Genomic DNA, 230,686 nt, shown 5'->3' with positions numbered 1-230,686 from the left:
TCCGCAGTCGGATCTGATCGCCAGCTTGATGCGCCGCGTTTCGCAGCTCTGATACGCTCGTTCGGTGCGCAAAGAGTTCCTCTCGATCGCGGCGCTGTCCGTCGGTCTCTTCGCGGGGCTGGGCCTCTCCATTCCTCTCGCGCGCGGTGATGCGAAGCCGCGCACGATCGGGGTCGACGAGATCAAGGACGGGATGAAGGGCTACGGCCTCACGGTGTTCAAGGGCACCGAGCCGGAGCGCTTCGATGTCGAGGTCGTCGGCGTGCTGCGGAACTTCCGGCCGTCGCAGGCGCTCATCCTCGTCAACACCAAGCACCCCCGCCTCGCGATCACGAAGAACGTGCGCGGCATGAGCGGCTCGCCAATCTACCTCGACAACGGTCGCCTCGCCGGCGCGTACGCGTACTCGTGGTCGTCGTTCCAGGTCGAGCCGATCGCGGGCGTGACGCCGATCGAGCCGATGCTCACCGAGATGAACCGCCCCATTCCGCCGGGCTTCTGGCCGCTTGAAGGCGGCGCGCCGCTGCCCGGTCGCGCGCAGCCGCCGAAGCAGAAGAAGGCCGAGAACGACACGACCGGCGACACGATGACGGCGTGGAGCGGCACGCCCGGCGCCTACGACGTCGGGGAGCACTCGCGTCAGATCGCGGCGCGCCTCGACGCGGGGCGCGATCCGTCGAGCCCCGTCCGCCGCGCGGCGACGCCGCTCATGCTCGGCGGGATGAGCGATCGCTCGATGAAGGTCGTGCGCGAGCTGTTCGAGCCGCTCGGCCTCGAGCCGATGCAGGCGGGCGGGGGCGGCGCGAAGGATCCGAACGCGCCGCTCCACTACGTCGACGGCGGCGGCGTCGGGGTCGAGATGGCGCGCGGCGACGTCTCGCTCATGGGCCTCGGCACGGTCACGCACGTCTCCGGCACGAAGCTCTGCGGCTTCGGCCACCCGATGATGGAGGCCGGCGTCACCGCGCTGCCGACCGCGATCGGCCGCGTGCACTGGATCTTCGCGAGCGAGCAGCACTCCTCCAAGATCGGCGAGGCGGCGCGCTCGCTCGGCGCGCTCGTGCAGGACCGCCAGAGCTCGATCGTCGTCGACGAAGCGAAGACCGCCCCGGTGTTCCCGCTCTCCGCGACGATCACGGGCGCGACGGGAATCCCGAAAACCGTGTGGAACACGGAAATCGCGGAGGAGCGCTTCATGAGCCCCGGCATCACCGCGTCGGTGCTCGGCTCCATCCTCGACGCGTCGGTCAACGAGCGGCGCGACGTGACGTGGAAGATCACGTCGAAGGTCACGGTCCAGAACCACGGCACGGTCGTGATCGACGACTTCGGCGTCGCGACCGGCGGGATGCCCGACGCGTCGGAGATCGGGCACGCGAAGGTCACGCGCCTGCTCGGCGACGTCCTCAACAACCCGTGGGAGCAGGTCCACATCCAGAAGGTCGAGACCACGATCGCGGTCGACTACGCGCGTGACCTCGTCCGCCTCCGCGGCGTCGACGTCCTCGATCCGGTCGTCGACGTGAACGAGAAGGTCCGCCTCCGCGTGCACCTCGTGCCGTTCGCGGGGCCGGAGCAGACGAAGGTCCTCGAGCTCACGATGCCGAGCGAGGTCGCGGGCAAGGAGGTGGAGCTCGAGATCGTCCCCGGCTACACCGTGACGCCCGACGTCGCGTCGCCGCAGGGCCTCTCCGATCTCCTCGCGAACTCGACGAAGCAGAGCCTGCTCCCGAAGAGCATCGTCGTGCAGTACCGCACGAAGAGCGTGGGCGTCGCGTACCAGGGCCACGTCGCGCAGAAGCTGCCCGCGTTCGCGGTCGACCTCCTGCGCCCGACCGCGTCGGACATCGCGCCGGACGCGTTCCCGTCGTACACCCGCACGATCACGCCGCTCGATCGCTACGTCGAAGGCAGCGACCGCGTGAAAGTCAAAGTTCGTCCGATCTACCGCTGAAAACCAATAGGATGCGCTCCATGATCGCTGCTTCGGGACCGCGGCTCGCCATCGCCGCCGTGCTTGCTTCCGCGTCTTGCCTCCTCGTCGTGAACGACGCCGGGGCGGTCGGGACGCGGACCTTCGTGCTCGATACGCACGACAAGATGTCGGGCGGTGACCTCAAGGGAGTCGCGGTCGGCTCCGACGGCAACGTGCGCGCGGGGTTCAACCTCGGCACGACGCCGATCCCCGACGCCGGCGCCGTGTTCGCGGTCGCGCAGCTCGCGGACGGCTCCACCCTGATCGGCACGAGCCCGAACGGCAAGGTCTACAAGGCGGTCGGCGAGACGGTGACGCTCTACGCCGACACCGGCGCGCTCGCGGTCACGTCGATCGTGCAGGCCAAGAACGGCGCGGTCTACGCCGGCACATTGCCGGACGGGAAGATCTTCAAGCTCTCGCAGGGCAAGGCCGAGGCGTTCGCGACGCTGCAGGACGCGCAGCACGTCTGGGCGCTCGCGGCCGACAAGACCGGCAACGGCCTCTACGCCGCGACGGGCCCGGAAGGAAAGATCTTCCACGTCGAGCCGAGCGGCACGAGCTCGGTCTACTTCCGCTCGACGGAGACGAACCTCATCTCGGTCGCGGTCGCGCCGAACGGCGACGTGTACGCGGGGTCGAGCCCGCACGCGCAGCTCTACAAGATCACGGGGCCGGGGCGCGCGACGGTGATCGGCGACCTGCCGGGCGAGGAGACGAAGGCGCTCGCGGTCGCGGCGGACGGCACGCTCTGGGTCGTCACGAACGAAGGGGTCGAGCCGCCGGAGCCGCCGAAGCGCCCCGCCACCGCGGGCCGCGCGCCGCCGGGCCCTTCGTCGAGCGCGAAGAGCAAGCCGGGCAAGGGCCACCTGTTCCGCTACGACACGCAAGGCCGCTCCGAGCGGATGATGAAGCACGACGACACGCATTACATGTCGCTCGCGCTCGACGAGAAGGGCCAGCCGTACGTCGGCACCGGCGCGGAGGGCCGCGTGTACACCGTCGGCGACGCGCACACGGTCACGCTCGTCGCCGACACGGACGAGCGTCAGGTCGCCGCGCTGCTCGTGGGCCAGAGCGGCAAGAGCGGCGTCGTCCTCTCGAGCGATCCGCCGGTGCTCCACCGCATCCTCGGCAAGGGCGGCGCGGACGCAGTGTGGACGAGCAAGGTGCTCGACGCGACGCTGCGCGCGCACTTCGGCACGATCTCGTGGCGCTCGAGCGGCCCCGTCGAGATCAGCTACCGCACCGGCGGCAGCGGCCTCCCCGACGCGACGTGGAGCGGCTGGTCGAACCCGATCACGGGCCCGACGCCGATGAAGGTGAGCGCGCGCTACGTGCAGGTCCGCGCCCGCTTCAACAAGGACCCGAACGCGTCGCTCGCGGAGGTCTCGATCCCGTTCGTGACCGACAACGCGCGCCCCGTCGTCACGGAGGTGAACGCGGCGCCGAAGGCGGCCCCGACGAAGGAGCCGGCGAAGGAGGTCCCCGCGAGCGGGGGCGAGCCGCCGAAGCGCGACGCGATCGTGAAGCTCTCGTGGAAGGTCGACAACCAGGACAACGACCCGCTCCGCTACCGCGTGACATTCAAGAAGGAGGGTCACACCGAGTGGCGCGACGCGCTCCGCCCCGACGAGGTCCACACGAAGACGGAGCTCGAGTGGGACACGGGCACGCTGCCGGAGGGCAAGTACCGTGTGCGGATCGAGGCGAGCGACGAGCTCGCGAACCCGCCCGAGAACGTGCAGAAGCACGCGCTCGAGTCCGACACGGTGACGGTCGACAACACGCCGCCGCGCATCGATCAGATCACGCTGACGGGACGGAAGCTCCGCCTCCACGTCGTCGACGGCACCTCGCCGATCTCGCGCGTGGAGCTCTCGATCGACGGCAAGCCCGACTGGCGCCCGCTCTCGGCGCAGGACGGCATCTACGACACGACCGACGAGCACGTCGACACGGACGTCGCAGCGCTGGTACCGCCGGGCTCACACATCGTCGTCGTCCGCGCCTTCGACACAGCAGGAAACTCCACCACCCGCGACGTCGAGGCAAAGTAGGAGAGGCTGGCTCGGCGATCCTCAGCCCTTGGGGGCTCCCCCTCTCGGGGGGCCCGGGGGCGCGGAGCGCGTCTCCGCGCGACGGCCCCCGGCGGGAGAGCTCGAGAGGGCAGAGCCCTCTCGAACAAGAGAGCCCTGCCTAGCCCCTGACTTCGGTGTCATAGCTAGTGGCCCCTCGCCGATGGGGCGCGTGGGATTTTCGTGGGCGGCACGGGGCGTGTATCCTTTCTGATCGTTACCGTCGTGTTGCGGCGCTTCCTTCTTCCTGTCTTCTTCTTGGCTCTGCCGTTCGGAGCCGCGGCCGCGGCGTGCGGTGTGAACGAGGCGAGCAGCATGCTCGACACGGGCGCGGGGTCGCCGACGGAGCAGCTCGGCGAAGAGCCGGGGACCATCGACGACGGCGCCGACGCGGCGGGCGTGACGAAGGTGATCTCGGGCAGCCCGCTCTGCGGCGACGTCACGACGAGCTGCTCTCCGGACGAGGACGGCGCGCAGGCTCCGACGAAGGGCGCGTGCGCGTTCGACGGCGGAGCGGCGAGCTTGGTCGACGCGAGCGAGCCGGCGCAGGCGTGTCGGATCGTGAAGAACGTGAGCGCGCAGAGCAGCGCCGCGACGGCGTGCACGCCGGCGAGCGCGGACGTGAAGGGCGTCGACGGCGTCGCGTGCAAGAGCGCGAACGACTGCGCGCCGGGCTTCGACTGCGTCGACGGCGAGAGCGGCGCGGTGTGCCGCCGCTACTGCTGCGGCCACACGTGCGAGGGCGTCGATTCGCAGAACGGCGGCCCGACCTTCTGCGACGTGCAGCCGGTCGTGCGCCCGACGCCGGCGCCGACGCCGGAGGAGCAGGTGAAGGCGCCCGTCTGCATGCCGATCAAGGCGTGCACGCTCCTCGAGCCGGGCGGCTGCGGTCGCAAGGAGAGCTGCGCGGTCGTGACGCCGAAGGGCGACACGGGCTGCGTCTCGACCGACACGCAGCAAGCGGGCGAGTCCTGCGAGGCGAAGCACTGCGCCGAGGGCCTCACGTGCCTCGGCTCCCCGGGCGACCGCACCTGCTACAAGCTTTGCCGCATGACCGACGGCGCCGCCTGCGGCCCGACGCAGAAGTGCACCACCGGCGCCACGTTCAAGGGGACGAACTACGGCGTCTGCCGCGATTGAGCGCGCGACGAGGGCCGGGAGCGCCGCGTGAGTCCGCGTCGAGCAGCGGCGTGCGCGGTGGGCGCGGCGCTCGCGGTCGCGGCGCTGTGGTTCGTCGCGCGCGCGCGGCCGGCGCCGCCGCTCCCGCTCCGCGAGTCCACCATCGCCGTGCGCGTCACGCGGCACGATGCCTACGGCGCGCCGGGCACGCCGGTGGCGATCCGCGATCGTGCGCAGGTACGAGCGCTCGTCGACGCCCTCGGCGCCGACACGCAGCCGCCGCTCGCGTGCCCCGCCGACTACGCGACCGCGGAGATCGGCCTCCTCCTCACGGGCGCCGACGTCTATGCGCGCCGCAACGTCTACGTCTGGTCCCTCGCGCACGAGCCACACGTCGTGATCGTCGAAACCTCGGGCTGCCGCGGCGGGCCCGCCGCCGACGCGACCGCGCTCCGCGATGCGCTCGTCACCCACGACGCCGCGCGGTGAGCGACGAGCTCACGCTCGAGCGTCTTCTTCGGCGGCGACGGCGACGAGATCGTCGAATCGTGCGAGGAGCGCGGGAGCGTTGCTTTGGAGGTACGCACGGCAGGACTCGACATCGAGTCACTGGCCCCTGGCCTGGCCCGGTCTGGCCCGGGCCATAGGGTCACGCGGGGCAACTGCGCGGAATGGCTCGCGCGTGGTCTTGGCTGCGCGCTTGCTTGTCGGCGGGGGATGGATGCGCTCGCGGAAGAGTCGGTGAGGGATCTCGTGGCGGTGGTGGCGCGGCGGGGGGCGCGTACGTTGCTCGAACGGGCCGGTGGGCTCGAGCGGCTCGCGCGGGCGGAGGCGTTCGAGATCGCGGCGCACCTCGAGGGGCGCGATCCCGACACGCGGGAGGCGGGGGCGACGATCGCGGAGCCGGGTCCGAAGGCGATGGCGGCGGCGCGCGCGATCGCGGCGGCGTTCGAGCTCGGGCGGCGCGTGGAGCGGGCGCGCGCGACGGCGGGCGTGCGCGTGTTCGACAGCGGCGCGCTCGTGCGGTGGGCGACGCCGCGGCTCGGGTCGCTCGCGCACGAAGAGGTGTGGCTGCTCGCGCTCGACGGGAACATGCACCTCCGCGCGGCGCGGTGCGTGGCGCGCGGCGGGCTCCACGGCGCGGCGATGCGCGCGGCGGACCCGGTCCGCGCCGCGATCCGGCTCGACGCGAGCGCGTTCCTCCTCGTGCACAACCATCCGAGCGGCGATCCGACGCCGAGCGCGGAGGACATCGCCGCGACGCGGCGCATCGCGGCGGTGGCGGCGATCGCAGACATCCCGCTGCTCGACCACGTCGTCATCGCGCGGAGCGGCCACGTGAGCATCGAGATCGAGGAGGTGCTGATCCGCGAGGCCGGATGACGGCGCTCGCGCTCGCGCTCGCCTCAGCGCGGGTGGCAGCGGCCGATGAAACCGCAATGGATCGACTCACACTTCTCGATCTCGACGCGGGGGAACGCGTCGCGCCAGCGCGCGCGCACGAGCGTGCTGCCGAGGCGGGCGATGCGGGCGCGCACGTCGGCCTCGGGTGGCAGCTCGCGCCACGCGGGCTCGCCGTCGCCGCCGCCGAGGAACGCGAGGCCGGCGCGGAGGCGCGTCGCCTCGGGGTAGCGCGCGCGCGCGGCGAGGGCGTAGACGTCGAGCTGGAACGCATACGACTCCGTGCGGCCGCTGCGCGCGCTCTTGTAGTCGACGACGTCGACCGCGCCGTCGGGCCAGAGCACGACGAGGTCCATGCTCCCCCGCAGCGTGACCGCGCGGCCCTCGGCGTCGAGGACCGGAAGGACGAACGCGACCTCGCGCTCGACGAGGGCGTCGTTCTCGGCGACGGCGCGGGCGTAGCGCGTGCCCGTGAAGCGGAGGACGCGCGCCGCGATCGCGTCGTGCTGCGGGTGCTCCGGCGGCACGCCGATGCTCGCCAGGACGCGGGTGACGGCCTCGTCCGCGGCGGCCGCGCCGAAGGCCTCGCGCGGGAGACGCTCGAGGACCTCGTGCGCGATCGTGCCCTGCGCGCGGGCGTCGAGCGCGCCCTCCGCGCTCTCGCCGCGGGCGCCGCGCGCGTGCTCGGGCAGACCGAGGAGATGCACGAGCTCGAAGCGGCGACCACAGTGCTCGAAGTCGGCGAGCGCGGTCGGCGCGATGGGGAGGACCTGCCAGCGCGGCTCGCGCGACGGCGCGGGGCCCGCGGCGACGGAGTCGGAGGTGAAGTCCGCGGGCGCGGCGGCGGCGTCGCGGATCGCCGGCGCCGGCACCTCGACGTCGCGGACCGCGAGGAGATCGGCGCTCAGGTCCTCGAGCACGCCGAGCGTGACGGAGCCCATGTCGAGGTCCTTGGTCGTGGAGCGGCCGCCGACGAAGAACATCTCCTCGGCCGCGCGCGTCACCGCGACGTACGCGAGGCGCTGCCGCTCCGCGCGCTCGCGGCGGCGCGCGAGGGCGTGGGCGCGCGCGTAGGAGGGCGGCTCGAGCACCATGCCGCTCTCGTCGGCGACGCGCACGGAGAGCACGTTCGGCGCGTCGCCCGCGCCGAGGGCGATGCGCGCGACGTTCTTGTCCGCGCGCGGAAGCCCCGCGCCGATCTCGGGGATGAAGACGACCGGGAAATCGAGGCCCTTGCTCGCGTGGACGGTGAGGAGGCGGACCGCGTCGTCGTCCTCGGAGAACGTCGCCGCCTCGGACTCCGCGACGTCTTGCTCCTTCGCGTCGTCGAGCCACGCGCGGAAGGCGCGCGGATCGGCGTGTTTGTCGGCGAGGGCGAGGAGCTTCCGTACGTTCGCGACGCGCTGCTCGCCGCGCGGAAGGGAGGCGAGCAACGACTCGAGGTCCGTCGCCGCGATCGCCTCGCGCAGGATCGTGCCGGGACCGAGGCGGCCCGCGGCGCGCTCGAGCGACGCGACGAGGCGCGCGGTCCGATCGAGCGCGGCGCGGTCCTCGGCGCGGACGAGCGCGGGGGTCGGGGGCGCGGACCACCGCGACGGATGGACGAGGCCCTTGCCCGGCTCGACGAGGGCGAGCAGCGTCTCGTCGTGGACGCCGGTCCACGGTCCGCGCAGCACCTCGAGCATCGCGATGCGATCGCGCGGGTCGAGCACGAACGCGAGCATCGCGGCGAGGTCCGCGACCTCGCGCGCGCGGAAGAAGCCCTTGCCCGCGACGACGTACGGGATGTCCGCCTGCGCGAGCGCGAACGAGACCGCGTCGAGCATGCCGTTCGTCGTCGCGAGGACGGCGATGTCGCGGAGCGCGCGCCCGGCGTCGCGGAGGCGCGGCACCTCCGCCGCGATGACGAGCGCCTCCTCGAGCCGCGTGGAGGTCGCGCCTTTCGGCTGCACGCGGAGCCAGGTGACGGGCGGGGCGGCGGGGACGGCGGCGGCCGGCGCGTTCGCGCGCTCGGGCGGGACGAGGAGGTCCTCCGTCTCCGGCACGTAGGCGATCTCGAAGAGCTCCGGCGGCGGATCGCCTGGGACGAAGCGGCGCGCGCTGAACGCGTTCGCGAACGCGAGGATCGCGGGGACGCTCCGGCGGTTGTGACGGAGCGCGTGGAAGTCGGCGATCGGCTCCTTCGGCTCCCACGTGACGCCGGGCGGAATGCCGAGCGCCTCACGCGCCGCGGTCCCGGCGAGGCCGACCGCGAGCTCCGCGAACACGCCGACGTCGGCGCCGCGGAACCCGTAGATCGACTGCTTGCGATCGCCGACGACGAGGAGACCGCCGGGGCGGAGCGCCGAGAGCGGCGGCACCTCCCCCGCGGGCGGCCGCGCCTCGCTGCGCGCCCACAAGAGCTGGAGCAGATCGCGCTGCACGCGCGACGTGTCCTGGAACTCGTCGACGAGGAGCGCGTCGATGCCGGCGGCGACCTCCTCCGCGACGTCGGGGCGGCTCGTGAGGAGCGAGCGCGCCGCGCGCAGCACCTCGCCGAAGCCGAGCACCGCGCGCGTGCGCCCTGCTCGCTCGATGTCGGCCTCCGCCTCGGCGAGGACGTCGCGCACCAGCGCGGCGTGCGACGCGAACGCGTGCCGCGATCGCCACGCGCGCGCGAGCCGGCGACCGCGGTCGGCGTGGTTCACGCCGGGCAGCTCGTCGCGGAAGACGAAGAACGACTCGAGCTCCGGCGTCTTCGCGCCGCGCGCGGCGAGCCCGGTGAGCGCGGAGGCCGCGGCCTCGATCGCCGTTTCATCGTTTTTGCCGAATGCGTGAAGGAGCGCGGACGCGGGCTCCGCCGTCTTGGGATGCCCGGCGACCGCGCGCGCGTGATGGATGAGGAGGTCCATCTCGCGTTCGACCGTCGCGGCGTCGGTGGGATCGAGGACGAGCTCGCGGGCGGAGCGGCCGTCCTCTTCGAGCTGCGCGAGCACGCGGCGGAGCCCGAAGACGAGGCGGTCGATGCCGCCCGCCGCTTCGGCGAGGACGCGGAGCGCGTCGGCGTCGCGATCGAGCCGGCGCTCGAGCGCGCGGGCGATCGCGTCGTCGGCGCGCGCGCGCGTGTCGGCCTCGGGCGCGAGCTCGAAGCCGGGGCCGAGGCCGATCTCGACGGCGTACCGCTGCACGATGCCGGTCGCGAAGCTGTGCAGCGTGCCGAAGCGCGCGTGCGGGAGCCGCGCGAGCGCCTTTCGCGCGCGCTTGCTCAGCTCCGCGTCTCCGCCGCGCCCGCCGATCGCGTCCTTCAGGCCCGTCGCATAGAACGAGGAGGCCGGCGTCAGGACGAGCTTCTCGACCTCGCTCGCGACGCGGGCGCGGATCTCGGCCGCCGCCTTCCGGCTGAACGTCGTCGCGACGATGCGCGCGGGATCGACCGCGCCGCCGGCCCGCCCGCCGAGCAACAAGTGCAGCACGACGCCGACGAGCGCATGCGTCTTCCCCGTACCCGCGCTCGCAGCGAGCACGAGGTTCCGCGGCATCTCGTAGAGCGACCTCACGCCGGCGCTCCGTCGTCGAGCAGCTCGTCCTCGGGCGACATCGCGAAGCGGGGCTTGCGGCAGCCGCCGCTCATGCTGCAGTGGGTGCACTCGGACTCGCGGATCGGGATCGGCGTGAAGCGCCCCCGACGCGCGGCCACCGCGAGGCTGACGACGCGCTCCTCGATCGCGGAGAGCGCGGACGGCGCGGCGGGCCGGGCGGCGGCGAGCTCGGCGACGCGATCGTCCTTCACGCGCGGCGTCGCGGGCGTCGTCGCGAGATCGCGCGGTTGGGTGGGGAGGTAGAGACCCGTCGCCGGCAGGCCGAGGTTCCGCGCGCCGATCGCGGCGTAGAGCGGGACCTGGATCGCCGCCTCGCCGAGCGACGTCATCGACGCCTGCGCGGTGCTCTTGCTCCGCTTGTAGTCGATGACGCGGACGCGCGCGCCGTCGTGCTGGCGGTCGACGCGATCGACGGAGCCGCGCAGCCAGAGCACCCCGCCCGCGTCGAACGGCGGCCACGCCTCTTGCGCCCCGCGCGAGCGCGTCGAGCCGAAGGTCTGCTCTGCGAGGGCGAAGTCCCATGTCTCCTCTTCGAGCGCGCGCGTCAGCACCGCGCGCACGGACTCGCGGATGCGGAGCCGCACGATCGCGCGGAGCGGCGCGTGACCGGCCGCGAGCGCGAGCGCGTCCTCCGCCGCGGCGAGGCCCTTCGCGAGGACGCGCGCCGGATCGCGCGGGCGGAGCGGCCACTCCACGCGCGTCGCGAGGAACGCCGCCGCGAGCGCGGCGTGACCGAGGTTGCCCTCCTCCCTCGCGTCGGGCAGCTCCTGTTGCTCCTCCCCTTCCCGCGCCGCGAGCACCGCGTGCGCGTATCCCTTGAAGGCGCACTGCGCGAAGCGCTCGATCGACGTCACCGCGAGCGGCCGCTCGCGCAGGAGCCCCGTCTCGGGGCCGACGACACCCGCGATCGCGTCGCTCGCGCTCAGCGCGCCGACGACGTCCGACTCGGGGCGCCGCGGATCGAGGAAGAACCCCTCGCGCCTCCGCTCGCGCTCGGCGCGCCGCGCGACGTCGGCGGTGCGGGCCGCGGGCGGCGGCGGGTCCGCCGCGATCGCCGCCGCGCCCGCGCGCAGCGCCGCGACGACGACCCGCGCGGGCGTGGCCGGCGCGTCGCTGCCGTCCTCCGCCGTCGTGACGAGGAGCACGCTCCGCGCCTCCGCGACGCAGGTCGCGAGCGCGGCGAGGTCGCGCGCGGCGTGCTCACCCGCGTCGCGTCTCATCTTCACGCGCTCCTCGAGCGACTCGGTGACGAGCGAGAGCGGGCGGGCGTCGCGCGGGAGGACGCCGTCGTTGGCGTCGAGGACGACGAGGAGATCGAGCTCGTCGCCCGCGACGTCGGCGAGGCGCGTGACGCGGACCGCGGCGGCGCGGCCGGCGCCGGGGAGCTGCGCCGACGCGTCGAGCAGCTCGCCGAGCTCGAGGAGGAACACCTCCGCGTCGATCGGGCGCGCGCTCGAAGCGGCCGCGGTCTCGTACGCGTCGAGCGCGTCTTCGAGGACCTCCCACGCCCGCACGTCGCGCGCGACCGCGAGGCGCTCGGCGCGATCGACGCCCGACGGCGCCTCGTCCCGCGCGAAGGTGCCGAGCGCGCCGCGCCCCGCCCGCGCGGCGATGCCGAGCTCGTGGAACAAGCGCCGCGCGGCGCGCACGCGTTCGATGCGCGTCTTCGCGTCGCGCTCGAACAACGAGACTTGCTCGAAGAGCGAGACGATGCGGCGCGCCGCGTCGTCTCCGCCCGCGGTCGCGATCAGGCGCTCCGACGCCGTCGCGCCGGGCGCGGTCGCGTGCGTCTCGAGCGCGCGCGCGATGCGATCGAGCACGCGCTCCGCCTCGCGGAAGGAGAGCTCCTCGTCCCCGAGCGCGCGCGGCGCGTCGACGTAGCCCGAGCGCAAGACGCGCGCGACGGCGACGCGGTCCTTCGACTCCGCCGCCGCGAGCGCGGCGAGCGCCGCCGCGACGACGGGCACCGCGCTCGGCGGCGGCCCCAGCGCGTCGTGAAACACGATCCCACGCGCCCCGAGCTCACGCCGCAGCGGCCGCAACGTCCGCTCGTCCCGCACCGGATACGCGATCACGACGCGCTCCACCCGCGCCCCACCGTCCAGCGCCTCCGCGACCGCGCGCGCGACGAGGCGCGCCTGCTCCGAGGCGTCCGCGGCCTTGCCGACGCGCACCGTCTCCGCCGACGCCGGCGGGACGCTCGCGAGATCGCCGAGGACGGCGGGGATCACCTCCGTCTCCGGCGCGGCCTCGAGGTGCTTCAGCACGACGTCGGCGATGACCTCGAGCGGGTCGCGTTCGCGCGCGCCCTCGAGCTTCTTGTCGAACCAGGGCAACACGACACGCGCGTCGCCGAGGACGTCGTCGAGCGCGCGCCACCACGCGAGGTCGTGCGGATCCCACGCGAGGAGCCAGCGCGCACGCAGCGACGACGCGCCGATCGCCTCGGCCACCGTGCTCCGCCCCGCCGCGCGGATCGCGGCGGCGAGATCGAACCCGAGCAGCCGCCCGTCGCGCGCCGGCGCGAGCCCGCGATCGAGCGCGCGCATCGCCGCCACGAGCGTGCGCGCGCGCGCGGCCGCGACCCCTGCTCCCCGCGCGGCGCGATCGAGCTGCGCCTCCCCCACCCCGCGCGCACGCAGCGCCCCGATCGCGTCGTCGATCGCGGCCACCGCGCGCACCCACGACGGGCCGCGGAGCTCTGCGAGGAGCGGATCCGGCGCGGCGCCGGCGGCGAAGAGGTCGAGCTGCGTCCCGCGCGCCTCCTCGATCGCGACGCCGAGCGTGAGGCGCGCCGCGCGCGGATCGGCGAAGCGCACGTCGGGCAGGAGCGCCGCGGCGAGCCGCGCGCGCAAGGACGAGCGCGTCTCCGCACGCTCCCCCGCCCGCGCGAGCCGCTCGACGTGGCGCTCGGCGGGGACGACGTAGAGCGTGGTCACCGCGCTCTACTTCGCCGGGACGCGGAGCGGGATCGCGAGCACGTCGTCGAACGACTTCTTGTCGTAGAGGTAGCCGTACGCGGCGACGCTCGAGAGGACGCGCTTGATGTAGTTCCGCGTCTCTTCGTAGCCGACGTTCTCGACGAAGAGGTCGAGGTCGTCCGACTGCCGGCTCCGCATCCAGCGATCGACCGCGCCGGAGCCGCCGTTGTACGCGCCGATCGCGAGCGCGTCGTGACCGTGCCGCGTGCGGAGGCCGGCGAGGAGCTTCGTGCCGAGCGCGATCGAGACCTCGGGCTGCTTCAGCGACGCCTCGTCGCTCCCGAAGCCGGTGCCGACCGCGACGAGCTTCGCCGTCGGGATGATGAGCTGCATGAGGCCGTACGCGGCGGCCGGGCTCCGCGCGTCCGCGACGAAGCTCGACTCCTCGCGCATGATGCCCCACGCGATCGACTGCGGGAGCGTGTGCTGCGTGCACGACTTCGTGACGAGCGGCTCGAACGCGCGCGGATACGCGGTCTCCCACTCCGTCCGCCACTTCGCCTCGGGCCAGTGCTCGAGGTGATCGGTGAGGCGCCCGCGCGAGAAGACGTGCCCGAGCTCGGGGTGCCCCGCTTGATTGTAGAGTACACCGATCGCCCAGACCGCCTCGGGGTCGGCCCCCTCCGCGGTGGCGCCGGAGGCCTTGACCTCGGCGCGCGCGGAGTCGAGGTCGTCGACCTCGAGCAGGCGCACCGCGCGGAGGACGCCGGGCGAGGCGAGGATCGGGAGCTCCTTCGACGGGAACCCGCCGGCGGCGGCCTTGTCCTTGCCGATCGACTCGTCGAGGACCTTCGCCGCGAGCGCGGGATCGGCGGCGCGGAGCTGCGCGTGCGCCATCAACATGTAGAAGGAGAGCGGGTGCTTCTCCACGACGTGGCGCCAGCGCGCGCGCGCTCCTTCCGCGTCGCCGGTCATCGCCGCGACGCGGCCGCGGAAGTACTCCGCGCGCCCCGCCGTCGCCCAGTGGCGATCGTCGGGCGCGATCTCGAGGATGCGATCGAGATCGCCCTTCGCCGTCGCCCAGTCGCCCTTCGACATGCGCCCGAGCGCGGCGCGGAAGAGCGCCTCCGTGCGCATGTCGCCCGACGGATAAGCGTCGGGCAGCGTGCGGAGCATCTCCTCGGACCTGTCCGCCTCGCCGCTCTGCGCGACGAGGAGCGCGGCGCGGAACCGGGCGTCGTCGGCGAGGCGGTGCGACGGGAACTTCTCCTCGACCTTCGCGTACCACTCGATCGCGGTCCTCGACTCCTTGCTCGTGCGCGCCTTCGCGCCGGCATAGAGCGCGGTGACGAGCTCGGGCTCCTTCTCACACGCGGCGATCGCGTCGCTCCACACGTCGGACTTCGGCGACTTCTTCGTGCCCGCGTTCGCGCGCGTGAGCGCGGCCTTACAGCTCTGCTTCGCCGGCTTCCCGATCCCGCTCGCGATCTCGAACGCTTTCGTCGGTTCCCCCGTATCGAGGTACGCCTGCGCCTGCCGCTGCCGCTCGATCTCGCTCAGCGCCTCTTTGACGTTCGGGTCCTTCGGCTTGAAGGCGGCGACCGCGCGGAGGCGCGCGGCGGTCGCGCCCGCGCTCTCGGCGAGCTTCGGCGCCTCGACGACGACGCGCGTCGCGAGGTCGTACGCCTCGCGCGCGTGGGACTCGGGCGGTCCGTCGACGCCGTCGAGGAGCGCGGTCGCGATGCGGACCGACGTGTCGACCCAGCGCGAGCCGTGCGGGTTCGCGGCGAGCCACGCGCGCCAGAGCGGGAGCGCGCCCGCGCGATCGCCCTTCGCCGCGAGCGACTCGGCGATCACCATCTTCACTTCGTCGGCGAGGACGGTGTGGTCCGCGGGCACCGCCTTCGCGCGCGCGATCGCGTCGTCGGCGCGCCCCGATCGCGCGAGCGCCTGCGCGTGTCGCAGCGTCGCGTAGCCGGCGAGCGGACACGCGGGCGCGGACGCGCGCTCGAACGCCGGGAGCGCATCCGCGGTCGCGTTGCCCGCGACGTAGAGCCGGCCTTCGAGGAAGTCCCACGCGCAGGCGTCCGCGGCGGCGAGATCGGCCGGCAGCGCTTCACGCACCGCCTTCGCCGCGCCGACGTAGTCCTTCAGCCGCTCGAGCGCGCGCGCGCCCTGGAGCCGCTGATCGTCGAGGAGGACCTTCACCGCCGGCAGCGTCATCGCGCCCGGCGCGGGCGCCGGGGTCTTCGCGCTGTCGCTCGCGACCGGCGTGGTGAGCGGAGGCGCGACGTTCGAACCGCTGCGGCATGCAGCGAGCGCGAGCAGCGCGACGATACCCAGATGCGAAACCTTCACCCGCGGACTCCCCTCGTTGGACGGAACGCTTCTTCCGCTTGCTCCTCTTCGGCGGCAAGCACCTTCTTCTCGTGACGGGCACGAAAGCGCGCCTCGTCCTTGGCGACCACGTCGCGATCGGCGAGGGCGCCCGCGAGCTCCGTGCGCGCGCCGTCCTCCGCGGTGCGCGCCTCCACCGCGCGCCGGCCGGCCACATCGACCGTACGCGTCAGGTCGGCGAGCCGGGCTTGTGCTCCGATCTCCCACGCCTGCCCCCGCGCCAGGTCGACGGCGCGGAGCTCGCCCTGATCGAGGAGGTCGGCCTCCTCTGCGCGCACCGCGGCGTCGGCCGACTCGGCCTCACGCTTCGTCGCCTCCGCGCGCTCTTTCGCGAGCTCCGCGGTCTCCCGCGCGCGCACCGCTCCGCCGAGCTCGGCCGTGCGGTCGCGGGCCGCGCGCTCACGGTGCTCGAGGAGCGGTTTCAGCGGGTATTTCGGGCTCGCCATCCTTCTCCGACGCGCTCGCGGAGCATACCGCGAAACGCGCTATCTTGAACGCTCCGGATGCGCATCGGCTTCACGGATCCGCAGGGCCTCAAGCGATGGCGAGTCGCGCCATACCTCTTGCCGCTGCTCGCCTTCCTCGCGGTGTTCCTCCCGATCGAGAGCGACGTGTACGGCGCGTCGATGCTGTTCTTCTCGGCGCTGCTCTTCAACCTCGTCGGCATGATCCCCTGGCAGCAGCAGACGCCGAGGAACGCCGAGCTCGAGTGCGGCGCCGGGTACATCGAGATCAAGAAGGCGGGCACACGCAACCAGCGCATCCACGCGAAGGACATCACCGGCGGGACGAGCGCGCGGACGAAGAAGGGCTTCGTCTTCACGATGCAGCTCCGCGGCCGGAACCAGCCCGTCACGCTCGAGCTCGCGAGCGAAGAGGAGCTCACGCGCGTCCGGCACGCGCTCGGCATCGGCCACGGCGGCTTCGGGACCGTCGCGTGGGCGACGCAGAGCGACTCGAACAGCCGCACCTCCTTCGTCGGCCGCTTCATGGCCGCCGGCTCCTCGGCGCTGATGATGCTGTGCCTGCTCGGGATGGACAACCGCGACGCCGCGATCGGGCTATGCAGCATGCTCGGCATCCTCGGCGCCATCGGCGGGCTCATCGGCTTCTTCGGCCTCTTCTCGCGGCCGCCCGATCCGACCGTGGTCATGGCGTGGGACGGCCTGAAGCTGAAGTCGGTCGGCGGCTGGTTCGCGCTCCCCTACAACATGCTCGCGCAGGTCGACGACACGGCGAACCACGTCGTCTTCCGTCTCCCGCCGCCGCATCATCCCGTCGCGGTGGAGCGCTCGAGCCCGCTCATGGGTGGCCTCTCGGACGCGGATCGCAAGGTCCTCACCGCGCAGGTGAGCTCCGCCGCGCAGCGAGCGCGCGGCCTCGGCCCGCAGAAGGACGACGTGCGCGGCCGCATCGAGCAGCTCCGTCGCAAGGGCGAGAGCCCGCGCGACTGGCTCGTCCGCCTCGACATGGCGGGTCAGACGCTCGCCTCGGGCGCGGGGTACCGCGGCCACACGCTCGATCCGGAGGACCTCTGGGCGATCCTCGAAGACCCGGAGGCGGAGGCGGAGCTGCGCGCCGCCGCCGCGCGCGTGCTCCGTCACTCGCCGAAGCCGGAGGCGCGCGTGCGCATCGACGCCGCCGTCGCCGCGGTGCGCGACGACGCGACGAAGAGCCGCCTCCGCATCGCGACCCGCGACGACCTCGACGGCGCGAGCCAGGAGCTAGCCTTCCTCGACGCGACCGAGCGCACGAACGCCCCGCAGCATCAACACGTCATGTACCCGCCGACCTACTCGCGCTGACTCGACGGCTTCTTCTTCGGCCGCTTCGGAGGCCTGCCGTCGACGTCGCGCTCGACCACGTAGCCCGTCACCTCCGGACGTCGGGTCGCGCGCGTGAAGCGCATGACGGGCGGCTCCGGCGCCGTCCTCTTCGTCGGGCGTCCCGGCGCTCGTTTCGTCACGGTCGTGGGCGGGCGGAACAGCTCAATGATCGGGACGTCGAGCGCGACCGCGAGCCCGACGAGCGTATGGACCGTCGTGTTCGCGCCGGCCTCGATGCGGCGAAGATCGCGCGTGTCGATACCGGTCAGCTCGGCGAGGGCGTCTTGGGTCAGGCCACGCTGCCGTCGTAGCTCGATGAGGCGCTGACCGAGGTCTCGACACACCCGGTCGCGCATCTCCATCCGTGCGGACGTCCGGACGTGCGCGCATCACGAAACAGGGGATAGAATCTCCGGTTGTTCGGAGGTCACGTGCGGACGAGAGTGGGCGCAGAGTGAGCGGGAGGGAGGGGCTCGAGGACGCGGTCCGCGCTCGCGTCGGGACGACGCTGTGCGGCGGGAAGTATCGTGTCGAGCACGTCCTCGGGATCGGCGGAATGGCGGCGGTCTATGCAGGCGTGCATCGGAACGGCCATCGCGTAGCGATGAAGCTGCTCCATCCCGCGCTCACGATGCGGAGCGACATCCGCAAGCGCTTCCTCCGCGAGGGGCAGGCCGCGAACGCGGTGAACCACCCGGGCGCGGTGGCGGTGATCGACGACGACGTCGCCGAGGACGGCGCGGCCTTCATCGTGATGGAGCGACTCGACGGTGAGTCGGTCGAGAGCCTGTGGGCGCGGCTCGGGCAGCGCCTGCCGATCGGCTTCGTGCTCGCCCTCGCGCGCGAGCTCTGCGGCGTGCTCGCCGCGGCGCACCGTGCCGGGATCATCCATCGCGATCTCAAGCCGGAGAACCTCTTCCTCACGAGCGACGGAAGGCTGAAGGTGCTGGACTTCGGGCTCGCGCAGCTGCGCGACGCGACGCGGCCGAAGGAGACGCACACCGGGATGGTGTTCGGCACGCCGGCGTTCATGCCGCCGGAGCAGGCGAGCGGGCGCACGAGCCAGGTCGACGCGCGGAGCGACCTGTGGGCCGTCGGCGCGACGATGTTCACGCTCCTCTCCGGGGCGATGGTGCACGAGGGCGAGACGGCGCAGCACTTCGTGATGCTCTCGGCGATGGAGCAGGCGCGCTCGCTCGCGACGGTCCTCCCGCACGCGCACCCGGAGCTGGTCGCGCTCGTCGATCGCGCCCTGAGCCGAAAAAAGGACGCCCGCTGGCCCGACGCCGACGCGATGCGCGACGCGATCTGCGCGACGAGCCACGCGCTCCTCGGAGACCGAGAGCCCAAGCTCTCGACACCGGAGGCGCTCGCAAACGACGTCCTCGCGGCACGAGAGCGGGCGCACGCGCGCGCGGCAACAGCGGACGCCTCCGCAGACGAGACCACGCGGAAGCGCACGGCAGCGCGCGATCAGGTGGGCGAGGACACCGAGATCGGGATCCCGCGCATCGCTGCGATCGGCGCGGACACGGACGCCGACGAGGACGAAGACGAAGACGCCACGCGCATCGATCGCGACCTCGACCTCGACCTGGCCCCGACGCCCGTTCCCGCGCCCGCCGGCACCGACAGCTCTGCGCCGCCGACGGAGCCGCGACGCGTGGCCACCCGACTCCCGGAGGCCGCGGTCTCGAACGCGCCGCCCACGCCTCATCCGCGCGCCGACGAGCTCGACGAGCCCGAGACGCAGGTGCGGGAGTACCCCGAGCTCCCGACCACTCCGCGCGCGCCGCTCGCTCCTCCGCGCGCGAAGCCCGCGTTCGACGAGACGGTCCAGCTCAAGACGCAGCTCCACGCGTTCCGCTCACTCGAGAGCGGACCTCGTCAGGCCGCGCCGCCGGTATCGCCTTCGACCCCACGGTTACGCCGTCCCGCACCGAGCGCGCCGGCGCTTCCGCGGATACCGATGGACCGCCCAAGCCACCCGGGACATCACGCCCCGCACGCGCGGAGCGAAGGGCGAACGGCATATACGCTTCGAAAGAGCGCGACATCCTATTTGCCCTATTTGCCATACGTCATCGCCGCCGCCCTCTTGGCGCTCACGCCCATCGGCTATTGCGTTGGCCAAAACATCCGCGCAACGCAACGCCCTGCCACGTCGCCGGCCGTGTCCGTCGCTCCGCCTGTCAGCAACGCGAGCGCCACGATCCCATCCATCAAACCAGCTCCCGAGCCCGACGCGTCGGCGACCGTGGAACGTAGTGCGCCGTCAGCATCGTCGCCATTGCCCGTCGCTGCGCCGCCGACGAGCGGTCCGGCGATCCCGAAGACCAGGCTGGATTGCACGTCACCTTTCTTCGTGGATGCGCAGGGAGTGAAACGCCCCAGGTTGGAGTGCTTCGATCCGCCCGCGAGCAACCCCTACATCCCCGAGTCCCGGTTCTAGCCTCCGCCGAGGACACGCCGCGCGAACGACTGGACCTCTGCGGCGTCGGCTCGGAGGGCGCTCGCTGCGCGTTCGACGCGCGACGCGAAGTCCTGGTCGTCGAGATCGGGCGGAAGATCGATGTCGGACGGGGTCGGGCGCCAGATACGCTCGGATCCGCTCCGAGGCCGCGCGCAAGCGGCGTCGACGAGCGCATACTCGGGTGGCGGGAGCGCGAATCCACTCACGCCTACGGAACAGAGCGGGAGGATGACCTGGAACCATCGACGAGGGCGCCCGGCGGCTACGATGCCGTCCATCTTCGGCAGCGTGTGCGCCGTCGGTCGAATCGGAATCGCGAGCTCGATGAGATGCGGACGCTGGCTCGTCCAGCCGTGCTGGTGCAGGGCAAAGGCTCCGACGGCGACGACAGGTAGCCGAACCCGCTTGTGAACGGCTTCGTGAATGCGAGCGCTCGGCCCGTCCGGATCGACGATGAGATTGAAGAAGACGCCGGCGCGCGGGCCCAGAGGAACCACGAGCTTTCGCTTCGTCCAACGCGAGCAGTAGATCGAAGCGTACTCGCGAGCGAGGCCGAGGTTGGCTTCGACGTCACGCAGGTCGAAGACCGCGGGGAGCCCGCGCAGCGTCTCGAACGAGCTTCGACGCTCGATCACGCCGTCCCCGCAACGATCAGGGCTCGGGCGCGCTCGATCTCGCGCGTCGCGCTCGCCAGCGCTTCGCCGAACAGTCCGGCCTCTCGGTATCGAGAGAAGAGCGACGGCGGAAACCAACGGCTCATGTCCGCTTCGAACGAGCTCACGTCCGTCAACGCACCGCTCGCGACGACCGCTCCGAGCCCTCGGCCGACGTCTTCGAGCGTCTTGCCGTAGAGCCCCGCGCTTACCTCGAGAGCTTCGAGTCGATCCTGATCGGAGAGGTCCTCTTGCCCCCCCAAACGGCGAGCGATCCACCACAAGTCATAGGCATCACGCCATTTGAGCTCGCCCCTCGTCGCGACCGCCTTGATCTTGTCGGCCCACGCGGACACGAGCTCGGGCACCGGGATCGGCGTCGTGACCGCCACGACCCCCTTCGTGCTCGGGAGCTCGTGCGTGGCGCGATATGCTTCGAGCGCTCCGGCGCGCGTGACGAAGAACTCGACCTTGACCATGACGGTGTTGCGACGAGCCGGATGGCTCCACACGACTTGCCAGGTCACGACCTCCTTCCCACGCGGGCCTTTGAGCGCGACGACCCCGTCGGGGTAGTGAAGGCTCATCGCCAGATCGAGCTTGGCTCGTAGCTTCTGCATCGTCGCGCCGAGACGTGAGGTGGCGCGCTCGTCCACCATGAAGTCGAGGTCCTCGCTGAAGCGAGGCGAGCCGCGAATCAACGCCAGCGACGTCCCACCGTGAAAGATGGCCATCGGAGCCAGCCAGCGCGTCGCCCGAAAGAGCTCGTCGAGCACGACGGCATGAAGCGCCGAGGCGATCTCGAACTGTTGAGTCTTGGTCAGCGCGGTCGGCCGGGCCCCCGTGGACGACCCTTTCATATACTAAAATGTATACCTAAAGACGGCCCTTGCAAGCGCAGCTTGCAAAGAGCCGTCTTTACCCGGCGCTCGTTTTCCGGCGGGCGCGGCGGCGCGGGGCACCGATGAGCGTCGCTCGCTGGTCCGGAGTCGTACGGTACGTGCCCTCCGTCGCTGCCGGCGCGAGCGTTCCGACTCGCACGAGGTCGGCGAGCTCGCCCATCGTCACGCCCGCGTTCGCGAGCTCGGCGAGCGTGATCCGCGCGGTCATCGTGCGCGGCAGCGTCGGCTCCGCCGGCTCCGCGGCGACGGGACTCGCGACGACCTTTCGACGCCGGCGTCCGCCTGCGCTCCTCGTTGCGAGCTCGGTCCCGCCTTCGTCCATGTCGATGCCGAAGACGTCGCCCAGGCTCGTGGCGTCGAGCGTGCGTCCCTGCGCGCTCGGCGCCGCCGCGGCGCGCGCGACGGCGGCGGTCGAGAGGAGCTCGGAGGGATCCACCGCGCGAAGACGAAAGAGGAGATCCGGCTGCACGTCGAGGCGGGCGCCGACGCCGTACATCACGGCGGCGACGTGCTTGCACATCGTGGCCCAGTCGGGGCACGAGCACGTAAGGCGGATCTCCTGCGGGCTCGGGAAGAGACCGCGCTCGCGGCAGCACACCGCCTCCATCACCTCGCGTGGCATCTTTCCGCGAAGGAGCTCGACGAGGGACCCCACCTGCCCCGAGCAGCGCTCGACGACGGACCTCCAGCGCGCCTTCGGGAGCGTCTTGATCGCGATCGTCACGGTGTACGTGTCGCTCCCGCGGACGATCGCCTCGACCTTACCTTCGAGGACCTCGAGGTGGAGGACGGAGCCGTTGCGGACGTAGCTGCGGCCGCGCGGCAGGCGACTCTCGTAGTCGCTGTACGACTCGAGGTTCGTGCACCAGGCCTTGCCCCAGAACGTCGCGGCGATCTTGGTACCCTCGATCGCGATCGGCGTGACGACGCGGCCCTGCTTGCGAAGGTGCGCGATCTCCTTGTTCGCTTCCACGCGACGCTTGGCGACGGGGACGTAAGGACGCCAGCTCGATCCGTACCAACCTCGTGCCATGACCTACTCCGTCTATGCCTCTGCGGTCGCCTTCGCGAGGTCGAGCGAGACGATGCGCATCAGCGCCTCGTTCGACATCTCGGTCAAGAGGACCTCGTTCCCGCCCGCGAGCACCTCCGTCGAGAGCGTCCGCTTCGACGCCACGAGCGCGTCGATCCGCTCCTCGACCGTACCCCGGCACACGAGCTTGTGAACGAGGACGTTCTTCTTCTGCCCGATCCGGTACGCGCGATCGGTGGCCTGGTCCTCCACGGCTGGGTTCCACCATCGATCGAAATGAACGACGTGCGAAGCGGCGGTGAGGTTCAGGCCCGTGCCGCCGGCCTTGAGCGAGAGGACGAAGAACGGCGGGCCGAGCTCCGACTGGAACGCGTCGACGAGCTTCTTCCGGTCCTTCACCGGCGTCCCGCCGTGAAGGACGAGGCCCTCTCGGCCGAAGACCTGGGCGAGGAAGCGCGCGAGCGGCGCCGTCATCTCGCGGAACTGCGTGAAGACGAGGACCTTGTCCTGCCTCGCCGCGAGCGGCTCGCACAGCTCGCGGAGGCGCACGAGCTTTCCGCTCGCGGCAGGATCGAACGCGCCGTCGCCGAGCCAGTGCGAAGGATGATTGCAGATCTGCTTGAAGCTCGTGAGCGCAGCGAGGATGGCACCGCGCCGCTCGATGCCGTCCACCCGTTCGAGCTTCTTCCCGAGCGCGTCGACGGCCTCGGCGTAGAGCGCCGCCTGCATCTTCGTCAGGTGACAGAACGTCTGGAGCTCGGTCTTGTCCGGGAGATCGGAGATGACGCGCTTGTCCGACTTCAAGCGGCGAAGGATGTACGGGCGCACGAGGTCTCGCAACGGCGCATAAGACTGCTCACGCTTCGCGAGCTCCTTCGTCAAGCGGCCAAAATCCTTCGCGTCGCCGAGGAGCCCCGGCGAGAGGAAATCGAAGAGCGACCAGAGGTCGCCGAGGCTGTTCTCGACGGGTGTCCCCGTGAGCGCGAGGCGCGCGCGCGAGCGGAGCGCCTTGACCGCGCGCGTCTGCTTCGCCCCCGGGTTCTTGATCGCCTGCGCCTCGTCGAGGACGACGAGGTCCCACTCGCGCTCGCGCATCCACGGCGACCGCTGGAGCGTCCCGTACGTCGTGAGCTCCACGCCGCCGCGATCGACCGGCACCGCCGCGCCGTCGGCGAGCTCGAGCGCGGTCATGACCGACGGGTGCCACACGCGGAGGGCGAGGCTCGGCGCGAAGCGCGCGGCCTCCGCGACCCAGTTGCCCACGAGCGAGGCCGGCACGACGAGGAGGCTCGGCGGCCGCTTCTTCTCCTTCGCTTCCTTCGCGAGCAAGAGGAGGAGGGCGAGCACCTGGATCGTCTTGCCGAGCCCCATGTCGTCGGCGAGGCAGCCGCCGAGGCCGAGCGACTGAAGCCAGAAGAGCCACTTCAAGCCGGTGCGTTGATAGGGACGGAGCTCGGCGTGGAGGAGCGCTCCGGGCTCGGCCGCCGCGAGCGCCTCCGGCGAGCGCAAGCCGTCGAGGACGGAGGCGAGCCACGGGCCGGCCTCGATCCGCGACCACTCTGCCCTCCCGTCGTCGCTTCGATCGGGGTCCGCGCCTGCGCCCGCGCCCGCGCCCGCGCCCGCGAGGAGTCGCATCCCTTCGAGGAAGGAGAGCCCGTCGCGCGCGCTCTTCTCCGCTTGCTTCCAGTGATCGAGCACGGCCTGAAGCCGCTCGCGATCGATCTCCACCCAGCGGCCCTTGACGAGCCGGAGGCCGCTCGTTCCCTTCAGGATCGCGCGGAGCTCGGCGGCGGTGAGCCGCTCGTCGCCGAGCGCCGCGTTCGCCGAGAAATCGAGGAGCGCGTCGGCGCCGAGGACGGGCGGCTTCTTCGTACCAAGCGTGACGCGGACCTCGACGCGGGGAGGCCGCCGCGCGCTCCACCAGTTCGGGACGCGCACGACGACGCCGCTCTCCTCGAGCGCGGGCACCTCGCGGAGGAAGGCGTGCGCCTCCGCCGCGGTCCACGCGAGAGGATGGTAGATCTCGCCCGCCTCGACCATCGCGCGGACGAGCGCGCTCTTCTCGCTCGCGCGCTGGACGGGGAGGAGGAGCGCGAGGAGCGCCTTCTTGTCCCGCGCTCCGGCCGACTCCTCCACCGCGCGGCCGAGCGGCCGATGCTGCGGCTTCGCGTCGGCCGACACACGCGTCGTGTACGTGGCGAGGAACGCGAAGGGCGTCTCCGTGCTGTTCTTGTTCTCGGCGAGGTGGAAGTAGACGCGCCCGACGAGGTTCCAGAGCGGGTTCTTGCTCTGCAGGTACGCCGCGACGCTCCCGCCCCATCGCGCGACGTCGCGGCGGAACGCCGTCTGCGTATCGAGCCACAAGGACTCGAGGAGCTCCGCGCTCACGTACTCCGCCCCGCGCATCGGCGGCGCGCGGCGCGCGAGCTCCTCGAGCCGCTCACGCTTCGGCGTTAGCTCGATCGTCGCGGCGCGTTCGCCCTCGTCGAGGTCGGGCTCCGCGGCGAGCGCGGTCACGAAGTCGCGCGCGAGCTCGCGAAAAAAGGCAAACGGCGGCGACAGCGCGGTGTCCACCTCGACCGCCCCGAGGTGGAAGAGACCGTCCGCCGGCCCGCCGGCGAACGCACGCTCGATACGCGCGGCGACCACGCCGTCGATGGCTCCGTCGAGCTCGCCACTTGCGCCGTTCGCCGGCGCGAGATGGACCACGCCGTGCGGCGACAGCGCGATCGTGCAGCGAGCCGCCGCGTCGAACGGCTTCGGCGTGAGCAGATCGACGCTCCTCATCACGCAGTCCGCTCCTTATCACGCCGCGCGGTACCAGCACGCGTGAAGCGCGCGGCGGGCTCCGTTTTCGAACGCGCCGTGAGCTCCTTGCGGATGCGTCGTGGAGAGGCCGTGGATCGATCGAGGAGAATCGGTGGGAAGCTTCGGCGGCTACTCAGGCAGCGTCGCTCTACGGAATCGCTCGCGCAGCGAGCTGCGGAACGCCGCGAGATCGTCGCGCGTGAGCGGAACGAGCATGACGGGCAGTGGGTCGATGGGGAACTGGTTCAGGAGCCAAGCGAGGACTCCCGGATCGACGCCGCCGTCCTTTTGAAGGACCAACGGGAGATCGGCCTCAGGTGCGAACCCGGCGCGGTCCAGGAAGAGGAGATCGACGAGGTCACGTGGCTCGGAGCGCGAGAGGATTTACGTGAGCTTCGAGGCGCGGAGATCGGGGAGTGATCCAGCGCGATCCCCTCGAGCGTCGGCCGCCGCGTGCAAGTGAGCCGGACACTCTGGCCATGTTTGTCTATCGGGCTCCCGATTACGTTGCGAGCGAGCGGCGCTTTTCTACGCTGAGGACAATGATCAGCTCCTCGCTCCGCGCGCTCGTCCTCACTGCATCCCTATCGGGCTCGCTCTTCGCGGTTGCCTGCACGAGCGGGCAGGGCTCCGACGCGTCGAGCTCCGACGGCGGATCCAGCAAGGCGAGCGGCGACTGCAGCGACGTGGGCGGCTCATGCATTGGGGCAGACCCGTCCGAGCGCCCAAACTGTAAAGAGTACGCCGGTCCCGCGAACGCCATCGCTGACGCCAAATCGAAGTGTGAGGACAGCGGCGACACGTGGAGCACGAGCCCATGCTCCAACCACCGCAGCTACAACTACGGCTGTCAGTTGGGGGTCGCGGAGCTCGCGCTCTGCGGGACCGTGTATGCGGAGTACAGCCCTGACGAGCTCGAAGGCGTGAGGAGCGCGTGCACCTCCCGCGGCGGCACGCCGGTCCCCTAGCTGCAGTTCGCGATACACTTCGTCGCGCCGCGTCTCCCTCGCGCCAGCGCCGGCGCGCGAGGACAAGTAGGACAAGTGAATGGGGAACGACACGCACCAGATCTTCGTGACCGCCGCGCTCGAGCTGATGGAGGAGCACGGCATGGAGACACCAACGATACGGGCGGTGTGCACGCGAGCCGGCTTCGCGCGTGCGACGTTCTACGAGTACTTCAAGGATCGCGAGACGTTGACCGCGGCAGTCGTGGATCGACTGGTGAGCGACATCGTGCGCGCATTGGTCGACGTCGACCGCCCCGGCGATCTCGCCGCGGTCGTCCAGAACTTCGCGATGGCGATTGCCGGCAACCACCGCCTGTTGAGCGGAACGAAACATTGGCGCCTACGTCACACGCTCGCCGCGTGCGAGAACAGCGAGCTCGTGCAGACCGGCTACGTTCGCATGCTCGAGGACGCGCGGCACAAGCTGAAAGAGCATGTGGTCGCAGGACAACGCGAACGACGCATTCGCGACGACATCGCCGCCGACACCATCGCCGGCATGCTGCTCGGCCTCGCGTACGGAGCCATTGCGCTCATCAGTCTCGGCTACCCCGTGAATCAATCCGAGGCAGCCGAGGGCCTCATGAAGCTCCTCTCCGCCCCCCAAGCGAGCCAACCAAACGCGTGAACGCGCCGCCGCTCAGAGCGGGGTGAACTCGGAGAAGAGCTGGGCGCTCTCGGGGACCTGGCTGGCGGGGACGTAGTCGCAGACCTTCGCGTATTCGTCCCACATCGCGAGGACGACCGGGTGGCCGTGCGCTTGCTCGATCGCTTCGCTCGAGGCCCACTCGAAGACCTCGATGATCGTGCCGTCCTTCGCTTCCATCATGATGGGCGCGCGGTCGGTCACGAGGTCGATCGAGCGCAGGGTCGAGACGTGCGTGCGCATCAGCGCGCGGAGGGCGTCGTTCATGCCCGGCTTCGGGCGGTAGCACGCGATGACGATCCGGCCCATGATTATGCCGCTCCCCACTCTTGCAATGTGCGCACGCGCACCTTCTGTTCGCCGCGGACCGCCTCGATCGCGTTGCAGGCCGCGAGCGCCGCCGGGATCGACGTGAAGTAGGGGATGTTCTTGAGCAGCGTCTGGCGGCGGAGCGAGTAGCTGTCCCGCACCTCCTTCGCCCCGAGCGTGGTGTTCACCACGAGGCTGATCGTGCCCGCGCGAATGGCGTCGACGATGTGCGGCGAGCCCTCCGCGACCTTGTTGACGGCGGCGCACGGAATGCGGGCGCGCTGGAGCGCGGCGGCGGTGCCGTTCGTCGCGACGATCTCGTAGCCCGCGGCGCGGAGCCGGCGCGCGATGATGCACGCGACGGGCTTGTCGTCGTCCTTCACGCTGATGAAGGCGCGGCGCTTCAGCGCCTCGTCGCTCGCGAGCTGGCGCACGTCGAGGCCCGCGGCGAGCATGCTCTTGAAGAAGGCGCGCGCGAAGGTGTCGGCGACGCCCATCACCTCGCCGGTCGAGCGCATCTCGGGGCCGAGGATCGTGTCCACGCCCGGGAACTTCGCGAACGGGAAGACCGAGTGCTTCACCGCGACGTGGCGCGGGACCTCCATGTCGCTGACGCCGAGGTCGTCGAGCGAGCGGCCCGCCATCACCTTCGCCGCGATCTTCGCGAGCGGCCGGCCGGTCGCCTTCGCCACGAACGGCACCGTGCGGGAGGCGCGCGGGTTGACCTCGAGGATGTAAATCTCCCCGCCCTTCACCGCGAACTGCACGTTCATGAGGCCGACGACGCCGAGCTCGAGCGCGAGCATGCGCGTCTGCTCCTCGATGCTGAGGACGATCTCGGGCGAGAGCGAGTACGGCGGGAGGACGGAGGAGGAGTCGCCGGAGTGCACCCCCGCCTCCTCGATGTGCTGCATGACGCCGCCGATGACGGCGCGCTTGCCGTCCGCGACGCAGTCGACGTCGATCTCGATCGCGTCCTTCAGGAACTCGTCGACGAGGATCGTCTGCGTGCCCGCGTCGCGCGCGGCCTCGACCGCGAGGTGGATGTAGCTCTCGAGCTCGGCGCGCGAGTACGCGATCATCATCGCGCGGCCGCCGAGGACGTAGCTCGGACGGACGAGGACCGGGTAGCCGATCCGATCGGCGATCGCGAAGGCCTCGTCGACGCCGGTCGCGATCCCGGAGCGCGGGCGCTTCAGCGCGAGCTTGGTGAGGAGCTCGTCGAAGCGGCCGCGGTCCTCCGCGCGATCGATCGCGTCGGCGGTGGTGCCGAGGAGCTTCACCCCCGCGCGCTCGAGCGGCACCGCGAGCTTGAGCGGCGTCTGCCCCCCGAACTGCACGATGACGCCGACCGGCTTCTCCTCCTCGCAGATCGCGAGGACGTCCTCGAGCGTGAGCGGCTCGAAGTAGAGGCGGTCGGACGTGTCGTAGTCGGTCGACACCGTCTCGGGGTTGCAGTTGACCATCACCGTCTCGTACCCGAGCTCGCGGATCGCCTGCACCGCGTGGACGCAGCAGTAGTCGAACTCGATGCCCTGCCCGATCCGGTTCGGCCCGCCGCCGAGGATGACGACCTTCTCCTTCTTCGCCTCGTGCGCCTTCGCCTCGCTCTCCGACTCATATGTAGAATACATATAAGGCGTGTGCGCGACGAACTCCGCCGCGCAGGTGTCGACGCGGGCGTAGACCGGCGCGGTCTTGGTCTCCTTGCGCGACGCGCGCACCTCGTCCGCGGTCTTGCCCGCGAGCTTCGCGACGTGGGCGTCGGAGAAGCCGAGCCGCTTGTAGCGCGCCATCTGCGCGGGGCCGAGCTCGCCCGCCGCGATCGCCTTCTCCGCGCGGACGAGGCGCTCGAACTGCGCGAGGAACCAGGGGTCGATCTTCGTGAGGTCGTGGATCTCCTTCGCCCCGATCCCGGCGCGCATCGCGTCGAAGACGTAGAAGAGGCGGTCCGCGGTCGGGATCGGGACGACGGTGCGGAGCGCCTTCAGGAGCTCCTCCTGCGACGGCGGCGGGAGCGTCTTCGGCGCCTCGATCTCGGCCGCCTCCATCGCGAGGTCGCGCTGCTTCCGCGGCTGGGCGAGCACGCGGTAGTCGACGCGGCCGACGAGGGAGACGAGGCCGTCGCGCGCGGTCTCGAGCGAGCGCGCCGCCTTCTGGAGCGCCTCGCAGAACGTGCGGCCGATGCTCATCGCCTCGCCGACGCTCTTCATCTGCGTTCCGAGGGTGGGGTCCGCGCCGGGGAACTTCTCGAACGCGAAGCGCGGCCACTTCACGACGACGTAGTCGATGACGGGCTCGAACGCGGCGCTCGTGCGCGTGATGTCGTTCTCGAGCTCGTCGAGCGTGTACCCGACCGCGAGCTTCGCCGCGACCTTCGCGATCGGGTAGCCGGTCGCCTTCGAGGCGAGGGCGGAGGAGCGCGAGACGCGCGGGTTCATCTCGATGACGTGGAACTTCCCGTCGGCCGGGTTCACCGCGAACTGCACGTTCGAGCCGCCCGTCTCGACCCCGATCTCGGTCATGACCGCGCGCGCCGCGTCGCGGAGGCGCTGGTACTCCTTGTCGGTGAGCGTCATCGCGGGCGCGACCGTGATCGAGTCGCCGGTGTGGACGCCCATCGGATCGATGTTCTCGATCGAGCAGACGACGATGAAGTTGTCCGCCTTGTCGCGGATGACCTCGAGCTCGAACTCCTTCCAGCCGAGGACGCTCTCCTCGATGAGGACCTCGCGCGTCGGCGATTGCGCGAGCGCCCAGGCGACCTTCGCCTCGAACTCGGAGTCGTCCTTCGCGATGCCGCCGCCGGAGCCGCCCATCGTGAAGGAGGGCCGCAGGATGGCGGGGAACCCGGTGTCCTTCACGATCGCCCACGCCTCTTCGACGGAGTGCGCGACGCCGGCCTTCGGGCAGGTGAGCCCGATCTTCTCCATCGCGGCCTTGAAGAGCGCGCGGTCCTCCGCCTTCGCGATCGACTCGGGGCGCGCGCCGAGCATCTCGACGCCGTGCTTCTTCAGCACGCCTTTCTCTTCGAGCGCGAGGGCGAGGTTCAGCGCGGTCTGCCCGCCGAGGGTGGGGAGGACCGCGTTCGGCTTCTCGCGCTCGATGATCGCCTCGAGCGTGCGCCACTCGAGCGGCTCGACGTAGGTGCGATCGGCCATGCCGGGATCGGTCATGATCGTCGCCGGGTTCGAGTTCACGAGGACGACCTGGTAGCCCTCTTCCTTCAGCGCCTTCGCGCCCTGCGTCCCGGAATAGTCGAACTCGCAAGCCTGGCCGATGATGATCGGCCCGGCGCCGATGACGAGGATCTTCTCGATGTCTTGGCGTCGCGGCACGTGCGTTGGACCGGCTCTAGCAGGAGCGCGCGCGGGCTCCAAGGGTCAGCACGCCGCGCTCAGGCCGCGTAGAGGTCGTCGACGAGGAAGAGCGCGCCGCACAACGTGACGCTGTCACCGGGAGGCGCATGTAGTGCGCGAACTTCTCGCCGCGGTCGTAGTCCTCCGTCGACGGGGAGAGCACCTCCAGGAGGAGGATCGGATTCGTCACCGCCTCACCGACGACTCGGCCCTTCTTGTCGTGAACCTTCAGCGGTCACACCGCGAAGCGTAGCGCTGCAGCGTCTCGGCTTCGAGGGTCGCGTTGCCGCTCGGGCGCGCTCAAGGGACCGCGAGCTCGGTGGGCAGCCACGCGAACCAGCGCGCGAGGACGGCCGGCGACCGGGCGCCGAGCTTGGTCAGGGCGCTCCCGAGCCCGCGGGCGACAACCGAGATATGAATCCCGAGCTGGTAGGCGATGAGCTTCTGCGAGTGTCCCGCGGCTGTCGTCGCGCAGATCCGACGCTCCAGGTCGGTGAGCGCTCGTGTGCACGACGGCCGCGACTCGCGCCGATGTCGATCTCGTTGCGACGCACGACGAGGAAGCGCTTGGCGTCGAGCTCGACCCCCTCGACGATGGACCATCGCCCGTCCACGAGGCCGCGCCACGCCTCGAGCACGGCCTCACTGCCGACGGACGCCGCAGCGCGATGCGCCTCCGCGCGCAGGACGACCGCCGCCGCGAGCGCCTTCTCCAAGTTCGCTGCGCTCTGATCGCGTTGGAGGAGCGCGCCGTCGGTCCTCTCGCGGGGCGCGCCGGCGTACGCCACGAGGTCGCCCCGCGCGCGACGCGTGCGCTGGCGGCTCATCGCCTCCCGGAGATCGCCGCCGCGAGGCCGACGCGCGAAGCGACCTCGAGCTTGCGCATGATCGACTGGACCTGGTTCGCTACCGTCCGCGCAGACGTCCCGCGCGCACGCGCGATCTCCGCGTTCGTCGCGCCTCTCGCGACGAGCCTGGCCACGTCCCGCTCCGCCGCCGTGAGCGCTCGATCGTCGTTCACAGACCACTCGATCACCATGAACTCCATGCCATCCATTTCGACGCGTCGAGTGAGGACGTTCACGCCTCCCCCTTTCTCCGAGAAGCCCCACTCGATCCGCCTGGCGCGCCAAGGGTGCGGCGAATAGAGTGCTCACGGTGCTCGCGGCAGTACCGGTTCGCGAGACCGGACGAGGACGAATGGCCGACGGCTCCGAGCTCGAAGACGACGTCCTTCGCTTGCTGAGCGAGGCGTGGCAGGTCGGCCGGAGCGAGGGCGAATGGCTCGAGGGGATCGTCGGTGCCGCGGAACCGATCCTGAGGCCCGACATGGGCATCATCGCCGCGATCGCGACGGCGAGCCGCGCGTCTTCGAGCGATCTGCGTATCGTTCCCTGCGCGCGCGGCATGCCCGATAGCCTCTTCGGGATCGTCGACGAGCTGGTCACCTTCAGCCGTGCGGACAACCAGATGCGCCGCAATTTCGCGAGCCACGCGCCAGTGATGACGTTCAGCGACTTCAGCTGCTACGCGAGGTTGCGCGAGATCCTCGAGTCCTCGGGCCTGCGGGACGTCGCTGTACTCTTCACGGGGCCGCTCTTCGGAACCTCGCTCGCCGTCGCCGCCGGCTACCGCGAGCGCCGCTACTTCTCGCCTCGCGAGAGGCGCTTGCTGGGCGCGGCCGCGGCACAGCTCAGCGTCGCGCTCGACAGCCACCGCATCGCCCACCGGCGGTCGGAACGGGAGCTCGCGCTCGTCCTCCAGCCGGGCCACGAGTCGATCGAAACTCGTTGCGTCGAGCTCCTCTCGCTCGGGCTCGAGACGAAAGAGCTCGCCCAGGCGATCGGTATCTCGTTCGACGCAGCTCGCAAGCACATCTCGAACAGCATGAAGCGTCATGGCGTCTCTACGCGCGAGGCGCTCCTCGAGCGCTTACGGTCGGGGGGCGACTCGAGCTCACGCGACGATCTGTAGAGCCGCGCGCCGGTGAATCGCAATCACCACGGTGTGAACCCACTTCACATGACGCACGGAGAATGACCATGGCCTTTTCCGACCGAGACCATATCGTCGCGACATGGCGCTCGAAGTGTCACTCCGTATCGTCCCGGTCGTCGTCCTCGCAGGGTCGCTCGTCGGTACGTTGGCAGCAGGCTGCACCTCGAGCGAGAACCATGAACAAGGGTGCGTGCGCGACGTGGATTGCAAGGGCGATCGAGTCTGCTCCAGCGGTCAGTGCGTTTCGCTCGACGCGCTGGACGGATCGGTCCAAGCCGACGGCGCGTCGACTGGAGGTACGCAAGGGGCGTCATGCACGCGTTCGACCAATGAATGTGACCCGGAGTGTCAATTGTCGTGCGGGACGCCGAGCTGCGTCGACCTGTGCTGCAAGACGCGGAAGCAGGCAGGGGTCATGTGCAGAGGTACCTGTCAGGAGCTCGGAAGCATCGAATGCAATGGAACATGCTTGAACGGAGCGACCGATCCGAACAACTGCGGGAGCTGCGGCAACACGTGTCAAGCCGCCCCGTACGGAGCCTGCGTCGACGGAAAGTGCACGGTCCTGACCTGTCAGGACATGGACGATTGCTGGAAGTGCCTCGAGCGTCCGGATTGCGGATTCTGTCGGTCCCCGAGAGGCACCACCGATATCTGCCGACCGGGGAACGCGTCAGGGCCGACGGACGGATCGTCCTGTCCTGGAAACTGGCCGACGAACGTGAGGGAGGGCGGGTGGGTCCGCTCCAAGGACGATTGCCCCAATTGACCAGGGCGACCGAGTCGTTCGGCTCCCGCGACGAGCGGCGAGCCTCCGGCCGCTCCGCGAGCTCGAGCTTCTCGTCGTAGTACGACTCATCCCAGAGCCGCGCCCGCTCGCGCTGCGACCAACAGAGAAGGAAAGCATCGCCATCGCCGACGCGACACCGAGAACGCAGACTGGAACCGCGATCGAGTCATTGCTGGAGGCGTTCGAGGAGGACAGGTGACCACGTCGGCAGCGACGCCCAAGTCCCGCGCTCGCCTTCGCTATGGGTAGAGCGTGACGCTGGCGGTCGCGTTGCAGTCATTGAAGGCGCGGGCGCAAGACAGCCCCGTGGCGCGCGAGAACGACAGCGATCCGCGCTCGACGCGGAGATCCGCGGAGATGCTCACGAGCTCGTAGTGGCCGTCGAGCCAGCTCACCGGATCTTCTCGGCACGCGGACAGCTCGAGGACGTCGTCGTTCACGGATCCGTCGAGCACGAGATCGCCCAGCCCGAGACGCGCCGGTCCGCCGCCGCACACCCAGCGCAGGCGGCCGACGCGATGGCTCACGGGATCGACGACGGCGCAGGTCGCCGGCGAAAGCCGACCAACCTCGATGGCCATTTCGCAGTCGAACGGCGGCGTGTCGTCGCCTCCATCGCCCGCGTCAGGCGCGTCGCAGTCGCCCGCGCCCGCGTCGGCCGAAGCGTCGTCGCCCGCATCGGCCGAAGCGTCGTCGCCGTCGTCGTCGCCGTCGCCGTCGCCGCCGTCGCCGCTCGTGTCCGTCGATGCATCGCGGTCGCCGTCGTCGGCGCGGGAGCACCCCGCGCCGGGAACGCCCGCGTCGGCGCGGTCGCGGGATGGCTCCAACGACGACGTGTCCAAGGAGTCCTCACGTGAACGGGGCTCCCCCCGTCCGTCGCACGATGCGATCGCGAGCACGCAGCCAGTGACGAGCAGAGATCGTGTCTCCATGCGAGCCCAACCTGGAGCCTCGCGATGCCTTCCCGCCGCCGAGGTAACGAAACGTAAAGCGCGAGGGCCGAGCGACTCGGATCGTCAACCCTGACGTCGAGACGCCCGGAGCTCCAACCGCTACAGCGTCTCGGCTTCGAGGGTGGCGTTGCCGCTCGGGCGGGTGGCGCCGCCGCGGCGGGGCTTCACGGCGGGGGCGTCGCCGCCGAGGCGTTGGAGCATCTTGCGTGCCTCCGGCGTGTCGGGGTGGTTCGTGAGCCACTCCTCGAGGACGGCGCGCGCTTCGCGGTGACGGTGCGCCGCCTCGAACGCGGCCGCGAGGACGAGGCGCGGCTCCGGGCCGGGCTCGTGCACCGCCCACGCCTCCGCCGCGCGACGCGCCTCTCGCGTCTCGCCCGCCGAGAGCGCGGCCATCGCCCACGTGCGGAGCGCCTTCACGTCGCTCGGGTTCTCCTTCGCGCGCCCCCGCGCCTCGGTGAGCTTCGTGCGGACCTCCGCGCTCTCGTGATGCGCCGACGCACGGCGCAGGAGCGACGACGGCTTCCGCTCCTCCGGCACCGGGACGTCCGAGAGATCCTCCTTCGGCGGCGCGACCGCGACCGCGACCTGCGGCTTCGGCGCTTCGACCTCGGGCGCGGGCGCGGGCGCGGGCGCGGGCTCAGGCTCGGGCGCCGGAGGCGCGGGCGGCGGAGGCGCGGGCTCGACCGCGGCGAGAGTCGTCGTGACGGAGACGGGCTGCGGCTTCTCGAGCAGGTGCTGCGCGGTGGCCTCGAGCCGGTCGCGGAAGAAGAAGGTGCCGACCGCCGAGAGCGCGACGACGGCGGAGAAGCTCGCGAACCGCTTCGCGCGGCCGAGGCGCTTCGCCGGCGCGGAGAGCGCCTTCTCGAGCGCCTCGCGCATCTCCTTCGCCGAGGAGTAGCGATCCTCCTTCGACTTCGAGAGCGCCTTCATGATGACGGCGTCGATCTCGAGCGGCACCGCGGCGGAGCGCACGCGCGGCCGCTCCGGCGTCTCGCGGAGCTGCTTGCCCATCACGACGACGGAGGAGCCCTCGAACGGACGCGAGCCGGTGACGAGCTCGTAGAGCACACAGCCGAGCGCGTAGATGTCGCAACGCGCGTCGACGAGCTCGCCCGCGACCTGCTCCGGCGCCATGTACTCGGGCGTCCCGAAGACCGCGAAGCCCTTCTGCCGCTTCTCGGCGGTGGTCGTGTCCGCGAGCGCCATCGCGACGCCGAAGTCGAGGAGCTTCAGCTCGCCGCTCGACGTGAGGAACAGGTTGTGAGGCTTGAGGTCCCGATGCACGAGGCCCGCCGCGTGCGCGGCCTCGAGCGCGAGCGTAGCCTGGACGCCGAACTGCGCGGCCTCGCGCCAGTCGAGGCGCGCCTCGTCGGCGTACGCGTCGAGCGTCTTGCCGTCGAGGAGCTCCATCACGAGGAAGACGCGGCCGTCGAGCGACTTGCCGAAGTCGTGGAGGCGCACGAGGTTCGGATGCGAGAGCGACGCGATCGCGCGCGCCTCGCGGCGGAACCGATCCACCGCGTCGACGGCGGAGGAGTGCGCGCTGGAGAGGACCTTCACCGCGTACTTGCGACCGAGCTCGGTGTGCTCCGCCTCGTAGACCTCGCCGCTCGAGCCCTCGCCGATCTTCTTCCCGAGGCGGTACGGCGTGCCGGGGAGCGCGTCGGGGTCGGCCGACTTCTCGAGCGCGACCGCGAGCTGGAGCGACCGCTCCGACGGCGGCGTCTCCGGCTCCTTGCGGAGGCCGCGCGCCTGCTTGAGGAGCTTCGCGAACTCGGCGCGGAGGCGGGCCGGCTCGTGCGGCCAGAGCTGCCGCATGAGGAGCGAGATGCGCGTGCGCACGCCGCGCTCGCCCGCCTTCACCGCCGGCGCGAGCGAGAGCACGCGCGCGAGATCGACCGCCGCCTGCTGCGCGCTCGCGTAGCGGTCGTCGGGATCGTTCTTGCAGAGCTTCTGGATGATCGCGTCGAGCTCGGCGGGGATGCCGCGCGTCTCGGCGAGGAGCGGCACCTCGAACTTGCCGGCCGCGACCTCCTCGAGGTGCTTCTGCGCGTCGCCGTTCAAGAGGCGCTTGCCCGCGCAGAGCTCCCAGAGCATCACGCCCATCGCGTAGACGTCGATGCGACCGTCGCCGACCTGCTGCCGCGCGACCTCGGGCGCGACGTAGCCCGGCTTCGCGAAGACGACGCCGGCGACGGTGTGGCAGCGGCGGTTGTGGCCGCGCGCGGTGCCGAAGTCGATGAGCTTCAGCTCGCCCGCGTACCCGACCATCACGTTCTGGGGGGAGAGGTCGCGGTGCACGATCCCGAGCGGCGTGCCGTCGGAGCCGGCGCGCTCGTGGACGTGGGCGAGGGCCTGGCCCATCTCGATCGCGATCGCGACCGCCTCCGGCCAGCCGACGCGCACGCCGACCTGCACCGCGCGGTGGCGGACGTCAGCGAGCGAGCGTCCTTCCACGTATTCGACGATGGTGTAAGGTTCACCGTTTTCGTCGGTCGAGGCCTCGAGGATCTGCGCGACACCCGGGTGGTTGAGCTGCGACTGGACGCGGGCCTCGTCGAGAAAACGCGCGAGGAACGAGCCGTCGTGGATGTGATCGCGGCGGACCGTCTTCACGACGATGGGACGCTCGGCGCCCTCGATGCCGGTCGTCGCCGCGAGGTAGACGTCGCCCATGCCGCCGCGGGCGAGGAGCTTCAGGAGCAAGAGCCGTCCGAAGATGCGCGGCAGCGGGATGCTCACGATGCCGGAGCTGAGACCACCTGCGTCGGCGGCGGCGTTCTTGTCGGCGAGGGCTTCGCTCATGTTGGTCTGCTTACGAAGTCGCGGCTCGTCGGGCCAAGTTTCGGTAGAGTCTTCAGGTGATGCGCACACTCGCCTTCCTCCTCGCCATGAGCGCGGGCGCGGCTTTTCTCGTGGGCGCGTGCGGTCCGCCGAGCGAGCCGCCGAAGCCGCCGGCGACCTCGACGTCGACGGAGCCGGACGCGGGCGAACCGCCCCTCAAGGCGTGCACGATGGACGCGAAGATGTGCCCCGACGGCACGTCCGTCGGCCGCGTCGGGCCGAGCTGCGAGTTCGCGCCGTGCCCCGGCGGCGAGTAGGCGCGTGCTATCATCCGTGCTCGCGCTCGGGCGAGTGGCGGAACTGGTAGACGCGCCGGTTTTAAAAACTGGGTACCTTGCGGGTTCGACTCCCGCCTCGCCCACCCGCGCTCAGTTCGGCGCGCAGGTGCCGGGCGCGTTCTTCTTGATGACGTCGAGGCCCGCGCGACACTCGGCGCCGACCTTGTCCTTGCCGAAGCGCTTCTCGCACGCCTCGTAGGCGAGCTTCGCGTTCGCGCAGTCGTGCATCGTCATGTACGCGTCGCCCATGCCCTGCAGCGTCTTGTCGAGCACGTTCGACTTCGGAAAGAGCTTCAGCAGGCGGTTGAAGTTGCCGAGCGCGGAGCTCGGGCGGCCGTCGGAGTTGTCGGCGTCGCCGGCGAAGAACAGCGCGTCGTCGGCGTGCTCGTCGGTCGGGTAGCGGTTCACGTACTCGGCGGCGAGGACGCGCACGGTGGGCCAGTCCTTCTTCGTCCAGGCGTCCTCGATCTGCTTGTAGTGCGCGACCTTGTCGGACGCGACCTGCACCGGCGGCGGCGGAGGCGCGGCGGCCGCGGCCTGCGCGCGCTTGAGGTCGTCGAGGCGCGCGTAGATCTCGGTGCGCGACGCGTCGATGTCGCGCTTGAGCTCGTCGACGCCGTGGTTCGCCTCGTCGACGCGGCCGGCGAGGTCGTTCAGGCGCTGCTTCGTCGAGAGGCTCTCGACCGAGGAGTCGGCGTTGGCGCGGAGCGCGTTGTCGAGGCGCTGCCTCGTCGCGTCGAGATCGGCGCGGAGCTGAAGCGCTTCGGCCTTCGCGGCGGCGGCTTCTTTCTGCGCGTCGGCCGCTTGGACGGCGACGGCGTCATGGTCCTTCTGCATGGCGAAGCAGCCGGACGAGAGGAGCGCGAGCGTGACGACGGTGAGGCTGAGCGTGCGCATACCCGCTGTTTTATGCGGAGGTTTCACAGGAGATCCACATTCCGGCATCTTGCCATCCTGGTCGCGCTCGCTTACGGATGTTGAGCGCGTTCTCGCGCACCCGATGGCGACCGCGACCGCTGACGTCGATCTCGAGCTGATCTCGGGACCTCCCTATCGGACGATCCTCCGGCTCGCGCTGCCTACGGTCGTCGCGATGCTCTCGCAGAGCATCGTCAACGAGATCGACGTCTTCTTCTTCTCGAAGCTCCCGCACCCGGAGAGCTCGAACGCGCAGGCGGCCCTCCTCCCCTCGCTCCTCCTCGTCTGGCTCTTCGGCGGCTCGCTCTCCGCGATCAGCGTCGGCACGCAAGCGCTGACCGCGCGCCGCTACGCCGAGCGCAAGTACGAGGCCGCGGGCACCATCCTCGCGAACGCCGCCTTCTTCTGCGCCCTCGCCGGCTTCGTCTTCATGCTGCTCGGCTTCCTCACCGTCGACGGCCTCCTCGGCCTCATCCTGAAGGTCCCGCAGGCGCACGAGATCGCGAGCTCGTACTCGCGCTGGCGCCTCCTCGGCATCATCTCGATGTCGGGGACGATGGCGCTCAAGGCCTTCTTCGACGGCATCGGCAAGACGTGGGTGCACCTCGTCTCCGCCGTCGTCATGAACGTCTGCAACATCCTGCTCTGCTGGCTCTGCATCTTCGGCCGCCCCGAGCTCGGCATCCCGCGCATGGGCGCGCCCGGCGCCGGCTTCGCCGCGTTCGTCGCGACGTGGATCGGCCTCTTCATCATGGTGTTCTACGCCGCGCGCGAGCGGGGCCGCTTCGACTTCCTGCGCTGGAAGGCGCTCTCGAAGTCGCTGACGTGGGACATCCTGAAGCTCTCGATCCCGGCCGGCCTCGCGACCGTGGTCATGATGGTCGGGTTCGGGCTCTTCGCGCAGGTCGCGGGCAAGCTCGACGCGCTCGAGGCGCTGAACGCGCCCGAAGGCTCGATCCACGAGGCGGTCAACGGCGCCGCGACGACGGACATCGTCGCGATCCTGAAGCTCACGTTCACCGCCTGCATCGCGTTCGGCACCGCGACCGCGACCCTCGTCGCGCAGTCGCTCGCCGCGAAGCGCCCCGAGGACGCGGATCGCTTCGGCTGGGCGAGCGTGCGCCTCGGCCTCGTGCTCTTCGGCGTCATCGGCCTCCTCGAGGGCGTCCTCTTCACGCCGCAGATCGTCCACTTCATCTCGCACTCCCCCGCCGTGCAGCACGCCGCGATGACGCCGATGCGCATGATGGGCGTCATCACCCCGATCATCGCGGTGGCGATGATCCTGAGCGAGGCGCTCTTCGGCGCGGGCAACACGAAGTTCGTCGCCGCCGCGCAGCTGTGCCTCGTGTTCGGGCTCCTCGTCCCCGCGGCGTGGCTCCTCGGCATCAAGCTCGACGTCGGCTTGAACGGCATGTGGACCGCCGCCGCGTGCTACTGCACCGCCGCCGCGGTCGTGATGACGCTCAAGTTCCGCGGCGGCACGTGGAAAAAAATCGTCCTCTGAGCCGAACCTTCGCGCCGGACCGGTGATTTTAGGAGCGTGGAATCGGACGAGGCGCTTCTTCTTCGCGTTCGCGACGGGGAGATCGAGGCGTTCGATCGGCTCTACGAGCGGCACGAAGGGCGGCTCTTCGCCTATCTCCGTGCCGTCACCGGTGACCGCAGCGACGCGGAGGAGGTGTTGCACGACGCCTTCCTCTCCGCGCTGAAGGACACGTCGGCGCGCCTGGACGCGGAGGGCTCCTTCCGCGCGTGGCTCTACCGCGTCGGCCGGAACCTCGCGCTCAACAAGCGGCGCGCGTCGCAGCGGCGGACGAAGAACACCGCCGCGATCCCCGAGTCCGAGGCGCCGCCCTCCGCCGCGGAGAAGCTCGAGGAGCACGAGCTCGAGGTCGCGCTCACGGAGGCGGTCGGCAAGCTGCCGCCCAACCTCGGGGAGCTGTGGCACCTCCGCACGAGCGGCCTCAGCTACGAGCAGATCGCGAGCGTCGTCGACGCCCCCCTCGGCACCGTCAAGTCACGGATCCACCAGATGGTGGTCGTCCTTCGTAAGGAGCTCTCGCCATGGATTGCACCGCCGTAACCCCCAACCTCGTCGCGTACCACGTCGGCGCGATCGACGACGCCGACCGCGAGGCGATCGAGGCGCACCTCGTCGGCTGCCGCGCGTGCCTCGAGGCGTACCTCGCGATCAAGCGCGCCGCCGACCGCGCCGTCTTCGAGCGGCCGCGGCCCGAGGTGAAGGAGCGGCTCCGCGCGGAGGTCCTCCGCGCGTTCCCGCCTCGCGAGGCAGGGCGGCGCGTCGCGTTCTTCCGGCGGCGCATCCCCCTCTACCAGGGCGTCGCCCTCGCCGCCGTCGCGGCCGCCGTCGTCGCGCTCGCGCCGAAGGTCAAGGAGCGGCTCCACCTCCGCGCGGCCGAGCCCGCGCCCATCGTCGACACCTCGCGCACGCGCGCCGAGAGCCTCTCCATCTACTGAGCAGGTCCGCCATGAAGTCCTTTCGCGTCTCTCCGTTCATCGCCGTTCTCCTCGTCACCTTCGCGTGCAGCGACGCGGCGCCCCCCGCCCCCGACGACGCCGCCGCGCGCACCGCGTCGAACGAGCCGCGCCCCCTGCCCGCGGACCAGACGCCGCCGCCGCGCTCGGTGACGCAGAACAACGTCCCCGAGGAGCTCGAGATCCCGCGCGAGTCGTTCAACGACGGCGCGCGCGCCTTCAACGAGGTGAAGAACGCGCTCCTCAAGAGCTACTACGCGGAGGGCATGAGCGAGGACGACGTCTACCGCGCCGCGACCGCGGGGATGCTCGCGCAGCTCGAGCCGCGGATGAGGAAGTACAACAAGCTCCTCTCCCCGACCGAGATCGCGGAGGTGAAGAACGACCTCAAGGGCGAGGTCGTCGGCGTCGGGATCCAGATCTCGTTCGACGAGAAGAGCGGCTACACCGACGTCCTCGGCACGATCGCGGGCTCGCCGTCGGAGAAGGCGGGCCTCGTCGCCGGCGACAAGATCGTCACCGTCGACGGCAAGCTCTACAAGGGCATGAAGCTCCGCGACGTGGTCGCCGACATCCGCGGCAAGGTCGGCACGAGCGTGACCTTGAGCGTGCTCCGCGGCGACAAGCTCCTCCCCTTCACCCTCACGCGCGATCGCCTCGTCTTCGACGCGCCGTCGGCCTCCTTCGTCGGCGCGCCGGACGACAAGCTCGGCTACGTCCGGATCCCGAGCTTCACCGAGAAGACGCCGGCGGCGGTGAGGGCGGGCCTCGAGGAGCTCGCGGCGAAGGGCGCGCGCGCGCTCGTCATCGACCTCCGCCACAGCCCGGGCGGCTCGTTCGATCGCGCGCTCGAGACCGCGGAGCTGCTCCTGCCCGAGGGCGCGCCGATCGTCACGCTGCAGAAGAAGGGCAAGCCGGAGGAGACGCACGTCTCGAAGGGCAAGCCGATCCTCGGCGACGTCCCGGCCGCGGTGCTCGTCGACGAGATGACGGCGTCGGGCGCGGAGCTCCTCGCGAGCGCGCTCCGCGAGCAGCGTCACGCGAAGCTCGTCGGCGCGCGCACCTACGGCAAATGGAGCGTGCAGGCGCTCGACGATCTCCCGAACGGCTGGGCGTACAAGTACACGCTCGGCCTCTTCAAGATCCCGGCCGGCAAGAGCTACGAGGGCACCGGCGTCTCGCCCGACGTCGAGCTCGCGATGGACGAAGGCGCGCTCGGCCGCGCCAACCACGGCAAGCCAGAGGAGCGCCTCACGATCGACGTGCAGCTCCGCACGGCGCGGGAGCTGCTCCTCCGCGCGCCGTGATTCAGCGCGTCACGCCTCGCACTCGGACTTGAACGCGGTGAAGTCGTCGGCCGGCGCGTCGCCGATCGGGGTGAGCTCGAAGTCGGGGACGTCGAAGCTCCTCGTCGCCTTGAGGTCGTAGTCGACGGAGATGCCGCCGGTGATGGAGACCGTGAGCGGGACGGAGTCGCCGGCGGCGCCGCCGACGCGGTAGGTCACGTCGGTCGAGGACCACGTCGCGTTGCCGTCGTCGTCGATGTTCAGCGTGTGGAGCTTGCCCTCGCCGTTCGCGCCGAGCGAGAGCTTCGACATGTTGCCGTAGACGCCAGGCGCGGGGCCCCACAGCGTGACGCCCTTCGCGAGGGCGGCCTCGAGGCCCTCGTACGTGTACGCGCCGGACGCGTCCTTGATCGTGAGGTCGCCCGTGAGCTCGGCGAGCACGAGGTTGTCGGCGAGCTCCTTGCGGATCGGCGCGGCCCACGGGCTCAGCTTGATGACGGTCTTGAACGCGGCGCACGTCGCCGTCGCCGCCGCCGCTTCCTTCGCGATGACGCCGAGGTCCGAGTTGTCTTCCATGCACGCGTCGATCGCGTGCCGCTTCGCCGCCGCGACGGCCGCCTTGTAGTGGACGAGCCCCGCGTTGTATGCGGCGGGCGAGCACGAGAGGCCGACGACGGCGGCCTCGTCGCCGCCGGTCGGCTCGGCATCGGAGTCGGTGCCCGCCTCCTGGCTGCACGCGAAGAGACCGAGGACCGAGGCTGCGAGGGCGAGGGTGCGTAGAGCGGACATGACGAGCCGTACAGCAAGGCATGCGCCATCCACCTACATTGTAACTACGTACGAATTGCGCAGAGTTACGCGCATGGCCCTGGGGGAAAAATCTGAAATTCGGGGTGAGGATGATCCAGCCCCGGCGGGCGTCACTTCCCCTTGATGAGGTCCATCAAGTCGTCCTCGCTCTCCTGACCCGGCGGCGGCTTCGGCTTCGTCGCGTCGCCGGCGTCCTTGCCGCCGCCCTTGATCAGGTCGAGGAGGTCGTCCTCGGACTCGTTGCCCGGCGGCTTGTCGCCGGCGTCCTTCGGCGCGCCGCCCTTGATGAGGGCCTCGAGGTCGTCCTCGTCGGTCGTGTCCGGCGGGGGGGCACCGGCGTCGAGCACCTCTTGCGGTGTCTCGTCGACCGGCATCTGGCCCTTCGGGTACTTCTTCTTGTCCTCTTCGCTGCAGGGCTGCGGGTTGTTGCGATCGAGCTGCACGCACTCGAGGAACCATGCTTCGGAGGGGACGCGGTTCTCCTTCGCCGCCTGGTCGCGCCACTTCTGGATGTCGGACTCGACCGGCGCGCTCGAGATCTTCGGGACGTAGGTGATGACGAGGAGGGCGAGCGCGAGGATGCCGACGAAGGGCATCGCGATGCGATAGAGCCCGATGACGGGGCGGTTGAAGCGGAAGCTCGCGATGAACAGGTTCAGGCCGAGCGGCGGGCACGAGAACGCGAGCTCGAGGTTCAGCACGAACATGATCGCGACGTGGAACGGCCCGAGGCCGAAGTACGCCGCGAACGGGAGGACGAGCGGGACCGCGACGAGGATCGCGCTGAAGCCGTCCATGATCATGCCGAGCACGAGCAAGAACAGGTTCATCACGATGAGGAACTGCCACGTCTTGTCGAAGCCGACCTTCAGCATCGCGTCGAGCACCTTGTTCGGGAGGTGCTCGTCGCCGACGTAGTTGATGAGCGCGTTCGCCATCGCGAGGATGAGGATCACGGCGCCGGAGAGCGCCATCGATCCCTTCGCGATGCGGACGAGGTCCTTCTTGATCGTGAGGTCTTTGTAGATCCAGACCTCGATCGCGAACGTGTAGGCGGCGACGAGGCCGGCCGCCTCGTCGATCTGGGCGAGCTGCGTCTTGATGCTGACGATGAGGAGCGCGAAGACGCCGAGCTCCCACTTGAAGGCCCAGAACGCCTGAAGCGCCTCCTTCAGGTCGAACTTCTGGCGCGGGATCTTCTCCGTGATGCCGACGTAGACGCAGTAGACCGCGAAGAAGCCGAGGACGATCGCGCCCGGCAAGATCACCGCCTTGTTCACGAGCTGGAAGTCGAGGCCCGTGATCATCGCGTAGACGAGGAGCGGGAGCGCCCACGGGAGGAGGAGGCCGAGCGAGCCGCCGGTCGTGACGAGGCCGAGCGAGAACTTCTCCGAGTACCCGCTCTTCCTGAGCGCGGGGAGGAGGAGGCCGCCGACGGCGATGATCGTGACGCCGCTGCCGCCGGTGAAGAGCGTGAACACCGCGCTCGCGATGACGCAGACGATCGCGAGGCCGCCCGGCATCCAGCCGAGCCACGCCGTCGCCGCGCGGACGAGGCGCTCCGGCGTCTTCGACTCGGCCATGACGTAGCCGACGAACGTGAATAGCGGGATTGTCGTGAGAATAGGCGAACCCGCGAAATACGGTCCGAACACGTCCGACGCGAGGCGGCGGAGCACCTGCTGGTCGGGGTTCGGGTGCGTGAGCCACGCGATCTCCGCCGCGCCGCCCATGATCGCGAAGAGCGGGGCGCCGATGAGGGCGAGCGCGCCGAGGAGCGCGGTGAAGAAGCCGCCCGCCGCGCCGAGGAGCACGACGATGACGCCGATGCCGCCGAACGCGGTGCGCGCGGCCTTCGGGTTGACGGTGGTGTCGGTGTCGATCGAGGCGCTCACGAGTGGCTCTCCTCTGCCGCGTGGTCGACCGCGTCGGCGAGGGCCGAGCTGTCGTGCGCGTGCGCGAGCTCGTCGTCGCCGTGCGCGGCGTTGGGGTCGACCTTGATGTGCCCCGAGATCGCGAGGAGCGATCGCACGATGAAGCGGAGCCCGATCACGAAGAGGCCGAACGCGAAGACGAGGTTCACGACCGGCACGAGGAGCTTCGCGACCTGCTCCGTTCCGCCGGGGATCGCGGTGACGGCGGGGTTGCGGAACTCGACCGACCCGTCCTCCGGGAGCTCGAACGCCTTCACTTCCTCGGGGTCGAAGCGCGGGCTCCAGCCGCCGCCCTTGAGCCACTCGTTCCACTCCTTCGGCGTGAGCCACTGGTTGTACTTCGTGCCGCCGAGGACCCTCGGCAAGGAGCGGAGGTCGAGCGAGATCTGGCGGCCGGAGAGGAACAGGTCGCGGCCGATCGTCGACGACACCGCGTCGACCTTCGAGCCCATCGAGGCGGGGCAGCGCTTGGTCGCGTCGCCGGGGCACTCGACCGTGGCCGGCGCGCGCATCTCCTCGACCGCGACGTAGTCGAAGAAGCCCCACGACGCGGAGATCGCGACGAGGGCGGCGGCGAGCCAGCCGATGACGGCGACCGGGACGCGCGCCTTCGGGGAGAGGAAGCGCATGACGACGTCGACGTTGATGTGCTTGCCCTGCGCGGTGGCGAGCGAGGCGCCGAGGAGCGCGAGCCACAGCGTGAAGCGCTTCGCGAGATCGCTCACGCCGCCGAAGAAGACGAGGATGGAGGAGTTCTGGAGCCACGCGAACAGGTTCGAGAAGTACTCGGTGCCGGCGTCGGTCCAGAGCCGCCCGGCGAAGAACCCGGCGACGACCGCGCCGGTGGCGATGACCTGGCCGTACGCGTGCTTCTTCGTGAAGCGGTGCGCGACGAGGCCGAGCACGAGCGCGCAGAAGAGGCTGCGGAAGAGGCCGCCGGGCCCCCCCTGCCCCGTCGACGAGAGCGCGCGGATCGCGATCCAGAAGACGAGGGTGAGGATCTCGGCGACGAGGACGACGGCGCAGAGACGCGCCTCGAGCTTCGTCCAGGCGCGATCGAGCCTCGCGATCGGCTCACCCCACGCGGCCTTCTCCGGCTTCGGCTCCGGCCTGGGCTCGGCCTTCGGCGGCGGGTCCTTGGCCTCGGCCTTCGCTTCGGGCTTCTCCTCCGCCTTCGCTTCGGACTTCTCCTCGGCCTTCGCTTCGGACGTCTCGTCCTTCACCGCGGGCTCGTCCGCGTCCTCGGGCTTCTTTTCGTCCGCCATGGCGATCGCGAGGGTACACAAAGCGGCGCGAGGGGGCCCAGCTTCCTCCCAGCGCCGGTGGGCCAGGATTGCGTAGAGCAGGCTCCGCTTCTCTGAGCGTGGCTCCGCGCTCGCAGAGGTGTTGTCTGTGTTATCAACGTTGCATGAGCAACGACTCGACGACGCTCTACCTGCGAGGAATGTCGCGAGCGCTCGTTCGCGAAGCGAAGGCGGAGGCGGCTCGTCAAGGCAAGACGCTCGCCGCCATCGTGAGCGAGAGTCTCGCGCAGACGCTCGCCCGTGGACCCCGGCGCAATGCCGACCGGTCCGCGTCGAAGAAGGACTGGGCGTGGTACGAGCGCAATCACGCCGACCTCCTCGAGCGCTACCGAGGCGAGTACGTGGCCGTCGTGGATCAGGCTGTCGTCGACCATGACGCCGACTTCACCAGGCTGGCCACGCGGGTCTTCGCCCGGCTCGAGGGGCGGGCGGTCCTCATGCCTCGTGTGTCACTCACGCCAAAGCGGGTCATTCGACTCCGTTCGCCGCGAGCCCTCGTGAAACGACGCGTTCCGCCGACATGACACGCTCGTTTCACTACGACCGAGACTTCGAGCCGCCGGCGCCTGTCGTCGACATCGTCGTGTCGAATCCGTCGAGCGGCGCCAGCATGTCCGTGCGTGCGCTCGTCGACACGGGGGCCGACGCGACCGTCATCCCCGAGGACGTGGCCGAAGAGCTCGAGCTGCACGTCATCGAATACGCGAGCCTGGAGGGGGTCGTTGGAAGTCACGACGTGACGGTGCACGGAGCGATCGTTCACCTCGCCGGCGTCGCGCTTCCTCTCGGCATCGTCGCGCACGCCGACGAGTGTGTCGTCGGGCGGGACTTGCTCACGCACTTCGTCACGCGCCTCGACGGCCCTCGAGCGACTGTGACGTTCGAGGTCAGACCGCAACGTGGCCGCCCACCGCGAACGAGACGATGACTCGCCACAACCCCCACTGAAGACTGGCCCGATCGCTCGGGCGGCGTGTCAGCGGACGGCGCGCGGGGTCCTCAGGACGAGCGCGGCGCGTTCGGGTGTGACGAGCGGCGCGAGGATCTTCCAGGCGCGCTTGGTCTCGCCGGGATCCCAGCGTACGATGAGCTCGTCGTCGACGTTCATGGCCATCGCGAGCGAGAGGCAGTGATGCCGACGATGTCCCCCGCGACCGCGATCCGGTCCTCCGTCGCCTGCGCCGTCCAGGCCTCCGCGAGATCGCCTTTCCGGTCGGGTGCAGAGACGTGAATCTGTCGAAAGTCGGCGAACAACTTCATGTCGCCGACAAAACCACAGACGATGTCCACGTGTCGAAGCGCTATCGCGCCGACGGACGGATGACGACGAGGGTGTATCGTCGCGGAGATGAGCTCGAGGGGTCGCCGCGTCGCGTTCTTCGCGTTGGGGCTCGTGGCGTGTCGTTCGCGCTGCGGAGATCCGCCGTCACCGGCGCCGGTGGTCGACGCCGCGCCGATCGACGCGGGTGGGCCGACGCTCGACGCCGGCGCCACGGAGCCCGCGGAGCCCGCGGACGCGAGCGTAACGGCGCGCATCGGGGCGGAGATCTTGCAGAGCGAGCTCCTGCCGAACGGTCACGTCCTCGTCACGACGCAAAGGTCGATTTGGGACTGGGACACGACCGCGGCGGACGCGGGGCTCCGGCGCATTCCGCTCGGCGGCGAAGGAGGCGACCCCACACCGTACGTCGGGTTCGGCTCCGTCTTCGTCGTCGAGCGTGTCGACCAAACGAGTCGCTCGCTGGAGGTGTGGAACGTCGCCGAGGGGGCAAAGGTGAAGACGTTCGCAGGGCGGTGGAGCGCGGCGCAGAGCGCGGCCGCCGTCGCGAAGAACAAGCGGCACTTCCTCCTCGCCGTCTGCGAGGCGGAGGCGTCCGACTGGGAGACCTGCGCCGTCGGCGTCTACGCGCTGCCCTCCGGCGCGCTCGTTCATCGCACGCACATGCCGGCGCTCCGCTTTGAGCGGTATTTCGCGTCCTTCCGGCTCTCGCCGAACGGAGCGTTCTTCGGCTTCAGCCACGGCTGGCTCGCCTCGATGGTGTACCGCGTCCAGACCGGCGACCTCGTCCATCCGGCCGACGGGAAGCTCGATCCCGAGCTCCAGGACGTGAGCGCGCCGTCGATCGTGAGCCTCGACGACCGGCGTGTCGTCATCGAGGAGAACGCCCGCGGCAAGTACACGTTGACGAGCTTCGTGGAGGACCTCGAGAGCGGGACCTTCGACGCCGAGCTCGGGAGGAACGACTTCGCGCGGGACGCGACGGTCTCGCCGGACGGCAAGCGCATGGCGGTGCTCCTCGAGCAGCGCGCGCTGGCGACGATCGCGATCTGGGACCTGGCCGACAAGAGCGTGAAGAAGCACCGGCTCCCCGGCACGCTCTGCGCGCACGGCTGCAGCATTCGCTGGGCGAACGATCACAAGATCGATCTCCACGTCCGGCCGGAGCGCTCCTCCGATCGATCGCCGAAGCGCATTCACGTCGACGTCGCGTCGGGCGCTCAGACCGCCGATCCCGAGAAGATGCCGTCGCTCGCGCGCGGCGGCTTCCAGGTCTGGTTCGACGCCGATCGCAGCATCCCCGAGAAGGCGGACATCCCGGCGTCCGTCGACACGATCGTCACGCCCGACGGCACCCGCCGCGACGTCCCCGCGCTCGAGCTCCCGCTCGCGAGCCACGCCGTCGACGCGGCCTTCCTCGACGTCGTCGGCGGTCGCCTCCTCCTCCGCGGGCGCTCGAAGCTTCGCGTCATCGCGCGCGACGGCGTGGTCCGTGAGCTCGAAGGTGGCTGATGGCGAGCATGAGGCGTGGTCCTCCTCCGCCTCGTGACCCTTGACGAGCTGGGCCGACGTGCGCAGCTTGCACGCGCTCGTCATGTGCGCGCTGGGCTCTCCCTCATCCTCCTCACGGCTCGACGCCTCGTCGGCGTTCGCGCCGTCGTCTGGGATCTGGAGAGCTAGGTAGTCGGACATCGCTCGGACTCGAGCGAACGAAAGGCCGCCTAGGGAAACCTGGGCGGCCTTTTCGTCGTGCGTGCAAGTCCCCTGGAGCCGGATGGGCCGGCGGGGTGAATCGTTCGAAGAGAAAGAAGGGCTGGCAACCCGACAACACCGTCATGAAGACCCATGTCAACGTCGGCACGATCGGACACGTCGACCACGGCAAGACCACGCTCACCGCCGCGATCCTCGCGGTGCAGGCGCACGCGAACCTCGCGCGCGCGAAGAGCTACGGCGACATCGCCAAGGGCGGCACCGTGCGTGACGACACGAAGACCGTCACGATCACCATCTCGCACGTCGAGTACGAGACCGCGACTCGCCACTACGCGCACATCGATTGCCCCGGCCACGCCGACTACATCAAGAACATGATCACCGGCGCCGCCCAGATGGACGGCGCGATCTTGCTCGTGGACGGCAGCCAGGGTCCGCAGCACCAGACCAAGGAGCACATCCTCCTCGCGCGTCAGGTTGGAGTCGAGCGCGTCGTGGTGTTCGTCAACAAGGTCGACATCGCCGATCCCGAGCTCCTCGAGCTCGTCGTCGAGGAGACCAAGGCGCACCTCGCGGCGCAGGGCTACCACGACTCCCCCGTCGTGCTCGGCTCGGCGCTGAAGGCGCTGCGCGATCCCGCGAACGCGGGCGCGTGCATCCGCGAGCTCCTCGAGGCGATGGAGGGTCACTTCCCCGATCCCGTGCGCGACGTCGCGGGCGCCTTCATGATGCCCATCGAAGGCGTGCACACGATCGTCGGTCGCGGCACCGTCGTGACCGGCCGCATCGCGCGCGGCGTGCTGCGCGCGGGCGAGTCGGTGGAGATCATCGGTCTCGTCGACGGCGAGCAGAAGCCGCGGCAAGTCGTCGTCACGGGCATCCAGATGTTCCACAAGGATCAGACGGAGGCCCGCGCGGGCCAGAACTGCGGACTGCTCCTCCGCGGCGTCGGTCGCGACGAGGTCGTGCGCGGTCAGGTGATCATCGCGCCCGGCTCGGTGAAGAGCCGCACCAAGGCGAAGGCCGAGCTGTTCGTCATTCCCACCAAAGAGGGCGGACGGCACACGCCGATCGTCACCGGCTACCGCCCGCAGTTCTTCTTTGGAACGACGGACGTGACCGGCACGCTCGTCGGCCTCGGCGATAGCGACATGATCCTTCCGGGCGATCACGCGGAGGTGTCGGTCGAGCTCCAGAAGCCGGTCGGGATGGAGGCGGGCATGCGGTTCGCGGTCCGTGAGGGCAGCAAGACCGTGGGCGCCGGCGTCATCCTGAGCGTCGAATGAGTGGACAGCGGCGGTGGGGGGAGGAGTACCTCACCGCCGCGTTCATGGCCTGACTACAGCGGTGCCACCGAGTGTTCCGGAGGCTTCTGCGCGACGCTACGCGAGCTCGTCGGTCGACGAGACCGTGAGGAACGCCGCCAGCTCCGTCCGCGACGACACGCCGAGTCGACGGAACGCTTCATGGAGATGGGAGCGTACCGTCTCGCGCGATATGCCGACGCGGCTGGCGATCGCGACGTTGTCGGCGCCGTTCGCGGCGAGCTCGGCGATCTGACGCTGTCGCGGCGAGAGGAGCTCGGAGACGGCGAGGGTCAGCTTTCCGTGCGGCGGGGGCTCCCGGAAGAATAGGACGAGAGCGCGCCGGCTCTCGCCCTTCACCGGAGGTACCCAGGCGAACTCGACGCGCAGCGTCGGAAGGAGCAAACGGGATCGTGAGCCGACCTGGCCGTGGAAGAAGGTCGTGGCGGCCTTCGCGACCATCCGCTCCACGCGACTCCATCCACTCGCTGTAAGAGGACCGAGCTCCCGCATGAACGTCCGCCGCGCGCGCGCCGACAGCATGACGTCGAGCCGCGGAAAGCCGACGTGCGCTTCCCCGTCGGTGAGCGGCCTCGCCGAGGCACCGGACCGTTGGTGCTCGAGCGCGAGGACCGCCGACTTGGCGGAGAGCGCGCCTGCGCAGTGAGGGTAAAGGAGGCGCGCGAGGGTGACGTCTTCGGACGACACCAGAGGCATGCCCTCGAGCCGGTACGTGGCCACGAAGATGTCGTCGCGAAACGCGGTGGGGAAACGGAAGATCAGCGCGTCGCGTATCTCCGCGCGCGAGAACGCGGCGTAGATCGGTAACGCGACGATCGCAGGCGTCAGGTGCTCGCTGACGACGTACGGCGTCCCCGCCGGCATCTGCTGCAAGAACGGACCTGAGGGATCCTGGTCGCGATGACGCGTGTGCTCTTCTGGCCAAGAGTCGGGGACGTCGCGCTGCGCGGAGAAGGAGTGAAACCCGTACTGTCCGACGACCATTCCACGCATGCCGAGCGCGCCGGAGTAGAGGACGAGGAGCTCCTCGACGTCTCCGTCCGAGACGACCCCACGATGGAGGAGCGCCGTCAGCTCGCGGAGCATCGTGCCGCGCGATTTCCTGGCGTGCTTCCCTCCCACTGTCGAGCGACGGTACCACGTTGCGTCAGAGCATCGAGGCTACGGTCGTGCAGCCGGGCGTGATGCAGACGCCGGCAAAGCTCATCGGGGTATGGGAGGCCCCGCTGGCCCCTTCTTCTCCCCGCTCGGCGGGCAGCCGAAGAGCGCCGCGGCGGCGACCAGCGTCAATGCGAGAGCGCGCACGCGCTCATCATAGCTTCGTCTCGTCGAACTCTCGAGGGCGCGCTGACACGGGTGCGCCTCGTCGATGACGTGCGCGGCGTGCTCGCGGACGACTGCACCGAATACCTCGGCCTGTCGATCATCGGCGCCGACGCGTCGCACGTCTATTACTCGGCGGCGTCGCCGGACTCCCCGTCGTTTCCGAAGAGCATTCAGCCCGACAAGGTCTCCGTCGTACGAGTCTCGAAGACGGCGGTGAAGGCGCCGTAGGCCGCCTTCACCGCGCCGGTCTGCAACTCGAGCGCGAGGGCGAGGGCGACGCGCTCACGTCGAGCGTTCGAGCACGACGATGTCGCCGCGCGCGGTGCCGACGCACACGAGGCGTCCGTCGCGCGTGGCCGCGATGCTCGTGGGCGCGCCGCCTTCGAACGGGAGGGTCTCGATGACCTCGTCGCCGTCCAGGAGCTCGAGCATCGATCGCGGCGAGCGCCGCTCGGCGCGGGCGACGACGCGGCGAGCGCCGTCGAGCACGCACGTCGCGAGCGCCTTGCCGCGGCGGGCGTTGAACGGCTCGAGCTCCGGGGCGGCGAGCGTCGGGGGTACGACCGTCCACGTGAACGTCGAGAGTGTCCAGTCGCGTTGCTCTCCGTCCGCGGAGAGCGTCGTGAGCTTCGTCCCATCGCGCGCGACCTCCAGCGCGACGCCGCGGGTGCGGTGGCGCGGGAGCTGTTCGAAGAGCCGCGCGCTCTCGAGGTCCCAGAGGAGCACGCGTCCGTCGTCGCCGAACGAGAACAGCATCGTCTCGCGTTCGGGCTCGAGCGCGAGCGCGGTGACGGCGCCGACGTGACACGTCTCGCGCGGCGCGATCCGCCGCTCGTGCGCGAGCTCGTAGACCTCGAGGCCCTCCGCGCGGAGGCCCACGAGGAGCCGCCCGCCGTCGAACGCGAGCGTGCGCGCAGCGAGCCCGGCGAGGCGGTGACGCGGCTCGGTGTCGGGCGGCGCGTAGACCTCCACGTCGCCGTCGAGCGCGATCGCGAGGAGCGCCTCGTCGTCCGACAGCGCGGCGGTCACCGCGCGCTTCGCGACGCTCCAGCGAACGGCGCCGTCCGGATCGAAGGTCCTCACCTCCCGGCCCGCGGCCCAGAAGCGACCGTCGCGAAAGAACCCGCACGCGTCCGCGTAGCCGTCGATCGATGCGAGCACCTCCGGGCGCCGGCCGCCGAGATCGTGCAGCTTGACGTCGTAGCCGTCGGCGACGATCGCGCGCCGGGCGTTGTGAGCGAGCGCGCAGGCGCGGACGTGCTCCTTGACGACGAGCGCCGGGAGCTCGCTCTTGCTCTTCACCTGGAAGCGGTGGACGGTCCGGTGGTCCGCCGTCAGCAGGACGCCGGCGCGCTCGTCGATCCGGGCGACGGAGCGATCCGTCACGAGGAGCTTCGTCCGGCGTCGCGTCCCGAAGTCGACGACGTCGACCCCGGTCCACGTGCCCACGAAGGCGCGCTCGCCGTCGGCGGAGCGGCACATCGACTGGGTCGCGCCGGGCTCGCCGGGCAGCGTGAACGCGATCTCGCCCGCGCGACCCCACACCGTGACGCCGTCAGGGTCGACGCTCGCGTCGTCGAACGGAAAGGGCAGAAAGGCGCGGACCGCGGGCGCGCGCAGCATCGCCTCCGCGCCGAGGACCACCTTCCGCCGGTAGGCCATGCGACCATCGAAGCACGGTCCACGCGATCATGGCCCCCGTGAATCGTGCTTCACGCTCGACGCCGGAGGAGGCATCTTCTCGCGCCTGATGAGCCGGGCACATGCGTTGCTGACGTCGCTCGACATGCCCTTTCGCTTGGCCGCGTGCGCCGCGGCCTTCGCGCTGGTCGGGTGCTCGACCACGCTCTCCACGCTGCAGCCGTCCGAGCCGATGAAGCCGGGGCACGTCCAGGCCACCGGCGCGCTGAACGTGAACGTCCCGGCGTCGCGCATCATCGACGCCGTCGACACGACCGCGACCCTCGGCGACCGCTACGCGTCGAACCCGCAGTACCAGCCGAGCGACGTGGAGCAGCGGCAGGCGCTCGCGGCGGCGGTGGGGCTCGGCCTCAGCTCTCCGGGCGTCACGCCGGACATCATGCTCCGCATGGGCGTGGTGAAGAACCTCGACGTCGGGCTCCGCTGGTCGTCGATCAACGCGCACCTCGACGCGAAGTACCGCTTCCTCACGACGAAGGACCCGACGGCGGAGGAGGAGAACGACGCCGGCTCGTTCGGCAACGGACCCGACCGCGGCTTCCAGGGCGCGATCTCGATCGGCGTCTCGAAGTCGCTCTACAACGGCTTCGTGTTCGATCTCTTCGAGCAGCTCGAGATCGACGACTACTCGCGTTGGAACATCGAGGTCCCCGTCATCTTCGGGACGCGGATGAAGGACTTCGGGCACGTCTGGTTCGGCCCGAAGTACATCTATTCGCGCTACTCGGTGGACGCGATCCTCCAGAACGTCGGCGCGGTGCCGCGGACGAGCGGCTCGATCCATCACATCGGCGGCTTCGGCGGTGTCGCCGTCGGCTACAAGGTCTTCTTCGTTTTCCTGGAGCTCACGGTCGCGAAGATGTTCGCGGAACCCACGATCTTCGGTCAGAAGACGGACCTCGGCGGAATCGTCGCGATGCCGGCCTTCGGACTCATGCTGAGGCTCTAACGAACGCCGAGCTTGCTTTGGGCAACCAACGAATGGGGGTGATACCAACCTTCCATGAGCCGTCTACCGCTTCACACCGTCCTTCAGCGCATCGTCGGGGCCGCGCTCGCGTCGTCCGCCGGGGTGGTCACGTATGCGTGCTCGGGATCGCTCGACACGGGAGCCCCCGCCGACTCGGGAGCCCCCGCCGCCCCCGCCGACACGATCTTTGCGCACGAGAGCGAGTTCACGTGCCCGATGTCGGTTTCCGACGCGCTGGCTGCGGTGAAGCCGGCGCAGCCCGTCGACTACCTCGAGCTTCGGACCGTCTTGCACACGACCGGCGATGATGGGGGGCCCGTCGCGGTATGGACCGCAGACGCAACGTACGGAACCCCTTGCGCGACGGCGACGGATGGAGCGTGCGTCACGCAGCTCGCCGCGTTCGATGCGCTTCCCTATCCGCGGGGCTGGCCGCGCGGCTGCCAGCCGTACGCCCGGACGCCGCACCAGATCCTCCTCTACACGCGGGGCAACACGGCAGGCTCGGTCGAGAGCTACGAGGCGATGCGCGAATTTCTTGGAACGATCGGCAGCGTCGCCGAGGTGCGTCTGCTCGTGGATGCCGCCGGTCGCCGGTTCGAGTGCCTCCCGGGAGGAAAGAAGCTCGGCGTTCGCGTCGTCGCCGATGGCTCCTTCGAGGTCCTCGAAGGCGGCACAAACGATGAAATTGGGCATATCGTTCGTACCCGCGTGCGGATCGGAACGGACGGGACCTGGACGCAGCTCGAGCAGGAACGGTTCCCGGATGGCGGGCTCGCGGCTTCCTTCTACTCTTGCTACGGCCGCCGGCCCGATGGGCTCGTCGCGCTTTCGCCGGCCGAGAACAGCTCCGCGACCCTCGCCTTGCACTTCGCGAACATGGCGCATCTCGAGGCCGCGAGCGTCGTCGCGTTCCGCCGGCTCGAGAGCGAGCTCCGTGCGCTCGGCGCGCCTGCGTCGTTGATCGCGCGCGCACGTCGCTCGCGCCGCGACGAGATCCGACATGCCCGCGAGACGGCGGGCCTCGCGCGGCGCTTTGGCGGCGTCGTGCCTCCGGTCGAGGTGGAGCTGGAGGTCGATCGGGACCGCTTCGCGATCGCGCTCGAGAACGCGGTCGAGGGCTGCGTGCGTGAGACGTACGGGGCGCTCGCGTCTGCATTCCAGGCCAAGCGCGCCGCTCCGGAGCTCCGCCCGACGCTGCACCGCATCGCGGTCGACGAGGCGCGCCATGCCGAGCTCGCGCACGACGTTGCGGCGTGGCTCGAGCCGCAGCTCAGCGCGGACGAGCGCGCGCGTATCGCGGACGCAAAGGCAGGAGCCGCCGCCGATCTCCGCCGCGGCCTCGCGATCGAGCCGGGCGTCGAGGTCCGGCGCGTCGCGGGGATGCCCTCCGCGCGCGAGGCGCGTCTCCTCCTCGACGGCCTCGTCCGCGCGGCATGAAGCGCGGCGCCCAGAGCCGCGTCGTGACGAGAGGTTGGTGGACTGTCGTCCACGAGCCTCGGCGACGCGAGTCCGTGCCGTGACGATCCGCGGACTTGGAGCGGCGAATCTGGTCCCCATCGCGTGGCCGAGCGCTTGCATCGAGGGTCCGCATGGCGAGCGAGAAGAAGACGGCGGGCACGAAGGCGAAGACTCACGAGCGGGGTGATCTCGTCGTCCAACACCGCGCGAGCGGCGAGCTCGCCGAGGTTGGCGTACGGATCGCGGGCGAGTGGCATGGCCTCCACCTCACGCTCAACGTCCCCGGAGCGACGTTCGCGCAGGAGCAGCGGCGCTACGAGCACGGCGCGCTCGTCGACGAGCGCTTCTTCGACTGGGACGGCTCCCCGTGCAGCCCGGACGGCGTGAAGCTCCCGGTTCCGCCGCGTGAGAAGAAGGTGGAGGTCCCCGGCGCGAAATGGGACCGCGCGGAGGACGAGTGGGTGGCGGGCAAGAAGAAGGGCGGCAAGAAGACGGGGCCGTGGTCGTATTGGCGCGCGGATGGCACGCTCGTCAACACGGTCGCGTACGTCGACGGTCGTCCCGACGGGCTCTTCGTGCGATTCCACGAGACGGGAGAGGTCTCGGACATCGGCCTCTTCGCGATGGGCCGCTTCGAGAGCCTCCGCGCGCACGTCGCGACGCGCGGCCGGACGACGGAGCGCGCGATCGACCACAAGGGCCGCGTGCGGCAGATGCTCGAGACCTACGCCGACGGCAAGGTCGTGGGCACGCGCTTCTTCACGTGGGAAGGCGCCGAGTGCCGGATCGACGGGGAGCTCCTCGAAGGCGGCGACGGCGTCGAGGGTCGCGTCGCCGGCCTCGCGGAGGCGCGTGCGCTCGTCGCCGCGCACGAAGGCTTCTCACGCGCGGCCCGCGCGCTCGACGCGCTCGACCGCCACGCCGCGAAGGCCGAGATCGTCACCTGCGGCGAAGTCACGGGCCCGAGCTTCGAGGCGGTCGATGGAACGATCGTGATCATCGACGGCGACCTCGTCGTCGACGGTCCGATCGAGATCGGGGAGCGCGGCGGCAAGAACTGCCTCGTCATCGTCCTCGGCAACGTTCGTTGCAAGGACCTCTTCCTCGAGGGCGAGCTGCACGTCGCGGGTCGCGTGCGGGTCACGAACGCCCTCTACGCCGCCTCGGTACGCAAATGCTCCTTCGTCGCGAAGGAGCTCCAGGCAAAGCACGTGCTCTTGTTCGAGTACCAAATCGACGTCGAGGAGGTGTGGTTCAAGAGCTTCTACCTCGGCCACCTCGAGGGGAGCTTCGTCGGCGGCGGCGTCGCGCAGACCCCGAACCTCCTCGGCTCCGAGATGCCGCGCGCGTGCCTCCTCTACGCGCACGGGACCGGCTGGTACATGAACGAGCCGAACCTCCGGACGTACATCGCCAACGGCGGCACCGAGTTCCGCGCCGATCCCGCGGAGCTCGCGGCCGCGGCAGCAGCCCCGCCGCCGCCTCCGACCGGCGCGCTCGAGCCGATGACGGGCCTCGAGGTCCGCGGCCGGCGGTCGCTGGGCTACGCCGAAGCCGAGGCCTTCCTCGTCGAACGCGGTCAGGCGGAAGCGGCGAAGCGGCTCGGCGACTTCGCGGACGTGGCGGACGGCGTCATCGTGCTCGAGGGCCCGGTGCGCGCCGACGAGCTCTCCGTCGGCGGCACGATCGTCATCGTCGACATCGAGTCCGGCGCGACGACGTTCCTCGCCTGACGCCGTCGTTACTGCGCGGCGGCGACCACTTGGTCGAAGATGTCGCCGCGGACCTTGCCCTCGGCCTTCAGGCTCGCGCGGACCTTGCTGAAGATGGCGGCCCAGGCGGCCTCCTCCGTCGCGTTGAGCTTCACGACCGTCTTGTTCGCCTTGAAGCGATCGAAGGCGGCGCCGTCGATGCCGCGGATGCGCTGCGTGAGGAGCTGGCCCGTGTTCTTGCCCGTGCGCGCGAGGACCGCCTTCGCGTCCGCGCCGAGGCCCTCGAACGCCTCCTTCTGCATCACGAGCGCGCCGATGCCGAAGCCGCTGATGTTCTCGTTGACGTGGTCCATGTGCGGCGCCCAGCCGAGCTGCTCCGCCGCGATCGAGGGCGAGTTGATGACGTCGATCGAGCCCTCGCCGCGCGCCGAGACCGCGGGGAGAATGGCCGGGACCGAGAGCGCCTTCGGCGCGGGGACGCCGACCGTCTCGAGGAACTTCTGACCGATGTTGTCACCCGAGATGTAGAACGGGTGCGCCTTCTTGAGGTCGTCGGGCGTGCGGATCGCGACGCCGCGCGACATGAGGTGCGCGGCGCCGACGTCGCCGGTGCCGAGGATGACGAAGCCCTGCTTCTCGAACTCCGTCTTGAAGGTCGGCGCCATCTTCTCGCGCGCCGCGTCGAGCTTCGCCCACGACGGGAAGAGGCCCGGCATCTGGAGCGCGACGATGTGCGGCCAGACCTGCGCGAGGCCCGTCGCGGTGATGGCCGCGCCGTCGAGCTGCTTCGATCGCATCTTGCCGACCATCGCGAGCTCGTCGCCCTGGCTGCCGTTGTAAAACCACGTCAGCTTGAGGGAGCCGCTGCTCTCCTCTTCGACCGCCTTCGCCCAGGCGCCGAAGACCTTGCCCCACGCCGAGTCCTTCGGCGCGAGCGTCCCCAGCTTCACCTCTTTCGCGTCGGCCATCGCCGAACGCGAGAAGCCGAGCGTCGCCATCGCGATGGCGAGGACCACGAACATCCTCGGAAGCACTTTCATGCTCCAGACGATACCGGCGGCAGAGGTTATTTGCCAGGAGGAGAAGGGGGCGGCGGGAAGCTGCAGTCTTCCATCACCTGCTTCGTGAGCCCGCGCTTGGCGCGGCGCTTCGCGATCGCGTTCTGGAGGCGCAGGTTCGGCTCCTGGTCCTCCGCCGCGATGATCTCGTTCATCGTCTTCTCGTAGAGCGCCTGGTCCGCCTTCGCGCACGCGTACTTGGCGTAGTTGAGGAGGATGCCGAGCGCCTTCTTCCCCGTCTTCTCCATCGCGAAGTCGAGGAGCTTCTTCGACTCGTCGAGCTCCGCCATGCTGCTGCGGGCGTGGTACGCCGCGAGCGTCGACGTCGCGCCGTAATACATGAACTCGGGGGAGAGCTTGCGGCTGCGCTCGAGGAACGCGACGCCGATGTACAGCTCCGCGACGTACTCGGGCTCGTCCTTCAGCAGGTTCACGCGCGCGAGCCACGCCGACCCGAACCAGAAGAGCGGCTCCGCGTCCTCCTCGTCGTCGAAGTTGTCTTCGAGCCACTTGTTGAGCGTGTCGGCGTTCTTCTTCGCCGCCGGGAAGCCGTCGTCGGTCTTCGCGAGGAGCTCGAGGCCGTACGAGATCGCGCGGTCGAACGCGAGCTTCGTCCGCTTCTTGTGGTACTCGGCCGCGTTGTCGTCACCGGCGATCGTCGCGACCTCGTAGTCGTCCTGCGCGAAGCCGTAACCCCAGCCCGCCCAGCCGCGGAGGAGCATGAAGAGCGCGTCGTCGTTGTCGGGGGCGAGGCGGTGCATGCCCTCGTACTGGAGGACCGCGGCGCCCGCGGCGTGGCGAACGACGTCGTAGTCCGCGATCGTGTCCGCCGCGCCCGACCCGATGCGCGTGGCCTTGATCTGCGAGTTCAAGATCATCTTCTTGATGCACCCGGTGCTGCCGAGCGCGAGAGCTGCCGTCAAAGCAAGACCGAGTACGCTGATACGCATCGGCCGCTTTTCTACGCGGCCTTACCGGCGCGAAGCAACCATCATCGTGCAGGCGGCGCGCGTGCGGACGCTCGGGTCGGGGTCGACCAGGAGCGGCGCGGCGCGGGCGGGGCGGCCGAGCGCGGCAAGCGCCGACGCGGCCTGCGTTTTTCGGTGCGGCTCGCGCGCGGCGAGGTCCTGCTCGATCCACGCCTGGACGCGGAGGTCGCCGGCCGACGCGAGCGCGTGGCGGGCGTGGACGTTGCCCTTCGCGCCGAGCGCGACGAGCTCCTCCTTCGCCGAGGCGCCGTCGCTCTTCGTCTCCGCGAGGCGCGCGAGCGCGGCGACCTTGATGTCCTGGTCGTCGTCCTTCGCCGCCTTGCGCGCGGCCTCGAGCGTCGCGCCTTCGAGCTTCGCGACGGCGAGGGCGTGCATGCGATCGCGGCGCGAGGCGCCCTCGATCGTGCGCGCGAGCAGCGCGCTCGCGGCGGGCGCGAGCTCGGGGTCCTTCGCCGCGCCGCGCGTCACCACCCCCGCGGCGGCGATCGCGCCCGGGCCCTTGCCGTCGGCGAGGGCGACGCGGAGCGCTTCGCGGCCGCCGTTCTCGAAGACGGGCGCGAGGCCCCACGCGACCGCGACGTCTTCCTTGATCGCGTCGTCGCCCGAGGTCCAGAGATCGCGGAGCTTGATCGCGAGGTCGGCGGCGCGGCTCTTCGCGCCATCGCCGGCGCCGCGGAGGATCGCGCTGATCGCGCGGAGCGCCTCGTTGCGGAGCATGAGCTCGGGATCGACGCGCGCGGTCTCGAAGAGGAGCTCGATGTCGCCGGGGTCCTTCGCGTCGGCGGCGGCGCGGAGCGCGGCGCGGCGGATCTGCGCGTTGGGCGAGACGATCGCCGACCGCCGCTTCTCGCGGTCCTCTTCGCGATGGAGCGTGCGCGCGCCGACCGCGCGCCAGCGATCGTCGGGATCGTCGATCCACTCGCGCGCCGCGCGCATGCCGAGGCGGCCGCCTTCGAGGCGCGTGAGCGCGGCCTCGGCGCCGGCGGCGTCGCGCGTCTTCATGCGCTCCTCGAGCGCGTCGTCGAGCTCCAGCGAGCACGCGCGCGTGTCGCGGAGGCGCGCGAGCGCGGTCTGGGCGTCCTTCGCCTTCGCGATCTCGCGCTCGGCGACGGCGCGCGCGAGGGTGGCGGCCTCTTCGTTCGAGAGCTTGCCGCGCTGGTGCTTCGACGCGATCTCCGCCGAGAGCTTCGCGTCGTCGCCGCGCTCGGCGGCGCGGAGCGCGGCGTTGCCGCACGCGAGGAGCGGCGCGGCGAAGAGGAGGACGACGGCTCCCGTCTTCAGGCACTTCATGTTGTAAGGGGTAGCTTCTCGTTCGGGTGTCGACAAGGAGCCGTCGTGGAGCGCAAGGCTTGGATCATCGTGAATCGCCGCGCGCGCGGGCTGACGAGCGAGGGGCCGCTCCTCGCCGAGCAGTGTCGCGCGCGCGCGACGGTCACGACGATCGAGACGCGCTCGCTCGCGGAGCTCGCGGCGGCGGCGGCGCGCGTCGCGGCGGAGCCGGCGCCGGTCGTGCTCGGCGGCGGCGACGGCTCGCACGCCGCCGGCGTCACCGCGCTCGCGCGCGCGTTCGGCGGCGCGCCCCTGCCGCCCGTCGCGCTCGCGCCCGGCGGCACGGTGAACACCGTCGCGCGCGGATGGGGCATGCGCGGCGATCCCGTCGCGTACACGCGACGCTTGGTCGACGCCGTCGTCGCCGGCACCGCAGCGTCGACGCGACGCTCGACGCTGCATGTTCAGGTCACGCCGGCGGAGCGTCTTTCTCACGTCTCGACGCAAGGCACGCGAGAGGAGCGGGATGGCCACTCGGCGCCGGGCGCCGCGGGCGAGGAGCGGGTTTGTTTCATCGTCGGGGCCGGGCTCGTGTCGCGGTTCTTCGAGGTTTACGAGGCGCGGGGGGCGGACGGGATCGTGACGGCGGCGGGGATCGTCGCGCGTGTCTTCGTGGGGAGCTTCGTCGGCGGGGGGCTCGCGCGGCGTGTGCTCGAGCCGGCGCCGTGCGCGCTCGACGTCGACGGTGAGGCCGCGCCGTTCGATCGCGTGAGCCTCCTCTGCGCGAGCGTCGTCGCGGACGTGGGGCTCGGGCTCCGCTTGCTCTATCGCGCGGACGAGGCGGGCGCGCCGCTCGAGCGACGCTTCCACGTCGTCGCGACGCCGCTCGGTCCGCGCGCGCTCGGACCGCAGATGTTCCGCGTCCTCGCCGGCAAGCCGCTGCGCGGTCCGCGCGTCGACATGCTCGCGCGCTCGATCTCGCTACGCTTCCCGAGCGGCGAAGGCGCGATCGTCCTCGACGGCGACCTCGTGCGCAGCGACGAGCTCACGATCGCGCCCGGCCCCCGCCTCGACGTCCTCGATTCGTAGGGCCTCGTCCTCGAGTCGTAGGACCATGTCCGCGATCGCGAGCGGGGCTGCGCGGTGTGTGACGAGGATGACGGTGCGCGCGCCGCGAAGGCGCGCGAGGGCAGCGAGGAGGCGCTCCTCCGAGGCGGGATCGAGCGCGCTCGTCGGCTCGTCGAGGAGGAGCGCGGGCTGTCCGCTCGCGAGCGCGCGCGCGACCGCGATCCACTGGCGCTCGCCGCCCGAGAGCGGGCGCGTCGTCGCGTCGGCGGGCAGGCTCGGCGCGCCGAGCCGCTCGAGGAACGGCGCCGGATCGACGACCTCACTGTCGTCGTCCGCGCGCCCGAGCCCGACGTTGATCGCGAGCGTGTCGCCGACGACGGGCGCGTCCTGCGGCACCCACGCGAACGGCCGCTCGCCGGGGCCGACGCCTGCGCGATCGATGCGCGCGTCTCCCCAATAGATGCACCCTGCATGCAATGGCGCGAGCCCGAGCAGCGCGCGGAGGAGCGACGTCTTGCCGACGCCGGTCGGCCCGACGACGGCGACGATCGCGCCGGGAGGGACCGTCACCGTCATCGGCGCATGCCGCCCGTACACCGTCGCGACGCCGTCGAGCACGAGGCTCTTCAACGCCGAGCTCCTCCCAACCCCCTTCGCGCCCTCACCCCGTCTCTGGGATGAGCGAAGCCACGACGTCGAGCGAGACCCCGCGAGCGCCGCGCGCAGAGCTTCTTCGCCGCGCGACCGCTCGAGGCGCGCCTCGACGAGATCGCGGAGCGGCTTGTAGGCCATGAAGAAGACGATCGCGAAGGGGACCACCGTCGCGTGGTCGACGCCGAGGAGGCCGCGCGCCGCGAGGAAGAGGACGAGCGCGAGCGCGACCGCGCCGAGGACCTCGCTCGTCGACGAGAGCAGCGCGGCGCGGACACGCACCGCCGCCGACTCGCGCGCGATCGCGCGGCCGACGCCGGCGACGTGCGCGCGGATCCGCCGCGTCGCGCCGTAGGTCGCCCACAGCTCGGCGTGACGGACGGCTTCGTCCGCCGCCGCGACGAGCGCGCCGGCCGACACCGCCGCGCGCGCGTGGGCGCGCTTGAACGCACGCCGCAACACGAACGCGAGCCCTCCGAACGCCGCGAGCGCAGCGACCGCGCTCCACGCGAGCCGCGGCGCGAGCACGACGAGCAACACCGCCAGCGGCACGAGCGCGATCACGGCGCGCACCTCCGCGAGCACCCCCTGCGCGACGCCGCGCTCGACGTCCTGCACGCGACTCGTCAACCCCGCAAGCCGCTCCCCACGCGACATCGGAACCGCGGCTTCGGCAGAGCCCCGCGACACCGGAATCGCGGCTTCACGGGAGGCGCGCGACATCGGAATCGCGGCTTCAGCGGAGGCCGCGAGATCGCCGCGGCGCTCGGTAGAAGCCGCGCGCTCCGGCGTCGAGCCGGTCACCCCCAGCCGGGCCGTGTCCCCGACGTCGAGAACCCCGTCCAGCACGGCGAGCCGGACCGTTGCGGCGGCCTCGCTCGCGATGCGGGCCTCGGACCAGGAGGAGAGCGCGCCGCCGGCGAGCTTCAGCGCGGCCGCGCCGACGCCGGCGAGCGCGAGGAGCAGCGCCCACGATGTGGATCCGACGTCCATCGGGGCATGCCTCGACCCCTCGGTCCCCGCGGCCAGCGCCCTCGCCAAGAGGCCCGCCGCCCCCGCGAGGAAACCGTGGCCGGCCGCGTGCATGAGCGACCCCGCGACGGCCGCGCTCGCGAACGACGGGCGCTTCCGCAGGACGGCGCGGACGATCCGTCCGAGAGAGAGCGGAAGCTTCGTTGGCACGCTGCCTCCTTACCCCTCGCCGCCCGCCAAAAGCCAGCCGTTCTGCCGAGCTGCCGCCGAGAATGTTCCTTGCAGCCCTTTTCCAGCGGACACCCCGCCGGGGATGTCGCTACCATGGCCGGCCCAGCCTTCTGAGTCTCCGCGCATGCCCCGACGGCCCACGAAAAACACTCCTCTGAAGAACGAGCCCGCGATGAGCAAGAAGAAGGGCCAGGCCGCGCTCGCGAAGCCGACGGCGCTCGACGAAGACGCCGCGCTCGTCGCACCGGACGAGGAGGTCGAGGCCGACGAAGAGGTCTCTCCGCCGAGCCTCGGCAGCCCGAGCGTCAGCGAAGGCGGCGAGGGAGACCTCGTCGTCCTCGAGGACGAGTACGACTTCGAAGAGGCCGAGCCCGAGCCGGAGTCCGACGACGAGCGGCCGCCGAAGGCCAAGGCCGGCGAGGGCGAAGGCAGCGGCGACTCGATGCTCGCGCGCTACTTCCGCGAGATGGCGAGCCACCCCGTCATGGGGCAAGAAGAGGAGCTCGGCACCGCGGTCGACGTCGAGCGCGCCGAGGTCGAGCACTGGGTCTCGATCCTCGCCTACGTCCCCGCCGCCGAGCACGTGCTCGACCAGCTCGAGGCCGATCTCCCGAAGGACGAAGAGGCGATCGAGGTCCCGCAGATCGCGGAGATCCGGAAGCTCTGCAAGCAGTACAAGAAGCAGCGCAACAAGCTCACGAAGGAGCAGGAGAAGAAGTTCACCTCGCTCGCCGAGAGCCTCGCGCGCGCGATCCGTCTCGCCGACTCCGATCGGCTGTGGATCGCGAACGCGGAGGAGGCGATCCGGAAGCTCGCCGAGCCGGCGCCCGTCGTCGACGTCGAGGACGAAGGCGTCGCCGTCTCGCAGTCGAACCCGGAGCTGCCCGCCACGCCGCCCGAGTCCGCGCCGACGCTCGCGAACACGGCCGCGTTCAAGAAGCACCTCTCCGCGATCAGCGCCGCTTCACGCAACTCGAAGCGCGTGAAGAACAAGTTCGTGAAGGCGAACCTGCGCCTCGTCGTCTCGATCGCGCGCCGCTACAACCGCGGCCGCCTCCCGCTCATCGACCTCATTCAAGAGGGCAACATCGGCCTGATGAAGGCGGTCGAGCGCTTCGATCACTCGCGCGGCTACCGCTTCTCGACGTACGCGTCGTGGTGGATCCGCCACGCGATCAGCCGCGCGCTCGCCGACAAAGGCCGCGCGGTCCGCATCCCCGTCCACATGCTCGACACGCACAACCGCGTGCAGCGCGCGACGCAGGCGGTCATCGCGCGCACGGGCCGCGATCCCACCCTCGACGAGCTCGAGAAAGAGACCGGCATCCCGCAAGAGAAGCTCGACAAGGTGAAGGGCGCGTGGGCGGAGACGCCGTTCTCGCTCGATCGCCCCGTCGGCGACGAAGACGGCCGCAAGTTCATCGACTTCTTGCAAGACGAGAACATGCAGTCGCCGCACGAGATCCTCACCTCCCAGAAGTGGACCGAGGAGGTGCGGCGCCTGCTCGGTCACCTCACGCCGATCGAGTCGCGCATCATCCGCTGGCGCTTCGGCCTCGACGACGAGGACGAGCTCACGCTGAAGGAGATCGGTGACAAGTACAACCTGTCACGCGAGCGCATCCGGCAGCTGCAGGAGCAAGCGCTCGGCAAGATCCGCAAGCACATGCGGGACTAAGCGAACGCTACGGCGCGAACCAGCATAGAGAGCGCGGTCAAGCCTCGAGGACGCGCGCCCACTCGGCGGGGACCGCGTCGGCGTCGAGCTTCAGCACCGCGACGATCTCGCGGAGCCGCTCCTTCTCGCGATCCGACACGACGCCGTCCGCGATCGTGATCTTCCACGTCGTCGCGACGAAGTCCGCGATGACCTCCTTCACGTCGTCGCTCGAGAGCGCGCCCGAGGCGAGGTAGTCCGCGAGCTCCTTCCGCTCGTGCTCCTCGGCGACCGCGTCCGAGAAGATCCGCGCGAGCATCCCTTTCAGCTTCCGCTTCGGGTCCATCGGCGCGCGACCCTAGCAGCCGCACCCCGCCCCGAGCGCGGAGAAACTTTTGGAGGGAAGATTCCCACCTACCCTCCCGTACAACCTGATACTTAGGCCGAAGCGATTCGGCGGTCACTAGCTTAGCATCGAATATCACTAACTTTTCTTCGTTCTCCTCCCTCGTTCCCTCGTCTCTCCGATCACCCGTCGCGGCGTTGCCCTTCCCCAGGCGACGGCCACGGCGGGTGTTCCTGTTTTGTCGCGTAGAATCGGGGCCTTGAGATTCGGCCTCATCGGGGACGTCCACGCGGAAGACCAGCTCCTCGCACGCGCCCTCGACGCGATCGCGGCCGCCAAGGTCGACCGCGTCCTCTGCACCGGCGACCTCGTCGACGGGTTCGGGAACGTGGACCGCGTCTGCGCCCTCCTCGCCGCGCGCGGCGTCACGGTCGTGCGCGGCAACCACGATCGCTGGATCCGCTCCGACGATCTGCGGACGCTCCCGAACGCCCACCGCATGACCGACCTCGCCGTCGAGTCGATCGGCTTCTTGAAGGAGCTCCCCCAGACCGTGTCGATCGACGTCGCGGGCGGGAAGCTCCTCCTCTGTCACGGCGTCGGAGCGAACGACATGTGCAAGCTCGGACCCGACGATTACGGGTACGCGATCTCGTCGAACGACGATCTCCTCAAGGTCCTCTTCGATCCCACGATCCGCGTCATGGTCGGCGGCCACACCCACAAGACGATGGCGCGGCGGTTCGAGCGCGGGACGGGCAAGCCTCCCCTCTTCGTCGTGAACCCCGGCACGCTCGCGCGCGATCACGGCCCCGGCTACGCGGTGCTCGATCTCGCGCGCGCACGCGTCGACTTCCACGCGCTGCCGTCCGACGGCGGCGCGCCGACCCACGTGTCGACCGCCGCGCTCGCGTAGCCATCGGCGCAGAGCTCCCCCCAAATTTGGTGCAAGCAGCGGTCCACGGCCGCATCCCCATATATGTGCCTACAACTACTTGGCGAGGGATCCTCTTCGTCGCCTTCGAAGATGTTCGGGCGATCCACCCGTCACTTCTTCTTTTCGCCCGAGCCCGAGCCCGACTCCCACTGCCGTTCGTGGACGAGCTCCACGAGCTTGTCGGCGGCGGAGCGCGCTGACGCACCGTGTCCAGAGACCTTGTTGAAGAGGATCGAGAACGCGATCGTGCTCTTCCCCGGCGGTCCGAGGACGTAGCCCGAGAGCGCGATCGCGTCGTCGAGCGTGCCCGTCTTCGCGCGGATGGCGCGGTGCGAGCGACCGAGCGCGCCGAAGCGTTTGTGGAGCGTGCCGTCGACGCCGCCGATCGCGAGCTGCGCGACGAACTCGCTCTTGATCGCGGGGTCCTGCCAGGCGTGACGAAGGAGCTTCGCCACGCTGAAGGCGGTGGTGCGGTTCGAGTCGAAGAGGCCCGACCCGTTCTTGATCACGACGCCGGTGTCGCCGAGGTCGTTCTTCGTGACCCAGCTCGCGACCGCGTCCGCCGCGTCGGCGCTCTTGCCGGGGCGCTTCGCCTCCGCCGAGATCGTCTTGAAGACCATCTCGGCGTAGAAGTTGTCGCTGCTCTTCCCGAGCGCGTAGAGCAGCGTCGAGAGCGGCGACGACTCGTGCCGCGCGATCGTCACCGGCTTGTCCTGCTTGTCGGCCGAGCCGAGCTTCACCTCGCCGCCGACCTTCACCCCCGTCTCTTCGAGGATCGCCTTCAGCGCGTAGCCGGCGAGGAGGCGCGGGTCCTCCACCCGCCGCGTGTAGCGAACGAGCTTCGCGTCGCCGCCGATCGTTCCGGAGAGCTTCGCGTTCATCCGCTTGTCGGCGCTGCCCTCGAGCGAGAGCCCGACCGAGTCCGCGCCGTCGTCGCCCGTCTTCACCGAGCCTTCGACGTTCACGAAGCCGGGCGGATCGAACCACGACGTCGCGGCCTGACCTTGCGTGGTCGGGCGGATCATCAGCGTGATCGTGTTCGCGTTGAGCGCCACCGCGCTCACCGGCGCGCGGAACGCGGCCCACTCGTTGGGTTGCTGCTCGAAGGCGGGCGGCGTCGTCTGCTCGTCGAAGTAGCGCTGATCGACGAGGAGATCGCCGTCGACGCGGCGGATGCCGTGCGCCTTGAGCTCGACGACGAGGCCGTAGAGGTCCTCCGTCTGGAGCGACGGATCGCCCTGGCCCTTGAGGACCATGTTCGCGATCCCGTTGCCGTTCACCTTCCCCGCGAGCGTCGTGTGGTAGCGATGCGAGCCCTTCAGGATCGAGAGCGCGGCCGCGGCGGTGTAGCACTTCGCGTTCGACGCAGGGTTGAGGACGGCGTGCTCGCCGTGCTGCGCGAGGACCTCGCCCGAGTCCGCGTCCATGATCACGATCCCGATCTGCGCGTTCGAGAACGTGCGATCGCGCACGAGCGCGCGGATCGCGGCGTCGAGCTCCGGCGCCTTCGCGGCCTTCGCGCCGTCGGAGCGCGCGTGGCCTCCGGCGGAGAGCACGAGCGCGGCGGTGGCGAGGGTGAGGACGAAACGACGCACGAGCCTTCCTTACTACATCGCGTAGGCTGCGCCGAATGGAGAAGGCCTCCCGCTTCTACCTCGCCGTCCTCGCCCTCGTCGTCGCCGTCATCGCGTTCGTCCTCCTTCGCCGCGAGCGCGAGCCGAGCACGGCGGCCGGCCCGAACGCGCCGAACGCCGCGAACGACGCGAGCGCGAGCGCGAGCCCTGCCCTCACCGCGGTGAACGCGGCGACGCTGCCGCGCGGCGCGATCGGCGGACGTGTCGCCGACGAGACCGGCAAGCCGATCGCGGGCGCGAACGTCTGCGCGTTCGCGTCGTCGGCGCGCCTCGCCTCGGCGGAGACCGATCGCCCGCGCTGCGCGACGACCGGCGCCGACGGCCGCTACCGCATCGAAGACCTGCCGCCCGCGAGCTACCGCGTCACCGCGTCCGCGGCGCGACGGCCGCCGGCGCGGTGGCGCGACCCGATCGAGCTCGCGAGCGGCAAGACGCGCACCGACGTCGACCTCGTCCTCACCGGCGACGCCGTCCTCGTACGCGGTCGCGTGAAGGACATCGCGGGCGGTCCGATCGCCGGCGCGCTCGTCCACGTGGGACAAGGAGGCTTCTGGGATCCGCGCGCTTCGAGCGTCACGCAGACGAACGCGGCGGGAGAGTTCGAGGCCTGGGCGAAGGAGGGCGCCGTCCACGCGCGCGCGCTCGCCGACGGCTACACCGAAGGAAGCACCGACGGCGTCGCCCCCGGTCAGGTCCTCGAGATCGACCTCACGCCCGAGTCCGTCCTCCAAGGCCGCGTCGTCGAGGCCGGCACCGAGACGCCGGTCCCCGACGCGCGCGTGATCGCGGAGCCCGCGGAGGGCTTCGACTTCGGCGACGGCGGCCTGGACAGCCGCTCCGCGATGACCGACGCGGAGGGGCGCTTCCGCATCCGCGGCCTCGAGCCGGGACGCTACCGGACGAAGGCGTCGGCGCTTCATCGCTGGGGGAGCGCGTCCGAGAGCACGCTCCTCGGCCTCGCCGAGACGTCGCGCGAGGTCGTGATCGAGGTCCACGAGGCGCTCTCCGTCACCGGCCGCGTCGTCCACGACGGCAAGCCGATCGCCGGCTGCGAGGTCTGGCTCGCGCAGAAGGGCTCGAGCGCCAGCACCCACGCGCGCTCCGACGACGACGGCCAGGTCCACCTCGACGGGCTCTTCGCCGGCACCTACCGGTCGAACGTGCGCTGCGAGAACGCCGCGAGCGAGGACACCTACGAGCCGATCACGATCGCGAAGGAGCCCGTCCGCGGCGTCGTCTGGAAGGTCACGACCGGGCTCTCGATCCGCGGCGTCGTGCTCGACGCGACGCGGAGGCCGATCGCGGACGCGGACCTCTCGCTCCATTCCTCCAACAAGGAGGACCCCCGCGCGCGGATGCGCTGGTCGCACGCGACCTCGGCGCGCGACGGCACCTTCCACGTCCGCGGGCTCACGCGCGGCCCGTGGTCGCTCGAGGTCCGCGGAGAAGGAGTGACGCCGCTCGCGGAGCCGCTCGAGGTGAAGGTCGACGGCGACATCGTGAACCTGGAGGTCATCCTCCCCGCCGGCGGGCGCGTCGAGGGATCGGTCGTCGACGAGAGCGGCGGCCCCGTCGGCGGCCTCCGCGTGGGGCTCGCCGGGGAGCACCGCGATTGGTTCACCAACGGGACGACGACGAAGGACGACGGCACGTTCGTCTTCACCAACGTGCGCGCCGGCGACTACCACGCGTACGCGCAGGACGGCGCGCGCGCGCCGGGGAGCAAGGACGACGACGTGCAGGGCGCGTTCGTCTCCGTGACGCCCGGGCAGACCGCGCGCGTGAAGCTGACGGTGGACAGCCGGCGCGGCGAGATCCGCGGCAAGGTGACGGCGGAGGACGGCGACGTCGTGAACGACGCCTTCGTCGACGCGCGGCGCGAGTCCGACAGCGCCGGCGCGGCCCCTGGCGAGGCGCGGCGCTTGCTCGGCCATCGCTGGGGCGGGACCGGCGCGGTCCTCGTCGACACCGACGGCAACTTCACGATCGGCAAGCTCGCGCCGGGCAGCTACACCGTCTGCGCGTTCCGCAAGGGCGGCGGCGAGGCCGCGGTCGAAAACATCAAAATCGGGACCAGCGTCACGATCACGATCCGGCGCGAGGGCGCGGTCTCCGGCACGCTCGCGGTCACGAGCGGGAAGCTGCCGGAGCGGTTCACGATCGGCGCGAACGATCCGAAGACCGGCGTGACGCGGCGCGAGGACGTCTTCCGCAGCACGCGCTGGGCGCTCGGCGATCTGCCGCCCGGTCAGTACACGATCGCGGCGGAGGCGGCGGAGGGACGCGCGAGCACGACGATCGCGATCGGTCAGGGCGAGAAGAAGGAGGGCGTCGCGCTCACGCTCGAGCCGCACACCACCGTGCGCGGGCGGATCGTCGCGCTCGAGGGCGGCGCGGCGGTCGCCGGCATGTCCGTCTTCGCGACGCCGAACGACGGCAACATCGGCTCGATCCCGATCGGCAACGACGACCGGCGCCACGTGACCGACGCCGACGGGCGCTTCGAGCTCGAGCGGGCCCCGCCGGGGAAGAGCATGATCCTCGCGTTCTCGCCCGAGTCCGGCTGGGCGCCGATCTTCTTCCCGCTCACGATCGAGGCGGGGCGCGCGACCGAGCTGCCGCCGCTCCGCGCGGTGAAGGCCCGCGCGAAGGGCGCGCTCACCGGCGACCTCGGCGTCGTCACGCAGGGCTGGGAGCCGCGGCCGGGCATGGAGCCGGGGCCGATCACGGTGAAGGCGGTGCGCCCCGGCACCGCCGCGGCGCGGGCGGGCATCGTCGCGGGCGACGTCATCGTCTCCGTCGACGGCCACGACGTCACCGGCGACAGCGGCTATCTGTTCGCCGGCCTCACGCACGCGTCGCCCGGCACGAAGCTGACGCTCGGCCTCGAGCGCGGCGCCACCGTCGAGATCGTCGCGGAGAAGCCGAGCGCGCCCGCACCGGCGACGAACTGACTCCAGGTTGACGCCGAGGCGAGCACGAGTAGGATTGAGTCATACTGTGGGGAGAACGGCGAAGATCGCGGTGAGCGTCGACCTCGAGCTGCTACGCAAGCTCGAGCAAGTACGGGAGCAGACCGGAGAGTCCCGCAGCGCGGCCGTGAGCAGAGCTCTCCGACTCCTCACTCGGCAGGAGGAGCGTGCTCGCCTCGTCGAGGACTACGTGCGCGCCTATCGCGACAAACCAGAGACGCCCGCAGAGGTGGCTGCAGCTCGTGCATCGGCGAGACGTGCCCTCGCCGATCTTCCGTGGGACGACGAGTGAAGCGCGGAGAGATCTGGTGGGCACGAATGGACAAGCAGCGCCCGGTGCTCCTGCTCTCGCGTCAGGAAGCCTACGAAATGCGCGCGATGGTGATCGTCGCTCCGGCTACGACCGTCGTGCGAGGCTTCTCCCTCGAAGTGAAGATCGGTCGCCGTGAGGGCCTTCCGCGGGACTGCGTCATCAATTGTGACTGGCTCGTCACGATAGCGAAGGCCGACCTCATCGAGCGGGCCGGCTCGCTCTCGGCGCTCAAGCTGCGCCGCCTCGAGGACGCGCTGCGCTTCGCCCTCGGCCTCGATTGAGCTACGCCACGACCGCCGCGTGGGGGTTCGCGCCGAACGGGTTGTCGGTCACCTTCGAGAGCGCGGCGAGGTACGACCACATCTCGCGCGAGGCGCCGGTGCCGGGCTTGAGCGACACCGTGTCCGTCACGCGGCCCGTCGTGCCGACCTTCACGTTGGGTCCGATCACGAGCGCGGAGAGCGCGGGCGCGTGATCGGAGCTCGGGAGGCTGCGCGCGAAGTCGCCGTGGAGGATCACCGACACGTTGATCCGCGCGAGCTCGGGCTCGCTCCGGAGGCGCGCGAGGAACGTCTTCAGCGCCGGGATCACCTCCGCGCTCATGCGGCGGCGCACGGTGGCGCCGCGCCCGTCGCCGTGCGTGTCCCAGCCGAGATCGGACATCGTGACCACGTTCGTGCCGGAGCGGAGCATCATCTCCGCCGCGGCGAGCTTCGCCGCGAGGCCGTCGAGCGAGCCGCCGCTCCGCGCGCCGTACGTCTGCGCGATCTTCCCCGCGTCGAGCGTGAGCGGCGGCTTCGCGAGCGAGCTCACGCACGTCGCGTACGCGTCGCGCGCGAACGAGAGCGACTTCGGGTTCTTCATGAGCTGCGGCGCGCTCATCTGCCGCGAACGCTCGAGCGCCGCGCCGGACGCGCTCCGCGCCGGACGCGCGGGATCGGCCGCGCCGAGGCCGAGCGCGCGCGACACGTCCTCCATCGAGCGCAGGAGCTGGAGCGACACGCCCTTCGTCGACGGCGACGGCCCCGCGAACGGCAGCCCGCCGAGCGCGACCGCCTTGAACGACGCCTCGCCGCCCATCGCCGCCGCGAGCTGCACCGCGTAGCTCTGCGCCCCGTCGGTGAAGTTGTTGCGCACCGCCGAGAGGTGATCCGTCGCGCCGTGGCGGTTGCCGATCGCGGCCATGTGGCCGAGCGCCCAGTCGCCGAGCGTGCCGATCGTCGAGGCGTCGACGACGAGGCCGTTGCCGACGTCCTTCACGTTCGACGCGGTGACGCCGAAGGAGCCCTTCGCCGCGAACGAGTCCGCGCTCGAGAAGATCGCGTTGAACCCGCCCTCGAAGAAGATCGAGACCACCGCCGACTTCGCGGTCGCGTCGGCGTGCGCGCGACCGATCCACGAGGCGCCGGCGATCGCGCCGAAGCCAGAGAGCAACCCACGGCGAGAGAGCTTCATCATCGTCATCTCCTCAGAACGTCAAGAACCCGGTCGCGGCGAGGACGCTCGCGCAGGCGTAGGCCCAGCGGCGCGGCGGGACCGTCTCGCTCGTGGTCTCGAGCGCGACGGCGACGCAGGCGTCGAGCTGCTCCGGCGTCGCGGCGCGGCTCCAGAACTTGCGCGTCCACTCCTCACATGCAGCGCGGGCGGTGTCCTTCGTCGGCATCGTGGCGAACCTCGCGTCCTTCTTCGTGAGGTTGTTGCAACCTTCGAACCCGACGTCGAAGGCCGCGTTGACGTAGACCGCGCTCGCGATCGGCTCGAGGAACCAGCGCTCCGACGCGACGCCGAACGTGCTCGCCGCGCCGTTGAGGGAGGCGGGGACGTTCTCGGCGCCGAGGACGCGGCGGTAGTCGGTGACGAGCGCACTGAACGGCTTCATCCGCGCGCGATCGCCGGCCGGCACGTCCTCGTTCGGGCGGGCCGCGACGTCGACGCCGCCGAGGCCGAGGTGGGGCTTGCCGACGGTGGTGCACGCGGGGAGCTTCGGGACCTCGTCCTCCGCGCCGCCGCCGGGCGCGCCGTCCGCCTCGTCGTCCGCGCCGACGCGGCCGCGGCGGCAGTCGCCTTCGAGACAGCTCGTCTCCGCGCACGCCGCCGCCGACGTCCCGAGCACCATCGCCACCATCATCCCGAGCACGATCCGCATGACTCCCCTTCACTCGCAAAAACCGGGCTCACGCGCGATCGACGCGAGCGCGGAGGTGATCGTCTTCTCGGCCTTGAACGTGTCGACGCAGCGATCCAGGACCGGGCCGTCGCAGCGGTTGTCCTCGCGGCCGTTGAGGAACTCGAACGCGAGGCGGCACGCGTTCACGGAGAAGTTCTCGGAGGCGACGAGCGCGGTCACGAGCTCGACGTCGTTCGCGATCTGCTGGCCGCCGAGCATCTCCTTCGGGCCGCCGCGGTAGGCGTCGAAGGCCTCGCCCTTCTTCGGGAGCACGGCCGCGACCTTGTCGAGCGCGAACCAGCCGTCGAAGTGGCAGCCCTTGCAGCCGCCGGCCTGACGCCCCGCGAGGCCGTGGTCGGCGTCGGGCGCGGCCGTCGTCGCGGTGAGGCGGAGCCCGACGACGTTGTTCATGATCCGGTACGCGGTCGCGAGCTTGATCCCGTTCTCCTCGTTGCCCTCGTAGCGGCGGTACCAGTCGATGCCGCGGAAGTAGCCGAGGCCGGCCGCGTCCTCGCGGATCGCGACCTGGCTCGCGATCTCGACGAGGCGGAGCTTCCCGAGGAACATGTCGGACCACGGCCGGTCCTCCGCGAGGACGAGCCGCGCGACCCAGTACGGCGCGTCCTCGAGCTGCTTCGCGCCGGGCGCGTCGTTGAACTTCATGTTGACGAACCGCGCGAAGCGCTCACGAAAGTCCTCGCTGTCGAGGAGGCCGTCGAGCGCCGCCTTCGGGTCCGCGGCCGTGAGCTCGGCGTCGGCGGCGCTCTTGCCGACGAACGCGATCGCGAGGCGGTTCGCGCAGCGCTCGTTCGCGGCGGCGACGTCGCCGGCGCCGTCGTCCGCGTGCGCGCGGCGCGTCGCGGCGAAGGCGGAGGCGAACGCGATCGCGGCGGCGAGGGCGAGACCGGAGCCGAGGCGGGCGTTCACTGGACGATCTGCTTCTGCACGAGGCGCGCCGTCTCGGGGAGGTCGGAGCGGTCGATCTTCGCGAGCGCGTCGAGGATCTGATCGAGGTTCAGGATCTGGAGCGCGTTCTTGAGCTGCTCGACGATCGCGGCGAGGATCTGCTTCGCGTTCTTCGGCCCGGCGAGGACGTCGGTGAGCCTCTGCTTCGCCGCCTCGAGGTCGCCGAGGTTCTGCGCGCTGCTCACCGAAGCGAGGAAGTCGCTCCACGCCGCCTTGGTCCCCGCGCCGCCGTCGAGCTTCAGGAGCTCCGTCTCCGCGACCGAGCTCTCGAACGAGAACGCGGACTTCGACGCGGCGAAGCCGATCCGCTCCTGCGCCGGCGCCTTCTGCTTGAACGTCGTGCTGAAGGTCGCGCCGCCGGTCACGACCGCGTTGAAGATCGCCTTGTCGATCGGCGCGGCCGCCTTCGCGCTCGCGGCCTGGAGCGCCTCGACGAAGCTCTTGCTCGACTTCACGAGCTGCCCGCTCGCGTCGGTGACGAACCCCTGGAGCCCGCTCACGGCCGTGACCTGCGCCTTCTGGAGCGCGCTGACGTCGACCGGGATCCCCGCCTTGTTCAGCGTCTCGACGATGACGTTCTCCGCCGCGATGACGGCCTCGGAGAGCGCGCCGATGACGGAGTTGAAGTCGGTCGTGAACACGCCGAGGACCGTGATCGAGTTCGCGAGCTGCGCGTCGACGTACGCGTCGATGACGTTGAGGTAGTTCTGCACCCCCGCGACGCCGCCCTTCGCGGTCGTCTCGAAGATCTCCGTCTTGATCGTGGTGACGCTGTCGACGGTCGCGTCGACGACGAACGCCTGCACGAAGGCGGGGAGGCCGTTCACGACGCCGGAGCCGAGCACCGCATCGCCGACGCCGAGCACCTTGAGGACGAACACGCCGGTCGGGCTCTGGTCGGCGGCGAGCTTCGCGTCGAACGCGCCGTCCTTCACCGGGACGTTGGTGACCTTCGTGAGCGCGCCGTCGTCGCCGACCGCGAGGACGTCGACCGACTCCGCGCCCGCGAGCGGGGTGTGCCCCTTCACGTCGAAGGTCCCCTCCGCGTCCTCGACCGCCGGCGCGGGCGTGCCGTCGGCGGGCGCCTCGACGCGCGGCCCCGCCGTCCGCGCGCGGCGCTCGGCGGACTCGACGTCCGCGCAACCGACCGCGGCCAGCAACGAAAGGACCGAAAGCGCGATGGGGACAGCTCGCATCGTCATCACCTCCGGTTGTCTCTTGAGCAACCTCGGTGCCGCGGCTCGCCGGAGCGGAGATCTGAAAATTTCCTCGATTTCTGAAACGCGGATGTGGGCGCCGTGACCACATCCACGCTGATTCCATTGGTCCGTCGCGGTGGACACAGTCGTGGAGGGGGTTCTCTGGTAGACGCGGCGCATGCGTCGGCGCGCGGCCCTGCTCCTGCTACTCGCCGCGTGCACGCGCGACCAGGCGGCGTCCGACGCGACCCGCCCGATCGAGATGCTCGTCCCGACCGACGCGGAGACGCTCGATCCCCGCTACGCGACGGACGCCGTCGCGCTCCGCACGACGCGGCTCCTCCACGCCGGCCTCGTGCGCCTCGATCCGAGCACGCTCGAGCCGCGCCCGTACCTCGCGCGATCGTGGGAGTGGGACGAGGGCCGCCTCCGCGTGCGCCTCCGCGAGGCGCGGTTCCACTCCGGCGCGCCGTTCGGCGCGCGCGACGTCGCGGCGACGATCGCCGCGTTCCAGTCGCCGGCGGTGGGCTCGCGTCACGCGCGCGTGGTCGAGCCGATCGATCGCGTCACGATCGAGGACGAGCGCACGGTGCTCGTCTCGCTGAAGCATCCGCACGCGACGCTGCTGACCGATCTCGAGATCCCGATCCTCCGCGCCGACGAGGCGGCCGGACCTCCGCGCGGCGACGGCTCGCTCGACGGCCTCGGTCCGTTCATGGTCGCGCGACGAGAAGAGGGCGCGATCGTCCTCGCGCCGGCGAAGGACGGCGCGCTGCCGGCGCCGGCGCACGGCGTCACGATCCGCACCGTGCACGACGAGAACGCGCGCGCGCTGCGGATGCACGCCGGCCGCGCGGACCTCGTCGTCAACGGGTTCTCCCCCACCCTCTTGCCCTCGTTCACGAAGACGCGAGGGATCGACGTCGTCGCGCGTCCAGGCGCGAACCTCACCTACCTGCTCGTGAACCACGAGAGCGGCCTCGGCGCGAACGAGAAGGTCCGGCGCGCGCTCGCGGCGGGGATCGATCGCGCGCGCATCGCGGCGACGCTCTTCGCCGGCCACGCGACGGCGGCGAGCACGCTGCTGCCGCCCACGCACTGGGCGCACACGCCGGCGGCCGCGATCGCGTTCGATCGTGACGGCGTCCGCGCGGAGCTCGGCGCCGCGGGCGTTCCCCTGCCGCTCCGCTTGACGCTCCTCACTTCGACCGATCGGCTCCGCAACACGATCGCGCGCCAGCTCGCGCAGGACTTCGCGCCGCTCGGGATCGAGCTCGAGGTGGTGCCGCTCGAGCTCGGGACGATGCTCGCGCGCCTCAACGCCGGCGACTTCGAGCTCGCGATGCTGCAGATGCCGGAGGTGACGGAGCCGAACGTCCTCCGCTTCTTCCTCCACTCCTCGAACGTCCCCCCCGCCGGCGCGAACCGCGGCCGCGTCCGCGATCCGGCGATCGATCGCCTCCTCGATCAGGCCGCCGCGAAGAACGATCCCACGGAGCGCCGCGCGCTCTACGCCGACCTCGAACGCACGATCGCCGCGCGCGCCTCCCTCATCCCGCTATGGCACGAAGACCAGATCGCGGTGACGAGCGCGCGCGCCGCGGGCTTCCAGCCGAGCGCGGAAGGCCGCTGGCTCGACCTCGCCCGGCTTCCGTAGTGGTCATTCGGTCACGCGAAGAGGGTCGCGACCTCGATGGTCACGTCCGGGAACGCGGCGATCGTGACGGAGCCGTCCTCGTCGACGGTGCGGAGGCTACGGTAGCGACCGTTCACGGGGTGCGAGTACACCTCGATGGAGCGAGCCGCGACGTCGACGATCCAATATTCGTCGACGCCGGACGCGGCGTAGAGCGGCGCCTTCGCCTCCCGCTCGTAGTCGAGCGAGGACTCCGCCACTTCGATGATGAGAAACGCGCGATCCGGATGGGCGTCGGCGTAGAGCCCGTCGGGGACCACCGCGACGTCGGGTTCAGGCTCCGACTCGTCGTGCGCGAGGAACGGTTGCTGAATCCGGACCAGCGCACGAGGATCGAGCGCGCGAACGAGCAACCGAGTCAGCCGATCGACGACGCTCGAGTGAGGCGGACCGATCGGAGACATCGCGACGACGGTACCGCGGATCAGCTCGACCCGCTCGCCGCGGAAGAAGCCGAGCTGGGCCATGCGATCGTACTCGGCGCGGCGAATGCGGCGGGGTCTTGCGTGGGCGAGATCGTGGGCCAGCATCGACCGCGATTCTAGCATCGACGCCTCGACGCCTCGACGCGGCCGAGGCTAGAGGCCGAGCGCCCCGGCGGTCGGCGGCTCGAGCTCCGGGAGGCACGCGTCGCCGAGGGCCTCCTGGACCTCGCCGAAGAGCTCGAAGACGGCGGCGGTGGCGGCGGGGCTCGAGCGTTGCTCGGTCCCGCCCTTCATGCCGGCGGCGAACGCCGTGCGTGGGGGGACGGCGGCGGTCGGCGCGCTCCATGGGCCGAGCACGACGTCGATCGCGCGGGCGGCGCTCGCGGGCTTGAGCCAGCCGCTCTTCGTCGCGCGGACCGGCGAGTCGCCGCCGAACACGGTCGTGAACTCGCAGAGGTACTGGCCGTTGGTCGAGACGCGCGCGTCGAGCGTGCCGCGCGTCGGCGTGCCCGCGAACATGACGCGCGCGGGGCCGCTGACGTGGAGCATCTGCCAGCCGTTCGCGGAGGCGGGGCCGGGCGCGACCTTCTCCGCGCCCGCGAGCTCGTCGGCGAACGCGCGGACCTCGGCGTTCATCCGCGTGACGTCGGCGTCCTTCGTCACGCGCATCAGGCGGCCGTTCGCGGTGAGCACCTTCGCGGTCGCGGGTCCGCGCGGGTCCACGATCGCCTGCGCGCTCTCGTCGCCCTCGTCGAGCGTGTGCCCGCGCCCGTGATGACGCAACGCCGGGCGCTCCGGCACCTTCATCGGCTCGAGCGCCATCTTCGACGCGACCTTGTCCGCGCCTTCGAACCACTTCTGCATGCGCTCGGGCTTCGCGCACCGCGTCTGGATCTCGTCGACGGGCCCGCTCGGCGTCGGCGTCTCGCGGACCATCGCCATGCAACCGTCGCGCTCGACGATCGCGATCGATCCTTTTTCGGTGACGAGGATCTTCTCGAGGCCGCCGCCTTCGAGCTGCGCCGCGGTCAGCGTGGCCTCACCCGTCTGTGGCGCGGGGGCATTCTTGCGAGCACCTCCGCACGCCGAGAGCAGAGCCATGAGCGCCGGCAGCGCGAGAACGGAGGCGGATCGGGCGGTTCGGGCGGTGAGAGACATCGTGCCTGCTCGTGAGAGCAAGCGCGGAACCAACCGCTGCGATCAGAAGCCTTCGAGCTCGGGGTACGCCTTCTTCGCGATCTCCATGCAGGGCTTGTCCTTCAGCGCGCTGCAGGACTCGAGCAGGAGCGTGGCCTCCTCACGGTTGCCCTTGCCCGACTTCACCTTCTTCTCGAGGAGCGCGCGGACCTTCTTGAAGTCGCGCGCCTCCGCCGCCGCGCGCGCCTTCTGGAGCTCGGGCGCCGCCGTCGGCGCGGGCGACGGTCCGGGTCCGTCGTCCGGCAAGACGAACACCGGCGGCGGCGGCGCGCTCGACGGCGGGAGCGGCGGGGGCTCGGCCGGCGGCGGCGGAGGCTGCCCCTGCCCGAGCAGCTCCGCGCAGCCCTTCGGCATGAGGCTCATCACTGCGGCAAGTACGAGCGTCCGCCCCATCGGTGGTTCGTCGAAAGAGGACGCTACTTCGCGGAGCGCCAGGTGTCATGATACCCGGCATCCTCCAAGCTTTGGGACGATAGCGTCGGGAGCAGCGGCAGGTAGGTGTCGAGCATGACCGCCATCTCGTCGGTGCGCACCGTGCCGATGCTCGCCTCGTACGCGCCCGGATGCGGGCCGTGCACCACGCCGGCGGGGTGGAGCGAGAGCGCGCCGGGCCCCACCCCGCGCCGCGACGTGAAGTTGCCGCGCACGTAGAGGATGACCTCATCGCAGTCGACGCTCGAGTGCGGGTACGGGCACGGGATCGCCTGCGGGTGCGTGTCCGTCACGCGCGGCACGAACGAGCAGACGAGGAAGCCGGGTCCGGCGAAGGTCGTGTGGATCGTCGGCGGGAGGTGCACGAGCCCCGTCTTCGGCTGGTACTTCTCGATGTTGAAGGCCCACGGGTACGCGAAGCCGTCCCAGCCCACGACGTCCATCGGCGTCCGCTCGAGGACGAGCTTCGTGAACGCGCCGCCCTTCTTCACGTAGAGCTCGTGCGGCCCTTCCGGGATGGCGTCCGGCGTCGCGATCGGCCCCTCCGGGCGGACGAAGTCGCGATGCGTGTAGGGCGCATCCATCTTCAATTGCCCGACCGGGTTCCGGAAGTCGTTCGGGATCATCACGCCCTGCGTGCCCTCGAAGCACATCATCCGCGCGGACCCGGAGACGAGGTGCCAGCGATGGATCATCGACTTCGGGATCCAGACGTAGTCGCCCTCCCGCACCGGGAGCCATCCGCACGACGACTCGAGGCGGAGCGCGCCCTCCTGCACGTACCAGAGCTCGTCGCCGTCGCCGTTCGCGAAGTACGCGTCGTCGCTCGCGGCCGGGACCGCGAAGTAGATCGCGACGTCCTTGTTGAAGAGGATCGGCACGCGGCCGTCGAAGACGGTGCCCGACGCCTTCATCCGCCGTGTGTCGTAGAGGCGGCGCTTCAGCGGATGGAGCCCCGGCTCGTGGAGCTTCGGGACCGGGTGGCCGCGGCGCGACGGCGTGACCTCGAGCGCGGGGGTCGGCGCGAACCGATGGTAGAGGTACGTGAACGCGCCGCTGAAGCCGCCGCGCGTGAACATCTCCTCGTAGAAGAGGTGCCCGTTCTCGTCGCGCAGCGCCGTGTGCGGCTTGTCGGGCATGAGCCCGACGCTCATGCGATCGATCATGACGCCTTCGCGGGGGAGCCCTTCTGGAAGCGCTCGATGCTCTCGAAGAGCGCGCGGAAGTTGCCGTAGCCGAAGCCCTCGTCGCCGCAGCGCTGGATGACCTCGTAGAAGAACGGACCCGCGCGAACCTCGTCGTACATCGTCGCCGCTTCGCGGAGGAAGATCTGGAGCATGTACTTCGAGTGCGCGCCGTCGACGAGGATCTGGAGGCGCTCGAGCTCCGCGATCTCCTCCTTCACGTTCGTGATGCCGAGCGCGGCGAGGCGCTCCGGCAGCGCGAGGTAATACGCCTTCGGCGTCTCCATGAAGTCGACGCCGCGGCGCTTCAGCTCCTCGACCGAGCTGATGATGTTGTCGACCGCGAAGGCGATGTGCTGGACGCCGGGGCCCTTGTTGTCCTCGACGAACTTCGCGATCTGCGAGTCGCGGAAGTGGGGGCGGAGCGGCTCGTTCGTCGCGAACTTCACCCCGCTCTTCGGATCCCACATCACGATCGAGCGGAGGCCCGACCCCGACACGCGCGCCTTCGCGACGTCCTGTGTGTGGAAGCTGATGTCCCAGAACGGCTCCATCCCGAGCACGTCGCGGTACCAGCCGATGATCGGCTGCATCGTGAGGCCGTTCGACGTGACGTGATCGATGTCACGGATGCCGAACATGTTGACCGGGTTCGACGCGTGCCCGCCGCCGACGTCGACGAAGCCGGGCGCGAATCGCTTGTAGTCCTTGCGCTCGACGAAGCGGAAGGCGACGTCGCCGAGCGGCGTCGCGATCTCGATCGAGCGGTAGGTGCCGCCGCTCTCGTCCTTGTCCTCGAGCGGGTCCGCGAGGAACGTGCCGCCGCGCTTCTCGAGGAACGCGATCGTCTCGTCGAGGTTCGTCACCCGGAAGCTGAGGCTCATCACCCCGGCGGGGTGGTGCTTCAGGAAACGCGCCGCCTTCGACGACTGCCGGAGCGGCGTCGACACGACGACGCGCGCGTCGCCCGCGCCGAACACGGACGCCTGCTGGCCGCCGCGCTGCACGAGCTCGTCGCCCGCGCGCGCGACCTCCTTGAAGTCGAAGCGCTCGAGATAGAACTTGCGGCTCCGCTCGAGGTTCTCGACGACGAAGTGGAAGCTGTCGTAACCCGTGATCCCGATGTGCTCGCCGGACATGAGCGGCGGATTAGCACGGGTGATGAGCGGGCTGAAGGCGCGCGCGACCTCCGTCGCTCGATGAGGCGAGACGCAAACCTTGCGTCAGTTCGCGGACGGTTTGACGCGCTCCGCCAACCCGAGCCACCTCGGGAGCGGCTGCGCGCCGGTGATGCGGCGGCCGTTCATGAACGCGGTCGGCGTGCCCTTCGCGCCGAGCTTGTCCGCCTGCTCCTCATCGGCCTTGATGCGCTCCTCGAGCGCGGGATCATCCATGTCGCGCTCGAAGCGGCCGGGGCTGAGCCCGAGCTCCGTCGCGTACTTGATCAGGTCGTCGCGCCCGAGCGCGTCGCGATGCTGGAGGAGCACGTCGTGGTACGGCCAGAACTTCCCTTGCCGCTCCGCCGCGAGCGACGCCTTCGCCGCGAGCCGCGCGTTCTTGTGGAACGGGAGCGGGCGGAACTTGTAGGCGATCTTGATCTGCCCGGGCCGCTGCGCCTCGAGCTCGCGCAGCGTCTTCTCCGCCCGCACGCAGTAGGGGCACTCGTAGTCGGAGAAGAGCACCACCGTGATCGGTCCCTGGAAGGCGCCGCGGGTGGGGGCCGACGCGACGTCGACGTCGTAGACGGAGTCGTCCTCGACGAGCTCGACCTTCGGCGGCAGTGGCTCCGGCAGCTGCGCGATGAGATGAGCGTAGTCGAGCCCGTTCGCGCGCGTCTTCGTGCGCTCCTCGTCGAAGAGGGCGCGGAACGTCTCGATCGGCCGCGCGCCGACGATGCGGCGCCCGTTCACGAAGAACGTCGGCGTGCCGTTCACCCCGAGCTTGCTCGAGAGGACCTCCGACTTCGCGAGCGCGGAGGCCGTGGACGGCCCCGTGCGCGCCCGGTCGAACGCGGCGACGTCGAGCCCGATCTCGCGCGCGGCGCCGCGGAGGCCTTCGTCGTCCATCGTCTGCGACGCGTCGTTCATCGCGAAGAGCTTCGCGTGCATCGCCTCGCCCTTGCCTTGCTCGACCGCGGCGAGGAACGCGCGCGCGGCCGCGGCGGCGTGGTCGTGGATCGGGAGCGGCTGGCTCGCGACGACGACGCGGAGGTCGGCGCCGTACTCTTCCTTCAGCTTCGTGAACCGCGCGTTCGCCTTCGCGCAGTAGGGGCACTCGTAGTCGGTGAACATCACGACGGTGACGGCGGCGCTCTCGTCCCCGAACGAAGGCAGGCCGTCGATCGGCACCTTCACCGCGGGGTCGGCGTCGCTCTTCAGCAGCGCGACGGTCGGTGACGGCGCGACCGCGGCGGCGGTCTTCGTCGGCGCGGGCTCTTCGACCGCCTCCGAGTGGGCGCACTGCGTGATGGTGAGGAGGGAGAGGATCCAAGGAGTGAGCTTGTTCACGTCCTCTTCATGGCGTGGCGAGCGAAGAAGTTACGCTCATGCTCTCCGGGAGCTCGCACGTCGCGCGATCGGACGCGACGCACTGCGGAGCCTCCACCGTGTGCGAGGCGAGCGTCATCGCGGGAGCGGGCGCCGAGACGCCGCGCGCGTCGCACGTGAGCGGCTCGTCCGAGGCCGAGGCCGGAGCGGAGACCGGCGGCGCGCTCGAGGCGCAGTCCCCCACGAGCGAGCGCGAGGGCCGCTCCGCGAACGGGTGCCCGAACGCGAAGAGCGCGACCGCGGCCGCGACGCCGGCGAACCCGGGACCCCACGTCCTCGTGGAGACGAGACGGGCGAGCACCCGCGACGCGTACGCGCGCAGCGGCACCACGCGCGCAGCGGGGCGCTCGAGCTCGGGCGGCGGGGCGGCGGGGCGCGCCGCGAAGAGCGCGCGCTCGGCGAGGAACATGTCGCGTGCTTCCATGCAATCTGCACACGACTCGACGTGGGCCTCGAGCTCGGACCTCGAACGGGCATCCGCATCGAGACCGAGGATCATGTCCTCGACCTCGATCGCGCGCTCACACGCGCTCATCTCTCTCCTCCTTGGTACGTCGCCATCACGTCGCGCAGCACCTCGCGCGCGCGGAAGATCTCGACCTTCACCTTCGCGAGCGAGCAGCCCATCGTCACGGCGATGTCGTCGTACGACAGCCCGTGATCGAGCCGCAGCAAGAGCATCGCGCGCCGCTCCTCCGGCAGCTGCGAGAGCGCCGCCCCCACCACGCGCAGCGCCTCGCGCCCGAGGAGGTCGCGCTCGGGGCTGCTCTCGCACGCCGCGTCGGCGTCGGGATCGGAGACCATCCACTTGCCCGTCCGCGCGCGCGCCTTCCGCAGCTCGAGCGACACGTTCCGCGCGATGCCGAAGAGCCAGGGCACGACGTTCGCGCCGGACTCGAAGGTCCCAAGCTTCCGGTACGCGCGGACGAAGGTCTCTTGCGTCGCGTCCTTGGCGAGGGTCGCGTCGCCGAGCAGGTCGCGGAGGAACCGGTGGATGCGCGTGCCGTGCGCGGCGTAGAGCGCCTCCAAGGCCGGGGCGATCGCGGCCGCCTCCGTCCGCTCCGCGATCGGGAACGGCATGGCGGGCACGAGCCCAGGGCGAGCAAGGATGGCCACGGCGGTACTTGGCGCTCCGGCAGCGAAAGTTACGAAAAATCTCTCGCCGCGCGAAAGCGTTCGAAAAAGGTGCATCATTCCCGGCGCATGCGATACGGCCTCGCCGCCTCGAACCTCCCCGAGTGGGTCGCGTTGAAGCTCCTCGACGCGCCGCTCCCCGTCCTCGACACGCTCCTCGGCCCGCTCCAGGCGCGCGCGGTCATCGCGGCGGAGCGCGCGGGCGTCTTCCGCAAGCTCGCGAAGGACGGCCCCATCACCGCGCCGAAGCTCGCGGCGGACCTCGCGCTCGACGCGGAGTGCCTGCGCCTCTTGCTGCGCGTGCTGCGCGCGATGTCCTACGTCGAGCTCCGCGCCGGCGCGTGGTCCCTCACGCGCCGCGCGCGGCGCTGGTACGGCCCCGGCGCGAAGGAGCCGTACGAAGCGTTCACGCAGTTCGGCGCGCCGCAGTGGCGGATGATCGAGCAGCTCGACGAGGTCCTGGTCACGGGCAAAGGCGTCGACTTCCACGATCAGGAGTGGTTCACCGACTGGGCGCTCTACCAGCGCTCGATGTTCGAGAACGCGCGCGCGTCGTCCTGGTTCGTCGTCGACAACTTCCCGGTCCCCCCCGGCGCGCGCGACTTGCTCGACATCGCCGGCTCCCACGGCTGGCTCGGCGCCGCCCTCGCGCGGAGGCACGCGGGCCTGCGGAGCACGGTGCTCGATCGCGCGGAGGCGCTCGCCGCCGCGCGCGAGATCGCGAAGGCGAACGGCTACGACGACGTCGTCACCTTCGAGGAGGGCGACCTCCGCACCGCCGACTTCGGTCCGCCCCGCGACGCGGTGCTGCTGAGCAACATCCTCCACCACTTCGGCGCGGACGAGAACCTGAGCATCCTCCGCCGCGTGAGGGCGGCGATGAAGCCCGGCGCGACGATCGGCATCTTCGAGATCGAGACGCCGCCGGACGACGCCCCCGTCGACGCCGGCGGCGACGCCTTCGCCCTCTACTTCCGCATCACCTCGAACGCGACGTGCTACCGCGCCACCGACTACACGAAGTGGCTCGCCGCCGCGGGCTTCGCGCACCCGCACGCCATCCGCAACCTGCGAATGCCCTCACGCATGCTCGTCGTCGCGCACGCGTAGCCGCAAAGGCTCGCGTGCGGCGAGCCAGGCGACGCGCGGCTCTCACGTCGCGGCGCGGCCGGCGGCGGCGCCGTCGCCGCTCTGGCCGGGGCGGGCGTCGATCTCTTCGGTTGCGTCGATGCGCGCGCCGACGGGGAGCGTGAGGACGTCGACGTCCCTCGCCGGACGCAGCAGGCGGCCCGGCTTGCCGACCTCGGGGCCGCGGAGCTGGATGTCGATCGCCGGGGCGTCGCCGACGGCGCGGACCACGTGCAGGCTCGCGAGGCCCTCTGCCTCGACGAGCTGCTCGTGCGCCAGCACCTCTCGCGCCGTGAGCTCCACGCCGCCCGCGACGTCCTTGAAGCGCAGCTCCTCCAAGCGGCCCTCGATCGCCTTGCCGAGCATGCGATGAGGATGCGCGTGGATGGGCGTCACCGAGCCCGGCTCCCGCACCACCGCGACCAGCGCCCAGCCCGTCTTCCCCTCCCAGTACGTCAACCAGCGACAACCCTCGCCGTGACCGAGCGGGCTCGTGCGCGCCGGGATCAGCTCGCCGATGGAGGGGCTCAAGAGATCGAGCAAGCGACGGAGGAACGTGTCGTCGAGCGCGCTGCCCGCCTCGCGTTGCTCCAGCAGCACCGTGCACTCCTCGAGCGTGAGGAGCTGCCCCTCCTCGAAGCGCCGCTCGATCGCGCGCGTCTTCGCCGCTTCGCCGGCGAAGACGCGATGGAGCGCGACGGCGGCGAGCAGCGCCGCGGCGCCGAGCGCGATCGCGACGCCGGTGTGGCCGCGCGCGAGGAGGACGATCATCGCGAGGGTCAGGCCCGCCATCCACACCGACGCGCCCGCGCCGACGCCGACCGCGCGCGCGGAGGACGCGAGGACGGAGCGCACGTCGAGGTGGAGGCCGATGCCGGCGGACACCGTCGACATCAGGACGTCGACGACCAGCTTGTCCGCCGCGAGGAAGCTCGCCCACGCCGGCGCGCCCGCGAAGGCGCGATCGCCCGCGACCCGCACCAGCGCGAGCGCGACGTACCCGACGATGAACGCCGGCAGCGCGTCGACGACGCTCTTCGTCAGCTGGCCCTTCTTCGCGCTCGTGCTCGTGTTCGAGCGCCGTGCGAGCGCGATCGAGACGAGCACCGGCGCGAGGAGCAGGATGCGCGCCGACTTCGACGCCGCCGCCATCACGCCGCCCGCCTCCCCCATCTGCGCGCCGACCGCGATCGCGCTCGCGAGGTCGTTCACCGCGAGGCCGCTCCACAGCCCCGCGAACGACGCGTCGAGGCCGAACGCGAAGGCGAGCGTGCGGAACGAGAGCATCGCGGTCACGGAGAAGAGGAAGACGACCGCGATCGCGACGCCCTGCTCGTCGCGGTGCGCGCGGGCCGCGGGGGCGATCGCGTTCACCGCGGACGCGCCGCAGATCATCGTGCCGCCGGCGAGGAGATCGACGAGCGGACGCCGCACGCGGAGCGCGACGCCGAGGACGTGCGCGAAGAAGAAGGTGCTCGGGATCGACGCGCCCGCGACGATGAAGATCGTCTCGATCTCCGTGCGGCCGAAGAAGCCGGTCTGCACCTTGAGGCCCATCAAGACGATGGAGAGGCGGAGGAGCCACTTGCCGGTGAAGCGGAGGCCGGAGGCGTAGCGATCCGGCTCGCGCTCCTTGCCGACGTGGCCGAGGCCGGCGAGGCGCGCCAGCGGCGGCACGTTGAGGACGAGCGCGCCGAGGAAGAGGGCGACGAGCACGTCCGAGATCAGCGGCGACGACGGCAGCGCCTTCACGAGGCCGACCGACGCGCCACCGATGACGAGCGCCAAGAGGACGCCCGGCACGTCGGAGCGCGTCGGTATCCACTGCGGCCGCCTCACGGCTTCGCCTCATAGCATGCGCCCTTGACCTCGGCGCGCCCCCGGCATGAAGTGCGCGCCATGATCGGGCGGCGCGGACTCTTGCGCGGCGCGGGCGTCGCGCTGGCCTTCGCGTCGCCGCTGCGCGCGGACGAGACGAGAGAGGCGGGAGAGGCGGTCCTCCATCAGCTCGGCGCCGATCCGCAGAACCTCTCCACCCCGCAGCACCTCTTCACGCAGCTCACGATCCCCACGCGCTCGTTCTTCGTGCGGAGCCACTTCGGACCGCCCGCGCTCGATCGCGATCGCGCGCTCGCGATCGAGGGGCTCGTGACGTCGAAGCTCTCGCTGAAGGTCGCCGACCTCGAGGCGCTGCCGAAGGTCACCGTCACCGCGGTGCTCCAGTGCTCCGGGAACGGCCGCTCGTTCCACGCGCCGCGCGTGCCCGGGCTGCAGTGGGACCACGGCGCGATGGGACAGGCCACCTTCACCGGCGTGCGCCTCAAGGATCTGCTCGAGAAGGCGGGCCTCGACGCCGCGCTGAAGAAGGGCGCCCACGTGCACCTCCGCGGGGCGGACGCGGCGCCGAAGCCGAGCGTGCCCGCGTTCGTCCGCAGCATCCCGATCGAGCGCGCGCTCGATCCCGGCACCCTCGTCGCGTACGCGATGAACGGCGAGCCGCTCACGCTCGAGCACGGCGCGCCGATGCGCCTCGTCGTCCCCGGCTGGGCCGGCGATCACTGGGTGAAGTGGCTCACGCGCATCGCGGTCGAGAAGACGGAGGCGCCGGGCTTCTTCATGCAGACCGCGTACAAGATGCCGATCGAGCCGGTGGAGCCCGGCGCCGCGGTGCCGCCCGAGAAGATGCGCACCGCGACGACGTTCCCGGTGAAGTCGATCATCGGGGCCGCGAAGGACCACGCGATCGCCGGCGTCGCCTTCTCGGGCGAGGCGCCGATCGCGAAGGTGGAGGTCTCGCTCGACGGCGGGAAGACCTGGAAGCCCGCGACGCTCGAGGGCGAAGCCGGCGCCGGACGATGGCAGGTCTTCCGCTTCACCGTCCCCGCGACGATGACCGGCACGCTGACGGCGCACGCGCGCGCGACCGACGCGAAGGGCAACGTGCAGCCGGAGAAGGCACAGTGGAACCCGAGCGGCTACTTCTGGAACGCCTGGCACTCCGCGACGTGGTCGGCCGCATGAAGCGCGCGCTCTCCCTCGCGCTCGTCCTCGCCGCGGCGTGCACGAAGAAGTCGCCGCCGCCGCCTCCGCCGGTGGAGGCCGAAGCGAGCGCGCCCGCGCCGGTGACGATCGACGCGCGCGGCGTCGCGGAGCGCTCGTGCCTCTCCTGCCACACGATGCAGATGCTCGAGCAGCAGCGGCTCACGGAGGCGCAATGGAAGAAGGTCGTCACGAAGATGGCGACGTGGGGCGCGAACCTCGAGCCGAGCGAGGAGCCCGCGCTCGTGGCGTGGCTCGCGGCGAGCTTCGGCCCCGACGCGGGGGCGTACGTGTTCCCGCTCCGGTCCGAGAGCGCCGCGCTCGACGCGGTCGCGGCCACGCCCGACGGGCGCTACGCCGCGCCCGACGCCGGCCTCGATCACGCGCGTGCACTCTACACTGATCGCTGCTCCGGCTGCCACGGCCCGGAGGCGCGCGGGCACATCGGCACGAACCTCGTCGACCGTCCCTTCCTCTACCGCGCCGAGGAGCTCGCGCGGACCATCCGCAAGGGACGCGGGAAGATGCCGCCGATGCAGCTCGCGGACGCCGAGATCGCCGAGATCCTCACCTACCTGCGCTCGCTGCGCTGAAGGCGGGCGCGCCCGCTTGCGTGGCGGCGAGGGCTGCGCTGAAGGGCGCGCGCCCGCTTGCGTGGCGGCGAGGGCTGCGCTGTCGTAGTGGGATGCCTTCGGTCGCGGCCGTCCTCACCGTCGCGTGCCTCAACGCGACGATGGCGGACGACGAGGCGATCGCGAAGGTGCGCGAGGCGCAGGCGGCGCTCGACGAGGGCGACGTCGAGACCGCGCGCTCTCTCGCGGGCGAGGTCCGCGCGCGCCGCCTGCACGAGGAGGCGGGCGGCGTGTACGAGCGCGCGACGCGGCTCCACGCGCTCTCGTTCGTGCGCGATCCGGCCGCGGAGCCGGCCGAGATCGAGGCGAGCGCGCGCGAGCTCCGCGCGGAGCACACGTTCGCGGTCGAGCACGGAGGCGCCGCGCCGCCGCTCACCGCCGACTACGGCGAGGCGCTCGAGCGCGCCGGCGACGCGAACGGCGCGTACGCGCTCCTCGCCCCGCTCGCCGACCGCGACCTGATCGGGAGCGCCTACGCGAACGCCGCCCTCGCGCGCGCCGCGGACGACAAGCACGATCGCGCGCGCGCCGAGCTCGGACGCGCGCGCTGCGCCGCCGCCGCGAGCCGCCCGTCGATCTGCCGCGGCGAGTATCCCCCGCGGCCGTTCTTCCGCGGGCGCGCCCTCGACTTCGCGCTCGCTGGCTTCGCCGTCCTCGGCGTCGCGATCGTGCGCGCGGCGCGGCGGCGGGTCTGGTCGGCGCACCGCGCGCGCGAGCTCTCCGGCGCGATCACGATCGGCGGGTGGGGCCTCTTCCTCCTCACGAACGCACGGCTCGGCGTGCTCGCCGCCGTCCTCACGATCGCGTTCGCGCTCCTCCTCGCCGCGGTCCAGCGTCGCCTCTTCTTCCGCGCCACCGGCGAGGGGAGCGTCCCCGGCTTCCGCCTCCGGCCGCTCGGGCCGGGCGACGAGTCCGCGCCGCTCCTCCGCGTCTTCTTCGGCCCCGCCGAGCCGCTCGCGCTCGAGCCCCTCGCGGACGCGGGGTACCGCGAGAACGCGCGGCGCCCGCTCCTCCGGATCGCGCGGCGGCAGGTGCCGGCGCGCGCGGGGCTCGTCCTCGCCGCGCTCGCCCTGTTCGTCGCCGGAGCGCTCGCGAGCCTGCTCACGCTGGCGCGCGGGGTCTGAGCTCGACCGCCGTTTCCCCGTGGTTTCTGCGTCGTGTGGTCGCTGAGGCAGGTTTGCCTCAACGCCGGCCCGAGATGGAGGTAGAGGTATCGCCCCGGAGGCAATTCAATGAGCCGGAAGCCCACCAAGTTCCTCTTCGTCACGGGTGGCGTCGTTTCCTCGATCGGGAAGGGCTTGGCGAGCGCATCGGTGGGAGCGCTCCTCGAGGCCCGCGGCCTGCGGGTCACGATCATGAAGCTCGACCCGTACATCAACGTGGATCCGGGCACGATGAGCCCGTACCAGCACGGCGAGGTCTTCGTCACCGACGACGGCGCCGAGACCGATCTCGACCTCGGTCACTACGAGCGCTTCACCTCCGCCCGCATGACGCGGGCGAACAACTTCACGACCGGGAAGATCTACGAGTCGGTCATCTCGAAGGAGCGCCGCGGCGAGTACCTCGGCGCGACGGTGCAGGTCATCCCGCACATCACCGACGAGATCAAGGCGCGCGTCCGCGACGCGGTCGACTCCTCCGCGAACCGCCCCGACGTCGCGATCATCGAGATCGGCGGCACCGTCGGCGACATCGAGTCCCTCCCCTTCCTCGAGGCGATCCGCCAGCTCAAGGTCGAGGCCGGCCCGCAGAACGCGCTCAGCCTCCACGTCACGCTCGTCCCGTTCATCGAGACGGCGGGCGAGCTGAAGACGAAGCCGACCCAGCACTCGGTGAAGGAGATGCGCGAGATCGGCATCCAGCCCGACATCCTCCTCTGCCGCACGAAGCAGCCGCTCTCGAAGCCGACGAAGGACAAGATCGCGCTCTTCTCGAACGTCGCCGCCGACGCGGTCATCTCCGCGATCGATGTATCCTGCATCTACGAGCTGCCGCTCCACCTCCACTCCGAGGGCCTCGACGACCTCATCGCCGATCGCCTCAACATCTGGAGCCGCGCGCCCGATCTCGCGCCGTGGCAGCGCATCGTCGAGCGCTTCAAGAAGCCCGCGCGCGGGAGCGTGAAGATCGGCGTCGTCGGCAAGTACGTCCACCTCAAGGACTCGTACAAGTCGCTCCACGAGGCGCTCGTCCACGGCGGCCTCGCGAACGAGGTCTCGGTCGAGCTCGACTACATCGACTCGGAGGAGATCGAGCGCGAAGGGGCGGCGAAGCTCCTCTCCCACGTCGACGGCGTGCTCGTCCCCGGCGGCTTCGGCGACCGCGGCACCGAGGGCAAGATCCAGGCGATCGGCTGGGCGCGCACGAACAAGGTGCCGTTCTTCGGCATCTGCCTCGGGATGCAGCTCGCGGTGGTGGAGTACGCGCGCAGCGTCGCGGGCCTCGAGGGCGCGAACAGCGCCGAGTTCGAGCGCGACACCGCGCACCCCGTCATCGACCTCATGCCCGAGCAGCGCAACGTGCGGAGCAAGGGCGCTAGCATGCGCCTCGGCGGCTTCCCCTGCTCGCTCCTCCCGGGCACGATCGCGGCGGACGCCTACGGCGCGACGGAGATCAGCGAGCGCCACCGCCACCGCTACGAGTTCGCGAACGACTACCGCGAGCGCCTCGAGAAGGCAGGCCTCGTCCTCTCCGGCACGAGCCCGGACCGGAAGCTCGTCGAGATGGTGGAGCTCAAGGAGCACCCCTACTTCCTCGGCTGCCAGTTTCACCCCGAGTTCAAGAGCAAGCCGACCGCGGCGCACCCGCTCTTCGCCCGCTTCGTCCGCGCCGCCGCCGAGCGCGCCGCGACGAAGACGAGCGCTCCGCGCAAGACGAGCGAGAGCCCGACGACGCAGCCGAACTAGCTCACGGCGGGACGTGCCCGATGATCGAGAAGCGGAGGCCGATGAAGCCGTCCGCGACGGGCGAGCGCGGATCGCCGAGGTTCGTCACGAAGGCGAAGCCGTAGTCGAAGTGACGCGTCATCGCGCGCACGGCGGGCCCGATCGTGATCGAGGATCGGTTCCCGTCGCGCACGCGGTACCGGTCCGCGAAGGCGATCTCCGGCCCCGTGCCCGTCGTCACCTTGTCGTCGGAGGCGAGGAAGTACACCTGCGAGGCCTCGAGCGAGACCTCGACGTCGCGGCGCGCGAGGTAGCCGAGGTGGCCGAGGAGCCGGCCGACGAGGGCCGCCTTCTCGATCCCCTGGTTGTCGAGCAGGATGTCGAGGCCGTGCCGCCCCTGGAAGACGACGGGCCCGCGCCGGATGCGGAGGTCGCCCGCGGGACGGAGCGCGAAGCGGCCGGGGAGGAAGCCGGCGTAGCCGGTGGGATCGAGCGAGCTCACCGACTCGACCGCGGATCGGTTCGGGCGATATCCGCGATCGAAGACGGCGGTCGGGACCACGACGCCGAGGACGAAGCCGATCTCGAGCCACGTCGGCAGCGGGAACACCGTGCGCACGTGCGCCTCGACGTTGCCGCTGAAGCGACGCATGCCGGCGGGGCGCGCCGCCTCGCCCTCGACGAGACCGCCGTCGAGCGGGAGCGCGGTCCCGAACGGGTATGCGAGGCCGAGGTACACGCGCCGCGGCACGAACACGTTCGCCTCGACCGCGGGGCGCACGAGCGTCGCGGGCGCGCTCGTCCGCGCGACGCCGGGGATCGCCGAGAGGCGGCCGACAATCGCGTCGACGCCGACGTCGAGGCGCGAGTGCGCGAGGTCGGGCAGGATGAACGGCGCGGGCATGCGCGGCGGCGACGTCGCTTCGGTGCGAATGCGCGCGACGTCCCGCTTGAGCGGCTGCGCCTCGGCGCCGCCCGCGATCGCCGCGAGCGCGCCGGCGAACGCGCATGCCCAGAGCCGCTTCACGAGATCAGGTAGTGGCCAAGACGCCGTGGATGCAAGCTCGATTCGCGGTATCGTGCGCGCGCCGTGGTCCATGTCTTCGCCAAGGCGGGAGGGTTCGCCGATCGCATCGTGCGCCGGTGGATGCCCGATCCGTTCGTGCTCGTGCTCTTGCTCTCGCTCGTCGCGCTCGCGCTCGGCTTCGCGAAGACGCGCGACGCGGCCGGGCTCGTCGCGACGTGGACCGGCGGCTTCGGCAACGCCGAGATCCTGAAGTTCGGGCTCCAGATCATCCTCATCGTCGTCACCGGCGAGGCGATCGCGGCGAGCCCGCCGGCGAAGAAGCTCCTCGCGCGGCTCACCGCGATGCCGAAGACCGCGACGCAGGCGCTCCTCCTCGTCACCGTCTTCGCGATCGTCACCGGGTGGCTCCACTGGGGCTTCGGCCTCGTCGCGAGCGCGCTCCTCGCGCGCGAGGTCGGCCGCACCTTCGCCGCGCGCGGCGTCGCGATCCACTACCCGCTCCTCGGCACCGGCGCGTACACCTCGATGCTGCTCTGGCACGCGGGCCTCACCGCGAGCGCGCCGCTGCTCATGAACACGGAGAAGAACTTCGTGAGCGAGGTGCTCGGCGTGAGCGGCCCCGACGCGAAGGTGCCGCTCACCCAGACGGTGCTTGCACCTTACAACCTCCTCGCGTGCGCCGCGATCGCGCTCGTGGTGCCGCTCCTCGTCGTCTCCATGCAGCCGAAGAGCGGCGTCACCGGCGTCGAGGGCGCCGACCTCCCGCCGGCGGACGGCGACGCGGGGGCGGCGCGGCCCGACACGCCGGCGGGGCGGCTCGATCACTCGCGCGTCCTCTCGTTCGTCACCGGCGCGATCGGGCTCACGTTCCTCGTGCGCCACTTCCGCGCGAACGGCTTCGACCTCAATCACAACGTCGTCAACTGCGGCTTCCTCATGCTCGGGATGGTGCTCCACGAGTCGCCGGTCGCGTACGCGAAGGCGATCGCGCGGAGCGTGCGCGGCGTCTCCGGCATCGTGCTGCAGTTCCCGTTCTACGGCGGCATCCTCGAGGTGATGAAGCAGACCGGGCTCTCGCACTCGATCGCGCAGGTCTTCGTCCAGGCGGCGAACGCGACGACGCTCCCGCTCTTCACGTTCCTCGCCTCGATCCTGACGAAGAGCTTCGTGCCCTCCGGCGCGGGCGAGTGGGCGGTCGAGGGACCGCCGATGCTGCAAGCGGCGAAGGAGCTCGGCGTCAGCTACGGCAAGATCACGATGGCGGTCGCGTACGGGAACATGCTCGGCAACATGTACCAGCCGTTCTGGAGCCTCCCGCTCCTCGGCCTGATGGGCCTCCGCGCGCGCGACATCATGGGCTTCTGTCTCGTGCTCTTCGTCGTGTGCCTGCCCATCCTGGCGCTCGCGCTGACCATCGGATGAACGAAGCCCGGAATTTTGAACTGGCATCTGCTTCGTTCAATGGATCCCCGATCGAAATCAGGAATGATCCAGGCGTCGATGTAGGTTGCGCAGGGCCCCTCGTCCACTGGCCCGTATTTCGTGCGCAAAGGGGGCATGGCGCGTGCTTGTGAGGGGCTCGATGCGCCTCGGAGCCCTCCTTCTCGTCGGCAGCACCCTCTTCGCCGTCCTCTCCGCCGTCGCTTGCAACCAGCGAACGGCCGCCGTGGAGGAGGAGGGCGACGACGACGACGACGACGACAGCGCGGGCTCGGGCAAGAAAAAGAAGAAGACGACGGACGACGACGAGGACAAAGCGAACACCTGCCTCGGCAAGGAGAACCTCGCCTTCGACAACAGCACGTGCAACACGTGCATGAGCGACGACGCCAGCTGCTGCGCGGCGACGATCACGTGCTTCAAGGGCAACGAAGACTGCAAGAAATTGCAGACGTGCATGGAGGAGTGCACGACCGCGGGCGGCGACGACGCCGCGCTCGTCGCCTGCCAGGCGAAGTGCAAGACGGACAACGCCGCCGGCCTCAACGACTGGCAGGTCTACAACGCGTGCACGCAGAACACGTGCGCCTCGGAGTGCGGTGGAGCGGCTCCGCCGGCGGACCTGACGCCGGCGCAGGCGTTCGCCGCGGCGTACACGAAGGTGAAGCCGGAGTGCGCGTCGTGCCACACCGCGCCGGGAACGAACGGCGCGAAGATCATCTTCGGCGCCGACGAGGCCGCCACGTACACGCTCTTCAAGGCGGCCGGCTACGACAAGTCCAACAGCCTCTTCGTCACGAAGGGCCAGCACCTCGGACCGCCGCTCTCGGCGGGCTCGAAGGGCGCGATCGACGCGTGGGTCGCGGCCGAAGCGGCTCCGCCGACGACCGGCGGCGGCGGCAACGGTACCGGCGGTGGTGGCGGCAACGGCACCGGCGGCGGTAACGGCGGTGGCGGTGGCGGTGGCGGCGGTGGCGGCGGTGGCGGCGGTGGCGGCGGCGGTAACGGCTGAGCGCAGCGCCGACTACTAAGTAGAGGAGCGCCGATTTGACGGGCGTGTAACGTCCGGCTGCGCACGTGTAACACGGCGCCGCTGCCGCACGAGTACGTGAGGAGCATGCGCCGCTCGCGTTCGCTTCTCCTCGCTCTCATGGTCCTTCCCGTCGGGGTCTTCCTCGCTTGTGGCGACGACGACGCGCCGCCGCCCGGCTCCTCGACCTCGTCGTCGTCCACGTCGACGTCGTCCGGCTCGTCGGGCTCCTCGACGTCCTCGACCTCGTCGTCCTCCTCCTCTTCTTCTTCGGGCGGAGACACGGACTCGGGATCGGACGGCGGCATCGTTCGCTCCGGCGACCTCGACTTCGATCCCGCCGGCAACGGCGATCCGTCGACGCTCCTCTGGGACGACGAGGGCAAGACGCTCTACATCGCCGACAACCGCAACAACGACATCTGGACCTGGACCGACACCGCAGGCTTCGCGAAGCTCGCCGTCCTCCCGAACACGTCCGACGCCTCGCTCGCGCCCGACGTCGGACAGATCGTCCGGCTCAGCGACGGCACGCTCGTCGTCCCGCGCTTCGGCTTCGGCACCGGCGGCGGCATCGCCTTCGTGCACCCGACCGACGCCGCGAAGAAGGGCGAGGTCCCGGACACCGATCCGACCAAGCGCCGCGTCGCGCTCACGCTCGCGCCCTCCGGCGGCGGTGGTGGTGGTGGTGGTGGTGGTGGCGGAGGCGGCGGCGGCGGCGGCGGCGGCGGCAACACGATGTTCGGCGCGTACTTCCGCATGGCGAACAGCAACGACGACGCCGGCACGGTCACGAAGGTCACGCTCAACGGCGAGACCGACTACGCCGGCGGGTTCCAGAAGCCGGTCGCGACGCTCGTGATCGGACAGACGCTCTACGTCAGCGAGCAGACCCGCGGCCTCATCTACGCGCTGCCGACCGACGGCGGCATCTCCGACGAGCACGCCGTGTTCGCGACGATCCCGAGCCCGGACACGATGACGGAGGGACCGAACGGCTCGATCATCACCGGCCAGTTCCGGAACTTCCCCGACGGCGGCGGCCTCGAGATCCGCCAGGTCGCGGGCAACGGCACCGTGTCGACCCTCTTCGCGGGCACGACCTTCGTGAAGCCGCGCGGCGTCGCGTACGACAAGACGAACAAGCGCCTCTTCGTCGCGGACAGCAACGCCTCGACCTTCCGTCAGATCCGCATCTTCCCGCTCGAATGAAGCTACGACGGGCGGCCTTCGCTCTCGTGCTCCTTGCATGCAGCGAAGAAACGGCGCCGCCCAAGACGGCGCCGGTCGCGGAGCCGTGCACGCCCGTCGCGTACCCGGCGGGGCCGTACGGCACCGAGAAGGGCAGCGTCGTCAGGAACCGCACGCTCGCCGGCGTCCGCGCCGACGGGACCGCGGGCCGGCTCTCGTTCGCCGACTTCAGCAACTCGTGCGGCGAGCTGAAGCCGCTCGTGATCCGCGTCGTCGCCGGGTTCTGCGGGACCTGCCGCGCGAGCGCCGAGCACGGGACGGAGGCGCTCACCGCCGGCGTGCGCGAGCGCGCCAACGTGCTCGACGTCGTCGTCCGCGACGAGGACTCCGCGCTCCCCGAGCCCGACGCCGCGAAGCGGTGGCAGTCGATCGAAGACGTCGCGACCTCCGTCGTCGTCGATCCCGACGGCGCGTTCGTCGTCGACGACCGGAAGCTGCCGCGCGTGCTCGTCGTCGATCCGAAGACGATGGCGATCACGGCGGACCTCGACGACCCCACCGCCGAGGCGATCGAGAGCGCGGTCCTCGGCACCGCGCAGCGCCCGACGCCGCTCGTGGACGGACGCTTCACGAAGCTGCAGTGGAAGATGATCGAGGAGATGCCGCTCACGGGCGGGCCGCCGCCCGATCCGACGAACATCTACGGCGATCGGCCCGGCGCCGCCGCGTTCGGCAGGCGGCTCTTCGACGACAAGGGGCTCTCTCCATCGGCGGAGGTGTCGTGCGAGCGCTGCCACACCCCCGCGCGTCAGTTCACCGACGGCAGCGTCAAGGCCGTCGGCGGCGTCGGCGAGTCGACGCGCAACACGCCGACCGTGATCCTCGCCGCGTGGCAGCGCTGGCAGCTCTGGGACGGTCGCGCCGACACGCTGTGGATGCAGGCGCTCCTGCCGCTCGAGGATCCGACCGAGTTCGGCTCGTCGCGCCTCTACGTCGCGCACCGGATCGAGCGGCGCTTCCACGAAGACTACGAGGCGGTGTTCGGGCCGATGCCTTACATCGACGACGTGCGGCGGTTCCCGAACGAGGGCAAGCCCGGCGATCCCGCGTGGGAGGCGATGGCGCCCGAGGACCAGGAGACGATCACGGGCATCTTCGTCAACGCCGGCAAGGCGATGGCGGCGTTCGAGCGCGCGTTCCGCGTGAACCCGACCGACCTCGATCTCTACGCGCGTGGCGACATGAAGGCGCTGACCGACGCGCAGAAGGACGGGCTCGCCGCGTTCTTCACCGCCGGATGCGCGCAGTGCCACTACGGCCCGCGCCTCACCGACGACGCGTTCCACGCGCTGCGCTTCCCGTCCGGGCGCGAGGACTTCACGCCCGACGACGGCCGCATCGCCGCGCGGAAGAAATACGATGCGAACGAGTTCCGGAGCGACTCGAAGTGGAGCGACGCCCCCACGCCGCGCCGGCGCGTGACGACCGATCCCGAGACGCTCGGCGCCTTCAAGACGCCCGCGCTCCGCGGCGTCGTCCTCACCGGCCCGTACGGACACGGCGGCGGCGTGCCTTCGCTGCCGATGGTCATCGAGCTCCATCGCAAGCGCGGGATGCCGGAAGGCGCACGCCTCACGAACGGCGTCGTCGACCCGTGGCTCGTCTCGTTCGATCCCGCGCTCGACGAGCCGCTCCTCGCGCTCCTGCGGACCCAGACCTTCGGCAACCGCTGAGACGCGCGACCACCAGTCGTGACGCGAGTCGTGACAACGGCGTTGCACCGCCGTCACGTGTCACCGCTGCGTCACATCGGTGAAGGATGCATGGATCATCGCCGCCGGCACCGGGGGCTGCGCGCAAGGCGGTCGGCCGCTCGGAGCCGAGTGGCTCTTCGTCGTCGCGTTGCTCGTCCTCGAACGGCGAAGGCGGCGGCGACAGATGTAACGCACGTGTCGGAACCCGCCGGAGCCGATGCGGTACTGTCATCGCTCCCTGCGTCTTCTCGGAGCGCGATGGCTCGAACCGGCGGGGTAGGGGCATCTGCTTCCGTCTCCCCGCGCCCCGAGAAAGACGCTGGGTTGCGGCTTCGAGGCTGCAGCGTCCGGGCCTCAGTGATCCCGGGAGGGTGACACTGTCGCGGGCCGGGATCCGCCTGGTATCCTGGTCGGTAGGCGCATGACCCGGGTGATCCCTCGAGCCGAGCTGCCTGCTGGGGCCCCCGCGCAGGAGCTCACGCCCGGCACGCGGCTCGGGCGCTACGAGCTGCTCTGCAAGATCGCAGAAGGCGGCATGGCGCAGGTGTGGGCGGCGGAGCAGACGGGCGATCTCGGGTTCCGGAAGCTCATCGCGCTGAAGACGATCCGCCCCGACTTCGCGCACGACGCGTCGTTCCGCGCGATGTTCCTCGACGAGGCGCAGCTCGCCTCGCGCATCCGGCACGCCAACGTCGTCGAGGTGCTCGACCTCGGCGCCGACGGGGACATCGTCTACCAGGCGATGGCGCTCATCGAGGGCACGTCGCTCAGCGAGTGGGGGCGAACGATCCGGATCCCGATCGGCGTCGCGGTGCGGATCGCGATCGACATGCTGCGCGGCTTGCACGCGGCGCACGAGCTGCGGGACGACGACGGGAACCCGCTCGGCCTCGTCCACCGGGACGTCTCCCCGCAGAACGTCCTCGTCGGCATCGACGGCGTCGCGAAGCTCGCGGACTTCGGGATCGCGAAGGCGTTCGGCCGCGTGACGGAGGAGACCGTCGTCGGCGAGGTGAAGGGGAAGCTCGGGTACATCGGGCCCGAGCAGCTCCGCGGTTTTCCGGCCGCGCCGCAGAGCGATCTGTTCTCCGCCGGCGTCGTGTTCTGGGAGCTGCTCACGACCGATCGCCTCTTCCGCATGCCGCCCTCCGCGCCGGTGTCGATGCGCGAGAGCATGAAGGTGCGCGATCCGCGGACGGTCGTGCGCGAGATCCCCGCGTCGATCGCCGAGATCGTGATGCACGCGCTGCGCGACGATCCGTTCGAGCGCTACGAGACGTCGCTCGAGATGGCCGACGCGCTCGAAGAAGCGGTCCGGCGCGAAGGGATCGACGCGACCCACCGCCACGTCGCGGCGCAGCTCGAGCGCGATCTCGGCGCGAAGATCGCGACGCGCCGCGAGCAGCTCCGCCTCACGAAGAAGCGCCAGCACATGGTCGGCCCGCCCACGCCGCGCAACGCGCTCGAGGAGCGCAAGATGCTCGAGAACGCCGCGACGATCGAGGCGCCCACCGAGATGCTCGAGCACACGCGCGCGCACGAGCCGGTGCCGTACCGGCCGCCGATGATGCACGAGGCGATGACGGACTCCGTCGCCGTCGCGGAGCCGCAGCTCCTCTACGCGCCGACGGAGACGCCAAGGCGAAAGAGCAGCGGCGGCCACACGCTGCCGCTCCTCCTCGCGGCCATGTTGATGATCGCCGTCATCGTCGGCGTCGGCGTGATGCGCCGCGAGCCCCCTCCCCCGACGCCGGTCGTCGCACCGGTCACCGCCGTGGAACCTCCAGCGCCGCCCGCCACCGCGACGCCGCCGACCGCCGCCACCGCGACGCCTCCGACCGCCGGCGCGTCGTCCGCCGCCACCGCGACGCCGCCGACCGGCGTCGGCGCTCCTTCCGCGCCGCCCGTGGCGAGCAGCGCGCCTGCCGCGATCCATCGTCCGATCCTTCCGCACGGGCGCGCGCGACCAGCGCCTGCGCCGAAGCCCGCACCTTCACCGGCCGCCGCCGCGCCTCGCTTCGAGAACCCGTATTGAGGCGCACGCTTCGCATCTTCGCCATCGCCGCGCTCGTCCTCGCCGCCACGAGCGGGACCGCGACCGGCGCGCCGCAGAGCGACAAGCAACGCGCGGCGCAGAGCTTCCAGATCGGGAAGGCGGCGTTCGCGCGCGGCGACTTCGAGAAGGCGGCCGCCGCGTTCGAGCAAGCCGCGTTCTTCTCGCCGCATCCGGCGACGCTCCTCAACGCCGCGGAGTCGTGGGAGCTCGCGCAGAACCCTGCCCGCGCGGCGCAGCTCTACGACCGCGTGCTCGAGGCCCCCGTGCTCGAAGCGCAGCACCAGCAGGTCGCGCAGAAGCAGCTCGCGAAGCTCGAGAAGAAGGTCGGGACGATCGCGATCAAGGCGCCGTCCAAGGCGCGGATCGACGTCGACGATCGCGAGGAGACCGCGACGAAGGTGCGCGTCGCGCCGGGCCCGCACCGCTTCAAGGTCACGTACGCCGACGGCGAGACGCGGACCGAGGTCGTCGACGTCGCCGCGGGCGAGACGAGAGAGGTGGACTTTCTCACCCGACCGGAGAACGAGACCACGAAGCCAGCGGAGCCCGAGCGCCCCCCTCCCCCGCCGCCTCCGTCGCGAGGCGGTCCTCCCGTCGGCACCTGGATCTCCTTCGGCGCCGCCGCGGCCGCCGGCGGCGCGGCGACGTACTTCGGCCTCCAGACGCTCGACGCGGCGAAAGCCTACGACGCGCGACCGTCGGTCGCGACGCGCGACGACTTCAACGCGCAGCGGCTCTACACGAACGTCGCGATCGGCGTCGCCGTCGCCGCCGTCGCGATCGGGGTCGTGCTGTGGCTCGTCTCGAGCCCGGAGCCGCAGAGCGCGAGCGCCGGCACGATCCTTTCATGGCAGTAAACCTGCTATGGTGAGAGCGATGCGGGGAGCCTGGATATTTGCGCTCGCCCTCTGCGTCGGGGGCGGGGCCGCGTGCCTCGTCTCGATCGACGAGTCGCGCCTCTCGCCCAAAGGCGACGACGACGACGACGACGCGCGCGACGCGACGTCGACCCCGAAGAAGGACAGCGGCGGCGGGCCCGTCCTCCCCGATCCCGACGCGTCGGTCGATCCGACGAAGACGCCCGACGGCGGGCTCTCGTGCCCGGAGCCGACCTCGCTCTGCGACGATCGCTGCTTCGACCTCGCGACCTCGAACGCGCACTGCGGCGCGTGCAGCGCGCCGTGCACCGGCGGCACCACGTGCACGAACAAGGTCTGCCGCGCGGCCTCGTGCAAGCAGATCCTCGCGCAGGGCAACGCGACGACGGGCCCCGCCACGATCACGTTCCAGGGCAGCGCGCTCGACGTCTTCTGCGATCAGACCGCGCGCGAGGGCGGCTGGACGATGGTGCATCGCCTGAGCGCGGGCCTCACCGGCGATCCGTTCACGTTCTATACGAGCATCCCGCTCAACGACACCGTCGCCGCCGAGCTCACGCCGAAGAAGAGCGGCGTGCACTACACGAGCCGCATTCTCTCGCAGCTCAATCAGCAGTTCGCGGTGACGGAGGCGATGCTCCGCGTCTACGACGCGGCCGGAAACCCGGTGAAGGAGATCGTCTTCGACGCGACCGGCGCCACGTTCACGACGTTCATGACGCCGGCGCGGATCAAGGCGAGCTCGTACAGCGATCTCAACGGCGCGGTGCAGTTCGTGGACTTCGGCGTCGGGGGCGATCAGAACCTCCAGCGTCGCTTCCTCGTGCACAAGAAGTACGAGATCCCGCCGGGCTGCCCGGCCGACACGGGCTGGCTCATGGTCCACGGGACGATCCCCGACGCGCCGTGCAAGACCGAGTACGAGGCGCCGCTCGATCGCATCCGCATCCTCTACGCGCCCGGCACCACCGCGAAGAAGTGGTCCGACGGCGGCTACGGCGAGGCGAGCTCGTTCGTGGTCTTCGTGCGCTGAGCGGAACAAGCGATGAAACACCTCTCGGACTTCGAGACCAACGCGCTCACCGACGTCCCGACGAAGACGATTCGCGTGAAGTCCGCGCACGTCTCGGTCACGAACGGACCCGACGCCGGGCGCAGCGCGCGCATCGATCGTCCGAGCTTCCTCATCGGGACGGGGCCGACCGCCGATCTCCGCCTGAGCGACGACACCGTCTCGCGCGAGCACCTCCGCTTCACGCTCCAAGAGGACGGGATCCACGTCCGCGACGTCGGGAGCCGCAACGGGACGTGGCTCGGCACCGTGCGCATGAACGACGTCGTCGTCGCGCAGTCGACGTCGTTCCTCGCCGGCAGCACGACGATCGCGCTCGACGTCGAGGCCGCGGTCGACCTCCCGATCTCGGCGACCTCGCAGTTCGGCGGCGCGATCGGCGAGTCGACCGCGATGCGCCACCTCTTCGCGCTGCTCGAGCGCGCGGCGCAGACGGAGGTCAGCGTCCTCATCGAGGGCGAGAGCGGCGTCGGCAAGGACGTCCTCGCGAACGGCATCCACGCCGCGAGCGCGCGCGCCGACGGCCCCTTCGTCGCGCTCGACTGCGGGGCGATCCCGCACAACCTGATCGAGAGCGAGCTCTTCGGGCACGAGCGCGGCGCGTTCACGGGCGCGGACCGCTCGCGCGAGGGCGCGTTCGTGCAGGCCCACGGCGGCACGTTGTTCCTCGACGAGATCGGCGAGCTCCCGCTCGAGATGCAGCCCAAGCTCCTCCGCGCGCTCGAGGCGCGGGAGGTCCGGCCGCTCGGCGGCCGCGGCACGAGGAGCGTCGACGTGCGCATCGTCGCCGCGACGAACCGGAACCTCAGCGAAGCCGCGAACGCGAACGAGTTCCGGCGCGACCTCTTCTACCGCCTCGCGGTCCTCCGCGTCGGCGTCCCGCCGCTCCGCGAGCGCAAGGAGGACGTCCTCCCGCTCGCGTACGCGTTCCTCTCCCGCATCCCCGGCTTCGAGGACACGCGCCTCTCACCCGACCTCGAGGCGATGCTGCTCTCGTACCCGTGGCCCGGCAACGTGCGCGAGCTCCGCAACGTCATCCAGCGCTACACGGTGCTCGGCCCGAACGCGGCCGGCCTCTTCGGCGAGCCCGGCGAGGCGCGCGCCGGCGGCGCCAGCGGCGACGACCTCGCGCACCTGCCGTACCTCGAGGCGAAGGCGGTCGCGATCGAGCGCTTCGAGCGCGCGTACCTCCCCGCCGTCCTCGCGCGCGCCGGCAACGTCGTCGTCCGCGCGGCGGAGCTCGCCGGCGTCCGCCGCGGCAGCTTCCACCGCATGCTACACCGCATCCGCTCGCCCCACGGCGCGGACGAGTAGTTTCTCGCTCAACGTCGGGGCTTTGCCCCGACACCCCACCCCAGACACGGCCCTCGCGCGGAGCGCTCGGGGCACTTCGCGCCCGCTTTCGCGGCCGCTTCTGGGGCCCTTCTGGGGCCCTTCTGGTTTCTGGGCCCTTCTGGTTGACGTTGGGAGGTGCGGACTCTAGAGTGAACGTGTTCAGTGAACGGGTTCAGTCGGGGGGAGCGGAAAGAGGAGACTAGGCGTCGGATCCTCGACGTCGCGCGGAGGCACTTCGAGCGTGATGGGTACGAGGGAGCGAGCTTCCGCGCGATCGCGGAGGAGGCTGGGGTCGCGATCGGGACGCTCTCGCTGCATTTCGGAGACAAGAAAGGGATGCTTCATGCCGCGCTCTACGACGACCTCGAGGAGGCGATCGCGATCTGCCTCACGCGCGGGAAGCGCGGCTCTCTCGTGACGCGTCTGGCCGACATCATGGCGCCGGCCTACGCGTACTACGCGCGGCGCCCGGAGCTCTCGCGCACGCTCCTCGAGAGCTCGCTCTTCGCCGCGTCGCCGTGGAAGGAGCGCTTCGGCAGCCAGGTCGAGCGCGTTCACGTGCGGATCGCCGCCGTCGTCGGCGCGGCGCGCGAGCGCGGAGAGATCGCGCGCGACACGGACGTGACCCTCTTCGCGACCGCGGTCTTCTCGTTCTATTACATGGCGCTCATCGCCTGGGCGCAGGGGCTCCTCCCGGCGCCGCTCGTGCTCTTCCGCGCGATGGTGGAGCAGCACGTGCGCGGGGCGCGGCCATGACCGAAGCGGAGGCGATCCCCGTCGCGACGGCCTTGCCGCGTCCAGTCGCGCGGCGATGGGACTCGATCCGCGTGGTCGGCGCGGCGGTGGGCGCGATGCTCCGCGCGCTCGTGCGCCGCCTCTTCGGACGCGGCGTCAACCCGAAGTGGCCGCTCGGGCTCGAGCTCGTCATCGCGGCGACGCGCGGCTCGTGGTCCGTCATGCCCGCGATCGGAATGGTCCGCTGGCGCAACGTGGGCGAGGCGATGAGCCCGCTGAAGACCGACGACCTCACCCCTCGCTTCGTGAACGTGAGCGCGGAGGGAGGGCGTCCGCTCTACGCCGCGTGGCTCGAGCCGCCCGACGCGGGCGCGTCGGTGCTCCTCTACTTCCACGGCGGCGGGTTCGTCTTCGGATCGCTGCGCACGCACGGCGAGATGATCGGCGCGCTCGCCCGCGCCGCGCGCGCCCGCACGCTCTCGCTCGAGTACCGCCTCGCGCCGGAGCACCCCGCCCCCGCCGCGGTGACGGACGCGGTGGCGGCGTACCGCTACCTGCTCGATCGCGGCGTCGCGCCCGCGAACGTCGCGCTCGCGGGCGACTCCGCCGGCGGGACGCTCACGATCGCGACGCTCATCGCGCTCCGCGACGAAGGGCTGCCGCTCCCCGGCGCCGCGGTCGCGATCAGCCCGTGGGTCGACCTCGCCTGCTCGGGCGCGAGCTTCGACGAGAACGCGCGCTACGACTTCGTGGGCAAGGAGCACTGCCAGCTCGCCGCGCGTCACTACGCGGCGTCGGCCGACGTGGCCGCGCTCTCGCCCTTCGCCGCGTCGCTCGCGGGCCTGCCGCCGCTCCTCGTGCAGGCCGGATCGCTCGAGACGCTCGTCGATCAGATCCGCGTCTTCGCGGCGCGCGCGAAGGACGCGGGCAACGCCGTGACCTACGCCGAGTACCCGGAGATGGTGCACGTCTGGCACCTCCTCCGCAGGATGACGCCGGAGGGCACGAAGGCGATCGACGAGGCGGGCGCCTTCATCCGCACGCACACGGCTGTGTCCACCTGAAGGTGTCACCCGCGCAGGATCGGCCTGGGCCGCCGGTGTGTCACGGCCGCGAATGCGCGAGGAAATCGCGAGGTCGTTGCGCAAGCGGGCGCCGGCACCGAGCTTGCTGTAGGCGCGGGTATGCGCCTTCGCCTTCTTGCGGCCCTTCCTGTCCTCGTCCTCGCGTGCTCGACGGGTCCGGACGCGTCCCCCGACCGGCTCGTGGGGGAGCAGCAGGACGATCTCGTCGACTCGAGCGCGCCGGCGCAGGCGCCGCCCGGCACCACCGTGTCGAGCGACGGCGTGACGACATTCCCCGATCTCCCGCTGCCCAAGGTCCGCGACGTCGCGCAAGGTTGCAAGTTGATCAACGGTCGCAACGTCGACGATCCGGTCGCGAACGACACGCACTTCAAGTTCAACCTGAAGGGCACCGACCTCGGGATCCCGGTCAACCACGACGGCACCACCTACTTCTTCTTCGGCGACACCGTCGGCTACAAGGGGATCTGGAACTTCGGCGAGTCGCAGCCCGACGCGGTCGGCGTGATGCCGGCGGCGACGCTCGCGGCGGACCCGAACACGATGTGCAGGCAGCTCGGCTTCCTCGGCCTCGCGCGCGACGCGAGCGTGGGCCCGCAGCGCGACGCGCGCATCCAGCGCGACTGGGCGGCGATCTCGATGCGCGCCCCCGCGGGCAAGACGCTCGGCGAGTTCATCAAGAACGCGGCGGGGCGCGGGAAGTTCCCGCACCTGCCCGGCGACTTCGAGGTCCCGTCCGGCGTCTTCTCCGCGAGCGGCTCGATCTACGTCTTTTATACGATCGTGAACGCGCAGGTTCAGATGAAGGGCTCCTACCTCGCGAAGTGGCAGGCGCCGAGCCCGACCGGCCTCCCGAACCTCGACATCCTCTACCACGTCGATCAGCGCTTCGACGCCGACGGCGCGCTCCGCGGCGACTTCATCAACAACGCGTCGCTCGTGGTCGGCGACTACGTCTACGTCTACGGCACGGGCGACTACCGCAAGAGCCCGGTCCACCTCGCGCGCAAGAAGCTCTCCGCGCTCGAGACGGAGGGCGGCTTCGAGCGCTACGACGCGGCGACGAAGACGTGGAAGGGCGCGCGCGAGGCGACGGCGCCGATCGTTCCGGTGCCCGGCATCGGCGAGCTCTCGGTCCAGTACTACCCGTCGATCGGTCGCTACATGATGATCGATCAGGAGCAGACGCCGGGGAAGAACCGCATCATCGCGCGCTTCGCGGCGGCGCCGGAGGGCCCGTGGTCCGAGGGCGTCGTCGTGAGCGACATGGGCGACGCGGGCTTCCGCGCGAAGTACTGCTGCCAGGGCAACAGCTGCGAAGGCGAGCGCATGTTCCACTGCGACCGCGCCGGCTTCTACGGCACGTACCTCCTCCCGGAGGTGAAGAAGAACGCGGACGGCACCTTCACCGCGAGCTACCTTATGTCGACGTGGGACCCGTACAACGTCGCGCTCATGCACGCGACCTTCGAGTAAGCGCGGTCGGCGCGCTCGCCGCGGTCGCCGCGCTCGGGTTCGTGACCGTGACCAACGAGTGATCACGAGCGCATTTCACGCAACACCTTCGAGGGACGCACGAAGGGGCGACGTGCCGACGCGGACGCCGTTCGACAAGCTCGCGAAGAGGATGTGGTCGGCGTTGCTCGAGCGTGCGGGGACGGTGGATACGGAGACGGAGGTCGCGCCCGACAGCCAGTCGATCGACCTGACGTTCGAGCCCGACGCGGCGAGGCTCGAGTCGCTTCGTCGCTTTGGCCTCGTCGGCCGGATGTTCCACGAGGAGCACGCGCTGCTCGAGTTCTTCCACGACCCACCGAGCAGCCACGACGTGCTCGAGTGCCTGGCGAAGCTGACCGAGCGACGAAAGCGACCCGAGACGCGATCGTCGACGCTCTGGATCCTGTCCGCCGGCCGTCCGACCACGGCGATCGCGAAGCTCGGGTTCACCGCGGTCCCGGACTGGCCATCGGGGACCTACGCGCTGGAGGAGGACTTCTTCACGCGCCTGATCGTGATCAACGAGCTGCCCGTCGAGCGCGGGACGCTCCTCTTGCGCGCGGTGGGCGCTGGCCGCGTGCTTCGCGACGCGCTGAGCGAGGCCACCGCGCTCCCACCCGACGCGCCCGAGCGAGCCATGATCGTACCCGCCGTGCTAAAAATTTGGGGAGAGCCGAACAGAGACGAGGAGTTCGCCATGGCGACACAGGACTTCGTGGAACGATGGGAGCGCGAGCTCCTCGAAAAGGGACAGAGAGCCGGCCGCGAGCAGGCGATGCGAGAGGTCCTCACGCGGCAGCTCCGCGCGCGCTTCGGCGGGCTCGACGACGCCGTGGAAGCGCGCATCCGCGCCGCCGGTGTCGACGAGCTGACCCGCTGGACGGATCGCATCATCACCGCCGCCGCCCTCGACGAGGTCTTCGCGGAGCCGTAGTCACGCGTAGCGAACGATCCTTCTGACAAACACGATCCTTCTCGTTCGATCGCGCGTGATGACGATAGCGCGAGGAGCAAGACCGCTTCTATCGCGCCGTCGACGACCATGCGCCGGACGCTGCCAACGCCGGACTCTGCGACGCATGGTCGGTCCACTCGAGTGCCCACGGGGCATGAATCACTTCACGCCGTGATGCTCTCGGACACGCCGCGTCACTTCGGCGTGGGGAATGGTTGGTTCAGGTCCAGCATCGCGCATCTCGCGAATGGCATGCTCGAGCGAGGCTCTCTCCTCGTCCGTCACGTCCTCGGGTCCGAGCATGGGGCCGTTGTCGAACGCTAGGTCGACGGGATCAGCGTCGAGCGACGGGGCGACGGGGAGCGGCTTGGCGGACATCGCCCTCGCGTGCCCGAAGAACCTCTACGCCGCTGCGAGGCGCGCGTGGGCGCGCATGCCGGTGTAGAAGGCGGTCACGAGGCGGTGGGCCGTGTCGCTGTCGGAGTCGATGCGGACGACGTGGGGAGCGGGCGACGTGATGCGGAGCGTCTCGTCGCGGGTCGTCGTGGTCCACGTCGAGCGCTCGCGGCTCCAGCGGGGCTTCGCCGCGCCGGCCATGCGGCAGGCGTACGCGACCCACTTCAAGCTGACGGGGAGCGGGAGGACGGCGTCGATCATCGCGCGGGAGTATGGCCTCCGGCGTCGAGCTCGACCATGCGTCGGACCGAACATGCCGCGTTGCCGTTTCGGCAAAACGCGTTCGTGTCTCCGACGCGTCCCGCGACGCGTGGGCGGGGAAACGTGCCGCTCCGTCGGGTCTCGGCTCGACCTAGGATGGACGCCATGTCCGGACCGCGCACGCTGCTCGAAGACCTGGCGCTCGTGCTGGGCGTCGCCGCGGTCACGACGCTCGTCTTTCGCCGCCTGCGCCAGCCGGTCGTCCTCGGCTACCTCCTCGCCGGGCTCATCGTCGGACCCCACGTCCCGATCCCGCTCTTCGTCGACAAGGACCGCATCCACACGCTCTCCGAGCTCGGCGTCGTCCTCGTCATGTTCTCGGTCGGCCTCGAGTTCACCTTCCGCAAGCTCGCGCGCGTCCTCCCGACCTCCGGCATCGTCGGCGTCATCCAGATCAGCACGTTGATGTGGAGCGGCTACCTCGCCGGGCAGGCGTTCGGGTGGAGCGGTCGCGAGAGCCTCTTCGCCGGCGCGATGGTCGCGATCTCGAGCACGATGGTCGTCGCGAAGGTCTTCGCCGAGCAGCAGGTGAGCAAGGCGCTCGCCGACACCGTGTTCGGCGTCCTCGTCGTCCAGGACCTCGCCGCGATCCTCCTCCTCGCCGTCCTCACCGCGCTCTCACGCGGCAACGACGTCCCGACCGCCGTCCTCGCGCGCACGGCGGGGCAGCTCGGCGGGTTCTTGCTCGTCCTCGTCGTCGTCGGCTTCCTCGTCGTCCCGCGCGCGATCCGGCTCGTCGCCCACGGCAAGAGCTCGGAGTCGCTCCTCCTCGCGAGCATCGGGCTCGCGTTCGGCTTCGCCGTCATCGCCGAGCGGGTCGGGTACTCCGTCGCGCTCGGCGCCTTCGTCGCCGGCGCGCTCGTCGCGGAGTCGGGGGAGGCCGAGCGCGTGGAGGCGGTCGTGCGCCCCGTCCGCGACGTGTTCGCCGCGATCTTCTTCGTCGCGGTCGGCATGCTGCTCGATCCGAAGGTCGTCCTCGAGCACTGGGCGCCGACCCTCGCGCTCGTCGTCGTCGTCATCGTCGGACAGATCGTGAGCGTGTCGTTCGGCGCCTTCCTCAGCGGCCGCCGGCTCCAGACCTCGATCCAGGCGGGGATGAGCCTCGCCCAGATCGGCGAGTTCTCGTTCATCATCGCCGGCGTCGGCATCGCGCACGGAGCGATCGGCGACTTCCTCTACCCCGTCGCGGTCGCCGTCTCCGTCGTCACGACGTTCACGACGCCGTGGCTCGTCCGCAAGTCGGACCCGCTCGCGAAGATCATCGACGCGCGCTTGCCGAAGCCGCTCCAGACCTTCGTCTCGCTCTACGGCACGTGGCTCGACGAGCTCCGGAGCAGCAAGACGAAGAGCGCGGGGACGAACCGCCTCTTCCGTCTCCTCGCCCTCGACGCGCTCCTCCTCGCGGCGATCATCATCGGCGCGGCGGTGACGGAGGCGCGGCTCACGAGCGAGCTGAACGAGCGCGTCGGCGTCCCCGCCGCGATCGGCCGCTGGGCGGTCCTCGTCCTCGCGGCCCTGCTCTCGGCGCCCTTCGTCTTCGGGATCGCGCGCATCGCGCGGAAGCTCGGCATGCAGCTCGCGACCTCCGCGCTCCCGAGCAAGGAGGCGGGCAAGCTCGATCTCGCCGCCGCGCCGCGCCGCGCGCTCGTCGTGACGCTGCAGCTCGGCGTGGTGCTCCTCGTCGGCTTCCCCCTCCTCGCCGTGACGCAGCCCTTCATCTCGGCGCGCTACAGCGGCGTCGTCCTCGCGCTCGTCCTCGGCGTCCTCGCGATCGGCTTCTGGCGCGGCGCGACGAACCTGCACGATCACGTCCAGGCCGGCGCGCAGCTCATCGTCGAGGCGCTCGGGCGCCAGGCGTTCGCGAGCGGTCCGAGCCTGCACGAGGTCCACGAGCTCCTCCCCGGCCTCGGCGCCGTCACGCCGGTCCGCCTCACGCCGAACAGCCCCGCGATCGGCAAGTCCCTCACCGAGATCAACCTCCGCGCGCTCTCCGGCGCGAGCGTCATCACGATCATGCGCAACGGCGAGGGCCTCGCGATCACCGGCCGCGAGCCGCTCCAGGCCGGCGACGTCCTCGCGCTCGCCGGCACGCAGGAGGCGATCGAGGCGGCGAAGGCGATGCTCGCCTGAATCACGCCTTGCGCGCGACGACGACCTTCGAGGCGTAGCAGCGGCGCGTCTTCTCGATCGTGAGGCCGTGCTCGGTGAAGAGGTCCGGGAGATCGATCCCCTGGTAGAGCCGGAAGTACGGCTCGTTCATGTAGTCGCGGAACACCTCGCTGATCCCGACGACGACCTCCTCGGCGTCGGGGACGTCGCACGGCTGCGCGGCGTCCATGAAGTAGAGGCGGCCGCCGGGGCGGAGGACGCGCGCGATCTCCGCCGTCACGGCGCGCGTCACGTGCGGCGGCAGCTCGTGGAAGAGCCAGATGCACGTGACCGCGTCGAAGAGGCCGGTCCACGCCGGATCGAGCTTCGCGGCGTCCATCTGGCGGAAGGACGCCTCCTTCCCGCGGAACGCCGTCGCGACGCCGAGGTAATGAGGAGAGAGATCGATCCCCGTCACGCGGTGGCGCCGGTCCTGGAGGCGGGCCTGCGTCAGCCACGAGGCGGTGCCGCAGCCGACGTCGAGGAGCTCGAGGCGATCGCCGAGCGGGACCTCGTCGATGAGCGCCTGCCGCATGATGCGGTTCGTGCCCATGAAGAGGAAGCGGATCTGCCACTCGTACGTGAGCGCGGCGCGGAGCGAGAGGTTGCCGTTCGACTGATGATGGAAGTCGTTGAGGTAGTAGTCGGGGTACGGGAAGTCGTCCTGCGCGCGGACCGCGCCGCGCTTCTTGCCGCCGCGCGTCCGCGTGACGAGGCGCGCGAGGTCGAGCGGCACGCTCGCGAGGAAGAACGGGAGCGTCGCGAGGTCCTCGCGCTCCGCCTTCCGCATCACGTCGTTCATGCCCGGGCGCGCGAGCACCTCGCGATGGAGCTCGAACGCATCGCGCAGCGCGTGGCGTCCATACTCGCGCTCGGCGACCCCGAGCGGCTTCGCGAGCCGCGCCGCGGCGACGGTCGCGCCGGCATAGAACGCGGTCCTCGCAGCGGCGCGCGCGCTCGTGAACGCAGCCCCGAGCGCTCCCGCCTTCGACTCCGTCAGCGCCGATGCATCCATGCACCGAAGGCTACAGCGCTTCGAGCTTCCAGAGCTGCGGAGCGAGGTCGTTGCATGTCCATTCGGCGACGTTGCCGCCTGCGGCGGTCGATCCGCCCGCGACGTCGAGGCACGTCGTCGCGCCTTCGTGCGCGAGCGTGTAGTAGCCGGTGCCCATCGCGCGGGGCTTCCACGCGGTCCCGTTCGGGTTCTGCACCACGTCGCCGCCTGCGACCGCGAGCAGCATGCCGCTCACCTCCGCGCGGAGCGTGATCGCGCCGGTCGCCGTCCTCTCCACCTTCCAGCGCTGCGCGGGGCCGCCGTTGCACGTCCACTGGATGACGTCGCCGCCGGCGGCGGTCGAGCCGCCCGCCACGTCGAGGCACATCCCGCTGTGCGCGCTCACGAGGCGGTACGTCTTGCCGTCCTCGATCTCGGAGCCGTCGCTCGTGTCGACGAGCGGCCCGCGCGCGAAGTACGTCCGGCAAAGCTCGCCGTCCCATTTCGACGCTAGCTCGAGGGCGACGGTGCCGTTCTCGAGCGCGAGGATCGACGAGCTGTAGTTGGGGCAGAAGTTGTCGAACGCGTCCGGCACCGGGACGGGTGCGGCGACCATGTACCATGCATGGGTCGCGCCCTCGGAGCTGACGAGCAGCTGCGTCCCGTTCTCGCGCGCGACCGCGCCGTTCGCGTCGTGCACCATCTGCCCGACCATGATGAAGCGACCGTTCACGCCCGGCGCGGACGACCACGAGAGCGTCGGCGCGTGGCGGAAGTGCTTGCCGTCGATCGTCGCGACGCGGAGCCCGCGATCGTTCACGTTGCCCCAGCTCCAGCCGTCGTTCGAGAAGCGCACGAACGCGGTGCAGCTGTCGTTCGGCAGCGCGCAGATCTCGTAGCTCATGACGAACGGGCCGCCCGGCGCCCGCCGCACGTTCGGCATGCCGGGGCGATGACCGAACGGCGCGAGCGCGACGGTGTCGTGCCGATCGCGCCAGGTGACGCCGTCGCTCGAGCGCGCGACGACGAGCTTCTGGCTGTGCGCGCCGTCGGTCTCGTCGGACCAGTGGCACGCGAGGGTGCCGTCGTCGAGGAGCGAGAGCTCCGGCTCCCACAGCCCGCCGCTCCGCCGCGGCTTCGACGCGGTCGCGACCTTCGCGAGGAAGGACCACGTGCGCCCGCCGTCGGCGCTCTTCCAGATCGGGATCGACATCGGCGCGTCGGGCGCGTCGCCGCCGGCCGAGGCGGACCAGAGCAGCGTGCCGGCCGCGAGCCCGCCGAGCGCGCGCGGCAGCTCGAAGAGCGTCCCGCAGCAGAGCCCGCCGTCGTTGATCGGATCGTCGATCGCGCCGATCTCCTGGAAGGAGAGCCCTTCGTCGTTGCTCTCGAACACCGTCGCGCCCATGCGCCCGCTCGGCAAGAACCGCACGACCGACGCGACGACGGTCCCGTTCGATCGCTGGATGACGCGCGGATAGAACCCGTCCGGCACCGCGAGCGCGGCCGGCGCCGTGCGCGCGGGCCGCTTCGGCTTCGGCTTCGGCTCCGTCTCGGCGGCGACCGCGCCGGGCTCCGGAGGCGCATCGACGGCGGCGGGCGCCGACTCGGCTCGCCGTCCGTTCGCGATCGCAGCGTCGAGATCGCTCGTCGCGTCCGCGACGGTGCAGCCCGCGGCGACGACCGCGAGGAAGAAGAAAGCACGCATGACGCGCCCCAATGCACCCTTCGGGCCGATGTCGCACCCGCGTTTCTGTGGGCCTTTGCGCGTCTCGCTGCGTCGTGCCCGGCTCGGTGTCACCGCGCCGGGATCACCATGGCGCGGCGACCGCGCTCGTGTGGCGCGGCGTCGACCTGCGCGTCGTCATCGTCGTCGGCTTCGTCCCCTCCGCGCTCGCGGTGCTCGCCTTCCTCACGACGAGCGAGAAGCTCTACGCGGCGCACAACGGCGTGAGCGCGCTCGCCGCGTATCCCGCCGGCCACGCGGGCGACCGCGGCTCGAAGCTCGGCGTGCTGCTCGTGGGCTACGTCCTCGGCCTCGCGTTCGGGTTGCCCGCCGCGGTGGGCTGCGCCGGCGTCGTGTGGCTCGTGCGCTTCAGACGCGCGTCTCGCGCCGCCGCACGATCGTGATGCCCGCCGTCGCCGTGAGCGCGGCGACGAGGACGAAGAGGAGCGCGAGCTTCGCCTCCGACACGGGCGGCTTCGGCGGCGCGTAGAGCTCCGGCGCGACGTGCTTCGTGAGGTCGATCCCGGAGAGGTCGGGCTTGTCCTGGCCCGCCGGGAACAGCGTCACCGCGTTCGGGATCTGCGCGGCGCTCACCGCCGGCGTCTTCGGGATCGCGGGCTCGTAGAGGCGCACGATCGTCTCGAGCTCGCGGCGATCGCGCGCGGGGAACATCCGCGCGAAGACCGCGGCCGCCTCCGCCGGCGCGCGATGCACCAGCTCCTCCGCGCGGGCGATCGCGCGCACGAGCGCGGTCGCGAGCCCGGCGCGCAGCTCGAGGAGCGAGCGATGCACCGCGAGCGCGTGGATCTGCCGCCCCGCGAGGACCGGGACCTCGCCGCGGTTCTGGTCGACGAGCATGACCGCGTCGTCGTGCACGATCGCGCGTTCGAGGTACGGCGTGTGCGCGTAGAGCGCGTCGACGCTCCCGTCGTGGAAGGCCGCGTTCTGCTCCTTGCCGTGGAGGATCACCATCTCCACGTCCACGTCCGCGTCGAGCCCCACCGACGTGTAGAGCGCACGCAATCGCGATGGCGGGTGCGGCGCGATCCCGAGCTTGACCCCGCGCAGGCCGGCGAGCCGCTCGCGGAGCGGCATGTCGGCGCGGAGGCCGCGCGCCTCGAGGACGGAGCGGCGGACGACGAGGTCGATCGGATCGTTCGCGAGGAGGTTCGCGACGAGCACGACCGGGACGCGCCGCGCGACGAGGCCGGCGTAGACCGGCGGCGGGAGGACCGCGACGTCCGCCTTGCGCTCCTCGAAGAACGTCGCCGTCTGCGCCGGCGCGGACGGGACGACGAGCTCGACGTCGTAGCCCTCGTCCGCGAAGTAGCCGGCGCCCTGCGCCAGCCAGAAGCTTGCGTATTGCAAGTTGTCGCGGTCCGGGACGAGCACGCGGACCGCCTCGCGCGCGTCCGCGGTCCGCCCGCCCGCGAGCCCATGCACGAGCACGACCGCAAGCGCGAGCATGAACCGCTGCGTACGCCCGAGCGTACGGCGCTCCCGCGGCGCGAGCATGAACGGGGGCCGGGCCGCGCGCCGCATGATGCGACCTCTAGCACGCCCCAGGTGGGGCAGCTCGCATCGACGCCGCGCCCAATCACCTCGCGCGATCGCCGGAGATCGCGTGCTTCACCGCGGTCCCGCCGCGGCGCGAGCCGCCGGCACGCGCGCTGCTGCAACGACGACCATGCGCCGTACCTCCGCTCTCGCCTTCGTCGTGCTCGGTGCCGTCGCGTGCGGCGGTGCGAGCGCCGACGTCGCCGCCCCGACCACCGCCGTCGCCCCACCCGCCGCCGCGCCGCCGCCGTCGCAGCCGAGCCCTGCGCCGCCGCCCACCATCCAGGAGCCGACCGGGCTCGCGACCCCGCCGCCGCCGGAGGTCCAGGCGAAGCAAGGCGAAGCGACGAAGGATCCGAACGAAGACACGATGCGCACGGCGGCGGAGGTCGAGGCGCGCGCCAACGCCGAGCAGCTCGCGAAGGACAGGGCGAAGTGGGAGAAGATGGGCCGCGAGATCGAGCGGAAGGCGGCCTACGAGGACGCCCACGATCGCCTCACGCGGGCGAGCGCGCGCGTGGCGCAGACGCAGACGCAGCTCTCGCGCATCCCGCCCGCACGCCGCGGCAAGTACAACACGGACATGGCCACGTTCGGCTCGAAGAAGGCCGCCGTGCAGTCGCGTATGAGCTCCATCCACGCCTACGGCAGCGACGAGTGGCAACGCATGCGCGGGGAGCTCTACCGCGCGCTCGACGAGCTCGACGCCGCCGCGACCCGCGTCGAGATGAACCTGTTCTGAGTCGAAGCGTCAGTCACGCTTCGCGCCGTCCCATTCCCAGCGGACGCCGACGAGCGCCTGCCGGTAGGGGCCGGGGAAGTTGCCTTCGGGTCGGCGCGCGATCACGTAGGTCGTGTCGAAGACGTTCTTGAGGGAGAAGCGGAAGCTGAGGCCGGTGGGGCGGTGGCGGTAGTGCGCCATCAGGTCGAAGATGTGGCGCGACTCGATGAGGCCGACGATGCCGAAGAGGTCCTCCGCGCGCGTGTTCGCGCCGTCGGCGAACTGGTGGCTCACGAACTGGTACGCGACCTGGCCGCCGAAGCCGCTCCGGTGCTCGACGTCGAAGTTCGTGTTGAACGAGTGCTGCGGCGCGTACGGCAGGAAGTTCCCCGCGAACTGCCCGTAGCGGAAGGACGCGTGCGCGTAGGTGTAGCGCGCGCCGAGATCGAGCACGGTCGACACCTTGAGGATCTTGTCGAGGCCGAGCACGAGCCCGCTCTCGACGCCGTAGAGGTTCGTCGCGCCGACGTCGGCGAGGTTCCCCTCCCCGCCCGCGCTCGGGTTCACCGCGACCTGGTTCGCGTAGTTCGACATGAACCCGGTCGCCTCCGCGCGGAGCCACCGGAACTGCTGCCCGCGCGTGCCGATCTCGTAGCTGATGCCGCGATCGCCTTGCAGCATCCGCGAGGCGCCGCGCGCGCTCACCGAAGACGTGATGCGCGGGGGCGCGAAGCCGTAGTGCATGTTGCCGAAGACGCTCGCGCGCTTCGTGCCGTAGACCATGCCGACGCCGGGGACGACGCCGGTCGTGGGCTTGGTCCCGGTCGTGTACTCGTCGACGTTGTTCTGGCGGAGCGTGAACGTCTCGCTCGTCACGTGCTCGACGCGGATGCCGGGCGTGACGAGGAGGTCCTCGCGGAAGGCGATCCGGTCCTGGAGGTACGCCGCGCCGGCGAAGCTCTTTCGCTTCTGCTCGAAGTCGAGCGCGCCGGCCCAGGTCTGCGGGTAGGCGCCGGTCCGCTGCGTGTAGTGCGCGTCTTCGCGGAGGAGGCGGCCGCCGACGTCGATCGTGTGGGAGGCGATGCCCGTCTTCATCCGATGCTCGAAGCGCGGCTCGACCCCCATCACCGCGTAGTCGCGCGACAGGATCGTGTTGCCGTTCCCGAAGTACACCGCGCCGCCGGTCACGGTCGGATCGCCGACGATGCGAAGGTATTGCACGCCCGGGAGGGGGTTGCGCGTCCAGTCGGGGCGGCGCCAGTCGCGATCGGTGGTGTAGCCGTACGCGAGCGTCTTCAGCTTCGTGCGCTCGCCGAGGCGCTGCTCGTGCGTGAGCGAGGCGTCGTAGCGGTTCAGGATCGAGTGCGCCGACGGCGAGAGCGTCGGACGGCGCGGGTCCGCGCGGAACATGTCGCGCGGCATGCCGATGTCGTCCGACGCCGCGTCGTCGCGCTGGAAGCCGAGCTTGAGGACCGCCTCGCCGTCCTTGCCGGTCGGGAAGAGGATCTTCGCGAGGCCGTTCGCCGAGTCGAACGGCTGCGCGCGGAAGCCGTCGCCGCGACGGTACGCGACCTGCGCGACGTAGCGGACGTCGCCGAGCGTGTCGCCGTAGCTCGCGATCGCGCGCATGTAGTTGTACGAGCCGTAGTCGACGTCGGCCATGATGCGCTGGCGATCGGGCGGCGCGACGGTGATGAAGTTGATCGTGCCGGCGAGGGTCTGCGGGCCGAAGAGGATGTTGCCGGAGCCCTTCACGACCTCGATCGATCGATAGCGCTCGATCGGCGGCGCGTGGTTGAGTTCCGGCTCCGAGTACGGGTTGAGCGCGATCGGGATGCCGTCCTCGAGCATGAGGACGCGCCGGCTCCGCCCCGACTCGAGGCCGCGGATGCTGATGTCGATCCGGTTGCCGCCGCTGAGCTCCTGCCGGACCTGCACGCCGGGGACGCGGCGCAGTACCTCGGCGGTGTCGACCGGCGCCTGCCGCGTGAGGTCCTTCTGCGAGATGACCGTGCCGGAGCCGGGCACCTTCTGGAGCGCGTCGGCCTTGTCGCCGACGATGCGCACCTCGAGCTCCTTCTCGTTCGACGCGTCGGCCGGGGGCGTCTCTTGCGCGGACGCAGAGCGCGCGACGAGCAGCGACGCGATCGCGGTGAAGACGAGCCTCCTCATTGGACCGGCGGGCGGCACACGCCGCGGTTGGTACAAGCATCGGAGGGCGGCGCGCACTCGGTCACGTTCGTGCACGTCGTAGTGCAGAGGCCGCGGCCCTGGAAGCTCTCGCAGCGGCACGTCTCGCACTCCTCGTTCGAGGTGCACTCTTCGAAGTACTTGCGAACGACCCCCGCGTCCGGCACGCACGCCGGCGCGACGGCGCCGCTCTCGCGTCCCGCGTCGAGGCCCGGCGTCGTCCCGTCGCAGACGCACGCGTCGAAGCGCTCGTTCGCGTTGCAGCGCGCGTAGCCGAGCGTGTCGCCGCCGCACGTGCACGCGACGTAGTCGCCCTCGTAGCAGGCCTTGTAGTCCTCGTCGCACGCGGCGGCGGCGGCGACGACGACAGCGGGAGCCACGATCGCGAGAACGCGCATTCGCGTCAGTCGCGCTTGCAATAACCCTGACGGTTGCACGAGCCGGTGAGCGGCGCGACGCACACCTCCGTCTGGTTCTCCGCCGTGCAGCGGACCGTGCAGAAGGTCTGCCTGCCGCCGGCGAAGCACACGCCGCTCTCGCACTCGACGCCGCTCGTGTCGGTGCAGGGGTCGCCGTTCGCCACCGTGCCGGCAGCGACGTTCCCGCTGCTCGCCCCGAGCGAAGGGCCAGGCTCGCCCTCGTCGCCGCCGCATCCGGCGACCGCCGCGAGCACGCCGGCAAGACCGATGACGAGCGCCCACCGCGAAGGAGTCTTCATCCAACCATCATGGCCTCAACGAGCCCCGAAGCCAAATACGACACGCGCGTGTCATCTCGATGTAACGTCCGCGCGATCCGGCCGACGAACGACGCCCGCCTCGAGCGCGCGCCGCATCGCCTCGTGCGTCGCCGCGTGGCCGGGCCGCGCCGCATGCAGCGACCCGCGCGGCGCGCCGCCGTGGACGTAGAGGTCGCCGAGGAGATCGATGAGCTTGTGCCGCGCGGGCTCGTCCGCCGTGTACGGCGCCCCCGCGGCGAGGACCTCGGCGTCGGTGAAGACGACCACGCTCTCGGGCGTGACGTGGGTCGCGAGCCCGCGCGCGAGGAGATCGCCGACCTCGTGCGCGAAGCCGAACGTCCGCGCCGGCGCGATGCGGTCGCGGAAGTCGGCGGCGTCGCCGCTCCAGCTCGCGTCCGGCGCGATGCGCGCGTCGTCGAACGCGATCGCGACCGAGACGTGGACGCCCTCGCCGGGCGCGAAGACGTACGCGCTCGCGCCGACGTGAATCGTGGCCGCGGTCGCGACGACGAGGCGCGGTCCGGGCGCGAGATCGGCGGGGAGCGCGTCGGCCCACGCGCGCGCGCCGCCGTCGAGGAGCGGGAGCTCGGCGCCTTCGAGCTCGATCGCGAGGCCGCTCCGGATCGAGCGCGCCTCGAGCGCGGCGAAGAGGTGCTCCACCGTCGCGACGACGACGCGGCCGTCGCGCGCGCGGAGGACGGTGGAGCGCGCCGCGCCGTCGGGGACGAGATCGGAGAGCGCGATCTCGACGCCGTCCGCGCGGACGCGGAGCGGCCCCTCCGCGCGGCGGAGCGTGACGACCGAGCGCCTTCCGGTGTGGAGCCCGAAGCCGGCGATCACGTCGTCGGCTGCTTCTCGTCCGACGTCGCGGGGCGCTTCGGCAGCGCGAGCGCGCTCACGAGCCACCCGATGACGAGGCCGGCGAGCCCCCACGCCGCGTACATCCAATCGGGCGGCGGGAGCACGCGCGTCGCGACGCCCTTGGCCTTGCCGATCGTCGCCTCGAAGAGCGGCTCCCAGCGCGTCGCCTGATCGGTCGGATACGACGCGGTGACGATCGACGTGCCGCTGTCGTCGGGGAACATCAGCTGGAGCTTCCGCGTCTTGATCGTCTTCGCGGGCAAGCCGAACGCGGCGAGGTCGACGTCGTGATCGCAATCGCCCTCGATGAGGCCGACCCGCGCTCCGTCCGCGCGCGTGCGCAGCTCGTGACGGCGATGCACCCAGCGGCATTGATCGAAGGCGGACGGCATCTCTTCGGCGAGCTTCGCGAGGTCGCGCTCCTCGATGCTCATCTCCTTCGCCGAGTGCGTCACGACCGCGGTCGGGGGCTGCTGGATCTGCTTGGCGCCGAACGCTCTCTCATCGAACGTCCAGACCACCGCGTCCTTCTGATCGGGGCCGCGCGTGAAGCCCTCCGGCGGCTCGTAGACGAACGAAGCGCCGGCCTTCTTCGGTTGCGGGGACGTGAGCCGCGGACCGAAGACGAGGAACGCGAGCGCGATCAAGACGATGGCGATCGCTCGACGCATCGCGCCCGAAGCTAGGTGACTCGCTCCGGGAGTCAAGTAGAGTGCGCGCGTGCGCCCTCTTCTTCTTCCGTTCGCTCTCTCTGCGGCTCTCCTCCTGACGGCGTGCGACAGCTGCGAGAAGAAACCCGACGCGACGAAGGACACGCCCGACGCCGCGGTCGCGATCGTGGTCGTGGACGCAGCGCCGGCGCCGATCGCGGTCGCCGACGCGGCCGCTCCTCGTCATCCCATGAGCAACTGCCCCACCGCGGTGACGGGCGCGGAGGTCGCGATCAAGGACGTGCCCGGCGGCGTCGAGCTCGAGGTCACGGCGAAGGACGAAGCGACGACGCGCGAGATCCGCGAACGCGTGAAGAAGCTCGCCGACGCGAACGATCAAGCCGGCGGTGCGAAGCACCACAACGGCACCGGCGCGGGCGGCGGAACGACGGGCCGCTGCACGATCATCAATCGCAACACAAAGCTGTCGACAGCAGAAATCCCGAACGGTGCGAAAGTCACCGTGCTGGCGAAAGACAAAGCGGAGATCGACTGGCTCCGCCGCGAGACGCGCGATCGCGACGTCGAAGCGAAGTCGACGATCGCAGAGGGCGCCGGCGCGCTCCGCATGCTGCACTGCCCGAGCGCGGTCGACGGCGCGAAGACGACGGTGAAGGACGTGAAGGACGGCGTCGTCGTCACGATCACGGGCACGACGGAGCAAGCCGACGAGATCCGCAAGCGCGCGAAGCACACCGCCGACGTCGCGAAGAAGACGATGCCGTCCACGCTGCAGCACAGCGGCGAGGGCACCGGCGGCGGCGGCGTCGGTCGCTGCCCGATCGTCGTCGAGGGCGAGACCGTCGTGGAGCTGAAGGACGTCCCGAACGGCGTCGAAGCGACGGTCACCGCGAAGAAGGGCGTCGCGGAGCTGCAACGCGAGACGAAGGAACGCGCGGCGAACTTCGGCGCGAAGTAGAGAGACGCCTGGCGCTCCATATTAAGGAGAGAGCAGCGGCGCGTTACACAGGAACGGCGGACGATTACACCGCTGTGTCCATGGACAATTTCACAACGGTTCACGACGGTTAGCGACCGACTTGCGGCTCGCGTCCCTCAACGGACACACCGTTGATCCACCGCTCCCCCCAACGTGGGGGTCCGGCGCCCCGGGCCTATGCGCAAACCTACACGACCCCCGATTCCCGATGGACCCGCCGCATGGATCCCAGTTACATCGTAGTTACAGGTGGAAAACACGCAGACAGGCCTCCAGATCGGTCGGCAATCGCTGTCTGGCTACAATGTAGGACATTTCCCTTCTCCATTGGCACCGGCTGTGCACCAGGTTGGGCTGTCGATGGTTCGCGCAGCTCGTCATCTGATGTTGGTCGGAGTCTTCGCAGGTGCGATTGCCTGCTCGAAGAAGACCCCCGAGCCGACCCCGGTACCGAAGGCGGCTCTCCCGCCCGCGGCCGCCGCTGCTGCCGCCGCCGTCGCGAACGATCAGCGCGGGGGCCTCACGCCCGACGGCAAGCTCGATCCGAACGATCCGAACCACGGCCGCCGCAAGCTTCTCGGTCTGGATACGCCGGTTTACGTCGACGGCGTCCAGGTCGCGGTCTTCCGCTTCGGCGAGCTCCCTCCGATCGCGTCGACCCCGCTCCCGGGCGAGGGCAACGGCCGCGAGTGGCGCATCTACGACTATCTCAAGGGCATCGGCGTCGACGTCGACAACCTCAAGTCCGTGCATTTCCACGGCAACGTCGACCGCATCGCGAGCGTCGAGGGCAGCGAGCTCCGCAAGGAGCCGGAGCGCTTCACGTTCTCCTTCACGTCCGGCGGCGACACGGGCACGCCGTTCCAGCGCTGGTCCGGCACCGGCCTCAAGAACGAGTTCGTCGCGCATGAGATCCGTCGCGTGACGGTCTACGTGAAGAAGCCCTCGGCTCCGATCAGCAAAGAGAAGCAGTGCCACGTCGCCGCGGACGGCGAGTGCACCGACGCGATCCCCTACGCCGACGGCGCCGTCGCGAAGGGCACGCGCATCTACCTCGACGGCAAGATGGTGGGCTTCGTGAAGCGCCGCCTCGTGACCGACGCGATGATCGTCGGCACGCCGAGTGCAGAGCCGTCCGAGACCACCTACTCGGTGGCGAAGCTCCTCGCCTCCATGAACGTCGACCCGACCAACATCAAGTCTCTCGAGATGTGGGCCGGCGACGACGTGATCGCTCGCGCGTCGGGCGATCAGGTGACGGCGCTCACGCCGAAGACGACCTTTACCTTGCCCAAGCACAATCATGGCAAGGTCCGTATCCGGGTCCCCGCCGAGATCCAGGCCGCCAAGCCTGGCGTCGCGGATCGTGACGCGCTCGTCAGCGCGGTGCTCGTTTATCGGAGCACCACGCCGCCGAGCCCGCGCGATCTCACGGCGATCTCGGAGGACACCGATATGAGCGTGCAGCTTGCGGCGATCGATGATGCACGCGGAAAGCTTGGCCGTGCGGAGTAACGACGAGGTCGGCTCTCGTCTCACCCGATTCGTGTTGGAGGATTGACCATGAAGACGTCTCGTATCAGCGCTGCGGTGGTTGCGACTTTGGCGATGTTTGCTGCGGACCGTGCGTCTGCCGCGGATGCGCCGACGGCGACCGGCGGCACGGGTGAGGGCTCCACGGTGGTTCTCAACACCTATTCGAAGGTGTGGGTCACGGGCGACACGAAGGGCCCGGGCAAGATCGGCAAGAACACCGGCGCCGGCACGATGGACGCCGCGTTCGCCTGGGACGACGTCGCCTACAAGGCCGACAAGGCCAAGGTGAACCTCCTCACGATGTACACCCGTTCGAACAACAACCCGAACGGCAACAACAGCTACATGCAGGGCGGCTTCGCGATCGCGACGCTGACGGCGAAGGGCGTCGTCGCCGGCCCCGAGGTCAACCTCCCGAACCTCAACGGCGAGCGCACGTGGATGCGCCCCATCGGCGGCTTCCTCCCGGGCAACCGCGTCCTCCTCATGGCCGCGACGGAGGACAACGGCATCAACAACAACCCGCAGCCGGCGGCGTTCGTTGCGGATGCGACCACGGGCCAGATCCTCGGCATCCCGAACAACACGCGCGGCGCCAACAACCTCAACAAGCCGACGAACCTGATCCGGAACGCGCTCGCGAACGGCGTCCAGGTCCAGAACCCGAACGACCAGCGCGGCCCGCACACGATCCAGCGCGTGAGCGACGACACGTTCGTCGTCGGCATGCAGTACAACAACCAGGCGCAAGAGGCGTACAGCATCACCGTCGCGCCCGACAACCGCATCAAGATCAACTGGCTCAAGCGCTACTCCAACAACGCGCAGCACTGCCGCCCGCAGGTCGCGATCGCGCCGGGCGCGTCGACGGGCTACATCTCGTCGGTCGAGGCGAACAACCAGCCGGCCGACATCGGCTGGCGCCTCACCGAGTTCAACGTCGCGACGGGCCAAGCGATCAACAGCAAGATCGTCGTCCGCTCCGACCCGAAGAACAACAAGTACATCTCGGAGCCGGTCCTCAGCCTCCTCGGCGACAAGATCGCGGTGACCTACGGCAACGCGGCGCGCGCGACGAAGGGCGAGAACGGCCAGGGCCACGCCGGCGGCGCGGTCGTCCACTCGGCCGTCCTCGTCGACAAGTCGACGCTCCAGGCCGTCGGCACGCCGCTGTTCGGCGTCGGCACCTACGCGCGCCACACGAGCTCGTTCGTGACCAGCTACGGCCCGAAGGGTGAGCCCTCGCTCGCGGTCATCAGCGGCTCTTCGACCGGCACCGGCGGCGGCTTCATCCAGATGTTCCCGATCAAGACCGACGGCACGCTCGGCAACAAGGACGCGGCGAAGGTCTACCCGGTGTCGCCGTTCTCGGACGTCGCGAGCGTCCAGGCGATGGGCAAGCGCAACCCGAACAACCAGGCGCGCGGCTTCATCAACGGCCTCGGCGACGTCCCGAACCCGGGCTTCACGACCGACGCCGCGACGGCGGCCGGCAACTTCATGCCGGAGGTGAAGTCGTTCTCCTTCTCGACCGTCACCGGTTACTCGGGCGCGGACGCGAAGAACCTCGGCATCAAGAACAGCATCTGGCTCTCGCTCGTTCCGGCCTCGTGGCAGGAGGGCATCACGACCGTCCCCGGCAAGCCGACGGACGTTCCGGGCACGAACCCGGACGGCACCGGCCCCTCGCCGAAGTCGACCTCGCCGGGCACCGACCCGAGCGGTGACGCGACCTCGACCGAGGACGAGGACGTCGTGCCGGACGGCGACGACAAGGCGACCAAGCCGAAGACGAAGGAGCGCAAGTTCAACGACGCGCAGGGCGACGGCTGCTCGGTCTCGCACCACTCGTCCTCCTCCTCGTTCGGCCTCATCGGCCTCGCCGTCGCCGGTGTCCTCGTCGGCCTGCGCAAGCGCAGCCGCAAGGACCAGGAGGCCTGATTCACATGAAGATCAGCTACCTCCTTGGCATCGGTCTCGCCGCGGGGCTCTTCGCCGCGGCGTGCGACGGCGGCTCCACCAACCAGCTCAGCAAGGACAAGGACAGGCCGGGCAAGTCGACGACGACGGCGGACGACGACGACGACGACGACGACAGCACGGGCGGGACGAACGACACGACCCCGCCGAACGGCAACCCCGATCCGCCCGGTACCGACGGCCCCGTCCCGACCAACAGCGAAGAGGGCAAGGCGTTCTTCAAGGCGAACGTCCACCCCGCCCTCAACACGAAGTGCACGTCGTGTCACCAGACCGCGGGCCCCGGCCCGGCGATCCTGAACACGGACGCCGAGACGTCGTACAAGATGCTCTTCAACTCGGGCTACGTCGTTCAGCAGTCGCGCATGGTGCTCAAGCCCGCGCACGGCGGCCTGACGAACAACGTCCTCTCGGCCGACGAGCAGACGAAGTACAACGACTGGGTCGCGATCGAGCTCAAGGGCGGCGGCGCGAAGGCGCAGCCGAACATCCTCGCGACGATCGGCCAGTGCTTCGATCGCCAGAAGTTCGACGCGATGCAGCTGCAGAACTGGGTCACGACCCGGCGCCAGAACGGCAACAACCAGAGCGGCCTCCCCAACGGCGAGTGGGCGGAGAACCAGAACAACTGCACCGGCTGCGACAACGCCCCGTGCCGCGCCTGCCACTCGGCCGATCCGGCGACGAACTACGTCAACGCGAACGGCAACCCGATCGTCCCCAACTCCGCGACGTACACGTTCGAGGAGTCGAAGCTCACGAACCCGAACTACATTCGCCAGTACTTCGGCACGAGCCCCGACGGCAAGGCGGTCGCGTCCGACGGCATCATCAAGAAGTCGGAGGCGACGAAGAAGGACAGGAAGTACACGCACCCGATGTACAACCTGAACAACAATCAGAAGGCGGCGCTCGAAGCGTTCGTCAACGACGCGGTGACTCGCTACAACGCGGGCCAGTGTGGCCAAGCTCCTCCCACGCAATGAGCCGCTGACCTGAGAAAATAGCCAAAAAACCGCGTCGTCCGCTCGCCGGACGGCGCGGTTTTCGTTTAAGCTTGAGCGAATGAAGTGGACGAACGTGGTGATGGCTTTGACGTTCACGTTCGCGGCGGCGAGCGTCTGGGCGTGTGGTGACGACGACAACGGCGGCATCGTCAACAAGGCCAATCCGTGCGGTCCGGACGATCCCGAGACCGAGATCGACGAGTCGGAGTGCAAGGAGCTCGCGGACGTCGACTCGGGTCGCCAGGCGATCACGACGCGCGGCTGCCAGCAGTGTCACGGCGACGACATGGCCGGCCAGGACACGCGGCTCGCGACGAAGGAGTCGTACACGAAGTCGATCACGGGCGAAGAGGTCTTCCTCTACCCGCCGAACCTCACCAACGACGAGGAGACCGGCGTCGGCAAGTGGAGCGACGACGCGCTCGCGGTCGCGATCCGCGCCGGCATCGACAACGAGAGCCAGACGCTCTGCCCGCAGATGCGGCACTTTTCGACCATGAGCGACTTCGAGGTCTACTCGATCGTCATGTATCTCCGCTCGATCCCGAAGGTGACGAAGAACATCCCGCGCAGCATCTGTCCGCCGACGAAGACTGCAGAGCAGCAGTAGCTCGTCGGCGCGATGAACGCGTTCGGACCACGGCTGCGAGTCGTCTACCTCGCGGTCGTCGCGGTCGGCGCGTTTTTCCTGCATGATGCACGTATCGTCGGCGCGCTCGCCGGCGCCCACGCGATCGCGTGGCTCGCCCTCGGCCTCGGCGCGCGCGCGCTCGCGCGGCAGGTCCTGAAGCTCTGGGGCTTCGCCGCCTTCGTCGCGATCTCGTACGCGATCACGTCGGAGGACCCCTCCGTCGATCGCTGGGTCCACCTCTCGCTGGGCGAGACGAAGGTGCCGCTCAACCTCGGCGGCCTCGAGATCGGCGGGATGATGATCCTGCGTGTCCTCACCGTCGTCCTCGCGTCGCGGATCGCGCGCGCCGGCGACGAGCGCGCGATCGCGCTCGGGCTGCGGAAGCTCGGCGCCCCCGCGATCGTCGCGTCCTCGATCGACGCGGTGCTCGCCCTCCTCGGCGGAGGCAGAGGCGGCGGCGGTGGCGGTGGTGGTGGCGGCGGCGGGAGGAGACGGCGGCAGCTCGAAGGCGACGCGCCGGCAGAGGGCTTCGTCGCCGGCCTGAAGCGGCTCGCGCGCGGCGACGTCGGGCCGATCGTCGATCGAATGGAGCGGCAGATCGCGCGCGCCGACGACTACCTCGAGGAGAGCGGGTCCGCGTCGCGGGACGGCGCGGTCATCGTCGGGCTCTCGCTGACCATGCTCGGGATCAAGGCGCTCAAGGTCCTCCCGAGCCTTCCGTTCGCGCCGGGGCACAAGCTCGTGCTGCTGACGCCGCTCTACGTCGTCGCGTCGCTCAAGACGAAGACGCGCCTCGGCGCGACGCTGACCGGGCTCGTCATGGGGAGCGTCGCCTTCCTTCTCGGCGACGGGCGGTACGGCGTCTTCGAGATCCTGAAGCACGTCGCGCCCGCCGTCCTCTGCGACCTCCTCGTGCCGCTCGTCACCGCGGCCGGCCGGAGGCCCGGGGCGGTGGCGTGGTCGTTCGTCGGCGGCGTCATGGGCGTCGGCCGCTTCGCGACGATCTTCGTTGTAACATTCCTGGTGCAACCTCCCGCCGTTGCGTGGGCTTTCCTCGTCCCCGGGCTCGTCGTCCATACGACGTTCGGGGTACTCTCCGGACTGGTGAGCGCGCCGCTCATTGGCGCCGTCGTCCGGCGCTCCAGGGAGAAGTCCATCGAATCATGACGAAGCTGGTAACCGGCGACGGCCGGACGCACATCGAATCTGCGCTCATGCGCGAGTCGCTCGTCGACAAGCGCGTGATCGCGACGACGGACTCCTCGAACGAGTTCTCGATCATGCCGGACGTCGTGCTCGTGAGCATCGGTGGACAGTCGATCTTCGACCGCGGCAAGAGCGCGGTCATGCCGCTCGTCGCCGAGCTCGGCGAGCTGCGCCGGAGCCGCAAGCACAAGATCTTCCTCGGCGTCGGCGGCGGCACGCGCGTGCGCCACACCGTGAGCGTCGCGCTCGACCTCGGCATCCCGACCGGCGGCGTCGCGCAGCTCGTCGGCGCGATGGAGGAAGCGAACGCGGTGTTCCTCAACGCGCTCCTCGCCAAGAACGGCTCGATCGTCATGCAGCGCGAGCACTTCTGGGAGCTCCCGCTCTACCTCGAGAGCGGCATGCTCCCGATCGTCATCTCGGTCCCGCCGTACCACTTCTGGGAGCCGCCGCCGGAGGACGGACCGCTGCCGACCCACGGCTCCGACTTCGGGCTCTTCATCCACGCCGAGGTGCTCGGGATGAAGAAGCTCATCTTCGTGAAGGACGAGGACGGCCTCTACACCAAGGACCCGAAGCGCCACCCGGACGCGAAGCTGATCCCGAAGACCACGCTCCCGGAGCTCCTCGCGAACATGCCGGAGGAGCTCATCCTCGATCGCCAGCTCTTCACTTGCTGGAGCCGCTCGCGCCACGTCGAAGAGGTCCAGATCGTCAACGGCCTCGTCCCGGGCCAGCTCACGAAGGCCCTCGCCGGCGAGCCCGTCGGCACCGTCATCACGCGGAGCTGATCGATGAACAAGCAAGGACACAACGCGCGCCGCCGCATCGCCAGCCAGCTCGCCGACATGCCGATGACCTCGGGCGGCACCCCGGAGGGGCTCGACTACTCGCCCGTCGCGATGATGCCCGACGTCCGCGTGATGAAGATCGGCGGGCAGTCGGTGATGGACCGCGGCAAGGACGCGCTCTACCCGATCCTCGACGAGGTCGTCGCGGCGAAGGACAAACACAAGCTGCTCTTGTGCTGCGGCGGCGGCACGCGCGCGCGCCACATCTACGCGGTGGCGAGCGACCTCGAGCTCCCCACCGGCGTGCTCGCCGCGCTCGGCGGCTACGTCCCGCGCCAGAACGCGCGCATGCTCCAGATGCTGCTCGCGAAGCACGGCGGGCTCTTCATCCTCCACGACGACTTCGAGAAGCTCCCGCTCTACTTCCGGCTCGGCTGCATCCCGATCATGACGGGCATGCCGCCGTTCGGGTACTGGGAGAAGCCGACCCAGGGCGGGCGGATCCCGGAGCACCGCACCGACGCGGGCGTGTTCCTCACCGCGGAGGTCCTCGGCTGCAAGCGCGCCATCTTCGTGAAGGACGAGAACGGGCTCTACACCGACGATCCGAAGAAGAACAAGGACGCGGTCCACATCCCGCGCATCACGGTGCAGGAGCTCCTCGAGCAGGACCTCCCCGACATGGTCGTCGAGCGCGTGGTCCTCGAGTACATGCAGCGCTCTCGCTTCTGCACCGAGATCCAGATCGTCAACGGCCTCGAGAAGGGCCAGCTCACGCGCGCGCTGGAGGGAGAGGATGTCGGCACGGTCATCACGCGCTAGCGTCGCGCTCGTCGCCCTCGTCCTCGCCGCCGGGGGCTGCAAGGACAAGACGACGACGGGCGAGAGCGCCGGCGGCGCGCGCCAAGGCGATCCGCTCCGCGTCGCGGCGGCGGCGGACCTCGCGCTCGCGTTCAAGGACGTCGGCGCGGCGTTCGAGAAGGCGGAGGGCAAGAAGGTCGACTTCTCCTTCGGCTCGACCGGGCTGATGGCGAAGCAGATCTCCGAGGGCGCCCCCTTCGACGTCTTCGCCGCCGCGAACATCTCCTTCGTCGACGACGTCGTCAAGGACGGCTCCTGCTTCGGCGACACGAAGGCGCTCTACGCGCGCGGCCGCATCGTCATGTGGTCGAAGGACCCGCAGGCGCTGCCGAAGAAGATCGAGGACCTCACCGATCCGAAGTACGCGAAGATCGCGATCGCCAACCCCGAGCACGCGCCGTACGGCAAGGCCGCGCAGCAGGCGATGACGAAGGCGGGGATCTGGTCGACCGTGCAGCCGCGGATGGTCTTCGGCGAGAACGTGCAGCAGACGCACATGTTCGCGCGCTCCGGCAACGCCGAGATCGCGTTCGTCGCGCTCTCCCTCGCCATCTCGTCGCCCGGCAACTGGGTCCCGGTCGATCCCGCGCTCCACGAGCCGCTCGATCAGGCCCTCGTCGCGTGCAAGGGCGGGAGCGCGGGGGCGAAGCGGAACGAGGCGCGCTCCTTCATCGCGTTCATCGGCTCGCCGGAGGGGCGGCAGATCATGAAGAAGTTCGGCTTCCTCTTGCCGGGCGAGGAGATGCCGGCGGCGCACCCGTAGGGCGCTCGCTCGATGGATCTCGCGCCTCTCCTCCTCTCCTTCGAGGTCGCCGCGCTCGCGACGATCATCGCCGCGCTCATCGGGATCGGCGTCGGCGCGGTGCTCGCCAACTTCCGCTTCGTCGGGCGCGACGTCGTCGACGTGTTCTTCACCGCGCCGATCGTCATGCCGCCCACCGTCCTCGGGTATTACGTCCTCGTCGTGCTCGGCCGGAAGAGCCTCATCGGCCACGCGTACGAGGCGGTCTTCGGCTCGTCGATCGTCTTCACGCGCGCGGGCGCGGTGGTCGCCGCCGTCATCGGCGCGATGCCGCTCGTCGTGAAGAGCGTCCGCACGGCGCTCGAAGAGACGGACTCCACGCTCATGCTCGCCGCGCGCACGCTCGGCGCGACGCCGCTCCGCGCCTTCTTCACGATCCAGCTCCCCCTCGCCTACCGCGGCATCGTCGCCGCGTTCATGCTCGCGTTCGCGCGCTCGCTCGGCGACTTCGGCGTCACGCTGATGGTCGCGGGCGACATCCCGGGCGAGACCCAGACCGCGGCGCTCGCGATCTACGACGCGATCCAGGCGCATCGCGAGGAGGACGCGGCGCTCATGATCGGCCTCCTCACCACGATCGTCGCGGTGCTCCTCTACGTCGTCGGCAAGCTCACCGCGCGCGAGCAGCGGACGTGAGCACGCTCGCGGTGGCGGTGAAGCTCGGTGCGATCGACGTCGCCTTCGACGTCCCGCCCGGGGTCACGGTGCTCTTCGGCCCGTCCGGCGCCGGCAAGAGCCGCACCCTGGGTTGCATCGCGGGCCTCCTCCGCCCCGAGGCGGGTCGCGTCGCGCTCGGCGACGAGGTCTGGTTCGACGGGGCGCGCCAGGTCGTGCCAATCCACGCGCGCCGCGTCGCGTACGTGTTCCAGTCGCTCGCGCTCTTCCCGCACATGACCGGCGCGGAGAACGTGGCCTACGGGCTGCCGCGCGACCTCACGAAGGACGAGCGGCGCGCGCGGGCGGAGGAGATGCTCGCGAAGATGTGCGTGCCCCACCTCGCCGATCGGCGCCCGCGCACGTTCTCGGGCGGCGAAGCGCAGCGCGTCGCGCTCGCTCGTGCGTTCGCGATCCGCCCGCGCGTCGTCCTCCTCGACGAGCCGTTCAGCGCGCTCGACGCCGCGATGAAGAAGGAGCTCCTGCGCGAGGTCGGCGCCGCGCTCGCCCGCGACACCGTGCCGGCCGTCCTCGTCACCCACCACCCCGAGGACGCGGAGGTGCTCGGCGATCGCGTGGTGTTCATGGAGAAGGGCCGCGTCACGCGCACCGCCGCGATGAGCGACGCGCCGTTCAAGGCGCGAGCGTGATCGCGTGCGTCGCCGCGCGCACGACGGCGCCGTCGCCGATCGGGGTGCTCACCTCGTGCACGGTCCCCGTCACCACGGCCTCGACGTCCGCGCCGATCGCCCAGCTCGCGTCGAAGCCGGGCGCCGCGCCGAAGTCCGGGATCGCGAGCACGGCCTCGGGTCCGGTCACGGCGCTCGCGTCGACCGAGAGGCGCCACGAGTGGACGCGGCGGTTCGAGACGCGGCCCACCACGAGCGCCTCGTAGTCGGCCGCGTTCGGGCGCGTCGCGACGTAGGTGGTGACGCGGACGTACGGCGCGGGCGCGGTCCGCTCGGCGCGGGGGGCGGGGAGGCCAGCGGGCAGCTCGAGCGCGACGTCGATCGCGGAGTGGAACACCGCGTCGCTCGTGCGCGTCATCACGCGCGTCTCCTTGTCCGCGTCGGCGGCGAGCGCCTGGATGCGATGGCGATCGGCCGGGCGCGCGGCGGCGGGGGGCACCGTCACGTAGGTGAGGGTCACCGTCGGCTGGCCGTAGGGGACGTCTTGCGGTCCGATGTCGAGGCCGTGGACGCCGCCGCCGAGCGCGTAGCGCGCGGTGATCGCGAAGTTCTCGTCCGGCGCGACGCCGTTCACGACGAGGCCCTTGGGGACGGGAACGAGGCCGGCGGTGGTGGCGTCGACGTCGAGCTTCGTCGGCCCCACGATCGCTTGGTCGCGGAGCAGCATGATCTTCGTGAGCGGCGCGCCGCCTTCGTCGCGGAGCCCGAAGCCGAGGTCCCACGTCCCCGCGATGACGTTGAGCAGCTCGTACGACGCGTTGTCGCCGGCCGCCGGGATCGTGAAGCCGCGATCGTCGAGCGCGTAGCCGAAGTCGAGCCAGCTCGTCGTCGGCGGCACGTGCGCGAACGTGCCGGTCATGTCGAACGACGAGATCTCGTCCGGCGCGCACTGCGGCTCGAGCTCGACGTCGAAGGTGGTGACGGAGCTCGGCCGCGACACGACGACGACGAGCGACGCGCGGTCGTCCGCGCACGCGAACGCGGCCGACCACGTCGCGCCCGGCGCCGCGAACGTGTACGTGCCCGCCGTCGCGGAGGGCTCGAGCTTCTGCCATTGCCCCGCCGCGTCGAGCGCCGCCGCCCACGTCGCGTTCGTCCCGCGCCCGCTCGCGTCGCTCGGCGTGCGCGTGTGGACCGTGATCGTGTCGGCCGCGCTCCCGCCGTCCGCCGGCGCGGGCGGAGCGGACGACCCGGCCTCACCGCTCGAGCAGCCGGCGAGCAACGCCACCAGGACCAGACCCCCGCGGAACGACATGCCGCTGATGGTAGCTCTTGCTCAGTCGCGGTAGCAGACCGTTTCGACGCCGCTCGACGGGGTGAAGGCGAACTGCAGCGGGCTGAACGTGCCGTCGCTGCACGCGCCGTCGACGCAGACCTCGAGGTCCTTGCAGCGGATCGTGAGCTCCTGGTCGATGCCGTAGGTCCCGATGCAGCCGCCTTCGTCGAGCCGGAGCGAGAGCGGCGTCTGCTCCTTCGCGCCTTTCGGGAAACACGTGAGGAACGCGTTCTGGCACGACGAGAGGCAGTCGACGGGGTTCGCCTTCCGACCGCCGGTGGGGTCGACCGCGCCGTCGCCCGAAGCTCCGTCGTCGTCGTCATCGTCACCTTGGTCGACGCGCTCGGACCCGCCGGCCTCGGGGGAGCAAGCGGCGAGCGCGACGAGCGCGAGCACGGCGGTGAGTCGAGTCATGCACGTCCCTTCGTCGCGCGGCGGCGCGCGGCGGCGACGACGGCGACCGCGAGCCCGAGCCCGGCCGCCAGCGCGAGGTCGTCGCTCGGTCCCCGCGGCCCAGCCGCGCACGAGGACACCGACGTCGTCGGGCGCGAGCCCCTCCGCTCGCCGTCGTCCTCTTCTTCCTCCTCGTCGTCCTCGTCCTCGTCCTCGTCCTCGCTGGAGCCCGTCTTCGTCGGCTTCGACGACGCGCCGGAGCTCGACGACGACGAGGTCGCCGGATCGGAGCCGGAGCTCGAGGAGGACGAGGACGAGGACGACGTCGACGAGGAGGTGGACGACGTCGACGATCCCGGCGGCGCGCCGCCCGTCACCGTGACGTCCTTCGTGATCTGGACCGAGCTGTCGCCGCCGGTGCCGGTGCCGTTCGCCGCCATCCCGACCGCCCAGAGCTTGAGCGACGTGCCCGTCGCCGGCGCGGTGACCTTGAACGAGAACGTCGCGCTGCCGCCGCTCACCGCGCGCGAGCCGTCCTGCACCATCTCGCCGAAGCTGTCGCGGAAGCCGGTGCCGGGCGTCAGCGTGGTCCCGTCGGTCGCGGCGACGCCGCCCGCGGCGCGCGACTGCCCGGTCGTGACGACCATCGTGTAGTCGACGGTCTGTCCCGCCGCGATCGTGCTCGGTCCGTTGAGCGTCACCGTCGGCGCCGCGCCGCCGGAGTGGCAGCTGTTGCACGTCTGCCCCGCTTGCTTGCCGGTGTACCCCGCGAGGCCGCCGCCGTTCGCCGACGCGATCGAGGTCGCGCCGAACGTCACGAAGGCGGCGGCGAACGAGAACGCGCGGCGCATCAGGCGAGGACGTCGCCGTGCGGGTTCGCGCCGAACGGGTTCTGGTCGACCTTCGCCGCGCCGGCGAGGCCCGCCCAGAGGGCGGCGATGCCGGGCGAGCCCCCGGCGAGGCCGACGCGGTTGTCGGTCTTGCCCTTCGGCACGTTCTTGAGGGTCTTGCCGATGACGAGCGCCGAGACGTTCGCCTGGTGGTCCGAGCCGGGGAGGCTGCGGTGGAAGTCGCCGAAGAGCGCGACGATGACGTTGCGGCCCGTCGTCGCCGGCCCGTCGACCATGCGCGAGAGGAACGTCTGGAGGCCGGGGCGGATGCGCTGCGTGAACTGGTTGCGGACGTTGTTGCCGGTCGTGTCGCCGTGCGAGTCCCACGGGCCCTGGTCCGACGCGATGACGACGTTGGTGCCCGAGCGGACCATCAGCTCCGCCGCCGCCATCTTCGCGCGGAAGTTGTTCACCGCGGTGCCCTGCAGGTTGTACGCGGTGTTGAACTCCTGCGCGTTGAACGGCTGGACCGGCTTCTTGACCGTCTCGATCGCGGAGGCGAGCCCCTCGTTGACGGAGGTGAGCGAGCGCGAGCTCTTCTCGGTGACGCGCTTCGACATCGCCGTCGCCGCCTCGAGGCCCTTGAGCGAGCCCGGACGGTCGGCGACGTTCGGCGCGTTCTCTGCGCCCGCGATCGCGTCGATGGTGGCGCGCATGTCCTGGATCGGCTGGAGCGAGACGCCGCCGACCGGCGCGGGGCGCTGGCCGCTCGGGAGCGAGTTGCCGCCGACGACGGCGGCCTTGATCGCGGCGTTGCCGCCGATCGCGTTCGCGAGCATGAGCGGCGCGCTCTGGTTGCCGTTCACGAAGAGGCTGCGCTGCGCGTTGCCGTGGTCGGTGATGCCGTGCCGGACGCCGATCGAAGCGACGCGGCTCTGCGCTCCCTGCGGGATCGCCTGACCGAGCGCGTTGTCGACGACGACGCCGCCCATCGCGGTGACGTTGTTCCCCGTCACTCCGAACGCGGTGTTCGTGAAGGCGTCCGCGCCGGTGAAGATCGCGTTGATGCCGCCGTCGAGGAAGATGACCACGACCGAGGTCGGCTCCGGCGTGGCGGCGTGGGCGACGCCGAGGAGCGAGGAGCCCGGGATGCGCGTGCCGACGACGGCGCCGGCGCCGACGCCGAGCGCCTTGAGAAAACCACGACGGGAGAAGTTGTTCATGGGTTCGCTTCCTCGGCTCAATACGTGGTGAATCCGGCCGACGTCATGACCGCGGCGCAGCCGTGGGCCCAGCGCCGGCGCGCGACGTTCTCGGTCGTGAGGCTCATGACGAGATCGGCGCAGCCCTTGATCTCGTCGGGCGAGGGAGCGCGCTGCCACGCCTTGCGCTGCAGCTTCGCGCACTGTTCCGCGGCGGTCGTCTCGTTCGGCGCGGCGGCGAACTCCGGACCCGTCATCGAGTCGTAGCACCCGGTGAAGGCGACGTTGTACGTCGTGAAGAGGCTGACCGCGCCCGCTTGCGGCTCGCCGTACCAGCGCGCCGGCGTCTCGCCGAACGCGCCGGCGCTCTCTGCGAGCGTGGCGGGGACGACGCCGAGCGTGCGCTGGAGCTCGCCGTTCATCATCGAGAACGGCTTCACGCGGCCGCGGTTGTCGCCGATCGCGCCGGGCTTGCGATCGCTCACGAAGTCGAAGCTCGCGAAGCCCGGGTGCGGCGCGCCCTCCTTGCAGCTGCCCGGCGCGCCCGGATCGTCCGTCGCCTCACCGGTGGGGCTGATGACGTGCGTGTCGTCGTCATCGTCGCCTTTGGAGGTCTTGCCCTTCTTGCCGCGGCCGCCTTCGAGTTCGTCGGCCTCGGCCGCGCACGCGACGATGAACAGGGAGATGAGCGAAGTGGCGATGATTCCTCTCATGCGTCTCTCTCTTTCACTCGCAGAACGAGGGGTCCTTCGCGACGGTCGCGAGGGCGGAGGTGATCTTCTTGTCCTTCTTGAAGGCGGTGACGCACGCGTCGAAGACGGGGCCTTCGCAGCTCGTCTCCTGGCGGCCGTAGAGGTACTTGAAGGCGAGGCGGCACGCGTTGACGTCGAACGCCTCGTTGGTGACGAGCGCCTGCACGAGCTCGGCGTCGTCCTTCACCATCACGCCGCCGAGGATCGACTGCGGGCCGAGCGTCGACGGCTGGAACGTCACGTCCATCCCGTTGCGGCGCACGGTGCCGAGGACGCTCGCGACGAGGTCGAGCGCGTACCAGTTGTTGAAGTGGCAGCCGGCGCAGTTCTGCGCCTTGCGCCCCTCCGCGCTGAGCGCGTCCGGCTTGGCGTCCGGGTCGGCCGTCGTCGCGGTGAGCGTCAGGCCGACCGTGTTCTGCATGATGCGGTAGGCGGTGACGAGGCGCATGCCGGCGAGCTCGTTGCCCGCGTAGCGGAGCGCCCACGCGTTGCTCCGGAAGTAGCCGAGGCCGTTCGCGTTGGTCACGACGCGCGCTTCGCCCATCGGCTGCTGCGCGTTCACGGGCTGGACGTCGAATTTACCGACGAACATGTCCGCCCACGGCAGGTCGTTCGTGAGGACGTGGCGCGCCATGTAATAGGAGGCGTCCTCGGTCGGCGCCGCGCCGGGCGCCATGTTGAACTGCGAGTTGATGAAGCGCGCGAAGCGCTCGCGGAACTTCTCGTCGAGGAGGAGCGTGTCGACCGACGCCTGCGGGTTCGCGTACGCCGACGCGGGCGCGCTCTCGCCGACGAGCGAGCCAAAGACGCGGGTGGCGCAGCGCTCGCTGAACGCGGCCTTGTCCTCCTCGTTGTCGGCGGCGCCGGCCTGCTTCGGCGACGCGGTGAGGGCGAACAGCATCGCGCCCGCGATGGGGACGACGGGGAGCATCGTGCGAAGAGATGCGCGCATGGCGGCGCATCAAGCAGCGCGCGTGCCCTGCAACACGACGGCGCGTGATGGTCATCGGTCTCTCAGGCCTGTTACACGCGCAGACACACGTCCATACGGACTGTTCGTGTGCACTTTCGCTACGCGTTCGCCATGCGTGCGCATCGCCGCGACTGGTGGACGAAAGTCTCGCCCTCCGCCGCGCGTTTGCGCAACGTCACTCCGGTGTCACGAGGATCGACTTCGACGCGTAGCGATGGAGCGTGCCGTCGCCGACCGTCGCCGGGCGCTCGTACGCCTTCGCCGTCACCGTGCGCTCGATCTCGAGCGGGGTGAGCCACGTCGCGTCGAAGCCGGCGACGGCGGAGAGGTCCGGCGGCACGAGCTCGATCTCCGTCCCGGTGACGAGCGCGGCGCTGATGGAGACGCGCCACTCGCGGCTCGATTGGTTCGTCACGCGCGTGAAGACGTTCGCCTCGTAGACCGCCGCCCCCGCGCGCGGCGCGAGCGTGGCGGCGACGAGCTTCCCCTCCACGCTCGAGGTCGGGGCCTCGAGCGCGGGCGGCAGCTCGAGCGCGACGTCCACCGCGTCGTGCAGATCGATGCTCGCTCCGCGCGCCTCGAGCTCGTCCTCCACCGTCGTCGCGGCGATGCGGTACCGATCGGCCGGCCGCTGCGACGCGGCCGGGACCGAAGCGTAGGTCACCTCCGCGCTCGCGACGCCGAACGGATCGTCGCCGGGGCCGACCTCGAGGCCGCTCGTCGCGCCGCCGAACGTGTACTGCACCGTTATGTGCGTTTGCTCGTTCGCGAGGCCGGTGAGGGAGATCTTCTTCGGGACCGGCGTCGCGCCCGCGTCCGTGAAGTCGAGGTTCAACGTCGACGAGTCGGCGGCGAGCGCGGCGTCGCGCGCGAAGGCGATCCTCGTCAGCGGCGCGACCGCGTCCTCGCGGAGGCCGAACGCGAGGTCCCACGTCCCCGCGACGAGGTTCACGAGCTCGTAGTCCCCCGCGCCGCCGGCGGTGATGAAGATGCTCCCGCGGCCTCCGAGCGCGTAGCCGAAGTCGAGCCAGCCGGTGGCGGTGGGGATGTTCGAGAACGTGCCGGCGAGGTTCGTCGTGACGCGATCGTCGGAGCCGCACTGCGCCGCGAGCGTGACGTCGAGCTCGGTGACGCTCGACTCTCGCGTCAGCACGGTCACGAGCGATCGCCGCTCGTTCGCGCACGCGAACGCGACGGTGTAGCTCGGCTTCGTCGTCGCCGCGATCTCGTAGCGCCCGGGCTCCGCGCCGCCGTCGTCCGTCTTCGGCTCGAGCCGCACCCACGCGCCGGTGTCGTCGACGTACGCCGCCCACGTCGCGTCGCGCGGCCCGCCGCGCGAGAACGGCGCCGACGGCGTGGACGTCCGGATCGTGATCGGCCCCGCCGGGCCGCCCGCTTCGGCGGCGTCGACCTCGCCGCCCCCGTCCGCGATCGGCGCGGCGACGTCCGGTGGTCCTGCGTCGTTCTCGGGGCCCGGCGCCGGCGCCCCTCCGTCGCCGCCGTCACCGCAAGCCATCGCGACGAGCGCGAGCGTGCCTCCCCCAACCGCACACGCACCGAGAAGACGCATCGCGCCGGACGCTAGTCGCGTCGGTACGGCGACGCTGAAACACGCTCGTTACATGAGGTTCCGGCGTCGAGACGAGGAGCCCCGGATCGCGATCGCGACGGCGGCGAGGAGGAAGAAGCCGGCCGTCGCCTGGTCCGACGTCGCGCCGGGCGCGGCCCCGCACGTCGCCATCGCGTCCGCCTCCGAGAACGGATCCTCGGTGAAGCGATCGTCGTCGTCCGTCGTCTTGCCGCCGCTGCTCCCGCCGCTCGTGCTCGTCGAGCTCGAGCCCGCGGGCTTGCCGCCCGTGATCGTGACCTTCTTCGTCGTCTTCGCGGTGCCGTCGCCGGTGACGCCGACGCCGTCGGAGCCGAGCCCCGCCGCGAAGATCGTCATCTCGGCGCCGGACTCGGGGGCCTTCGCCTTGAAGGTGAACGTGACCGCGCCGCCCGTCGCCGCGACCGGCGCCGAGTGCGAGAGCTCTCCCCCGCTCTGCGCCGCGAGGTTGGTGCCCGCGGTCAAGGTCACGCCGTCGCTCCCCGCGATGCCGGCGGTGCCGTTCGTCAGCGCCGTCTTCACCTCGAGCGTGAAGTCGCCCGTCGCGCCGGCGGCGAGCTCGTCCGGCCCCGTGAGCGTGACGGTGGGAGCCTCGCCGCCCGCATGGCAGCCCGTGTTGTCGCACGACAGCGTCTTTCCGCTGAAGCCGCTGATGCCGGTCGACGTCGCCGACGCCTCCGCGGAGACGAGGGTCACCGCGAGCGCATGCGCGATCCAGAGGGCGCGACGCATCAGGGCTTCCGGCGCCGCTTGGAGGCGAGGGCGAGCGCCGCGACCACCACGAGCGCGCTCGTCATGTCCGGCAAGTGCGAGCCGGCCGCGGCGCAGCCGCTGTTCGGGATCCCCGTGTCGTAGTCGTCGTCGTCGTCGCCGCTGCTCGTCTTCTTGCTGCTGCTGGAGCTCGAGCTCGAGCTCGAATCGTCGTCGTCTTCGTCGTCTCCCCCGCCGCCGCCACCACCTCCGGTGATGCTGACGCTCTTCGTGGTCGTCGCGTCGCCGTCGCCGGTGATGTTGACGCCGTCGGAGCCGAGGCCGGCCGCGTAGATCTTGAAGCTGCTGCCCGACGACGGCGCCTTCACCTTGAACGAGAAGACGACCTCGCCGCCCGCGACGTCGATCGGCCCGGTCTGCGTCAGCTCGCCGTCCGTCACCTTCAGGTTCTCGCCCGCGGTTAGCGTCGCCCCGTCGGCGGAGATGCCGGCCGACCCTTTCGTGAGCTCGGTCTTCACCGTGAGCGTGTAGTCACCGGAGGCGCCGGCCGCGAGCGAGGACGGGCCGTCGAGCGTGACGGTGGGCGCCGCGCCACCGTTGTGACACGTCTTGCAGCTCGCGCTCTTGCCGCTGTAGCCCTTCACGCCGCCCGAGTTCGCGCTCGCCGGCGCGGCAGCGAGCGTCACGAGGAGAGCGGCGGACAAGGAAAGCCACGAACGCATGACGAAGGGGCGAGCACCATTCATGCCGTTCTCTCCATCGTAGCTGTCTACGCGCGCGTCGGAAACTACGAGCTCGCGCGGGCGGGGGTGGTGGTCCGACGACTCACGAGGGAAATTCCTACGCCCGGACGAGCTTGGTCAGCTGCCACGCGCGCAGGAGGTAGGCGGTCTCCACCGAGTCGAGGCGATCGCGGAAACGGGCGGCGTACTCGGCGGTGAAGAGGATGCCGAGGAGGTGCATCGTCGTGAGCACGAGCAGCGTCGTCTCGTGCGAGGACGCCTCGAGCGATCCGTTCGAGAGGAGCACGCTGCCGACCATGTCGCTCGGGACGTAGACGCCGGTCCACGCGAGCACGACGGGGACGACGACGATGAGCGTGCCGAGGACGAACGTGAGCGCGCGCCGGCCGGGAGGGACCGTGAGCACGAAGCTCATCGTCGTGTACGTCGCGATGACGGGGGTGAAGAAGAACGGGCCGACGAGCGCGGCGGTCACGAGGCCGGCGAACATGACGCTGATGAGCGGCCACGGCGCGCGGGTCGGGCCGCGGAGGAGGTGCCCGACGAGCACGCCGACGGCGAGCGCCCACGCGCTCCACACGATGATGACGGAGGGCAGGTGCCGCACGCCGAGGAGCGCGGCGATGATCGGATAGAGGAGGAGCCAGATGCCGCCGAAGATCACGGACGAGCGCGCCGGTCCGCGCGCGCGCTGCTCGCGGAGACGCTCGACCTCGTGCACGACCGCGGGCGGCGGATGCGACGGCGGCTCCGTGAGCAAGCGGAAGAGGAGGCGCACCGCGCTCTTCTCGCCCGGCGCGAGGCGCACCGCGCGCCCCACCTCGCCGAGCGCGCGGGCGCGGGCCTCCGCCTCGACCTCGAAGCCGGCGCGCCCCGAGAACGCGATCGCGGCGGCCTCCTCTGCGCGCGCGAAGTGTCCCTCCGCGAGCTCGGTGCGGATCTCGTCGTCGCGCGAGCCGGCGAGGTAGCCCTCGATCGCCTCGTGGATCTCGCGCGCGCTCTTCGGCGACAGCACCGAGAGCTCGGGGATCGGCGCGCGCTCGAGGATCGCGCCGAGGATGAGGACGAGGCGGCGCAGATCGAGCGCGGCCTCCTCCGGCGCGCCGGACGCGTCGCCCGCCCAGCCGCCGACGTACACCTCGCCGAAGCCGCCGAGGACGATATGCGCCGGCGTGAGCGCGCGATGGAAGACGTTCTGTTCATGCGCGTACGCGAGCGCGAGACAGACCTGCCCGAACGCGCCGAGGATGCGGCGGAGCCCGCGCTCGTTCGTGACGAGCGCGAACGCCTTGTCGAGCGTGACGCCGGAGACGTGCTTGATCGTGAAGTAGACGCGGCCTTGCTCGTTGGTGCCGACGTCGTAGAGCGGCGCGACGGCGGGGTGCTCGAGGCGGCCGCACGCGCGCGCGTGCGCGAGGGACGCGACGTCGTCCTCCGCCGTCTTCGCGACGTGCATGTCGACCTCGCGCGCGAGCCGGCGATCGAAGCAGCGCCAGATCTCGGTGCGCTCGGTCGTCCCGACGTGGGCGATGCGGGCGTAGCGATGCCGCTCCGGCGCGTCGGCGTCGATGGGCGGCGCCTCCGCGGGCGCGAGGAGCTCGTCGTTCGCCGCGATCGAGAGCGAAGCCTCCTCGAGCGCGGTCATCGACGGCCGCCGCGCGTCGTCGCTGCGCTTCGTCGTCCCGCGCGGGACGAGGTTCGCGAGCTGCCACGAGAAGAGCGCGTTCTCGAGGACGCGGGCGTCGAGGATGTCACGGTAACGCGACGCGAAGCGGGCGCCGAAGAGGACCTGGATGAGGTGCGCGACGAGGAGGCCGCCGAAGAACACGTCGCGCGACGCGCCGATCGCGCCGTGGATCACGAACGCCTGCGGCCCGACCGGCGCGTAGACCTCGAAGATCCCGCGCATCGCGAGGTAGGACGGGACCGCGACCGCGGCCCCCATGAAGAACACGACGTGCGCGCGCTGCCGCTTCTGCGCGACGAGGAGCTGCGCGAAGAGCACGACGATCGCGAGCCCCGGCACGATGAACGCCGGGCCCCACACGAGCGAGGTCGCCGCGACCGCGAGCGCGCCCGCGACGCCGGACCAGCTCACCGCGGAGTCGTGCAGGTTCATCCAGCGCTGCGCGACGGTGACGAGGGCGGCGAGCATCCACGCCGCGGGGACGATGAGCGCGCTGCCGGCGTCGTTCACGCCGCCGGCGAGCGCCGCGATCGGGAACGCGACGATCCACGCGAGGACGTAGAGCAGCGCGACGATGCGCTCCATCCCGCGGAGGCGCGCGACCTCTTGCTGGAGCCGGCGCGCCTTGACCTCCGGCGGCGTGACCTTCGGCGGGTTGGCGAGGAGGTGGACGAGGTGTGCGCGCGCGCCTTCGTCGTCGGGCTGGAGCGCGAGCGCGGCGCCGAGCTCCTGGAGCGCGGCCGGGCGGTCGACCTCCGCCGCGAACGCGCGCGCGCGCTCGACGTGCGCGGCGGCGAGGCGCTGCCGGCGCTCGGCCTCCTCGTCCGCGGCGAGGTACGCCTCGACCGCCTCGTGGAGCGCGCGCGCGGTCGGGTACCGCTCGTCGCGGTCGAGCGCCGTCGCCCGCGCGCACACCACGTCGAGCGCCTCGAGGCCGTGTGAATCACACGGCACGCGCTCCCGAAGGTCGCGCAGCCCGCGCACGCGCGCCGACGGACGCGGATCGATCCGCGGCATCCGGCGATGCCGCAGCGCGCGGATCGCCTCTTCGTCCATCAGCGTCTCGAGGGTGAGGATCTCGTAGAGGATCGCGCCGAGCGCGAAGACGTCCGTGCGCGCGTCGAGCTCGACCTGCGCGAACGCCTGCTCCGGGGACATGTACGCCGGCGTCCCCATCGCGACGCCGCGCTCGGTCGGACGCTCCCGCGCGAGGGCGAGCGGCGAGACGACGTCGATCACGGCGCTGGCGCTGAGCTCGTCGTCCCCGCCGATGACCTTCGCGAGGCCCCAGTCGAGGATGTACACCTCGCCGTAGGCGCCGAGCATCATGTTCGCGGGCTTCAGGTCGCGATGCAGCACCCCGCGCGCGTGCGCGAAGTCGACGATGAGGCAGGCGCGCGAGAAGGCGGTGAGGAGCCGGCGGAGGTCGTACTGCGTCCGGTGCCCCTCCTGCTTCGCGACGATGACGTCTTCGACCGTCACCCCCTCGACGCGTTTCATTGTAAAATACACGCGCCCGTTCGCGTCGCGCCCGACGTCGTAGACGGGGACGACGCCGGGGTGAGCGAGGCGAGCTTGAACGCGCGCCTCGCGGAGGAAGCGCGCCTCGTAGTCGTCGACCGCCGCAGCGGGCCGCACGACCTTGAGGGCTACGTCGCGATCCAGGAGAGAATCCCGACATCGCCTTACCTCGCCCATTCCGCCCTCGCCGAGGACGTCGGTGATGGCATAGCGATCCGGATCCAGCGACAGCGCGCGGACAGTGCCGGAGCGATCGTCCGGCTGCTTGCCACGACCAAGCGTCGTGATCTCCCAGCCGTCACGCTCCTTCAACGCCATCACCCCCCAAACATCGCAAGCGCGATGCCACCATCGAGACGCTCCGTGGGTCTTCGAAGCTCCATGATCGAACAGAAGATTCTCGCCGGCGGGGCGGGGGGTCGGGGGGCGGGGGCGGAGCCCACCCCCGAGCATGGCCGCCTTTGCATCGCCGTGTCGGCGGAGCTTCGGGCGGCGCTCCGCGGCCTTCGCACCGTGCGCGACGGCTCGGTCGCGATTCATGTCCCGGCGACGCGCGCCGGTCTCCGCCCCGACGTAAGCGTCGTCTGCGGCCCGGTCATGAAGACCGTCGTGGAGAAGGACGGGAACGTCCAGGGCGAAGCGATCACCAATCCTTGCGTCATCGTCGAGGTCCTGTCGGACTCGACGGAGCGTGACGACCGAGGCTGGAAGGCCCGCGACTACAGGACGATCGCCTCGCTGGAGGAGTACGTCCTCGTCTCGCAGGACGAGCGATGCGTCGAGGTGTTTCGGCGCGGCGCGGAGTGGAGGCGCGAGGTCTACGGCGCGGGAGAGAGCTTCCCGCTGCACGGCGCGCTCGTCTCGGTGGACGCCGTCTACGCCGAGTAGACCTACTGCGCGAGCTTGAGGCCGATCGGGAGGCCCTCGCCGAGGATCGCGATGCGCTCCTCCTCGCCGACCTCGGCGAGCTCGCGGACGGATCGGATCCACGCCGGCTTCGCGCCCTGGGCGACGAGGCGCTTCTCGACCTCGGTCCGGTGGCGCTCGCCGACGTCGCGCGCGCGATCGCCGGTGAGGCGCGCGAGCTGCACCGCCGCGTGCGGCGCGGTCGCGACGCTCTCCCACTTCAGCCGGAAGAGGCGATCGAGCCACGCCTCGGCGTGCCGCGGCGCGACGACGTGGTGCACGCTCGCGTAGACCGGCACGCGCGCGCCGACGCGGCCGATCGCGGTCCAGAGCCGCGCGTCGTCGTTCGTCCACGTCTTCTCCGCGATCCACTCGCCGAGCTCTGCGCGCCGCTCCGCCGGGGCGCGCTCGAGCGCCGCGAGCATCACGAGCGCCTCGCCGCCGTCCTCCGGCACGCGCTTCGGCGCCTTGAGCTTCGCCTCCTTCGGCGCGACGAGCGGATCCATCGCGTCGCGGATCGCGAGCTGCATCGCCTCCGTGAGCCCGCCCGCCATCCGGCGCCACGCGATGAAGAACTGCTGCCAGCCCTGCGCCTCGTCCGGGAAGCCGAGGCGCCCCTCGAAGGTCGGCCACGCGCGCTCGACGCGCGCGGGATCGCCCGGATCGCCGAAGCCGGGGCGCATGCAGAAGCCGAGGAGGAGCCAGTACGCGCGCTCGTGGTTGGGGCTCCGGCGGCGCGCGCCGGTGTTCGAGAGGAGGCGATCGGCGAGGTGGCGGCACGTCTCCATCGTCCAGGTCTGGCGATCGCCGATCGTCTTCTCGAGATCGCGGAGGACGTCCTTCACCTCGCGCGGGCTCGCGTCGCTCTTCTTGGCGAACACCTTGTCGAGGATCGCGGTCGCCTCCTCGAGCTTCGCGGGGGGCTTGGGTTTGTCGACCGGCGCGGGCGGGGCGAGCGACGCGGGCGCGATCGGGCCGACCGAGCGCGCGGCGCCTTCGCGGAGCGCGAACTCGAGGCGGAAGCGCCGGCCCGCGCCGCCGACCTCGGCGCACGCGAGGTCGAGCTGTCCGGTGGTGAGGAGCTCGCCGCCGAGGCGCACCCGCACCGCGTCCTCCTTCTTGTGACCGGCGGGCAGGTTCGCGACGACGGGCGGCAGGCGGTCGAAGGTGTCCTCCTCGATCGTGACGAGCGCGCCGGCCTCGTCCTTCGCGACGTCGCTCGCGAACAGGTCGAAGCGGACGCTGCGACCGACGACGAGGTCGAACACGCGGTCCCCCGCCTCGTGGCGCGCGCCCTCCTTCGCGCCGCGCGGAAGTATGCACACTGCACGCTTCGCGCGCCCCGGCTCGTCCGCGAGCGCGACGTAGTAGCCGAAGGCGGCGCCGCTCTCGATCCGCACGCCGAGGCCGCGGCGCGCGAAGCCGTAGCGGACCGCGCCGCACGCGACCGCGAGATCGGGGTCCGAGACCGGCAACATCGCGGGCGCCTTCGCGCCTTCGCCCGCCCACACCTTCAGCGCGGCCTTGAGCGCGCGCACGATCGGCGCGGCGTTGAAGACGCCGCCGTTCAAGAGCACGACGTCGGGGGCGCCGCTGGGCAATTCACTGGCATGACGGGCAAGAAACTGGCGAATGTGCCGCGTCACCGCGGGGTCGCGCTCGTACGGGAGCCCGAACGCGACGATCGCGCCGCGCGTCTTCGGCGCCGCCGCGTTCGCCTCCACGTCGGCGGGGAAGAAGCCCTCGAGCACCACGCGCTCGACCTCCTCGCGCGTGAGCACCGTGCTCCGCGCGCCGCCGACGAGCTTGCCGCCCCTGCCGAGGAGCGTGACCTTCGCCTCGTCGACGCGCTTCTTGGAGGAGAGGATCCGCTCCTTCGCCTCGCGGCACGCGAGCACGAGCTGCGCGAGCTCGCCCGCCTCGAGCCGCTCGCCGCTCCCGTGCGAAGGGGCGATCCGCGCCTCGGCGAGGTGGGCGAGGGTGAGGTCCATGTTGTCGCCGCCGAGGAGGATGTGGCGGCCGACCGCGACGCGGCGCACGCTGAAGCCGCCCTTGTCCTTCGGCGCGTAGGCGATCGCCATCAGCGAGAGGTCGGTCGTGCCGCCGCCGACGTCGCAGACGAGGACGGTGCGCTCCTCGCTCGGGTTGCGGGGTACGACGTGCTCGCGGATCGCCTCGACGTCGCGCATCGCGTCGTAGAAGGCCGCGGTCGGCTCCTCGAGGAGCGTCGGCTCGAGCCCGGCGTCCCGCGCGGCCGCGAGGGTGAGGTCGCGCGCGACGTCGTCGAACGACGCCGGCAGCGTGAGGATCACGTCTTGCCGCGCGAGCGGCGCGTCGGGGTGCGCCTCGTCCCACGCGCGCGCGATGTGCTGGAGGAGCTTGGTCTCCGCCTCCACCGGAGAGAGCTTCGCCACGTCGCTCCCGCCCCACGGGAGGATCGCGGCGGTGCGGTCCACCGCGGCGTGCGAGAGCCAGCTCTTCGCGCTCACGATCGCGCGCCCCGCCACCTCGCTCCCGCGCCGCCGCGCGACCTCGCCGGTGACCCACGTGGGATCGTCCGCGATCTCGCCGGCGACGGGCGCGTAGAGGACGGAGGGGAGGAGGAGCAAGTCCTCGCGCTCGGTCGGGGTCGTGAGCTGAGGTATCGCGAAAAGTGATGGATCGGGCGCGGTCTTCACCCTACGTGAATCGATCGGAGCGTAGGCGACGACGGTGTGCGTCGTGCCGAGGTCGATGCCGACGACGAAGCGCGGCTCGCTCACCTCACGACTCCGAGCGCACGCTGAGCTCGACCTTCCAGCGTTCGTCCTTCTTCCGCGGCTGGAGCGGGACCGCCTCGAGGAGCAAGGTGCCCACCTCCGTCACGCTCGAGCGGAGCGTGACGGGGACGACGTCGCCCGCGACGCGACCCTCGGCGGGGAGGTCGACCTCGATCGGCGCGAGCTCCTCGATCTCGCCCTGCTTCCAGCGCTCGATCGCGGCGCCGGTCGTGTCCTTGCGGCGCACGCTCGAGCCGAAGAAGCGGAAGCTCACCTTCTCGCCGACGACGACGCCGAGCTCGCCGCCGGCGGTGCCGAGGTCGACGCTCGTCCCCTCCTCCATGCCGATCGGCGCGACGCAGAGCGCGGTGATCGGCGGCTCGAGGCCCGGCACCGCCGGCATCGCGCTCTCGATCCCGACGTAGTACGCGCGCGCGGTGCCGCCGCGGATGCGCACGCCCTTGCCCTGCCGCGCGAGCCCGTACGCCGCCGCGCCGCGCGCGACCGCGAGATCGAGGTCGGCGCCCTCGAGCACCTTCGCCTTCGGCGCGCCGTCGCTCTCGAGCCAGGCGTCGACGCACGACGCGATGCGCTCGCGGAGCACCGGCGCCTTCATCACGCCGCCGTTGAAGAGGATGCGCGTGGGGTGGAGGAGCTTCCCGCCTCTCTTCTCGGGCTGGAGCGTCGCGAGCGCCTCGGTGTGACGCGCGAGGAGCGCGGCGAGGTGCTTCGTGACCGCGGCGTCCTGCGCGTACGGGAGGCCGACCTGCGTGAGCGCGGCGCGCGTGCGGACCGCGGGGCGCGCGGCGGCGTCGACGACCGGGAAGAAGCCGTCGATGATCGCGGCCTGCACCTCGTCGCGCGTGACCTCGGTGCGGAGCGTGCCGCCGACGAGCTTCGAGCCCTTGCCCGCGATCGCGATCTGCGCGCTCTCGGCGCTCTTCTTTTTCTTCCCCTCATCCATCGCGGTGAGGAGCTTCTCCTTCGCGCCGCGCGCGGCGTGCTGGAGCGCGACCTTCTGCCAGCGATCGAGCTCCAGCGCCTTCCCCGCCTCCTCCGCCTCGCGGACCATCTTCTGCTCGACGACGTGGGCGAGCAGCATGTCCATGTTGTCGCCGCCGAGGAGGATGTGGTCGCCGACCGCGACGCGCTCGAGGACTAGCTCGCCGCCCTTGTCGACCGCGGCGATGACGGAGAAGTCGGAGGTGCCGCCGCCGACGTCGACGACGAGCACGACGTCACCGGCCTGCACGTCCTTGCGCCACGCGTCGCCCTTGTCCGCGAGCCACGCGTAGAACGCGGCCTGCGGCTCTTCGAGGAGGGTGAGGTCCTCGAGCCCGGCGGCGTAGGCGGCCTCGGTCGTGAGCTCGCGCGCGGCCGCGTCGAACGAGGCGGGCACGGTGAGGACGACGCTCTGCTTCGTCAGCGCGAGATCGGGATCGCCCTTCGCGACGACGTGGTCCCACGCCTCGACGAGGTGCTCGAGGTAGCGCCACGACGCCTCGACCGGGCTGATGCGCTCGACGTCCTCCGGCGCGCCCGGCGGCAAGATCGCGGACCGTCGATCGACGGAGGGATGACAGAGCCAGCTCTTCGCGCTCGCGATGACGCGGGCGGGGGCGTCGACGCCGCGCGCGCGCGCGTGCTCGCCGACGGCGTACTTGCGACCTTCGTCCCACGGCAAGACCTGGGGCCCGTCCGACTCGTGCGCGACGTAGAAGAAGGAGGGCAAGAGCTCGCGCGCGTCGATCGTGCCTTGCGCGACGAGCTGCGGGATCGAGAGCATCGCGGGCGGCGGAGGCGCCTCGTCCTCGTTCTCCGGCAAGAGCGCGTACGCGAGCGCGGTGTGCGTCGTCCCGAGATCGACGCCGACGACGTAGCGCGGCTTCTTCTCGCCCTTGGTCACAGCTCGACCTCGGCCTGCGCGACGACGCGCGGATCGTGACCGGCGACGGCGGTGGGGAGCTTGATCTCGGTCGCGCGCCAGCCGCGGTGCCGGAGGACGCCGCTGTATGGCCCCTTCCCCGCGACGTTGCCGGTGAGCTTCACCTCGACGGGGTTCGCCTCGGCGAGCGTGACCTTCGCGCCTTCGTCTTCGGCGCGCACGGGCGCGAGCGTCACGTGCGCGCGGAGCGCCTTCCTGCAACCGGAGTGCACGACGCGCGCGGCGGCCCCGATGTCCGCGTCCGCGGCGCCGGCGATGTCTTCTTCGAGGAAGTCGACGAGGCGCCCTTCGCGCTGCAGCAGGGCGAGGAGCTGCAACGCCGCGTCGGTCGGAGGAGGAGGCGGCGGCTCGCTCTTCGCGGGCTTCGGCTCTTCCTTCTTCGCCTCCGGAAGCGCCGGCGCGCCCTCCGCCGCGGCGGCCATACGGGCGGCGGCCTCCCCGTCGAAGAGGATCTTGAACCACGCGACGATCGCGAAGATCAGCCTGGAAAAAAAGGGCATCGGTGCCACGAACGGCACCTTAGTCCACGCCGCGCACGATTTCACCTGCCGCCGCCCAACCGGCGATCGAGGGCGGGAGTCACCGCATCGAGGCGATGATCGCGACGAGGACGCCGATCACGACGATGAGCCCGAGGCCCATGATGAGCGGCGACTTGTGCGGCTGCGGCTGGATGCTGGGCGGCGGCACGTCGCGGCGCGAGAGCGGGGCGGCGGGGGCGGGCTGCGTCGACGGCGACGGGGGCTCGGACGACGGCGCCTTCTTCGGCGGGGCGGCGGGGATCGCGGGCGCGCTGCCGGGGCCGATCTCGTCGAGCGCGAGCTCGATGCCGTCGAAGCGGTCCTCGCGCTTCGGCGAGCGGGCCTTGTCGAGGGCGTCGGCGACGGGGGCCGAGACCTCGTCGAACGCGGCGAGCGGCTTCGAGTCGGGGCCCGGCGCCTTGCCGGTGAGGAGCTCGTAGCCGAGCGTGCCCCACGCCCATTGATCGCCGAGCTCGTCGTAGGTCTCGCTCTCGAGCGCCTCCGGCGGCGCGTACCTCGGATCGGGGCCTTCCTTCGGCTCCATCGCCTCGATCGCCTCGAGCGGATCGCGCTCGCCGCCGAGATCGAACCTGGTCCACTTCGCGATGCCGAGGTCGACGAGGCACGCCGTGCCGTCCGGCCGGATGAGGACGTTCTCGGGCTTGAGATCGCGATGCGCGACGTCGGCGCGGTGCAGGACCGCGAGCGCGCCGCCGATCTGGCGGAGCCACCGGAGCTTGTCGTGCATCGTGACCGAGGCGTCGCCGACGAGCTGACGGAGCGGCTTGCCCTCGATCATCTCCATGACCATGAAGCTCGTGCCGGCCGCCTCGCCGGCGTCGAGGACCTGCGCGAGGTTCGGGTGGCTGAGCTGCGCGCAGAGCCGCGCTTCGCGTGCAAACTGCAAGCGTGCGAGGGCGAGCTCGTCGTCGGCGGCATGCAGGATCTTCACCGCGACCTTGTGCCCTTCGTGCTCGAGATCGCTCGCTTCCCAGACCTCTCCGAGCACGCCGCGCCCGAGCAGACGCTTCAGGCGGTAGCGGCCGAGGTCCTCCGGATTGGCCATGGAGACCGCATGCTACAAGGTTGCCCTGGTCCGCGTCCTTCGGTAGACGATGGGAGACCGAAATTCCGTTTTTTCGGCCTCCGTAGGCATCAAAACCCATGGCTCAGAAGCGCATTCATCTCATCGTTCGGGGTCGAGTTCAGGGCGTCTACTTCCGCGCGGCGACGCAGCGCGAGGCGCGGCGCCTCGGCATCACGGGCTGGGTCAAGAACCGCCCCGACGGCTGCGTCGAGATGTGCGCCGAGGGCGACGAGGACGCGATCAAGGAGCTCGCGAGCTGGGCGAACCACGGCCCCTCCGCCGCGCGCGTCGATCACGTCGACATCCGCTGGCGCGGCTACACCGGCGAGTTCCCCGAGTTCGCGATCGTCGAATAGGCGAGCCGCGCGGTGCGTTCGATGGATCCGATGGCAAAGCTCCGCGCTCCCCTCCTCTTCTGTCTCGTCGTCCTGGCGCTGCCGGCGACCGCGACGGCGGCGGCGGAGCCCGCGACCGCGGCCCCGAGCGCGGCAGCCGCGGCGGACGTCGACCTCGGCAAGCACCTCGCCGCGCTCACCGGCGACGACGCGACGGCGCGCAAAGCGGCGGCGAAGACGATCGAAGACCTCGGCGCGGACGCGGTCCCCGCGATCGCGAAGGAGCTCGCGGCGCAGCGCAAGGTCGCTCCGCCGGCGGTCGCGACCGCGATGAAGGGGATCAAGGAAGACCTCGCCGAGACGCTCCTCGCGACGAAGAGCGATCAACCCGGGTGGCAACCCGCCGTCACGACGGTGGTGCTGATGCGATCGCTCGCGAAGACGGCGACGACGCCCGCCGCCTCCGAGATCATCAAGGTCGGCGGAGACCACGGCGGCGTCTTCAAGCCGGAGGTCGCGCGTCACCTCAAGTCGCTCGGCGACAAGGCGGTGCCGGCGCTGATCCTGAGCCGCAAGGAGCCGTCGTCGGAGCTCCGGCACTGGGCGGCGGGGCAGCTCGAAGGCATGGGCAAGCGCGTGCCGGGCGACGCGGTGCAGACGAAGGACAACCAGGTCCTCGCCGAGACGCTCCGCGCGTTCGCGACCGTCCACGACATGGACGCGCTGCCGGTCCTCCTCTCGTTCGTGAACTCCGACCGCATCCAGGTGCGGGCCGCGGCGCGCGAGGCGATCGGGCAGTTCGGTCAGGACGCGGTGTGGAAGCTGCGCGAGGCGTACTCGAACGTGACGGGGAAGCCCGCGTCGGAGGGCATGACCGCGGCGCAGGTCGCGAAGGAGCTCTTCGCCGCCTACGATCGCCTCCGCCTGCAGGAGGTCTACGGCCTGCTCGAGGAGGGCCTCGCGAAGGAGAAGGCCGGCGACCTCGACGGCGCGATCGCCGCGTTCGACAAGGTGCTCGCGCGCCAGCCGCTCCTCGATCGCCGCGGCGAGATGGTCGGCGCGTACATCGCGTACGCGCAGAAGCTCGAGGAGTCGGACTCCGCGAAGGCGCTCGCGCTCTACCGCAAGGCGCTCCGCCTCAACCCCGAGACCGCCCGCGCGCCGCAGGTCGAGGCGGAGATCGCGTACCTCGAAGGCAAGGAGCTCCAGGGCCGCGGCGTCGCCGATCCGGAGCCGTTCAAGCGCGCGCTCTCGCTCGACCCGACCCACGCGAAGGCGCGCGCCGAGCTGAACCGCCTCGACACGAACGCCGACGAGCGCGACGCGCGCTTCCGCGCCTTCGCCGCCGCCGCCGCCGTCATCCTCGTCGCCCTCACCGGCATCCTGCTCTTCGGCGGCCGCAAGAAGCCGCGACGCCCGGCGAGCGCGGCGTCGTAGCTCAGCGCGCGCGAGACCTCGCGCCGCATCCATCCCTGAGCCGGGAGAAGAGCGCAAGGCGTCGAATTACGCGCGCGCGGCCGTTCCGCGGCGCGGCGCCGGATGGTATTCGTTGGAGAAGCGATGTCCCTCGACGCAGGCGGTCGCATCAGGCAACGACTCGAGTCCGTCGCTGCCCCCACCGACCTGCCGCTGCAGCTCCTCGCGCAGGCGCCGGTCCCGTTCGCGCTCTGGCGGCGCGACGGGCGCTTCGTGCTCGCGAACGACGCCTTCGAGCGGCTGTTCCTCTCGTCCGAGCCGCCGCCGCACGCGATCCCCGACACCGACGTCCTTCGCCGCGCGACCGACGGCGAGACCGTCGTCGTGACGACGTCGTGGACCGACGCGCGCGAGCGGCGCGCCGCGGCGATCACGGTCTTCCCACTCACGAACGCGGCCGGCGAGATCGAGCACGTCGCGGCGACCTACCGCGACGACTCCGCGCTCCGCTCCCTCCGCGCCGGCGTCGAGCGCAGCGAGGCACGCTTCCGCCGCCTCGCCGACTCGGGCCTCGTCGGCGTCGTCACCACCGGCGCGGCGGGGACGATCGTCGACGCGAACGACACCTTCGCGCGGATGGTCGGCTACTCCGCGGCGGAGCTGGCGCGCGGCGAGACCATGCTCTGGGACCTGACGGCGGCCGAGCGCCGGCACCACGATCGCCGCGCGCTCGAGGCGCTCGAGACGCGCGGGAGCGCCTCGCCGTGGGAGACGGAGTGCGTGCGCAAGGACGGCGCGCGCGTCCCCGTCCTCGTCGCCGCCGCCGTGCTCGACCGCGCGAGCGGCGAGAGCATCGCCTTCCTGCTCGACCTGACCGAGCGGCGGCGGGCCGAGAAGGCGCTCATGCTGAGCGAGCGCCGCTTCCGCCGGCTCTCCGACTCGGGGCTCATCGGCATCGCGATCGCCGACACGGCGGGGACGATCAACGACGCCAACGACGCGTTCCTCTCGATCCTCGGCTACACGCGCGAAGACTTCGCGGCGGGGAAGGTCACCGAGCAGACCGTGAACGCGCCCGACCGCGAGCGCACCGACGAGACCGCGCGCCGGCAGCTCCAGGACTTCGGCGTCGCGCAGCCGTGGGAGAAGGAGCTGCTCCACAAGAAGGGACATCGCGTGCCGGTCCTCTGCGGCTCGGTCATGATCGATCCTTCGACGCAAGAGGTGCTCTCCTTCATCCTCGACCTGAGCGATCGCGAGCGGGCGGAGGCGGCCGCGCGCGCGAGCGAGGCGCGAAAGGCGGCGGTGATGGAGGCGGCGCTCGACGCCATCGTCCTCATGAACCACGAGGGGCTCATCACCGAGTTCAACCCCGCCGCCGAGCGGACGTTCGGCCACACGCGCGACGAGGTCCTCGGCCGGCCGCTCAGCGACGTGATCGTCCCGCCCGCGCTGCGCGAGCATCACCGCGCCGGCGTCGAGCGCTACGTCGCGACGGGCGAGGCCTCCATCCTCGGCCGCCGGATCGAGGTCCCCGCGATGCGGAAGGACGGCAGCGAGTTCCCCGCCGAGGTCGCCGTCGTCCCGATCCGCGCCGAGGGCGCCCCCATCTTCACCGGGTACATCCGCGATCTGACGGAGCGCAAGCGAGCGGCGAAGGCCGAGCTCCTCCAGCGCGAGAAGGAGGCGGCGCAGGCCGCGAACCGCGAGCTCGAGGCCTTCAGCTACTCCGTCGCGCACGACCTGCGGGCGCCGCTCCGAGGTCTCGGCGGCTTCAGCAGCGTCCTCCTCGAAGACTACGGCGACGTGCTCGACGAAGAAGCCCGCTCGATGCTCCGTCGCATCATCGCGGCCGGCGTGCGGATGGGGCAGATCATCGACGCGCTCCTCGCCCTCGCGCGCCTCTCCCGCACCGAGCTCCGTCGCGAGACGGTGGACCTCACGAAGATCGCGCGCGACGTCTTCGATCACCTCCGCACGCTCGAGCCGGCGCGCGACGTCGAGCTCGTCGCGATGGAGGGGATCACCGCCAACGGCGACGCCGGGCTGCTCCGCGTCGCGCTCGAGAACCTGCTCGGCAACGCGTGGAAGTTCACGCGCCATCAGGCGCGCGCGCGGATCGAGCTCGGCGCGACGCCGGCGGCGGACGGCGGCGGCTACTTCGTGCGCGACAACGGCGCCGGCTTCAACATGGCGCACGCGACGCGGCTCTTCACGCCGTTCCAGCGCCTGCACTCACCCGAGCAGTACGAGGGGACCGGCGTCGGCTTGGCGACGGTGCAGCGGGTCGTGCTCCGGCACGGCGGACGCGTGTGGGTGGAGGCGAAGGAGGGAGAGGGCGCCACGTTTCGGTTCACGCTCGAAGGCACCGCGCCACGAGGGAGCTCATGAACGAACAGAAGACGATCCTGCTCGTCGAAGACAACCGCGACGACGAAGAGCTCACGATCCGCGCGCTGAGGAAGCATCAGATCGCGATCGAGGTCGTGGTCGCGCGAGACGGCGCGGAGGCGCTCGACCTCCTCCTCCCTTCCGGCGAGGCGATCGCGACGCAGCTCCCTCAGGTGGTGCTGCTCGACCTCAACCTCCCGAAGATCGCGGGCCTCGACGTGCTTCGTCAGGTGCGCGCCGATCCGCGCACGCGCGCGCTGCCGATCGTCGTCCTGACCTCGTCGAAGGAGGAGGAGGACGTGGCGCAGAGCTACGCGCTGGGCGCGAACGCGTACGTGCGCAAGCCGGTCGACTTCCAGCAGTTCAGCGAGGCGGTAAAGACGCTCGGACTCTTCTGGCTCCACTTCAACGAGCTCCCGCCTTCGCGACCACGAGCCTCCTGACCGCCGCGTGTACGTGACGAACAAAACGAAACGAGCGCGAAGCCGGAGCCGCGCGCTCGTCTCGGCGGGCTCGCCGCGTGTCAGGTCTTCGCGGGCGGGGGGGCCGGGGGCGGCGGGGGCTGCGAGAACTCGTACACGAACGCGGCCTGGCCGAGGTTCGCGTCGGGCGGGCTGATCGCGAGGCCCTCGATCGAGCGCTTCACGCAGTCACCCACCTCGGGCGGCGCGTTGCTGTTCGGCTGATCGACGGTCACGTTCTTGATCTTGCCGGTGTCCGGCTCGACCTCGAACTTCACGGTGACGCGGCCGCCGACGCCCGGCTTCCCCTGCAGGATGCCGTCGTAGCAAGCCTTGATGTCGGCGCTCTTCGTCTCGAGCACCTTCTGCGTGTCGTCGCGGTACATCTCCGGCGAGCGCACGGCGAAGCCGCAGCCCGTGAGCGACGCGAACGCGACGAGCGAGAGGATGGAGTAGGAGCTCTTGTTCATCACTTCTTCTCCGCGGGCTTCGGGGCCGTCACCGGCGCCGGGGTCGGGGTGGGCTTCGCGCCGCCAGCCGGCGCAGGCGCAGGCTTCGCCGGCTCGGCCGGTGCGGCGGGCGCCTTGATGGACTCGGTCTTCGTCTCGAGGACCTTCTCCTTGCCGGTCTTCGGGTCGATCTCGACCTTCTTCTGCGTCACGTCCTGCTCGACGACGAGGAACTCGACGCGGCGGTTCTTCTCGAGCGCCTCCGGCGAGTCACCCGGATCGAGCGGCTTCTCGATGCCCCAGCCCTTCGCCACGAGAGAGTCCTTGTTGACCTTCTCCTTGTCGATGAGCCACTTCACGACCGCCTTCGCGCGGTCCTCGGAGAGCTTCTTGTTCGCGGCGGCGTTGCCCTCCTTCGAGGCGTGACCCTCGACGGAGATCTTCTTCACCTGCGGGTTCTTGATGATGACCTCCGCGATGTCGTGAAGAAGCGAGCCCGACTCGTCCTTGATGATCGCCTTGTTGACCTCGAACTGGATCTTCTCCTTGAACTCGATCTTGTTGTCCTTCAGCTCCACGCGCGGCGGAGGCGCGGGAGGAGGAGGCGGCGGCGGCGGTGGGGGCGGCGGAGGCGGCGGCGCGACGCCGACGACGGAGAAGGCCTGCGCGCCCTGGAACTGCGTCGTGCCCGCGCCGCAGCCGACCGTGGCCAGTACGGCCAGCGTCGATGCACCGATGATGAAGCGTTGGAAAGTCATCAATCGAACCTCGTTTGAACCGAAGGGAAAACCTGCGAGGCGGAGCCGAGCCTGTTTTCCGAGGTGCACGGCGCCCAGGTCCGGAAGCCGCGAGTGACAGACCTAGACGGATCCCGCGGGCCCGTCATGCATTTTCTCTCTATTCGACGACGAGCCGGTCGCCCGCACTGCGGCCAAAGGTCTCGGGGCTGTACATCTCTTCGGCTTTCGCCGGCGGCACGACGAAGGTGCCCGGCGTCGTCGCGCGCGCCACATAGCTGTAATCCCAGACGCCTTCCCAGAGGAGTGATGCAAAAGCCTCCACCCGCTCGTCGCGCATGTTCTGGTGCTCGTACCAGGTCCGGGACCAATACCAGTAGGGATTGTTCTTGTTCTGTTCGTTCACCTTCGGGTCCTTCGGGATCTCGCCCGTGACCGCGAGGGCCGGGTTCATCGGCTCGAGGCCGGCGGGGATCGGGTCGACGAGCGCGACGTGATAGCGCCGCGACGGCGCCACCATCGTCACGCGCACCCGCACCTTCGCCCCCGCCTTCACGCGCCACGTGCCGTCGGGATCGCGCTTCACGTCGTCGGGTTTGTCCGCGCCCTCGTAGAGGCGCTGCACGACGAAGCCGTAGTCCGCGGGCGGGAGCTTCAGGTCCGTCGGCGCGTACTGCATGCCGACGCGGTAGTAGAGGCGGCCCGGACCGTCCTTCGCGACGATCAGGTTCTGCTCCTTCGTCTTCTCGTTCGCGAGGAACGACATCGGGACGTCGATGCGGCTCTCCTCCGTCGTGCGGCCCTTGAACGCGTGCTCGCCGGCGAAGGTGTTGCCGAGCCACACGCGCGCGACGAAGTCGGGCGTCACCTTCTCGTAGGTGTTGAAGTAGCGATCGAGCGCGAGGAGCACGAACGCGTTCTCCTGCGTGTTGCCCCAGCGCCCCTTCTTGCGGTGGCCGAGGAGGCCCTTCACGAGCTTCGGGATGATCGTGGAGTCCTTCTGGTCGCCGATCATCGCCTCGAGGAGGACGCCGTCGGCGCGGCGGTCGGAGTGGAGGAGCACCCAGTCGGCGTCCTTGTAGCCGCTGACGAAGTGCGCCGCCCCCGCCGTCTCGACCATGCGGTTGCCGACGTGACGGCGGATCTGCTCGTTCTCGCCCTGGCTCCCCTTGTCCTCCGAGATCGTCGGCCAGATCCAGCCGACCGCCTCGATTCCCAACTTGTCGACGCCGCCCGCTTCGCGGATGAGCGACTTTGCCTTGTTGGGATCGGAGTCCTTCATCCGATGACGGACGTAGAGCGAATACGCGACGAGCGCGCGGCGCGCCTCGGGCCCGTACCAAGACGGGATATGAGACTCGATGTTACGGAGGTAGTTCTGCGTGTTCCGCAGCATCTGCTCGTCCGGCGCATACCCCTTCTCCTTCGCGCGGACGAGGGAGTGCGCGACGTGGATGGTGAGGTACGGCCACGGCTGCTCCTGCCAGAAGCCCCAGCCGCCGCTGTAGTGCTGGCGCCGCTTCAGCTTCGCGAAATCGTCCTTCATCGACGCCTCGAGCGCGGCCGGCGGCGGGAGGTCTTTCGATTTGAACGCGCCGAGGACGTCGCGCAAAGCGGCAATCGAGATCACGCGCGACGCGAGCTGCTCGTTGCACTCGAAGGGATATTTGACGAGGTAGATGAAGGCGTCGGTGAGCGCCTGCATCTGCGTCGACGACGTCGTGATCTCGAGTCCCCCGAACTGCGGGAACACCCCCGGCGGCATCTTCACCGGCTGCGCCATCGCGCCGTCGTCGATCTCGCCGTAGGTCGCGAACGCCTCCGTCGTCCCCGGGGTGTAGACCGGGAGCTCGATCTGGCTCGCGTCGGAGAAGCCGCCCGACGCGACGCCGAACTGGAAGCGCGCGGTGCCGGCCTTCACCGTGGCGGCGTCGAAGCGCACCTCGACGCGGTCGTTCGGCGCGATCTTCACGCGCTTCGCGGACGGCTCCCCGATCGTCGCGTTCGTCGCGCGCGCGACGACGCCGACGTCGATCTCCTTGTCGGTCTGGTTCTGGAGCACGATCGGCAGCTCGAACTTGTCGCCGAAGTTCAAGAACCGCGGGGCGGAGGGGCGCGCCATGAGCGGGAGCTTCGCGGTGATGGTGGACTCGCCCGCGCCGAACTGGCGCGTCTTGTCGACCGCGATCGCCATCACGCGGTAGCGCGTGAGGTTGTCGGGGAGCTTCAGCGCCACCGTGGCGCGGCCGCTGCCGTTGGTCTTCACCGCGGGCGAGAACAGCGCGAGCGCGGAGAAGTCGCTCCGCACCTGCATCGGCGCCTTGCTCGTGCCGCCGGCGGCGGACTCCTTCGGCTCGTCGGCGAGGGCGTCCAGGTCCGCCGCCTCGGCGCGCGCGAGCGCCGGCTTCGCCATGGACGGCGCGGGAGGAGGAGGCGGCGGCGCCGGAGCCGGCTGCGCCGGCGCGGCCGCTCGGCCCGCGCCGCCGAACGCGGCGCCGCCGTAGCCCGCGCTCTCGAGGCCGATCTTCTTGTTCGACTGCGCCCGCACCTGCGACTGCAGCTTCGAGAGATCGGGCTCCGCGAGCTGCACGAAGCGCCGCATCTCGATGTTGCGGACGTCGCTCCCGCGATGGGCGTAGAACGCCGCGATCGGATCCGGCGTCTTGTAGCCGGAGAGCGCGAGCACCGCCTCGTCGGCGACGACGAGCGCGACCTCGGCGTCGGCGACCGGCCGGCCGCCGCTGTCCTTCACGTCGACCTCGACGCTGGTCGTGGATCCCGGCGCCAGCGTCTCCTCCTTGCCGCGTGCCTTCACGTCGAGCGTGCGACCGATCGCGAGGACCTTCGCCTGGAGCGAGCCGCTCGCGTACGCGGGTCGCTTCGGCAGCCGCTCGTCGGGGTTGCCCGCGTCGTCGGTGCGCGCGTCCTGCCCGACGAGATCGATCCGCACCTCCACGTTCGGCACGTGCGCGTCGTCGAGCTTCACCTTCACCGTCTGGCTCGTCGACGCCATCGAGAAGCGCTCGAGGTGGACGATGCCCTGCCGCCGCACGCTGAGGATGCCCTCCGCCGGCGCGAACGGCGCGACGACGAGGACCTCCGCCGTGTCGCCCGGGCGGTACTCCTTCTTGTCGCCGACGAGGTTCACCTTCGCCTTCTCGAGGCCGCGGTCCTTCGGCCGGTTGCCGCCCATGACGTAGATCGACGTCATCGTCTGGCTCTTCCGCCCCGTCGCGTCGGTCACGATCGCGGTCACGCGGTAGGTGCCGCCTTCCTTCGTCTTGAAGGAGCAGTGGAGCCGCTCGTTCGCCGGCGTCGGCGCGGCGGGGGAGTCGACCTCGCAGCTCTGGACCTCGAGCTCCCGCGGCTCGTATTCGCCGCCGACCTGCTCGTAGTCGATGCGCGCCGCCTTCACGCTGACGTGACGTCCGCCGGCGGGCTTGCCGTCCGCGTCGACGACGACGAGGTCGGTCTCGATGTTCTCCCCCGCGCGGAGGAAGCTCTTCGCGAGCTTCACCCCGACCGACACGTCGGCGGGGTGCACGAGCATCGTGGTGTTCCCCGCCCACTGCTGCCGGTTCACGTCGGTGACGTGGCCGGTGATGGCGAGGCTCATCGGATACGACGGCTCGAGCGCGTCGAAGTCGAGGCGGATGCGGTGGATCCCCTGCGCGTTCGTCTTCGACTGCCACGTCTCGCTCTTCACGTCGGTCGCGTGCGACGACGGCGAGCGCCACGACCAGAACGACGGCGGCTCGGGGCCGAAGTGGAGGTCGCCGCGGTTCGGCGGCGTGAAGCCGACCGTGCTCCGCGTGATGTTCCAGTTGACCGGCGCGTCGGGGAGGCCGCCGCCCGAGTAGTACGACGCGTTCAGCGTGACGATCGCGTGTTTGCCGACCTCGTGCGGACCCTCGCTCGCGCGCGCGCTCACCTCGAACTCGGGGCGGCGGAACTCCTGGACGGAGAAGCGATGGGTCGACTGCGCGCCGGCGAGGCCGCTGCCCTCCAGCGTGAGCTCGAGCCCCGCGCTCCCGAGGTTCGCGTTGTTCGGCAGCTTGAACCCGATGTCGAAGCCGCCGTGCTCGTCGACGTTGACGGCGCCCTTGCCGATCTCGGCCCAGCGCGGATCCTTGATCTTCCACGTCACCTTCGTCGCGGCGACGTTCGGGACCGCCTCGATGTCGCCGCCGCGCCCGCCGCCCGACTTGCGGACCCAGCCCTTGAAGCGGACCTCCTCGCCCGGCTTGTACATGCCGCGATCGTCGAAGACGAACCAGCGCACGACGTCGGGGCGCGAGACGCGATCGAACGTCGACTCGCCCCACATGTTCTCAGGCGCGAAGACGACGTCCTTGCCCTTCCGCGCGACGAGGAGCCGGCCGACCTTCCCGCCGAGCGGGAGCTTCGCGAGGCCCTGCGCGTCGGTCTTCGCCGACGCGGCGCCGAGGAGCTCGACGTCTACGCCGACCTCGGGCTTGCCGTCGGCGAGGCGCGTCGCCCAGGAGGTGACCTGATCGGCCTCGACCAGCGCGTCGACGCCGAGCTGCGTCGACTGGACCCAGACGTGGAGCTCGGGGCGATGCTCCTCCTTCGGGAACGCGCGCGTGGGCTCCACGATGACGAGCGCCTGCCCGACGCCCTCGGTGAGGGCCGCGCCGACGTCGATGCCGGTCGTGACGAGCTCGTCGGGCGACTTCTTCGGCGTCAGCTTCTTGTCCGAGACGAGGCGGCCCGGCGGCTGGAGCTTGCGCGGGCGCTCCCACTCACGTGCAAACTGCACGTACTTGCTCCAGTCCGCCGGCTGCACCGCGTAGACGCGCGCGCGGAGGCCGGGCTCGTTCACGGTGTAGACCGGGAGCTCCTTCTGCTTCGCGGCGGGGTCGAGGACGACCATCAAGTCGCCGCCGTTGAACATCGTCGGCTCCGCCGACCCGTACTCGAGCTCGAGCTTCGCCGGCTTGGCGAGCGTCTGCGCGTGGACGTCGGTGAGCCCCTCCGCGATCGCGACCGTGTACTTCGTGCGCCCCTTCGTCTTGCCGCTGATCGTGATCGAGCTGCCGTGGACCTCGACCTTCATCCCCGGCACCTCTGGGGTGACGCTGACCAACGCTTTGTCGAACTTCTTCGCCTCGAGCGAGTTGTTGAAATAGACGTTCATCGGCGACATCGGCGGGCAGCCGGTGCGCTCGTTGTTCCAGTGGCAGCCGTATTCGGTCACCGTGAGCGGCGAGTAGGTGTGGAAGGCGAAGCTCTGGTCCGCCGACGTCGTCTTCGGGCCCTCCGCGCTCGGCGCGCCCTTCTTCACGCGCACGGTGTAGCTCGTCGCGGTCGCGAGGCGCGCCTCGGGACGGACCGCGATCCAGCGGCCCTTCTCGGCTTGCTGGGTGAGGCGCCGCACGGTGTCGTTCGCCTCGATCTCGTCCGCGGCCGCCATCTTGATCGCGACCGGCGTCTTGCCGTTCGACAGCTCGATCGACGCGAGCATCGCGGCCGGCTCGATCGCCTGATCGAGCTCGATGAACACGATCGGATCGAGCGGCTCCTCGCTCGACGTCGGGTAGTGTCCCTTGAGCCGCGGCGCCGGCGTCGAGAAGGTCCACTTCTCCGCCGCCGCGAGCGCGGCGCCGTTCTGTGCCTTCGTCCCCGCCGGCACCTCGACGCTGTAGTCGGTCGCCATCGGGAAGCGCTTGTCCGGCTGGAAGAGCACCGTGCGCGTGCCGAGCCAGCGCCACTTGCCGGGCGGCTCCGGCACGAGCTTCACCGGCGGGTGCTCCTTCAGCTCGTCGACCGAAGAAACCGCGACCATCGGCTGCGTGAACGTCATCGAGAGGTGGGGCGCGAGGTCGACCTTCCCCTCCGGCGCGTGGCGCTCGATCTTGAGCGGCGCGTTCGGCGCGGACACGGCCGCGGGCGGCGGCGCGATCGGCGGCGGGAACTGCTCGTTCACCGTCTTGCCCGGCTTCGGCGCGGGGATCGACTTCGGCCGCATCGAGAACGCCTTCTCGTCGTCGGGGTCCTTCTTGATCTCGGGCAGGCGGCTCGCGATCTTCCGCGCGTCCGCGGCGCCGAGCGGCGTCGCGGGGGCGACCTTGCGCTCGCTCGGTTTGTCCGCCTCCTCGTCGGCGTTGCTGATGCGGAAGCCGAGGCCGGACTTCGACACCTTCCAGGTGAGCGGTCCTTCCGGCGCGGCCGGCGGCTTCTTCGCGGTGGACGGCGGCGGCTGCGCGCCGGGACAGCCGGCGGCGACGAGCGCGAGGAGCGGGAGTACGAACGCGAGCGAACGAGTCATGGAGATCGCCTCAACGGATGGAACGCGGATGCCGGCCGGAGCCTACACCCCGACTCGCTACGTCCTCGAGAGTGAAACGATCTCCCGCTATTCGGTGCCGATGATGACGAGCAAACCCGTCAAGATCACGACGACCATCGTGATCCCCGCCACCGCGATGAACACGAGGACGCTCCCGCCCTTGCCCCCCTTCGGGTGCGCGATGGACGTCATGTTCGTCGTCGCGAGCCGCGGCAAGGGACCGGTGATCGGCGGCTGGAACTGCTGATGTTGCAGGTCCGGATACGACGGCGACGGCGGCGGGACGTGCGGCTGCGGCGGCGCGAGGAGCGGGTTCTGCGGCAGCGGCCGCGACATCATCATGACGGTGTGCTCGGTCGGCTCCTCCGCGCCGGGGAACTTCTCGACCTTCTGCGTCGTCGACGACGGGCTCGGCGCCCGCACGCCGATCGTCGGGCCGTCGGGATCGATCGCGAGGGTGCGCTGCTCCTGATCGGCGGGGTGCGCCTCGGGCGGGGCCTTCAGCGGAGACGTCGGGGTGTAGATCGACTCGAGCGCCTCGGCGGGCAGCTCCTCGATCTTGCCCATCACCGTCGCGTCCTCGTGCACCGAGCCGGCGGCGGGCGAAGGGCGCATCACCGTGCGCGCGTCGTCGACGGGAGAAGGACGCATCAACGTGCGGCCTTCGTCGTCGGCCGGGCTCTCTCGCCGCCCCGGCAACGAGCGGATCGCGAGGAGCATCGACCTCGCGTCCGGCCAGCGGTCCTTGCGATCGAACGCGAGCGCGCGGTCGACGGTCTGGCGCAGCTTCACCGGAATGCCGCGCTCGATCTCGCCGACGGGGCGCACCGGGAAGTTCGCCGCCGCGACGAGCATCTCCGCCGCGCTCTCGCCTTCGTGGACGGGCTGCCCGGTGAGGAGGACGAAGAGCGTCGCGCCGATCGCCCAGATGTCGGTGCGCGCGTCGACGTTGTCGCTGTGCCCCGCCGCCTGCTCCGGCGCCATGAAGCCGGGCGTGCCGAGGAGGAAGCCGGTCGCGGTGCGCTCCGTGCGCTGGCTGTCGCGCATGCGCGCGAAGCCGAAGTCGAGGACCTTCAGGAGGCCCTGGTTCGTGACGAAGATGTTGTCCGGCTTGATGTCGCGATGGACGATCCCCTTCGCGTGCGCGGCGACGATGACGTCGAGCAGCTGCTCGGCGACCTCGACGACCTCGTCGACGGGGAGCTTCCCGCCGGCGTGGATCCGCCGCTGCTCGAGGAGCTCGCCCTCGAGCAGCTCCATGACGAGGAACGGCGCCCCCTCCTCCGTCACGTCGTCGTCGAGGATGCGGACGACGCCGGCGTGGCCGACCTGGTTCGCGGCGTAGCCCTCCTGGATGAAGCGGCTCTTCGTGTCGGAGTCGCGCGAGTACTCGGCGTGGAGCACCTTGATCGCCGCGCGCATGCCGTTGTTCTTGTGCGTGGCGGCGAAGACCGTACCCATTCCCCCACGCGCGATCTTTCGATCGATGCGCCACTTGTCCCGAAGGACGCGCCCCACCCAACGCGACTCTTGAAGCGTCATCGCGCGGGCGACACCTCAGAACTTGGTCGTGGCGAAGAGCACGATCCCGGTGATGAAGATCGCGAGACAGACCGTGCCCACGATCGCGAGGAGCAGGACCTGTCCCGAGAGCACGAACTTCTTCTTCGGCGCGCTCGCGGCGTTCCAGTCGCCGAACGGGTTCGGCGGCTGGTGGATGTTCGGCCCCGGATACGGGATCGGCCCCTGCCCTTGCTGGCCTTGCTGTCCCTGCGCGTAGCCGACGGGCATGTGCCCGCTCTGCGGGACCTGCAAGTGTGGGCTCGACTGCGGCACCTGCATCTGCGGGCTCGACTGCGGGAACGGGTTCGCCGCGGGCAGATGGGGACCCGACACCGGGCCGACGCTCATCGGGTAGCTCGGCGGCCCGTTCCAGCCGGGCTGCTGCTGGTACGCGTTCGGGTCCTGCCACGGCGGCTGCGGCGCCGACATCGGCGGCTGTTGCTGCTGCGCGTACGCGTTCGCGTTGGGGTCCTGCCAGCCCGGCTGGGACGGCGGCGGCGCCTGGCCGAACGGCGGCGGCGGGAACGCTCCCTCCGCCGGGCTCTCGCTCGTCAGCGACGCCGCGAGCGCGGCGAATTGTGGGCTGCTCGCCTCGTTCAGGCCGGGCGCGACCGCGAGGGTGGCATCCTCACCTTGAGCGTTTTCGCCGTCTTCGCCGATAATCACGGCGTCGTGGCCGCGGAGCATCTCCTCGCGCGACACCGCGCGCGTGGACTCCTCCTCTTCGGAGCGATCGTGGAGGACCGGCAGCTCCGCCGGCGCGCCGGCGGCGGGCAGCGGCGCGGGGACGCCCTGGGGCGGCAGCGCGGCGGTGTGTTGATCGGGCGTGAGCGGCGAGATCGGCTCCACCTGCACGGGGGGACGCGCGATCGGAGAGCGGCCGGACGCGGGCGCGGGCGGCTTCGGGCCGACCGCCGAGCGCGCGGCGTCGGTGAGGCCGGCGCCGAGACCGAAGAGCGCGAGCGACTCCTCGGCCGACTTGGCCATCGTCGGCATCTCTTCCTTCTGCGAGTCCGGCACGTCCTCCGGCATCGCGGGCTGCTCGTCGGTCGAGTCGGCGTCCTTCGCCGCGAGCGGCTTCGCCGACGACGGCGGCACGGCCGCGCTCGCCGGGAGCGCGGGCGGCTTCACGCCACGACCGGAGCTCGGCGGACCTTTTTCGCCCGGCGACGACGCGGGCGCGTTCGCGGCCGGACGCGGCGCGCCCGCGGGCCCGGCGTTGCGACCGGAAGGGAGCGGCACGCGCCCGGCGCCGGGCGAGCCCGGGCGCGGCGCGCCGATCGGCGGCGGCGCGAGGCCGATGACCGTCTGCGGCCGCTTCATCCCTGCGGGCGCGGCTCCGGCGGACGCGCCGGGCACGCCGATCGCCGGCGCGCCCGCGGCGGGGACCGGCCTCGGCTGGGAAGCCGGCGGGCCGCCGGGCGTGATGCCGCCGAACGGAGTCGGCACGGAAGGCTGCGACGTGGGCGCCGGACGCCCCTGGATCGGGAACGCGGCCGGGCCGCCGGGCACGAACGGCACCGGCGCGGTGGGCATCTGCACCCCGCCGCCGGCTCCTTGCATCGGCGGAGGCGGAACGGAGATCGGCAGCGGCATCGCCGGATCGATGTTCGGCGACGTCATCGAAACGGTCGACTCGCCTCCCCCCTCGTCCTCCTCGGGGAAGTCGTCGTTGTCGGCGCTGCTGCTCGGGTCAGCCATTCGTGCGTCTCGCCTCTAGACTACCGCAAACCAAGACGTCTCCGCAGCTTTCGCGCACTCTGACGCGAAACGTCGACCCGCTTTCCCTGGGGCAGGCAGGCCACGTAGCCCCCCGAATCGACGGATTCCAGCCGCTCTACGTGGTCGAGATTGAGGATCGCCCGGCGGTGGACCCGCTCGAAGGAGCCGGCCCGGCCGAGCTTCGCCTCCAGGTCCTGGAGGGTGTCGTCGGTCAGGATCGTGCGCGTCGACGTGTGGACGGTGACGAGGGTGCCGTCGAACGTCGCATGCGTCACCTCCGCCGGGCTCACGAGCGCCGCACCGTCGTGCGTCGCGATCGCGAGCTTCGCGAGCTTCGGCTCTTCGCTCTTCGGCGCGCCTTGATCGAGGAAGGTGCGCGCGCGATCGATCGCCTTCGAGAGCCGCGCGTCGTCGACCGGCTTCATCACGTAGTCCACCGCGCCGATCTCGAAGGCCTTCACCGCGTGCTCGGGGTGCGCGGTGAGGAACACGACGTAGGGGCGCTCCTCCGGCATCGCGAGCACGGTCTCGATCCCGGAGAGGCCCGGCATGTTCACGTCCATGATCGCGACGTCGATCTCCTCCTCGGCGAGGCGCTTCAGCACCTCCTCGCCGCTCTCGCACTCGATCGTCGCCTCGATGCCGCCGAGCTCGCCGAGGAGGCGGAGCACGCGCTTCCGAGCCATCAGCTCGTCGTCGCAGACGAGCACGCGCAGCGGGATCGAGGCCATGAAGGCGCCGGAATATCACGTCACGCGGGCGGCCGCACGCTGGGAACCGAGAGGTCCACCGCGCGCGGCAGGCGCACGCTGGTGCGGGTCCGATCGCCGTCGGCCGCGATCTCGAAGCGCGCGGATTTGCCGTACGCGAGCGCGAGGCGCTTCTCGACGATCGGGAGCCCGCTGCCGCCGGCGCGCGGGCCGGTGTACGTACCGGGATTGGCGATCTCCACGTCGATCGCGCCGCCCTCGGTCTCCTTCACGACGAAGCGGACCACCCCTTTGTGGCGCTTGAGCGGGCCGTGCTTCATCGCGTTCTCGACCAGCGGCAACAGCACCATCGGCGGGACCTCGACGTTCGGGAGCGGATCCGGCACGTCGCGCTCGACCGTGAAGAGGGTGGGATCGCGGATGGCGTGGAGGGCGAAGAGCGCGTCGACGAGCTCCACCTCGCGCGCGAGCGGCCACGTCGTGGTGCCGATCGCGGTCATCATCGTGCGGAGCATCGACGAGAGCTGGAGGATCGCGCGCTCGGCGACGAGGCCGTCGGCCCGGCACCACTCCGCGATCGCGTTCAGCGTGTTGAACAGGAAGTGCGGATCGAGGTGGCTCTTCAGCGCGAGGAGCTGCGCGTGATCGGCCTCCCGCGCGAGCGCCTCCGCGCGGGCGCGGGCGCGGCGGAGGTTCTCCTCGAGATCGATGTCGCGCGCGAGCCCCCAGCCGCCGACCCAGAACAGCGCGAGGCACACCGCGAGGCTCGGCGACGTCGTCATGAAGGTGCGGCCGATCCCGAGGACGAGCGGCATGAGCCAGCCCACGCCGAACACGACCGCCGCGCCGATGCCGGCGTAGACGACGACGCGCCCGAGCGCGCCGGCGCCGATCGGGCGATCGATCGGGAAGAGCGCGCGCCACGACATCGGCGCGACGAGGAGGAAGCTTCCGCAGAGGAAGAGCGCGATCGGCACCGCGCCGGGATCGCGGCTGTAGGCGTCCTGGATGATCGTCATCGGCACGACGACGAGCGCGATCGGGATCGCGCGACGCGGCACGAGGAGCGCCCTGACGGTCGACCGAAGGATGCCTCCCCCCGGACCGACGAGCGGCAGGCGCGACGACGGAACCGCGGCCATCGGCCGGATTGTAGACTAGCTCGCGCTCTTCTTGCCGCTCAGCGCCTCGAGGATCGCGCGATCGCCCTGGAGCGCGGTGCGCTGCATGTAGAGCTGCATGCCGCGCCGCGCGCCGAGCTCTTCGCCGCCGCCGGCGCGGCCGGGGCCGCCGTGGACGAGCTGCGGGAGCGCCATGCCGGGGGGGAGCGACTGGCCCGCGACCTTCGCCGAGCCGATCATGATGCGGCCGTGGTACGGCGCGATGCCGACGACGGCGCTGCGGAGGAAGTCCTTGTCGTCCGAGTAGACGCTCGTGACGAGGCCGCCGCCGCCCGCCGCGACGAGGGACACCGCGCCGGCGACGCCGGCGTACGGCATCACCGTCGCGACCGGCCCGAACACCTCGTGCTCGTGCACCGCGTCGCCCGGCTTCGGGTCCGCGCCGTGGAGGAGCACCGGCGTCGTGAAGTAGCCCTTGTCGTGCACGCCGCTCGTCTTGCCGAACACCACCTTCGCGCACGACTCGAGCTTCGCGACGCCGCTCTTCACGTCGGCGTGCTGCTGCGCGGTGGACACCGGGCCCATGTTCATCGCCTCGTCGGCGGGGTTGCCGACCTTCACCGCCGCGAGGCGCTCTTTCAGCGCGTCGAGCACGTCGGAGACGCGGTCCTTCGCGACGTAGATGCGACGGATCGCGGTGCACTTCTGCCCCGTCTTCTGCGTCATCTCGCGCGCGACGTCGGCGACGAAGAGGTTCATGACGTCGGAGCCGACCTCGACGTCGGGGCCGAGGACGGCGGCGTTCAGCGAGTCGGCCTCGACGTTGATGCGCGTCGCCTTCGTGAGGACGCTCTCGTTCGCGCGCAGCTTCGCCGCGGTGATGCTCGAGCCGGTGAACGCGAGGACGTCCTGCGACTCGAGGCGCGCGAGCAGATCGCCGGGGCTGCCGCACACGAGCGAGAGCGCGCCGTCGGGCAGCACCTTCGCCTCGACCAGGATCTCGACGATGCGGTGCGCGACGAGCGCGGTGCTCGTCGCCGGCTTCGACACGACCGGCATGCCGGCGAGGAGCGCGGTCGCCGCCTTCTCGGCGAGCCCCCACGCCGGGAAGTTGAACGCGTTGACGTGGACGGCGGCGCCCTCGCGCGGGAGCCACACGTGCTGGCCGAAGAGGCGCGCGCCGCGACCGAGCTGCACGCCGTCGCCGTCGGCGAGGACGAAGCCGTCGCCGAGCTCGGGCGCGAGGTCGGCGTAGGCCGCGAGGGTGCCGATCGCGCCGTCGATGTCGAACTTCGCGTCGCCGCGCGTGTTGCCGCCGTTCGCGATCGCGAGGCCGATCAGCTCGTCGCGCTTCGCGTGGATCGCGCGCGACATCGCGCGGAGCATCTCGCCGCGCTGGACGAAGGACATCGCGCGGAGGGCGGGGCCGCCCTTGGTCCGCGCGTACGCGAGCGCGGCGCCGAGGTCGAGGCCCTCGGTCGACGTCGTCGCGATGACCTCCTCGGTCGAGGGGTTCACGAGCTCGGCCTTCTTGCCGCTGCCCTTCTGCCACGTCCCGGAAATGAAGCTCGCGAGCTCGTTCATGGTGTCCTCTCTCGGCGCGACATAACACCGGCGCGCAACCGTTTGAAGCCGCGCCGCGCTAAGCTCGGCAGATGCTTCGCCGTTGGGGACTCGCCTTCGTGACCGTGGTCTTGCTCGTAGGCGCGTGGGCCGCGTGCGTCGGCGACGACCTGCAGACGTCGCAGTCCGGACGCGGGGCGCAGGGTCAGCCGTGCTTCGAGAACGACACCTGCCTCGTCGGCCTCACGTGCCGGAGCGGCGTCTGCCAGATCGAGACGCCGGACGGCGGGAGCAGCACGAGCTCGACGTCGTCGTCATCGTCGTCATCGTCGTCGTCGTCGAGCTCCTCCAGCTCGAGCAGCGGCGGCTTCCCGGAGAAGGAGTGCGGCCTCGTCACCGAGGGCGACGCGCCGACGTGCGCGACGGCGATCGACGCGGGCTCGGATCCGACCTGCGGCGGCGGCCTGCGCGCGTGCTGCCCCGGACAAGGGTGCGTCTCGGACGCGACGAGCGAGACGTGCACCGCGCCGGCCGGGGTCTACGCGTGCTTCGCGGGGCCGCAGTGCCCGACGCCGACCGATCGTTGCTGCCTCCGCGGGACGGCGATCCCGGAAGCGGCCACGCAGTGCGACGGCCCGGCGCGGCTGAGCGGCGACGGCAGCACGTGCGCCGCCGCGTGCGACGGGAACGACGTCGAGCTCTGCAGCCCCGCCGCCCCCGCGTCGTGCGGAGCCGGCCGCAAGTGCGAGCGCGTCGCCCTCGACATGGTCGGCGCCGACGGCGTGTCCCATCGCCGCGCGGTCGGCCGCTGCGTCACCGACCCGGAGGGCGTCCGCGACAGCGGCGCCGACGACGCGGAGGCGGGAGCGCCGCACGATCAGTGCGCCTACCTGTCCGGCAAAGTCGCGCCGGCGTGCCCGACCGATCCGGCGGACCAGCAGTGTGGAGCGGCCCTCCCGAACTGCTGCGTCGGCACGGGCTGCACGCCGAACGCCGGCGGCTGCCCCGCGAACCCGTACCCGTGCTTCGCGTCCGACCACTGCCAGAACCGCTGCTGCTTCAACGGCTCGATCCCGAACGAAGTGCCCGCGACGTGCACGTCCGCCGCCGGCACGTTCGCGCCGTCGTCGGCGGCCGCTCGCCCGCTCTGCAGCGGCACGAGCTCCTGCACGAGCGGCCTCGAGCTCTGCGACGACGACGCGGCCGCGAAGCCATGCCTCTCCGGCACCTGCAGGCGCATGGAGATCACGCTCGACGGCTTCACGCGCACCATCGGCGTCTGCGTCCCCTGAGCCGGTGGGTCACGCGTCGCGCGATGGGGACTGCGTCGAAAGGAGCCCCGCGACGACCTTCGCGGGCGTGAGGTCCGACGTGTCGATCGTGACGTCGGCCTGCTCGTAGAGCGGCGTGCGCGCGGTGAGGAGCTGCTTCAGCTCGTTCATCGCCTTCGGCCGCCCCCGCATCGGGCGCACGTCGCCTTGCGCGACGACGCGGTCCCAGTGCTCGCGCGGCGTCGCCTTCAGCCAGACCGTGCGCGCGCGCGAACGGAGGAGGCCCCACGTCTCCGCGTCGGTCACGATCGAGCCGCCGGTCGCGATCACGGAGGGCTTGCCGTCGTCGAGGATGCGGCGGAGCACGTCGCGCTCCATCGCGCGGTAGTACGCCTCGCCGTGGATCTCGAAGATCGTCGCGAGCGTCATCTGCGCCTCGCGCACGATCGCCTCGTCGAGCTCGACGAACGGGACGCCGAGCTTCTTCGCGAGCGCGGCGCCGATCGAGCTCTTCCCCGCGCCGCGGAGCCCGACGAGCGCGATCGACCGCGGCTTCGCGGCGCCCGCGCGCGACGCGCGACCGGCCCGCGCGAGGAGCTCCGCGCCGGTCGTGCCGAGCGCCTCCGCGACGTCCTCGAGCCGCGCGACGGAGATGTTCCCCTCCCCTTGCTCGAGCTGGACGAGGAAGCGCTCGCTCACGCCCGCCGCCGCCGCGAGCGCCTTCAGCGTGAGCGCCCGCTCGGCGCGCCGCTCGCGCACGGCGAGGCCGAGCGACTCGAGGAGCGCGCTCCGGCGCCTCACTGCAGTATACTGCGCTTCAGCCACTGTTCCTGCACTATACTACTTGCCGGCCCCGCTGTCGCGGAGTAAGGGATCCGGACGATGGCCGAGACCGCTGCAGCACACGAGCCGGTGCGCTTCGAGACGCACCCCGATCGCTACATCCACTGGAAGCTCGACTTCCCGGCCGAGCACGGCGGCAAGGTCGCGCGCCTCGCGATGGACGTGAAGGAGGACCGCGGCATGCGCCCCGGCTACCCGCTCAAGCTGAACTCGTACGACCTCGGCGTCGACGTCGAGCTCGCCGACGCGATCCAGCGCGTCCGCTTCGAGCACCCGGAGGTCCGCGCCGTCGTCGTCACGAGCGCGAAGGACCGCATCTTCTGCTCGGGCGCGAACATCTACATGCTCGGCAGCTCCACCCATGGCTTCAAGGTGAACTTCTGCAAGTTCACGAACGAGACGCGCCTCTACCTCGAGGAGATGAGCGCCGAGAGCGGCATCCCCACGCTCTGCTCCCTCGCCGGCACCGCGTCGGGCGGCGGCTACGAGCTCGCGATCGCGTGCGACGAGATCGTCCTCGCCGACGACGGATCGAGCGCGGTCTCCTTCCCCGAGGCCCCGCTCCTCGCGGTCCTCCCCGGCACCGGCGGCCTCACGCGCCTCGTCGACAAGCGGAAGATCCGGAAGGACCTCGCCGACGCGTTCTCCACCATCGCCGAAGGCGTCCGCGGCAAGCGCGCGGTGGAGTGGGGCCTCGTCGACGAAGCCCCGCCGAAGGCGAAGCTCGAAGAGGTGACGAAGAAGCGCCTCGAGGCGCTCGCCGGCAAGGCGACGCGCAAGCCCTTCCCCGCGGTGAAGCTCCCCGCGCTCGACGCGAAGCGCTCGCCGGAGAAGATCGAATACACGCACGTGACCTTGGAGCTCTCGCCGAAGGCGCGCACGGCGAAGCTCACGATGAAGGCGCCGGCGACGAAGCAGCCCTCGAGCCCGGAGGAGCTCGCGAAGGCGGGCGCGTCGGCGTGGGCGATCCAGGCGTTCCGCGAGCTCGACGACGCGCTGCTCGAGCTGCGCTTCAACCACCCGAACATCGGCGTCGTCGCGGTGGAGACGAGCGGCGACGCCGCCGCCGTCCTCGAGGTGGACGCGATGCTCGCGAAGCACAAGGACGACGGGCTCGTGCGCGAGGTCACGCTCCTGATGAAGCGCGTCCTCAAGCGGATGGACCTCACCGCGAAGAGCTTCTTCGCCCTCGCGACGCCGGGCTCCGCGTTCGCCGGCTCGCTCCTCGAGCTCGCGCTCGCGTCGGACCGCGTCTACATGAAGGACGATCCCGACGCCGAGGTCACGATGCAGGCGTCGGCGATGAACGCGGGGCCGCTCCCGATGTCGAACGGCCTCACGCGCCTCCAGACGCGGTTCCTCAAGGACCCGGCCGCGGTCTCCCGCGTGCTCGAGGCGGGCAAGATGGACACCGCCGCCGCGAACGAGCGCGGGCTCGTCACGTTCGCGCCCGACGACATCGACTGGGACGACGAGATCCGGATCGCGTTCGAGGAGCGCGCCTCGATGTCGCCCGACGCGATGACGGGGATGGAGGCGTCGCTCCGCTTCGCCGGCCCGGAGACGATGGAGACGAAGATCTTCGGCCGCCTCTCGGCGTGGCAGAACTGGATCTTCCAGCGCCCCAACGCGGTCGGCGATCGCGGCGCATTGACCCTTTACGGAAAACCGGAGCGCCCGGAATTCAACTTTGCGAGGACCTGAGCGATGTCGACCGTCGTCAACGACACCAAGATTCCGAACAACGTCGACCTCTCGTCCGACAAGCGACTTCAGCGCGCGCTCGAGGCCTGGCAACCGAACTTCCTCTCGTGGTGGAACGAGATGGGCCCGTTCGGCTTTCAGAAGGACGACATCTTCCTTCGCACCGCGATCAGCGTGACGAGCGACGGCTGGGCCCATTTCGATTACGTGAAAATGCCGGATTACCGCTGGGGCATTTTCCTCGCCGACCCGGTCGCCGATCGCAAAATCGGCTTTGGCGATCACCTCGGCGAGCCGGTCTGGAGAGAGGTCCCCGGCGAGCACCGCAACGCGCTCCGCCGCATCATCGTGACCCAGGGCGACACCGAGCCCGCGAGCGTCGAGCAGCAGCGCCTCCTCGGCCACTCGTGCCCGAGCGTCTACGACCTCCGCAACCTGTTCCAGGTCAACGTCGAGGAGGGCCGTCACCTCTGGGCGATGGTCTATCTCCTCCACACCTATTTCGGCCGCGACGGCCGCGAGGAGGCGGAGGCGCTCCTCCAGCGCCGCTCCGGCGATCCCGACAAGCCGCGCATCCTCGGCGCGTTCAACGAGCCGTGCACGGACTGGCTCTCCTTCTTCATGTTCACGTTCTTCACCGACCGTGACGGCAAGTTCCAGCTCCTCGCCCTCGCCGAGAGCGCGTTCGATCCGCTCTCGCGCACGACGCGCTTCATGCTGACGGAGGAGGCGCATCACATGTTCGTCGGCGAGACGGGCGTGCTCCGCGTCGTCGACCGCACCGCGCAGCAGATGGCGGAGAAGAAGCTCGAGACGCCGGACCAGGTCCGCGCGCAGGGCCTCATCGATCTCCCGACGATGCAGAAGTACCTGAACCTCTGGTACTCGCTCTCGCTCGACCTCTTCGGCGGCGAGATCAGCTCGAACGCGGCGACCTACTTCGCGACCGGCATGAAGGGCCGCGCGAAGGAGGACCAGTTCGAGGACCACGCCGCGCTCACCGGCGCGTACGCGATGGACGTCATGAAGGACGGCAAGCTCGTGAAGGAGGACGTCGCGATGCGCAACGCGATGAACGAGGTCCTCCGCGACGCGTACGTCGAGGACTGCCAGCGCGGCGTCGACAAGTGGAACCGCACCATCGCGGCCCACGGCATCCCGTTCCAGCTCTCGCTCCCGAGCCGCCGCTTCCACCGCCACATCGGCATCTACGCCGGCGTCTCCTTCGACCCCGCGGGCAACCCCATCTCGAAGGACGCGTTCGAGGCGAAGAAGGACGAGTGGCTCCCGTCCGACGCGGACAAGCAATACGTCCAGAGCCTGATGCAGAAGCCCGTCTTCGAGCCGAAGCAGATGGCCAACTGGATCGCCGCGCCGAAGCAGGGCATCAAGGGCCGCCCCGTCGACTTCGAGTACGTGCGCCGCGAAGCCTGAGTTTCTCAACGCAGGGGGCTTCGCCCCCTGCACCCCGCTCGCAGCCGTAGGACGCGTGCGAAGACGCACGCATCCTCCACTGCTCGCCGATGCAGGACCCTACGGGGGCGCGAGCTTGCGGGCGGGTTTAGCGGCGGGCGCGGCGACGGAGGAAGAGAGAGAGGCCGAAGAGGGCGAGGAGTGCGCTCCATGGTGCATCCGTCTTCGTGGGCGTCGTCGAGCAGCCGCGCGGGGCGGGGATCGCTTCTTCCTCTTCCTCGTCGTCCTCCTCCACGGTCTTCTTCTTCTTCGGCTTGGTCTTCTTCGGCGTCGACTCATCGCCGGGCTTCGTCTCGAGCGGCGTCGCCTCGGGGTCGACCTCGGTCGGGGTCGGGTCCACGGTCTTCGGCGCGATGCAGGTGCCCTGCGCGACGCCGACCGCCTTCCACGCGCAGTCGATCGTGTTCACGTCGTCCTCGCCGAGCTTCAGGTCGGCGGCGGCTTGCAGCGTCGCCTTCGCCATCGCCGCGAAGTCGGAGCTCTCCGAGAGGTAGGTCGTGTTCGCGCGGTGCCAGACCTTCGCGAGGTTGTCCCAGCCGATCCCCTTGCCCGCGACGGTGACCTTCGACACGTGATGCGTGCCGCCCACCGTCATGAGCTGCGCGGCCTTGTTCGGGATGCCGCTGTTCACGTGCACGCCGCCGTTGTCCTCCTCCACCGAGAGCTGCTGGAACTGGCTCATGTGGCTCGGCTGCGGCTGCGAGACCGACTCCGGCTTGTCCATGTCGCGCATCGGGAGGTCGCTCCCCTTCGGGATCCCCTCGCCGAGGTGCCAGTTCTTCACGGCGTCCGGCGCGAACGAGTGCTCGACCACCGCGCCGAAGACGTCCGAGATCGACTCGTTCAGCGCGCCGGACTGGTTCAGGTAGATGAGGCCGGAGGTGAAGTTCGTCACCGCGTGCGTGAACTCGTGCGCGACGACGTCCATCGAGCTCGCGAACGGGTTGAAGAAGTCGCGGCCGTCGCCGAACGAGACCGCGTTCGTGATCGGATCGAACGTCGCGTTGTCCCAGCCGGGCTGGCCGTCCTGGTCGTCGCCGACGTGCGTGAACACGCGCTGCTCGCCGCCCTTCCCGTCCCAGCCCCGGTAGCCGAGCGTGTTCGCGAAGAAGTCGGTCGAGAGCGCGGTGAAGAAGTGGCTGTCCACCGCCGCGCCGGGCGCGCGTCGATCGGCCGTGTCCCACGACGTCGCGCTGTTGCTCGTGACGACGCGCGCGCTCTGGACGTTGGGGGACTGCCGCGCGTCGAGCGTGCGGATGACGGCGGCGCGCGTCGTGTCGACGAGCACGTTGCGCCCGTTCTGGACGGAGAACTCGATCTTCCGCTCCTGCCCCAGGATGCCCCTCCCCGTCCCCTCGATCGACGTCACGCGATCGAACATGAGCCGCACGGTCCCGTCGTGCGCGTCGACGAGCACGCGCCACGCGCCGCGATCGCCGGCGCGCAGGTCGAATTCCCACGCGAGCGCGGGGGTCGCGACGCCGTAGCCGTCGACGACGAGCCGCGCGTCACCGAGCACGCTCACCTCCGCGCCGCCCTCCGCGCCGCCTCTGCGAGCCTGGAGCGCCGTCGTCGCGGTCGCGAGCGCCGCGTCGCGCGTCACCGCCGGCGTCAGGTCGAGCGCCGCGAGCGCGGGGACGTAGTGCTGCTCGAGCGACGTCAGCCTCCCCTCGCCGTCGAAGTGCACGCGCACGTTGCCGCCGGTGACGGGGACGCCGCGCTCGACCTGCTGCATCCGCACGTGCGTCATCGCGAGGTCGTCGACGTCGGTGCGCGTGACGACGAGCTCCTCGTCCGGCGCGCGCAGCTTCAGCACGTCCTTGTTCGCCGCGAGGAACGCCTTCGCCGTCACGCGCGGCCCCGCTCCACGCGGCGGCGCGACGAACGCCGCGGTGTGGAGGACCGCGTCCTGCCGCACCGTCCACGCGACGCCCGTGCGCTCGCGGAGCGTCGCCTCCGCCGCCTTCTCCTCCGACGTCGCGAGGGACGAAGGCTCGGAGCGCGTATCCGCGCAGGCGAAGAGGCAAGTACCACCGACGAAGAGCCCGAGGACGATCGTACGCATCGACCCGACGCCTCAGCGAAGGCCGTGCCGCGCGCCGCGCCTCCGAGCGATGCGCCGCCATTTTCGATCGATCGCGCGCTGTCCGACACGCTCCGAGAGACGTCCGCGCTCCACGATCCACGCGCCGCGAGCGCGCCGCGCGCCGAGCCTGATCGAAAACCTCACACCAGCGTGCGAGCGGAATATCGCGCCGTAACCGGAAATGATGCGGTGATCGCAGGCATTTCTGAAGGGCACGTGAGTTGCTGCTCTCCGCGTCATGCCTCGTCTACGTGGACTCCTCTCGCTCTCGCTCTCGTTCGCCGCCCTCGCGGGCGCGACCTCCATCGCCTGCTCCGAGGACGCGCTCGCGCCGGACGAGGCGTTCGCCGCCGACGACACCGCGCCGGTGACGGAGGAGGCGCAGGCGAAGATCGACGCGTTCACGCGCGACGGCAGCGCCTTCGACTCCGCGCCGCCCGAGACCTCCGGCTTCGGCTTCCTCCACGCCGTCGCGCAGCGCCTGTACTCGGGCTTCGACGGCGTGCACGAGTTCGCGATCCCGGTCGGCTTCCGCGGCGGCGGCGAGGACCTCACCGTCGTCGCCGACGATCCGGCCGCCGCGAACGTCACGTCCGTGAAGGCCACGACCCCGCGCCCCGGCCCGCCGACCGCCTACTTCATGGTCACGCCGAAGAAGGCCGGGCTCCTCGCGATCACGGCGACGAGCGGGACGCAGAAGGTGACCGCGCGCATCGCGGTCGCGGCGTACGAGCCCGCGCAGTGGGAGACCGGCGCGGCGCGCTACGCGAACGGCGGGGCGAACCCCGCCTGCAGCAGCTGCCACGTCACGGGGCGGGCCCACGATCACTCGCCCACCGCGCTCGCCACCGTCACCGACGGGGACGTCGCGAAGATCATGACGCTCGGCCAGAAGCCGGGCCCCACCACCATCACCGAGGTCGATCACCGCTGGTCGATGACGGACGACGAGCGCCGCGGGCTCATCGTCTACCTCCGCTCGCTCGAGCCGCGCGGCTTCAGCGAGTAGCGCGCCGGCGGAGGACGAGCGCGAGACCGAGGACACCGAGGAGCGCGCTCCACGGCGCCTCCGTCTTCGCGTTCGTCGTCGAGCAGCCGGCCGCGGCGGCCGCGGGCGCCTCTTCGTCGTCGCCCGCGAGGACCTTGCGCCTCTTCGCCGGCTTCTCCTCTTCCTCCTCCTCCGCGCTCGCCGGCAGCTCCTCGTCGGCCTTCGCCGGCGTGACGCCGACGTCTTCGGGCTCCTCGTTCGCCGGCGCGTCGTCGTCCATCGCGGGCGCGGCGGGAGGGGGCGGCGGCGGCGCGGCGCACTCGCCTTGCGTCACGCCGACCGCCTTCCACGCGCAGTCGAGCGCGTCGACCTCCGCCGGCGTGAGCTTCAGATCGGCCGCCGCGAGGAGGGTCGCCTTCGCCATCGCCGCGAAGTCGGAGCTCGTCGTGAGGTACGTCGCGTTCGCGCGGTACCAGACCTTCGCGAGGTTGTCCCAGCCGATGCCGCCGTTCACCTTCACCTTCGACACCGTGTTCGTGCCGCCCATCGTCGCGAGGAACGCGGCGTGGTTCGGGATGCCGGAGTTGATGTGGACGCCGCCGTTGTCGGTCGTCGTCTGCACGAGCTCCTTCATGTGCTTCGGCTGCTTGCCCTTCTCCGGCGCGCCGAGATCGCGGAGCGCCTGCGGGCCGGCGCGGAGGGAGCCCTCGCCGAGGAGCCAGTTGTCGACCGGGTCGGGGTCGATCGCGTGCTCGACGACGGCGCCGAAGACGTCCGCGATCGACTCGTTGAGCGCGCCGGACTGGTCCTTGTAGACGAGGTTCGAGCTCGTCGCGATGACGGCGTGCGTGTACTCGTGCGCGGTGATGTCGAGCGAGCCCGCGAGCGGCTTGAACTTCGCCTTGCCGTCGCCGAACGCGATGACGTTCGAGGTCCGCGAGTAGAACGCGTTGTCGAGGCCGGTGCCGTCGTCGTCCTCGAAGTGGACGAGCACCGTCATCGCGCCGTTCTCGTCGTCCCAGCCTTTGCGCGCGAACGTCTTCGCGAAGTAGTCGGTGACGGCGGCCATGTTCGTGTGCGCGTCGACCGCGGCGCCCGCTGCGGTCGCGGACGCGGTGTCCCACGACTTGCCGTCCTCCGACGTGAACAGCGGCGGCGTCGCCGACCTCGTCCCGGTCGAGTCGCGCGTGACGATGCGCGCCGGCCGCGTCACGTCCGCGAGCACGTTGCCGCCGGTGTTGGTCGACCGCGCGTAGTTGAGCGGGCGGACCTTGCCGTCGAGCGCGACGCCGGAGCCGACGATGTCCTCGACCTGATCGATCCGCTCGACGATCGCGCCCGTCTTCGCGTCGACGCCGATCCGCCAGCCGTGGCGCGCGCCGCTCCGCACCTCGATCTGCCACGCGAGCACGGGCTTCACGCCGCCGTCCGCGAGCACGACGAGGACGGGGTCCGCCGCGAGCTCGAGCGCCTCCGCCGCGATCGCGGGGACGAGCCGGCGCGCCTCTTCGATCGCGACCCTGCTCGCGGCGGCCTCGTCGATCGCGGGCGTGAGGTCGAGCGACGCGAGGCCCGGCACGTAGCGCTCTTGCACCGACGTGACGCGGCCCGCCGCGTCGTAGTGGGCGAGGACCTCGCCGCCGGCGACCGGCACGCCGCGCTCGACCTGCTGGAGGCGGACGTGCGTCATCGAGAGCGCGTCGACGTCGGCGCGGAGCTTCCGGAGCTCCTCCTTCGGCGCGCGGAGACCGAAGCGCGCGCGGTTCCGATCGAGGAAGCTCACCGTCGCGACGCTCGGATCGACGCGCGGCGCGAGCACGGTCGGCCCCACGCCCTTCGGCGCCGCGAACGCCGGCGTCCCGAGGCGCGCGTCGTCTTCGATCGTCCACTCTTCGCTCTGCGGCTTCGTCTCCTCCGGCGCGCACGCGGCCACGCCCATCACACCGACGACAAGGACCAGGACACCGAGCTTCGCGTTGCGCATGTCCAGACCCATGGCGAAGGTCGTGCCGGAGCGCGCTTGCGCAACGCACCTGAAATTCGCCGGCGATCCGGCCTCCTCCCACCTTTGGCGAGGGCGCCGATGCGCTCAGGATCCTCGAGATCCTCTCAGATCCGAGAAATCGGGCGGGTGGTGATCTGCCAGATCGCGTCCGCATTTCGCCCTGTTTTTCCGGGTCCTCGCCCGCCACCGGGACGAACCGTTGCGCAACGGCAGGGGCACGTCGCTTGCTGCTTCGGCGTGCATGACGCTCCGCCCGCTCCTCTGCGCAGCCCTCGTCGTGTCCGCGCTCGTCGCTTGCTCGCAGCCTTCGCTCATCGGCGCAGAGGAGCCGGCGGCCGACGTCTCCGAGGTCAACGACGACGAAGAGAAGAAGGCAGCGACGCTCGAGCGCTTCGAGCGCGACGGCAGCGTCTTCGACTCGGCGCCGCCGGAGGGCTCGGGGGAAGGCACGCTCCTCTTCCAGCCGTCGCTCGAGTACTCGGGCTTCGACGGAGAGCACACGTTCAAGGTGCCGATCTCGATCCACGGCAGCGGCAGCGACCTCGTCCTCACCGCCGACGATCCGAGCGCGGTGACGATCGCGAAGGCGTCGCTCGTCGACGCGACCGGCGACAAGGGCCTCTACTACATGATCACGCCGAAGAAGGCGGGGCTCGTCACGCTCACGGCGAGGTCGCGCGGGCAGACGGCGGAGGCGGAGATCCACGTCGCGAGCTACGCGCCGTCGCGCTGGGCCGCAGGCGAGAAGCGCTACCTCGAAGGTGGCGGCGGCGCGCCGCCGTGCGCGCAGTGCCACGGCGGCGGGGAGGGCATCGATCACTCGCCGGCCGCGATCGCGTCGATCACCGACGCCGAGGTCGCGCGCATCGTGACCGCCGGCGAAAAGCCGGGCTTCGTCCCGATCGAAGGCGTGAAGCACGCGTGGGAGGTGAGCGACGCCGAGCGGCAAGGCCTCGTCACGTACCTCCGCGGGCTCGATCCGCGCGGCTTCCGCTGATCGGCTACGATGGCGGCGTGAGACGGCTCGTCTTCGCGCTCGCGCTCACGCTCGGCCTCCTCGCCGCGTGCACGCTGATCGATCCGCTCGACGACGTCAGCGCGGAGGCCGGCAAGCCGCGGCCCGACTCCGGCGCCGGGCCGCCGCCGCGCCCCGGCGACGATGACGACGACGACGTCACCGACGCGGGCGCCGACACGTCGGCGTCGTCCCCGCCGCTCGTCTTCGGCGAGGACGAGTTCAGCTGCGACGGCTTCCTCGAGCGCGAGCCCAACAACTCCGGCGGGCAAGCGAACCCGCTGCCGAGCGGGAAGGTCTGCGCGAAGCTCACCGGCGGGAGCGCCGACGTCGACGTGTACCGGTACGCGTACACGAACAAGACCGGCACTTACGAGGTCGAGGTGACCGGCGCCGCCGCCACGATCGCGATGGAGCTCGTCGACACCGGCGGCGAGGCGAAGAAGGTCGTGCTCCGGAACAGTCAGGACTTCGAGGGTCAGATCAGCGGGAGCGGCTACCTGCAGCTCACCGTCAGCGTCACTGGCACGACCGACGTCGTGCCCTACAAGATCAACGTGACTCTGCCGCCCTGAGGTAGGACCACACCCCGAGCCCGCCGAAGACGACGGCGGCGATGAGCGACACGTCGGCGACGATGTAACGCGTCCGCACCGCGTCGCGCTCCGACTCGGCGCACGCCGGCGAGCACGTGTCGCGCAGCTCGCCCGCGCGCGCACGCCCGGTCGACCCGAAGAACGCGAAGCTCCCGAGCGCCGCGACGGCGAGCCCGCCCGCGACCCAGGTGAGGGTCGGGACGTTCGACTCGCGTTGCGGCGCCAGCGCCGGCGGCTCCTGCTTCTCGGGTCTTCGCGCGAGCACGACGACGACGGATCGTCCGCGCTCGCCTTCGCGCGCGACGATGGGCTGCGCGTGAGCCTCGAAGCCGCTCGCCTCCACCGCGACGGAGTGCGGGCCCGGATCGAGGTTCACCGCGCGGCCGAGGGCGACCTCCTTGCCGTCGATCGACACACGCGCGTCGACGACGTCGCGGCGATCCGGATCGACGACCGCGACGACGACGGACGGGATCGCGGCGAGGGCTTGCTCGGTCCACTCCGCGCACGTGGAGCGGACGATCGCGGGGCACTTCTCCGAGGCGCAGACGAGGAAGGCGGAGCGCGCGTCGAGCAGGCGGCCGGCGCGGCGGTCCTTCTGGCCCTTCTCCGACGCCGCGACGCAGCGATCGACCTCGTCGGCGGTCGCCGGCGCGGGGAGCGCGACGACGAGGGCGGCGACCGCAACGGCCGCCGCGACTTTCAACGAAGACACCACGGCTTGAAGTGTTTCCCCTGCTCGTCCTCCGTATACGGCGGATTGCAGTCAGCCTTCGGATCTTTCTTCGCCGGGGCACGGGTACGCACCGTCGTCGACGGACGCGCGCCGGTCGTCACGCGCGCCCGCGCCGCGGGCTCGCTGGGCTGCTGCGCGCGGGCGGAGGGAGACGGCGGCTCGTTCTCGGGCCGCGGGGGCGGAGTGAGCACGACCGGCGGCTCGTTCTCGAGCGGCGGGGGCGGAGCGAGCACGACTGGCGGCGGCGACGACGCGGCGGGCGCCGCCGCGTGCGCAGGCGGCGGCGCGGACGCGGGCGCGGGCGCGGGCACGGGCGCCTCGCCTCCACCTCCGCCTCCGCCTCCGCCTCCACCGAGGACGAGCGCGAGCGCGATCACCGACGAAGCGCCGACGCCGACGAGCGCGAAGGCCATGCGCCGATCGCGCGGCGGCGACGGCGGCGGCGACGGCGGCGCCGCGACGACGGCGGCGATGTTCGAGTCGGCGATCGCGATCGGGTAGCGCGGCGTCGGGATCGGGTGCGTGATGAGCGCGTCCGGATCGAGGAGCGGCGCCTCGTGGCGCGGCGTCAGCGTCGTGGGGACGAGGTCCGTGATCGTGTCCGTGATCGTGTCCTCTTCGTGCTCGTGCGCGATGAGCCCGTCGACCGTGCGCGCGCGTTCGTCGAGGAGGTGCGGGGCGCGGGACTTCATCCATTCCGCGACGACGGCGCGATCGACGGGGCCGTAGGCGGCGACGAGGGCGTCGGCGAACGCTTGCGCGGTCGGGAAGCGGCGGCGTGGATCGCGCGCGAGCGCACGCCAGATCGCGGCGTCGATCGCAGCCGGCAGGTCGGGGACGACCTCGGCGACGCGCTCGGTGGGACCGCGCATCGCCTTGCCGAACAGCGCGACGTCGCTGTCCGCTTCGAACATCGGCCGGCCCGCGAGGAGCTCCCAGAGCACGACCGCGAAGCTGTAGATGTCGGAGCGCGCGTCGAGCTCGGAGTCGGCGACCTGCTCCGGGGACATGTACGCGATCTTTCCGCGGATGGTCCCGTCGTGCGTCGACCGCAAGCGGCCGGCCGCCTTCGCGACGCCGAAGTCGGTGAGCTTCGTCACGCCGCTCGTGTCGACGAGGAGGTTCTGCGGAGACACGTCGCGATGGATGAGGCCGAGCGGCTGCCCGTTGTCGCCGAGCGCCTCGTGCGCGGCGTGGAGACCGTGGAGACCGTCGATCGCGATCGCCATCGCGACCGGCAACGGCACCGCGACGCGACGCCGGCCGGTGAGGCCGTGCGTGATGAGCTCGTGGAGCGAGAGGCCCGCGACGTACTCCATCACGAGGAGGAGATCGGTGGCGGTGGACACGATGTCGACGACCTCGACGACGTTCGGATGGCGGATGCTCACCGCGAGCCGCGCCTCGTCGAGGAGCATCGTCGCGAAGTCCTTGTCGGTGCGGAGGTGCGGATGCAGCCGCTTCACCGCGACGACGTGCGTGCCGCCCCCCTCGTCACAAGTCGCGAGGTGCACGGTGCCCATTCCCCCCGACGCGAGGGCAGCGAAGAGCGTATACCGCCCGATGACCATGCTGGATTGCGCCGGCCGGGCCACGGTCTCGCAATGCTAGCTCAAAGCAGCACCAACGCGCTCAACCTCGCGCGCGCTCAACCTCGCACGCGCTCAACCTCGCGCGCGCGCTCAACCTCGCGCGCTCAACCTCGCGCGCGCGCTCAACCTCGCGCGCTCAACCTCGCGGGGAGCGCTTTGCGCGGAGGAGCTGGAAGTAGCGGCGCGCGAGGCCCGACGCGGCCGCCGCCTTCGCGACGCTGCCGCCGTGCTGCGCGAGCACGCGCTCGACGTACGCCTTCTCGAACTCGTTCACCACGAGCTCACGCGCACGCGCGAGCGGAAGGTCCTTCGCGAGCACACGCTCGAACAACGTCGCGTGCATCACGTCCGCAACGACCGCGTGCGCCGCCGCCTCGCCCCGCACGGGCGCCGCCAACCCACCCCGCACGGGCGCCGCCAACTCACCCTGCGCGGGCGCGGCGGGCGTCTGCGTGGAGATGGGCGGCGCGAGCTCCTCTTCGCTCCCGAACGCGACGAGGCGCGCGATGCGGTTCTTGAGCTCGCGGACGTTGCCGGGCCACGGATGGCGCGCGAGCTGCGTGAGGAGCGTGCTGCTCGGCTCGCCCGCGCCGCCGAGCTCGCGCCAGAAATGGCGCGCGAGCTCCGCGACGTCGCCGCTCCGCTTCCGCAGCGGCGGCAGCTCCACGCGCGAGACGACGAGCCGGTAATAGAGGTCCTCGCGGAACGCCCCCTCCTGCACGAGCTTGTCGAGGTCGAGCCGCGTCGAGGCCAGGATGCGGACGTCGACCTTGCGCGCCTCGTTCGTGCCGCCGCGCTGCACCTCTCCGCGCTCGAGCACGCGGAGGAGCTTCCGCTGGACCTGCGCGTCGAGCTCGCCGACCTCGTCGAGGAGGAGCGAGCCGCCGTCGGCCTGCTCGAAGATCCCGGCGCGGGAGCCGTCGCCGAAGAGGGTCGGCTCGATCGCGCCCGCGGCCGTCTGCGCGCCGTCGAACACGACGAACGGCCCGTTCGCGCGCGGCCCCGCCTCGTGGAGCGACTCGGCGAGGAGCTCCTTCCCGGTGCCGGTGTCTCCTTCGATGAGGAGCGGCAGGCTCGACGCCGCGAGCTGCTCGAAGAACGGATAGAGCCGCCGCATCGTGCGCGACGATCCGATGAGGCGCCCGAAGCGGCTCTGGTCCGACACCGGCGCGGTGGAGATCTCGTCCTCGACGTCGACGCGGAACGACGTACCGCCGAGCCGCAACGTCTCGCCGCCCCAGAGCGAGGCCTCGACGATCGCGACCTCGTTCGTGAAGGTCCCGTTCTTCGATCCGAGATCGGTGACGTGGAGGCTCGGACCGTGGACCTCGAGCGCGGCGTGACGGCGCGACACGAGCGGATCGGCGAGCTTGATCGCGCACGCGCTGCTCGACCCGACGAGCACGCGACCGGTCGCGTCGGCGGACACGGTGAAGGAGCGCCCCCGCTCGGGCCCTTCGGTACAGACGAGCCGGAAGCTCGCGACGGGCCGCCGGTCGTGCGCTTCGACCTGCGTCTCGGGGACACTTTCTCGAGTCACGTCGCGACGATACCACGCGGCCGTCGCCCCCACTCGCGGAGGTCAGCGCGCCTTCACGCGGATGGCGCCAGTCTGCACCATGTCGCGGCCGTTGCCCCAGAAGTGCGTGACCGAGTGCCAGGGGATGAACTGCGACCAGAGGAAGAAGGTCTTGTTCCGCCCGAGCTGCGTCGCGTCGAGCTTCACGTCCCAGGAGCGATCGAAGCTGGTCTCCGGGCGGATGTACCGCATGTGGTCCTTGCCCTTCGCCTTCTTGACGAAGTGGGTCGCGTCCTCGGAGTTGTAGAGCACGTCGACGTTGCGGCTCGACTCGTCGCCGTTCGTGCCGAGCATCAAGAGGACGCGGTTGTCGCCGTCGATGAAGGGTCCCGCGTGTCCGATCGCGCGGAGCGAGAGCGTCGTGCCGGGGACGTAGTCCTCGATCGTGTCGCCGAGCATGTACTCCTTGCCCTCGTAGGTGACGCGGAGGTCGATGAAGTTGCTCGTATCGTGCACGACGACGCGCCCCTTCGCGATGCCGTCGAGCACGCCGGTCTTCCCGTTGGTCCACACGAAGTCGTCGGCCCAGACCGTCGTCATCGGGCTCGCGACCTCGGCGTTGGTGGGGTCGCACATCGCGCCGCCGCACACGACCTCGTTGTAGTCGTGCGCGTCGCTCCCGCCCACGAGCGCGAACGGCCAGCGCCCGTGCTTCAACATTCCGATGTACGAGCGGTGGATCGGGTTCTCCGGGATGTCGACGCTGAGCCGATCGTGCTTCGACACCGGATTGAAGTCGATCCCGCCGTTGTAGGCGCTGTCGTCCCACTTGTCGTGGCGGTTGGCGCCGTTCCAGACCTCGAGCCCGTCGAAGTCGGTGCTCGTCCAGTCGTATTTGGTCCAGTTCTTCGTAAACCCATCTTCGTGGTTCACGATCGCGAGCCCGTTCATCTCGTGAATGAGCGCGATCTCCTCCGCGTTCGTCGCCTTCCCGTCGACCCAGCGCTCGCGGAACACGCCCGGCCCGGAGCCGGAGTCATGATCGTAATTCGTCGCGTCCTTCGAATACCCCGGCGCGTAAATTGGAGGATTGGGAAACGGGTTCTTTGGCAAGAAGCCAAAGTGCCCGTCGTTCTTGTTCGAGATCTCGGACCCGACCACGAGCAGCACGTCGCCCTTCGATTCTTCGGTGTAATGCTTGACGACGTCGCGCCCGGTCGCCTCCTCCATCGACTCGCTCGCCTGGCAGTATTTCGGGAAGTGACGACCGCACTCCTCCATCTCGTTGTTGGTGTGATCGGAGAACACGAGCCAGTGGAGCCGCCCCCGCAGCGAGTCGCGGCTCCGGCTCGCGAACGTGCGCCCGGCGTCGTCGGTCTTCCCGTTCACCGCGCGCTGGTAGTAGTCGTAGACGGACCCGGACGACTCGTCGCGCTCGCTGTGCTTCGTGTGCACGTGGAGGTCGCCCGAGTACCAGCGGTTGGGGCGCACCTCGAGGCTCCAGCTCTGCGTGACCTCGGGCCCCCACTTACCGCTGCGGAGCGCGCCGCAGTCGGTCCACGCGCGCCACTTCACGCGGAACGTGTAGGTCCCGGGCGCGACGCCGCCGAGGTCCCACTCGACCTTCGCCGCTTCGCGATCGGCGCCGCCCTTCTCGTGGGCGCGCTTCTGTCCCTTCGCGAGCGAGACCTTCGACTCGGCGAGGGTGAGCTTCGCGCCGGCGGGCGCGTCGTCGAGCGTCCACTCGACGCGATCGGTCGCGCACGCTCCGATCGCGGTGCGGAGGTCGAACGCGTAGTACGTGTCCGCGAGCGCCCGCGTCGGCGGCTCCGACGCGAACCCGTAGCTGTCCTCGCTCACCTCGTCCGCCGATGCGCCGACGTCTTCGTCCCCGACCGCCCCGCACGCGAGGAGGACGGCGCCCGACCCGAGAAGAAGCGGAAGGAAGGAGCGCATCACCAACGGGTAAGCGCAAGGAGTAGGCCGTCCCACATCACCCCACCACGCCACGCGCACCCCTTCCCCGCGCCAGTCCTTCCGCACACTTATCGGCTCGCCCATGCGCGGAATGCGCAGCCCCGAAAGCTAGGCCGGGTGGATCAGGCCCCCGGCCGCACGAGTCAAACCGCGAAGACACGTACGAGCCGAAAATGGGCCTGGAGGGCCATCAGGTCATCGGGGTCGGACGTGTAGACGACGCCGCCCCCGCGCGCGGCCGAGGCCATGACGATGGCGTCGATGAGGGTCGCCGTCGGCACCGCCGCGACGGCCTCCCCCGCGACCGAGGCGAGCGCAGCGTCGACGGATTGGATCGTCATGGCGTCGAGGTACGCGCGCATCCGCGCGCTCGGACGGGCACGCCACCACTCCGCGAGAGCCACGCTCGGAACGACGACCTGCGTCGCCGTCTGGGCTGCACCGCGGAGGACACGGAGGATGCGCTCCTTTCGCCGCTCGAGCGCGATGAGCGCGCCCGTATCGAGGGTGATCACCTCGCGGGCCTTCGGCGCGCGCGTCGCTTCGGCCAGTCCTTCACGACCTCGGCGAGCTCGGAAGGGGACAGCTCGGGTACGCCGTCGGCGTCGAGCAGCGTGGTGAGCGCCTCGTTCTTCCTTGCAAGCTCGGTCGTCTCTGCGATGGCGGCCGAGAGGTTGCCGCCATGGAGCAGCTTCGCTCGCTTCCGGAGCCAGGCGAGCGCGGCATCGTCGAGCGTGATGCTGATCTTCGTGGTCGACATACGATCAATCCTACCACGGTAGGACCACGACGACAGCCTGTGCGCCGCGCTCCGGACTGAACTAGACTGCGTGTGTGAGCCATACGGGGCCGGTCGTCTTGTTCGATGGGGTCTGCAACCTCTGCAACGCCGCGGTGCAGTTCATGATCGATCGGGATCCGGCGGAGCGGCTCAGGTTCGCGCCGCTGCAGTCGGACGTCGGGAACGAGCTGCTCACGGCGGCGATGGGGGCCGAGGCGGCGAAGGCGCTGCGCGACGGCGCGACGGGGGACGGCGATCCGGACTCGATCGTGCTCGTCGAGGACGGGAAGGCCTGGACGCACTCGAGCGCGGCGCTCCAGATCGCGCGGCGGATGCGCTTTCCGTGGACGCTCGCGGTGATGCTCTACGTGTTCCCGCGGTTCTTGCGCGACGTCGTGTACCGCTTCATCGCGCGGAACCGCTACCGATGGTTCGGGAAGTCGGACACGTGCCGGATCCCGACGCCCGAGCTCCGAGCGCGCTTCCTGGCCTGATCGGCTACGTTTCGTCCATGGCGACGACGAGCGAAGAACGCACGGGGGGCCCCGGCGCGGTCATCACGCGGACCGGCGATCCCGACTACGACTTCGGCGGCGCGACGTTCGACCTCGACAAGCCCGAGGACCGCGAGATCGTGCGGTTCATCCTCTCGCAGGCGCTCTTCGGCGAGGCGACGGGCGTGTACTGCGGGAAGTCGCTCTACGCCGCGGGCTCGCTCGAGGCGGCGAAGTTCTACGTGCGCCAGGCGAAGCAGGAGCTCGCGCACCTCGGGCTCTTCGCGGACATCTTCCGCACGCTCGACATGAAGCCGATGCCGGCGCACCCGGTCGTGAAGCTGCTCGCGGCGCACAACAACTACTACCCGCTGAAGGTGCTCATGGAGCACGCGATCGGCGAAGGCATGGTCCTCGACATCTTCAAGGACCTCCTCATGCAGACGCTGCCCGACTCCGACCCGCGCGTGCCGCCGATCAAGAAGAAGCTCCGGCTCGTGTGCCGCGAGGAGGAGGAGCACATCGCGTGGGGAGAGAAGGAGACGCGCCGCTTGCTCGCCGAGAAGCCGTGGCTGCGGACGCCGTACTACGGGCTCCTCGAGCTCCAGATGAGCGTGCTCCCGCTCCTCGTGCGCGCGTTCGAGAAGCGCGCCGGCGAGCATCCGGTGCTGAAGCACCTCCCCGGCTTCCTCGCGCACGTCCAGCGCCGCGTCTACGCCCAGGGCAAGGAGCTCGGCTTCGTCCCCCCGGAACGCCCCGGCATCGCGAAGCGCGCCGCGGCGATGGGCATGGGCCTCGCCGTGTTCGCGCGAAGCCAGGTCGCCCGCAGCCACTCACGCCTCGAGAAGATCTACATCGACGAGCTCGGCCTCGGCTGAGCGCACACAAAACGAATCGGCGCGAGAGACATGCTCTCGCGCCGACTCATTCATCGTGTCTTCCGCCGACGCGAGGTCAGCGGGACGCGATCACTTGCAGTACTCGGCGGTCTCGGCCGCCGCGCACTTGCCGTCCTTGCAGGCCAGGCCCTTGGTCGCGTCGCAGAACGGCTTCGTGCCGTCCAGCGCGCAGTCAGCGCCAGTGTCCGCGTACGCGGTGCACTTGCCCTCGACGCACGAGCTCTTGCCCTTGCACACGTCGCCCGCGGCGCAGTCGGCGCCCACGTCCTTGACGGTCGGAGCTTCGTCGGCGCACTTGCCGTCCTTGCAGGTCAGGCCCGCACGGCAGTCCTGAGACGCCGTACCGCCCGGTCCGGGACCGCAGTCGCCGCCGATGTCACGCTTTTTGCCGCACTTGTTGTCGCTCAGGCAGAAGATTCCGGCGAAGGAATCGCAGTTGCCCGCAGCCGCACCCGCGCAATCCTCACCCGCACCCGACGCCTTGACGCACTTGGAGCCGCCGGCGACATCGCAGCGAAGGCCCGGACCACAGATGAAGTTCGCCGGGCAGGCGTCGTTCTCGGCCGGAAGCGACTTGCACGTACCGCAGTCCGCGGACGGCCTCTCGCAGTTGCCGCTCCCGCACTGGCCGCCGAAGTCACACTTCGCGTCGAGGTTGAGCGTGCCCTTCAGACACTCCGCCGGAGTCTCTCCGCACGCGGCGGTCTTCTGCTTCTCGGCGCAAGCCGGATCGACGCCTGGCGGGCCATCGCCCCCGACTGCCGGCCCCGTGTACTTGGTGACCTCCACGCACTCGTCGACCGACGCGTACTTGGCGGCGAACGTGTTCGGGAAGCACTTCTGGTCCGCCTCGCAGGCTGCCTTCGCGGCATCGGCGGCCGGATCGCCGCTCGAGCTACCCGAGCTCGACGACGAGCTCGAGGTCGAGCCGCTCGACGAGGTCGAGGTCGAGGACGATGTCGACGAGGTCGACGAGTTGTTCGCGTCGTCATCGCCGCACGCGACGATCAGCGCGAACGAAGCGAGGCCGAGGACAACAGCGGTCACATAAGAGGAGGTCTTTTTCATGGGCATCTGGCTCTCCAAGTTCCTTTGGCACCGGCCGAGGGAGACGCGTTGGACGGCCACCTCCGGCATGCAATGCAATTACAGGGAGACCGTACTCCCGAACAGAGCAAAAGCCGAGATCGGCGCTGCATTTTGCCGTTATGACGGACAAGGCGTCCGCGAAAACGGACGATGCTCATCGACTCCTGGTGACGCCTCCGAGCGCGATGCGACCCGGCGTCGAACAGCCGCCGTGCGTGACAGGTGCAGCCCCCTGGTTCGGCGCCGTTCCCTTATAGAAACGGCACCTTGTGTTGTGGAGCCGAGGGGGATCGAACCCCTGACCTCATCCATGCCATGGATGCGCTCTCCCAGCTGAGCTACGACCCCGGGAACAGGACGAGGTACTTACTTCGCCTCGCTGCGACTGTCCAGCCGTCCGGTCACGGCGGCGTGATTCCGAGGCGGCGCATCATCTTCTGGAGGCCGAAGCGGGAGACGCCGAGGATTTCGGCGGCGCGGGTTTGGTTGCCCTTCGTCTTCTGGAGGGCGTCCTTCACGAGCTCGGTCTCGAGCGCGTCGACGCGGGCCTTGAGGCCCATGCCCGCTTCGCGCGCGGCGGCGGGGCCTCCGCGCGAGACCTCCTCCGAGAGCTCCGCGACGTCGATGCGATCGTCGGCGAGGACGAGCGCGCGACGCACCTCGTTCTCGAGCTGCCGCACGTTGCCCGGCCACGGGAACGCCGCGAGGCGGTCGATCGCCGCGCGCGTGATCTTCACCTTCTTCCCGCCCGCGTGTTTCTCGACGAAGCGCGCGGCGAGGAGCGGGACGTCCTCGCGCCGCTCGCGGAGCGGGGGGACGCGGACGTTCACCACGTTGAGACGATAGAAGAGGTCCTCGCGGAACGTCCCCGCCGCGACCATCGCCTCGAGGTCGCGATGCGTCGCGCCGATGATTCGGACGTCGACGCGGCGTGAGCGCTCACCGCCGACGGGACGCACCTCGCCGTCTTGCAGCACGCGGAGCAGCTTCGTCTGCATCGAGAGCGGCATCTCGCCGATCTCGTCGAGGAAGAGCGTGCCCTTGTCGGCGACGTCGAAGAGGCCCGCGCGTGTGGCGGAGGCGCCGGTGAAGGCGCCCTTCACGTGGCCGAACAGGGTGGACTCGAGCAGCGGCTCGGGCACGGAGCCGCAATTTTCGCTGACGAAGGGGCGCGCGCCGCGCGGGCCGTTCTTGTGGATCGCGCGCGCGACGAGCTCCTTGCCCGTGCCCGACTCGCCGACGAGCAAGACCGGGACGTCGCTCGCGGTGACGCGGTCGACGAGCTTGAGCATCGCGCGCATCGGCTCGCTGCGCCCGCCGATCTCGTCGTAGCGATACCGCGTGTCGCTCGAGAGCTCCGCCCGCGCCGCGCCGAGCTCCGCCGCGAGGCGTGCGTTCGCGCGCTCCGCCCGCCGCACCGCGCGCCGCAAGAGCGCCTGATCGCGCGCGTCCGCGATCGCGAGCGCGGCCTGGCTCGCGACGAGCCGCACCCACGCGAGCTCGCCGGGCCCGAAGGCGCCGCGCCGCACGCGGTCGTCGAGGTACACGACGCCGAGGACGTCGCCGCGCGCGACGAGCGGCACCGCGAGCACGCTGCGAAGACCGAGCGCGTGCACCGACGACTGGAGATCGCCGACCTGCGCGAACGCGTCGGTGGCGAGGACCGCCGCGCGCGACGCCATCGCGCGCTCGGCGAGGCTCCGCGAGAGGTGCAGCTGATCGCCCGCGAGATCGCGCCGCGCGAGGTTCCGCGCCGCGCGCGGCACGAGGCGGCCGTCGGGCGCGCGCAGGAGCAAGAGCCCGCGCTCGACGCCGGTCCACAGCACCATCGTGTCGAGGACCTGCTCGAGGAGCGGCTTCAGGCGATCGCGCGACGACAGCGCGCGCACGATCGACTCGAGCTCCCCGACCTGCGCCGCGCCGAGGGCCGCACGCTCGTCGTCGTCGGCGATGCCGGAGAGCCACGGCACCGCGGCGAGCGCGGCGCGGTGCTCGGGCGGAGCGCCTTCGCGCAGGACCTGCGAGACGAGCCGGCGCGCGGCCTCGAGGCGCTGCACCGTCTCGCCTTCCCCGCGATCGCGCGCGCTCGTGACGGCGGCCGCGAGCGCGGGCCCTCGCGCCGCGACGGGGGCCGGCACGTCGAGGAGCGCCACGATCTCCGCGACCGGCCGCGGATCGTTCGAGGTCGCCGCGCGCGCCCCCCACCACTCCCAGCGCGTCGCCGCGCTCATCGCGGAGGCGGCGGCGTCGATCGCCTCCGCGTCCACCCGCGCTCCCGGCGCCCACACGAGCACGCGCGCCGCCGCACGCACGCGGTCTTCCTCCGAGGCCTCCGAAGACGAGGTCCCCGAAGACGAGGCCCCTGAAGACGAGACCAGCTCGGCGTGCGCGGCGCGCGCCTCCTCCGCCGCGAGCGGATCGCCGGGCGCCCGCGACTCCACGACCGCCCAGCGCGCATAGGCGGCGGCGCGTCGATCGGCGCCCGCGCGTGCGCGCGCCTCACGCGCGGCACGCTCCGCCTCGTGCGCCGCGCCGACGAGCGCGTAGGCCGCGGCGCGCGAGAGGTGCGCGCGCGTCGCGAGGGCCGGCCGTTCGAGGCGCTCCCACAAGAGCGCGGCGCGCGTCGACGACGAGAGCGCGCTCGCGGTCGCGCCCGCGTCGACCGCCGCCGCGGCGAGCCCGGTCAGGTACGTCGCCTCCTCGACGATCGCCCCCGCCTCCGCCGCGCGCTCCACCGCACGCTGGAACGCCGCGACGCTCGCGTGCGCACGGCCGCGCGCGTGCTCGAGCATCCCGCGCACGCCCTCGAGGCGAGCCCGCGCGAGCCCGGAGGCGTCCACCCCCTCGAGCGCCGCGAGCCCGCGCTCGAACCCGCCGCGCGCATACGCGACGAGCGCACGCATCTCCGCCGCCGCCGCCCCCGCGGCGTCCCCAAGGAGCACCTCCGCCTCGTCGACCGCACCACGATCCCACGCAAGCCGCGCAAGCAGCGAACGCGCCGCATCGCCTCCCTCCGCCGCGCCCGCGTTGCGCGCGTGCGCACCCGCCGCGGCGTCCGCGGGCTCGTCCGGTGCCGCGCCCGCGTTGCGCGCGTGCGCACCCGCCGCGGCGTCCGCGGGCTCGCTCGCCACTTCACCGTTGCGCGCTCGCACGTCCGCCGCCCCTTCCACGTTGCGCGCGAGCGCGCACGCCGTCCTTGCGTCGCGCTCGGCGGCTTCCAGGTCGCCGCGGCGTCTTGCGATCTCGGCGCGCAGCAGCAGCACGGAAGGGTCGTCGCTGCGCGCCTGCGCGAGCGCCGCGAAGGCACGCCCGACCTCGCCGCGACGAAACAGCGCGGCCGCGAGATCGAGCGCAAGCGCGGAGAGCGCCCGCCGCACCGCCTCGTCGCCAATAGACGCATCGCTGAAAGGCGCGTTCGCGCGCACGCCGCTCGCCTCCTCCGCCGCGCCGAAGCCCGCGCCGAAGCCCGCGCCGAAGCCCACGCCCGCCACACGAGGCCGGCCAAGGCAGCTCACCTCCTCCTCCGCGCGCGCGAGGACCTCCTCGCTCGGCCTCGCGCCCACAAGCTCACGCGCGAGCGAGATCCACAGCGCCGGCCCCGCGTCGCGCACGCGCGACGACGCGACCGCGCCGGTGCGGCCGCTCACCTCGTCGAACGTCCACGCCTCCGGGCGACCCCGCGCCGTGAGCTCGAGCAGCCGCGCGGTGAGGGCCTCCTCGTCGTCCGCGATCGTCGGCCAGTGCGCGGCGTCCGGACCGACGAGCGCGACGAGCCAGCGCGAGAGACCGAGCGGATCCAGCGGCCCCTCGCCCGCCGCCAGCCTCGTGCGCCGCACCCGCGCGCGGCGTTCGGCGATCGTCTCGTCGCGGTCCTGCGCCAGCCCGAGGTAACGCGCGGCGGTGTCCGCCACGAACGCCGCCGACGGCCGCGCGCCCGGCGACGGCGCGAGGAGCGCATCGACGAGCGTGCTCATCTCGTTCGGCTCGTTCGCCGAGGTCCCCGCCAGCACCTCGCGCAGCACGAGGCCGAGCGCGTAGAGGTCCGCCGCCGGCGTCGACACGTCACCGCCGCGCTGCTCCGGCGCGAGGTAGCGCGGCGTGCCGCCGAGCAGCGCGCCCTCCGCGACGTCGGCCGCGAGATCGAGATCGACGAGCGTGGCCCCGCGCTCCGCGGCGCGGTCCACCGTCGGCCTCTCGCCGTGCACGAGGATGTTCGCCGGCTTCACGTCGCCGTGACGGACGCCGGCGCGATGCAGCTCGTCGAGCCCACGCCCCACGCCGTGCGCGACGACGGCCGCGAGCTCGACCCGATCGCCGTCGAACGACGCCGGATCGAGCGGAGCGCCTGGCGCCCACTCGAGCGCGAGCCAGTCCTCGCCGCTCCCCAAGAGCGCCGGCCCCCAGCGCCGCTGCACGCGCGCGAGGAGCGCGGCCTCGCGCGCGATCGAGCCCGGCGCGTGACCGCTCGCGACCTTCACCGCCGCCGCCACACCGCCCTCGGTGCGGGCGCGATAGACCACGCCGCCGGTCCCCGCCGCGACGCGCTCGCCGAGCACGAAGCCGGGGACCGTCAACTCCGGTGACGATGGCGGGCCGCGCTTCACCCCAAGAGTGAAGGCGTATTCCCACCGATCGTCAACTCAGTAGCCGGGAGGACCGCCGCCGTACCCGCCGCCCGGAGGCGGGCCGTAGCCCGGCGGACCGCCGTACCCGCCGCCGGGGACCCCGACGACAGGACCCTGCGGTGTGTACGCCGGCGCAGCCGGGCCGGAGCCCGACATGCGCATGTAGATGAGCGCGCGCGCGAGGAGGCAGACCGGCGCCGCGACGAAGAGCCCGAAGCAGCACGCGAGGATGCCGAGGATCGTGATGCCGAGCTCGGCGAGGCTGAAGACGAAGAGCTGCCCCTTCTGGCCGTCCGTCGACTCCCAGCTCCGCTTGAGCGCCTCGATCGGGCCGAGCCCTTGATCGACGACGTAGAACCCGGCGTTGAAGAAGCCGAGCGAGAGGATGACGCCGGGGACGATGAGCAGCAAAAAGCCGAACGCCACCGCGAGTGTGCGGAGCAGCGACATCAGGAGGAACGAGACGAACCGGCCGCCGGCGGAGAAGAAGTCGCCGATCGTGACCGTGTTCTCGCGCGACGCCCGGAGCGCCGCGCGCGTCATGCCCGCGGCGAAGAACTGGGCGACGACCTGCCCGAGGATCACCATCGGCCCGTTGACCGCCCAGTACAGCGACGAGCCCTCCTCGAGGACCCCCGCCGCGGTGAGGCCCGGCGCGACCTGCCCCGGGACCGCGCCGATGAGCGCGCCGACGAAGATGCCGAGCGTCATCGGCGCCCAGTGCGTCTTGTAGATCTCCCAGCCGGACTTGATGACGTCGCTGACGTCCCACGGCTGCGGCTGCCCCATCATCGGTCCCGGCGCCGCCGGCCCCACCGGCGCCGCGGGCGCGGCGTACGGGTTGTACTGCAAGCTCAGACCTTGATGCCGTTCTCGGCGCGGTGACGCCACCACTTGTACGCGAGGTAGGCGGCCGGGATGGCCGCGAGGCCCCCGGTGACGGGTCCGATGAGGACCCCCGCCGCAACCGCGCCGGCCGCTCCCGCGGACGCCACGATCCCCTTTTTCCGCGACTCCTCCAGGACCTCGGTCCGCGTCTTGCTCATGGAGCGAGAGGGTAGACACGACCGCATGGCCCCGCAACAGTCGCAGTGCTAAGCGGGCGCCGGAGTCGACTTATGCGAATCGTCGGGCCTTTCTTGAGCACCTTCCTGCTCGGTGTCCTCCTCCTCGGATCGGGCTGCGGCAGCATCGTCGATTCCCTCTTCGGCAGCGATCCCGAGCCGGACCAGGGCACCTCGAGCTCGAGCGGCGGCTTCGGGACGAGCAGCGGCGCGAGCGGAGGCGACGGCGAAGGCGGCGTCCCGTGCACGAACCTGTGCCTGCGCCAGAAGGTGTGCGCCGGCGGCGGTACGACCTCGCTCACCGGCGTCGTGCGCGATCCCGCCGGGAAGGTCCCGCTCTACAACGTCCTCGTCTACGTCCCGAACGCGCCCGTCGCGCCGATCGTCGACGGCGTGAGCTGCGACCGCTGCGGCAGCGTCTCGGGCGAGCCGCTCGTCACCGCGCTCACCGGCGTCGACGGCCGCTTCAAGCTCGACAACGTGCCCGTCGGCGCGGACATCCCGCTCGTCGTCCAGATCGGCAAGTGGCGGCGGCAGCTCGTGATGCAGAACGTCCCCGAGTGCACGAGCACCGAGCTCGACGCGGAGGCGATCCGCATGCCGCGGAACAAGCGCGAAGGCGACCTCCCCCGCATCGCGCTCACGACCGGCGGCCTCGACACGATGGAGTGCTGGCTCAAGAAGATCGGGATCGACGAGTCGGAGTTCACGATGCCGAGCGGCGACGGGCGCGTGAGCTTCTACGCCGGCGGACAGCCGAGCGGCGTCCTCGCGTCGACGAAGCGCTTCGATCAGGCGCACGGCGGGAGGGACTTCGGCAAGGCGGTCGACTTCTGGTCGAGCCGCGAGCGCCTGATGCAATACGACATGGTGATCCTCTCGTGCGAAGGCGTCACCGACCCCGACAACAAGCCGCCGGAGGCGCTCGTCGCGATGCACGACTACGCGAACGCGGGCGGCCGCATCTTCGCGTCGCACTGGCATCGCTTCTGGTTCGACACCTCGCGGAAGCTCCCGGTCGACGAGGCGGGGCCGGAGCCCGCCGGCAAGATCGTGAGCCCCTTCCCCGAGCTCGCGACGTGGGCCGATCGCAAGAAGCCGTGCAACTCGTCCGACGACTGCGTCGTGAGCGGCACCGTCGACCAGTCGTTCCCGAAGGGCAAGGCGATGCACGACTGGCTCGCGCAGCCCGGCGTCGACGCGCTGACGAACGGCCAGCTCCCGATCGTCGAGGCGCGCCACAACGTCGACGCCGTCGACGCGACGAAGGCGACCTCGTGGATCACGCTCCCCAACGCGCGCGAGGGCGGCAAGACCGCGGTGCAGTACCTCTCCTTCAACACGCCGATCCCGGCGCCGGAGGAGGAGAAGTGCGGGCGCGTCGTGTACAGCGGCCTCCACGTGAGCGCCGGCGACTGGAGCGGCCCCGACTGGCCGAGCGGCTGCCACACGACCGACCTCTCCCCGCAGGAGAAGGCGCTCGAGTTCATGCTCTTCGACCTCTCCTCGTGCATCCAGCCCGACAACAAGGCGCCCGAGCCGCCGGTCGTGAAGTAGGTCTTCGCACGCGAGCGAGCGCGCTCAGCGCCGCGCGAGGATCCCGTCACGCTCCAGCATCGCGGCGAGCGCGCGGAACGCGTCGCCGCGGCCGATCTGGATGAGGTGCGCCCCGCCGACGGTGCGGAGCTCGCAGTCGAAGTGCTTCGCGATCCGCTCTGCGTGCGTCACCGGCGTGATGCGATCGTTCTCGGCCGCGACGACGAGCGCGCGCGTCTTCGGGATCCGCAGCGGCCGCGCGAGCGGGCTCGCGACCCAGTTCGCGCGCTCGAGCGCGGCGTGCTGCTCGTCCGCCTCCGCGCCGAGCCCGAGCCGCCCCTGCTCGCGCGCGAAGTCGGCGATCGACGCAAGCGGGATCATCGGCATGACGAAGTCGATCTCGCCTTCCTCGACGACGGTGGCGACGAGCGACGTCGTGTAGCCGCCGAGGCTCATGCCCATCACGCCGACGTGCGGCGCGCCGCGATCGCGGAGCCAGCGGACGAGGGTGCGCACGTCGGCGACCGCCTGGCGGAAGCCCTCGTTCGTCATCCGCGGATCGGCGCTCGGGAACTTCGGCGCGCCGCTCCGCAGGCCGCCGCGGCCGGCGTGGAACGGCAGGACCGGCAGCGCGACGTCGAGCCCGCGCCGCTGCAGCCACTCGATCGGCCACGTGTTCTCCTCGAGCAGCCACGCCCCCCCCATGTAGCCGTGGATCGCGATGACCGCCGCGCGCCTCTTCCCCGCTCCCAAGTAGAGCCGCGCGCGCGCGGTGCGGTTCTCGACGTGGGAGAGGTACCGATCCGCGACCGCGCTCACGTACGGCTCGAAGGCGGAGCGCCAGTGCGCCTCCGCGACGCCGGGGCGGACGTCGCGGAGGGTGAGGTCGACGTGGCGCGGGCGGGGGAAAAACTCCGCGTGCGCGGCGTCGGAGTAGAGCGACGCCACCGCCGCGAGCTTCGCGAGGCGCTCGGCGTGAGGCATCTTGTCGGCCTCGGCGCGATCGCGGCGGCCGCGCGCCTGGATCGCGGCGGCGAACGCCCGATCGAACGCGCCCGCCGCCACCCCGAGCATCTTGCTGAACGGATCGCTCGCCACGCGCGAACGATCGTAGCTCGATCGTCGCCCTCCGCGCGGCGCTATGCGCGACGCGTGCCGCGGGCGATCTCGCGCCTGAGGTCGAGGAGGTAATCGTCGAAGTCCACCTGCATCGTGTGGCGTTTTGACCTGACGTACCGAGCGAACATGGCTCTTCGCTCCGCCTCGATGCGGCGCTGCATCTCCGGCAGCGGCGGCAAGACGTAGTCGCCTTTGATCCATTTCGCGATCCAGCGCCCCTGCGCCTCCGCGAGCGGCATGATCGCGCCGAGCGGCTGGAGGAGCCCCACGAACGCGAGGCGCGCGCGCCGCGGATCGAAGACGCGCAAGAAGAGCGGTAAGTCGTTGTCCTTCGCGGCGACGAGCGCCTCGTCGAAGAACGGAAACGTGACCTTGTATCCGGTGCAATAGACGATGACGTCCGCCTCCTCCACCGAGCCGTCCACGAAGCGGACGAGGTCGCCCTCGAGGCGCTCGATGTTGGGCTTCGGCGTGATCGCGCCGTGGCTCAAGCGATCGAGGATGCGGCCCGAGATCGTGGGGTGTGCGTCGCCGAGGCGGTGATCGGGTTTCGGGAGGCCGTACCGCGTCATGTCGCCGACGGCGAGGCGATGGACCGCCTCCGCCATCTTCTGGCGGACCTTCCACGGGATCCGCGCCGACGTGAAGATCTGATCGAGCGGCCGCCCGAGCATGTATTTCGGGAGCACGTGCACGCCGCGGCGGCCGGAGAGGAACGTGCGCGCCGCGACCTCGGAGGACTCCACCGCGATATCCATCGCGCTGTTGCCCATTCCGACGACGACGACACGTTTGCCCTCGAGCTCCTTCTTCGATTTGTAGTGGTGCGCGTGCATCTCCCGCCCCGCGAACGTGCCCGGGAACGGCGGATCGGGGAGGAGCGGATCCCAGTGATGGCCATTGGCGACGAGGAGCCAGCCGTACTCGTGAGTCTCCTCTCCGTCCGCGCCGCGGACCCGCACGCTCCAGGTGCCGTCGGGCCTCTCGTCCGCGCGCGCCACCGTGGTGCGGAATCGAATCGTGTCCCGGAACCCGAAATGGTCGACGTAGGCCTCGAAGTACCGCGCGATCTGGCTGTGATGCGGAAAATCGGGATAGTCCCGCGGCATCGGGAAATCGGTGTACTGCATCCGATCGCGCGACGTATTGATGTAGAGGCCCTCGTACGCCGAGGACATCCCGTTCACGTTCCCGAATACCCAGTTTCCGCCGACGCGATCGCTCGCCTCGTAGACGTCGAACGGGATCCCCGCCTCGAAGAGCGCCTTCGCCGCCGCGATGCCCGACGACCCCGCGCCGATGACGCACGCCCGCTTCAAAAGACGTACGGATTCGCGCCCGCCGCGACGAGCTTGGCCGCCTGGCCCTGGATGCGGACCGTCCCGCCGCTGCCCTCCACCGTGACGCGGACGTCCTCCGCGCGGGCGACGACCTCGTGCGGTCCGAGCATCACGACGAGGCGCTGCGGCGAGTCGGGCGCGACGTCGACGCCCACGACGTGGCTCGCGCCGTCGAGGAGCAGGCGCGCGGGCTGATCGCCGGCGAGGCCGCTGTCCGTCGGCGGCGAGACGATGACGACGGTGGAGGTCGAGGGATCGTTCGCGTAGCTGGTGGCGCGCTGCTCGGGGAGCATGGTGGCGCGATCCTAACCCAGATGCGATTTCGCGGCGGCAAGGAAGCGCTTCCGCGACGACGATGACGGGCCGTATTAGTGTGCACGGGCCGTGCTCGTCACGATCCTCACGACGGCCGAGATCGTCTACGTCGTCATCCTCGCGACGTGGATCCTGCTCGAGAAGCGCCCGCCGGTCTCCACCATCGCGTGGATCCTCGCGCTGATCGCGCTGCCGTACGCGGGCTTCGTGGTGTTCTTCTTCTTCGGTCCGCGGCGCATCACGCGAAAACGCATGAAGCACCGGCTCGCCCGCGGGAAGGCCCGCGCGCGGGAGAGCGCGGCCGAGCTCGCGCGCGCGGACGAGGCCAGAGCCTCCACGGCGCCGAGCGATCCCCGCGTCGCGCAGCTCGAGCGCCTCGCGATCGGCTCCGGCGAGCCCCCCGCCTCGTGCTGCGAGGAGGTCACCGTCTTCCACGACGCCGCGTCCACCTACGCCGCGATCGAGCAGGCGATCGCCGAGGCGAAGCTCTACGTCCACGTCGCGTACTACATCTTCGAGTCGGGGCGGGCGGGCGACCGGCTCGCGAAGGCGCTCATCGCGCGCGCGAAGGACGGGCTCACGGTGCGCGTCCTCGTCGACGACGTCGGCTCGAGCGCGCTGAAGAAGTCGCTCGTCCAGGAGATGCGCGACGCGGGCGTCTATTTCGCGCGCTTCCACCCCGTCTCGCTCGCGCGCATCCGGAGCCGCATCGATTTCCGCAACCACAGGAAAATCGTCGTATGCGACGGCGTCGTCGGCTTCACCGGCGGCATCAACGTCTGCGACGACTACGTGCCGGAGGAGGAGACGGAGCGCGGCAGCCGCCGTCGCGTGCGCCGCGGCCAGCCCGCGCCGTGGCGCGACTCGCACGTGCGCCTCCGCGGCGACGCGGTGCGCTGGCTGCAGCTCGTCTTCCTCGACGACTGGCAGTACACGACCGGCTACACCGCACGGAAGCCGAAGTACTTCCCTCCTCCCACGAACGAGGGCGCGCACCGCGTGCAGATCGTCGCGTCGGGCCCCGACCGCGAGGGCGAGCCGATCCAGCGCCTCTACTTCGCCGCGATCGCGCTCGCAGAGACGCGCGTGCTCGTGACGACGCCGTACTTCGTGCCGGACGCGCCGATCCTCACCGCCCTCACCACCGCGGCGCTGCGCGGCGTCGACGTCCGCATCCTCGTGCCGCGCCTCTCGGACTCGCTCGTCGTCACCGCCGCCGCGCGCTCCTACTTCGACGACGTCCTCGCCGCGGGCGGCCGCGTGTTCGAGTACCAGCCGACGATGATCCACTCGAAGACGCTCGTCGTGGACGACTTCTTCGCCGCGATCGGCACCGCGAACCTCGACAACCGGAGCTTCCGCCTCAACTTCGAGGTCACCGCGATCGCGTACGGCCCGCCGCACGCCGACGATCTCGCGGCGCAGTTCGACCGCGATCTCGCGCACGCGAAGGAGATCACGCCCGCGGTCCGCAAGACGAGCCCGCTCCGCTGGCGCCTCGCCGAAGCGGGCGCCCGCCTCCTGAGCCCGCTCCTGTAGTCGCCGGCGCGGACGATTTTCTTCTCCACAGCTTCGCGCGCGCCCCTCGCGGCGCCGCGCGAAAACCCTCCCGATCCCGTCCCCATCCCCTCCACAGGTTCTCCCGCGCCGCCCTGTTGCGAGCGACGGAGCAGTCTCGTAGAGCGAGCCGCGATGGAACAGACGAACGTCGATCGCGCCCTCGCGGCACTGGAAGAGCAGCATGCGGACGACCCCGAGCGCGCGACGATGTTGCGCCTCAGCCGTCGGTTCAAGACGACCTGGATCGAGCTCGGCGAGGCGCTCTCGCGCGTGAAGAAGGACAAGTCCTGGGAGCGCTGGGGCTACGACGGCTTCGAGAGCTACGCGAAGGCGGAGCTGAAGCTCCGCGCCGACACGGTCGAGAAGCTGACCGGCAGCTTCATGTTCCTCCACCGCCGCGCGCCGGAGGTGCTGAAGCGCGATCCGATCGGCGAGACGCTCCCGAGCTACATGGCGATCGACTACCTGCGCCGCGTCGAGGAGAAGGCCGAGGCCGACGACTCGATCCCGAAGGAGGCGGTCGCGGAGGTGCGCCACAAGATCCTCGACGAGGGGGCGCCGATGGCGAAGGTCGCGCGCCTCTACAAGGACACGCTCTTCCCGACGACCGAGCACCAGAAGCGCGAGGCGGCGCGGAAGGACATCAAGAAGGTGGCGTCGAAGCTGCGCGACCTCCTCGCCGAGACGGACTCGATCCCGAAGAAGATCTCGTCGCAGGTCGGCGAGTCGCTCGACGAGCTCCTCTCCGAGCTGAACGCCGAAGCGAAGGCGGCCTGACGCGCTAAGCTGGGCGCCGCGATGGCGATCCAGTGGTACCCCGGACACATGACGAAGGCTCGGCGCCTCATGGCCGAGTCGATGCCGTCGCAGGACGTCGTGATCGAGGTGCTCGACGCGCGCATGCCGCGCTCGAGCGAGAACCCCGTCGTCACCGAGCTCCGGCGCCACAAGCCGTGCATCAAGGTCCTCTCGAAGAGCGACCTCGCCGATCCGGCCCGCACGAAGGCGTGGATCGACTTCTTCGAGACCGAGGTCCATCCGAGCCCCGGCGACGGCCTGCCCCCGGGCAAGGTCCTCGCCCTCGCGATCACGACGACGAAGCCGGGCGAGATCCGCGCGCGCATCCCCGAGCTCGCGCGCCGCCTCGCGCCGGCGAAGGCGAAGACGCCGCGCGCGATGGTGGTGGGCATCCCCAACGTCGGGAAGTCGACCCTCATCAACACGCTCTCGAACCGCAAGGTGGCCAAGGTCGGCGACGAGCCGGCGGTCACGAAGAGCCAGCAGGTCGTCACCCTCGACGGGCTGGTCCTCGCCGACAACCCCGGCATCATGTGGCCGAAGATCGAGGACGAAGAGACGGGCCTGCGCCTCGCCTTCGGCGGCGCGATCCCCGACTCCGCGCTCGACTACGAGACCGTCGCGGCGTGGGGCGCCGGATACCTGATTGCCAATTACCCTTCTTTGGTAACGGCGCGCTACAAGCTGAAGTCCCTCCCCGCGACCGCGCACGACCTCCTCGTCGAGATCGGCAAACGCCGCGGCGGCCTCCGCGCCGGCGGCGTCGTCGACATGCACAAAGCCGCCGACGCGCTGATTCACGACTTCCGCCAGGGCGCGATCGGCCGCATCACCCTCGAGAGCCCACCCCTACGCGCGCCGGACGATCAATGACCCTCACCTACCAGTGAGCCGCGTCTTTTCTTCTTAGGCGTTGCACTACCGCCTCCTCACCGGCGAGGTCTTCTCGTGCGGCGCTGCGAAGGTCTTTCCGCACGCGACGTCTCGCGGAGATCACCGCCGCCCCCCCAGCACGCCAGCGCCTACCCACCCCCGTCGTGCGATCGTATTACATTCCGGTCATGACGAGCCCCGACGCCAAGCGCCCCGTCCGTATCGCCAACGCCTCTGGCTTCTTCGGCGATCGCATGAGCGCGCTCGCGGAGGTCGTGCGTGGAGGGCCGATCGACGTCGTCACCGGCGACTACCTCGCCGAGGTCACGATGGCGATCCTCGGCAAGCAGCGGCGGAAGAACCCCGACCTCGGCTACGCGCCGACGTTCCTCGCGCAGCTCCAGCCCGTGCTCGCGACCGTGCTCGCGAGCGGGATCAAGGTCGTCGTCAACGCGGGCGGGCTCAACCCGGTCGGCCTCGCGCAGGCGGTGCGCGCGCTCGGCGAAAAAGCAGGCGTCGCGCCGAAGGTCGCGGTCGTCGCCGGCGACGACCTCGTGCCGCGCATCGACGAGCTCCGCGCGACGAACGAGGACTTCGCGAGCACCGAGTCGGGCGCGCCGCTGCCGAAGGAGGCCGGCTTCGTCCACACCGCGAACGCCTACCTCGGCGCGTGGGGCATCGTCCGCGCGCTCGAAGAAGGCGCCGACGTCGTGATCTGCCCGCGCGTCACCGACGCCTCGCTCGTCGTCGGCGCGGCGGCGTGGTGGCACCGGTGGGGACGCGCGGATTGGAGCCGCCTCGCCGGCGCGGTGGCGGCCGGACACGTGATCGAGTGCGGGCCGCAGGCGACGGGCGGGAACTACTCGTCGTTCCAGCAGATCGAGGAGCTCGTGCACCCCGCCTTCCCGATCGCCGAGGTCGCCGCCGACGGGAGCAGCGTGATCACGAAGCACCCCGGCACCGCCGGCGCCGTCACGATCGGGACCGTCACCGCGCAGCTCGTCTACGAGGTCGGCGGCCCGCGCTACGCGAACCCGGACGTGGTCACGCGCCTCGACTCGATCGAGCTCGAGGAGGCCGGCGCCGATCGCGTCGCGATCCGCGGCGTCGCGGGTGAGCCGCCGCCCCCCACGACCAAGGTCGCGATCACGACGAAGGGCACGTTCAGGAACGAGCTCACCCTCGCGTTCGTCGGCCTCGACGTCGACGCGAAGATCGCGCTGTTCGAGCGCGCGACGCGCGCGGCGCTCGCGAAGACGAAGGCCGCCCTCACCTTCCAGCGCATCGGCTCCCCCGCGACCAACGCGTCCACCCAGGACGGCGCGACGGTCCTCCTCCGCGTCATCGCGACGAGCGACGACGAGAGCGCGGTGTCGCGGGCGTTCTCCTCCGCCCTCATCGAGCAAGGCCTCTCGAGCTACCCCGGCCTCTTCGCCCTCGACCTCCCCGGCCCCGCGACCGAGACGACGGGCTACTGGCCCACCCTCGTCGCGCAGTCCGCGCTCGCGCACACGGTCACGCATCACGACGGGCGAACGGAGGCGATCCCGCCCCCGCCGGAGATGACGCCGCTCGACGCGCGCGTCCCGACGGTGGCGGCCGCGCCCGCGGCGCCGAAGGGACGCGCGGGCGACACGCTGGTGACGGCGATGAGCACGCTCACGGTCGCGCCGCTCGGGACGATCGTGGACGCGCGCTCCGGCGACAAAGGCAGCGACGCGAACGTGGGGCTCTGGGTCCGCACCGACGAGGCGTTCACCTGGCTCGCGAGCGAGGTCACGGTGGAGTGCCTCCGCGAGCTCCTCCCCGAGGCGCGCGATCTCCGCGTCGAGCGCTACGCGTTCCCGAAGCTCCGCGCGGTGAACTTCGTCATCCGCGGCCTCCTCGCCGGCGGCGCGATCGCGAGCCTCCGCCTCGATCGCCAGGCGAAGGCGCTCGGCGAGTTCCTGCGCTCGCGGCACCTCGCGATCCCCAAATCGTTCCTGGGCTGATCCCGGACACACGTCCAAAGCGTCGCGCCGCCAATTCGAATTAGGCAGCTATTGCCTTTTCGGGATTCCGCGCATCGTCGCGGAATGCCAAACCTCCTCGTCCCGCTCCTCGTCGTCCGCGACGCGCCCGCCGCGCTCGCCTTCTATGCCCGCGCCTTCGGCGCCGACCTCGTCGTCCGTTACGACAACGAAGTCCTCGGCACCATCAGCCACGCCGACCTCACCGTCGGCGACGCTCGTTTCTCCGTGACCGAGGAGCTCCGCGCGTGGAACTCCGACGCGCCGCCGTCGCTCGGCGGCTCGCCGGTCGTGCTGCAGCTCGGCGTCGACGACGCGACGGCGGCGCTCGAGCGCGCGGTCCTCGCCGGCGCCGAGATCGTCTTCCCGCTCGGAGAGCTCTGCGGCGAGCGCATGGCCCGTGTCCGCGATCCGTTCGGCCACCTGTGGGTCCTCACGCAGCGGATCGAAGAGCTGACGCCGGAGGAGAACCAGCGCCGGCGCAACGCGCTCTTCGCGGAGCTCGCGCGTGCACAGCGAGCCTCACCAACATCTCGCGCCGAGGCCCACGAGTCAACCGCGTTCGAGCTCGCGCGGCGGATCCGCGCGCGCGAGTGCAGCTCGGTGGAGCTGACGCGGCACTTCATCGACCGCATCGAGCGGCTCGACGGAGCGATCAACGCCGTCGTCGTCCGCGACTTCGAGCGCGCGCTCGAGGCGGCGCGCGAGGCCGACGCCGCGCTCGCGAGCGACGACGGCGCCGCGCTCGGCCCGCTCCACGGCGTGCCTCTCACGCTGAAGGAGTCCTTCGACGTCGCCGGCCTCACGACGACGTGCGGCGCGCTCGGGCCCGCGGACCCGGCGACGAGCGACTCCGAGGTCGCGGCGCGCCTCCGCGCGGCCGGCGCCGTCCTGCTCGGCAAGACGAACGTGTCGGCGATGCTGGCCGACTTCCACACGGAAAATCCCGTCTTCGGCCGCACCGCGAACCCCTGCGATCCCACGCGCGGCGTCGGTGGCTCGTCCGGCGGCGCCGCGGCCGCCCTCGCGGCGGGGCTCACCGCGCTCGACGTCGGCTCCGACCTCGGCGGCTCCGTCCGCAACCCCGCGCACTACTGCGGCGTCTTCGGGCACAAGCCGACGTTCGGCCTCGTCTCGCTCGCCGGCCACGGCCTCCCCACGATGCCGCGCGCGCCCGACATGGCCGTCGCGGGCCCGCTCGCGCGGAGCGCGGAGGACCTCGCGCTCGCGCTCGAGGTGCTCGCCGGGCGGCCGCTCACGCGAGCCCCCGCGCGCCCGGCGCGCCGCGTCGCGGTGTGGCCCACCGATCCGTTCGCGCCCGTCGACGACGAGATCGCGGCCGCGGCGCAGTCGTTCGCCGACGCCGCGGCGCGACGTGGCATGGCGGTGTCCGATCGCGCGCGCCCCGCCCTCGACCTCGCGACGCACCGGCGCGCGTTCGCGGCGCTCGTCGGCGCGATCGTCGCCGGGCACGCCCCGCCGCCCGACGCCGAAGCGGAGCGACGCGCGATCCGCCGCGCGTGGCGCGCGTTCTTCGAGGAGTGGGACGTGCTCGTGTGCCCCGTCATGCCGACGACGGCTCGCCCGCACGACGAGCCGCCGCCGCTCACGCAGGTGCTGTGGTCGAGCCTCGCGTCGCTCTCCTATTTGCCCGCGACCGCGTTCCCGGCCGGCCGCTCGCGCGAAGGATTGCCGATCGGCCTTCAAGCCATCAGCGCCGAAGGCGCCGACGCCACCAGCATCGAATTGGCATCTTTGGCAAATAGAGAATAGCCAATTATCTCAGGCGCACGCGCGCCGGCCGCGCCCTCGCTCCGTGTACCAGCGGCCCCAGCAGAAGAGCTCCTCCTCGCGCGTGAGCGCGCACGAGACCGACACCGCGACCACGCGCCGTCATGGAGCGATGGTATCGAGCTTGCGTGTCGAAGGGGATATGGCAACCGAGATCTCTCGCGCTCTCCTCATCGACGTGATCCGTACGGCCGCGGAGGCGATCCGGCACGAGCCCACGCGCGCGGAGGACCCTTCCGTCGTCGCGCACGAGCTCGCGCGCGCGAGCAAGCTCGCGGGCATCACGCCGGAGGCCTTCGATCGCGCGATCGATCTGGACCCCGAGCTCGAGCTCCTGAAGATCACGGCGCTGATCGAGGCCGTGGCAGGAAGCACCGACCCGGGCCCGCACGACGCGATCTCGCGCGAGTCCCCGAGCGGCAAGCCCGGCGACCTCACGAAGGAGCGCGAGCACCCGGAGCGCAGGCTCCACCACGACCCGCCGCGCTGACTCCGCGAGCGCCGCGCGCCTGACCAAATCGTGACCGGCTCATGACCGCCGTTCGCCGGCGCTCCTCTATGGTGCGCCGCGAATCAGGAGGGCAGCCCAATGAACGCCATATCGATCGACGACGCGGCCGCGCAGACCGATGACGCGACCGCGCGGGCCGTACCGGCGTCAGCGCGGACCGGGCAGGCGACGAAGAACCTCTCGCCGAGCACGTTGCGCGCCGAGCGGACGTTCGCCACCCTCGTCGTCGTGGTCCCCTTCCTCGGGCTGATCGGCGCGATCGCCTGGCGTGTCCTCGGCCTCACCGACGTCGCCGTGTTCGTCCTGATGTACCTGCTCACGGGGTTCGGCATCACGGTCGGCTTCCACCGCCTGTTCACGCATCAGAGCTTCGAGTGCGCGCGGTGGGTCCGCGTCGCCTTCGCCGTCGCGGGCTCGATGGCCCTCCAGGGCCCGGTGATCCGATGGGTCGCCGATCATCGCCGTCACCACGCCTTCAGCGATCGTCCGGGCGATCCCCACTCGCCGCACGTCGGCGGACGCGGGGCCTTGGGGAAGATGTGGCACGCGCACGTCGGCTGGTTCTTCGACACGGAGAAGACCCGCATCCGGCGCTTCGTCCCCGATCTCGTCGGCGACGCGCAGGTGGCGGCCGTCGACCGGCTCTATTGGCTCTGGGCCGCGCTCACGCTCGCGCTGCCGTTCGTCCTCGGCGCGGTCCTGTCGGGCACGTGGCGCGGCGGGCTCTCCGGTCTCCTCTGGGGCGGCTTCGCCCGCGCCTTCTTCGTTCACCACGTGACGTGGAGCATCAACTCGATCTGCCACGTGTTCGGCCGCCGTCCGTTCAAGACGCGCGATCGGAGCTCGAACGTCGCCTGGCTCGCGATCCCGTCGCTGGGTGAGTCGTGGCACAACGCGCACCACGCGTTCCCGACGTCGGCCGTGCACGGCGTCCGCGCGGGGGAGCTCGATCCGAGCGCGTGGCTCATCGCGCTCCTCGAGCGGACGGGGCTCGCGTGGGACGTGAAGCGCCCGACCGCCGCGCAGCTCGCGAGCCGCCGAGTGACCGGCTGAGCGCGAAGGACGTGACAGGCTCGAGCGATCGCGTCACGCTCTCGCCCCGGTGAGCGCTCTGTCGAAGCGGGGCCCCGGGACGCGGCCGCCACAGCGGGCGCGAAGCGCCCCGAGTCTTCGAGGGCCGTGTCCCGGGGTGGGGGTGTCGGGGGCGAAGCCCCTGACCGTGATAGCCCTCGCGCTCGTCGCGTGCCGGCCGCCGCCCGCCGCTGCGCCCACGCCGCGCGAAGCGCCGCCGCCCCGCCTCGCCATCGCGCCGCCGCGAGAGCCCGAGCCGCCGCTCGCCGTCGGATCGCTCGAGCGCCCCGCCGCGCTCGCGCGGTTCTTCGCGGCGCTCGCGCGGCTCGAGTCCGGCGCGGCGACCGACGACGTCCGCGTCGTGCAGCTCGGCGACTCGCACACCGCCGCGGACTGGCAGACGGGCCCGATGCGCCGCCAGCTCCAGGCTCGCTTCGGCGACGGCGGGCGCGGCTTCGTCCCGATCGGTCTGCCGTGGAAGGCGTGGTCGCAAGAGGGCGTGCTCGAAGGCACCGCCGGCGCGTGGTCGACGCAGATGACCGCGCTCCATTCGCGCCAGCCCGGGGGCGACGGCGTGTTCGGCCTCTCCGGCTTCGCGCTCGCGAGCCGTCAAGGCGGCTCCCGCGCGTGGATCGACGTCCTCGCCACCACGTCGCGCGCGGAGCTCTACTACCTCGAGCAGCCGGGCGGCGGCAGCTTCGATCTCGTCGTCGACGGCGTCCGCTCCCGCGTCGCCACCCGCGCCGAAGCGCGTCGCTCGGCGTTCCACGCCGTCGAGCTCTCCGCGGCGACGCGGCACCGGATCGAGGCGCGCGCGCTCGGCGACGGCGAGGTCCGCCTCTTCGGGCTCGCGCTCGATCGCGCGGAGCAGCACGGCCTCGTCCTCGACGCGCTCGGGATCAACGGCGCGCGCGTGGCGACCGCGCTCTCGTGGAACGAAGCGCACTTCACCGAGCAGCTCCGTCATCGCGCGCCCGAGCTCGTCATCCTCGCGTACGGCACGAACGACGCGATCGACGTCGAGACGTCGCTCGACGCCTTCGAGGCGGACGCCGCCGCCGCCGCCCTCCGGATCGCGCGCGCGGCGCCGTCGTCGTCGTGCCTCCTGCTCGGTCCGCCCGATCGCGCGAACAAGTCGGGCGACGGGTGGAGGACGCCGGCGCGCCTCGTCGAGATCGTCGCGCGCGAGCGCAAGGTCGCGCACGCCGCCGGCTGCGCGTTCTACGACCAGCTCGCCGCGATGGGCGGCGAAGGCGCGATGGCGCGATGGGCGACGGAGGCCTACCCGCGCGGCCAGCCCGATCGCGTCCACCTCTCGCGCCAGGGCTACGCCGACCTCGCGACCGCGTTCGTCACCGACCTCCAGCGCGCCTACGACCAGTGGCGCTCAGCGACGCAGGAGCTTCGAGACCTGCGTCTGTCCGAGCGGTGAGCCGGTGCGGCCGGCGACGCCCGCGGCGGCGAGGTGAAGGACGATCGCGCGCTGCGAGAGGCCCTCGCTCGCGAGGCGGCGCACGGTGGCGAGCACCTCCTGCTCCGCCGGATCCGGCTCCGTGTGCACGCCGTCGGCGGCGACGCGGTAGCCGTACGGCACGTTCCCGATGCGCTCGCCGCGGGCGCGTTTGTCCGCCTGCGTCGCGCGAATGCGGCCGCGCACGACGACACGATCGTACGCGCGCGCGAGATCGACCGCGCCGCGCGTGTAGGACCGCGGCGCGGGCGACACCCGTGGCTCCGCCGTCAATCCGTCCGCGGTGACGAGCGTCGCGCCTTCGCTCAGCGCCGCGCGCTCGATGAGCCACGCGACGAGCTCGTCGTGCGAGAAGCACGCGGCGTTCGCGGCGACGAGGACGCCGGCGCGGTGCTCGCGGATCGCGCGGTACGCCGCGGTGAGCCCCGGCCGCTCCGCGATCGGGGTCGCGCCGCCGACGCCGGCGTCGATCTGCCACGCGAGCACGAGCGCGGCCTCACGCGCCGCCCACGACTCGATCGCGCTGCGCTGCTCCGCCGGCGAGCCTCCCTCCGTCCGGATGTAAGCGACCGCGCGCATCTCTCTCCGGTATGGAGCAGGCGATCGATGTAGTCAACAACTATCAGGGCAACGTCAGCTCGAAGACGTTGATCGAGTAAGGCGCGAGCTTCACCTCGAGCCCCGCGCCCGCGATCGTGGCGGTGCCCGGCACGATCGCGGCGTCGCCGTTGCCGTAGCGATAGGCCTTCACCGCCGTCGGCGTGGCGCAGCCGTCGAGGTTGATCGTCGCCTCGAAGGGGTGGTCGGCGCTGAAGTTGAGCGCGACGAGGACCCACTTCTTGCCGCTCTCGTCGCGGCTCGCGTAGAGGCTCGTCCCGCTCGGCGAGCTCGAGGCGACGACGTTGTCCTGGAAGCGCCCGCCGGCGTCGTCGTAATTGCGGAATGCCCGAAATGCCCAATAGGCGGGTTTTGGCTTCTTCGGATATGTCCAGTAGTAAGCGTGGCTGACGCCGTAGAGGGCAAATCGGCCGAGCACCTCCGCGAGCGCCACCGCGCCGGCGACGTGCTGCTCCGCGCCGAAGTTGTATTCGCCGATCTGGAACCCGAGGCCGGGGTAGTTCGCGGCGATGAGGTCCTTCATCCGCGGGATGAGGTAGACCGCGTCGTCGATCCAGGACTCGTCCTTGTATTCGCGGTCCCAGAGCGAGCGCGTCGTGCGGAAGCGGAGGTCGTTCGTCGCCTTGTCGGTGTTGCCCGCGCCGTCGCCGCCCTCGTCGTCGCCGAACTGCACGCCGTCGGCCTGCGGGTAGATGTGGACGTCGAGGACGTCGAGCACCTTCACCCCCGTCTTCTTCTCGTGCTCGGCGAGCTTCTTCAGGTACCAGGCGAGGAGCGGCTCGTCCCCGTGCGCGCGGCGATCCGGCTTGAGCGGGAACCCCGCCTTCGCGTCCTTGCCGCTGAAGAAGTAGCCGGGCCAGCCCCACTCCGCGGGGCCGGCGATGATCGCTTCGGGATCGGCCTTCCGCACCGCGGTGCCGAACGCGATCGTCTTCTCGAGGAGCTCGTCGTACGTCGTCGGCTCGGGGTGGACGTCGCGATGGGACGAGTCCCAGAGCGCCGGCTCGTTGTCGAGGATGTACTCGAAGACGACCTTCTTCCCGCGCTTCGCGTCCGCCGCCTTGATCTTCGCGATCCACGCCGCGACGTCCTCCGGCGTGATCTTCGTCTGCCACTTCGAGGGGTCCTTCGGCGGATCGAGCTTCGTCTTGCCGTCCGGCTTGAGGCCGTTGCCGCAGTGCTTGCGGTTCGGATCGGTCTTCTGCTGCTTCGGGAACTCCTTCGTCGTGAAGGCGCAGCTCTCGGTGTCCTTCGCGACCCAGCCCATGATCGGGACCGTGATCGCCGCGCGCCCGCCCTTCTGCGCGGCCTTGTCGACGAACTTCTCCCACGAGTCGATCTCGACGTTCTCGAAGAACCAGTCGTTCGCGGTGCTCCACGCGTTCCCGAGCTTCGGGTTGTAGCGCGTCGTCGTGTTGCCGCCCCAGCGATGCTCCGTCGCGCCGAGGTCCTTGTCGCCGTCGGCCCACGCGATGCCGTAGATGCCGGGGCTCACCGGCTGCGCGCCCGACTTGCACTGGACCGCCATCGGCGTCGCCGCCTTCATCTTCCCGCTCTTCGGGAGCGGCCCCCCGACCTTGCCCGCGAGCTCCTCCGTGATCGTCGCCGTCACCTGCACCTTGCCGCCGTCCTGATCCACGATCATGGGACCGACCGTGCTCCCGGAGCCGGGAGGGACCGGCGTCTTCCCGCCCGTCTTGTCGCCGCACGCGTCGCAGCCGACGGCGGTGACGCCGATGAGGAACGGGAGGAGCGCGTGGCGAAGAGACGGGAGTTGGATCATCAGGGGAGCTCGCCGGAGAAGATCAGGAGATCGGCGTAGGCGCGCCACGACGCTTCGAGGAGGTCGAGGCGGCGCGCGCGGGCGATCGCGAGATCACGACGGGCGAGCATCGCACGGGTGAGGTCGATCTTGCCGGCCCGAAATGCTTCGACCGAGGTCGAGACCGCCCGCTCGAGCGCGGGGATGCCGTTCTTGTCGAGCTCGTCGAGCGCCCTGTTGACCGCTGCGATCGCGTCGCGCGCGGCGCGCAGCCGCGTGACCACGATCCCGCGATAGAGGTCGAGCTGGCGATGCGCGTGCTCTCGGCCGCTCTCGGCCCGCGCGATCTCCGCCTGGTAGCGCCGCGTGACCGGGAACGTGAACACCGCGCCGCCGCCGAGGCGGGCCTCGCCCGCGGAGCCGCGACCGGCGATGATCTCGAACGACACCGGCGGGATCTTCTCGCGCTCGTACCGCTCGATCGACGCGTCCCAGTACGACTTCTCCGCCGCGAGGCGCGAGATGCTCGGCGCCCTGTCGACGACGCGCGCGATCTGGCCGTCGTCCCACGTGCCGCGCAGCGCCGGCAGGAGGACGCTCGCCGGCGCGGGCGGGCTCCCGTCGGTGAGCATGCCGGTGACCTGCTCGAAGCGCGCACGGCTCGAGGCCACGCGCAGCTCCGCCTCCGCGCGCGACTGCACCCAGCGCGCGACCTCCGCCTCCGCGATGCTCTTCTCGTAGAGCGTGGTGTCCTTCGCGTCGTAGCGCCCCTGGAAGTACTTCGCCTCCTCGCGCGCCGTCGCCTCGCCCGCCTTCGCCTCGACGACGCGAGACGAGGAGACGAGGAGCTCACCGTAGGCGGCCGCCGCCTCGCCGGCGGCGATCCACTCCGAGCTCGTGAGCCCCATCTTGCGCCACGCGATGAGCCGCTCCGCCTCGTCGACGCGCTTGCCGCGCTGCCCCGCGACGTCGATCGGGATGTACGAGTACGTCAGGACCTGGAGCTCCTGCTGCACGCCGTTGCCGAAGCCCTTGTCGACCTGGAGATCGATGTACGGGTTGCCGATCGCGCTCAGCCGCGCGCCCTTCATCTGCGCGTTCGCGACGTGCACCTGCTCCTCGGCCTCGACGACGACGAGCGCGTGCGTCTTCGCCGCCTCGATCGCCTGCGTGAGGGTCGGCAGCTCCGCGCGCGCGACCGAGGGAGCAGCACAGACGATCGCGGCGGCCGCGACGATGAGACGGGGGAGGCTCTTCATGGCCGCTCGAATGTATCGCAAGGAGGCACCTGTTCGTCGTGGCAAGAATCCACGAGCAAGGCCGCCGATTTAGTTTGAGCTCAAACTAACGCCGCGTTAATCCACCGTCGTTGACCGCGCGCCGCGTTCGGATGATGGTGCGCGCATGCTGAGCATCGACCTGACGGGAAAGCGCGCGTTCGTGGCGGGGGTCGCCGACGACGGTGGGTTCGGCTTCGCGATCGCCAAGGCGCTGGCGGAGGCGGGGGCCTCGGTCTGCGTCGGCACGTGGCCGCCCGCGCTCGGCATCTTCCAGACGCTGCTCCGCCGCGGGAAGCTCGACGAGTCGCTCGCGATGGCGGGCGGCGGCAAGCTCGAGCTCGAGAAGATCTACGCCCTCGACGCCGAGTTCGACGTCGGCGCGGACATGCCCGAGGAGATCCGCGAGAACAAGCGGTACAAGGAGCACGGCGACGTCAGCATCCAGGCCACCGTCGACAAGATGAAGGCCGACTTCGGCGACGCCTGCGTCGACATCGTCGTCCACTCGCTCGCGAACGGGCCCGAGGTGAAGAACGTGCTCCTCGAGACGAGCCGCAAGGGCTACCTCGGCGCGATCGGCGTCAGCGCGTACTCGATGGTCTCCATGGTCCAGCGCTTCTCCCCGATCATGCGCAAGGGCGGCGCGTTCCTCTCGCTCAGCTACATGGCGGCGGAGCGCGTCATCCCGGGCTACGGCGGCGGCATGAGCTCGGCGAAGGCCGCGCTCGAGAGCGACACGCGCGTCCTCGCGTTCGAGGCGGGCCGCAAGTACGGTCATCGCGTGAACTGCATCAGCGCGGGCCCGCTCGCGTCGCGCGCGGCGGGCGCGATCGGCTTCATCGGCCAGATGATCGAGTACACGAAGGCGAACGCACCGCTCCCGGAGGCGATCACGGCGCAGGAGGTCGGCAGGGCGGCCGCGTTCCTCTGCTCGCCGCTCGCGAGCGGCATCACCGCCTCCACCGTCTACGTCGACAAGGGCTACGTCGCGATGGGCAAGGCGCTCTAGCTCTAGCTCTAGCGACAGCTGCCCTGGTTGCACGTGAAGCCCGCGCAGCAGTCGTCGGTGCAGAGCTCGTAGAGGCCCCGGCACAGCGGCGTCGACGCGGGCGACGTCGCGCAGCGCCCCTCCGCGCAGATCTGCGAGCAGCACTCGCTCGGCTGCGAGCAGAAGATCCCTTCGCCCGAGCAGGTGGTGCCGCTCGAGTCGAGCGGGGCGATCTCCGCGTCGATGACGCCGGCCTCCGGGTTCGCGAGGTCGCAGAGCGAGCCGCGGCAGATGTGGCCGGTCGGGCAGTCGGTGTCGACGCGGCATCCCTGCGCGCCGTCCCCGCACGCGACCGCGAGCGACACGACGAGGAACGCGAGCGCGGCGGGACAGACGAAGAGCCGAACGACGCGCCGCATGGTTTCGGCTTATCACCGTGCACGCGGCGTGCCCTAGACGGCTCGTCGGAATCAGCCGCCGGCGTCGGAGCAGCAGCGGAACCCCTGCTGATAGAAGATGTGGTGCTCGTCGTGCGCCTTCGTGGCAGGACGGCAGCGCGTGCGCACGGGCCCCCAGTAGCCGCCCTTCAGCGTGCTCTGGCGCTCCGTTGCGGTGGTCGATCGCGTCCACTCGTCGACGTTGCCGGCCATGTCGTAGACGCCGAACGGGCTCTTGCAGAGCGGACGTGCACCACTCGGGAGGCCTTGCCACAGTCGATCGAGCTCCGCCTTCGCCTTCTCGCCGCTCCGCGGGCGGTACGCGCTGTCGTCGAACTGCTTCCACGGGCGATCGTTGAGGCAGGCCGCGTGATCGCGGATGTACCCGCTCGGGTACGGCAACGCCTCCTCACCTTCGCACGCGAAGGTCCACTCCTCTTCCTTGCAGAGCCGCTTGCCGAGCGACGCGCACGTGTCGCGCGCCTCGTACCAGCTCACGAGGATGACCGGGAACTCGCCCTTCTTGTTCGGGTACTCGTAGCGATCGATGCAGAAGTGCATCGGCTGCGTGGGCAGGTCCTTCGACGCCGCGAGCCACTTGTCGCGATCGTAGGCGCCGCAACGCTCCGGCCACTTCTTGTCGATCCAGTCGGTGCACGACGTCTTCATCTGCAGCTCGTCGAGGAGGAAGTGCTGCTTCATCTTCCCCGCGACCTCGATCATGCCGGCGGGGCACGACCCGCGGTTGCCTTCGCGCGCGTCGGTGACGGAGGTGGCCTCGCCCGGCGGCGAGACGATCTGCCAGCTGCGTCCCCAGACGAGCCGCCACTCGCGTCCCGAGGGCGCCTCCGCGTCCGCGTCCGGCACGAGCGACGACGGCGGCGGCGTCGCGACGGCTCCGGTCACGATCGCGGCGGGCGGAGAAGAAGAGTCGCTCGACGCGACGATCGCCTGCTTGTCTCCGCGTCCCCACGACGACGTGGCCCCGAACATCGCGAGGGCGAGGAGCGCGACGCTCGCGAGGATGCCCGCACGGCGCACGCCCTTCCCCCAACGCGGCGGCGGCGGGGGCGGCGTCGACTTGGCGGACGCCGCGCGGACCGGCGGCGCGACACCCATGCGCGAGCGGAGAGTTCGGTACAGCACGTGCCCTCGACCCTTCCTGATCTTGGTTTGCTTATGATGGTTTGTCGAGCCGGGCTTCGGCAAACATTTCGCCTACCTTTACGTCCATAGTTGAAGTGGTTGGAACGAACGGCTGAGCGGATGGTCGGTAGGTCGGAATGACGCCGCGAGAAGTCGGATGGACGGCCGTTCTGCTGGTCGCATGCAAGGCGGGTGAACCGACCGCGCCGCCGGCCGACGCCCACGTCGCCGTCGTCCTCGCTCCTTCTCCGCCCCCTTCGATCGAAGACGCCGCCGAGATCCCGGCCGACGCGCTCCGCCCGTGCACCTCGGAAGGTGGCGGCCTCGACGAGGCCCGCCTCGCGCTCGCCGCCCTCGACGCGCGGATCGACCGGCTCGAGGACGGACCGAGCGCGCCGACCAAGCCCGTCGTCGACGCGATGAAGGCGCTCCTCCTCACGCCGTGCTTCGAGCTCGCGGGCGCCGATCTCCCCGACGACGAGCTCGAGCTCGACTCGGGCCTCGCGCTGAAGCGATGGTGGAGCGACGGCGGACACGACGCGCTCGCCGGCTACCTGAGCGGCAAGGCGCGGCTCGATCGGGCGGTGACGCCGCCGCTCCCGCGGAGCTCATTCTTCCTCGATGGGAACGACACGCACGTCCTCGCGCCGCTCCTCTGCGCCGCGAGCGACGCGACGTGCGGGCGAGGCGAAGCGGCGGGCTGGTACCGGCGCGCGGACAAGGCCCTCGAGCGACGAATGCCCAACGCCGACGACGAGCTCGAGGCGTGCGAAGCGCACGTGCGGAACGAGCCGCCGCTCGAGCGGTGGTCGGCGTTCCGCGCGTGCCGGCTCGAGCGCACGCCGTACCGGAGCGTCCTCCCGCTCGGCCGCTTCCGCGCGCCGGCGGACGGCCTCTTCGCGGTCGCGTCCGGGAGCAGCCACTGCTGGGCGCTCGACGTCTACGACCTCGCGACGGGCGCGGCGTACCGAACGGCGTGCGGGAGCACCACCGCCGAGGTCGGCCGCGTCTCGGTGAGCGCGCTCCGCGAGGCGGTGTGGATGATCGCGCTCTCGAGCCTCGCCTCGGAGATCCATCGACCGGCCGATCGAATGGACGTCCCGGCCGAGATCCTCCCCGTCCGCCCGCGCGACGGATCGCGCGGCGCGCGCTTCGGCATCGGCGGCCTCTTCGCCTCGACGTGGAGTCAGGAGTGGACATGGCTCCGCGCGCGGAAGGGACGCTTCGTCGGCCAGGTGAGCGGCGAGGTCATGAGCGGCCCCTCGCCTCAGGCGTGCGAGCACGCGTCCGATCTCCTCGCCGTGACGAACACGAGCTTCGTGAAGGGCTGCGCCCCGAGCCTCTCCCCCGCCGTCCGGAGCGCCGTCGACTGGAGCCAGCCTGGACGCCGCGCCTACCACCCGGACAACCCACCGTTCGATTTCGAGCGCCCCGATCTCGCCGCCCCCCGAACCGCCTTCGAAACGGCAAAAATGCCGCAAATCTGCGGGCCGCTGCCGTAAATCTCGTGCTTGAGGTCGCCCAACGTCGCGATTACGGTCGCGCCGCATGAAGGCTTTTTTGCGGCCCCTCCTTGCTTCCACCTTCGTCGGCGCGGTCCTCTTCGCCTCCGCGACCGACGCGAAGGCGGCCGGGCACGCGAACGGGTTCGGGGAGAAGGGCGAGCTCATCATCACGGGGGATCGCCTCGTCCCGCTCTTCGGGTACACGCACAGCTCGGTCGAGCGCGACGGTCAGATCAACATCACCGAGATCCGCGAGACGTCCTCGAACCGGAGCGGGATCTCGCTCCTCTTCGGGCGCGACCTCTCGGGCTCGGAGGACGGCGTCGGCGAGTTCTCGCAGCCCGTGAACATGCACTCGCTCCCGCGCGTCGCGTTCGACTTCACGATCATCCCCCACCTCACGCTCGGCGCCGCGCTCGCGTTCGGCTTCGGCCTCGGCGGCTCGACGTCGGAGGAGCGCTCGACCGGCCCGAACTCGAGCGTCACGGTGAAGGTCGACGCCCCGACCTACACCGCGATCGGCCTCGCCCCGCGCGTCGGCTACATCATCCCGCTCGGCGAGCACCTCGCGCTCTGGCCGCGCGGCGGCTTCTCGTTCTACTCCCTCAGCGCGAAGGTCGAGACCTCCGTCGCGAACGCGCCGCGCGAGATCAGCGTCACCGACACGCTCTTCGCGCTCGACCTCGACGCGCAGCTCGCGATCATCCCGGTCGAGCACTTCCTCATCACGGTCGGGCCGATGCTCAACATCCCGGTCTCGGGCAACCGCTCCATCTCGACCACCGCCGGCGCGAACACGACCACCATCGATCGGGACATCTCCGTCCTCCACTTCGGGATCCACGCCGGCATCGGCGGCTGGGTGAACCTCTTCTAGCCTCCTTACTTCCCTCCTTACTTCGAGGCGTCGCGCAGCGTTGCCTCAAGCGTGGCGTGATGCGTCACGCAGGCTCGACCGTGACACCGCGATCTCGCGGACTGGGCCGTTGGTATCGGACGTGCTTCGAGGGTCGCGCCGCTCCACCACGGACCGGCATCTCGCAAGGAGACCGATCTCATGAAGGCGACCGGCCCCCAGATGCCGGCAGCGTCCGTTCCGTCGGGCCGCGGCGTACCGCCCGTGCCGCACCCCGCCGCTGTCATCCGTCCGAGCGCCCTCGTCCCGATCGCGTCGGGCAACGCGCCGACGGTCGTGCGCGCCGACGGCCCGGTGAGCGCGGTCCTCGAGAAGGCGGAGCCGCCGCCGCCGCCGGACGTGGTCGCGACGGACGAGTCGCTCGCGGCGGTGGGGCTGAAGCCGGGCGACCTCGTCGACCGCACCTACCGCATCGAGCGCACGCTCGGCGTCGGCGGCATGGGCGTCGTCGCGCAGGCGCACGACGAGCGCCTCGATCGCCGCGTCGCGATCAAGCTCATCAAGCCGGAGCTCTTCGCGTTCCCGGAGATGCGCACGTTCTTCGACAACGAGGCGCGCGCGATGGCCCGCGTCTCTCACGCGAACGTCGTCCACGTCTACGCGTTCGGCTACCACGGCGACGTCCCCTACTTCGTGATGGAGTACGTCGAGGGCACGACGGTGGAGCACTGGCTCCGCGCGCGCCCGCCGAACATGATGCCCGACCTCGACGAGGCGGTGCGCATCCTCGATCAAGCCTGCCACGGCGTCGAGGCGATCCATCACAGCCACACGGTCCATCGCGACATCAAGCCGTCGAACCTGCTCCTCGAGCAGAGCGGCCGCGTGCGCGTCGGCGACCTCGGCGTCGCGCGCATCATGGAGGCGGACGCGAGCGCGAACGTCGTCGTCGGCAGCGCGCTCTACATGGCGCCGGAGGCGGCGCTCGCGGAGGAGGACGTCCCCGACATCGCCGATCGCCGCGACATCTACGCGCTCGGCTGCCTCGCCTACGAGCTCTTCACCGGCCGCCCTCCCTTCCTCGGCGCGACGGACATGAACGTCCTCTCGCAGCACGTGCTCCAGGACCCGCTCCCGCCGAGCACGTACCGCCCCGACCTGCCGCGCGGCTACGACGAGATCATCCTCCGCGCGCTCGCGAAGGATCCGAACAAGCGCTACGCGTCGGTCGGCGCCTTCCGCCGCGCCCTCCTCGCGGAGCATGACGGCACGCGCGAGCCGGAGCGCATCCTCGTCGCCGACGACGATCAGGACTGGCTCCAGCTCATCGGCTCTTCGCTGAAGGCGCGCTTCCCGCACGCGCAGGTCGATCTCGTCACCGACGGCGTCGAGGCCCTCGCGGCCTTCGAGAGCCAGCCCTACTCGGTCGTCCTCGTCGACCTCGAGATGCCGGAGGTCGACGGCGCGAAGCTGACCGCGTCGCTTCGTTCGAGCGACGCGAGCTCGCGCACGCCGATCATCGTCCTCACCGCCGCGGGCGGCCCGAAGGAGTGGCAGCGCCTCTCCGCCATCGGCGCCGACGCCTTCCTCGTAAAACCCGTCAACGCCGACGACGTCGAGCTCGTCATCAAGCGCACCCTCCGCTCCCGCCACTCCGCCCCGCTCTCGCAAGGCGAATTCCCCGTCTCCCGCGCCCGCTAGCCAATGGGCGACCTTGGGCGATAATGCGGAGCAGTGCCCGCTCGTCCGGATCCGATCGCGCTCGTCGAAGCCTGCTACGAGCGGCAGGGGACCGACGAAGCTTGGCTGACGAACGTCGCGCGCTCCGCCGCTCCGGTGCTGAAGACGGACGGTCTCCTCGCCTATCACGTGGACCTCGTCGGCGCGCACGTGGCGATCCGGACGCCGCTCGCCGTCGGGAGCTCCGACTGCGTCCAGGCGCTGGCTCGCATACGCGAGATGGCGGATCTCCTCGACGGCCTTCGAACGACGAAGCTCCCCCTCGCGAAGCGCTTGCAAGCGCGGCTCTACGAGAAGGTCGTTCGCACCGGCATCGAGCAGGCGGCTCCCGATCGCCTCCACTCCGAGGTCCGAACCTACGGACCGCGGTGGATGTACACGCTCGGCGTGCACGGAGTCTCCGAGCTCCTCTATCTCATCAACCATCACATCGACGATCACGGCGCGACGATGCTGGTCGGACCGCGGCGCCGCTCGGACAAACCCCACACCTCCGAGCGGCGCGCGTTCCAGATGGTGAGCGCGCACGTGAAGGCCGGCTTCCGGTTGCGGCGGCGACTCGGCGCTCGTCTCGACGGGGTCGACGCCACGCCCGGAGGTGCCGTGCTCGACGCGTCGATGCGGGTCGTGCATGCGGACGGCGACGCACGCGACGCGACCGCGCGCGAGCTCCTCGTCGCTCGCGCGAACGAGATCGAGCGGGCACGCAGTCGCGCCGGCGGGCGGGACGTCGACGCGCTCGAGGTCTGGAACGGGCTCATCGACGGACGCTGGTCGCTCGTCGAGCGCTTCGACGCCGACGGAAAGCGCTACCTCCTCGCCCATCGCAACGAGGCGCACGTCCGCGACCCGCGCGGTCTCACCCCGCTCGAGGCGCAGGTGTCGCGCCTCGCGGCACGAGGTTTCTCCGACAAGCTGGTCGCGTATCACCTCGGCGTATCGGAGGGGACGATCGCCTCGTGCATCCATCGGTCGCTGCGCAAGCTGGGCCTCTCGACGCGCGCCGAGCTCGTGCGCGTGCTGAGCGGGACGACGGCGGCGTCGTCGTGAGCGGCGACGAAGAAGAGGCGCACGTCCCGCTCCCCGCCGGGGCGGAGGTCGAGCACCTGGGCCCCGACGTCGCGTTGTTGTCGTTCCCGCTGCCGGAGCCCGTCTTCCCGCCGGAGCTCACCGCGGCCGAACGTGACGTCGCGCTCCGCGTCTTCCGCGGCGCGACGAACGCGGCGATCGCGCGCGAGCGCGGCGTGAGCGCGAAGACGATCGCGAACCAGCTCGAGTCGATCTACCGCAAGGCGGGCGTGACCTCCCGCTGCGAGCTCGTGCTGCGGCTCCTCCAGCGGTGAGCCCGCTCTCCCGCCACCTACGCGCCCGCCGCGCGGGCCTGTTTCACGAGCACGCGATCGATCAGGGCGAGGAGCTCTTCGACCGCGAAGGGCTTCGTGATCACCGGGCATGCTTGGGAGGCGGCGAAGTCGGCCGCGCGGGCGGTGAAGGCGCCGCCGGTCATGAGGATGAAGCGGTCGGCGACGCCGAGGCTGCGCATGCGCTCGTGGAAGGTGACGCCGTCGACGCCGGCCATCGCCAGATCGCAGAGGACGAGGTCGTAACGCTCCGGCTCGGCCTCGACCGCGGCGATCGCGCGAGCGCCGTCGTTGGTCTCGACGTCGTGGTCGACCGAGAGCGCGAGGCGGAGCGACTCGCGAAAGCGGCGTTCGTCGTCGACGACGAGCAGCTTCAAGCGACGGCGCGCGGCGGAAGGCTTCGTGCTCGAGATCGGCGCGACGGAGCCCTCTTCGTCCTGCGCGACGGGGAGGAGCACCTCCACCGTCGTGCCGCGCCCGCTCTCGCTCGTGATGCGGAGCGTCCCGCCCTGCGCCTCGACGATGCCCCGTGAGATGAAGAGCCCGAGCCCGGTGCCGCGGCCGCGGTCCTTCGTCGTGAAGAACGGATCGAACACGCGCGGCAGGTAGGGCGCCGGAATGCCAGGGCCGTTGTCCTCGATCGCGACGCTCACGCGACCGTCGTAGAGCGACGTCCGCACCGCGACGCGATGGGGGCCCGCGCTCCCGTCACCGAAGGACTGCGCGCTGTTGAGGAGGAGGTTGGTGATGACCTGACAGAGCTCGCTCTCGTCGCCGTGGACGCGGAGCGGCTGCGGCGTGTCGCGGTCGAGCACGACGCCCGCGAGCGCGCTGGAGCAGAGGTCGAGCGCGGCCTGGATCGGGACGCGCACGTCGAAGGCGCTCGTCCTGCGCTCGCGCCGCCCGGCGAGGAAATCGAGGCTCCCCGCGATCTCGGCGATGCGGCGTCCGCCGTCGCGGATGTTCGCGAGCGAGCCGGTCGTCGTGGCCCCCAGCGCGGCGCCGGCGAGCTCGCGCTCCACGACCTCGATGCTGGTGAGGAGGTACGCGAGCGGCTGCCGGATCTCGTGCATGACGCTCGCGGCGAGGAGGCCGAGCGCGGCGAGGCGCTCGGTCTGGAGCAACTTCGCCTCGAGCGCGCGCTCCTCCGTCACGTCGCGGATGAGCATGAGGTACGTCGGCCGATCTCCGGCGTGGCGGAGGCGGACCTCGGCGGAGAACGAGCGCCGTCCGTCGGGGACGTCGAGGACGTAGTCGAGCGCGACGGGCTCGCCGGTCGCCTCGAGCCGCGCGACGGCCTCCTCGATGAGCGTCATCTCCCGGGCGCCGATGACGTCGCGCACGTGGCGCCCGATGAGGTCCTCGGGCGGCAGCGCGAGGAGCCCCGGCTGCGCGGTCCAGATGCGCTCGTACCGGAGCTCGCGATCGAACTCCATGATGATGCCGCCCATGAAGGCGCCGAACACCTCGAGGCGCTCGCGGAGGTCTTCGACGTCCGATCCTTCGGGCTCCGTCATCGCGACGGGACTTATAGCGCAGCCACCCCGCGGGCGCGGCGTGCTTACCGCGCCGTCACGCGCGCCACGCCTCGAAGCAGGGTCGGATGACGTGACGGGTGACCGTCTCGGCGATCGCCCGTCTCTCGCGCGCGCCGAGGACGCCGTAGTCTGCGAGGTCGTCGCTCTCGTCGTCGGCGTCGATCGCGCGCGTCTGCAGGACCTCCTCCAGCCGCGCGGCGAAGGTCGCCGTCCGCGGCGCCGCGAACGCGAAGGCGGCCCACGCGAGCTCGGCGTGGCGCGCTTCGTCCTCCGCGATCGTCTCGAGCGCGCGGCGGGTCGACGGCTCGATCGCGCGCGCGGCGGCGGCGCGCGCCTCCACCGCCGCGATCGTCTCGCCGATGCACCCGTCGACGAACGTCTCGAACGCGATCGTCTCCGCGTCGCGCGCGCCCGCGACGGCCGGAACGACGAGCGGCGCCGGTCCAACGTCATGGCCCCCATAGCGGCGCGCCTCGCCGAAGCAGATCTTCGTGTGCTCGATCTCCTCCAGCGCGGCGCGATGCGCGGCTTCGACGAGGTGCGGCGGCGCCCCGAGCGCGAGGAGGTCGAGGGCAAAGCGCGCGAACGACGCGACGGATGCGTGCTCGACGCGCGCCGCTTCACGCCACGCCCGCTCGAGCGCAGCGTGCAGCCGAGGCGGCGCGGTCGCGACCGGGCACGCGCGGCTCCAATCGGCGCGCGGCTCGACCGGCGCGACGGTCGGCACACCGCCGACACGGAGCGCGCGACCGCGGGGAGGACGCGAGATCGTGTAGCAGCAGGCGTTCGCGTAGGTCTTGCGCGCGATCTGTGTGCCGACGTCCGTTGGAGAAAAGGCGTGCAGGCCGGCGATCGGCTCGTCGTCGGGGCGCACGAGGGCCCACCCCGACGTCGCGCACGCGGCGACGGGATAGCCGCCCGCGCCCACGCCGCCGTCCGCGCGCTCGGCGGGAAAGCAGTACCCCGCGCCGCCGACGTTCTGCCCGCGCGTGAGGAGCTTCCCGTGATGCGGCGGCGCCGGGTCGCTCGCCGTCGCCGTCGCCGACGGCGCCGCGTCGACCGGCGGAGCGTCGACGACGACGGAAGCGACCGGCGCGGAGACGCTCGCCGCCGCGGCTCCGTCGCTCGGAGGTTCGGGACGCGCCGAAGAGCTCCGGCACCCGGCGACGGCGACGCCGATCGCCGCGAGGTAGCGAAGCTCCAGGGCCTTCAGCGAGAGGTCGGGCATCCGCCGAGGATACGGCATCGACTCCCTCGCCGAGGGGCTCAAGAGGAGACGGGACGATGCGCTACTTCGGCAGTGTCGTCGTGCTCGCCTTCGTCTGTGCGTTGGTGCGGACCGCGCGGGCGGTGGCGGTGGTTATCTCCTCGGCGGCGGCGTCGAGGGCTTGGGCCATGGCTTGCACCACGCCCGCGAACCCCTTTGGGTCGGCGGCGACGGGGCGCTCCACCGTGAAGGTCTTCTCCAGGAGCGCGTCGTGGTCGTCGTGGACGACGACCTTGAGCTGCACCCGCGCGGAGTGAGCCTCGCCGGGGCCGATGACCTCCTCGAAGGCGACGACCTCCACCTCGAGGGCCGGGGCCTGCGACGCGAGCGCGCGGCGGAAGCCGTGCTCCTCGAAGAGGGTGCGCTCCAGCTCGCGGCGGACGTAGACCTCCGGGCGCTCCGTCCAGCGCTTGTCGTCGTAGAAGCCCTGCTCGAACGTCGAGTCGCGGTACGCGATCTTCTCGCGCAGGTTGAGGCCCGACGTCACGCGGCCGAGCTGCACCTGGAGCGCGTCCTCCGCGATCACGCCGCCCTGCGTCGCCGCGCTCGTCAGGCGCGGGCGCGTGTTCTCCGGCGTGTACCAGCGGATCGCGAGGGCGTCCGCCTTCGAGGTGAGCGCGCAGGCGGGAACGAGCCCGAGGAAGAGGAGGCCGAGGCCCAGGGTCCGGATCGGTTGGCTGCTCATCGCTACTTCTCGCTCTTCGCCTTCGCCTTCGCGCGGCCCTTGAGGAACATGTCGGGGTCGCGCTCGAGCGCGTCGGTGAGGACGCGGATGCTCTCCGCCGCCTCGCGGACCTCGCGCAGCGTCGACTCGAGCTCGCGGTTGGTGCCGCTCGCGCCGCGGCCGAGCGTCCCGAACGCGTCGGACGTGCGCGTGATGCTCGCGATGAGGCCGCTCTCGCCGTCGACCTTGTCGAGGACCGCGTTCAGCTTGTTCACCGCCTTGTGCACGTCGTCCATCGTCTCCGCCGTCTTCGCGGGGAGGTTCGCCTGATCGAGGTGCGTGATCGCGCCGTTGAGGTTCGTGAGGACCTGATCGGCGTGCCTGATCGCCTGCGAGGCCTGGCCGCCCACGTCCTCCTCCTCGAGACGCGCGACCATGCGCTCGATGCGCGACGCCGTCTTCACGACCGCGTCGACGAGCTCGGGGACGCTCTCCATCGCCTTCGTGATCGTGTCCTCGAGGTTCTTCATCAGGCTCGGCGCGGCGGGGATGTAGTTCGGGCGCGGCTCGAACGGGAGCGGCGGGGGCGGGGTGCTCTTCGGATCGAAGAAGTCGATCGCGACGAACTTCACGCCCGTCACGCCCTGCGAGCCGAGCTGCGCGCGGAGGTCGGGCGGGACGTTGAACTTCGCGCGGTCGAGCGGGCCGGTCGACTTCTCCGCGAGGCCGAGGCGCCGGATGTCCTTCACGTCCAGCTCCTCCGTGACGTCGACGTGGCGATGGTCCGGCGCGATCTCGATCGCGGAGACGAAGCCGATCGTCACGCCGCGGAACTTCACCGGCGACCCGACGTCGAGGCCCTGGACCGACTCGTTGAAGTACGTGTGGTACTTCGTGGTGTCCTTCTTCATCGCGTGGGCGCCGAGGACGACGACGGCGACGACCATCGCCGAGAAGGAGAGGATGACGAAGAGCCCGAGCTTGAAGTGGTTGGTAGGTGCGGCCATGGTTGTCTACTCGTCTCGCGATCGACGCTGGAAGAAGTTGCGCACGCGCGGGTCGTCGCTCTTCGCGAGCTCGCGCGGCGGACCGTCGGCGATGATCGACTTCGACGCCTTGTCGAGCATGATCCCCCGCGTCACGATGTGGAAGATGCTCTCGAGCTCGTGCGTCACGATCACGACGGTGAGGCCGAGCGACTCGTTGAGCGTGACGATGAGGTCGTCGAGCTCCGACGACGTGATCGGATCGAGGCCCGCGCTCGGCTCGTCGAAGAACACGAGCTCCGGCTCCAGCGCGAGGGCGCGCGCGATCGCGGCGCGCTTCTTCATGCCGCCGGAGAGCTCGCTCGGGAACTTGTCGTAAGCGTTCTCGAGGCCGACGAGCTTCAGCTTCGCGCGCGCGATCGCCGCGATCGCGTCGGGGGTGAGGTCGGTCCACTCCTCGAGCGGCAGCTCCACGTTCTCGCCCACGGTCGAGGAGCCGAAGAGCGCGCCGGCCTGGAACATGACGCCGAACGGCGGGAGGCCCTCGTCGAGATCGAGGTCGGTCCGCCCCGCGACGCACACCGTGCCGCCCTTCGTGATCGGCTCGAGGCCGATGAGGTAGCGTAGGAGCGTCGACTTCCCGCAGCCCGAGCCGCCGAGGATGGCGAAGATCTCGCCGCGCTTCACCTCGAACGAGAGGTCCTCCTGGAGGACGACGTCGCCCCAGCCCATCGTGAGGTGCTCGACCTCGATGATGTCCTCGACCTTCGTCCGCGGCAGCGCCGGCGCGATGCGCTTGCGCGGCGGCGGCAGACCGGGGCGGCGGGAGAGCGGTGCGTGTTCCATGGGAGCAGATCAGAGGCCGAAGAACCGGAAGACGACGGTGAAGAGCGCGTCGAGGACGACGAGCGCGAAGAGCGACGCGACGACGGTGGAGGTGGTGCGCCGGCCGACGCCCTCCGCGCCGCCCGACGCGGCGAAGCCCTGCTGGCAGGCGATGAGCCCGATCGCGAGCGCGAAGGCGAAGCTCTTGCAGACGCCGTGCTGGACGTCCCAGAGCTCCATCGCCTTCTGCGTCTCGATCAGGTAGCCGCGCGGCGTGATGTCGAGGCTCGTCACCGCGACGAAGAGGCCGCCGAGCACGCCGATGATGTCGCCGATGACGGTGAGGAGCGGCGTGACGATCATGAGCGCGAGGACGCGCGGGAGGACGAGCCACGAGAACGGACGGAGGCCGAGCGTGCGCAGCGCGTCGACCTCCTCGGAGACCTTCATCGACCCGATCTCCGCCGCGAACGCGGCGCCGGAGCGGCCGCAGACGATGATCGCCGTCATGAGCGGCGCGAGCTCGCGCGTCACGGAGAGGCCGACGAGGTCCGCGACGTAGACGTTCGCGCCGAACTGCTTGAGCTGCTTCGCCGACTGGTAGGCCATGACGAAGCCGACGAGGAAGTTGATGAGGACGACGATCGGGAGCGCGTCGGCGCCCGCCTTGTTCACGAGCGGCGGGATCTCCTTCCAGTGCCCCGAGCGCGGGTGCCGGACGAGGCCGACCGCCGCGATGACCATCTCGCCGAAGAACGAGATGACCTGCGAGAGCTCGCTCCCGACCTCCGACGTGGCGCGGCCCACGTTCTCGACGAGCCCCTCCGGCTTTCGTGTCTTCCGCTTCTGTGGAGGTTTCTTCGCTTCGTAGAGCTCGACGAGCGGGAGGAACTGCTCCGGGGTCCCCTCGATCTCCGCTTTCACCCCGCGCGCGTGGAGGTCGGTGCGGAGCGCGACGAGGAGCGACATGACGCCGCCGTCGATCGCGGTCGCGTCCGACAGGTCGATCGTGAGCGAGCCCTTCTTCGCCTCGTCCGTCGCGGCGCGGACCTCCTTCCAGAGCGCCGGCGCGTCGGGCATCCGCAGGCGCCCGGCGAGGCGGATCACCGAGCCCTTCGGCTCCACCTCGAAGGACGGGCGCTCGGTCTCGGTGTCCACGGCGGACAGCACAAGCACGCTCCGCTCCATCGTGCCGCGCCGCTTTCCCGCCGGTTTCGGCCCGAAAAACTGAGGCAGGATGCGCCAATCGACGCCGGCGCTACAGCTGCGCCGGCGCGTCGGCGGCCCTCACCTCGCGCTCGTAGATGCGGAACGCGGCGACGGAGACGCTCATGATGATGGGCGCGATGATGAGGCCCGCGAGCCCGAAGACCTCGATGCCGCCGAGGAGCGCGATGAGCGTGAGGAGCGGGTGCCCGTGGCCGCGGCGGCCGACGATGCGCGGGCGGATGACGTAGTCGGCGAGCGACGTCACCACGAGCACGCCCCAGATCGCGAGGAGGAGCGCGCGCACGGGATGCCCGTCGAACACGAGCCACCCGCAGATCGGGACCCAGACCACGAGCGTGCCGATGACGGGGAGGAAGGAGGCGAACGCGGTGACCACCGCCCACGTGATCGGCTGCGGGACGCCGAGCGCCGCGTAGCCGATGCCGGCGAGCACGCCCTGCACCGCCGCGGTCGCGAGCGTGCCGATGAACGCGGTGCGCCCGACGTCGCGCGCCTCGACGAGGAGCGCGCGGGTGTGACGCGGCTCGAGCGGAGCGATCGCCTCGATGCGCCGCGCGAACGAGGCGCCTTCGCGGAGCATGTAGAACATCGTCATCAGCGCCACGACGAGGCCGAGGATGGCCTGGCTCGTCGTGCGCAGCACCACCGCCGCCGCCCCCGCCGCCGCGGCCGCCGCGTCTTCGAGCTGCCCCTGCGCCCACGCGTAGACCTTCGCCGTGTCGACGCCGGCCTCACCGAGCCAGCGCGTCATGCGCTCGCCGATGATGCCTTCGAGCGCGCCCTCGCTCTTCATGTCGAGGTGGCTCACGATCTTCATGAGCTCGCTCGCGAGCGCGACGAGGACGAGCGTCCCGACGATCGCGAGCGTGAGCCCCGCCGCGAGCGTGACGAGGCCGGCCGCGAGCGACCGCCGATCGCCGAGCTTCCGCGCGAGCACGCCGTAGGCGCGGTGCGCGGAGATCGCCATCACGCACCCGAGCACGATCGGGATCCAGAGCGGCGCCGCGACCGACGCGGCGAGGAGCAGCGACGCGACGACGACGGCGACGAGCGCCCACTTCCGCGTCTTCGAGACGTACGGCGCCGCGGCAGGGAGGCTCGGCGGCACGCTCTCGTCCGTCGGTCGGGATACGCGGGAGATCGTCGAATTGGCGCTCACGCACCGAGGCGAAGCAGACGCCGTGCCGAAGAAAAACGACGCATCGCACATGCTCCCCCTGAACCGGGAATATCGTTGGCCGTACGGTTGACTCGAGAAGGACGTCTGTGAAGATGGAAGGTCAAGCGCGGAGACTCGTTCTCGTGACGGAAAACAAGAAACGCAGAGTGACGTCCTACGACGCCGACGACGTCGGCGGCGCGTCGCAGCAGCGGAGCCAGCTCCGCAAACGCTACGACCTGGGCGGCGCCTCGTCCGGCGCGACCTCGCCGCACCTCCGCGAGACCGCGCGCCCCCGCGCCCCGAGCAGCCATGACGAGAACACGCGGCCGACGATCCCGACGCCGCGCCCGCGCCTCGCGCTCGGCGCCATCCCGCGCCGCCTCGTCGACGATCGCGAGATGCTCGCGCTCCCGCTCGATCACCGCGCCGCGTTCGTGCTGATGCACATCGACGGCAAGACCCCGCTCCGCACCCTCGTCGACGTGACGGGCATGCTCCCGGAAGAGGTCGTCACCCTCGTCGAACGCCTCCTCGAGCTGAAGGCGATCGCGATCCTCTGAAGGTTAACGACCTTTGCGGGGCGTGCCGCCGAAGGAGAGCGGGGCTTCGTCGTCGGTCGTGAGCATCGTGCCCGACTGCGCGGGGG

The 230,686-nt window shown here is 70.9% G+C and carries 194 protein-coding genes and 2 tRNA genes (2 of these 196 cut by a window edge); 92 read left to right on the top strand and 104 right to left on the bottom strand.

Annotated elements, in window-relative coordinates; genetic code table 11:
• The 6 genes from KF837_02490 to KF837_02465 form a co-directional block, all read left to right on the top strand.
• Window positions 1-52, top strand: the end of a protein-coding gene (locus tag KF837_02490) for a hypothetical protein (GenBank protein MBX3226147.1). Its footprint begins 2,096 nt before the window's first position; only the last 52 of its 2,148 coding nucleotides appear in the window; its start codon lies off the left edge, out of view; it ends in the stop codon at window positions 50-52.
• A 12-nt stretch (window positions 53-64) separates the two neighbouring features.
• The gene (locus KF837_02485; protein MBX3226146.1) at window positions 65-1,954 is read left to right on the top strand and encodes a hypothetical protein; all 1,890 of its coding nucleotides are present in this window, start codon (window positions 65-67) and stop codon (window positions 1,952-1,954) included.
• Between the two features lie 11 nt (window positions 1,955-1,965).
• Window positions 1,966-4,035, top strand: a complete 2,070-nt coding sequence (locus KF837_02480) for a hypothetical protein (protein ID MBX3226145.1) — start codon at window positions 1,966-1,968, stop codon at window positions 4,033-4,035.
• A gap of 243 nt (window positions 4,036-4,278) precedes the next feature.
• Complete coding sequence (locus tag KF837_02475; GenBank protein MBX3226144.1) at window positions 4,279-5,193, top strand: hypothetical protein; 915 nt, start codon at window positions 4,279-4,281, stop codon at window positions 5,191-5,193.
• A 27-nt stretch (window positions 5,194-5,220) separates the two neighbouring features.
• Window positions 5,221-5,661, top strand: a complete 441-nt coding sequence (locus tag KF837_02470; protein ID MBX3226143.1) for a hypothetical protein — start codon at window positions 5,221-5,223, stop codon at window positions 5,659-5,661.
• A gap of 228 nt (window positions 5,662-5,889) precedes the next feature.
• Window positions 5,890-6,555: a DNA repair protein gene (locus tag KF837_02465; protein MBX3226142.1), complete on the top strand. Its 666-nt coding sequence runs from the start codon at window positions 5,890-5,892 to the stop codon at window positions 6,553-6,555.
• A gap of 23 nt (window positions 6,556-6,578) precedes the next feature.
• Here the strand turns inward: KF837_02465 and KF837_02460 are convergent, their stop codons facing one another.
• The 4 genes from KF837_02460 to KF837_02445 are packed head-to-tail and all read right to left on the bottom strand — an operon-like array spanning window position 6,579 to window position 15,915.
• Window positions 6,579-10,109 (bottom strand): UvrD-helicase domain-containing protein, encoded by a 3,531-nt coding sequence (locus tag KF837_02460; protein MBX3226141.1) that lies wholly within the window; start codon window positions 10,107-10,109, stop codon window positions 6,579-6,581.
• The gene (locus KF837_02455; protein ID MBX3226140.1) at window positions 10,106-13,090 is read right to left on the bottom strand and encodes a PD-(D/E)XK nuclease family protein; all 2,985 of its coding nucleotides are present in this window, start codon (window positions 13,088-13,090) and stop codon (window positions 10,106-10,108) included. The genes KF837_02460 and KF837_02455 overlap by 4 nt, the downstream gene beginning before the upstream one ends.
• A gap of 6 nt (window positions 13,091-13,096) precedes the next feature.
• Window positions 13,097-15,430, bottom strand: coding sequence for a lytic transglycosylase domain-containing protein (locus KF837_02450; protein ID MBX3226139.1), 2,334 nt, complete (start codon window positions 15,428-15,430; stop codon window positions 13,097-13,099).
• The gene (locus KF837_02445) at window positions 15,427-15,915 is read right to left on the bottom strand and encodes a hypothetical protein (GenBank protein MBX3226138.1); all 489 of its coding nucleotides are present in this window, start codon (window positions 15,913-15,915) and stop codon (window positions 15,427-15,429) included. The genes KF837_02450 and KF837_02445 overlap by 4 nt, the downstream gene beginning before the upstream one ends.
• Window positions 15,916-15,972: 57 nt before the next feature.
• On the opposite strand from KF837_02445, the gene KF837_02440 reads away from it, so the two are divergent.
• A complete protein-coding gene (locus tag KF837_02440) occupies window positions 15,973-17,274 on the top strand; it encodes a hypothetical protein (GenBank protein MBX3226137.1) in 1,302 nt (433 codons plus the stop codon).
• Here the strand turns inward: KF837_02440 and KF837_02435 are convergent.
• Window positions 17,262-17,639, bottom strand: a complete 378-nt coding sequence (locus KF837_02435; protein MBX3226136.1) for a helix-turn-helix transcriptional regulator — start codon at window positions 17,637-17,639, stop codon at window positions 17,262-17,264. The genes KF837_02440 and KF837_02435 overlap by 13 nt on opposite strands.
• 110 nt (window positions 17,640-17,749) lie before the next feature.
• On the opposite strand from KF837_02435, the gene KF837_02430 reads away from it, so the two are divergent.
• Entirely contained in the window at window positions 17,750-19,747 is a 1,998-nt protein-coding gene (locus KF837_02430) for a protein kinase (protein MBX3226135.1), read from the top strand.
• 652 nt (window positions 19,748-20,399) lie between these two features.
• On the opposite strand, the gene KF837_02425 is transcribed toward KF837_02430, so the two are convergent.
• From KF837_02425 to KF837_02415, 3 genes are all read right to left on the bottom strand, one after another.
• A complete protein-coding gene (locus KF837_02425; protein ID MBX3226134.1) occupies window positions 20,400-21,155 on the bottom strand; it encodes a nucleotidyl transferase AbiEii/AbiGii toxin family protein in 756 nt (251 codons plus the stop codon).
• 184 nt (window positions 21,156-21,339) lie between these two features.
• On the bottom strand, window positions 21,340-22,356 hold the full coding sequence (locus KF837_02420; protein ID MBX3226133.1) for an SWIM zinc finger family protein: 1,017 nt from the start codon (window positions 22,354-22,356) through the stop codon (window positions 21,340-21,342).
• Between the two features lie 12 nt (window positions 22,357-22,368).
• A complete protein-coding gene (locus KF837_02415) occupies window positions 22,369-25,143 on the bottom strand; it encodes a DEAD/DEAH box helicase (protein MBX3226132.1) in 2,775 nt (924 codons plus the stop codon).
• A gap of 42 nt (window positions 25,144-25,185) precedes the next feature.
• Here KF837_02415 and KF837_02410 point away from each other — a divergent pair, with 42 nt between their 5' ends.
• The 3 genes from KF837_02410 (at window position 25,186) to KF837_02400 (ending at window position 26,802) form a co-directional block, all read left to right on the top strand.
• Entirely contained in the window at window positions 25,186-25,584 is a 399-nt protein-coding gene (locus KF837_02410; protein MBX3226131.1) for a hypothetical protein, read from the top strand.
• Window positions 25,585-25,706: 122 nt separating this feature from the next.
• Window positions 25,707-26,132 carry a hypothetical protein gene (locus tag KF837_02405; GenBank protein ID MBX3226130.1) on the top strand — a complete coding sequence of 142 codons (426 nt, stop codon included), beginning with the start codon at window positions 25,707-25,709 and terminating at the stop codon, window positions 26,130-26,132.
• A 79-nt stretch (window positions 26,133-26,211) separates the two neighbouring features.
• Window positions 26,212-26,802, top strand: coding sequence for a TetR/AcrR family transcriptional regulator (locus tag KF837_02400; GenBank protein MBX3226129.1), 591 nt, complete (start codon window positions 26,212-26,214; stop codon window positions 26,800-26,802).
• A gap of 12 nt (window positions 26,803-26,814) precedes the next feature.
• Here KF837_02400 and KF837_02395 read toward each other — a convergent pair whose 3' ends face one another.
• The 5 genes from KF837_02395 to KF837_02375 all read right to left on the bottom strand — a co-directional run bounded on the left by KF837_02395 (window position 26,815) and on the right by KF837_02375 (window position 31,572).
• Window positions 26,815-27,129: a hypothetical protein gene (locus KF837_02395; GenBank protein MBX3226128.1), complete on the bottom strand. Its 315-nt coding sequence runs from the start codon at window positions 27,127-27,129 to the stop codon at window positions 26,815-26,817.
• A 2-nt stretch (window positions 27,130-27,131) separates the two neighbouring features.
• Window positions 27,132-30,467, bottom strand: a complete 3,336-nt coding sequence (gene carB / locus KF837_02390) for a carbamoyl-phosphate synthase large subunit (GenBank protein MBX3226127.1) — start codon at window positions 30,465-30,467, stop codon at window positions 27,132-27,134.
• A 16-nt stretch (window positions 30,468-30,483) separates the two neighbouring features.
• On the bottom strand, window positions 30,484-30,720 hold the full coding sequence (locus KF837_02385; GenBank protein MBX3226126.1) for a Uma2 family endonuclease: 237 nt from the start codon (window positions 30,718-30,720) through the stop codon (window positions 30,484-30,486).
• A gap of 68 nt (window positions 30,721-30,788) precedes the next feature.
• Window positions 30,789-31,091, bottom strand: coding sequence for a hypothetical protein (locus KF837_02380; GenBank protein ID MBX3226125.1), 303 nt, complete (start codon window positions 31,089-31,091; stop codon window positions 30,789-30,791).
• 220 nt (window positions 31,092-31,311) lie between these two features.
• A complete protein-coding gene (locus KF837_02375; protein MBX3226124.1) occupies window positions 31,312-31,572 on the bottom strand; it encodes a helix-turn-helix transcriptional regulator in 261 nt (86 codons plus the stop codon).
• 116 nt (window positions 31,573-31,688) lie between these two features.
• On the opposite strand from KF837_02375, the gene KF837_02370 reads away from it, so the two are divergent.
• Window positions 31,689-32,462: a response regulator transcription factor gene (locus tag KF837_02370; protein MBX3226123.1), complete on the top strand. Its 774-nt coding sequence runs from the start codon at window positions 31,689-31,691 to the stop codon at window positions 32,460-32,462.
• 1,053 nt (window positions 32,463-33,515) lie between these two features.
• Here the strand turns inward: KF837_02370 and KF837_02365 are convergent.
• Together KF837_02365 and KF837_02360 are read right to left on the bottom strand one after the other, a co-directional pair.
• Window positions 33,516-34,118: a hypothetical protein gene (locus tag KF837_02365; GenBank protein ID MBX3226122.1), complete on the bottom strand. Its 603-nt coding sequence runs from the start codon at window positions 34,116-34,118 to the stop codon at window positions 33,516-33,518.
• Between the two features lie 210 nt (window positions 34,119-34,328).
• Window positions 34,329-37,034, bottom strand: a complete 2,706-nt coding sequence (locus KF837_02360; GenBank protein MBX3226121.1) for a serine/threonine protein kinase — start codon at window positions 37,032-37,034, stop codon at window positions 34,329-34,331.
• Between the two features lie 59 nt (window positions 37,035-37,093).
• Between KF837_02360 and KF837_02355 the strand changes: the two genes are divergently transcribed.
• Complete coding sequence (locus KF837_02355) at window positions 37,094-37,330, top strand: hypothetical protein (GenBank protein MBX3226120.1); 237 nt, start codon at window positions 37,094-37,096, stop codon at window positions 37,328-37,330.
• A gap of 28 nt (window positions 37,331-37,358) precedes the next feature.
• Window positions 37,359-37,434: transfer RNA gene (locus KF837_02350), tRNA-Leu, on the top strand.
• Window positions 37,435-37,441: 7 nt separating this feature from the next.
• On the opposite strand, the gene KF837_02345 is transcribed toward KF837_02350, so the two are convergent.
• Entirely contained in the window at window positions 37,442-38,248 is an 807-nt protein-coding gene (locus KF837_02345) for a hypothetical protein (protein ID MBX3226119.1), read from the bottom strand.
• Between the two features lie 103 nt (window positions 38,249-38,351).
• On the opposite strand from KF837_02345, the gene KF837_02340 reads away from it, so the two are divergent.
• The 4 genes from KF837_02340 to KF837_02325 are packed head-to-tail and all read left to right on the top strand — an operon-like array spanning window position 38,352 to window position 42,075.
• On the top strand, window positions 38,352-39,776 hold the full coding sequence (locus KF837_02340; GenBank protein MBX3226118.1) for an MATE family efflux transporter: 1,425 nt from the start codon (window positions 38,352-38,354) through the stop codon (window positions 39,774-39,776).
• 36 nt (window positions 39,777-39,812) lie between these two features.
• Window positions 39,813-40,355, top strand: coding sequence for an RNA polymerase sigma factor (locus KF837_02335; GenBank protein ID MBX3226117.1), 543 nt, complete (start codon window positions 39,813-39,815; stop codon window positions 40,353-40,355).
• Window positions 40,337-40,750: a zf-HC2 domain-containing protein gene (locus KF837_02330; protein MBX3226116.1), complete on the top strand. Its 414-nt coding sequence runs from the start codon at window positions 40,337-40,339 to the stop codon at window positions 40,748-40,750. Before KF837_02335 ends, KF837_02330 begins: the two co-directional genes overlap by 19 nt.
• Before the next feature lie 11 nt (window positions 40,751-40,761).
• Window positions 40,762-42,075, top strand: coding sequence for a S41 family peptidase (locus KF837_02325; protein ID MBX3226115.1), 1,314 nt, complete (start codon window positions 40,762-40,764; stop codon window positions 42,073-42,075).
• A gap of 9 nt (window positions 42,076-42,084) precedes the next feature.
• On the opposite strand, the gene KF837_02320 is transcribed toward KF837_02325, so the two are convergent.
• From KF837_02320 to KF837_02310, 3 genes are all read right to left on the bottom strand, one after another.
• Window positions 42,085-42,843: a hypothetical protein gene (locus KF837_02320; GenBank protein MBX3226114.1), complete on the bottom strand. Its 759-nt coding sequence runs from the start codon at window positions 42,841-42,843 to the stop codon at window positions 42,085-42,087.
• 131 nt (window positions 42,844-42,974) lie between these two features.
• Entirely contained in the window at window positions 42,975-44,759 is a 1,785-nt protein-coding gene (locus tag KF837_02315) for a TRAP transporter large permease (protein MBX3226113.1), read from the bottom strand.
• Window positions 44,756-46,063 carry a TRAP transporter small permease subunit gene (locus KF837_02310; protein MBX3226112.1) on the bottom strand — a complete coding sequence of 436 codons (1,308 nt, stop codon included), beginning with the start codon at window positions 46,061-46,063 and terminating at the stop codon, window positions 44,756-44,758. Before KF837_02310 ends, KF837_02315 begins: the two co-directional genes overlap by 4 nt.
• A gap of 143 nt (window positions 46,064-46,206) precedes the next feature.
• On the opposite strand from KF837_02310, the gene KF837_02305 reads away from it, so the two are divergent.
• Complete coding sequence (locus tag KF837_02305) at window positions 46,207-46,626, top strand: hypothetical protein (protein MBX3226111.1); 420 nt, start codon at window positions 46,207-46,209, stop codon at window positions 46,624-46,626.
• A gap of 92 nt (window positions 46,627-46,718) precedes the next feature.
• The gene (locus tag KF837_02300; protein ID MBX3226110.1) at window positions 46,719-47,030 is read left to right on the top strand and encodes a retroviral-like aspartic protease family protein; all 312 of its coding nucleotides are present in this window, start codon (window positions 46,719-46,721) and stop codon (window positions 47,028-47,030) included.
• Window positions 47,031-47,206: 176 nt separating this feature from the next.
• Here the strand turns inward: KF837_02300 and KF837_02295 are convergent, their stop codons facing one another.
• Window positions 47,207-47,392: a hypothetical protein gene (locus tag KF837_02295; protein ID MBX3226109.1), complete on the bottom strand. Its 186-nt coding sequence runs from the start codon at window positions 47,390-47,392 to the stop codon at window positions 47,207-47,209.
• 58 nt (window positions 47,393-47,450) lie between these two features.
• On the opposite strand from KF837_02295, the gene KF837_02290 reads away from it, so the two are divergent.
• Entirely contained in the window at window positions 47,451-48,893 is a 1,443-nt protein-coding gene (locus KF837_02290) for a hypothetical protein (GenBank protein MBX3226108.1), read from the top strand.
• Between the two features lie 323 nt (window positions 48,894-49,216).
• Window positions 49,217-50,383 (top strand): elongation factor Tu, encoded by a 1,167-nt coding sequence (locus KF837_02285; protein ID MBX3226107.1) that lies wholly within the window; start codon window positions 49,217-49,219, stop codon window positions 50,381-50,383.
• Between the two features lie 96 nt (window positions 50,384-50,479).
• Here KF837_02285 and KF837_02280 read toward each other — a convergent pair whose 3' ends face one another.
• Window positions 50,480-51,544 (bottom strand): helix-turn-helix transcriptional regulator, encoded by a 1,065-nt coding sequence (locus tag KF837_02280; protein ID MBX3226106.1) that lies wholly within the window; start codon window positions 51,542-51,544, stop codon window positions 50,480-50,482.
• Between the two features lie 234 nt (window positions 51,545-51,778).
• Between KF837_02280 and KF837_02275 the strand changes: the two genes are divergently transcribed.
• Complete coding sequence (locus KF837_02275; GenBank protein MBX3226105.1) at window positions 51,779-51,976, top strand: hypothetical protein; 198 nt, start codon at window positions 51,779-51,781, stop codon at window positions 51,974-51,976.
• Window positions 51,977-52,030: 54 nt separating this feature from the next.
• Here KF837_02275 and KF837_02270 read toward each other — a convergent pair whose 3' ends face one another.
• On the bottom strand, window positions 52,031-53,410 hold the full coding sequence (locus KF837_02270) for a WD40 repeat domain-containing protein (GenBank protein MBX3226104.1): 1,380 nt from the start codon (window positions 53,408-53,410) through the stop codon (window positions 52,031-52,033).
• Between the two features lie 124 nt (window positions 53,411-53,534).
• Here KF837_02270 and KF837_02265 point away from each other — a divergent pair, with 124 nt between their 5' ends.
• The 3 genes from KF837_02265 (at window position 53,535) to KF837_02255 (ending at window position 57,613) form a co-directional block, all read left to right on the top strand.
• On the top strand, window positions 53,535-54,398 hold the full coding sequence (locus KF837_02265; protein ID MBX3226103.1) for a hypothetical protein: 864 nt from the start codon (window positions 53,535-53,537) through the stop codon (window positions 54,396-54,398).
• 54 nt (window positions 54,399-54,452) lie between these two features.
• Window positions 54,453-55,859: a ferritin-like domain-containing protein gene (locus KF837_02260; protein ID MBX3226102.1), complete on the top strand. Its 1,407-nt coding sequence runs from the start codon at window positions 54,453-54,455 to the stop codon at window positions 55,857-55,859.
• A 152-nt stretch (window positions 55,860-56,011) separates the two neighbouring features.
• Window positions 56,012-57,613: a hypothetical protein gene (locus tag KF837_02255; GenBank protein MBX3226101.1), complete on the top strand. Its 1,602-nt coding sequence runs from the start codon at window positions 56,012-56,014 to the stop codon at window positions 57,611-57,613.
• A gap of 8 nt (window positions 57,614-57,621) precedes the next feature.
• On the opposite strand, the gene dctP is transcribed toward KF837_02255, so the two are convergent.
• From dctP to KF837_02240, 3 genes are read right to left on the bottom strand one after another with little or no spacing between them, the layout of a single operon-like run.
• Window positions 57,622-58,632 (bottom strand): TRAP transporter substrate-binding protein DctP, encoded by a 1,011-nt coding sequence (dctP, locus tag KF837_02250; protein ID MBX3226100.1) that lies wholly within the window; start codon window positions 58,630-58,632, stop codon window positions 57,622-57,624.
• Between the two features lie 26 nt (window positions 58,633-58,658).
• Entirely contained in the window at window positions 58,659-59,573 is a 915-nt protein-coding gene (locus KF837_02245; GenBank protein MBX3226099.1) for a hypothetical protein, read from the bottom strand.
• A gap of 48 nt (window positions 59,574-59,621) precedes the next feature.
• Window positions 59,622-60,929, bottom strand: coding sequence for a hypothetical protein (locus KF837_02240; GenBank protein MBX3226098.1), 1,308 nt, complete (start codon window positions 60,927-60,929; stop codon window positions 59,622-59,624).
• Window positions 60,930-60,974: 45 nt separating this feature from the next.
• Between KF837_02240 and KF837_02235 the strand changes: the two genes are divergently transcribed.
• Entirely contained in the window at window positions 60,975-61,997 is a 1,023-nt protein-coding gene (locus KF837_02235) for a hypothetical protein (protein ID MBX3226097.1), read from the top strand.
• Here the strand turns inward: KF837_02235 and KF837_02230 are convergent.
• Entirely contained in the window at window positions 61,890-63,257 is a 1,368-nt protein-coding gene (locus KF837_02230) for an ATP-binding cassette domain-containing protein (protein ID MBX3226096.1), read from the bottom strand. The genes KF837_02235 and KF837_02230 overlap by 108 nt on opposite strands.
• A gap of 745 nt (window positions 63,258-64,002) precedes the next feature.
• Here KF837_02230 and KF837_02225 point away from each other — a divergent pair.
• Window positions 64,003-65,508, top strand: coding sequence for a sigma-70 family RNA polymerase sigma factor (locus tag KF837_02225; protein ID MBX3226095.1), 1,506 nt, complete (start codon window positions 64,003-64,005; stop codon window positions 65,506-65,508).
• Between the two features lie 37 nt (window positions 65,509-65,545).
• Here KF837_02225 and KF837_02220 read toward each other — a convergent pair whose 3' ends face one another.
• Entirely contained in the window at window positions 65,546-65,833 is a 288-nt protein-coding gene (locus KF837_02220; protein MBX3226094.1) for a hypothetical protein, read from the bottom strand.
• Window positions 65,834-66,092: 259 nt separating this feature from the next.
• Between KF837_02220 and KF837_02215 the strand changes: the two genes are divergently transcribed.
• Complete coding sequence (locus tag KF837_02215) at window positions 66,093-66,749, top strand: metallophosphoesterase family protein (GenBank protein ID MBX3226093.1); 657 nt, start codon at window positions 66,093-66,095, stop codon at window positions 66,747-66,749.
• A gap of 131 nt (window positions 66,750-66,880) precedes the next feature.
• Here KF837_02215 and dacB read toward each other — a convergent pair whose 3' ends face one another.
• Complete coding sequence (gene dacB / locus KF837_02210; protein MBX3226092.1) at window positions 66,881-68,365, bottom strand: D-alanyl-D-alanine carboxypeptidase/D-alanyl-D-alanine-endopeptidase; 1,485 nt, start codon at window positions 68,363-68,365, stop codon at window positions 66,881-66,883.
• A gap of 35 nt (window positions 68,366-68,400) precedes the next feature.
• On the opposite strand from dacB, the gene KF837_02205 reads away from it, so the two are divergent.
• Window positions 68,401-71,358, top strand: coding sequence for a carboxypeptidase regulatory-like domain-containing protein (locus KF837_02205; protein ID MBX3226091.1), 2,958 nt, complete (start codon window positions 68,401-68,403; stop codon window positions 71,356-71,358).
• Window positions 71,359-71,694: 336 nt separating this feature from the next.
• A complete protein-coding gene (locus tag KF837_02200; protein ID MBX3226090.1) occupies window positions 71,695-71,970 on the top strand; it encodes a type II toxin-antitoxin system PemK/MazF family toxin in 276 nt (91 codons plus the stop codon).
• A 1-nt stretch (window position 71,971) separates the two neighbouring features.
• Here the strand turns inward: KF837_02200 and KF837_02195 are convergent, their stop codons facing one another.
• From KF837_02195 to KF837_02180, 4 genes are read right to left on the bottom strand one after another with little or no spacing between them, the layout of a single operon-like run.
• Window positions 71,972-73,147, bottom strand: a complete 1,176-nt coding sequence (locus KF837_02195; protein MBX3226089.1) for a DUF1501 domain-containing protein — start codon at window positions 73,145-73,147, stop codon at window positions 71,972-71,974.
• A 10-nt stretch (window positions 73,148-73,157) separates the two neighbouring features.
• On the bottom strand, window positions 73,158-73,835 hold the full coding sequence (locus KF837_02190) for a hypothetical protein (protein ID MBX3226088.1): 678 nt from the start codon (window positions 73,833-73,835) through the stop codon (window positions 73,158-73,160).
• Between the two features lie 9 nt (window positions 73,836-73,844).
• Window positions 73,845-74,783 carry a hypothetical protein gene (locus KF837_02185; protein ID MBX3226087.1) on the bottom strand — a complete coding sequence of 313 codons (939 nt, stop codon included), beginning with the start codon at window positions 74,781-74,783 and terminating at the stop codon, window positions 73,845-73,847.
• Window positions 74,780-75,982 (bottom strand): hypothetical protein, encoded by a 1,203-nt coding sequence (locus tag KF837_02180; GenBank protein MBX3226086.1) that lies wholly within the window; start codon window positions 75,980-75,982, stop codon window positions 74,780-74,782. Before KF837_02180 ends, KF837_02185 begins: the two co-directional genes overlap by 4 nt.
• Before the next feature lie 217 nt (window positions 75,983-76,199).
• On the opposite strand from KF837_02180, the gene KF837_02175 reads away from it, so the two are divergent.
• Entirely contained in the window at window positions 76,200-77,678 is a 1,479-nt protein-coding gene (locus KF837_02175; GenBank protein ID MBX3226085.1) for an ABC transporter substrate-binding protein, read from the top strand.
• Window positions 77,679-77,689: 11 nt separating this feature from the next.
• Here KF837_02175 and KF837_02170 read toward each other — a convergent pair whose 3' ends face one another.
• The 8 genes from KF837_02170 to KF837_02135 form a co-directional block, all read right to left on the bottom strand.
• Complete coding sequence (locus KF837_02170) at window positions 77,690-78,247, bottom strand: Uma2 family endonuclease (protein ID MBX3226084.1); 558 nt, start codon at window positions 78,245-78,247, stop codon at window positions 77,690-77,692.
• 48 nt (window positions 78,248-78,295) lie between these two features.
• Window positions 78,296-79,243 (bottom strand): hypothetical protein, encoded by a 948-nt coding sequence (locus KF837_02165; protein MBX3226083.1) that lies wholly within the window; start codon window positions 79,241-79,243, stop codon window positions 78,296-78,298.
• 99 nt (window positions 79,244-79,342) lie between these two features.
• Complete coding sequence (locus tag KF837_02160) at window positions 79,343-79,702, bottom strand: hypothetical protein (GenBank protein MBX3226082.1); 360 nt, start codon at window positions 79,700-79,702, stop codon at window positions 79,343-79,345.
• A gap of 53 nt (window positions 79,703-79,755) precedes the next feature.
• Window positions 79,756-80,937, bottom strand: coding sequence for a homogentisate 1,2-dioxygenase (locus KF837_02155; GenBank protein ID MBX3226081.1), 1,182 nt, complete (start codon window positions 80,935-80,937; stop codon window positions 79,756-79,758).
• Window positions 80,934-82,094: a VOC family protein gene (locus KF837_02150; protein ID MBX3226080.1), complete on the bottom strand. Its 1,161-nt coding sequence runs from the start codon at window positions 82,092-82,094 to the stop codon at window positions 80,934-80,936. Before KF837_02150 ends, KF837_02155 begins: the two co-directional genes overlap by 4 nt.
• 84 nt (window positions 82,095-82,178) lie before the next feature.
• A complete protein-coding gene (locus tag KF837_02145; protein MBX3226079.1) occupies window positions 82,179-83,462 on the bottom strand; it encodes a thioredoxin domain-containing protein in 1,284 nt (427 codons plus the stop codon).
• 7 nt (window positions 83,463-83,469) lie between these two features.
• The gene (locus tag KF837_02140; protein MBX3226078.1) at window positions 83,470-84,036 is read right to left on the bottom strand and encodes a hypothetical protein; all 567 of its coding nucleotides are present in this window, start codon (window positions 84,034-84,036) and stop codon (window positions 83,470-83,472) included.
• On the bottom strand, window positions 84,033-84,581 hold the full coding sequence (locus KF837_02135) for a sigma-70 family RNA polymerase sigma factor (GenBank protein MBX3226077.1): 549 nt from the start codon (window positions 84,579-84,581) through the stop codon (window positions 84,033-84,035). The genes KF837_02140 and KF837_02135 overlap by 4 nt, the downstream gene beginning before the upstream one ends.
• A gap of 123 nt (window positions 84,582-84,704) precedes the next feature.
• Between KF837_02135 and KF837_02130 the strand changes: the two genes are divergently transcribed.
• Window positions 84,705-85,745, top strand: a complete 1,041-nt coding sequence (locus tag KF837_02130; GenBank protein ID MBX3226076.1) for a methyltransferase domain-containing protein — start codon at window positions 84,705-84,707, stop codon at window positions 85,743-85,745.
• Between the two features lie 42 nt (window positions 85,746-85,787).
• Here the strand turns inward: KF837_02130 and KF837_02125 are convergent, their stop codons facing one another.
• Window positions 85,788-87,602 carry a putative sulfate exporter family transporter gene (locus KF837_02125; GenBank protein MBX3226075.1) on the bottom strand — a complete coding sequence of 605 codons (1,815 nt, stop codon included), beginning with the start codon at window positions 87,600-87,602 and terminating at the stop codon, window positions 85,788-85,790.
• 60 nt (window positions 87,603-87,662) lie between these two features.
• Between KF837_02125 and KF837_02120 the strand changes: the two genes are divergently transcribed.
• The 4 genes from KF837_02120 to KF837_02105 all read left to right on the top strand — a co-directional run bounded on the left by KF837_02120 (window position 87,663) and on the right by KF837_02105 (window position 92,343).
• Complete coding sequence (locus KF837_02120) at window positions 87,663-88,784, top strand: sulfite oxidase (protein ID MBX3226074.1); 1,122 nt, start codon at window positions 87,663-87,665, stop codon at window positions 88,782-88,784.
• Complete coding sequence (locus KF837_02115) at window positions 88,781-89,395, top strand: c-type cytochrome (protein MBX3226073.1); 615 nt, start codon at window positions 88,781-88,783, stop codon at window positions 89,393-89,395. Before KF837_02120 ends, KF837_02115 begins: the two co-directional genes overlap by 4 nt.
• A gap of 92 nt (window positions 89,396-89,487) precedes the next feature.
• Window positions 89,488-90,558 (top strand): hypothetical protein, encoded by a 1,071-nt coding sequence (locus KF837_02110; protein MBX3226072.1) that lies wholly within the window; start codon window positions 89,488-89,490, stop codon window positions 90,556-90,558.
• 108 nt (window positions 90,559-90,666) lie between these two features.
• Window positions 90,667-92,343, top strand: coding sequence for a CTP synthase (locus KF837_02105; GenBank protein MBX3226071.1), 1,677 nt, complete (start codon window positions 90,667-90,669; stop codon window positions 92,341-92,343).
• Between the two features lies 1 nt (window position 92,344).
• On the opposite strand, the gene KF837_02100 is transcribed toward KF837_02105, so the two are convergent.
• On the bottom strand, window positions 92,345-93,349 hold the full coding sequence (locus tag KF837_02100) for a hypothetical protein (protein ID MBX3226070.1): 1,005 nt from the start codon (window positions 93,347-93,349) through the stop codon (window positions 92,345-92,347).
• 63 nt (window positions 93,350-93,412) lie between these two features.
• Here KF837_02100 and KF837_02095 point away from each other — a divergent pair, with 63 nt between their 5' ends.
• From KF837_02095 to KF837_02040, 12 genes are all read left to right on the top strand, one after another.
• On the top strand, window positions 93,413-94,771 hold the full coding sequence (locus tag KF837_02095; GenBank protein MBX3226069.1) for a short-chain fatty acid transporter: 1,359 nt from the start codon (window positions 93,413-93,415) through the stop codon (window positions 94,769-94,771).
• A 160-nt stretch (window positions 94,772-94,931) separates the two neighbouring features.
• Entirely contained in the window at window positions 94,932-95,801 is an 870-nt protein-coding gene (locus KF837_02090; GenBank protein MBX3226068.1) for a hypothetical protein, read from the top strand.
• 138 nt (window positions 95,802-95,939) lie between these two features.
• Entirely contained in the window at window positions 95,940-97,031 is a 1,092-nt protein-coding gene (locus tag KF837_02085; protein ID MBX3226067.1) for a hypothetical protein, read from the top strand.
• Window positions 97,028-98,743, top strand: coding sequence for a hypothetical protein (locus KF837_02080; protein ID MBX3226066.1), 1,716 nt, complete (start codon window positions 97,028-97,030; stop codon window positions 98,741-98,743). Before KF837_02085 ends, KF837_02080 begins: the two co-directional genes overlap by 4 nt.
• Window positions 98,744-99,194: 451 nt before the next feature.
• On the top strand, window positions 99,195-100,799 hold the full coding sequence (locus KF837_02075) for a serine/threonine protein kinase (protein ID MBX3226065.1): 1,605 nt from the start codon (window positions 99,195-99,197) through the stop codon (window positions 100,797-100,799).
• Window positions 100,796-101,677: a hypothetical protein gene (locus KF837_02070; protein MBX3226064.1), complete on the top strand. Its 882-nt coding sequence runs from the start codon at window positions 100,796-100,798 to the stop codon at window positions 101,675-101,677. The genes KF837_02075 and KF837_02070 overlap by 4 nt, the downstream gene beginning before the upstream one ends.
• A 19-nt stretch (window positions 101,678-101,696) precedes the next feature.
• Window positions 101,697-102,731, top strand: a complete 1,035-nt coding sequence (locus KF837_02065; GenBank protein MBX3226063.1) for a hypothetical protein — start codon at window positions 101,697-101,699, stop codon at window positions 102,729-102,731.
• A 12-nt stretch (window positions 102,732-102,743) separates the two neighbouring features.
• A complete protein-coding gene (locus KF837_02060; GenBank protein MBX3226062.1) occupies window positions 102,744-104,084 on the top strand; it encodes a sigma 54-dependent Fis family transcriptional regulator in 1,341 nt (446 codons plus the stop codon).
• Between the two features lie 183 nt (window positions 104,085-104,267).
• On the top strand, window positions 104,268-104,861 hold the full coding sequence (locus KF837_02055; protein MBX3226061.1) for a TetR/AcrR family transcriptional regulator: 594 nt from the start codon (window positions 104,268-104,270) through the stop codon (window positions 104,859-104,861).
• Window positions 104,858-105,904 carry an alpha/beta hydrolase gene (locus KF837_02050; GenBank protein MBX3226060.1) on the top strand — a complete coding sequence of 349 codons (1,047 nt, stop codon included), beginning with the start codon at window positions 104,858-104,860 and terminating at the stop codon, window positions 105,902-105,904. The genes KF837_02055 and KF837_02050 overlap by 4 nt, the downstream gene beginning before the upstream one ends.
• A gap of 120 nt (window positions 105,905-106,024) precedes the next feature.
• Complete coding sequence (locus KF837_02045) at window positions 106,025-107,401, top strand: DUF4185 domain-containing protein (protein ID MBX3226059.1); 1,377 nt, start codon at window positions 106,025-106,027, stop codon at window positions 107,399-107,401.
• Window positions 107,402-107,513: 112 nt separating this feature from the next.
• Window positions 107,514-108,356, top strand: coding sequence for a hypothetical protein (locus KF837_02040; protein MBX3226058.1), 843 nt, complete (start codon window positions 107,514-107,516; stop codon window positions 108,354-108,356).
• Between the two features lie 180 nt (window positions 108,357-108,536).
• Here the strand turns inward: KF837_02040 and KF837_02035 are convergent, their stop codons facing one another.
• Window positions 108,537-108,755, bottom strand: coding sequence for a hypothetical protein (locus KF837_02035; protein MBX3226057.1), 219 nt, complete (start codon window positions 108,753-108,755; stop codon window positions 108,537-108,539).
• Between the two features lie 24 nt (window positions 108,756-108,779).
• Complete coding sequence (locus tag KF837_02030) at window positions 108,780-109,034, bottom strand: hypothetical protein (protein ID MBX3226056.1); 255 nt, start codon at window positions 109,032-109,034, stop codon at window positions 108,780-108,782.
• Window positions 109,035-109,199: 165 nt separating this feature from the next.
• Between KF837_02030 and KF837_02025 the strand changes: the two genes are divergently transcribed.
• Window positions 109,200-111,224, top strand: coding sequence for a cation:proton antiporter (locus KF837_02025; protein ID MBX3226055.1), 2,025 nt, complete (start codon window positions 109,200-109,202; stop codon window positions 111,222-111,224).
• Window position 111,225: 1 nt separating this feature from the next.
• On the opposite strand, the gene KF837_02020 is transcribed toward KF837_02025, so the two are convergent.
• Both KF837_02020 and KF837_02015 read right to left on the bottom strand, forming a co-directional pair.
• On the bottom strand, window positions 111,226-112,257 hold the full coding sequence (locus tag KF837_02020; protein ID MBX3226054.1) for a class I SAM-dependent methyltransferase: 1,032 nt from the start codon (window positions 112,255-112,257) through the stop codon (window positions 111,226-111,228).
• A gap of 10 nt (window positions 112,258-112,267) precedes the next feature.
• Window positions 112,268-113,941, bottom strand: a complete 1,674-nt coding sequence (locus tag KF837_02015) for an RICIN domain-containing protein (protein ID MBX3226053.1) — start codon at window positions 113,939-113,941, stop codon at window positions 112,268-112,270.
• Window positions 113,942-114,027: 86 nt separating this feature from the next.
• Between KF837_02015 and KF837_02010 the strand changes: the two genes are divergently transcribed.
• Entirely contained in the window at window positions 114,028-114,363 is a 336-nt protein-coding gene (locus tag KF837_02010; protein ID MBX3226052.1) for a hypothetical protein, read from the top strand.
• Here KF837_02010 and KF837_02005 read toward each other — a convergent pair.
• Window positions 114,329-115,501 (bottom strand): ABC transporter substrate-binding protein, encoded by a 1,173-nt coding sequence (locus KF837_02005; GenBank protein MBX3226051.1) that lies wholly within the window; start codon window positions 115,499-115,501, stop codon window positions 114,329-114,331. The two genes, KF837_02010 and KF837_02005, sit on opposite strands and share 35 nt — an antisense overlap.
• Before the next feature lie 145 nt (window positions 115,502-115,646).
• Here KF837_02005 and KF837_02000 point away from each other — a divergent pair, with 145 nt between their 5' ends.
• Window positions 115,647-116,258 (top strand): hypothetical protein, encoded by a 612-nt coding sequence (locus KF837_02000; GenBank protein ID MBX3226050.1) that lies wholly within the window; start codon window positions 115,647-115,649, stop codon window positions 116,256-116,258.
• A gap of 9 nt (window positions 116,259-116,267) precedes the next feature.
• Here KF837_02000 and KF837_01995 read toward each other — a convergent pair whose 3' ends face one another.
• The 5 genes from KF837_01995 to KF837_01975 are packed head-to-tail and all read right to left on the bottom strand — an operon-like array spanning window position 116,268 to window position 120,698.
• Window positions 116,268-118,409, bottom strand: coding sequence for a TonB-dependent receptor (locus KF837_01995; GenBank protein MBX3226049.1), 2,142 nt, complete (start codon window positions 118,407-118,409; stop codon window positions 116,268-116,270).
• On the bottom strand, window positions 118,406-118,825 hold the full coding sequence (locus KF837_01990) for a hypothetical protein (GenBank protein ID MBX3226048.1): 420 nt from the start codon (window positions 118,823-118,825) through the stop codon (window positions 118,406-118,408). Before KF837_01990 ends, KF837_01995 begins: the two co-directional genes overlap by 4 nt.
• Window positions 118,826-118,830: 5 nt before the next feature.
• A complete protein-coding gene (locus KF837_01985) occupies window positions 118,831-119,145 on the bottom strand; it encodes a hypothetical protein (protein ID MBX3226047.1) in 315 nt (104 codons plus the stop codon).
• Window positions 119,146-119,196: 51 nt separating this feature from the next.
• A complete protein-coding gene (locus KF837_01980; GenBank protein ID MBX3226046.1) occupies window positions 119,197-120,006 on the bottom strand; it encodes a UDP-3-O-acyl-N-acetylglucosamine deacetylase in 810 nt (269 codons plus the stop codon).
• Window positions 120,003-120,698: a hypothetical protein gene (locus tag KF837_01975; protein ID MBX3226045.1), complete on the bottom strand. Its 696-nt coding sequence runs from the start codon at window positions 120,696-120,698 to the stop codon at window positions 120,003-120,005. The genes KF837_01980 and KF837_01975 overlap by 4 nt, the downstream gene beginning before the upstream one ends.
• Before the next feature lie 49 nt (window positions 120,699-120,747).
• Between KF837_01975 and KF837_01970 the strand changes: the two genes are divergently transcribed.
• The 11 genes from KF837_01970 to KF837_01920 all read left to right on the top strand — a co-directional run bounded on the left by KF837_01970 (window position 120,748) and on the right by KF837_01920 (window position 131,795).
• Window positions 120,748-121,656, top strand: coding sequence for a hypothetical protein (locus KF837_01970; protein ID MBX3226044.1), 909 nt, complete (start codon window positions 120,748-120,750; stop codon window positions 121,654-121,656).
• 405 nt (window positions 121,657-122,061) lie between these two features.
• Window positions 122,062-123,192 (top strand): hypothetical protein, encoded by a 1,131-nt coding sequence (locus KF837_01965; GenBank protein MBX3226043.1) that lies wholly within the window; start codon window positions 122,062-122,064, stop codon window positions 123,190-123,192.
• Window positions 123,193-123,357: 165 nt separating this feature from the next.
• Window positions 123,358-125,154 carry a hypothetical protein gene (locus KF837_01960; GenBank protein MBX3226042.1) on the top strand — a complete coding sequence of 599 codons (1,797 nt, stop codon included), beginning with the start codon at window positions 123,358-123,360 and terminating at the stop codon, window positions 125,152-125,154.
• Window positions 125,155-125,159: 5 nt separating this feature from the next.
• Window positions 125,160-126,179: a hypothetical protein gene (locus tag KF837_01955; protein ID MBX3226041.1), complete on the top strand. Its 1,020-nt coding sequence runs from the start codon at window positions 125,160-125,162 to the stop codon at window positions 126,177-126,179.
• Between the two features lie 79 nt (window positions 126,180-126,258).
• Window positions 126,259-126,810: a c-type cytochrome gene (locus tag KF837_01950; protein ID MBX3226040.1), complete on the top strand. Its 552-nt coding sequence runs from the start codon at window positions 126,259-126,261 to the stop codon at window positions 126,808-126,810.
• Window positions 126,811-126,822: 12 nt separating this feature from the next.
• Window positions 126,823-127,998, top strand: a complete 1,176-nt coding sequence (locus tag KF837_01945) for a hypothetical protein (GenBank protein ID MBX3226039.1) — start codon at window positions 126,823-126,825, stop codon at window positions 127,996-127,998.
• Window positions 127,995-128,828, top strand: a complete 834-nt coding sequence (locus KF837_01940) for a hypothetical protein (protein MBX3226038.1) — start codon at window positions 127,995-127,997, stop codon at window positions 128,826-128,828. Before KF837_01945 ends, KF837_01940 begins: the two co-directional genes overlap by 4 nt.
• Before the next feature lie 3 nt (window positions 128,829-128,831).
• Complete coding sequence (locus KF837_01935; protein MBX3226037.1) at window positions 128,832-129,650, top strand: hypothetical protein; 819 nt, start codon at window positions 128,832-128,834, stop codon at window positions 129,648-129,650.
• A complete protein-coding gene (gene modA, locus KF837_01930) occupies window positions 129,625-130,452 on the top strand; it encodes a molybdate ABC transporter substrate-binding protein (GenBank protein MBX3226036.1) in 828 nt (275 codons plus the stop codon). The genes KF837_01935 and modA overlap by 26 nt, the downstream gene beginning before the upstream one ends.
• Window positions 130,453-130,464: 12 nt before the next feature.
• Window positions 130,465-131,127 carry a molybdate ABC transporter permease subunit gene (modB, locus tag KF837_01925; protein MBX3226035.1) on the top strand — a complete coding sequence of 221 codons (663 nt, stop codon included), beginning with the start codon at window positions 130,465-130,467 and terminating at the stop codon, window positions 131,125-131,127.
• On the top strand, window positions 131,124-131,795 hold the full coding sequence (locus KF837_01920; GenBank protein ID MBX3226034.1) for an ATP-binding cassette domain-containing protein: 672 nt from the start codon (window positions 131,124-131,126) through the stop codon (window positions 131,793-131,795). The genes modB and KF837_01920 overlap by 4 nt, the downstream gene beginning before the upstream one ends.
• Here the strand turns inward: KF837_01920 and KF837_01915 are convergent.
• From KF837_01915 to KF837_01870, 10 genes are all read right to left on the bottom strand, one after another.
• Window positions 131,779-133,089: a hypothetical protein gene (locus KF837_01915; GenBank protein ID MBX3226033.1), complete on the bottom strand. Its 1,311-nt coding sequence runs from the start codon at window positions 133,087-133,089 to the stop codon at window positions 131,779-131,781. The genes KF837_01920 and KF837_01915 overlap by 17 nt on opposite strands.
• A gap of 21 nt (window positions 133,090-133,110) precedes the next feature.
• Entirely contained in the window at window positions 133,111-133,524 is a 414-nt protein-coding gene (locus KF837_01910) for a hypothetical protein (protein MBX3226032.1), read from the bottom strand.
• Entirely contained in the window at window positions 133,521-134,354 is an 834-nt protein-coding gene (locus KF837_01905; protein ID MBX3226031.1) for a hypothetical protein, read from the bottom strand. The genes KF837_01910 and KF837_01905 overlap by 4 nt, the downstream gene beginning before the upstream one ends.
• Window positions 134,354-135,556 (bottom strand): twin-arginine translocation signal domain-containing protein, encoded by a 1,203-nt coding sequence (locus tag KF837_01900; GenBank protein ID MBX3226030.1) that lies wholly within the window; start codon window positions 135,554-135,556, stop codon window positions 134,354-134,356. Before KF837_01900 ends, KF837_01905 begins: the two co-directional genes overlap by 1 nt.
• A gap of 17 nt (window positions 135,557-135,573) precedes the next feature.
• Window positions 135,574-136,248, bottom strand: a complete 675-nt coding sequence (locus tag KF837_01895; protein MBX3226029.1) for a hypothetical protein — start codon at window positions 136,246-136,248, stop codon at window positions 135,574-135,576.
• A gap of 13 nt (window positions 136,249-136,261) precedes the next feature.
• Window positions 136,262-137,239 (bottom strand): hypothetical protein, encoded by a 978-nt coding sequence (locus KF837_01890; GenBank protein MBX3226028.1) that lies wholly within the window; start codon window positions 137,237-137,239, stop codon window positions 136,262-136,264.
• A 196-nt stretch (window positions 137,240-137,435) separates the two neighbouring features.
• Window positions 137,436-138,830, bottom strand: a complete 1,395-nt coding sequence (locus KF837_01885) for a hypothetical protein (protein MBX3226027.1) — start codon at window positions 138,828-138,830, stop codon at window positions 137,436-137,438.
• A 48-nt stretch (window positions 138,831-138,878) separates the two neighbouring features.
• Window positions 138,879-139,598, bottom strand: a complete 720-nt coding sequence (locus KF837_01880; GenBank protein ID MBX3226026.1) for a hypothetical protein — start codon at window positions 139,596-139,598, stop codon at window positions 138,879-138,881.
• Complete coding sequence (locus tag KF837_01875; GenBank protein ID MBX3226025.1) at window positions 139,598-140,299, bottom strand: hypothetical protein; 702 nt, start codon at window positions 140,297-140,299, stop codon at window positions 139,598-139,600. The genes KF837_01880 and KF837_01875 overlap by 1 nt, the downstream gene beginning before the upstream one ends.
• A 118-nt stretch (window positions 140,300-140,417) precedes the next feature.
• Window positions 140,418-143,849, bottom strand: coding sequence for a protein kinase (locus tag KF837_01870; GenBank protein ID MBX3226024.1), 3,432 nt, complete (start codon window positions 143,847-143,849; stop codon window positions 140,418-140,420).
• A 21-nt stretch (window positions 143,850-143,870) separates the two neighbouring features.
• Here KF837_01870 and KF837_01865 point away from each other — a divergent pair, with 21 nt between their 5' ends.
• A complete protein-coding gene (locus tag KF837_01865; protein MBX3226023.1) occupies window positions 143,871-144,416 on the top strand; it encodes a Uma2 family endonuclease in 546 nt (181 codons plus the stop codon).
• A 2-nt stretch (window positions 144,417-144,418) separates the two neighbouring features.
• Here KF837_01865 and KF837_01860 read toward each other — a convergent pair whose 3' ends face one another.
• The 4 genes from KF837_01860 to KF837_01845 form a co-directional block, all read right to left on the bottom strand.
• Window positions 144,419-147,196 (bottom strand): Hsp70 family protein, encoded by a 2,778-nt coding sequence (locus tag KF837_01860; protein ID MBX3226022.1) that lies wholly within the window; start codon window positions 147,194-147,196, stop codon window positions 144,419-144,421.
• Window position 147,197: 1 nt separating this feature from the next.
• On the bottom strand, window positions 147,198-149,099 hold the full coding sequence (locus KF837_01855) for an Hsp70 family protein (GenBank protein MBX3226021.1): 1,902 nt from the start codon (window positions 149,097-149,099) through the stop codon (window positions 147,198-147,200).
• Window positions 149,096-149,638 (bottom strand): DUF2760 domain-containing protein, encoded by a 543-nt coding sequence (locus KF837_01850; GenBank protein ID MBX3226020.1) that lies wholly within the window; start codon window positions 149,636-149,638, stop codon window positions 149,096-149,098. Before KF837_01850 ends, KF837_01855 begins: the two co-directional genes overlap by 4 nt.
• Window positions 149,639-149,717: 79 nt before the next feature.
• On the bottom strand, window positions 149,718-150,725 hold the full coding sequence (locus KF837_01845; protein ID MBX3226019.1) for a serine/threonine protein kinase: 1,008 nt from the start codon (window positions 150,723-150,725) through the stop codon (window positions 149,718-149,720).
• 98 nt (window positions 150,726-150,823) lie between these two features.
• Between KF837_01845 and KF837_01840 the strand changes: the two genes are divergently transcribed.
• From KF837_01840 to KF837_01825, 4 genes are all read left to right on the top strand, one after another.
• Window positions 150,824-151,102 carry an acylphosphatase gene (locus KF837_01840; GenBank protein ID MBX3226018.1) on the top strand — a complete coding sequence of 93 codons (279 nt, stop codon included), beginning with the start codon at window positions 150,824-150,826 and terminating at the stop codon, window positions 151,100-151,102.
• Window positions 151,103-151,132: 30 nt separating this feature from the next.
• Complete coding sequence (locus tag KF837_01835; GenBank protein ID MBX3226017.1) at window positions 151,133-152,518, top strand: tetratricopeptide repeat protein; 1,386 nt, start codon at window positions 151,133-151,135, stop codon at window positions 152,516-152,518.
• A gap of 123 nt (window positions 152,519-152,641) precedes the next feature.
• Window positions 152,642-154,888, top strand: a complete 2,247-nt coding sequence (locus KF837_01830) for a PAS domain S-box protein (GenBank protein ID MBX3226016.1) — start codon at window positions 152,642-152,644, stop codon at window positions 154,886-154,888.
• Window positions 154,885-155,331 (top strand): response regulator, encoded by a 447-nt coding sequence (locus KF837_01825; protein ID MBX3226015.1) that lies wholly within the window; start codon window positions 154,885-154,887, stop codon window positions 155,329-155,331. The genes KF837_01830 and KF837_01825 overlap by 4 nt, the downstream gene beginning before the upstream one ends.
• Before the next feature lie 80 nt (window positions 155,332-155,411).
• Here KF837_01825 and KF837_01820 read toward each other — a convergent pair whose 3' ends face one another.
• The 8 genes from KF837_01820 to KF837_01785 all read right to left on the bottom strand — a co-directional run bounded on the left by KF837_01820 (window position 155,412) and on the right by KF837_01785 (window position 169,545).
• Window positions 155,412-155,819 carry an AgmX/PglI C-terminal domain-containing protein gene (locus tag KF837_01820; GenBank protein MBX3226014.1) on the bottom strand — a complete coding sequence of 136 codons (408 nt, stop codon included), beginning with the start codon at window positions 155,817-155,819 and terminating at the stop codon, window positions 155,412-155,414.
• A complete protein-coding gene (locus tag KF837_01815) occupies window positions 155,819-156,556 on the bottom strand; it encodes an OmpA family protein (protein ID MBX3226013.1) in 738 nt (245 codons plus the stop codon). Before KF837_01815 ends, KF837_01820 begins: the two co-directional genes overlap by 1 nt.
• Window positions 156,557-156,695: 139 nt before the next feature.
• Complete coding sequence (locus KF837_01810) at window positions 156,696-162,824, bottom strand: hypothetical protein (GenBank protein ID MBX3226012.1); 6,129 nt, start codon at window positions 162,822-162,824, stop codon at window positions 156,696-156,698.
• Between the two features lie 87 nt (window positions 162,825-162,911).
• Complete coding sequence (locus tag KF837_01805; GenBank protein MBX3226011.1) at window positions 162,912-164,306, bottom strand: serine/threonine protein kinase; 1,395 nt, start codon at window positions 164,304-164,306, stop codon at window positions 162,912-162,914.
• A gap of 96 nt (window positions 164,307-164,402) precedes the next feature.
• Window positions 164,403-166,109 (bottom strand): hypothetical protein, encoded by a 1,707-nt coding sequence (locus KF837_01800; GenBank protein ID MBX3226010.1) that lies wholly within the window; start codon window positions 166,107-166,109, stop codon window positions 164,403-164,405.
• A gap of 20 nt (window positions 166,110-166,129) precedes the next feature.
• Window positions 166,130-166,861, bottom strand: a complete 732-nt coding sequence (locus tag KF837_01795; GenBank protein ID MBX3226009.1) for a response regulator transcription factor — start codon at window positions 166,859-166,861, stop codon at window positions 166,130-166,132.
• A gap of 20 nt (window positions 166,862-166,881) precedes the next feature.
• On the bottom strand, window positions 166,882-167,982 hold the full coding sequence (locus tag KF837_01790; GenBank protein ID MBX3226008.1) for a histidine kinase: 1,101 nt from the start codon (window positions 167,980-167,982) through the stop codon (window positions 166,882-166,884).
• A gap of 15 nt (window positions 167,983-167,997) precedes the next feature.
• Entirely contained in the window at window positions 167,998-169,545 is a 1,548-nt protein-coding gene (locus tag KF837_01785) for a 3,4-dehydroadipyl-CoA semialdehyde dehydrogenase (protein ID MBX3226007.1), read from the bottom strand.
• A 71-nt stretch (window positions 169,546-169,616) separates the two neighbouring features.
• Between KF837_01785 and KF837_01780 the strand changes: the two genes are divergently transcribed.
• On the top strand, window positions 169,617-170,816 hold the full coding sequence (locus KF837_01780) for a hypothetical protein (protein MBX3226006.1): 1,200 nt from the start codon (window positions 169,617-169,619) through the stop codon (window positions 170,814-170,816).
• Between the two features lie 9 nt (window positions 170,817-170,825).
• On the opposite strand, the gene KF837_01775 is transcribed toward KF837_01780, so the two are convergent.
• Window positions 170,826-171,620 (bottom strand): helix-turn-helix domain-containing protein, encoded by a 795-nt coding sequence (locus tag KF837_01775; protein ID MBX3226005.1) that lies wholly within the window; start codon window positions 171,618-171,620, stop codon window positions 170,826-170,828.
• Window positions 171,621-171,677: 57 nt separating this feature from the next.
• Between KF837_01775 and boxC the strand changes: the two genes are divergently transcribed.
• Both boxC and boxB read left to right on the top strand, forming a co-directional pair.
• Window positions 171,678-173,342 carry a 2,3-epoxybenzoyl-CoA dihydrolase gene (boxC, locus tag KF837_01770; GenBank protein MBX3226004.1) on the top strand — a complete coding sequence of 555 codons (1,665 nt, stop codon included), beginning with the start codon at window positions 171,678-171,680 and terminating at the stop codon, window positions 173,340-173,342.
• A 3-nt stretch (window positions 173,343-173,345) separates the two neighbouring features.
• The gene (gene boxB, locus KF837_01765) at window positions 173,346-174,776 is read left to right on the top strand and encodes a benzoyl-CoA 2,3-epoxidase subunit BoxB (protein MBX3226003.1); all 1,431 of its coding nucleotides are present in this window, start codon (window positions 173,346-173,348) and stop codon (window positions 174,774-174,776) included.
• A gap of 127 nt (window positions 174,777-174,903) precedes the next feature.
• On the opposite strand, the gene KF837_01760 is transcribed toward boxB, so the two are convergent.
• Window positions 174,904-176,880 carry a M4 family metallopeptidase gene (locus KF837_01760; protein ID MBX3226002.1) on the bottom strand — a complete coding sequence of 659 codons (1,977 nt, stop codon included), beginning with the start codon at window positions 176,878-176,880 and terminating at the stop codon, window positions 174,904-174,906.
• 259 nt (window positions 176,881-177,139) lie between these two features.
• Here KF837_01760 and KF837_01755 point away from each other — a divergent pair, with 259 nt between their 5' ends.
• Complete coding sequence (locus KF837_01755) at window positions 177,140-177,910, top strand: hypothetical protein (GenBank protein ID MBX3226001.1); 771 nt, start codon at window positions 177,140-177,142, stop codon at window positions 177,908-177,910.
• Here the strand turns inward: KF837_01755 and KF837_01750 are convergent.
• Window positions 177,900-179,873 (bottom strand): M4 family metallopeptidase, encoded by a 1,974-nt coding sequence (locus tag KF837_01750; GenBank protein MBX3226000.1) that lies wholly within the window; start codon window positions 179,871-179,873, stop codon window positions 177,900-177,902. The two genes, KF837_01755 and KF837_01750, sit on opposite strands and share 11 nt — an antisense overlap.
• Before the next feature lie 262 nt (window positions 179,874-180,135).
• On the opposite strand from KF837_01750, the gene KF837_01745 reads away from it, so the two are divergent.
• Together KF837_01745 and KF837_01740 are read left to right on the top strand one after the other, a co-directional pair.
• Window positions 180,136-180,891 (top strand): cytochrome c, encoded by a 756-nt coding sequence (locus KF837_01745; GenBank protein MBX3225999.1) that lies wholly within the window; start codon window positions 180,136-180,138, stop codon window positions 180,889-180,891.
• 17 nt (window positions 180,892-180,908) lie between these two features.
• The gene (locus KF837_01740; GenBank protein ID MBX3225998.1) at window positions 180,909-181,484 is read left to right on the top strand and encodes a hypothetical protein; all 576 of its coding nucleotides are present in this window, start codon (window positions 180,909-180,911) and stop codon (window positions 181,482-181,484) included.
• Here the strand turns inward: KF837_01740 and KF837_01735 are convergent.
• From KF837_01735 to KF837_01710, 6 genes are all read right to left on the bottom strand, one after another.
• The gene (locus tag KF837_01735; GenBank protein ID MBX3225997.1) at window positions 181,462-182,220 is read right to left on the bottom strand and encodes a carboxypeptidase regulatory-like domain-containing protein; all 759 of its coding nucleotides are present in this window, start codon (window positions 182,218-182,220) and stop codon (window positions 181,462-181,464) included. The genes KF837_01740 and KF837_01735 overlap by 23 nt on opposite strands.
• The gene (locus KF837_01730) at window positions 182,208-183,836 is read right to left on the bottom strand and encodes a serine/threonine protein kinase (GenBank protein ID MBX3225996.1); all 1,629 of its coding nucleotides are present in this window, start codon (window positions 183,834-183,836) and stop codon (window positions 182,208-182,210) included. The genes KF837_01735 and KF837_01730 overlap by 13 nt, the downstream gene beginning before the upstream one ends.
• A 133-nt stretch (window positions 183,837-183,969) precedes the next feature.
• Window positions 183,970-185,373, bottom strand: a complete 1,404-nt coding sequence (locus KF837_01725) for a sigma 54-interacting transcriptional regulator (GenBank protein ID MBX3225995.1) — start codon at window positions 185,371-185,373, stop codon at window positions 183,970-183,972.
• Between the two features lie 42 nt (window positions 185,374-185,415).
• Window positions 185,416-187,308 (bottom strand): hypothetical protein, encoded by a 1,893-nt coding sequence (locus tag KF837_01720; GenBank protein MBX3225994.1) that lies wholly within the window; start codon window positions 187,306-187,308, stop codon window positions 185,416-185,418.
• A 164-nt stretch (window positions 187,309-187,472) separates the two neighbouring features.
• Window positions 187,473-187,844, bottom strand: coding sequence for a hypothetical protein (locus tag KF837_01715; protein ID MBX3225993.1), 372 nt, complete (start codon window positions 187,842-187,844; stop codon window positions 187,473-187,475).
• Window positions 187,841-188,089: a hypothetical protein gene (locus tag KF837_01710; protein MBX3225992.1), complete on the bottom strand. Its 249-nt coding sequence runs from the start codon at window positions 188,087-188,089 to the stop codon at window positions 187,841-187,843. The genes KF837_01715 and KF837_01710 overlap by 4 nt, the downstream gene beginning before the upstream one ends.
• A 74-nt stretch (window positions 188,090-188,163) precedes the next feature.
• On the opposite strand from KF837_01710, the gene KF837_01705 reads away from it, so the two are divergent.
• Window positions 188,164-188,604, top strand: coding sequence for a thiol-disulfide oxidoreductase DCC family protein (locus KF837_01705; protein ID MBX3225991.1), 441 nt, complete (start codon window positions 188,164-188,166; stop codon window positions 188,602-188,604).
• 17 nt (window positions 188,605-188,621) lie between these two features.
• Window positions 188,622-189,482 carry a ferritin-like domain-containing protein gene (locus tag KF837_01700; GenBank protein ID MBX3225990.1) on the top strand — a complete coding sequence of 287 codons (861 nt, stop codon included), beginning with the start codon at window positions 188,622-188,624 and terminating at the stop codon, window positions 189,480-189,482.
• 90 nt (window positions 189,483-189,572) lie between these two features.
• Here KF837_01700 and KF837_01695 read toward each other — a convergent pair whose 3' ends face one another.
• From KF837_01695 to KF837_01675, 5 genes are all read right to left on the bottom strand, one after another.
• The gene (locus KF837_01695) at window positions 189,573-190,571 is read right to left on the bottom strand and encodes a hypothetical protein (protein MBX3225989.1); all 999 of its coding nucleotides are present in this window, start codon (window positions 190,569-190,571) and stop codon (window positions 189,573-189,575) included.
• Window positions 190,572-190,867: 296 nt separating this feature from the next.
• A tRNA-Ala gene (locus KF837_01690) sits at window positions 190,868-190,940 on the bottom strand.
• 53 nt (window positions 190,941-190,993) lie between these two features.
• Window positions 190,994-195,196: a sigma 54-interacting transcriptional regulator gene (locus KF837_01685; protein MBX3225988.1), complete on the bottom strand. Its 4,203-nt coding sequence runs from the start codon at window positions 195,194-195,196 to the stop codon at window positions 190,994-190,996.
• A gap of 36 nt (window positions 195,197-195,232) precedes the next feature.
• Window positions 195,233-196,069, bottom strand: coding sequence for a hypothetical protein (locus tag KF837_01680; GenBank protein ID MBX3225987.1), 837 nt, complete (start codon window positions 196,067-196,069; stop codon window positions 195,233-195,235).
• A gap of 2 nt (window positions 196,070-196,071) precedes the next feature.
• Entirely contained in the window at window positions 196,072-196,263 is a 192-nt protein-coding gene (locus KF837_01675; protein ID MBX3225986.1) for a hypothetical protein, read from the bottom strand.
• 93 nt (window positions 196,264-196,356) lie between these two features.
• On the opposite strand from KF837_01675, the gene KF837_01670 reads away from it, so the two are divergent.
• Window positions 196,357-197,838, top strand: a complete 1,482-nt coding sequence (locus tag KF837_01670; GenBank protein ID MBX3225985.1) for a carboxypeptidase regulatory-like domain-containing protein — start codon at window positions 196,357-196,359, stop codon at window positions 197,836-197,838.
• A 24-nt stretch (window positions 197,839-197,862) separates the two neighbouring features.
• Here the strand turns inward: KF837_01670 and KF837_01665 are convergent, their stop codons facing one another.
• From KF837_01665 to KF837_01655, 3 genes are read right to left on the bottom strand one after another with little or no spacing between them, the layout of a single operon-like run.
• Complete coding sequence (locus KF837_01665) at window positions 197,863-198,915, bottom strand: alpha/beta hydrolase (GenBank protein MBX3225984.1); 1,053 nt, start codon at window positions 198,913-198,915, stop codon at window positions 197,863-197,865.
• 41 nt (window positions 198,916-198,956) lie between these two features.
• Window positions 198,957-200,255, bottom strand: a complete 1,299-nt coding sequence (locus KF837_01660) for an NAD(P)-binding domain-containing protein (protein ID MBX3225983.1) — start codon at window positions 200,253-200,255, stop codon at window positions 198,957-198,959.
• Window positions 200,252-200,569 (bottom strand): hypothetical protein, encoded by a 318-nt coding sequence (locus KF837_01655; protein MBX3225982.1) that lies wholly within the window; start codon window positions 200,567-200,569, stop codon window positions 200,252-200,254. Before KF837_01655 ends, KF837_01660 begins: the two co-directional genes overlap by 4 nt.
• A 91-nt stretch (window positions 200,570-200,660) precedes the next feature.
• Between KF837_01655 and cls the strand changes: the two genes are divergently transcribed.
• From cls to KF837_01615, 8 genes are all read left to right on the top strand, one after another.
• Window positions 200,661-202,130 carry a cardiolipin synthase gene (gene cls / locus KF837_01650; GenBank protein ID MBX3225981.1) on the top strand — a complete coding sequence of 490 codons (1,470 nt, stop codon included), beginning with the start codon at window positions 200,661-200,663 and terminating at the stop codon, window positions 202,128-202,130.
• 153 nt (window positions 202,131-202,283) lie between these two features.
• The gene (locus KF837_01645; GenBank protein ID MBX3225980.1) at window positions 202,284-202,928 is read left to right on the top strand and encodes a hypothetical protein; all 645 of its coding nucleotides are present in this window, start codon (window positions 202,284-202,286) and stop codon (window positions 202,926-202,928) included.
• A 21-nt stretch (window positions 202,929-202,949) separates the two neighbouring features.
• Complete coding sequence (gene ylqF, locus KF837_01640) at window positions 202,950-203,822, top strand: ribosome biogenesis GTPase YlqF (GenBank protein ID MBX3225979.1); 873 nt, start codon at window positions 202,950-202,952, stop codon at window positions 203,820-203,822.
• A 188-nt stretch (window positions 203,823-204,010) separates the two neighbouring features.
• Complete coding sequence (locus KF837_01635) at window positions 204,011-205,813, top strand: DUF1446 domain-containing protein (protein ID MBX3225978.1); 1,803 nt, start codon at window positions 204,011-204,013, stop codon at window positions 205,811-205,813.
• An 84-nt stretch (window positions 205,814-205,897) separates the two neighbouring features.
• On the top strand, window positions 205,898-207,604 hold the full coding sequence (locus KF837_01630; GenBank protein ID MBX3225977.1) for a VOC family protein: 1,707 nt from the start codon (window positions 205,898-205,900) through the stop codon (window positions 207,602-207,604).
• A 196-nt stretch (window positions 207,605-207,800) separates the two neighbouring features.
• On the top strand, window positions 207,801-208,112 hold the full coding sequence (locus KF837_01625) for a hypothetical protein (protein ID MBX3225976.1): 312 nt from the start codon (window positions 207,801-207,803) through the stop codon (window positions 208,110-208,112).
• Window positions 208,113-208,211: 99 nt separating this feature from the next.
• Window positions 208,212-209,186 carry an acyl-CoA desaturase gene (locus KF837_01620; protein MBX3225975.1) on the top strand — a complete coding sequence of 325 codons (975 nt, stop codon included), beginning with the start codon at window positions 208,212-208,214 and terminating at the stop codon, window positions 209,184-209,186.
• Window positions 209,187-209,352: 166 nt separating this feature from the next.
• Complete coding sequence (locus tag KF837_01615; GenBank protein ID MBX3225974.1) at window positions 209,353-210,636, top strand: hypothetical protein; 1,284 nt, start codon at window positions 209,353-209,355, stop codon at window positions 210,634-210,636.
• On the opposite strand, the gene KF837_01610 is transcribed toward KF837_01615, so the two are convergent.
• Genes KF837_01610 through KF837_01600 form a run of 3 tightly spaced genes read right to left on the bottom strand, consistent with a single transcriptional unit; the run spans window position 210,592 to window position 214,314 of the window.
• Window positions 210,592-211,254, bottom strand: coding sequence for a recombinase family protein (locus tag KF837_01610; protein MBX3225973.1), 663 nt, complete (start codon window positions 211,252-211,254; stop codon window positions 210,592-210,594). The two genes, KF837_01615 and KF837_01610, sit on opposite strands and share 45 nt — an antisense overlap.
• 43 nt (window positions 211,255-211,297) lie before the next feature.
• A complete protein-coding gene (locus tag KF837_01605) occupies window positions 211,298-213,076 on the bottom strand; it encodes a hypothetical protein (protein ID MBX3225972.1) in 1,779 nt (592 codons plus the stop codon).
• Entirely contained in the window at window positions 213,076-214,314 is a 1,239-nt protein-coding gene (locus KF837_01600) for a TolC family protein (protein MBX3225971.1), read from the bottom strand. The genes KF837_01605 and KF837_01600 overlap by 1 nt, the downstream gene beginning before the upstream one ends.
• Before the next feature lie 145 nt (window positions 214,315-214,459).
• On the opposite strand from KF837_01600, the gene KF837_01595 reads away from it, so the two are divergent.
• Entirely contained in the window at window positions 214,460-215,344 is an 885-nt protein-coding gene (locus tag KF837_01595; GenBank protein MBX3225970.1) for an enoyl-[acyl-carrier-protein] reductase, read from the top strand.
• Window positions 215,345-215,352: 8 nt separating this feature from the next.
• Here the strand turns inward: KF837_01595 and KF837_01590 are convergent, their stop codons facing one another.
• Window positions 215,353-215,742, bottom strand: a complete 390-nt coding sequence (locus KF837_01590; protein ID MBX3225969.1) for a hypothetical protein — start codon at window positions 215,740-215,742, stop codon at window positions 215,353-215,355.
• 51 nt (window positions 215,743-215,793) lie between these two features.
• Window positions 215,794-216,879: an SUMF1/EgtB/PvdO family nonheme iron enzyme gene (locus KF837_01585; protein MBX3225968.1), complete on the bottom strand. Its 1,086-nt coding sequence runs from the start codon at window positions 216,877-216,879 to the stop codon at window positions 215,794-215,796.
• A 164-nt stretch (window positions 216,880-217,043) separates the two neighbouring features.
• Between KF837_01585 and KF837_01580 the strand changes: the two genes are divergently transcribed.
• From KF837_01580 to KF837_01560, 5 genes are all read left to right on the top strand, one after another.
• Window positions 217,044-218,408, top strand: a complete 1,365-nt coding sequence (locus KF837_01580; protein MBX3225967.1) for a hypothetical protein — start codon at window positions 217,044-217,046, stop codon at window positions 218,406-218,408.
• A 46-nt stretch (window positions 218,409-218,454) separates the two neighbouring features.
• Entirely contained in the window at window positions 218,455-219,288 is an 834-nt protein-coding gene (locus tag KF837_01575; GenBank protein ID MBX3225966.1) for a hypothetical protein, read from the top strand.
• Window positions 219,289-219,468: 180 nt separating this feature from the next.
• Complete coding sequence (locus tag KF837_01570; protein MBX3225965.1) at window positions 219,469-220,968, top strand: protein kinase; 1,500 nt, start codon at window positions 219,469-219,471, stop codon at window positions 220,966-220,968.
• 33 nt (window positions 220,969-221,001) lie between these two features.
• Window positions 221,002-222,057 carry a hypothetical protein gene (locus tag KF837_01565; GenBank protein MBX3225964.1) on the top strand — a complete coding sequence of 352 codons (1,056 nt, stop codon included), beginning with the start codon at window positions 221,002-221,004 and terminating at the stop codon, window positions 222,055-222,057.
• A complete protein-coding gene (locus KF837_01560; GenBank protein ID MBX3225963.1) occupies window positions 222,054-222,350 on the top strand; it encodes a helix-turn-helix transcriptional regulator in 297 nt (98 codons plus the stop codon). The genes KF837_01565 and KF837_01560 overlap by 4 nt, the downstream gene beginning before the upstream one ends.
• A 17-nt stretch (window positions 222,351-222,367) precedes the next feature.
• Here the strand turns inward: KF837_01560 and KF837_01555 are convergent, their stop codons facing one another.
• From KF837_01555 to KF837_01525, 7 genes are all read right to left on the bottom strand, one after another.
• On the bottom strand, window positions 222,368-223,885 hold the full coding sequence (locus tag KF837_01555) for a response regulator (GenBank protein ID MBX3225962.1): 1,518 nt from the start codon (window positions 223,883-223,885) through the stop codon (window positions 222,368-222,370).
• 55 nt (window positions 223,886-223,940) lie between these two features.
• The gene (locus KF837_01550) at window positions 223,941-225,134 is read right to left on the bottom strand and encodes a ferritin-like domain-containing protein (protein MBX3225961.1); all 1,194 of its coding nucleotides are present in this window, start codon (window positions 225,132-225,134) and stop codon (window positions 223,941-223,943) included.
• A 61-nt stretch (window positions 225,135-225,195) separates the two neighbouring features.
• A complete protein-coding gene (locus KF837_01545) occupies window positions 225,196-225,858 on the bottom strand; it encodes a membrane integrity-associated transporter subunit PqiC (GenBank protein MBX3225960.1) in 663 nt (220 codons plus the stop codon).
• Window positions 225,859-225,860: 2 nt separating this feature from the next.
• Window positions 225,861-226,844 carry an MCE family protein gene (locus tag KF837_01540; GenBank protein ID MBX3225959.1) on the bottom strand — a complete coding sequence of 328 codons (984 nt, stop codon included), beginning with the start codon at window positions 226,842-226,844 and terminating at the stop codon, window positions 225,861-225,863.
• A 6-nt stretch (window positions 226,845-226,850) separates the two neighbouring features.
• Window positions 226,851-227,669, bottom strand: coding sequence for an ATP-binding cassette domain-containing protein (locus tag KF837_01535; GenBank protein ID MBX3225958.1), 819 nt, complete (start codon window positions 227,667-227,669; stop codon window positions 226,851-226,853).
• 9 nt (window positions 227,670-227,678) lie between these two features.
• On the bottom strand, window positions 227,679-228,806 hold the full coding sequence (locus tag KF837_01530) for an MlaE family lipid ABC transporter permease subunit (protein ID MBX3225957.1): 1,128 nt from the start codon (window positions 228,804-228,806) through the stop codon (window positions 227,679-227,681).
• Between the two features lie 100 nt (window positions 228,807-228,906).
• Entirely contained in the window at window positions 228,907-229,986 is a 1,080-nt protein-coding gene (locus KF837_01525; protein ID MBX3225956.1) for an AI-2E family transporter, read from the bottom strand.
• A gap of 218 nt (window positions 229,987-230,204) precedes the next feature.
• Here KF837_01525 and KF837_01520 point away from each other — a divergent pair, with 218 nt between their 5' ends.
• On the top strand, window positions 230,205-230,600 hold the full coding sequence (locus KF837_01520; protein ID MBX3225955.1) for a hypothetical protein: 396 nt from the start codon (window positions 230,205-230,207) through the stop codon (window positions 230,598-230,600).
• Window positions 230,601-230,603: 3 nt separating this feature from the next.
• Here the strand turns inward: KF837_01520 and KF837_01515 are convergent, their stop codons facing one another.
• Window positions 230,604-230,686 carry the 3' portion of a hypothetical protein gene (locus KF837_01515; protein ID MBX3225954.1) on the bottom strand. It continues 865 nt past the right edge of the window, so 83 of the gene's 948 nt are visible here — the last part of the coding sequence; its start codon lies off the right edge, out of view; its stop codon occupies window positions 230,604-230,606.

Origin of the sequence: Labilithrix sp., from assembly GCA_019637155.1 — a bacterium.
Taxonomy (GTDB): Bacteria; Myxococcota_A; Polyangia; order Polyangiales; family Polyangiaceae; genus Labilithrix.
Note: the sequence above shows the minus strand (reverse complement) of the source record. Positions and strands in the feature narration are given on the sequence as shown.

What these genes read in the sequence shown, in the direction of transcription:
- KF837_02480 (MBX3226145.1), top strand. Translation starts at nt 1,966, where the DNA reads ATGCGCTCCATGATCGCTGCTTCGGGACCGCGGCTCGCCATCGCCGCC.
- KF837_02465 (MBX3226142.1), top strand. Translation starts at nt 5,890, where the DNA reads ATGGATGCGCTCGCGGAAGAGTCGGTGAGGGATCTCGTGGCGGTGGTG.
- KF837_02445 (MBX3226138.1), bottom strand. Translation starts at nt 15,915, where the DNA reads ATGGCGAGCCCGAAATACCCGCTGAAACCGCTCCTCGAGCACCGTGAG.
- KF837_02440 (MBX3226137.1), top strand. Translation starts at nt 15,973, where the DNA reads ATGCGCATCGGCTTCACGGATCCGCAGGGCCTCAAGCGATGGCGAGTC.
- KF837_02425 (MBX3226134.1), bottom strand. Translation starts at nt 21,155, where the DNA reads ATGGCCATCTTTCACGGTGGGACGTCGCTGGCGTTGATTCGCGGCTCG.
- KF837_02420 (MBX3226133.1), bottom strand. Translation starts at nt 22,356, where the DNA reads ATGGCACGAGGTTGGTACGGATCGAGCTGGCGTCCTTACGTCCCCGTC.
- KF837_02415 (MBX3226132.1), bottom strand. Translation starts at nt 25,143, where the DNA reads ATGAGGAGCGTCGATCTGCTCACGCCGAAGCCGTTCGACGCGGCGGCT.
- KF837_02405 (MBX3226130.1), top strand. Translation starts at nt 25,707, where the DNA reads ATGATCAGCTCCTCGCTCCGCGCGCTCGTCCTCACTGCATCCCTATCG.
- KF837_02400 (MBX3226129.1), top strand. Translation starts at nt 26,212, where the DNA reads ATGGGGAACGACACGCACCAGATCTTCGTGACCGCCGCGCTCGAGCTG.
- KF837_02395 (MBX3226128.1), bottom strand. Translation starts at nt 27,129, where the DNA reads ATGGGCCGGATCGTCATCGCGTGCTACCGCCCGAAGCCGGGCATGAAC.
- KF837_02380 (MBX3226125.1), bottom strand. Translation starts at nt 31,091, where the DNA reads ATGGTCCATCGTCGAGGGGGTCGAGCTCGACGCCAAGCGCTTCCTCGT.
- KF837_02370 (MBX3226123.1), top strand. Translation starts at nt 31,689, where the DNA reads ATGGCCGACGGCTCCGAGCTCGAAGACGACGTCCTTCGCTTGCTGAGC.
- KF837_02360 (MBX3226121.1), bottom strand. Translation starts at nt 37,034, where the DNA reads ATGAGCGAAGCCCTCGCCGACAAGAACGCCGCCGCCGACGCAGGTGGT.
- KF837_02355 (MBX3226120.1), top strand. Translation starts at nt 37,094, where the DNA reads ATGCGCACACTCGCCTTCCTCCTCGCCATGAGCGCGGGCGCGGCTTTT.
- KF837_02345 (MBX3226119.1), bottom strand. Translation starts at nt 38,248, where the DNA reads ATGCGCACGCTCAGCCTCACCGTCGTCACGCTCGCGCTCCTCTCGTCC.
- KF837_02340 (MBX3226118.1), top strand. Translation starts at nt 38,352, where the DNA reads ATGGCGACCGCGACCGCTGACGTCGATCTCGAGCTGATCTCGGGACCT.
- KF837_02330 (MBX3226116.1), top strand. Translation starts at nt 40,337, where the DNA reads ATGGATTGCACCGCCGTAACCCCCAACCTCGTCGCGTACCACGTCGGC.
- KF837_02325 (MBX3226115.1), top strand. Translation starts at nt 40,762, where the DNA reads ATGAAGTCCTTTCGCGTCTCTCCGTTCATCGCCGTTCTCCTCGTCACC.
- KF837_02320 (MBX3226114.1), bottom strand. Translation starts at nt 42,843, where the DNA reads ATGTCCGCTCTACGCACCCTCGCCCTCGCAGCCTCGGTCCTCGGTCTC.
- KF837_02310 (MBX3226112.1), bottom strand. Translation starts at nt 46,063, where the DNA reads ATGGCGGACGAAAAGAAGCCCGAGGACGCGGACGAGCCCGCGGTGAAG.
- KF837_02305 (MBX3226111.1), top strand. Translation starts at nt 46,207, where the DNA reads ATGAGCAACGACTCGACGACGCTCTACCTGCGAGGAATGTCGCGAGCG.
- KF837_02290 (MBX3226108.1), top strand. Translation starts at nt 47,451, where the DNA reads ATGAGCTCGAGGGGTCGCCGCGTCGCGTTCTTCGCGTTGGGGCTCGTG.
- KF837_02285 (MBX3226107.1), top strand. Translation starts at nt 49,217, where the DNA reads ATGAAGACCCATGTCAACGTCGGCACGATCGGACACGTCGACCACGGC.
- KF837_02270 (MBX3226104.1), bottom strand. Translation starts at nt 53,410, where the DNA reads ATGGCCTACCGGCGGAAGGTGGTCCTCGGCGCGGAGGCGATGCTGCGC.
- KF837_02265 (MBX3226103.1), top strand. Translation starts at nt 53,535, where the DNA reads ATGCCCTTTCGCTTGGCCGCGTGCGCCGCGGCCTTCGCGCTGGTCGGG.
- KF837_02260 (MBX3226102.1), top strand. Translation starts at nt 54,453, where the DNA reads ATGAGCCGTCTACCGCTTCACACCGTCCTTCAGCGCATCGTCGGGGCC.
- KF837_02255 (MBX3226101.1), top strand. Translation starts at nt 56,012, where the DNA reads ATGGCGAGCGAGAAGAAGACGGCGGGCACGAAGGCGAAGACTCACGAG.
- dctP (MBX3226100.1), bottom strand. Translation starts at nt 58,632, where the DNA reads ATGAAAGTGCTTCCGAGGATGTTCGTGGTCCTCGCCATCGCGATGGCG.
- KF837_02240 (MBX3226098.1), bottom strand. Translation starts at nt 60,929, where the DNA reads ATGAAGTGCCTGAAGACGGGAGCCGTCGTCCTCCTCTTCGCCGCGCCG.
- KF837_02225 (MBX3226095.1), top strand. Translation starts at nt 64,003, where the DNA reads ATGAGCAAGAAGAAGGGCCAGGCCGCGCTCGCGAAGCCGACGGCGCTC.
- KF837_02220 (MBX3226094.1), bottom strand. Translation starts at nt 65,833, where the DNA reads ATGGACCCGAAGCGGAAGCTGAAAGGGATGCTCGCGCGGATCTTCTCG.
- KF837_02205 (MBX3226091.1), top strand. Translation starts at nt 68,401, where the DNA reads ATGGAGAAGGCCTCCCGCTTCTACCTCGCCGTCCTCGCCCTCGTCGTC.
- KF837_02200 (MBX3226090.1), top strand. Translation starts at nt 71,695, where the DNA reads ATGGACAAGCAGCGCCCGGTGCTCCTGCTCTCGCGTCAGGAAGCCTAC.
- KF837_02195 (MBX3226089.1), bottom strand. Translation starts at nt 73,147, where the DNA reads ATGATGAAGCTCTCTCGCCGTGGGTTGCTCTCTGGCTTCGGCGCGATC.
- KF837_02190 (MBX3226088.1), bottom strand. Translation starts at nt 73,835, where the DNA reads ATGCGGATCGTGCTCGGGATGATGGTGGCGATGGTGCTCGGGACGTCG.
- KF837_02175 (MBX3226085.1), top strand. Translation starts at nt 76,200, where the DNA reads ATGCGTCGGCGCGCGGCCCTGCTCCTGCTACTCGCCGCGTGCACGCGC.
- KF837_02170 (MBX3226084.1), bottom strand. Translation starts at nt 78,247, where the DNA reads ATGCTGGCCCACGATCTCGCCCACGCAAGACCCCGCCGCATTCGCCGC.
- KF837_02165 (MBX3226083.1), bottom strand. Translation starts at nt 79,243, where the DNA reads ATGGCTCTGCTCTCGGCGTGCGGAGGTGCTCGCAAGAATGCCCCCGCG.
- KF837_02160 (MBX3226082.1), bottom strand. Translation starts at nt 79,702, where the DNA reads ATGAGCCTCATGCCGAAGGGCTGCGCGGAGCTGCTCGGGCAGGGGCAG.
- KF837_02155 (MBX3226081.1), bottom strand. Translation starts at nt 80,937, where the DNA reads ATGATCGATCGCATGAGCGTCGGGCTCATGCCCGACAAGCCGCACACG.
- KF837_02150 (MBX3226080.1), bottom strand. Translation starts at nt 82,094, where the DNA reads ATGTCCGGCGAGCACATCGGGATCACGGGTTACGACAGCTTCCACTTC.
- KF837_02140 (MBX3226078.1), bottom strand. Translation starts at nt 84,036, where the DNA reads ATGAGCGCGTGTGAGCGCGCGATCGAGGTCGAGGACATGATCCTCGGT.
- KF837_02135 (MBX3226077.1), bottom strand. Translation starts at nt 84,581, where the DNA reads ATGCCGTTCCCGATCGCGGAGCGGACGGAGGCGGCCGCGATCGCCCCG.
- KF837_02130 (MBX3226076.1), top strand. Translation starts at nt 84,705, where the DNA reads ATGCGATACGGCCTCGCCGCCTCGAACCTCCCCGAGTGGGTCGCGTTG.
- KF837_02120 (MBX3226074.1), top strand. Translation starts at nt 87,663, where the DNA reads ATGATCGGGCGGCGCGGACTCTTGCGCGGCGCGGGCGTCGCGCTGGCC.
- KF837_02115 (MBX3226073.1), top strand. Translation starts at nt 88,781, where the DNA reads ATGAAGCGCGCGCTCTCCCTCGCGCTCGTCCTCGCCGCGGCGTGCACG.
- KF837_02110 (MBX3226072.1), top strand. Translation starts at nt 89,488, where the DNA reads ATGCCTTCGGTCGCGGCCGTCCTCACCGTCGCGTGCCTCAACGCGACG.
- KF837_02105 (MBX3226071.1), top strand. Translation starts at nt 90,667, where the DNA reads ATGAGCCGGAAGCCCACCAAGTTCCTCTTCGTCACGGGTGGCGTCGTT.
- KF837_02090 (MBX3226068.1), top strand. Translation starts at nt 94,932, where the DNA reads ATGCGCCTCGGAGCCCTCCTTCTCGTCGGCAGCACCCTCTTCGCCGTC.
- KF837_02085 (MBX3226067.1), top strand. Translation starts at nt 95,940, where the DNA reads ATGGTCCTTCCCGTCGGGGTCTTCCTCGCTTGTGGCGACGACGACGCG.
- KF837_02080 (MBX3226066.1), top strand. Translation starts at nt 97,028, where the DNA reads ATGAAGCTACGACGGGCGGCCTTCGCTCTCGTGCTCCTTGCATGCAGC.
- KF837_02065 (MBX3226063.1), top strand. Translation starts at nt 101,697, where the DNA reads ATGCGGGGAGCCTGGATATTTGCGCTCGCCCTCTGCGTCGGGGGCGGG.
- KF837_02060 (MBX3226062.1), top strand. Translation starts at nt 102,744, where the DNA reads ATGAAACACCTCTCGGACTTCGAGACCAACGCGCTCACCGACGTCCCG.
- KF837_02050 (MBX3226060.1), top strand. Translation starts at nt 104,858, where the DNA reads ATGACCGAAGCGGAGGCGATCCCCGTCGCGACGGCCTTGCCGCGTCCA.
- KF837_02045 (MBX3226059.1), top strand. Translation starts at nt 106,025, where the DNA reads ATGCGCCTTCGCCTTCTTGCGGCCCTTCCTGTCCTCGTCCTCGCGTGC.
- KF837_02035 (MBX3226057.1), bottom strand. Translation starts at nt 108,755, where the DNA reads ATGTCCGCCAAGCCGCTCCCCGTCGCCCCGTCGCTCGACGCTGATCCC.
- KF837_02030 (MBX3226056.1), bottom strand. Translation starts at nt 109,034, where the DNA reads ATGATCGACGCCGTCCTCCCGCTCCCCGTCAGCTTGAAGTGGGTCGCG.
- KF837_02025 (MBX3226055.1), top strand. Translation starts at nt 109,200, where the DNA reads ATGTCCGGACCGCGCACGCTGCTCGAAGACCTGGCGCTCGTGCTGGGC.
- KF837_02020 (MBX3226054.1), bottom strand. Translation starts at nt 112,257, where the DNA reads ATGGATGCATCGGCGCTGACGGAGTCGAAGGCGGGAGCGCTCGGGGCT.
- KF837_02015 (MBX3226053.1), bottom strand. Translation starts at nt 113,941, where the DNA reads ATGCGTGCTTTCTTCTTCCTCGCGGTCGTCGCCGCGGGCTGCACCGTC.
- KF837_02005 (MBX3226051.1), bottom strand. Translation starts at nt 115,501, where the DNA reads ATGCGGCGCGCGGCCCGGCCCCCGTTCATGCTCGCGCCGCGGGAGCGC.
- KF837_02000 (MBX3226050.1), top strand. Translation starts at nt 115,647, where the DNA reads ATGCGCCGTACCTCCGCTCTCGCCTTCGTCGTGCTCGGTGCCGTCGCG.
- KF837_01995 (MBX3226049.1), bottom strand. Translation starts at nt 118,409, where the DNA reads ATGAGGAGGCTCGTCTTCACCGCGATCGCGTCGCTGCTCGTCGCGCGC.
- KF837_01990 (MBX3226048.1), bottom strand. Translation starts at nt 118,825, where the DNA reads ATGCGCGTTCTCGCGATCGTGGCTCCCGCTGTCGTCGTCGCCGCCGCC.
- KF837_01985 (MBX3226047.1), bottom strand. Translation starts at nt 119,145, where the DNA reads ATGAAGACTCCTTCGCGGTGGGCGCTCGTCATCGGTCTTGCCGGCGTG.
- KF837_01975 (MBX3226045.1), bottom strand. Translation starts at nt 120,698, where the DNA reads ATGCGTCGAGCGATCGCCATCGTCTTGATCGCGCTCGCGTTCCTCGTC.
- KF837_01965 (MBX3226043.1), top strand. Translation starts at nt 122,062, where the DNA reads ATGTTGGTCGGAGTCTTCGCAGGTGCGATTGCCTGCTCGAAGAAGACC.
- KF837_01955 (MBX3226041.1), top strand. Translation starts at nt 125,160, where the DNA reads ATGAAGATCAGCTACCTCCTTGGCATCGGTCTCGCCGCGGGGCTCTTC.
- KF837_01950 (MBX3226040.1), top strand. Translation starts at nt 126,259, where the DNA reads ATGAAGTGGACGAACGTGGTGATGGCTTTGACGTTCACGTTCGCGGCG.
- KF837_01945 (MBX3226039.1), top strand. Translation starts at nt 126,823, where the DNA reads ATGAACGCGTTCGGACCACGGCTGCGAGTCGTCTACCTCGCGGTCGTC.
- KF837_01940 (MBX3226038.1), top strand. Translation starts at nt 127,995, where the DNA reads ATGACGAAGCTGGTAACCGGCGACGGCCGGACGCACATCGAATCTGCG.
- KF837_01935 (MBX3226037.1), top strand. Translation starts at nt 128,832, where the DNA reads ATGAACAAGCAAGGACACAACGCGCGCCGCCGCATCGCCAGCCAGCTC.
- modA (MBX3226036.1), top strand. Translation starts at nt 129,625, where the DNA reads ATGTCGGCACGGTCATCACGCGCTAGCGTCGCGCTCGTCGCCCTCGTC.
- modB (MBX3226035.1), top strand. Translation starts at nt 130,465, where the DNA reads ATGGATCTCGCGCCTCTCCTCCTCTCCTTCGAGGTCGCCGCGCTCGCG.
- KF837_01915 (MBX3226033.1), bottom strand. Translation starts at nt 133,089, where the DNA reads ATGTCGTTCCGCGGGGGTCTGGTCCTGGTGGCGTTGCTCGCCGGCTGC.
- KF837_01910 (MBX3226032.1), bottom strand. Translation starts at nt 133,524, where the DNA reads ATGACTCGACTCACCGCCGTGCTCGCGCTCGTCGCGCTCGCCGCTTGC.
- KF837_01905 (MBX3226031.1), bottom strand. Translation starts at nt 134,354, where the DNA reads ATGCGCCGCGCGTTCTCGTTCGCCGCCGCCTTCGTGACGTTCGGCGCG.
- KF837_01900 (MBX3226030.1), bottom strand. Translation starts at nt 135,556, where the DNA reads ATGAACAACTTCTCCCGTCGTGGTTTTCTCAAGGCGCTCGGCGTCGGC.
- KF837_01895 (MBX3226029.1), bottom strand. Translation starts at nt 136,248, where the DNA reads ATGAGAGGAATCATCGCCACTTCGCTCATCTCCCTGTTCATCGTCGCG.
- KF837_01890 (MBX3226028.1), bottom strand. Translation starts at nt 137,239, where the DNA reads ATGCGCGCATCTCTTCGCACGATGCTCCCCGTCGTCCCCATCGCGGGC.
- KF837_01885 (MBX3226027.1), bottom strand. Translation starts at nt 138,830, where the DNA reads ATGCGTCTTCTCGGTGCGTGTGCGGTTGGGGGAGGCACGCTCGCGCTC.
- KF837_01880 (MBX3226026.1), bottom strand. Translation starts at nt 139,598, where the DNA reads ATGCGTCGCGCCCTCTGGATCGCGCATGCGCTCGCGGTGACCCTCGTC.
- KF837_01875 (MBX3226025.1), bottom strand. Translation starts at nt 140,299, where the DNA reads ATGCGTTCGTGGCTTTCCTTGTCCGCCGCTCTCCTCGTGACGCTCGCT.
- KF837_01865 (MBX3226023.1), top strand. Translation starts at nt 143,871, where the DNA reads ATGCCACCATCGAGACGCTCCGTGGGTCTTCGAAGCTCCATGATCGAA.
- KF837_01850 (MBX3226020.1), bottom strand. Translation starts at nt 149,638, where the DNA reads ATGCCCTTTTTTTCCAGGCTGATCTTCGCGATCGTCGCGTGGTTCAAG.
- KF837_01845 (MBX3226019.1), bottom strand. Translation starts at nt 150,725, where the DNA reads ATGGCCAATCCGGAGGACCTCGGCCGCTACCGCCTGAAGCGTCTGCTC.
- KF837_01840 (MBX3226018.1), top strand. Translation starts at nt 150,824, where the DNA reads ATGGCTCAGAAGCGCATTCATCTCATCGTTCGGGGTCGAGTTCAGGGC.
- KF837_01835 (MBX3226017.1), top strand. Translation starts at nt 151,133, where the DNA reads ATGGCAAAGCTCCGCGCTCCCCTCCTCTTCTGTCTCGTCGTCCTGGCG.
- KF837_01830 (MBX3226016.1), top strand. Translation starts at nt 152,642, where the DNA reads ATGTCCCTCGACGCAGGCGGTCGCATCAGGCAACGACTCGAGTCCGTC.
- KF837_01825 (MBX3226015.1), top strand. Translation starts at nt 154,885, where the DNA reads ATGAACGAACAGAAGACGATCCTGCTCGTCGAAGACAACCGCGACGAC.
- KF837_01820 (MBX3226014.1), bottom strand. Translation starts at nt 155,819, where the DNA reads ATGAACAAGAGCTCCTACTCCATCCTCTCGCTCGTCGCGTTCGCGTCG.
- KF837_01815 (MBX3226013.1), bottom strand. Translation starts at nt 156,556, where the DNA reads ATGACTTTCCAACGCTTCATCATCGGTGCATCGACGCTGGCCGTACTG.
- KF837_01810 (MBX3226012.1), bottom strand. Translation starts at nt 162,824, where the DNA reads ATGACTCGTTCGCTCGCGTTCGTACTCCCGCTCCTCGCGCTCGTCGCC.
- KF837_01805 (MBX3226011.1), bottom strand. Translation starts at nt 164,306, where the DNA reads ATGGGTACGGTCTTCGCCGCCACGCACAAGAACAACGGCATGCGCGCG.
- KF837_01800 (MBX3226010.1), bottom strand. Translation starts at nt 166,109, where the DNA reads ATGGCTGACCCGAGCAGCAGCGCCGACAACGACGACTTCCCCGAGGAG.
- KF837_01795 (MBX3226009.1), bottom strand. Translation starts at nt 166,861, where the DNA reads ATGGCCTCGATCCCGCTGCGCGTGCTCGTCTGCGACGACGAGCTGATG.
- KF837_01790 (MBX3226008.1), bottom strand. Translation starts at nt 167,982, where the DNA reads ATGGCCGCGGTTCCGTCGTCGCGCCTGCCGCTCGTCGGTCCGGGGGGA.
- KF837_01785 (MBX3226007.1), bottom strand. Translation starts at nt 169,545, where the DNA reads ATGAACGAGCTCGCGAGCTTCATTTCCGGGACGTGGCAGAAGGGCAGC.
- KF837_01780 (MBX3226006.1), top strand. Translation starts at nt 169,617, where the DNA reads ATGCTTCGCCGTTGGGGACTCGCCTTCGTGACCGTGGTCTTGCTCGTA.
- boxC (MBX3226004.1), top strand. Translation starts at nt 171,678, where the DNA reads ATGGCCGAGACCGCTGCAGCACACGAGCCGGTGCGCTTCGAGACGCAC.
- boxB (MBX3226003.1), top strand. Translation starts at nt 173,346, where the DNA reads ATGTCGACCGTCGTCAACGACACCAAGATTCCGAACAACGTCGACCTC.
- KF837_01760 (MBX3226002.1), bottom strand. Translation starts at nt 176,880, where the DNA reads ATGCGTACGATCGTCCTCGGGCTCTTCGTCGGTGGTACTTGCCTCTTC.
- KF837_01755 (MBX3226001.1), top strand. Translation starts at nt 177,140, where the DNA reads ATGCCTCGTCTACGTGGACTCCTCTCGCTCTCGCTCTCGTTCGCCGCC.
- KF837_01750 (MBX3226000.1), bottom strand. Translation starts at nt 179,873, where the DNA reads ATGCGCAACGCGAAGCTCGGTGTCCTGGTCCTTGTCGTCGGTGTGATG.
- KF837_01745 (MBX3225999.1), top strand. Translation starts at nt 180,136, where the DNA reads ATGACGCTCCGCCCGCTCCTCTGCGCAGCCCTCGTCGTGTCCGCGCTC.
- KF837_01720 (MBX3225994.1), bottom strand. Translation starts at nt 187,308, where the DNA reads ATGCGCTCCTTCCTTCCGCTTCTTCTCGGGTCGGGCGCCGTCCTCCTC.
- KF837_01710 (MBX3225992.1), bottom strand. Translation starts at nt 188,089, where the DNA reads ATGTCGACCACGAAGATCAGCATCACGCTCGACGATGCCGCGCTCGCC.
- KF837_01700 (MBX3225990.1), top strand. Translation starts at nt 188,622, where the DNA reads ATGGCGACGACGAGCGAAGAACGCACGGGGGGCCCCGGCGCGGTCATC.
- KF837_01695 (MBX3225989.1), bottom strand. Translation starts at nt 190,571, where the DNA reads ATGAAAAAGACCTCCTCTTATGTGACCGCTGTTGTCCTCGGCCTCGCT.
- KF837_01675 (MBX3225986.1), bottom strand. Translation starts at nt 196,263, where the DNA reads ATGAGCAAGACGCGGACCGAGGTCCTGGAGGAGTCGCGGAAAAAGGGG.
- KF837_01655 (MBX3225982.1), bottom strand. Translation starts at nt 200,569, where the DNA reads ATGCTCCCCGAGCAGCGCGCCACCAGCTACGCGAACGATCCCTCGACC.
- KF837_01645 (MBX3225980.1), top strand. Translation starts at nt 202,284, where the DNA reads ATGGAACAGACGAACGTCGATCGCGCCCTCGCGGCACTGGAAGAGCAG.
- ylqF (MBX3225979.1), top strand. Translation starts at nt 202,950, where the DNA reads ATGGCGATCCAGTGGTACCCCGGACACATGACGAAGGCTCGGCGCCTC.
- KF837_01635 (MBX3225978.1), top strand. Translation starts at nt 204,011, where the DNA reads ATGACGAGCCCCGACGCCAAGCGCCCCGTCCGTATCGCCAACGCCTCT.
- KF837_01630 (MBX3225977.1), top strand. Translation starts at nt 205,898, where the DNA reads ATGCCAAACCTCCTCGTCCCGCTCCTCGTCGTCCGCGACGCGCCCGCC.
- KF837_01620 (MBX3225975.1), top strand. Translation starts at nt 208,212, where the DNA reads ATGAACGCCATATCGATCGACGACGCGGCCGCGCAGACCGATGACGCG.
- KF837_01610 (MBX3225973.1), bottom strand. Translation starts at nt 211,254, where the DNA reads ATGCGCGCGGTCGCTTACATCCGGACGGAGGGAGGCTCGCCGGCGGAG.
- KF837_01605 (MBX3225972.1), bottom strand. Translation starts at nt 213,076, where the DNA reads ATGATCCAACTCCCGTCTCTTCGCCACGCGCTCCTCCCGTTCCTCATC.
- KF837_01600 (MBX3225971.1), bottom strand. Translation starts at nt 214,314, where the DNA reads ATGAAGAGCCTCCCCCGTCTCATCGTCGCGGCCGCCGCGATCGTCTGT.
- KF837_01595 (MBX3225970.1), top strand. Translation starts at nt 214,460, where the DNA reads ATGCTGAGCATCGACCTGACGGGAAAGCGCGCGTTCGTGGCGGGGGTC.
- KF837_01590 (MBX3225969.1), bottom strand. Translation starts at nt 215,742, where the DNA reads ATGCGGCGCGTCGTTCGGCTCTTCGTCTGTCCCGCCGCGCTCGCGTTC.
- KF837_01585 (MBX3225968.1), bottom strand. Translation starts at nt 216,879, where the DNA reads ATGGGTGTCGCGCCGCCGGTCCGCGCGGCGTCCGCCAAGTCGACGCCG.
- KF837_01580 (MBX3225967.1), top strand. Translation starts at nt 217,044, where the DNA reads ATGACGCCGCGAGAAGTCGGATGGACGGCCGTTCTGCTGGTCGCATGC.
- KF837_01575 (MBX3225966.1), top strand. Translation starts at nt 218,455, where the DNA reads ATGAAGGCTTTTTTGCGGCCCCTCCTTGCTTCCACCTTCGTCGGCGCG.
- KF837_01570 (MBX3225965.1), top strand. Translation starts at nt 219,469, where the DNA reads ATGAAGGCGACCGGCCCCCAGATGCCGGCAGCGTCCGTTCCGTCGGGC.
- KF837_01555 (MBX3225962.1), bottom strand. Translation starts at nt 223,885, where the DNA reads ATGACGGAGCCCGAAGGATCGGACGTCGAAGACCTCCGCGAGCGCCTC.
- KF837_01550 (MBX3225961.1), bottom strand. Translation starts at nt 225,134, where the DNA reads ATGCCCGACCTCTCGCTGAAGGCCCTGGAGCTTCGCTACCTCGCGGCG.
- KF837_01545 (MBX3225960.1), bottom strand. Translation starts at nt 225,858, where the DNA reads ATGAGCAGCCAACCGATCCGGACCCTGGGCCTCGGCCTCCTCTTCCTC.
- KF837_01540 (MBX3225959.1), bottom strand. Translation starts at nt 226,844, where the DNA reads ATGGCCGCACCTACCAACCACTTCAAGCTCGGGCTCTTCGTCATCCTC.
- KF837_01535 (MBX3225958.1), bottom strand. Translation starts at nt 227,669, where the DNA reads ATGGAACACGCACCGCTCTCCCGCCGCCCCGGTCTGCCGCCGCCGCGC.